Below are 191580 nucleotides of genomic sequence, written 5' to 3'. Positions count from 1 at the left end.
TTGCTTGTTGAGAATCTTACTTCGTATCCATCAACCTTCTTTGCCTTCTTAATTGTAACCTTTGCTGTCTTCTTAGCAGGTGACTCAGCATTGCGGATCTTAGTTGTCTTGTCTGTAAGAACTTCTGCCTTGATCTGGAACTTAACTACGTTTTCACGGTTGTCGCCTATATAGATGTTGATCTTATAATCACCCTTCTTTACATCCAGTTCCTTTACGTAGGTCTTATCCTTATCAATATTTACTTCTTCAGTTGAAAGAAATTTAATTTCGCCGGATTTATAAATATCAGCAATGGCGCCTTTAATTGTATCTGTAGCTTTAACAGTTACTCTCAGCTTTCCGTCGATATCTGAGTGAATAATGTAAGTCTGTCTCTTGTTATCACCTTCAAGCTTAACCTCAGATGTATAATCAGCATCGTTTACCAGCTTGGTAGGTTCTGCTGTATCGATTTTCTTAATTATCTCTTCATCTGAAGGTCTATCAGCTGCGTAAGCTGTAAGTGCAGGTGCAATTGCAAATGATGAGCAAGCCATAACACCTGCTAATGTGATTGCTAAACGTCTTGAAATCTTCTCAAAAATCCTCATAGAATAACCCTCCTTGACAAGGTTAGAAAACTTTTGGTAATCGCAGTGATTACCTGTGATGATTTTGAGTATAATCATATTCGACTATACTGTCAACATTTTGTAGCTGTTTTATGATTTTATTAGATTTCGACATTTTTATACATTATTTTACTATAAATATTTTGGATTTAATTCATATATGATGATGCGTTCAGTCTATTTGAACAGATCCCCCTATTCCGATTCATCTGTGGAACCATGTTCAAAAATGGAGTTACGTCTATTTATATAAATATGGGCTGGTCGATCCACCTGCGGAAGTATCCTCCATGCAGCCGTTACGTCTATCCGCGAACAATTCAAATAATTGACTGCACAGCACCGATAACCTCCGTATATACTATACACCTATCCGAGTACAATTCTTATTTCCGATTGACCTGTCAATTTAATCGTCTATGTCTGTTCAGTCAACTGGTACAAATTCCCTTCCCCCGGTTCGACTTGAAATTTCCTCCATAACGCAACATACACCATTTAACTTATTTCTTCGCGGATAGACGTAACACCACTTATTCCCCCAAAAGGAAAACCAATAGAAAACCACGAAAAAGAGCCACCCACTGTTGCAGTGGATGGCTCCGTATATGGCATTTCAGGTTATATTATTTAACCTTAGCAATCTTCTTTGACTTTGACCAGTCTGAGTAGTACTTAACGCCATTCTCTTTAACGTATGTTCTTACCTGAACGTAGTACTTCTTGCCGCTCTTAAGGCCGCTCTTCTCGATTGTGCCCTTCTTATCCTTGAACTCAATCTTCTTAGCCTTTACGCTCTTTGTCTTAACGTTCTTGTCGAAGTCTTTGCTTGTTGAGAATCTTACTTCGTATCCATCAACCTTCTTTGCCTTCTTAATTGTAACCTTTGCTGTCTTCTTTGCAGGTGACTCAGCGTTGCGGATCTTTGTTGTCTTGTCTGTAAGAACTGCAGCCTTAATCTGGAATTTAGCTGTAGCTTCGCCACTATTATTGGCGATACAGATTCTGTAATCTCCGGCCTTTACGTTAAGTTCCTTCTCATATGTCTTATCCTTTGCAAGATCCTTTGTGTCTTCATCTGAAAGGAAATTCTTTTCACCCTTCTTCCAGATACCAACCTTGAAATCCTTAATTGTGTCAGTAGCCTTAACTGTTACTCTGAGCTTTCCATCGATATCTGAGTGAAACTCATAATATTTAGTATTCTCACCACCAAATTTAACCTCAGCTTCAGCGGTATAATCAGCATCATTCACAAGCTTGACAGCTGTTGCTTCTTCGTTAATATAAACATCTGCATCAGTTGCATCAGCTGCATAAGCTGTAATTGCAGGTGCTACTGCGAATGATGAGCAAGCCATAACACCTGCTAATGTAATTGCTAAACGTCTTGAAATCTTCTCAAAAATCCTCATAGAATTAACCCTCCTTTATGGGTGACATTTTTCGTAACCTTATGTTACGAGTTTTGTGTTTTGTTAACCTCCGTGACTGATGTTTTGTTTGTTGTCGTCGCGGTGATTACCTTTGATGTTTTTGAGTATAATCATATTTGTCCATTGTGTCAACAAAATTTGAACATTTTATGATTTTTTATTAATTCCCGGTTCTATTTTTCAGTCATCAAACACCCATAAATACTGGCCTTAAGCACATTTCAAAATCCAATCATAAAAGTCGTAAAATGCCCTTGTTTTTATTTTTTGTTTATAATTTACTCCTGTCTTAATGCATCAATCGGATCCATTTTTGCAGCCCTTCTGGCAGGATAAATGCCGAAAAACAGGCCATCTGCGATAGATATAGTCACAACCAGCGCTACGTTTGTGATGCTGATAAACGGAGGAAATGGCATGAAATTCTCAGCTATCTTTGTAAATAAATACCCCATAAGCATACCTATAATACCGCCGATCAGAGTAATAACTGCTGATTCAGTAAGGAACTGCAGCAGAATATAGGAAGTTCTTGCGCCAAGGGATTTCCTTATACCAATCTCTCTGGTTCTCTCAGCCACAGTAACCGTCATGATGTTCATAACACCGATTCCGCCAACAACCAGAGATATCGCCGCAATAAGGGCAACTACCAGAGTGACCACATTTAATATGCTGGTATATGTTCCTGCCATGCTGGCAAAGGACTGAATGCTTACAGCGCCTTCGCCTCTTAGCTCCAGCATATTTTCCGTAATACTCTTTACTTTAAGTGCTGTCTCATCTGCAGTTCCGGGGCTGGCATATGTCTTGAAACTTGTTATCTTATCTCCACTAAGCCCGAATTTACCTGTTAAAAGAGCGTAGGGAACATAGATTCCGCAGTAATAATACGCCTGCTCTTTTCGCCTTATTGCATCCCTGGCAGCAAGCATGTCATTTTCTTCACTCTTAAGTACGCCGATTATAGTGATGTCCGCGCTTTTTGATCCCATATTAAGAGTAAATGTTCTGTCAATGACATCATCCGTTCCAAATAAGAGGAGAGCATCCGCCTGTGTTAACACGCCTACCTGTGTGCCGGCCTCAGCCTCATCATCTCTGAAAAATCTGCCCATGTACATGCCATTTTTTTCATCACGGGATATGTCGGCTGTTCCGCCATATACACCCATGTTTCTGTCCTGCTGGCCATCATTGTAGGTTCCTGCTGAATCAATATACATGGTTATTCCAAGCACTTCCGGAATAGCTTCCTTTATCTTTTGAAGGTCCTCAGGATTTAAATATCTGTCTGTTTTCTTAGGATCAATATTTATTACTACCCCGCTCTGAGAAATCTCATCAAGGCTGCTGTTCACATAGTGTTTCATTCCATCGCCTATGGACAGGATTGTAATAACAGAGGAAATTCCAATTATTATGCCGAGCATTGTAAGCAGAGTTCTGCCTTTATTCTGTTTTATGCTGGAAAATGCGCTTTTTATGTATTCCATATTTTTACTTCCTTACAAGTGCGTCAATAGGCTTGAGTTTGGCCGCTTTTCTTGCCGGATATATTCCAAAGAAAATTCCGATCATCATTGAGAAAAGTGTTGCGCCAATAATAGTGCTGGGATCAAAAACCGGCTTTAAATCAAGCACAATGCAGCCCACGTATGCACCTGCTATTCCTACCAGGATTCCTACAATTCCTCCCATAAGAGAAATGATTGCAGACTCTGCAAGGAACTGAATCATTATCGCTCTGGTTCTAGCTCCGATAGACTTACGTATTCCTATCTCTCTGGTCCTCTCTGTAACCGTAACCAGCATGATATTCATAACACCTATACCGCCAACCAGAAGGGATATAGCTGCGACAAGTGAAATAAATGCGGTGATCGCTCCCATAATGGAATCAACCTCAGATGATACATCAGACATACTCATATAGTAGACAGCGTCTCTGCCTCTGAGATCCAGCTTGTTTTCCGTAAAACGCACAACGCTCTTTATTATGTCCTCGGACTGATCATTCCCCCAGTAGATTTCCATACTGTTTGATTCAGAGATGTCCTTATTAAAAGCCTTGCCATAAGTAGTTATCGGGATCTCTATCATCGCCGTATAACTTTCCATTTCCATCTCCATCATCTTTGTGATCATCTCACTCCAGTTTTCCCTGATTCCAATAACCTCAAGTTCAACTGAAGTACCTCCGATCGTTAACTCGAAGGTTCTACCGATGGCATCCGCTGTTCCAAAAAGATGAACGGCATCATTTTCCATCAATACGCAGACCTTAGCTCCCTGCTCCACCTGATCATCGGTAAAATACTGACCCTTTTCCAGCTTGGTCACAGTGGAATACTGGTAATCAGCACCTGCAGCAGTTAAAAGCACATCGACTGTTTCTCTGCTTCCTGCTGCTATTCCAAAATCCTGCTCATAATATGTAGCTCCTGTCAGGCCCGGAAAATTCTCCTTTATCTCCTTCAGGTCATCATCTGTGATTCCTCTTTCTGCAACTGAGCTGTCCAGATAAATCTCAGCGACATTACCTCCAATGGCGTTAACTTCATCCGACACATAGCTCGCCATTCCATTACCGATTGTAAGCGCAGCTATAACCGAAGCAATGCCTATTATGATTCCCAGCATTGTAAGAGCTGTACGCATCTTATTACTGAGGATATTTTTAATTGCACTCTCTAAGTATTCTAAAATTGTGTCCATAGACTATCACTCCAGACTAACACCGGTTACCTTGGTTCCCTCGATAAGAGTTGTTGGATCTGTTGTGACAATAGTATCGCCTTCACTTAAGCCTTCCTTGATCTCAGCATCAGTGCTTGTTGTAAGTCCGAGAGTTACAGGCTTTCTTGTGAGGATTCCATTTTCAATTACAAATACAAAATCGCCGTCTGCATCAGTTCCGATATACTCATAGGGAAGAACTACCACTCCCTCTGCCTTATCTGTGTGGATCTTGTTACCTGCTTCAACGCCAAGGATTATGCCATCATCAGGGTTCTTGATCTTGATCTTGCCATCTACAACAGGAACGCCACTTGCATTGTTCTTTGCAGTTCCTGCAATCTGAGTAACCTCACCCTCGTACTCTTTTCCGTTTACAGTGACATCTACCTTCTGTCCTACCTTGATCTTACTAAGGTCAGACTTTGAAATCTGAATATCAACTCTCACATCATCAGTGCTCTCGATTGTCATGATCTTGGTTCCGGGTGCAACAGTTGCTCCCTCTGACGCATCGAGCTCTGTGATAACACCTGAAAAATCAGCCTTTACGCCTTCCTCTGCTTCTTCGATATCTGCGATCGTATTATTGCTCTCAAGCTCTGTAAGCTCTCTTGCTGCTGCAAGGGAACTCTTCTCGCCTGCTGTAAGCGCTCCAAGCTCTGCAGATGACTGCTCTGCAAGATCCTGCTTCTCCTCATTAAGAGCGTTTATCTGTCTGTTCCACTCCTGAATCTCAGAATCGTTATTTATAGCATACTGAACATCAGCGATTGCATTCTGAATTTCGAGAGACATCTGTGTCTCACCATCCTCTGTCATTCTCTCATCAGGTGCGCCGTTCTTCTGCTGTGCATCATAGCTGTCTGCATATCCGTTCTGGTCAACATCCTGGCTTGTCTTCTGAAGATCAGTAAGTGTCTGATTCATTCTGTTGTTCTTCTCTGTGATCTTATCGTTAAGGGCATCGATCTCAGCAGTGATCTCATCAAGACGAGTGTTTATGTCGTGAATGCTTCTGCCTTCAAGTACATCCGTTGCCTTGTTGTTTTTCTCAATGCTTCCGTTGTAGTTACCGTTAGCCTGCTGAAGATTGAGCTCAGCCTCTTTCTTTGCTCTTTCAAGGTCAGCCTCATCATAGGTGTAGATCACATCACCCTTATTTACTCTGTCGCCCTCAGCAAGTGCCAGCGCTCCGATAGGTGCTGATACCTTTGCATAGTAGGTCTTTGTCTCATCTGAAGCCACATTACCACTTATTGACACTATAGCCTCGATATCACCCTTCGTAACCTGAGTTGTCGTCACAGGCATAGGTGCATTCTTTGCCTTCACATTATTGAAAACCGTAAAGCCAATAATAAAGACAACAAATCCAAGCACTATAAACTTTACATAGCCCTTTTTCTTCTTACCGGGTGTATAGCTTTCAGTTGTCTCTGTTGCTTCAATATTCTCCGCCTTTTTCTTACCAAATAATTTCATACTTCCTCCTGTTTATCCTCATCCGGTGATTCATGCCACCTTATCACTTAAAAAATTTATAGCTCTTTAAAATCCGGGTTAATCTCATCCTTGGCAATCTTGCCATCACTTATTGTTATGATGCGCTTTGCCTGCTTGGCTATTCCCGGATCATGAGTAATCAGTATTACTGTTCGTCCTTCAGCATAAAGCTTCTTGATCGTTTCAATGATCTCCCTGCTGGATCCGCTATCAAGGTTACCTGTGGGCTCGTCCGCGAGAAGTATCGGCGGTGCCTGAGCTATTGCTCTTGCAATCGCAACTCTCTGCTGCTGACCACCTGATAGCTCCGATGGCTTATGAGTCATTCTTTTCCCCAGCCCTACATGCTGCAGAGCTGCCTTGGACAGTTCTCTTCTTTTTTTCTTGGCAACTCCTCTGTACATGAGCGGTAGCTCAACATTCTCAAGAGCAGTAAGTGACTGTATCAGATTGAAGCCCTGGAAAATGAATCCTATTTCCCTGTTCCTGACATCAGACTGCTGATCATCAGTCATGTGGGACACATCCATTCCATGCAGCATATACTTGCCACTGGTGGGCGTATCAAGACACCCAAGCATATTCATAAGTGTGGATTTTCCTGAACCTGACTGACCGATTATGGCCACGAATTCCCCTTCATCAATTGTAAGGCTCACATGATCAAGAGCCCTGACCTCATTCTCCCCCGGGTTGTATATCTTACAGATGTCTTTAACTTCGACTAGTGCAGACATGATTTCCTCCTCTTTATATGCCAGTTTATATCTGACTAAGTCCGGTCGGATACGGGGTCCGTAACTCGCTGCTTCGCAACTTCGAACGGTCCCCAGCTCCCCTATTTCAATAATTTACGAATTTGCGTACATTTAGTACCATATTATATAACGATTAATAAAACAAGATGTCTTCATTAAATCTTAAGTTTTTTAATTTCCTCATTTGGCAAATTAAATTTATCATTGGCAAAAATAAAAGACCACTTTCACACGGAAAATGGTCTTTTTCACACTGCATTACATTATTTTTCTTATTTCGCAAGAAGCATCATGATGTCGTTGCTTCTCTGAACAAACTTTGTCATGGAAGCTGCATCAAGAGGTGCGTTCTGGATACGCGCAAGATCATAGAGCTGCTCGCAGATTGTGCTCACATTGTCACTGTCCTGATTATCCATAACGTACTTAACAAGAGGATGATTAGCATTGAGGATGAGAGTCTGTCCACCCATTCCAAGGTCGCCCATCATCATTCCGTTAGCAGCATACATCTTCATCATATCCTGCATACGGCGTGTATCCTCAGATACTGTAAGCATTGAAGAAATCTTCTTATCCTTGAGCTTCTCAACCTTAACAACAAGCTGCTCGTTCTTAAGAGCCTTCTTCATCTTCTCACCGATGTTCTTCTCAATCTCCTCGAATTCCTTCTCAGCCTTCTTGGAGGTCTTGCTCTTGAAGGTATCTGTAAGGTCCGCATCAATTCTCTGGAAGCGGATATCCTGATTCTTGGACTCAAGCTGCTGGATGAAGGGTACATCTATGTTGTGGTTCAAAATGAAAGCGTCCATCTTCTGAGCCTTGAACATGTTGATGTACTGGCTCTGCTGCTGCTCATCTGTTACATAGTAGATAGTGCGGGGCTCTTTCTCCTCTTTCTCCTCTTCCTTCTTATCAGCATCAGACTGGCCGTTCTCGTCAACAACCTCTGCCTCAACTGTGTTGCCGTTCTCATCCTTAGCTTCCTCAGCTGCAGCAGCTTCCTCTGCCTCCTTGTTGATCTGGAGTGCCTCGGGAAGTGTGAGGTATTTGCCATCAAGATTCTTAAAGAGGATGTAGTCGTTCATCTTCTCGCAGAACTTGTCGTCCTTGAGGCAACCATACTTGATGAAGGGAGAAATATCCTCCCAGTACTTATCGTAATTTTCCTTATCTGTCTTGCAGAGTCCGGCGAGCTTCTCAGCTACCTTCTTAGAGATGTAGTCTGAAATCTTCTTAACAAATCCGTCGTTCTGAAGAGCACTTCTTGATACGTTAAGAGGAAGATCAGGACAGTCTATAACGCCCTTAAGGAGCATGAGGTATTCAGGAATAACTTCCTTGATGTTGTCAGCGATGAATACCTGGTTGTTATAAAGCTTGATAACGCCCTCTGCTGACTCAAACTCCATGTTGATCTTAGGGAAGTAAAGGATACCCTTTAAGTTGAAGGGATAATCCATGTTAAGGTGAATCCAGAAAAGAGGCTCCTTGTAATCGCGGAATACCTTTCTGTAGAACTCCTTGTACTCATCATCTGTGCAGTCCTTGGGAGTCTTACCCCAGAGAGGATGTGTATCATTGAGAAGCTGAGGTCTTCTCTTGATCTTGAGCTTCTTCTCCTCTTCCTTCTTCTCCTCGGAATTCTCAGCGTTAGCATCGTCCTTCTTCTCAGGCTCGATCACTTCTATAACGATATCATCATCGCGCTTCTCAGATTCCTTTATGGTCTCTGTGCCTTCCTCATTCTCTCTTGAGAGATAGATCTCATAGGGCATGAATGAGCAGTACTTCTCGATTACTTCGCGAGCTTTGTACTCGTTGCAGAACTCAAGGCAGTCATCTGAAAGATGAAGTGTGATAGTTGTTCCAATTTCCTTCTTATCTCCGTCTGACATCTCAAAATCAGAGCCGCCATCACAGGTCCAGTGAACTGAAGCTGCATCGGATTTATATGAAAGTGTATCGATATCTACATAATCGGATACCATAAATGTTGAATAGAAACCAAGTCCGAAGTGTCCAATAATTTGGTCAGCATTTGCCTTATCCTTATACTTGTTAAGGAAGTCTGTAGCACCTGAAAAAGCTACCTGGTTGATGTACTCCTCAACCTCCTCGGCTGTCATACCGATACCGTTATCTATGATCTTGATAGTCTTATCCTTATCGTTGAGAACTACGTCCACACGGGGCTTGAAGCCATCGGGAAGTGTATACTCACCCATCATGTCCATCTTCTTGATCTTTGTGATGGCATCACAGGCATTGGAAATCACCTCACGATAGAATATGTCGTGATCTGAATACAGCCACTTCTTGATAATCGGGAACATATTCTCGCTGTTAATTGAAAGATTACCTTTTTTCTCCATTGTATTGCCTCCATTACTATCGCGGATTTACATAAAAATATCTCAACCGCGTAATTATTTAACCTGGTGGTTCTGTTCTACTAAACATAGAATACCCACAAATATGAGTTTAAAACTGCTGAAGGCAAAAGTCAACAAAAAATTAGCACTCATTATAAATGAGTGCTAACAATGATTATTTTCTTATTTCCATTTATTTCGCTTCATCTTGTACATCTCTTCATCAGCCAATGCAATGATCCTGTCGAGGTTGATGTCATCATCCATGACTGTTGTAGCTATACCCATACTTGCTGAAACCGTGTAGCCAAGCTTTTTCGTAGCCTCTTCCATCTTTCCAATCATAGCTGCCTCCATGGAATCCCAGTCACATTCTCCCAGAATAAGTGCAAGCATCTCATCTCCTCCAACTCTTACACAGAGAGCATCCTCCGGACATTCCTCTTTCAATATTCTTGCGATGGTTGCAATAGCATTGTCACCTGCAAGATGTCCAAAGCTGTCGTTAATCTGCTTAAGGCCATTTAAATCCAGCATAACAAGAGTGACCTTCTTACCGAGATTCTCAGGATTGCTGTGAACCTCCTCGAACTTTTCAAGGAAAGCCAGTCTGTTGTATAGTCCCGTCAGAGCATCATATTGATAGGTTCTCTGAAGCTTATCGCGAAGATACTTCTGGTACTTATTAATAACGTATCCGCCAAAGGCCATTCCCAAATAGTAGGTAAGGCTCGGCATCAGTGAGTAATCAACGAATTCAGCTCTCGGGTACGAATAGCATATAAATCCGGGAGCTTTACCCATATACTCAAGGCAATTGAAAATAAGAGGATAACCCTTATCCAATACATCATTTAAGTGTGGAATAATCTCATCAGTATTAAAATCAGTTACTGTGTCCTCTCCGGAATACCAGTCGTAAATGACTACCTTTTCACCCTTTTCGATATTCTCAAAAATGAAGTTATTTTCAAGGTCAAGACAGGACTTCTCAATCACAATGCACATATATGCAGTCAGAGGATTCCTGATATATTTAATGCTCTCCTCCGAGCTCTTACCTGTAAGTATCTTGGCAGTGATAGCCTGCATAACATGTATGTCATCCTGATGATGATAAAATCTGTTGTTAAGGCCGCTTACAGCCTCCAAAAGATCAAGCTCACTGTGATGGCATCCGCAGGAATCATTTTCTATAAAGCTGGGATCAATCCACTTATCAATGTTTCTCTGTCCCTTGAACACAGATAGAAGCACGTCCATTATGGTCACTGCAAGCTCAATGCTGTCACACTTAGCTGTCGTGATTCCGGGCTTTGACCAGAATGCTTCCTCAACTCCGTCAAAGCCGGTAACGATAACTTCATCCGGAACTCTGATTCCCTTTATCTGTAGAACATCGCAGACATTTATGGCCATAATGTCATTAGCGCATATGATCGCATCAGGAAGAAGCGGTCTTTGCAGAAGCTCAAGGGTTGCTTTTCTTGAGGGTGTTGCCCAGAAATCCCCATAGCTGACCATGCTGTCATCAAAGGTGAAGCCGTTTTCTTCTATGACCTTTTTAAATACCTCGATTCGCTCGTTTGAAAAAGGACTGTTCCTTTTTCCTGCCATAAAATGAGGTCTCTTAACCTTATGGAACTCTATTACATGACGAACCACAGCTTCAAATCCCTTGGCATAATTGAATCTGACAAGGGATGCATTCTCATATTCACCATCAATTACGATAGCCGGAACATCATGTGAAGCCGCCTTATCCAAAATTTTCTGAACAACCTCACGACTCTTGATTTTCTCGTCCATGATCACAACGGCATCAACCTTATCATAAGGAACAAGATCAAAAACTGCAGTCTCGTCGGATTCATCTCCGCTATTACCAATCTCGGAATTAAGGGTGTATATAAAAAGATAACAGTCATTGGCCTGAAGAAGCCTGTTAAGCTCAGTAACAAAGCCAAAAACCTGTGACTCGTAAATTCGGTATGTGCATAAAGCTACCAGTTTTTTGCCATTAATCATGTTTCACTCCAAAATTACGATCAGAATCTGTAATGGTTTTTAATAGTGCATTTCTTTACGTTAGTCTTTTTGTGGTCGTAAAATGTTCCTTTAATCTTAGTATTCTTAATTATAACCTTTTTTCCGGAATAATTACCACAATCCCCTGTAATTTTGCAGTTTGTTATCTTTACATTTTTCGCGGCCACCTTGTTGTTTTTCTGATAGTAGGGATTGAGTATGTTAAGTGCAAAATACTTTCCGTTTTTCTGATGCTTTTTCCTGGATTTAATGGTTGTGTTCTTTATCTGAATAGATGAGCAGACAGCCTTTTTCGGAATATTGCCCTCATCAGTATTAGGCTCGATAAGTATTCCACAGCAGGGTGAAGCACCGCTGGCACCACTTATCTTGCAGTCATCGATTACAACATGGTCAGCATCCACTATCGCAATGTTATTTCTTCTGTTGTTTTTCACATTACAGTTTGTAATGGTGACATGACTGCATCCGGGATTGGAGCCATCATCAGTAGCTGAGCCGAGATATATTCCATCGCCCCAGTTATTCTCAATTGTCATATCATGTATTTCTACATTGCTACAGTCAATGACACCTATTCCGTGCCCGTCTGCATCTGATGATCCCTTATGATCTGATTTGTCACCGACAATTTTGCCGCCGAATATCTTGAAATTATTCCCTTTAACATGAATGGCGCAGAACTCGCCGTGGGATGTCGGAAGGACATTCAAAACAGTCGATCCGGTGAGCTTAAAGGTAACATTTGGCTGATCTACATAAACACCAATACCTGTCCCACCAAAATCGAGAATATCTATATCATACTGACCGGAGCTAAACTCTACGGTTCCGCCACCGGCCTTACCTGCAGCATCAGCAGCGTCCTTGATAGCCTGTCTGTCGTCCTTTCCATCATTAACGACAGCCCCAAAGTCCTCAGGCTTATATACATTCTCAGCCTTAACAGCCATAGGTGCTGTTAAAGTTAAGGAAGGAACTGCTACTGCAGCAGCCATAAACAATGTAAGTGCTTTTCCCAAAATCCTCATAAAAAATCCCTCCATAAGTTACGCGTTTCTACATTGTATTGATTACTTTTCTTTATTTTATTTTTCACCGAAGTGGTTCCTGTAAACATCAAAAAAGTTCACTGATGTTCCATCTACTGTCTCTGAGATGTGGATCTTCTTATATAAATCCTCATTAAGAACCCTTGAAAGCTTTGCAGCGAACTCATCATACTGCTCGCCGAAAACTTCACGCTTTTTCTCTTCAACTATTCTGATCTTATTGGCTTCAGTCTCTTCTCTGTTGAAGGTACTTATACATTTAAGTATAACATAAGTGTCGCCTGTTTCAATTATACTGCTGACTTCACCGTTATCGAGGTTGAAGGCTGCAGTTTCTATCTCAGGTGCTACATCACCCTTACCTACGGAAACAGTTCCCTCTTCAGCTTCATTGTACTGCTCCATCAAAACGCTGAAATCCGTACCTTCATTAAGCTGATTCAGAATCTGCTGTGCCTTACTTCTTACAGCCTCTCTCTGGGCACCCTCAAGTGCAACTCTGTCGCCCTTGGAATCCAGCTCCCATGCGTTAAGAACTATCTGCTCAACGGTTATGGTTCTGGCTTCATCGTCGCTTATCTCAGGATTGATATCTCTAATAATGTAGTCATAGAGCTTATCAGCTGTTGCATACTCAACATACATCTCCTGGAGAGTCTCTTCATTTATGCCCTTCATAGCCTTCTTATCTTCATCCGTAAGTGATGAATAATAATCGGAGGCTGCAGCATGAGCGTTTGAAATCTCAGGCTCCGTAAGTTCTATTCCGGACTCGGCAGCCAGAAGATTCATAGCCTTGACCTGGGCTATCGTGGAGAGGCATTTATCCTTAACATAGCTCTCCATGTTCTCATCGCCGATGTTTACGTTCCAGATTCCGTCTCCAAAGCCTGCCTCATAGGAATTCTGAGTATTCACAAGGTATACCATAAACTCAGACTCAGAGCAGGACTTATCCTCTATTCTGAAAAGCTCGTTCTCAGTAAAGCCTGTAATAAGCACAATCTTGGTATTTTCAAGATTGGCACATCCGGTCAGTGAAAAAGCCATTGAAGCAGAAAGCATAAGTGCAGCTATGGTCTTAGCCATTTTCCGTATTCTTTTTTCAGTAAAAAAAACTGTCACCATTCTATTAGTCCACATTCTTTGTTTTATACACACAAGAAGTCAATCCTATAAGCATACGCCTATAGGATCGACTTTTTTGGGTTTTAATTATTTTATTATAAAGTAGCGAGAATACTTCTTGCAACTTTAAGACCGTTTGCGCTGGCCTGCTGAAGTCCTCTTGTGATACCTGCGCCGTCTCCGATAGCACGAAGATGCTTAACGCTGGTCTCGAAATCCTTATTAACGATTACCTTGTTGGAGTAGAACTTAACCTCAACACCGTAAAGGAGTGTCTCCTCAGAAGCGATACCGGGTGTAACCTTATCAAGAGCCTGTATCATCTCATCGAGATCCACCATTATTCTGTGAGGGAATACAAGGGAAAGATCTCCGGGAACCGCATCCTTAAGTGTAGGGATGAGGTTGTTTCTTGCAAGTCTCTCATCAGTTGTTCTGCGGCCTCTTCTAAAGTCACCGTAGGTCTGAACAAGGATTTTGCCGTCACAGAGCATGTTTGCAAGCTCTGCAATTTTCCTACCATATTCAATAGGTGTCTTGAAGGGCTTTGTAAAGTTCTTGGACACAAGAAGTGCAAAGTTAGTGTTATTGGTCTTGTACTCCTTACTCTTATAAGCGTGACCGTTAACTACTGCAAGTCCGCCCTCGTAATATTCTGTAGCGACCTCTCCTGAAGGATTGGTACAGAAGGTACGAACCTTATCATCGAAGGTAGGTGTATGGAAAATAAGCTTAGCCTCATACAGGTTCTCATTGAGGAACTGCATAACCTCATCTCTTACTTCCACACGAACACCGACGTCAACTGTGCCTGGCTTGGTCTCTATTCCGATCTTGTCACACTGTGAATGGAACCAGTCAGCTCCCTCACGTCCAACAGCAGATACGATCTCCTTCGCTGTTATCACGCTGCCGTCATGGATCTTAACGCCCTTGCAGACGCCATCCTCGACGATGACCTCTTCAACCATTGTATTGAACATAAGCTCAACGCCCTTGGATTCAAGGTGCTCCTGAAGCTTTTTATAAATCTTGTAGCCTTCCTCGGTACCAAGATGTCTGATGGGACACTCAACGAGCTTAAGGTTGGCATTGATAGCCTTCCTTCTGATCTCGCGGATCTCCTCAGCCTTGTCAACACCATATACACTGGTGTCCGCACCGAATTTCAGATATATGTCATCAGACTCCTTGATAAGTGCAGTTGCCTCATCATAGCCCAGGATATCAGGAAGTGTTCCTCCTACATCCGGTGAAAGAGAAAGCTTACCATCTGAAAATGCGCCTGCGCCTGCAAAGCCTGTTGTGATTGAACAGGGCTTGCAGCCCATGCATCTTCCGGTTGTTCTCTTGGGGCACTGTCTCTTTTCAATTGATCTGCCCTTTTCAATAATCATTACCTTCAGGTCAGGTCTCTTCTCTGCGAGTTCATAAGCGCAGAAAATACCACCAGGGCCTGCTCCGATTATCAGTACATCTACTTCTTTGTTTGTTGCCATTTGATTACCTCATTTTAAATTGTATAAATCGAACAGGATATCCTGCCCGGTGCGCTATGCGCATAAATGGCTGCTACAATCAGAAATTGCAGCAGCCATTAGTTCGTTTGATCATCTAGTTTTTTAACCAGCTATTATTTCTTAGAAGCTTTCTTAGCCGGAGCCTTCTTAGCAGCAGTCTTCTTTGCTGCAGGCTTTTTAGCTGCTGTCGCCTTCTTGGCAGGTGCCTTCTTAGCAGGAGCTTCCTTAGCTTCTGTCTTCTTGCCAACTCCCTTTAAGAGCTCGGCTTTTCTGAGGTCACCTTCTGCACTGATCTTGCCAGCGAGGTTAGCATTAACGAAATCGGTCTTGCCATCCAGAATGTCGAAAAGATCAGCTGCTGATGTGTAAACAAGAATGTCGCGGTCGAAGTACTCGTAAGGCTCTACGTTTAATTTGCCGTCTACGATTTCAACATAGAAAGCGCCTTCGCCCTCGCCGGTTATATTGAACTGGTAAGCTGCGTGCTCCTGAACGTTGCTGACGTCAGCATCCTTAAGTGATTCTTTTACCTTTGCTACTACTTCTTCGTAAGTCATTTTTTCCTCCACTTCATAAAAAATATTTAAAACCCAAAAAACCTTACTTATTATAACACTATTTCAAAGCGTTTTAAACACTTTAGCGCAATAAAATCTTTTATCTGCTGTTGCTTCTGTACTGAACAGGAGTCATACCATACTTCTTTTTGAAAAGTCTGTTGAAGTGTTCAACGTTCTGATAGCCCGCAGCTTCAGCAACTCTCTCAACCTTCATGTTACCGTTCTTTAACAGAATGCTTGCCTTTTTAAGGCGGATTTTCTTAACGTTCTCACCGAAGGTCATGCCGGATTTTTCCTTGATGTACTTGGAAAGATACGGCTTGGAAAGATAGAATTCCTTGGAGAGATCATCCAGAGTTACAGACAGGTAGTTCTCCTGAATATAATTGAGGATAGCACTGATTCTCTCGTCCTTGGCATCTGTGCTTGCCTTTACCTCGTCAAGCTGGTTAACTGCGATTGTAAGCGCATTGATTGAGGATCTGATGATATCCTCATCGATACCAACGCCCCAGAACTTCTTACCGCCACAGGTGATTCCTACATAGGTAACAGCCTTTGATGATGATCCGCGGCTAAGAGCGTGCTCCTCGTATACTGAGAGCTCGTAGCTTACGTTGAAGTACTGCTTGAAGGCGTTACTTACAGCATCAAGACGTCCGTTTCCGTTAGCCTCTACAATGTGCTCTTTTCCTGCGTGAGCAATAGTAACCTCTGCGAGGATTCCGTTCACCTGCTTGAAATGGCAATCCATGACTCGGAATACGGAATCGTTGTGTACATATTTATCCTCGAATATCTGGTAGATTCTTCCGGGTGCAAGCTCAGCATGTTCTCTATCTGATACGTCCTTGATAGTGTAGCTGATATCTGTCTGCATCTCTCTCGGAACCATCATGCCATAGTTTGTCTTCAAGATGTAGCTTACGCCACCCTTTCCGGACTGGGAATTGATTCTGATAACGTCGCCGTCGTACTCTCTTCCAAGATCCTTGGGATCAATGGGAAGATAGGGAACGGACCAGATGCCCTGATCTTTTCCTGCATCGTGCCATGAGAAGCCCTTGCTGATAGCATCCTGGTGTGAGCCTGAAAATGCAGTGAACACAAGCTGTCCTGCATAGGGCTGACGCTCGAAAATGCGCATTCTTGTAAGACGCTCGTAGGTCTCTCCGATCTCATTTATATTGGAGAAATCAAGCTCGGGATCAATACCGTGGGAATACATGTTAAGAGCCAGTGTCACGATGTCCACGTTACCTGTTCTCTCACCGTTTCCGAAAAGTGTACCCTCTATTCTGTCTGCACCTGCAAGGCAGCCAAGCTCTGCATCACTTATTCCTGAGCCTCTGTCATTGTGCGGATGAAGTGAAAGTGTAACTGCATCACGGTACTTAAGATTCTTGTGAATATATTCAACCTGAGTTGCAAATACGTGAGGCATTGCAATCTCTACAGTTGTAGGAATGTTGATGATAGCCTTATTTTCCTTCGTGGGCTTCCATACGTCAAGAACTGCATTGCAGACTTCTACAGCATAGTCCACCTCTGTTCCGGGGAAGCTCTCCGGTGAATACTCAAATGAGAAGTTGCCGCTTGTCTCCTTTGCGAGCTTATCAAGAAGCTTAGCGCCATCGATAGCGATCTGCTTAACATCCTCTTTGTTCTTTTTGAAAACCTGCTCACGCTGAGCAACTGATGTGGAATTGTAAAGGTGAATGATTGCTCTGGGCGCACCCTTTACAGCCTCGAAGGTTCTCTTTATGATATGCTCTCTCGCCTGTGTCAGAACCTGAACGGTAACGTCGTCAGGAATCATGTTTTTCTCGATAAGAGCTCTTGCGAATTCAAACTCTGTCTCAGATGCAGCAGGGAAACCAATCTCGATTTCCTTGAATCCCAGCTTTACAAGCATTGTGAAAAACTCGAGCTTTTCATCAAGGCTCATAGGCTCAATAAGCGCCTGGTTTCCGTCTCGAAGATCAACACTGCACCAGATCGGTGGCTTATCAAGGTAATCTTTTTTCACCCAATCGAAGGTTACCTGCGGTGGCATGAAATATTGTCTCTGATATTTCTCGTAGTTCTTCATAATACTCCTCCTAATCATGAATATTCAGTATTTTCAGTCGATTTATTATATTAGCCATATTGATTCGTAGCGGAATTAATCGTATTCCCTATTGATATCGGCATAAAAATAAATTTCATCAACGAATATTGATGATTTTTATATTAGCACTTCCAATATTTTTTTATAGTGACAGATTTAATCAGTTTTATTGATTTATTTTAATGCCGTATTATCTGACAGTCTTCAAAGATACGAAATTACGTGCGAAAATTTAATAAATATCTAATAACTTTTCCATACCGTTTGTGCTAGAATTATATGCAGATGACAATTGCATAAAATAATTGTACAAAACACAACGTGAGCTTATTTACAGGAAGGAGATGGGCATAATGGCAGAAAACAAATGGAGATGCAGAGCTGAAGATTTAAAGGGGACTCAGACCGAGAAGAACCTGCAGGAGGCATTCGCAGGAGAATCAATGGCGAGAAACAAATACACTTTCTTTGCATCCAAGGCTAAAAAGGACGGTTTTGTTCAGATATCCAATATCTTCGCAGAGACCGCTGCAAACGAGAAGGAACACGCCGAGATCTGGTATAAGATTCTCACAGGAATCGGCAGCACAATCGAGAATCTGAAGGAAGCTGCTGAAGGTGAAGAATACGAATGGAAAGAAATGTATCCTTCCTTTGCAAAGACAGCCCGCGAGGAGGGCTTTGATGAAATCGCCGAGCTCTTCGAAGGTGTTGCTGCAATAGAGAAAGAGCATGAGGAGCGCTACAGAAAGCTTCTTAAGAATATCGAGGATAAGATCGTTTTCTCAAGAGATGGCGATGCTATCTGGCAATGCGGAAACTGCGGTCACATCGTTATCGGTCCTTCCGCTCCGGAGGTTTGCCCTGTATGTAACCACCCTCAGGCATACTTCCAGTTAAAGGCTGAGAACTACTAATGTACCATTCCCCCATTTTCAGGGGCGAATATATATTATCAAGGAGGTTTTTTATGAATATTTTCAAGTGTGAAAAATGCGGTAGTATGGTAATAAAGATCAATGATGCAGCCTGCACACCGGTTTGCTGTGGCGATCCCATGACTTCTCTCGCACCCGGAACATCTGACGGCGCTCATGAAAAGCATGTTCCCGTTGTTGAAGTAAGTGGCAACAAGGTAACCGTAAAGGTTGGCGAAGTTGAGCATCCCATGATGGACAACCATTACATTCAGTACATCTGGCTTGTAACAGATAAGGGCTTCATGCAGAAGAACCTCACTCCTTCAGACAAGCCTGTAGCTGAGTTCGTTCTTGCTGATGGCGAGAAGGCTATTGCAGCTTATGAGTTCTGCAACCTTCATGGTCTCTGGAAGGCTGATATTTAAGATGGTTTTATGAGGCTGGGCAGAGCCTTGTAAAAATCTGATTAAAACTTCAACAAAATACGGATGGTACCCTGCTTTTCAGGATTCCATCCGTATTTTTATTAATGTTTTGTCCTGTTTTTCTAATAATAATTCTTAATAACCCTTAGCTGCTCTTACCAGCTTGCTTGCTCTGTTTCTTGAGAAATTAAACTTTCGTATCTCTTTGTACTCCTCGGAATACGGATCCATCTCATAGTGAGGATCATAGCCCATAAGAAGCTCTTCATGTCCCACATAGGCAGGAACTGCGTCCTCAGATATCTCATGTGTAAGATAATTTCTCATTGAGACTGTATATTCGTAGCGGTCTCCGATCTCGGTTTTCTCCATAACTCCTGCATGTGCAATATCATACTTTGCAATATGATAATCCGGATTAGCAAAAGCGAAAATCAGGTACATAACCGTAACTGTTGTCATGCAAAGATTAAATACCGGAGTCTTTTCATAAATAAGGCTCACAAGCAAATATGCCAGCCACAGTGAGATCACAACCAGGAACCAGAGCACGAATACTCTGAGGAATGTCAGGTGGTAAGCTCCGATGTACATGATCATTCTGAAGGCACTGGAGGCGATCATAATATAGGTGCACGCACCTACTACCATAAGCAGAACCTTAAGCACGATATTTTCCTTGAAAAGACGCTGACACAAGGTCACAAGCGCAAGGTTCATGATGCTGACTGCAAGGAGCTGATAGAAGCCCTCGTGAGCATACTCAGCATAGGTATAGTTTTCAGGCAGAGTCATCTTCCCCATGAAAAGTCCAAATATCTGGATCACACTAAAGAACAGATATACAATGCTAAGAAGACTTGTAAAGGTTATCGCGATGATGGGGTTAAGGCCAGCGTTTTTGCCGCTTCCGATTTCCACACCCTTGGTATAAAGGCCCTTAATTACTGTGTAGAAAAGCCATATTGACCAAACTATCATAAATGCGATGCAAATGAGATCCCAGATGTAATCAAATTCATAAATGAAATTGAAGGTATTCTCGATGGTCTTTGAGAAAACCGCATCTGCTGAAGCAAGAAGCACCATAACTACAAACAGCATCGGAAGGGCTATGCAAAGACCTGCGGCTACAGCAAAGAGATTGTTCTTTTTCTCGCTGCTCATATTTTTGCTGCGGCTCTTAAGCCAGCCTGCAAAATCATTAACAGGATCCGGAAGATGAATTATGGGCTTAAGTGCAGTCATCATTATTCCGATAAACCATCCTATTACATCCCACTCTCTTGTATCAACATACATATGCACCAGGAAGCTGATCATCAGAAGGCTTATTGCAAGTCCGTCAAGCCAAAGCAGGCTATCGTTTGCAGTCACGCACTTTGATACTGAAAGAAGCATTAACGAAATAATGTAAAAAATGTTCAAAGCGCTCTTCCCACTTCTGTCCTTTAAAATGGACAGTCCATCTTTTCTTCTTGCCCATGCAATCAGGAGAATCGTTCCGAGCATGTAGAAGGGATATGTTATTCCTGATGAATTCTTATATAGGCAAAATGTATGCCAAACTGCATAGATTACTGTTATAAGTCCGTATTTTCTAAAGGACTTTGCATCCGCTTTGGAAACCTTTTGTGCATCCTTATCCCCGGAAAAATATGTATTAACTCTGGCAGCCATCTCCTCATCTACAGCAAGATTGGAGCCATTGTACTGATTATTATTAAAAGTATTGTTATTGTTGTTTTCAGTTGTGTATTGGTTTTCCATACCATTCCCTCCTGTGTACTGGTTTTCCATACCGTTCCCTCATTAGATTTCTTCATCGGGTACATATTCGAGTATGTCTCCCGGCTGGCAGTCCAGCTCTCTGCATATCGCATCCAGCGTCTGAAGACGGACCGCCTTGGCTTTGTTGTTTTTCAATATAGATAAGTTGGCAAGCGTGATATCAACCTTCCCTGCAAGCTCGGTAAGACCAATCTTCCGCTTCGCCATCATTACATCCAGATTTACAATGATTGCCATCTTTTCCTCCGCTTACATCTTAGATCGTGAGATCGTTTTCTTCTTTATATCTGACTGCCTTGTCAAAAACCTTCGCAAGAACCTTACTCAAAACTCCCGCAAAGAGGAACACTCCCGCTGTGACAAGTGCTGCCGGCGTAAAGTAAACGAAGTTCCTGAGGATTTTCACAAGTGCAATGGCAAATGCATAATTCCCCATCCTGTAAAGACTGGTGACATTCTCCTGGATGAAGCAGTCATCATTGATCACTGTTATCATCATCTTGCGAAGCTCATACAGAATCAGAAGTGCAAATGCTCCTGCCAGCATGATGGACACCACTGCGAAAATGAAGTTCTCATGGATAGCTGCATACTCTGATGTCTCTCCCATAGTTGCTACGGTGATGTCTACTGCCTTCCTAAGTCCTATAGGAACCGTCACTTCCATCAGAATTCCTACTACCAGACTAAAGTCCAGGAATCTCTTAAACCATATGTTCAGCTTGTCGTTCATTGTCTGCTGTGTTCTCCTTTGCTTGGTTTGTGTTGTTTGTGCTTGCATACGTACGAGGTTGCATGCGTTGTTCGTATGTTAATTAGTTTATACCATGGTCATTTTCGTGTGTCAATAAGTTTTTATCGTTTTACGATAAATATTTTTCGTAGGTCGAGAAGGGTGTGGTGGTTTAAGTATACTGGTATGTCTAGGTGGAGGTGGTGGCGGCGGTGGCGGTTGTCCAGGGCGGTTGTTCAGAGGATGCTATCCAGCGCTCCGGTCAACCAGTCCTACTATTATGTGTTGTATAGACGTAACGCTTCACGGATAACAGACTACTTTTTTATCTTGCTTTACGCCGGCATGTTTTCTTTTCAGAAGACTGACTGAACTTTTCATATATGTCCCCTCGTAGGAATCTCTTTTTGCTTTTCTGCCTTCATGATTTTTCAGTCAAAAATCTTGTATAAAGGGTTATTGGTGTACCACAAACGTAATTGCGTCAACTTTTGCATCTCTACGCTACGTCTATTCTCTTAAAATCCACCCTACTGGTTGAATCCATACCTTATCCACAAACATTTTCTGTACACTAAAAAAATCCCATACCGTACTTATCGTCATAGGTATGGGATTTTCGAGCATTCTATTTTCTTACTGAACATGAAGGTGGTCTACGCAGACATGTTCGTTGTGATCTGCTTTGTAGATTTCTTCAGCTCTGTGATATCTATCAAGTGCCTCTTCATATCTGGCACTTGTCATTCTGTGATGATAGAGATGCGCTAAAAAGGTGTAGATTCTACCTGCGGATCTGTTTGGATGATTTTCATCGTATGTATCCTTTATTTCCATCAAAAACTCTTCAGTATTCCTGAACTGCTCATCGGTAAGCTCTTTTTCATAATCAAGCATGTTTTCAATGCGGTGGAGCTTCTGATCTATATTGAAGAAATGAAGCTTCATTTCGTTACTGACATGTATTATTCTAGAATATAGGCAAGCGCCTAGCAATGACGCAGTTTTAGAGAGTTTACAACCTGAGGTTGAGAAGGTTTTAATACATGATAAAAAAGCAACTGCTAAGGATGCTGAAATACTCGCCAATCGAATTATTTGCTTTAGAAAAGGGCTGAGCTAATTTGAAATGCCTACTAAACACTTGAAACTACTAAGGAGATTTTTATTTTGATATATATTGGTTGTCACTTATCAGTCACAAATGGATATGAAGCGATGGGCCGTCAGATGCTCTCCTTTGGAGGCAATACCTTTTCATGGTTTACAAGAAATCCACGAGGCGGTAAATCAAAGGATGTTATTCCGTCTGACGTGAAGGCCCTTGCTGATATTCTTGAAGAAAAGAAATTTGGAAAGCTTGTGGCGCATGCCAGCTACACCATGAATCTTTGCTCGGCGAATCCCGAGACCAGGGCAAATGGTCTTGATATGCTGAAAAAAGATCTTGAGAAAATGGAAGCACTTCCCGGACAGTACTACAATTTTCATCCGGGCTCTCACACAGGTCAGGGTGCTGATGTTGGCGTCGAACAGATTGCAGAAGGCTTAAATAAGGCACTTTTTCCTGAGATGAAGACTATTGTTCTGTTAGAAACTATGGCCGGAAAAGGATCGGAAGTCGGAAGAAGCTTCGAGGAGCTTAGGCAAATCATTGATCTTGTAGAATTAGATGATAAGCTTGGAGTGTGCTTCGACACTTGCCACACCTGGGATGCCGGCTACGATATTGTAAATGATCTTGAGGGTGTTTTGCATCATTTCGATAAAGTTATTGGTCTGGAGCGACTTAAGGCAGTTCATTTTAATGACAGCAAAAATGACTGCGGTTCCCATAAAGACCGCCACGAGAAGCTTGGTCAGGGAATGATAGGCATGGATGCCATGAAGAAAATTGCAACGCATCCTGTTTTCGAAGGTCTGCCATTTATCCTGGAGACGCCTAATGATGACGAGGGGTATATTCAGGAAATTGCCCTGGTGAAGGAATGGACCTAGGGGACGGGGTTAGTGGTCCATTTTGCATATCCTTTTTACCGTAGTTTCAGAAATATCCATTAGTCTCGCCACTTGTTTTACAGTCAAACCTTTCGCTCTTAGTCTACGCACATATTCATTTCTTTTAGTTTTCTCAATACTAATCACTTCTGAGGTGGATGATACCCCCGTTACCAATTTAAAAATTGATAACGCTTTTTCATCTGTATAAAAATGTAAAGCTTCACGATGATCGTCCATAAATAAATCATCCTCAGAAGAATCCTGTTCTCTGGAAAAATATCTGAGCAACGCCTCTTTTGATCCGCTGATGTTGTATGCAAATGAAACATTGACCAAAGGGTCTTTTGCACCATAATAAGCATTAAAACTGCTCCATCTATATTCTGAAGGGTAACGAATAATGTTTGCTTTAACAGGGTTATTATGAATGTAGACTAATACTGATAAGAAAGCGTTGTCATTTTCAATTACAACACTGTAGAAACGATCTTGAAAAAGATGTCCACTGCGGGAATATTTGCTGTTATACCACCTGACAAATCTGGATCCCAGACTCTGAAAAAAGCTTGGCAAATCATCAGACGAGGAATGAATCAAAAGGTGTATGTGGTTATCCATGAGACAATATGCATATATCTGAACATCATATTTCTTAACACAATCTGATAAAACAAAAAGGAATTTTCGATAATCGGAATCTTCTTCAAAGATGATATGCTGATTAACAGAACGAAGTATGATATGATATATGCCAGTCGAACTCACAGTTCTGGGTTTTCTTGGCATAATTACTCCTATAAATGAAATTTAGATTTTAAAATACTTGTTGGATTATATACGTTTTGAAAAGGAAATACAATATGAATTTTAAAAATGGACCACTACCCCCGTCCCCTAGGACCATTTACGGCTTAGATGAATATGAATTAAGCCAGATTCCCGGGCATGAAGGCGGACGTAATCTCATTTACATTTGCACCAAAGACAGTATTCCCAAATGTGTATTAAGACTTTCAATCCTTGGCGATAGAAAAAAGGAAGATTATCTTGCCGAGGCAGAATTCGTGCATTATCTTGCGAAATCCGGCGCTCCTGTGGCGGATGTTATACCCTCTTCTAACGGAAATCTAGTGGAATCTTTTTCTGAGAATGGAAAAGAGTATTTTGCAATACTTTTTTCTTATGCAAAAGGAATGCTGATCTCAGATAATGGCTACAGGTATAGAGAAGGGGCCCCGCTTGATGAATATTTATACAACACCGGTAAGGCGCTTGGTGCAATTCACAAGTTTTCCAAGACTTATAAGCCCGAGCATAAAAGACAAGAATTCTTCGATAAATACACCCCGGACTATCTTGATGAACTAATACCGGATTCCTATGACGAGCTAAAGAAAGCTATAAGAGAACGTCTGGAAAAATTCCGCTCTCTTCCTATGAACGAGAGCGTTTACGGCCTTGTCCATTTTGATTTCAGCGACGGTAATTATCATATTGATATGAAAACCGGCGACATCACGGTATTTGACTTTGATAACTGTATGTACTGCTGGTACATGTTCGACCTGGCCAATCTCTGGATCCACGGAACCGGATGGTTCCAGAATGAGCCTGATCATGAAAAACGCCTGGCGGGAATGAAAGGCTATTTTGATACGGTAGTGTCCGGCTACAGGAGTGAAACCGATGTCTCCGACGAGGAACTCTCTCATCTTCCACTTTTCATTGATATGGTACTGATTGAGAATATCGTTGACGAGTTTGAATGTTGTGCCCGTGAAGGCGAAGATCTGGATCCCGAAAATATTGAAGACGCCGCTGAATGTCTGATAAATCACACACCTTATTGTTAGATTGGAAAAGTATTAAAAATGATTAAATGAATTGAGCGGCTGAATGGACGTGCCGATGTAAGGAACATTGCTTCGAATAAGGTGCTGGAGCGGTGTGGCTTCATAAAAGAAGGGACAATCCGACAAGGCAAAATGGTTTCGGTCTATTGTGACTATAACATTTACGGTATGCTTAGAGAAGATTATGCAAAAGTTGTATCGAATATGCTTTAGGAAAGGTCTTTGAATGAATAAAGATTGGTCAGAAAAAAATAAACGTATGCAGTCGCTCATTGGCAGAGAAACTACCTTTGCCGAGGGGATAGATGTTCTTATTGACTTGAGAAATGAACTGCTCCGAAGCCTTACATATACTGATTTAAAGCGATGTTTTTCTGAAGACGATAAGGAAAGGGTGAAGGATAGTCATTGCGTAAGCACTGATGAAGACGCCATTTGGCTTGTCAATTACTGGTGCGATAAAGATATACGAGGGCTTTTTAAAATGCCTTTTTCAAGGCATTGGATAATGCATATTGAAGCGATGTGCCGGATTAAGGATAAATTGTGTCAGAAAGCCCGAAAAGGAGTCGATCCGATTGCGCGCTGCGGATTGTACTGCAATCACTGCTTTCTAAAGGATTGGTGCGGAGGATGCAGAACAGCCTATAAACTAAATAAAGTGTGTAAGTTAATGTTTTTTAACTTACACACTTTATTTTACATTGCCTTTGGAGAAAAAATGAACCACTAACCCCGTCCCCTACTTTCAATCGTATATTCCTTTACCCATGCAGCATTTCTTGAACTTTTTGCCGCTTCCACAAGGGCAGGGATCGTTGCGTCCAATCTTAGGGTGCTCACGGACTATCGGCTGAGGGATGCTGAAATCTTCATCACCAAAGAAATTGCCACCATCATAATCATCCACATCCGAGAACGGTCCACTCTGCTCAAAAAAGTCAGGTATGTTCCCTTTCTTAATCACATTGAGCATTCTATTCACCACCTTAACACTATCAGGATTAAGGCGTTTTATTCTTCTTAGCAGGAATTCAACCCTATCAACATATCTTATTGCAAGAAATAGATTGGACAAATCTGCCATCAACTCCAGATTGTCAGGGTATTGTTCCAGGAGCTTTTCAGCACGGTTGGCAATCTCTTCCTTATTTTCCAGCATTCTGTCAGCATTTCTTATCTCAAATAGTTCCCAATGAACATCTTCAGGAAAATACATAAGATGAGCTTTAGGTCCTTTGCTCTTTTTTCCTGTAGTTGCACGAGATGTTATAGGTAGTTCCTGAGGGCGCTGACCGGTATGTTCATAATACTCGTATCTGGAGTATCCCATAAGATGCGGGATTCCTGTATCCAGAACGCATTCTATACTAAAATTCCAGAATTCAGAGAGTAAGAACGGATCATTAGTGGGATATATATCACATAGAACATCAAAAAATTCTGCAGCATCACCACCATTAAGAACCAACATAAGCAAACGATCCAAGTGATCAGCCAGCTCATATTCATCAAATTCCATTTCTGCTATAAACAGCTGTGCCAGTTCCGACCAACAATGGTAGATGTCTGTCATGTCATAGTGGGTTATCTGGGCATCATTCTTGGAAAACTTCCTATAGTTAAAATCTGAGGCTAGTTTTCCATGCCTATATTTCATTATATCCTGCGCATCCAGGAAAGGCATTGCTACATAGGATACTCCTGCCAGATAATCTGTTGCTGTCCAAACTTTTGAAGGCATTGTGCAGTGAAGATATGTTTTCCTGATAACATCCTTGGAATTCTCTTCTGTTCCCCATATTGATTTCATAAGCGGAGCAATTTTATCAAGTTCAACAACACCATAAGTTCTTATGAGTCCGCCTAATTTTATATCAAAATCATCAAGCTCTTTATATAGCTTCTTAGCAGACTTCTTGAAAACAGCTCTTATTCCTTCAATTATTGCACCTGCATCCTGGGCAAATCTTATTTCAGCTTTGGAGCCCTTTTCCTTGATTTCTATAAGTCCCATCAAAATACTAATTGTAATAGTCTCAATAAGATCATCAGAAATATATATGTTAATGCCAAGTTCCTTAAGCTTGCCATCATAAAGATCAAAGAGCATCTCTGCTTCATCCTTTGTAAACATATACAAGTAATACTCAGGATGTTTTCCGAGTTCATCTAATAATTTCTTTATTCTGGCAAGCTTAGTTGTGCCGGCCTTGTCAGGAATCTGCAGATACTTAATATAATTCTTGATATCTATGTCTCTTAAATTCAGCATCAAATCCTGCATCTGGTGCTTGGAAATGGTTACGGACACATCTTTCCAGTTGTCATAATCAAAATCCGTTTTGATTTTCTTTTCACCATTGTTGTTCTGATCTATGAACTCGTAATATTCATCTACATTGGTATCACCGTAGGTATTCCTTAAATTCTTATCCGCTGTCCTCTGAAAATCGACAAGTTCCTCTATTCTTGTATTAATCTTCTTTATGGCTTTTGCATATTCTGCGATAGTCTCACGAGTCTTATCATGCTGACGATTCTTTGAAACCTTAACCTGGTTAAGAGTATAATCAGGCTTTGGAGCAAACTGCTTGCCTAATAGTTCTGCTTCTGTGATTGGCTTTATCTTCTTTTTGGTTTTCTTGAACTTAACAAGTTCTCTGTTCACCCACTCCATATCATAGGGTGATATTGTCTGATTCTCAAACCACTCAGCCAACTCTTCCCGCTCAGGATCATCCGGATTGTTTATCCTGTCAAGCAGTTCGTAATAACCCCATATTCCGCCACAATCTTCCGGCGGAGTATCCCCCTTGAACTTTATTACCATAGGATAATCAAATTCGTAATCATCAATTATTTTCTCAATTTGTACTGTATGATACCAGTCATCACCAAAATCATAGTGATAAGAAAATGATTTTGCATCATCAAAAAACTCATCAATCAAATACTCTGAAGAGTCCAGTTCTTCATACTCCCAGTACACTCCATCATATTCATCCGCATTCTCAAGAAGCTTCACCCCATGGTTTCTGAAGGTATATTCGCTTAGGTGTCCTTCCCACCAGCCCATTACCTTGTGCAGCACTACTGTGAGCTGAGAGAAGCTTAGCCCTGCAGGAACTATGCATCTTCTCCAGATCGGTGGTTTTGAATTTTTTATTGTGATTTTTAGCTGATATGCTTTCATGAGTTTTCCCTTGTCTATACTGATATTTGAGTAGCGAGAGCCACTTTTAAATTATAAAAAAGACTCCCTTACTATGCAAGCAATGTCATTAAGTTAATGACATTGCTAACCCCGTCCCCTGGGACCATTCGCATACTATTCGTCTGCCACGGCAATATATGTACCCGCTTCTAAAAGTGGCATAAATAAGCCATTTCCGGGTGGATGGATATCTGATTTTCACCTCGTTTACAACTTTTGATGGTGAACTCCCGACTGTTGTATAAAACGTAACTAAAAATTCAATTATTTTTGGATATATTACGCATTGATTTTATTGTTTATAAAAGGTAGATTTTATTTAAGAAAGCGTACTTTCTTAAGTGAGGCTAACACTATAATCTGAAACACTTGTCGATTGATGATGCAATCGATAGTTGGCAGGCAACACTAAAACCTGTACTTTGCTTTATAGCAGTTGGCAGACAACACTAAAATTAGCCATTAAAGAGAGCGAGTCACACAATGGTGTGACCACTCTCTTTTATAATGTAAAGATTTTTTAGGAGCTTATATGAGCGGATATACCATAGATGAAGCTAGAAAAATTGCAATATTTGAACGTGATTATGGAGATAATAAAGTATATTCCAAAATACGACATGTAGCTAAGGGGCTAAATTTAGGTACAATAAAATTCCCCACGGAAGTTTCTGATAAAATTTCACTAGAGAATTATATGCCAAAAAAGTGCTGAAACATGTGGGGTTATCTGCTATTATAATTATATGAATCGTAGTGGCTATCTTCGGATTACACTTGGAAGAACCTGATGCATCGGGTTCTTTTTTCATTTTGAAAGGAATAATTATGCGTCCGACAGAACATGACCTTAATTCTTTGAGAAATATAATAAGAAATCTTCAGGATGAAAATTCAAATCTCAAAAAGCTATTAGATGAAAATAACATTTCCTACAGTGCAGATAATGTAATCGATACTGTCGACATTTCCGATGAATACGATGATGATCAGGCAGGTAGAATTATTCATACCACACCTGATCTTGATATGGCCAAAGAATTCTATAGCTATTTCTGGGGACGTACGGATGTTTACGCAGTGCGTGGCAAAGTGGGCGGATATTTTCCTCGTTGCAAAGCATGGTGGAATAATCCCTCTTGCCCTAAAAAAGCCGACAAGAAAAAATTCTGTGATGAGGATTGTATATATAAGGAGTGGGATGAACTGGTTCCATGGAAGATTCTTAATCATCTAAAAGGTCAGAGAGATGATTGTACGGATGTTATAGGTGTATATCCTTTATTTCCCAATAACACATGCCGTTTTCTGGTCTTTGACTTCGATAATCATGAAAAGGACGCTTATAAAAACGACGATGCTAATACAGACGATTTATGGAAAAGCGAAGTCGATGCGCTTCGTCATATTTGCAAGCTTGCCAATATTGATGCACTAACTGAAAGATCACGCTCTGGAAAAGGTGCTCATATATGGATATTCTTTAAAACTGCAATTTCAGCAGCTTTAGCGCGTAGCTTTGGATTTGCCCTATTAGATAGAGGTGCTTCTTATATCAATCTCCCCTCTTTTAAGTACTATGACCGTATGTATCCTTCCCAGGATGTTTTGAGTAAACTAGGAAATCTTGTCGCACTACCTCTTCAGGGTCGTGCGTTACTCAGAGGTAATAGCGCATTTATTGATGAATCTTGGAATGCATATCCCGATCAGTGGGAAAAGTTAAGATCCATGAAGAAAATTTCATTAGAAGAAGTCTCTTCTTATTTACAAGAGTGGAACAAGGAGCAGATGTCCCTTATACCTGTAACTAAGTATGCTAAAGATAATGGGCAAATACGACCTTGGAAAAAGGATGAACGTTTCTTTGCCCAAAATGTTATAGGAGGTGAATTACACATAGTATTAGATGATGGTACTTATGTGGATGCACTTAATCTGTTGCCTCCCATCCAAAATCAGATTAAAGGTATGGCAACAATAGATAATCCTGAATTTGCCAAGAATAAGCGTATAGGGCATTCAAATTACTACAATTTAAGTACTATATCCATGTGGAAAGAAACTGAAGGATATATAAAAGTGCCCATTGGATTGTTAGAAAAAATCATATCAAAATGCAATGAAGCAAATATTTCAGTTGACATAAATGATAAGCGTTCCTACGGAAGACCCATCAGAGTAGATTTTAGAGGTGAACTTAGGGAGCAGCAACAGTTAGCATCAATGCAACTTGAGAAGTATGAGAATGGCATTTTGTGTGCTCCGCCAGCTTTTGGCAAAACGGTATTGGCTGCCTATCTCATAGCAAAGCGTAAGGTTAATACTCTCATATTGCTTGAAAACACAGAGCTTCTTCCGCAGTGGATGGATGAATTTAAGAGATTTTTAACTATAGATGAAATGCCTCCTGTATATAAAACTAAAAAGGGACGTGAAAAAATGCGTGACAGTGTGTTTGGAACGCTTATGTCAGGAGTTGATAAAACGACAGGAATAATTGATTTTGCAATGATTGGCTCAGCCTATCACAAAGGGCAATTCTTTGAAAATATAGATAACTATGGAATGGTTCTATGTGATGAATGCCATCATGTAGGTTCAAAACAAGGTCAAGCATTAATGAGCAGAATACGTGCTAAATATGTATATGGCCTTTCAGCTACACCTGAGAGGAGCGACCATCTGGATGATATTGTATATATGCTCTTAGGCCCCATAAGACATAGATATTCTGTAAAAGAACAAGCTGATGCATGGGGACTTGATAGATATGTTTATCCCAGATTTACTCGTGTCGTCAATATTTCCGGTGAAAAATTGGAGATATATAACGCCGATAGTCTTATTGCAGAAAGTAGTGTCAGGAATGAACAAATAATTTCTGATACAGAACAATGCATTCAAAATCAGCGCACACCAGTAATCTTAACCAAACTAAAAAAGCATGCCGAAACACTGTACTCCTTATTACAGGGTAAGGCAGATCATGTTTTCCTGATTTATGGAGGGCAAAGTGCTAAGCAGAATCAGGAAATAAAAGAAAAAATGATTTCCATTCCTAAAGATAAGTCTCTTATTCTTATAGCTACAGGCCAAAAGATAGGTGAAGGATTTAATTTCCCGAGATTGGACACTCTCCTGCTAGCTGCACCTATCAAATTTGAAGGCAGGCTGACACAATATGTCGGCAGACTAAACAGATCCTATGATGGCAAAAAGGATGTTATCGTTTATGACTATGTTGATACACATATAAGCTTTTTTGACAAGCAATACAAAAGCAGACTCAAATCTTATAAAAAGATGGGATATCAGATTATATCCGAGCCAATAGTAACCAAGCAAGTAGCCAATGCTATTTATGATAGCCGTGACTATATGGAAATATTTGAAAAGGATATGATTGAGGCAAATAAAGAAATCATTATTTCAAGTCCTAATATAAGCAGAATGAAAGTTGAAAGAATGATTTCTCTAATAAAACATCGTCAGGAATCAGGTGTTGCAGTTACGGTTATAACAAGTAGCCCTGATATGGTTGGGTATGGTGATGCAATTGACATACATATCCTTATAGATGAGATGAGGCGAAGTGGAATTATTGTCAGAACTACTGACAACGATTGTGAGCATTATGCTGTGATAGATAAAAAGCTTGTATGGCATGGCGGAATGAATTTATTAGGAAAAGCTGATTTTTACGACAATCTTATTCGTGTAGAAAATGAGCAGGCAGCTGCTGAATTGCTAGAAATTACCGAGCAAGTTCTCGATGGTAAAAAATAAGAAACCTCTTGTTATTAGCAATATGCAAATATAAGCAGGACCATCTAACTACTTTTCATCAGACTTTCCTTCAATGATGATATGCTGATTAACAAAACGAAGTATGATATGATATATGCCAGTTGAACTCACATTCCATGGTTTTTTCTGGCATTATTACTTCTATAAATAAAGACTGGATTCACAGAATAATTTTTTTGCATTTTATATTTTGAAAAGGAAATACAATATGAATTTTAAAAATGGACCACTAACCCCGTCCCCTAGGACCATTCGCATACTATTCGTCTGCCACGGCAATATTTGCCGCTCAACAATGGCAGAATTCATAATGAAAGATATCGTTAAAAAGCAGCACTTGGAGGATCAGTTCCACATCGAGTCCTCTGCTACTCACACAGATGAAATTTGGAATGGACAGGGAAGCCCTGTTTATCCCCCGGCGAGGGCGAAGCTTCGCGAGTATGGAATTGGAACACCTGATAATGAGCTTGGTGTTTCTGCAAAAAGAGCAAGACTTACATCCAGGGCTGACTACGACAAATTCGATTTTATTATCGGAATGGACAGTGCCAATATCAGGGATCTGAACAGGCTCTTTAGCGGTGATCCCGAGAATAAGGTATATAAGATGCTGGAATTTGCTGACAGAAGTGGCGACGTGGCTGATCCCTGGTACACCGGGAATTTTGATGATACCTGGAGGGACTGCTCTGACGGATGTCATGGTCTTTTCAGACAGATTCTGATGACGCCCGAATATGCTAAAATACTTAGCGATGGCATTGATGAAAATGCTAACGACTACTATGATGAAGCTGATCGGGATTCCGGTCTGATTCACGATGATTTTCCAAGGGGATGAAAATAAAATGAGCTACTTATACGAGACACATTTACATACGACAGAAGCAAGTGCATGCTCTCCTACTCCTGCCGCAGATTACATTGAATACATGATGGGACTTGGCTACAGCGGCATAATCGTGACTGACCATTTTTTCACAGGTAACAGCTGCGTGCCAAAGAACCTCCCCTGGAAGGACAGAGTTGAGATGTACTGCAGCGGCTACGAACACGCTCTCGATGAAGCCAAGGGCTATGATTTCACAGTCATGTTTGGTATCGAGTACAATTTTCAAGGCGATGAGTACCTGCTCTACGGCGTTGATAAGGACTGGCTTCTTGCCAATGAGGATATAGAGAAAAAATCCAGAAAGGAAGTCTATGACCTGGTGCATGCTGCATCCGGAATCATGGTTCAGGCGCATCCCTACCGTGAGCGTGGCTATTTGTCCGCGATCCATTTGATGCCCTCCGTGTGCGACGGCGCTGAAGTATACAATTCAGGAAATCCCGACTACCAGAACGCTCTCGGATATCAGTTTGCAAAGGAGCACGGATTCCTCATGTCTGCCGGCTCAGATATCCACGCATTTCCCATGCTTACAATGGGCGGCATGAGCTTTCCTTACAAGATAAATAACATTCAGGAATACGTGAAGGCTTTCCTTGCTGGCGACGGAACTCCTATGTTCAGGGTCAATCCCAAGGATGAAAACACCGTTTTCACAGAGGTTGCAAAATCCCCGTCCCTTACAGTGGTTTCACAGGGGCCTACATTACCCGTAATAGTTCACGAGGACTAAAACACCAATTTTTTAAATGAGAAAAATATATGCTTAGAGATATTGATATAAAAGAAATTTCAGACGGAAAACTATACGATATAAACGACATGGCAAAGCTTGGCGTCGATGATTGCAGTGGCTGCCACGCCTGCTGCTGTGGCATGGGTGATACCATCACCCTGGATCCATACGACGTTTACAGGCTCGAGAAGGGCCTTAATAAGAGCTTCGAGGAGTTACTGTCCGGTCACCTGGAACTCAGGGTTGCAGACGGCATTATACTCCCCTGCCTCAGTATGAAAACCGGTGCCGATTCCTGCACCTTCCTTAATGAAAATGGTCGCTGCAGTATTCACGCTTTCAGGCCCGGAATCTGCAGGCTCTTCCCTCTTGGAAGAATCTTTGATAACAATTCTCACAAGTATTTTCTTCAGGTCCACGAGTGCCACAAGGAGCGCCAGACCAAGATAAAATTAAAGAAATGGATTGATACTCCGGAGCTTGGAAAGTATGAGAACTATATTGATAAATGGCATTATTTCCTTAAGGGAGTAACTGACAAAGCTCCGCAGATGCCTGCTGAAGAACTTAAAGCCATAAACATGAAAATCCTGCAGGCGTTTTTCATGAAGGCATATGATACGGGCGAAGATTTTTATGAGCAATTTGAGGAAAGAATAGAGTCTTTGAAATCTTTGTAAATAAGGAAATCCTATAACAAGTTTTATTAAGGGTGTAGTCAGATTGGCTATATCCTTTTTTATATACAGTCTGACAGCATAGAAACCAATATTTTCTTATGTTGTTTTGTGGCTATACTTGGTATATAATTTAGTCACAAGGAGGTGTATGTTATGCAGATAGTTCCAATGAGAGATTTAAAAAACACTGTAGAAATAGAACGTAGATGTGCTGAATCCAATGAACCTGTCTTTGTTACCAAAAACGGTTATGGCAGGCTTGTAGTAATGGATATAGATTACTATGAACGTACCATGAGAAAAATAGATGAGGCCTCTCTTGTCAACAGAGGCATTTCAGACTACGAGAATGGTAGGACTGTCGATGGAAAAAAATCATTAAAAAATCTGAGGAAAAAACATGGTCTTTGAAGGCTACGATTATGACTTTACTGAAATAGCAGAAGCTGATATCGATGAAACTCTTTCATACATCGAAGATGATTTGGCTAATCCCGATGCTGCAGTTACATTTGCAGATGCTCTTGAAAATAAGCTTGAAGAAATATGCAAGAATCCCAAAACCGGACGACCAGTAGAAAATCCCTTCTTGAAGCGTGATGATGTCCGTAGATTCCTTGTTGATAACTACATTGCCTACTATATTATTGACGACAAAAATGCAAAAATTGTCGTACTAAGAGTTGTTTATGGCAAACGCGACCAAGACAAAATTTTGAGAGATTTTTAACCACAGAGTTTCAGAATAAACTGCTATATCGCATATAATTTTGAATTTCATTTAACCCCTATACTTTTTCTTGTTTTATATTTTTTCTGTTGACAGCATTCAAAAATGACTTTAACATAACAAATTTTGATTACCAATCATATTTTCAATAATTCACGGGAGGAGTTTGTATGAAAAAGTTTATAAAGGGAGCAAATCCGTACATGCCGCTTTGGGAGCATGTTCCGGATGGGGAGCCGAGAGTTTTCGAGCATGACAATGAAAAGCGAGTTTACGTATATGGATCTCACGACATTGAGAAAGATAAGTACTGTGGTCGCAACTACGTCGTATGGTCTGCGCCGGTGGATGATCTGACGGATTGGACTTGTCATGGCGTAGCCTATGAAACTCACTACGATTCCGTACTTTATGCGCCGGATGTTGTTAAACGAGGCGATACCTATTACATGTACGCTGCCGAACACTGCGGAAGTCTTGTAGTTGTTGCAAGTTCAAAAACTCCGTGGGGACCTTTCGAGAACCCGGTGGAAACAAAGCTGGGGTTTGATCCGGGAATCCTGGTGGATGATGACAACAGAGTGTACGCATATTGGGGAGGTTGCGCGGCACCCTGCTATATTGCTGAACTCGAGGACGATATGGCTACCATAAAAGAGGGAACACTTGTAGAGAATCCTCTGGGACATTCAACCTGTCCCTGGAATCCTGTTGATGACGGACACATCTCATTGATAGATGGATTCTTCGAAGCCTCCAGTCCACGCAAGGTCATGGGTAAATACGTCTACATATACTCCAAGCGCTACGAGAAGCCCGTTCCGGAGCTTGGTGTTTATACTGAAAATAACGGTTTTCTTTCCTATAGATTCAGCGACAGTCCCTTTGGACCTTTTCATGATGGTGGAGACATAAGCTTCAATGGTGGAGAGATACTTCATGATTCTGAAGGAAAAGGCACCATGACTTACCAGTGGGGAAATAACCACGGCTCTATCATGGAAGTAAATGGAAAATGGTATGTATTTTACCATCGCCAGACCGGCGTAAATGAGTTTTCCAGACAGGCAATGCTTGAGCCAATCGATGTCGCCATAGGCGCAGATGGGAATCTCTATATCGGTGATGTGAAGTTTATAGGCGGTGAGCCCGTATCATCCGGGCCTGTGGAGATGACTTCTCAGGGGCCACATATAAACGGATTGGATGCATATTCCTGGATTTCAGCTGGATATGCCTGCCATATTTTCGGAAGTAAAAAGCATGCCTATGTACGTCCTGACTATGAGCAAAAAGATGAATTGTCTACACCTGTCGTTGGAATTACAGGCGGAACAACAGTGGGCTTTAGATATCTTCAGTTTGGTGCAAATTCTCCTAAAACCGTCACTGCAATTCTTGAAGAAGCAAAGACATTAAAAATAAAGGTTCGTATAGATTCATATCAGGGCCGGGAAATTGCTGAACTTATATTTGATGGCAGCTCCACAGAAGCTACTGCTGAAATCAAAACTGGTGTCATCGGAAAACATGCTGTATATTTTGAATTTATTTCAGATGACGCTGAGGAAACCTTTATTTTTGACAGATTCACTTTTGATAGATAAAAGTGAATCTATTTGGGCACACTGGTCACCCATCCTTCTCCTTTCTGATTTTCTTAATGTGAAGGACAAGAACAAGATAAACAAGAGTTGCGAAAATACCGCCAGCGATAATGTACCCATATTGGTTCTCGAGGACTTTTTCTGCCCCATAGGTATATAGGAAAATCTGCGGAAATCTAGCAATAAAAGTTATGATCATCCAGGTCATAACTTTTTCTTTGGAATAAAAGCCAATCCATGAATAGGTATCTTTCGGGAGTGGTAGGATCATAAACATGGCATGCATAAGTATTGGATTCCTATCGAGGATCAATTCCTCAATCTGCACCAGTCTCTCTTCCGGGATTAGGAAGCAGAGAAAATTTCTTCCAAACTTCCTCCCCAGCAAAAATGCCACAGTATTGCCAAGGGTGGCGAAGGCGTCACAAATAAGAGCAGCCTCAAGGCCACCAAGAACCGCTCCGGAAGCAAGGTAAAAAGGAAGGCCGGGAATGCAACTTGAGAGCGTCTGGAAAAATATAAACATTCCAAAGACAATAATTCCCCGGGTACCCTGCGACTCAATATATGCCTGAAAGCCTTCTCTGTCGCCCACGAACTCAATCATGGGTCTGCCGATAAAGAAGTAGACAGCAAGCAAAAAGATCGTTATAAGTGAAATTGTGATGACTGTTCGAATTACATATTTCTCGTTTTCCAAAATGTATACCTATTCTCTTCTATCTGTATGCAACCATGTATCAAAATAGACTGCCTGATTTTTCTGTTCTTCAAATTGTAGCAGGCATAATGTTCAAAAATCGCATGCCTGAATTACCAGTTCCCCCGATCAAAGCAGGTGCAAGATTTCAGAATCATAGCAGGTGCCAGATTTCAGAAGCACTTGCCGGTCATGTACAGAAAATAGCTCTTACTGTGACAGCGAATAGAGCTTACTTTGCAGCAAATAGCTCCGAAGCGTTACTGCCCCGGAGCTACCCATTTTGTTTTTAAGTTTCAAAGAACTCAATCACCAAGCGAGTGTATGGTCATTATATGTTCTCTGTCGTGTAAGATAATTACTTGTTGATCTTCTGGATTGAATAAATTACTCTGCGTGTAACCTTAGCCTTTGTATCCTTATAAGTAATTCTTACGAATGTAGTTGTCTCAGTATTACCACTTGTCTTAACTTTTATGCCATCCTTATCAAAGCTATTCTTGTCGAAATCGACCTTGCTGAGCTTAATCTTCTTGCCATTCTTAACCTTCTTCCACTTAATCTTATAGGAAGGATCAAGAGATGAATCACGATTAACTCTTTCCTTCTGACCATTTACATCCTTAGTCTCATATACACCATACTCAATCTTCTTAAGCTTGAAGTTCTCGTTCATGGTAACACGGATTGTACCCTTCTTAGCAAGTGTTGTATTTGCTCCAAAGCCCTTCTCCCAAAGTCTATTATTCTTAAGAGCATAAGCCTCTGCGTCTTCATCAATAGCATTTGTCAGTGACTTTCCAGCAAAAGTAATATCCTTAATAGCTTCGCCATTATCCTTAGCTATAACCTTAAGGGAGAGCTTCTCTGTTCCACCATTCTTAAGCTCTGCTTCGAATTTAACCTTATATGTGCCGGGTTTCTTAGCATAAAGTCTTACGCCATAGTATCCACCACCTTTTCCATCAGGCAAATCGTTATAGTTAGCGGTCTCTACTAAATCGTTCTTTACATTTCTGTAATGGTATTTTTTATCTTTTGTCTGATAGTCAAAATCACGCTCTTTTCCCTTTGTTAAATTGTTATCTACCTCAATCTGGTCAATAACCTTTACCTTCATGGCACTCTTCTTACTTGACTTGAAGTTCTTATATTTTGCAACATCAGAAGTAGTTATAAAATAAACAACCTCATTGTAAGAATTGGTAGAGATAGTTACAGACTTAGCTCTGGATTTAATAGCAAATGCAACAGCATCCTTATCTCCATCTTCAACATCTTCCATCTTTACACTCTTATCAGTGTCTTCATTTTTTACGGTATAATTACCATTTGCATCCTTTTCCCAGTAAACCTGAGCGTTTGCACTAATGGGTGCAACCATTGTAATTGAGAGTGCCATTGCGAGCGCAGCAGCACATAACTTAGAGAATTTTCTCATATGAATACCTCCATCATAAGATAATAATCGTTAACGATATTACGTTAGTAATCGTCAACTTTGGTTCGTGACAATTACAATTCTAGCACCACAAAAAACAATGTCAAGCCGCTAAAATTGGCGCTTTCGCGGCATTTAATAAAATTTATAAAATGTTTATAATTACGTTCACGCCACAAACACAGTAAATACACAGTTTTTTCACATTTCAATCATAATCACAATCTGAATGCAAATTACAATATTTTATGATTATAATATTTTTCTGATGGATTTTTTATCCACTTTACACTAAAAAACTCTATTTATGTAACGTTTAAGTCACCATTGAAAACGGGCAGAACTTTTCAGTTCTGCCCGCACATATCATACTCTGATACAACTCACTATATTACTTATTCCAGTGAAGTCCCAACATCGTGATATCGTCAAACTGCGGAGCTTCGCCCACAAATTCATCAATATCGGCCCTGACATTCTTAAGGAATACAGTGGGATCATCACTCTTATCCCTATTTAATGCATGTAGGAGTCTATCATTTCCAAACAGCTCATCGTTAGCGTTTGTAGCCTCTGTAACACCATCAGTGTAAACAAAGAGACTATCACCCTTTTGCAACTGGAATTCGTGCTCTTTAAAACTCATTCCTTCCATGGTCGCAACTGCAGGTGAATGCTTGTAAACAGCAAGCTCCCAATCTCCGTCTGCGTGTCTGACGGCAGGATGCTCGTGACCGGCATTTGCTGCCACACCTTTTCCTGTTGATATCTCGATAATAGCGAACCATACGGTGACGAAGAGCTCTGCTTCATTACCTTCACACAGCTGCTCGTTGGCGTATGAAAGCACCTCTGATGGTGTACCTCCAAGCAATGCCCTGTTCTTGATAAGGGTCTTTGCAATAACCATAAATAGCGCCGCAGGAACTCCCTTACCTGACACATCAGCCATGACAAGGCCAAGATGATCATCATCAACCAGGAAGAAGTCGTAGAAGTCTCCACCCACTTCCTTGGCAGGTGTCATTGTTGCATACAGATCAAATTCCGTCCTGTCAGGGAACGGCGGGAATATACGAGGAAGCATGTCAGCCTGAATATGATTGGCGACACTTAGCTCTGCTCCTATCCTCTCCTTCTCCGTTGTGACACTTCGCAGATTCTCCATATAAGTCTTGACGCCGCTCGTCAGACTCTCTACGCCCTCAGTAAGTACCAGAATCTCATCCTGAACCCTGATCTTGGGCTTATTAAATATAAGCTCCTCGGGCTGGACATTTTCCTTCATCTGCTTTACAAAATCATCTGTACTACGTGCTATTTCATCTACAGGACCTGTGATGTATGAATCTATCCGATTTAAGAATATGCAAACGATTATAACAGTGATAACAATTGCTGTAATTACAACTATCCTCAGGTAAGTCATTATATCTGCTGTTATCTGGTTAGCATCAATATCAGCGGCAATAATTCCTACAGCTTCACCTTTACTATCCCTGATTACCTGATAACAGGTAACAAGTCTTCCATATTGTTTAGTATCACTTTCCTTATACCTGACTTCTTCATCGTTTAGGAGAATAGCTTCCCTGAACAGCATCAGCAGACTATCCTCATACCCCTCCTTTTCACAGGGATCATTCATGTAGCTATATGGAATACCGGCGTTTCGTTCCGCTGTGCTTTTACCATTTATGGCATATCTCAGACTATAAATATCATCGATATCATCAAAAAATACAGCATACAGATATTTGATATCAGAATCATCCTTCAGATCATTTAAGGCCTTTCTGACATCATCATATTTTTCACCCATTTCTCTGCGCACTATCATGTCGCCCATCTGATTATAGGCAAAATTGGTATTAGCACAGTTAACGACCATTTCCGCATACTTTATATAGCTATCAAGAACCTTACTGTCAAACATAAAGTATCCGATAGCACCAATTGTGGCTGTCAGAAGAAACATCGCCGCAGTTGTCATGAGCATTATTTTTGCTTTAATTCCGGTTTTTTTCATCACACGCCCTCATAAAAATAGTTATACAAAATAATTGTAACATGAAAAAAATAAATAATTTCCGAAATATCAATAAAAAAATTTATACTTTCGTAATAGCCCGTGACGTCTGATAAATTAAAAGAGCGCCCCTTTCGGAGCGCCCAAATTTAATTATCATTATTGTTTTCGTCAGCCTTTTTCCTGTTCTTTTCGCTGGTTTCTATCGTAAACTTCTCTTCATCGGCAGACAGAGATAGCTCTCCGCCGTCCTTAAGCTTACCAAACAGTATCTCATCAACGAAAAGAGGCTTAATATCATTTCTGATGACACGATCAACCTCTCTTGCACCGAATTCCTGGCTGATGCCGCGCTTTTTAAGAAGCTTTTTTGCGCTCTCATCTGCAGTGAATTCAATCTTCTTGGCAAGGAGCTGGTCCTTAAGCTCTGTGAGCTTCTTATCTACAACAAGGGTTGCCATCTCGGAATCCATGCTGTTAAATACCACAACCTTGCTAAGTCTGTTCCTAAACTCAGGCTGGAATACTCTCTTCACCTCTTCCATGAGGACGCTGTTGTCATGACCTTCACTTACAAAGCCTATGCCACTTTTTCCAAGCTTGTTGGCTCCTGCGTTGGAGGTCATTATAACAACCACGTTCCTGAAATCAGCTTTTCTTCCCTGGTTATCGGTAAGGGTTGCATAATCCATAACCTGAAGAAGAACGTTGAAGATATCGGGATGGGCTTTTTCTATCTCGTCAAGAAGGAGCACAGATGAAGGATTCTTCCTTATTTCCTCTGTGAGGATACCACCCTCCTCATAGCCAACATATCCCGCAGGTGAGCCGATGAGCTTGGCAACAGCGTGCTTTTCACCGTACTCACTCATATCAAATCGTATGAGCTTCACGCCAAGCTCTGCAGCAAGTCTCTTGGCGATCTCGGTTTTACCAACACCAGTAGGTCCCACAAACAGAAGGCTCGCCAGAGGTTTATTCTCCTCGGAAAGTCCTGCCTTGGAGAACTTAACCGCATTGACAACCTGGCCTATGGCATCGTCCTGTCCGAATATCTTGCCCTTAAGTCTGTCTTCAAGGGTTGCAAGACCTGTCATGTCGTCAGTCTCCACAGTCTCTATCGGCACTCTGCAGATCTTAGTCAAGATTTCATTTATTACATCCTTTCCAACCTTCTGCTTCTTATCCTCCACGGGATGGAGCTTTCTGTAAGAGCCTGCCTCGTCGATTATGTCTATTGCCTTATCCGGCAGGTATCTTTCATTTATGTACTTGGCGCTCATCTTAACAGCGTACTCAAGCACGTCCTTGCCATATTTTACGCCGTGGAATTCCTCGTACTTTTCACGGAGTCCCTCGAGGATTCTGATGCTCTCCTCCTCTGTTGGCTCCTTGACCTCCACATTCTGGAATCTTCTGACAAGGCTCTTATTTTTTTCGAAGTACTTCTTATACTCCTCAAAGGTGGTCGCACCAATGAACCTTATATGTCCGTCAGTAAGATATGGCTTAAGAAGATTCGATGCATCAAAAGAGCCCTCTCCAACAGCTCCAGCTCCTGAGAGATTGTGGATTTCATCTATATAAATAATAGGCTTACTCTCTTTTCCAATCTCCGTAAGAACACGCTTAAAGCGCTTCTCAAAGTCGCCTCGATACTGGGTTCCTGCAAGCATTCCGCCAAGATCAAGGGCGAATATCTTAGCACCCTTAATTGCATCCGGAACATCACCGCTCCTTAATCTCTCCACAAGACCGTAGGTTATCGCGGTCTTACCGACACCGGGCTCACCTATGTGAAGGGGATTGTTCTTATCCTTCCTGCACAGAATCTGAATGGTGCGCTCCAGCTCATTGGTCCTTCCTATAAGCGGATTCACATCCTCCAAGGTGTCATTTAGGCAGGGTGCAAAAATCTTAAGATTACCTGCATCCTCTTTCTTTTCATGACCTACTGCCATTCCACCGGCTGTACCAGTGACCTCAACTTCATCCTCGATAAATGCCATCTCCTGCAGAAGGTCAGGCTCTGCGATGCCGTCCTGTTCCATGTAATAAACTGCATAGCTGTTATCCAGATTCCAGATGGCGTGTATGAAATGCCGTATGTAAATCTGGTCGCATCCGCTTCCAAAGGCACTCTGACCGGCAAAGTTGATCATGTGCTGAGTACCTGTTGAGAGTGTGGGCTCATTGCCGTTAGACTTCTCGACATATTTCTCTATATACTTTTTCAGGCGCTTTTTCAGTGCCTTCTTATCTCCGCCGCAATTTTCATAAGCGGCTACAAACTCCGGAATCTTCAATATCATCAGAAGAATCATCTCCGGTGTTACGTATTCATATCCTTTTTCAGCTGCAAACTCTATCGCCTTCTGCAGAACGAGCATTGCTTCTCCGGACAGATTCATATTATGCCTCCTCTACGCTCATTCTAAAGGGAAATCCCTCATTTCTTGCCCTTGCAAGGGCAGTGTCCACCTTGGTCCTGGCAATATCGTAGGGGTATTTTCCCACCACCGCCTGACCGTTTTTATGGACGTTCATCATTATGGACTGGGCAGTCACTTCGTCCTTATGAAAAATGTCCACAAGAACTTCAACCACAAACTCCATGGTGGTGAAGTCGTCGTTAAACATGAGAACATTAAACTGCCTGGGTTCCTTTATGAGATCCTTTGTTTTTTCCTTGGTTGCTCCCTGAGTTGCCATTCTAGCCTCCTCGTAGCATTTTTATAAAGCCATTTTATGGTTTTGACTTTGGCCTCTATTTAATAATGATAAAACGAGCCATGATGGATAGTCAAACAATACCTATTCTTACGTTTACATAATTTACGGTCTAATATGCACAAAATATGCTTAAATTAGTTCGTGACTTTTGCACTTTTATGCATTAAAATATAAAAGTTGCGCTTAAAAGCGAATCTATTTTTTTAATGAAGTTTTTATTATTAGGAGGTAACTAAGAAATGGATTCAAAACGTATGAAGTGGAGTACACTTGCGTTCATTGCGTTCTCCACAGTTTGGGGATTCGGAAACGTTCTTAACGGTTTCGTTTATTTCAATGGTATTCAGGTTATTTTCAGCTGGATACTCATGTTTGCACTTTATTTTATTCCCTACGCTCTTATGGTAGGTGAGCTCGGTTCTGCATTCAAGACATCAGGCGGCGGTGTAAGCTCATGGATTCTCAGTACTACTGGTCCCAAGCTTGCCTACTATGCAGGTTGGACTTACTGGGCATGCCACATCACTTACATTGCATCTAAGTCTTCAGGCGGTCTTAAGGCACTTAGCTGGGCTGTTTTCAGAAATGGTGAGACTTATGACACATTCCCTACTCTTGCTGTACAGCTTGCAACCTTTGCAATTCTTCTTATATTCTGCTGGGTTGCATCAAGAGGTCTTAACCCTCTTAAGAAGCTCGCTACTATCGCAGGAACAAGTATGTTCGTTATGTCAATCCTTTACATCCTTATGATGTTTGCAGCTCCTGCCATCAATCCCGGTGCAGGTTTTGTATCAATGGATTTCACTACAAAGAGCCTTATTCCTAACTTTGATGTTAAGTATTTCACATCACTTTCAATCCTCGTATTCGCAGTTGGCGGATGTGAGAAGATCTCTCCTTATGTTAATAAGGTAGAGAATCCCAGCAAGGGCTTCCCTAAGTCCATGATCACACTTGCTATCATGGTAGTTGTATGTGCTATCCTCGGAACAATCTCAATGGGTATGATGTTCGATCCCGCTGAGATCAATGCTTCCACAGAGAGCTTCAACGCTTACAACTCAAACGGAAGCTACTGGGCATTTCAGAAGCTCGGTAACTACTATCACGTAGGTGATTCACTTCTTATCATCTATGCTGTATGTAACATGATCGGTCAGCTTTCAACACTTGTACTTAGTATCGATGCTCCTCTTCGTATGCTTCTCGACAACGAGCACGCCAGAGAGTTCATCCCTACAGGTCTTCTTAAGAAAAACGATGCAGGTGCTTATGTAAACGGTATCAAGATGGTTGCAGTTCTTTCAGGTTCAATCATCCTTATCCAATCATTCGTACCCGGCGCTGCAGCAGTACTTAAGCAGCTCACAAAGCTTAACTCAGTATGCATGCCTCTTCGTTACCTCTGGGTATTCTTCGCTTACATGGCTCTTCGTAAGGCCGGCGACAAGTTCCCTGCAGAGTATCGTTTCGTTAAGAATCAGGGCGTTGCACTGTTCTTCGGTGGCTGGTGTTTCCTCGTAACAGCAGGAAGCTGTATCCTCGGTATGTACGATACTGATCCTTTCACCTTTGCACTTAACGTAATCACTCCTCTCGTACTTACAGCACTTGGAGTAATCCTTCCTATCATTGCCAAGAACGAAAAGAGCAAGAGCGTATCCAATAAAAAGGCTGCGTAAACATGACGGCCAGAATATAATAATCATCCATGCGGAAATGTTTGTTTACGGCTCCGCAGTGATTTTATAAAACTCAATAAGCTGCAAATGCCTCATTTCACGTTGTTTAAAACAATCGGCATTTGCAGCTTATTTCATTTTTAAAATCATCTATTTTTATCGGTTCATGGTACCGTCGTAGACAACGGAGTCGATGACTCTTCGGGTGTCGTTGCAATATATGACGATATTTATTCCCTCACCCTGCTTTGCATATTCGACGTCATCTATTTTGATTGAGCAGTCATTTCCGGCGTAATAGCCTTTGGAAGTGATTGAGTAGTCTACGAGGTTGTTTCTGGCACTGCCTACAAAATGAAGAATATCCTGGCCAACATCCTGGTTGATTTCCTCATCATTTTTTACAGCATAATAGCCGTCATATTCCTCTGAATCGAGGTCGAATCCCAGCTTATGGAAAGCTTTCTTGACCTCATCTGTCGCACAGAAGGTCATATCTGTTTTAGCCGCCACAAGTACTGTGTATCTCGGATGGTCTATCTCTTCCACATACTCATTTATATCCTTGATATTACTGATCTTACAGTCGGTGAGAACGTGCTGGTAATAATCCTCCGTACTTGCGTACTGAGCGTCGTAGTGCTCACCCTCCACTGCGTAATCCTCCTGCAAAAGCCCCGCAATATATTTGGATACTCTCTTGGCTCCCCAGATATTGGTGTGCCAGTTGTCGTTCATATCCTTGGCAAAATCGAATTCCGAGCCTTCATAGGCGATGTATTCGTTAAAGTCACAGAAATCAACGTTATGTGTATTGGCATATTCCTGAATGGTATTGTGTCTGTTTTCATCCCAGCTCTCAGAAGGTGTCTTAGTAAGGATAAGGTCTATGTCATTGTCCTCACACAGTATTACTATCTTATCAAGGTACTGCATCATCAGCTCCTCAGGTTCTGCGTAAGCTTCCAAGTTACTGACAAGAATGGGCTCAAACTCTGAATCCGAGGTTCCTCTCTGACTCAGTGCCGAGAATCCCTTCAGTTCGTAGTGGTTCTCATAGCTTATGAATTCAAAATCATTTTCATTAAGATCCATCCATCTGTTGTGGAATCTCACATTCTGGAAAATGAAGCTATTGACGGTCTGTGAGGTATCAAGTCTGCATATATCGTGAATCGCTTCCCACTTGACGCCTGACCACTTCATGGCATCCATGGCCATTCTGGTGAAGGCCTCGGATGTGTTCAAGGGCTCCGAGGGCTCAAAGGTGTAAAGCATATATGTATCAAGTACAACTGCCGTGGGCTTTTGATATCTGAGTGCCTCCTTGAGCCAGTAGTAGGATACCACCAGGTTCTGCTGCTCACTGGCGAGATTGTAGCTTGTGATTCCGTATTTATCATAGATTACCTGAGGATTAAAAGCTGCTGCCGCATGGGAACTTCCAAGGAAAAGGACGTCAATTGAATCCCTGTCCATCTTATAAAAGCCCTTAAATGTGGTGGTTGTGGGCCACAGATCCTCAATATATTTTTTCGGGGTTATAACATAATTAACTAAAGTGATGACCACGCATGATAGCAAAGCAAATATTACGACCCTGATTGCAAATGTGCAGTGCTTTTTCATTAAAATCCTCCGTAAATAAAATCCTGCGCATCAAAGCCAAAGCCATAGGTGCCAAACAGTATAATTCCAACAATGGCAGTAAGATAAACTCCCCATCTGATAAGAAGTGGCTGGTCAAAAATGCGGTCTCCCACTGACCTGCCCTCTTCCTGATATACGCCAACCTTGTGAAGGATGTAGATTCCGATTCCGAGGATCAGCATCTCCTTCCAGGCAAGACCAAGAGTGAAAAGTCTGTTGTTTAGAAGTACCCAGGGATTGAACTCAGTCACCATGTTATAGATGAGCTGTGTGCCCTTCCTCAGGGTACTTGCTCTGAAAATGATCCATGCAAAGTTAACGAGTAGGAAGTTTCCGGTTAGCTTTATCCACTTCTTCTTTTTGGAATCCGGACGAATTCCGCAGATATCATAAAGCTTCTCTCTAAGGTCATAGGTGAGCTCACCGATGATCTGATAAACCGCGTGAATAATTCCCCATACCAGAAACTTGAAGCCTGCTCCATGCCACATTCCACTGATAAAAAAGGTGATAAGAAGATTTATGTACTTCCTTGCTTTTCCCTTCCTGTTTCCTCCAAGGGGAATATAGATGTAGTCTCTAAGCCAGGTACTGAGGGATATGTGCCATCTTCTCCAGAAGTCCTTGATCGACAGTGCATAGTAAGGACGCTCGAAGTTCTGCATAAGCTCAATACCAAACAGCCCGCTTACCCCTCTCGCAAGTGTGGTACACGCAAGGAAGTCCGCGTAGAGCTGAATGCTGTATAAAAATGAAGCAAGCCATATATATGCTCCGGAATATGCGGGATAGTTGTCAAATACTGTATTTACGATTACCGCTGCCTTATCTGCGATAACAAGTTTAAGGAAAAAGCCCCAGACGATGCGCTGAAAGCCCTTTACTATCTTCTCCTCGTCGAATCTGTTCCCATCCACCAGCTGGTGCTGAAGCTGCCCATATCTGGGAATAGGTCCCTGGATCAGTTGTGGGAAGTAGCTTACAAAGAGAATATACTTTGCGATGTTTTTTTCAGGAGATATCCTTTTCATGTAAACATCAGCCATGTAACCGATAATCTGCAAGGTGTAAAAGGAAATTCCGAGGGGCACAATCCACTGGATGGGATCCGTGCCCAAAAGCTCATCTACTATGAAATTGCTGTTTTTCAAAACAAGCCATGGAAGTGTGACGCCAAGAATTCCTGCAATGAATACTGCTTTTCTCATCTTCGTAAAAAGCTTATCCATCAGGAGCGTGACTGCGTAGCTGAAAATTATCGTCCCAAGGAAAATCCACCAGCCTGTCTTGTAAAAGGCGACGTAAAATGCGATGTTCCCTGCAAGAAGAACGAGCCAGCGCTTCTTCACAGGAAAAATATAGTAGAGCAAAAGTGCGACCAGCACCAATGCATAGTATTTTAGCGAAATGTAGATCATAAACATTCCCTCAATGCATTAATTTTTCTTCAAATGCTTTCATTTAATGAAAAAGAAAACCATCTTTACAATAATATCATAAAGATGGTTTCCGTATTGTCTGACTTTAACTTAATTTTTAAGAGATTTTCTCGATGACTTCCTTCTCGTGAATCTCCTGGACCTCAGCGATTGCTGAAAGCATAGGCCTGACATCCTTACCAAGTATCTTCCTGTCTACATAGTTCTTTGTAATTTTCATAACTGTTCCGCTGAGAGCGATGACACCGATAAGGTTAGGTATAGCCATCATTCCGTTGAAGGTATCTGAGAGATCCCATGCAAGTGTAAGATCCATTGTAGCTCCGATGATTACGAAGAATACGAAAACAATCTTGTAGAACTTGCTGTTCTTTCTTCCGAAGAGATACTCAAATCCCTTGCTGCCATACTGGCTCCAGCCAAGTACTGTTGAAAATGCGAAGAACAGAATAGCTACTGCAATAAATGCAGAGCCGAATTTGCCGAATACTGTTGAGAAGGCTTCTGCAACAAGAGCTGTTGAAACCTGCTCGGATAAAACTTTTCCTGTATTAAGATCAACAAGTCCGCTTGATAAAATCGAGAAGGCTGTTATGGTGCAAACTACCATTGTGTCTGCGAAAACCTCGAAGATTCCCCACATACCCTGGATTACAGGCTCTCTAACGTTAGAGCTTGAGTGAACCATAACTGATGAACCAAGACCTGCTTCGTTGGAGAATACTCCTCTTTTCATACCCCACTGAACAGCCATTGCGATTCCGCTACCAACGATACCGCCTCCAACTGCTCTAAATCCGAAAGCACCTTTTATAATTGAAGCAAAAACATTGCCAAACTGTCCGATATTGACGATGCAGACGATAAGCGCACCAATCACGTAGATAACTGCCATGAAGGGAACCAGTCTCTCTGTTACTGCTGCAATTCTCTTAAGTCCGCCGACAATTACAAGTCCTGCGAGAACCATGAGGATAAAGCCGGTTACAAAATGAGGTACACCAAAGGCTGAATTCATGTTAACAGCTATGGAATTGATCTGACCCATGTTACCGATACCAAATGAAGCAAGTACGCAGAAGATACTGAAAAGAACAGCCAGAACGCTGCCAATCTGCTTGCAGCCCTTCTTTGCTCCAAGTCCGTCGCTAAGATAGTACATGGCACCACCGCACCACTCGTTTCTCTCATTTCTTCTTCTATAATAAATACCTAATACATTTTCAGAGAAGTTGGTCATCATTCCAAAGAAAGCAACCACCCACATCCAGAAAATAGCACCGGGGCCACCTGCTGCAATAGCTGCTGCAACACCTGCGATGTTACCTGTTCCGATTGTTGCTGCAAGAGCTGTACAAAGGCTCTGGAACTGAGAAATCTGTGTATCCTCTTTTCCTGTGTGAGCTGTGACATGATCATCCTTGAAAATGCCGCCAACAGTGTTCTTGATCCAATGCTTAAAATGTGACACCTGGAAAAACTTCGTAAGACATGTCATAAGAATTCCGCATCCAACCAACAGAATCAGCATGGGGAGTCCCCATACAAAACCATTTACAGCATTATTTACGTTTTCGACAACTGACAAAAAGTTACCCATATCTCCTCCTGATATATGATGTGTTTTATTTCAAAGGTATTCACCATGAAACAAAAAACGGGCGTTCCATGGAATTTTGTATGGAACACCCTTGTTCTTGTCAGTATAATATCAAACTTTGCACTTTAGCGCAATACATTTGTAAAGTTTTAATGCATTACATCAATCAAATCAGCTCGCAAGATCTCTTCTGTTGTAATTCCAGAAGCCGTAGGATACCCCCAAAACCAGCACCACTACTGCAAGAGCAATAGCTTTTACCGGAGTATCCTCTCCTATGAAAATCTCCGAAGCATTGGCAAAGGAATAGGGTCCTACAAATAAGTAGTCCTTCATGTCGGGAATAACTCTTCCCATCACATCATAGGCATAGAACATCAGCGCCATTCCAAGTCCCAGCCCGATTCTGTTCTTACCCGCAAGGGATGAGAGGCCAAAGCATATGCCCGCGATCTCAGCATTCATAAGAAGCTGCCTCATCATGAAGGTGTAGAACTCTTCAGGAATTGCCTCGTCAAGCATCATAAATCCAATGGCATAAAATGCAGTACATATCACTGTAAACGCCACCAGCATAATAGCGATGCAAAGTGCCTTGGCTGCAAGGATCTCGGTTCTTGATAAGGGAAGCGAAAACAGGAACTCTCCTGAATGTCCTTCCTCTTCCTTGGAAATAATGCTTATGGCCAGAATCGCTGCGAACATACCGCTTCCAAGTCCGTGTACAGCACCTATCTCCGTAGCGAAATAGCCTTTCAGGGTTGCTATGCTAAGGGTGCTCATTCCAAAGGCATCCGAAAATGCTCCCATGTTTGAAAATGCATCCGCCATCTCTTTCATGTCTCCCTCCATGCTCTGATACAGGAGTATGCAGGCAAGTCCCATGGCTCCAACGGATAAACTCCAAATCATAAGATTTTTAAAATTTATAATAAGTTCTCTTTTTAAAACTGATCTCATTTTATGCCTCCTTCAACAAACTATCCGTCGTGGCCTCATCCTCATAAAAGCTAAGGAAGGTCTCATCATCAATGTGAGGTGTATCCAGCATTGTAAGTCTTCCCTCACGCATTATCGCAGCAGTCCTGCAGTACTTATCAACCTCTGATAAAACATGGGTTGAAAGCAGGCAGGTCGCTCCCTCATCCACATATTCGTTTATAAGCTCGAAGAACTTTTTCTGAATAAGGGGATCCAAACCGCTGGTTGGCTCATCAAATATAAAGATCTTTGGCTTATGCTGCATTGCACATACGATGCTGACCTTTTTCCTGTTACCAAGTGAAAGCTGCTTTATTCTTTTGCCGGTATCAAGCTTTAGTCTCTCGCAGATTTTTTCAGCCTCCTTAGAATAATCTCCACCTCTCACATCAGCCGCATATTTTATTACGTCGCCTACCTTCATGGAATCATAGAACCAGGCTTCCGATGGCATGTAGCCAACCTCCTTTAGTATCCTTTCATGGTCTCTTACGCTGTCCATACCAAGGATTTTTATGTCTCCGGAATTTATCTTAAGGAATCCAAGCATGGAACGAATTGTTGTGGATTTACCTGCGCCGTTTGGTCCAAGGAATCCGAAAATATCTCCCGCCTTTACGCTCAGGGATACATCGATGACACCTCTGCTTTTCCCATAGCTCTTTGTAAGATTTCTGATCTCTATTACGTTTTCTTTCATAGTGCCTCCTCTTGTTATGTTATCTGGTCCTCACTTGGAGCAGTTTTTTGTTTTCTTGCTCTCTGTAATTTATTCATAACAAAAATAAAAAACGGGAACAATACATGTTCCCGTAAGATGCACTATTTCCCCTCTATCATTCACTTTTTTTGTGCTCAGTCTGGAAAAGTCTGAGGTCTTCGTTAAGTCTTTTATCATCTATTCTGCGCTTTGATTTATAGATAAAGAACACGCAGATATACACGATCAGAATATATACCGCAAATATCAAAAGCACTAAGAGATTTTTATCAAACCAGCTTCCAAAGTGGGCAACCGCACAGTACAATGCCGTACACAGAAGCATTCCGCAGATCTCTTTTACTCCCATCTGATCTGCCTCATCGAAATTCCATAGCAGGTACACCTGGATGTAGCCGATGAAGTAGCAGGTAAAGATCATCTCCGTCATGTGCAGAATACTAGCATCAAAGATACCGCCTATCATCCTGTATACACAGTAATAAAACAGAATGGAGAAGAAATACAGGCATGCCTTAAACTCAATTCCAATTTCCTTTGTGAGATACAGCTCCCACAGGGTAACCTTTTTGTTGTCCTTCATTTACCTATCCCCCCTTAGCATTCTTCTAAAATCCGAGGCATATCTTCTTGATATGATGATATGCTCTCCACCCTCAATTGTGGCATCAATCCTGTTTGAAGAAAGGCTCTTTAGGGCCTCCACTCTGTTGACATTTATAACCATTGCTTTGCTGCATCTGAAAAAGGTTCCATCATCAAAATCTGTCATGAAAGAATTAAGTGTTCCGTCAATCTTAAGAACCTTGTTCCCTGTATATGCAAAGAGCTTATCATCCACAGATTCGATATAAAGTATCTCTTCCAGTTTGATAAGTTCGCTTCCCGTGTCACTTTTGCCCCAGAGCTTATCGTCAGCTCCCTGAAGTATTCCGATTATTCTGTTAAGATCCCGGGTGAGTTCCTTGTAGCGGATGACTACACTGTCCTCTCCCGAGTCAATTTTCTGAATGTCAATTTTCATGGCAGGTAATATGTTTGATCCCCATCAATTTTCATACTTTATTTTCCATTATTTTTAGATCATGCTTTGTCCTTCAAAGTGGCATTCATACTTCCCATACGATATCCACCTATATCAAGTGTAACATATAGAAAGCCTATTTCCTTAAATTTTTCATAAACTGCTTCGCGCATTCCATTTTCAGCAAGACGAGGGATGTCCTTTGCAGGCACTTCTATTCTTGCAAGGTTCCCGTGCATTCTCACACGTTCTTCATAAAAACCGTTCTCTATAAGGAACTGCTCCGCCTTATCGATCATGTGAAGCTTTTCCTCGGTGATCTCTTCGCCATAGACAAAGCGGCTTGCAAGGCAGGCATAAGCTGGCTTACTCCAGGTCGGAAGGCCCATAGCCTTGGAAATCGTGCGAATATCAGCCTTATATAATCCGGCCTCCCTTAAGGGACTTTGAACCTTAAGCTCAGAAACGGCTTTAAGACCGGGGCGATAATCACCCAGGTCATCCATGTTTGAGCCCTCAGCCACATATTCTATTCCGTTTTCTTTAGCAACCTTTTGGATTTCTGTAAAAAAGCTGCGCTTACAAAAATAGCATCTGTCCGGTGAGTTTTTCCTGTATTCCTCTATTTTCAAAGGGTCAACAACACAGACTACATGCCTTATTCCGCGCTGCTCACAGAACTCCTTCGCTTCCTTAAGCTCACGCCCAGGTAGCGCTGCATCAACTGTAGTGACAGCCAGCGCACGGTCTCCCAGCACCTCATGGGCAACTGTAAGTAGAAAGGTCGAATCAACTCCTGCTGAAAAGCCAACTGCAAGGGAGCCGAGATTTTTAATGTAGTCCTTTAGCTTATCAAGCTTTTGCTGTAAATCTTCTGTCATCAATTCTTGATTCATGTCATTCCCTTCTGTGCTTGTATATCTTTCTATTATTATATGAAAACATGCACCCTGGAAAATTACAAGGAGCCTATAAATTTGAAGACCTTATCAAAGTACTGATCAGGATTAAGAGTGTAGTGCTCCTTATCTACTGCTGTATAGATGTCCATTCCCATCTTTTTTTCGAAGTAGTCCTTAAGATCAAGATTAGTCTGCCACTTATCAGGATCATATGCACCGTAGCGACTTTTCACATCATTCATCCTGTCTATGATGTCCATGATTCCTTCTGCCCCTGCGATCGCATCACAGAGCTGGATCAGCTTATCATAGTCATCCTGAGTGGTTTCCTTTAGCTTTTCGCGGATCATTTCCGTATCTTCTTCCGATGTGTCGAAGTTACCGACATACGCCTCAATCCTGTCCAGATTAAACGAATGTGTAAGGCATATTCTCGCTACATCATCATATCCAAGGGACAGCATATATTTATATCCCTCCGATACATGCTTTAAATGAAACACTCCAAACTTTCTTCCTATATCATGAAGCAGCCCCAGAACATAGGCTTTCTCAGTATCAAGTCCGCTATACTGTGCGATCTTTTCTGCGCAGTGTGCAGTGATTCTGCTGTGATCTACCCACATTCCGGGATTACTCTTTTCCGCATCTATAAGTAATTCTTCTGCCTTTTCTTTTGTCGGATACATTTTATTCCTCCGTTTTTATTTTTAATGTAATGTCTGCCCCAGGGGCATGGTCAAGGCCTTGTCAGAGCCTCTAAAGCCCTTTCTTTGCAATGAACCTTGTAGCAGTTAGCTGAACCTAACGCCAGATTTTTATTGTTAATAAGATGGAGCCCATATTCATCATGGAGAATTGTGCTCATCTTATCTATGTCCCGTACGCTTTTTTCAAGTGACATTTCTCATACTCTCCCATTTTTTCATACCTCTAATTTATATTTCTGATCCACTACTTTCAATATTTCATTATTATACCCATCAACTAAGCGACTTACAATCAAGCATTTCCGCATAATAAAAAGAGACACTCTATAAAGAATGCCTCTTTTAAATCCAGTTCAAACCTTATCCGGATATCGTGGGAACTGTCCCAAAAGCTGAGGGACATATCTTTCAATGACAGCGCATAACAGGAGCGCTCCCGGTTTAGTAGACATGCCAGACAGAAAAAAGAATAGCGGCATGTGAAAGGTATATAGCAAGCGCCTATACATGGGTGTATCCAGGTTACCGGTTGTATGCCCAAGTATCACGAGAATAATCGTTATCGCTTTCGTGATGTCGATCAGTTCGATCCTATACTTCTTTTTCGCTTCGCTCATAGTTGTTCACACCCTATTTGTCAACAGCTAATACTAATCAACAACAGTCTCCTGCGCTGAGCCCCATCATCCCTTCCAGAAGACTCCCATCATTGTAATATCATCAAACTGAGGTGCATCACCAACAAATGTATCTATATCTTCTCTGACATTTTTAAGAAGCTTTTCAGGTGTATCTACCTCTTCTCTATTAAGAGCATTTACAAGTCTTTCCTCACCAAACAACTCATTCTGGCTATTAGTTGCTTCTGTTACACCATCTGTGTAAACAAATAATCTGTCGCCGGGATAGAGTTCAAATTCATGCTCCTTAAACTTCATTCCTTCCATTGTTGCGACTGCAGGAGAATGCTTATATTCCACAAGCTCCCACTGTCCGTCTGCGCGCCTTAATGCAGGATGCTCATGTCCCGCATTGGCAGCAATTCCTTTTCCTGTGGTCAGGTTTATGATAGCAAACCATACGGTAACAAACAACTCAGTCTCATTGCTCTCACACAACTGCTCATTGGTATAAGACAATACCTCCGCAGGGGTCCCACCAAGCTGTGCCTTGTTCTTTATGAGCGTCTTAGCAATCACCATGAAAAGCGCTGCAGGAACACCTTTACCGGAAACATCAGCCATTACCAGACCAAGATGATTATCTCCAATAAGGAAGAAGTCGTAAAAGTCTCCTCCAACCTCCTTTGCAGGTGTCATTGTAGCGAACAGCTCAAACTCGTTTCGCTGAGGGAAGGCCGGAAAAATTCGCGGAAGCATATCCGCCTGAATCTGGGTAGCAACACTTAGTTCTGCTCCTATCCTCTCCTTTTCAGCGGTGATCTTTGTTATATTCTCGATATAGTCAAGAATTTTCACCTGCATGGTCTTGATATCAGTGTATAATTCTTCCAGCTCATCTCCACTCTTTATATCAAGATTGATTACACTTTCTCTTGAATAGCCGGTTTCCTCATGGGTAAATGCTTTCGTTCCACTGGAGAGTGCTTCCACCGGGTATACTGCAACTTTACGTATAGTTATGATACCCAGAATAACAAAGAGTAATGTGATAACAACACCGCAGGTCACCATACGGTACATAAAATGCATTCTGTCTCCAACGACCTTATTCATATCGATATCGACACCCACAGTACTTACAGCCTGGCCATTGGAATCGTATATCGGTTCATAAGCAGAGCATACCCAGTCGTTATCCATGTTTGATACGGCAGGATCGATGTGTACGTTTGTTGTATACATTGAAAATTCTTCCGCATTATCTCCAACAAGTCCAAGTGCTTTAATTCCCTCAGTTGCGGAAATAAGATACACACTTATTGGTCCCTCTATAGAATGAATGTACAGATATTTTACATTCATATCTTTGAGAAAACTCATATACGTGTCTGTAATCAGGTTATATTTTTCTTTTAGACCCTTCTTTTCAAGGTAGTCCTCTACCGGAGTCCAGTCGTCTGTTTCCAGCGCTTTTTCCCGCACTTGCTGAAACTCATCTTCATCAACCAGCGCCCTTAATTCCCTGATAAAGTCACCATCAGTCTGATTTGCCAAAGAAAGAGCCAGTCTGGATGCGTTTTCACCATAATAATCATCTACCTTCTGTCTGTGTACCATGTAACTATATGTACAAAGCACAACAAACAGAACAATCAAAGCAGCAGCAATAAGTGAGCAGATTTTCACTCCGATTCCTATTTTCTTCATATGGCTCTCCTTTTCTTATCAACTGTTTTTCCTATAATGATGAATACAAACGCAAGAATAGTAAGTGTAATCAGAACTATGGTAAGTCCCTTGCTCATTCCGGCAATCAAAACATAACTGAATACGAAAGGTCCTACTGACTGAGCTACATTTATAATCAGATTGTAAATACCAAGGGCCTTATCATATCCGTATTTCTCCACAGCCTCCAGTTCCGTGTAATAACCTGACTGCAGTGGTAATCCAAAGCTGTCTGAAATACCGAGAATTGCAAGAGCCGCAAACAGAGCCGGAATGTTCTCAAAACGAATTACAAGGAAAAACGCAAAGGCATATAATAGCGAAGCCATAAGAAGTCCTTCCTGTTTCTTCTTCACACGTGTAAAGAAAGATGTCAATAGTTCTCCAAAGAACATCACGCAAAGTCCGTTCAGCAGATATGAATAACCAATATATGTATCTGAGAGTCCAAAGCCGGAGCCAATGATAGGATACATATAATTCAGGAAATATGAACTCATAAGGATAGGTGCCACTATCATAAATAGCAGTGTGAACACCTTGGGATTCATAATAAATGACATTATCTTTATAGAGTCCACATTTTCAACAATTTCTTCTTCATCCTTTCTAGACTTTCCGGCATTGAAATATCTCGTACACAGGATCAGCATAGAAATACTAAGCACAGTCGAGACTATAAATACGCCCTGATAATTCATCCAGTTAACAAGAAATCCACCCATTACGACACCGCAGTTGACACCGTTTAGGGAAGCAACATTATATTGTGAAAATCCAATATCTCTCTTTTCCTCCGGTAAATCCGTTATCCTCATAGTGGCTGCGAGAAGTATCACTCCCCAACCCACACCAACAATAGCATTGCCTAGTATAAGCACCCAGATATTAGGAATAATGCGCAGACCAAAACCAGTCATAAATAGTACTGAGCTCAAGAAGATTGTCTGCCTTTCTCCTATCTTTTTAATGATACCTACACCTGCCACGGAAAAGATAGCACCGGTAATAACCTCTGCTGAAAGCGGGATAGCCGCCATAACCTCAGGGGCAATATTAGTCCCTGAAGTTCCAGCCAGGTCCATGGCGTACAGCGGAAGAAATGCTGTACTTAAATTAGTTAAGAAGAATACAAGAAATGAAACCATTCTCATGATTTCGCAAGGCAGTTCATGAACGGCTTTTCCTCCGTTGGCCACAAGAATTTCCTTATACTCATTTCTTCCTTTTACGAAATATATAAGTTCTATAATCAAAAGGATAAGGACTATAGTAACCGCAAAAGTATTGATGAAGGCATCCAGAACCATCTGATTAATCTCATTCCTGAATGTAGCCATGTCCTTACCTATTTCGATGATACCTACAGCATCACCTGCGGCATTTATTAACGGCTTATAGGAAAAGAGATACTCACCTTCACTGGTACTACTCATATATCTCTCACTGCTTTTAGTAGTCAGAACCTTTTCTTCTAGCGAACCCTCCAAATTCCAGTCATAAGGATAAACAGATCCTACACTATCCTTCAGACTGTAGCTCATAGAATACACACCATCTACAACATGATAAAGTACGCAGTACAGATCATTCATGTTGTCAGATTCATTAAAGAATATATTTCTTGCCACATTCCTGACTGCCTGATAATCCTCATTCATGAAATCATCCGCACTGTCAAGACGTACGAATGCATCCTTTGGAACCATGGAAGATGTCATGTCACTGACCAGACTGGCTTTCTCAAAAAATGCTTCCGTTAATTCTTCCTGAAATCTTGGTATAAGGACAGACACCAGAAGACCGGAAAGTATAACCGATCCAACCACTATACCAAGGATTATCTTTGCGTACAAAGATCCTTTCCTTAAAATGTATAGAACTACAGCTGTAACAACGGCAACAATAATCAGTATTAAGCCTGCGGCAGCAATTTTTGAGATAATGCTCTTTATTATGTTTATGTATGACAGTTTACAGAAAACAGAATAATCATATGAATTGTCTCCAAGGTATGTTTTTACCGAATAATCTGTTACACACTTTAATCCATTTCCTGCATTAAGACTGTAAGCTATCTCTCTTTCAAGCAGATTTACATCTTCTTCAATAAAAGATACCTCATCACTTTTAGTATCAAAAACGATTACTGATCTAAGCCCGATATCAGTAGCATACAGTTTCCCATCATGATAACTAAGCTCCGCCGGGATACTTAAATCCTCTGAATCAGCGCAGTCATAGATTACTTTATCACTGACACCATCTACATATTGCTTAATCTTTCCATCAAAAGTGCTGTAATAGATTGTTTCCGTTTCAGCATCATACGCGCTGCTCCTTAAGTACAGTCCGGCACCTTTGAGGGGATATGTTGTTTCACTATATCCGGGCTTTAAGAGACGTATGTTGTCATTTGTTTTATATAAATAGGCAATCTCCCGTTCGCCTACAGGAAAAACACCAACTATATGCTCTTGTAATGTCAGTTCTGAATAGAGAAATTTAGAGACAGTTTCAATTGGTTTGCCTCTTGAATTAAGCTCAATTATACTTTCACCCTTAAGGCGTATTCCTTCACCACTCTCAACATCCTGAAGGAATATGCGATCTCCGGATGGAATAACCCTGTTAATTTTATTGAACAGCCCAGAAGATGCTTCCTTTTTCCATATAAGCTTGTTTTTGGGAGAAACCTTTAAGAGCCTTTGTCCCGCCTTATCTACAACATAGGTATTACCATCTTTATCAAGAGCAGCATAAACTATGCCATCATATGACAGGTCAGAAAAAGGGTTCACTAAAAGATATTCATGACTATAAAATAATATGAGAAGGAGAAGCACCGCCACTATCCCGGCGATAATAACATTCTTTTTATTAATTATTTTTTCATTCATGGCCGTTCTCATTTCTAAAAGTAGTCTTTAGTTTTTAAGATCATATTCAAATCTCGGTATCCATTGATGGACAGCGAGTCTTTGCTTGAAGGTTCTGATTCCTGAAATACCCATATCCTCTCCCAGACTGATCTTATCAACTCCGGAAAGAAAGCGCTTCCTGCATTCTGAATACATAAACACCCCAAGCCCCTTATAGTTTCCGGTTGTTGTCTGGAAATGAATTATTGATTTATTCCCGTGTCTTGAGCCTATGCAAAAGCCTGCCATTTCCCCGTCTATCCTTACAATGATTCCATAGCCATTAAGCTCAGGAAGGAAGGGAACTATCTCTTCAAGGCAGTTTATCGAGCATCCGTAATTACAATAAGCGCAGTCCTTATGCGCGCACCAGTTAACCCTGACAAAGTCAGTGAGCGTGTTAAGATCCGCGGGAGTCACCTCATCCACACTGTAATCGTAATTCTTCAGAAAATATCTAAGATTCTGCCCAGATTTACCACTAAAAGCATCAAAGCTACTGCTATCATAAACATAGTCAAAAAAGGAATCATTTATTTTCTTTTCCCATTCTGTACCCGGAATATGTTCATAATAGGGCTGCATCCACTCGCGCATATCCGTGATATTAAGATTGTAGCCAAGCTTACCATGGTCTTCTCTTACTTCATTAAAGGCCTCTTTTAATGATTCTTCATCATAATGCCCAATAAGCGGTAGCATAGTCATTCTGCCGTCCGATGAATCCCAGCCCATCAGAGAAAGATAATCATCGATCTCTCTGTAATAAAAGGAAAGTACCTTTCCCCAGGCTATGAGTGCCATAAAACTCATAGGTGATGACCAGTCATCATTCATTTTGTCATAATAAGGATTAAGCTTCTGTTTATCATTTACAGTAACCGGTAAATAGCCAAGGGAAAGAAGTCTCTCCTCCTCTGCTTCCGGCAGGTGTTTCAACTTATCCAAATACATAAACCACTTATAACTCCATACCGCAAACTAACTTATTCAAGTTAATTCGTTAAAAATTATTAATCTTCATATTAACTGAAAGCTCCTCTTCTCCCACCATATCAACATATATCTTCCGATATTCACCCAATACATCCTCTGGATTTTTAAAGGTCCCCACAGGGGATCCTATAATGCGATAATCCACACCATACATAAATACAGAAAGACCTGTATCATGCCATCCGTTTGAAATATAAAAATTCATCCGTTTCTCTCTAAATTGCTTCGTCTCAGGGTCATCCGTAGCAAAAGGATCCTCCACCTCGCACATAAGATTAGTCTTGTCGGAAAAATGCGAAGTAATTAAAGAAAGGATTCTTGTTCCATACCCTTTTCCGCGAAGCTCTGGCATAACAGCAAAATAATCAAGGATACAAAGTCCTTTATTCGAAGAATCCGTGGAGAAAAACGCATAACCAACAAAGACTCCTCTGTCATAAACTGCAAGCGTAATATACGCTCCTTTATGCTTAAGCTTAATAATAATGTCGAGCTTTTTTAACTCATCCTCAGGAAAATCTTTTTTCAGCACATTTTCATGGAGATCCTGAACCTCCTCATCAGACAGCTCTCTGAAATGCAGATGGGGATCAAGCCCCTCCTCATCCGGAAGATAATGATAATTACCTTTTTCATCCGGAATCGCTATCATCCGGTATTCCGGAGACCAGTCTTCAATAAGAGTAGGGCAATCATGGCCTATTTTATTGATAAGCAAAAGCTTGCCACGAACAGATTCAAAAATCTCTTCACTTCCAAGCTTCCATACCTCAGGGCATACCGGAGATAGGGCAAACCCCAGACCATGTTCTGTGTTTATAAGGTACATAGGCCAAAGACCACATCGGAAAGGTCTGCTATTCCCCAGAATGCATCCGTTTTCACCCAGGCATGGGCAGGTATAAATACCCTCGCTGTCTTTTTCCATTTGCAGATAATAAAGCCCATCGTCTCTTTGAATAAATGCTGCTTCTGTCTTAACCTTGTTTTCTTTATATTCTTCTTCAGTAAATCCTGGAGCATCCCAGACATCATCGTCGTCATATTTACAGCAAATTCTGCACTTCGCACATGTTCCGCTTTTCAGTATCCTCTTAAGCACTCAAAATCCCTCCACACCATTTTCCTTGTAATACTTCTTTGCTCCTTTATGGAAGGGAATGCTAATTCCCTTAACAGCTTCATTTAATTCAAACGTTGAAAAGTTTCCTTCTCCGGCAGAAATACGTTCCTTTTCCTCAAAAAGAAGTTTTAAAAGTTCGTATACTCTTTCCTTTTCCAGATGGTTTGAAGCCACCAGCACCGCCCTTACAGAAACCGTGTCGGTACTTTCCTCCAGTCCCTGATAAGTTCCAGCCGGAATAACCGAACTGGTATAAAAGCTATAGTTTTCCTGGAGAATACTTACATGTTCAGCATCAATGCCAATCAGACGAATAGTCTTTTTTTCCGATAAATCCGTTACAGCTTTTGTGGGAGTTCCTGCCACGATAAAAGCTGCATCAATTGTTCCATCAACGAGTTTATCAACGCTGTCACCGAATGAAGAATTGACAACATGAATATCGTCAAAACTCATATCATATGCACTAAGGATCTGCCTTGCGTTAAACTCTACTCCGGATCCTGAATCTCCCACGGAAACCTTTTTACCTTTGAGATCCTCCACCGAAGAAATATCATCCTTGCAGGTAACTATCTGGACATTCTCATCATAAATCCCGGCAATAGCTGAAAAGCCGGTATACATCTCCGAATCAGAGTAAAGATCCGTTCCTGTGTAGGCATAATACATTACATCATTCTGAACTATTGCAAGATCAGTGCTTCTATTAGAAAGCATCTTAATATTCTCACCGGAGCCACCTGTTGAGTATATTGCAAGTGTGCTGTTGGAGAGCTTTGTATTCAGAATATTGGCCATGGCATCGCCAAGTGAAAAATAGGTTCCGGAGGTTCCTCCTGTGGTCAATACCATTTCCCTCTTTTTTCCGCTTATAATATTGTCGCATCCGGTCTGTGTGATTATCATTGCAAAAATAATAAACACAGCCGAAAGTCTCTTAATCACTTTATGTATTCTTGAAAAATCGAATAAAGTTATCATGTTCTTTCAAATAGCCTTTCCTGATGACTTTGGGACCTTCTAATAATAGACATAGCTACACATTATTAAGTTATCCCATACTCTATTTTCACATACACAAGTTATAGATTTATAAATTTGGGATTAAAAATAGATAATATTTTTTCCAGAACAGTTCCCCCACAACACCGAAAAAGACAACATAAAAGGACCTGACACTTTATGCTAAGATTTTCGTTAGCTTAAAGCCGGTCCTAATATATACAGTATTTTGGTTTGTTGATTTATATAAAGGGTTTCAAATCTCTGTGTGCTGCTGTTGAATCTGCCATTCTATCCATAATGTCGTTCAGATTATCTGCCTTAGTATTGAACTTCTCGAGGATTTCATCCATGAGAACAGCCGTATTCTCATGCCGGAAGGCTTTTTAATACCATACAAATATCATTTTCAATTGAAGCAAGGTATTTTATCCTGTTTATCGTATTCTCTGTTTCTGCTTCTCCAAGCCTTATCTCTTCAGCATCATTGCTCACTACTCCCAGTGCACGCCTGATATTGTATTCAAGCCACTCTATCCAGGTATATGCTATTCCAAATAATTTATCATACGATCTGAATCCATTGTCATAAGCATTAAGATACCCCTTGAAAAAAGCCTCCAGATTGTCTTTACTGAATTTGCCGTTTACAGTTCCTGCCCACTGGAGCGCAAGATCAAGACATGATGATATAGGATTGCTGTAACCAAGACACTCAAGATCAATCACATAGACATTTCCTTCATGCCACATAATATTCTTGGGATCCATATCATCATTACTTATTGCTCTCATTGCAGGAAGATTTTTCCGAGCTTCATTTAACTTGTTTTGCGCGTTTTCAAGAAGCTGCATATTTGCTTCAAGGAGAGGTGCAATTACGCTATCTTTTTCCTTAGCACTTTCAAGTAATGCTGCAAAATCAACCTCACTTAATGCAGGTTCTTCCTGAGAAATATTCTGCGCATCTATTGAGTGAATCTTTCCAAGTATCTCACCGGCTTTGTAGCTCTGTTCAGTTAAAATCTCATTAAAATCTGTGATTTTCCCTTCCTGCCATGGAAAGATATAATAATACCTTCCATCAACAGAAACCATCTTTTTTCCATCAAAAGATAATGCTGCTACAACAGGAATTCCATTATCCTCCAATATTTTCTCAAGCCTTTCTGCTTCAGCATAATTCTTCATCGCTTCAGGCCTACTCATTATTTCATGATTCAGGCTTTTCACTGCGTATGTTCCGGTTGTTGTCTGAACTTTATACATCTTATGCATAAGTCCTCCGGACACAGTGAGAATCTGTCCTTCAATTGTCCCCAAACCGCATTGTTCTATCAGTGCATTAATATTTTCCATACCCTGATCCTTTTTCATTTTTCTTCAGTATCCTAAAAGAAATTATCACCGTCACAGTTATCATGCATCCTTAAACTTCCATCTCATATAGCGCCATTGAATTCCCATTATCATAGTCGATAATATCAACTATTTTAAATCCTGCCTTCAGATAGATTTTCCGAACCACCTTTTCATTCAGACCTGTATCTAACCTGATATATTTGATACCATAAAATATCACTGATTTCGGCAGGTTCTGCACAGATTACTTCCTCAATCTATTTTCATTATCTTTTGCACAGCGAAGTAGCCCCTCTAGAACATCTGAAAACTCTAATCCGAATTTTTTTGCCTTACTGCAGTCCATCCAAAGATTATGCCTTACAGGTGCATCTTTAAGTCTTATGTTAAGTTTCATAGCGTCTAAAAACTCTCTGGTAATCTCGTACATTGACTTTGTGGTTTCACTTCCAAAATTATAAGCACCGCCGGGAAGTCCGATTACCTTTTCCATATTTTCAGCCACTTCTTTAACATAGGTTATGCCTCTGAACTGCTTTGAGCTAAACGAAACCGCCTCATTGGCCCTAATCAGATTCATGAAATAATTTGGCTTTTCCAGATAATAGTCGTACATCCACTCTGCGCGAAGCATAACTGAATCAGGACATATATCAAGAACTCTCTGCTCCATCTCCAATTTATGACGGGCATAAGTATTAGCGGGTTTTACATTTTCCTCAATATATGGTCCTTCATCCTCAAGTCCGTTATATACCTGATCAGAACTGAAACATATTAGCTTTTTGCCTCCAGATGCTTTAGCCAAATAAATAGGGATTTCTACATTTGCATGATAAGAAGCCTCTGGATCCTTCTCGCATACACCCATATCCGAAATTGCCGCAGTATGTATTATCGCATCAGCACCACTTTCACATACCAAATGCTTAATATCATCTTCGGACATTCCTCGCAGGGACGGTGCCGCAATAACATCGCTACACATTTCCATAATCTTATGGCCCACAAATCCCGATGCACCTGTTACAAGTATCATATTTATACTCCCTAAACAATTGATGTCACAAATAAACTGACAAGATATATATTATTCATCCTAGATTTTGATTAACATGTGATTATAGTATAACTCATACAAATAAAACTATAATCCATCACTAAGAATTATGTTATGTATTTTTTTATTAGCATTTTTATTACCCTATCGTTCAACACCACACCAGAAGTTTCATAAGAAATTATCAATTTATCTCCCGGAAATATACCGTTTGCAATATATGAATTAATCTTCCTGACAGCTTTCTCTGCATATTCCGGATCATCCATTCTTCCATCATGCTCCCAGTATATTTCTTTACAATCTCTTTTTCTAAGGAATGTGAAATCCGGATATACTACTCCAAAGTTCTTTAGTTTCAGAGGGCACTCGTACTTGTATTCAATTCCCATATCAAAGAAGGTATCAGCAAGGATTTTTTCTGATTTAGATCGAACTCTTTCACCTTTCTTTGTATATATTTCAGGAATACCTGGAGCAAATTCTTTTCCTGTATATGGTTTATTCTTCCAATCTGCAAGTTTTTGCTCCCATGGAATTTCTACTGGCTTTATAAGTGTTTTCCTGGCAGGATGAAGGTTGTTGTAAATCTCTTCAATCTCATTATCTTCGTATTCCCTTGAAATTTTCTCGATATGTTTAATGCGCCTGTCTACCAGTTTTTTGATTTTCTGATCATAAGACTTCTGTGCGAGAGCATAGACAAGTGCCATGTCTTCTTTCTTGATATAACTAAGTTTGTATCCAGCTTCATTTATATCTTCTACACACTGTATATATTGAACTTTTTTCTTGGATGATGTCACTCTAAGAGTACCATCCGGAACATCGATAAGCCTGCCATCTACAGTCTCTTTGATTTTCTTTAATCTCTGTTCTTCTAATGTTAGTAATTCTTTTAAACCTTGCATTTCTTTTATTTTCCTTTTTGTATCTCTTTATATTTACTGCTACCTGTTGTATATTTATTTTTCATGATTTCAACAGACTATTTTCCCCGCCTTGACCTGTTGTTATCTATAAATCCTAATATCCAACAGACTATTTTATTACTTTCTACCTGTTGTTATCCGTAACAATACTATTCTCAACAGGTAAATTGGATTATTCTCACCTGTTGGAATTCTCAAGTTCACAATTCCAGCAGGAAAAGACTGCATTTTATCACTGTTGAAATCAAGTATAATAGCAATTCCAACAGGTAACAGCTACGTTTTGTCACTGTTGAAATCCCAAAATCTACAATTCCAACAGGTAATACCAAAGATTTCAGCCTGCTGAAAAGCCTAAAACATCAAATTCCAACAGTCTCTAAACAAAATTTGTCTAAAAATCTTGGAAGTCATCCGATCATAATGGCATATATTGCAATTATGCGGAATATCCGACCACAACAGCCGCCAGCCATTGTGTGGAATAGATACGCGGCTGGATGTACCAGCCGCGATAACTAGAATAATCTCAGAAATGAATTATAATATACTCTCTAAAAAAGTCAACCAATCGTCACGACACTCAGGCTTACTTTTCAGTCGCCTTCGTCAAGAGAGCTACCGTCTCAACATGATTCGTCCAAGGGAACTGATCCACTGCGACAGCTCTCTGTACGTAATATCCGCCCTCGGCGAGAATCTCCAGATCTCTCGCAAGAGAGGTGGGTTTGCAGCTGACGTAGATCATGTGCTTAACACCGTAGTCGATGATTTTCTTAAGTGCCTTGGGGTTGATGCCTTCACGGGGAGGATCGAGGATGATGAGGTTAGGCTTATCCTCGATGTCGTCAAGGACCTTAAGTACGTCGCCGGCGATGAACTCGCAGTCAAGAAGATGATTGCGGGCGGCGTTTTCCTTAGCGGCAGCAACAGCTTCCTCGACGATCTCGACACCGATAACCTTGTTGGCGATGGGTGCGATTATCTGAGCGATGGTTCCTGTTCCGCAGTAGAGATCGTAGATAATCTTATCACCGGGATCCTCTGTGGTGTTGTCATAGAGTCCGTCGATGTACTCTCTTACTGTTCCGTAAAGCACCTCCGCACTAAGGGAGTTAGTCTGGAAGAATGAAAAAGGAGTAATCCTGAATTTCAGTCCCAGAAGCTCTTCGAAGAAATAGTCCTGTCCGTAAAGGATAGTTGTTCCTTCATCAATTACTGCGTCTGCCTTAGCATCATTAATAGTGTGGAGGATACCTACGATATGTCCTGAGAGTTCAAGTGTAAGAAGCATATCCTTGTACTCTGAAAGGTCGTGATCCTCCTGAGTTGTTGTTATCAGATCTATAAGGATATCGCCTGTCTTGACAGCCTTTCTCACGAGAAGGTGTCTAAGATATCCCTCCTGCTTCATTCTGTGATAGAAGCTGATTTTTCCTTCTTTATAAAGCTTTCCAAAATATGACGTTGTAGCACTAAGAATCTGGCTGTAGTCGTCATCAACAATTCTGCAGCCTGTAACGCTAACGATGTCATGCATGCTGTTTCTTTTGTGCATGCCAAGAGTGAGGGGACCACCGATCTCCTCATCTCCGAATGTAAATTCCATTTTATTTCTGTATGCAAACTTAACCGGGCTGGTCTTGATTCCTTCCCAGGTATAGCTCTGTGTCTGCTTTTCCAGAATAGGATTAAGAATTCTTCTTACCTGCTGCTCCTTAAGGCCAAGCTCCTTGACGTAAGGCATTGTAAGATAAGTACAGCCTCCGCATTTACCAAAGTGAATACAGGGGCTTTCTATAGCATCAATAGGCTCTTCGAGAACCTCGAGGAGCCTGCCTTCTGCTCTGCCATTTCTGTTTTTAATAATCACGCATGACACCTTCTGGCCGGGGAGGGTATTCTTGACGATTACCTTTCCCTCAGGTGTCTCCATTATGCCTTTGTTCGGAAATTCAACACGAACAATTCTTCCCGTTACGATATCTTTTTTCTTCATTTCTCCAAATCCAGGTCAACGAAATCGTCGTCATCAAAGTCGTCGAAATCGTCATCATCATAATCAAAATCATCCTCGTACTCGGGCATCATGTAATTGAAAACTAAAAAGGCGATAGTAGCAACCGCTGCGATTGCACCAAATACTGCAAGGCACCATAAGATAATGTTTGCAGGCTTCTTAGCATTAGCTGCTTCCTTTTTCTCCAGAAGTTCATTAATCCTTGTCATTTCAAGAAGATCTTCAATTCTGTTTTTTTCCATTTCATACCCCTTTCCAAGATGTTAATTGTCAAACAACTACTATAATTATATCCAATAAATCATATTCTTTCTATCGATTTAGCAGAGTTTATACTTTTTTAAGCTTCGCAAAAGCAGCGAACATTATCTTCTGTCCATACTCATCAAAGTTGATGGTAACCTTATAATCTCTTGGCTCTTTTACGATATCAAGAACTGTGCCCACACCGAATTTCACATGTGCTACTCTGTCGCCCACACCGTATTCAAGTGTTGCTGAAGCAGGTGCTCCCTTTGATAATCCCGCAAGTCCGGGCTTTCCAAGAGAAGCCTTGCTGTGAGCGCTTGCAGCGCCTGCAATAAAGGGCTTGTCCTTTGGAACCGCTCTTTTCTTAGGAGGTGCTGGCTTTGCAACAGGTCTTCCGTAAGAGGGCTGAACTGCTGCAGTTGTTCCGGCATAGGCACTTCTCTTAAGCGGTGAACTCTGAGAATTCATGCCATAGGCGGGCTTTGAGAAGTCCATCTTCTTTTTGAAAATTCGGCCGGTATCAAGATCGATGTCGTCATCATCATCGATGGATTCTCCTCCATCAAAGAGATATGTACTCTCCGCAAATCCGACCTTTTCAAGAAGGTTATCGGGAATCTCTGATACAAATCTGCTCATGCGATTGTACTCGATCTGACCGCGGTTCATTCTGCACTTTGCACAGGTCAGAGTGAGGTGCTTCTTTGCTCTTGTTATACCAACATAAGCAAGTCTGCGTTCCTCCTCAAGTCCCTCGGGATCGCTGTCCTCGTTCATGAGAGTCATGTAGCTGGGGAATACATTCTCCTCCATACCTGCAAGATATACATGATCAAACTCAAGTCCCTTGGCACTATGGAGTGTCATAAGAAGAACCTTGTCATCATCATCAGATACATTATCGATATCAGCCACGAGAGCAACCTCTTCAAGGAAGCCTGTAAGTGTAGGCTCATCCTCCTTCTCCTCATAGGCTGCCATCTTTGAAATAAGTTCGTCCACGTTCTGCTGACGCTCGTTATCCTCAGTGGTATCGCCCTCATCAAGGGTATAGAGATAATCTATAAATCCTATCTCCCTTATGATGTGCTGCAGGAGCTGATCAAGTCTGGACTCCTTTGAGAAGGCTCTGAAAACTCGTATCATCTCAGCAAAGGCCTTGATCTTAGACTGTGCCGGTTTATTAAGTCCGGGAATCAGATCAGCCTCTGCGCATGCCTTTAAGAAGCTTAAGTTATGGGTATCAGCATATTCCTGAACATGTGAAATGCTGGTAGCTCCGATGCCTCGCTTTGGAACATTTATTATTCGTCTTGCAGCAAGATCATCTGCCCCTGAATCAACTGTCTTAAGGTATGCAAGAAGTTCCTTTATCTCGCGTCTTCCATAGAAGTTAACGCCGCCCACAAGGTCATAGGGAATGCCCTCATAGACGAATCGCTCTTCTATAAGTCGTGACTGGGCATTGGTTCTGTAAAGAACAGCGATGTCCTTATAATCTGCCTTGCCGGTTTTCTTGAGCTTACAGATATCAGATGCGATATATTCAGCTTCCTCCGGTGCCTGGGTAACCTGCTTTAATTTTACAAGCTCGCCCTTGCCCTCATCGGTCCAGAGTGCCTTGTCTTTTCGTCCGTAATTGTTCTTGATTACTGCGTTTGCAGCATCAAGGATGCTCTGAGTTGATCTGTAGTTCTGCTCCAGCTTAATGACTGTAGCATCCGGGTACACCTTTTCAAAATCAAGAATATTTCTGATATTGGCACCTCGGAATCTGTAGATACTCTGGTCATCATCACCGACCACGCAGAGGTTCTTATATCTGTCAGCGAGAAGTCTTATGAATTCAAACTGTACATTGTTGGTATCCTGATACTCATCCACCATGATATAGCGGAATCTCTCCTGATATTGTTTTAATATCTCAGGTTCCTTCTGGAAAAGCTTCACCGTGTTTAAAAGCAGATCATCAAAGTCCATGGCGTTATTTTTCTTCAAAGTATTCTCATACTCGATGTAAGCCTTGGCTATCTTCTGCTTTCTGAAATCAGAGCCTGATGTGAGCGCGTACTCATTGGCATCCACGCAGTTGTCCTTTGCATGGGATATCGCGGTCTGGATTCCACGAAGCTTAAGCTGCATTGTCTCAAGCTGATATCTTTTACAGATGTCCTTTAAAACGGACTTTGAATCATCTGAATCATAGATGGTGAAGTTGTTGTCATATCCGAGCTTGTCCGCATAGCGTCTTAAAATTCTCACACAGGTTGAATGAAAAGTCGCAACCCATATACTCTCTGAGCCAAAGCCCACTATCTTATCGACACGCTCTCTCATCTCGCCTGCTGCCTTGTTAGTGAAGGTGATGGCGAGAATGTTCCAGGGATTAACTCCGCATTCGTCAATTAAATAAGCGATTCTGTGTGTCAGCACTCTGGTCTTTCCCGAACCTGCACCTGCAAGTATCAGCACCGGGCCATCTGTCTGCAGAACCGCTTTCTTCTGTTCACTATTCAGGGTATCGTATATACTCATTAAAAATCTGTTGCCTTTCTAATATTTCCCTCATCCGGCGCTTTGCGCCACCTTCTCCCATAGGGAGAAGGCTTCTATTTTCTCATTTTTTCTTCTTCTTTTTATTTGTATCTCCGCGCTCCTCCTGGATATGGTCTATAATATTTTCAATAAGAAGCATCTTAATGAAAACATCATAAGAAAGCATGGAGATAAAGGTTAACATCTGAAGCTCATCCTTGTCCTCACCCTTCGCTTCGGGGAATGACTCCTGAGCTCTTCCGTATTTTTCCTTAATATCCTCTTTAAGATGAGCTATTATCTCATCCTGTGCATCATAAATTGTAGTGTAGATGTCCTTTAAATTGATCTCAGCATCATCATTGCCAAAGCGCTTGTACAGTGGCTCAAAAAGAGTCTGAATATCGCTGAAGGACAGGATGTTTTTGTAATAATAAATATAAATCAAAAGGATTATGTGATCCTTCGAATACTTCTTCTTTATAGGCGGCGGCAGTAGATCATTCTTGGCATAATTGTTGATCATGGTCTTGGTAAGGATCTTATCAACGCCGGGATGTCTTGCTGACTTGCGAAGGTTCTCCTCCATGAAGGTCAGAAGCTGATCCATGTAAAGATCAATATTGGGTATATCATTGACCTCCACCTGCTTGGTCCTGTCAAGGCTCGCCATTATGCTATTTAAAAGATCATCATAATCCAGTGTCATTATATATCTCCAGTTAAAATCTTCTATACTTTATTTGCTGCGATCAGGCTATGCTCTTTTTAACCTCATCTGCCTGATGCATCATTTCTCTTGCATTCTCCAGCGTAGAATCTGTAATCTGGGCACCACCGAGCATTCTTGCAAGCTCAGATACTCTGTTGTCATCGCTGAGTCTGTGTATCTGAGTCACAGTTCTCTCATGACCGTCCTCGTCCTGAGTTCCCTTTGCGATCTCATAATGATTATCAGCCATAGCTGCAATCTGAGGAAGATGTGTGATACAGATTATCTGGTGTCCTCTTGCAAGGAGTCCTAACTTCTCTGAAACCTTCCATGCGGTCTGTCCGCTGATTCCCGCATCTATCTCATCAAAAATGAGTGTGTCGATGTCATCCTTTTCAGCAACAACTGTCTTGATTGCAAGCATTATTCTGGAAAGCTCACCACCGCTTGCCACCTGGTCGAGAGGTCTTATCTTCTCTCCGGGGTTTGTGGATATCATGAATTCCACATCATCAAAACCGCCTGCTGCCATCTTTTCCTCATCAGGTCTTACTTCTATCTCGAATCTCACATCGATGAAGTTCAGGTCCTCAAGAGCCTTCTTTAAAAGGCCTGATAACACGTCTGCATTCTTTTTTCTTAAATCAGAAATCTTTTTGCAGATTGCGAGAGTCTCCTCATGTAGTCTCTTTTCATCAGCAATGAGCTTTTCTCTATAGGCACCAAGGTCCTCTAACTTTTCAAGCTCTTTCTCCTTCTCGTCTCTGTATTCTAAGACTGCTTCGATGCTTCCGCCGTACTTATCCTTTAAGTGATTGATGACGTTAAGTCTGTCCTCTGTGATCTGATAATCTTCTGGATCAAATTCCAGCTCGTCGATATAGGATGAAATCGCATGTCTAAAATCCGATAATAAATTATCGATATCAGATAGCTGTTCCAACAGCTCCGCAGCCTTATCATCATAGCTGCTTACGGAAGAAAGCTCTCTCACTGCTCTGCCTATGGCATCAGCAGCACTGTCATTTGAATCTCCTGCTCCTGTAACCTCTGCAGCTATACCTGCTGCCTCGGCAATTTTCCGGGAGTTGACCATTCTCTTGTATTTTGTCTCGAGCTCATCATCCTCACCGGGTCTTGGATCCGCTTCGTTTATCTCATTAAATTCAAAGCTTGCAAGATCCTTTTGTCTCTCGCGCTCCCTCTCATCGAGGTTTGTCTCCTCAAGGCTGCCAAGGACTTCCCTCCAGCTCTTATATGAGACTGCGCATTTTTCCTTGAGCTTTGTAAGCTCCTCGCCTGCAAAATCATCAAGGATCTCCAGGTGCTTCTTTTTATGCAAAAGCTCCTGATGGTCGTTCTGACCATGGATGTTTATCAGAATATTGGAAAGATCTCGTAGCTGCCTTGCGCTTACATTTTCTCCATTGGCCTTGCAAACGCTTCTGCCCTCCATGATCTTTCTCTGGAGTATCAGGGTTCCATCCTCATCTACAGGGATGTCCAGTTCCTTTAAGCTCTTAAGCTGAGCTTCATTGGTAATTCCAAAGGTCAGCTCAATAAGCGCATATTCTGCGCCTGTTCGAATCATGGCACTGTTGGCCTTTTCACCCAGCGCCAGATTCACGCTTCCGATTATGACTGATTTACCTGCTCCAGTCTCACCACTCATGATGTTGAGACCATTTCTGAATTCAACCTCCTGCTCATTTATAAGAGCAAGATTCTTCACATGTAGACTATATAACATATTTACCTCTTTCCCTTCGTGCTTCTTCGGGCATACTTAGGGAGTGTAAATTCTTCAAAAGAAGAATGATTACCGATAATTATCCGATGATCTCATTCAGTTCATTCATAACCTTCTGTACATCGGCAGTTGTACGTATTGCTGCCATGATGGTGTCATCACCTGCAATACATCCAACTATACTTTCAAATTCAAGTGCATCCAGGGCTGCAGCTACAGCCATGGCCATTCCCGAAACCGTGCGGATAACAAGAATGTTCTGTGCACTGTCCATACTGATAAAGCCGGCTCTAAGAACATCGGCGTACTTATCATTCATTGAGGCGTTGTCCTGAAGATAGACATATTTATGCCTTCCGTCAGGCGTGGCTCTTTTAGTGAGGCGAAGCTCCCTGATATCTCTTGAAACAGTCGCCTGTGTCACCTTGAACCCTTCAGCATTGAGCATATCCGCTATCTGCTCCTGAGTTTCAATGACATTATTTTGGATAATCTCTATAAGCTTGCTCTGTCGTTTTTTCTTCATACAAGTTTTTTCCTCAAAATATTTAAAAAGCTCTCGCTACTTAGCTTCAGTATCCTGGTTACCTGTTCAGCGCGGGATATATCAATCCTGTCTCCGCTCTGCATAATAAAGCGCTTTCCGCCATCGAAGGAGGCTTCCAACCTCTGAACGCTGTCTGCTCTTCCGACTCCGATCTCGATCGTAACCTTATCATTTTCAGATAATACGATGGTCCTGGAATTAGCGGTGTGTGAACATATAGGTGTCAAAAGTAATATCTGTGCCTTGGGATCCACAATCGGTCCCCCGGCAGACATGTTGTAAGCCGTTGATCCTGTAGGCGAGGAAAGAATTACTCCGTCCGCCTTATAGGAAGTAAGCGGCTGGTCATTTACATATACATTAAAATTGTAGGCTTGCAGTGATGAGCATCTTGCAATAACGATGTCATTAAGTGCGAAGTTCTTCTTACCCTTTTCTTCGCCCTGACAAAGAATCCCCTGAAGCATCATGCGGTCTTCAATCTCATAATCATCGTTAAGGAGCTTGTCCATGGCACTCTCTGCTTCTGACAGCTCAACCTCGGTCATATAGCCCAGGGTTCCGAGGTTAACTCCGATGAGCGGAATATTCTGCTCAAGAACATTTCTCGCTGCCTGAAGCATCGTTCCGTCTCCGCCGAGAACTATGCAACACTCGGAGGAATCAGGTACTTCACATTTGTACTCAGGACCATTCCCGGCACAAACCCTCTCTATCTCTGCCACCTCACAGATGGCCCCGTGTGACTCAAGGTAGTTGCGGATCCTGTCAGTTTCCTTCATATCAGGATCCTTACTCTTATTCGTGATTATGAAAAACCGTTTCATAGTTTTTACAGCTCCCCGTGCGCTCTTTTTACCGTCTCCTCAATTAGCTTCTGCATATCCGGGTCAGAGGATTTTCCATTCCCTGCCTCCTTAACGTCTGCAAGCATGTGAAGACCTGTGCCTTCATTTATCTCACTGACCTCTGCATTCCTGCTCTCATCCTTATGGATATAGAGCAGATATTCAATATTTCCTTCCGGTCCCCTCACCGGTGAAAAATCAAGATTCAAAACATTAAAGCCGATTATGTCAGCAAAATCGATTACCTTGCGGATAACCTCTTCATGAGTTTCGGGCTCTCTTACCACACCCTTCTTTCCAACTTTTTCCCTTCCTGCTTCAAACTGGGGCTTTATGAGACATACCATCTCGCCGCCGTCCTTTAAGAGCTTTCTTGCGGGAATAAGAATTTTAGTGAGTGATATAAAGGACACATCCACAGATGCAAAATCAAGATCATCATCTATGTCGTCCCTTGTCAGATATCTGAAGTTTGTCTTTTCCATGCAGACAACCCTCTCATCTGACCTGAGCTTCCATGCAAGCTGTCCGTGACCTACATCAACGGAGTACACCTTGGAAGCACCGTTCTGGAGCATGCAGTCCGTAAAACCACCGGTGGATGCTCCTATATCCATACACACGAAGCCGTCCAGTGTCAGCTCAAAGCTCTTCATCGCCTTTTCAAGCTTAAGACCTCCTCTGCTGACATAGGGGAGCTGATCTCCCTTGACTTCAAGTGATGTAATTTTTGATTCATCGAAGGATGTTCCGGGCTTGTCCTCTCTCTGTCCGTTTACAAAAACATCGCCTGCCATAATGACAGCCTTTGCCTTTTCACGGGAGGTAGCAAGTCCTCTGGAAACAAGAATAACATCCAGTCTTTCCTTAGCCATTTGTAGTTATTTCCTCGTATTTTCTAATTACCTTTTTAGCAACAGACTCGGCGTCAACACCCAGTTCCTTGTAGAGCTGGTCGCAGGAGCCGTGGGTTACGAATTCATCTGGAAGAGCGATGCAAAGCTGCACGATATCAATCTCCTCATCACATATGAATCTTCTGACCTGATCTCCGAATCCGCCTGAAACCACATTCTCTTCCATGGTTACGATGAGCTTGTGCTTCTTAGCTGCCTCTCTGATGTAGTCACCATCGATAGGCTTAACAAATCTGGCATTTGTGAGTGAGCAGTTATAGCCCTTTTCAATGAGAATATCTCTTACCTTCTCCGCTGTCTTAACCATGCTGCCAACAGCGAAAAGAACGATATCTCTCTCCTTGTAAATAGGCTCTGCCTTGCCCATCTCTATGGGCGCTCTGAACTCCTGAAGTCCATCGTAAGCGTTTCCCCTTGGATAACGGATAGCCGTAGGTCCCTCGAACTGGATTGCAAACTTCATCATATCTGAAAGCTCCCACTTATTCTTGGGTGCCATGATGTGCATATTAGGCATGCTTGAAAGGTATGACAGATCGAATATTCCCTGGTGGGTCTCTCCGTCGCTTCCTACAAGTCCGGCTCTGTCAATTGCAAAGGTAACCGGCAGATTCTGAAGGCAGACATCCTCAAGTACCTGGTCATAGGCTCTCTGTAAAAATGAGCTGTAAACCGCAAATATCGGATGGAAGCCGCCAACAGCAAGTCCTGCCGCAAAGGTAACTGCGTGCTCCTCTGCTATACCTGCATCAAAGAATCTGTCAGGATACATATTCCTGAATCTCTTAAGACCGGTACCATCAGCCATAGCCGCTGTAATAGCAACCGCCTTGGGCTCTCTCTCACCGATCTTACACATAACTGTGCTGAAAATATCCTGATAATTAGCTGTGGTTCTGGGGTTCCTCGGGATTCCGTTTTCAATAAGGAACGGCTCTGTTCCGTGGAATCTGGCAGGGTGCCTCTCAGCAGGCTCAAAGCCCTTACCCTTTTTGGTAACCACATGTATCATAACGGCCTTACGAACCTTCTTGGCTTCGCGGATAGCCGCTCTTAAAGCTGAGATATTATGTCCGTCTATGGGACCAAGATATGTTATTCCAAGATTTTCAAAAACCATTCCGGGCACAAAGAGCTGCTTAAAGCTGTTCTTAGCTCGTCTGATTCCCTTTACCATCTTGGGACTTGAATTCTTAAGTGAATTGTAGATATCATCCCTTAAATTAAGGTATCCCTCATTTGTTCTAACCACGTTGAGGTACTTTGCCATTCCGCCTACGTTCTCAGAAATAGACATCTCATTGTCGTTAAGAACCATGATGAAATTCGTATCAAGCTTAGCCGCGTTATTGAGGGCTTCGTATGCAAGTCCGCCTGTAAGTGAGCCGTCACCGATTACGGATACGATGGTGTACTTTTCATCGGCAAGCTGTCTTGCTCTTACCATTCCAAGTCCTGCAGACAAACTGGTAGAGCTGTGTCCTGTATCAAAACAGTCACATGGAGACTCTGATCTCTTGGGGAATCCGCTCATTCCGCCAAATTTCCTAAGTGTATCAAAACCGGCCTTACGACCTGTAAGCACCTTGTGGGTATAGGACTGATGTCCAACGTCCCATATTATCTTGTCCTTAGGCAAATCAAGCTCAAGATGAAGCGCCATGGTCAGCTCAACTGCACCCAGATTTGATGCAAGATGTCCGCCTGAAACACTTATCTTTTCTATAAGAAAATTTCTTATCTCCTGAGCTAATTCCGGGAGCTTAGCATTCGGTATTTTCTTTATGTCATTTGGTTTATTTATGTTGTCCAGTAACATATTCACCCTCATCCGGCACAATGTGCCGTCTTCTTCAACAAGAAGACTTTATAGTATTTTTTAAGCTATCACTTGTTTCTGGAAATCATCCAGGTAACAAGCGGTACAATGAATTCCCCGCTGCCTTCATATTTTGACAGGATATCTACTGCCTCATTTGAAAGCTTCTCAACCTCTGCCTTCGATTCCTCAAGTCCGTGCAGTGTGACATAGGTCGTCTTCTCATTTTTCTCATCGGATCCGATGGGCTTTCCAAGCTCAGCCTCATCTCCTGTGATATCAAGGACGTCGTCCTGAATCTGGAATGCAACGCCTATCTTCCTCGCTGCCTGCTCTATATCATTAAGAGTCTTATTATCGGCTCCTGCAAGTATTGCGCCTATCATCATGCTGCTCTCAAGCATGGCAGCTGTCTTATTTTCATGGATAAAAATCAGTTCCTCAGAAGTAGCCTCTGCCTTGCCCTCTGCCTCTATGTCCGCGCACTGACCGCCAACCATGCCGTAGATTCCGGCCTTCCTTGTGAGTATCTCAAGGGCCTTGGCTCTTCTGTCGCTGATGTCTCCGTCGAAGGGTGTAAGATCAGCCTTACAGTAAAATACCTTGAGCGCTGTCTCGTATGCGTAATTCAGAAGTCCGTCGCCTGCAAGAGTAGCCATTCCTGCGCCGTAAACAACATGGGTTGTTTTCCTGCCTCTTCTGTACTCGTCATTATCCATGGCAGGCAGATCATCATGAACAAGAGAATAGGTATGTATCATCTCAATAGCTGCCATAAAGGGCTCAACAACCTGTAAATCCTTGCCACCAAGGAGTCTGTACATCTCCATCATAAGCACAGGTCTTATTCTCTTTCCGCCGGCCATAACGCTGTAATTCATGGCCTCGATAACCTTCTTCTGGTATCCTTCCTCAGCAGGAAGATATTTCCTAATGATCTCTTCTGCTTCTCCAGCCTTCTCGTCAAGTAATTTCACAAATTCCGACATCACTCAAAATCCTCCGTCTGTCCGTCAGCCATGACCTTCTGAACCTTTTTCTCTACCTTGTCAATCGAATCATTGCAATGCTTTAAAAGATCCATTCCTTCCTTGAAAAGCTTGAAGGAATCCTCAAGGGAAACATCGCTTTTTTCAAGTTCTTTTATTTTCTCATCAACGGCACTAAACGCCTCTTCTATCGTAAGTTCTTTTTCTTCGCTCTTTTTAGCCATATTGACCCTCATCCGGCACTTCGTGCCACCTTCTCCCAAAGGGAGAAAGCTTATTATTTATAACTTCGCTTTTTCACCTCTACAACTTCAGCACCGATAACACCGTCACTCACATTGATCTCAAGCTTATCGCCTGCGCTCACAGCCTTGATGCTCCTGATATTCTTTCCCTTTTCATCAGATACGTATGAAAATCCCGACTGGAGCTTATCAAGTGGACTTAAGGCTTTAAGTCTCTCAATGTCCACATCCAAAAGATGCCTCTTTTCTCTTATGATATCCGTGATCAGTCTCTCGAGTCTCTCTGCGCTCTGAGCCGCTCTCATTCTCTGATCTCTGATCTTAGCTGCAGGTGACAGGTGCTCTAAAAGTCTCTTATCACTTGCTGCCTTGTCGCGGAGTCTTTCGATTTTCTCATTCATGCGCCTGTAAAGGATATCAGCGTATGCGTCTATATCCTGGAGCAAAAGGCCTATCTCATAAACCGCAAGCTCTGCCGCCGCTGATGGTGTGGGCGCTCTAAGGTCTGCCACAAAATCCGCTATGGTCCAGTCCGTCTCATGACCCACCGCAGATATTATCGGGATGGGACAGTTAAAAATCGCCTCGGCAACCTCCTCTTCATTGAAGGCCCAGAGGTCCTCTATGGAACCACCGCCTCGTCCTACAATGATAACGTCCACATTCATATCCGTCAGAGTGGAAATTCCGCGAACTATGCTGTCCTTCGCCTGATCTCCCTGAACTATTGCAGGGTACAGATATATCTGCACATAGGGATTCCTTCTGGTGGAGATATTGATTATATCCCTTACAGCTGCTCCTGTAGGAGCAGTTACAACTCCCAGTGTCTTTATATGCTTGGGAATCTCCTGCTTGTATTCCTGTGCGAACATTCCACGTTCGGCCAGTTCTTTTTTAAGCTTTTCAAAACGCTCAAATAAAGCACCTGCTCCGTCTAACTCAATTTTTGTAGCATAAAGCTGGTACTTACCATCACGTTCATATATATCAACCGATCCTGTGACCTGAACCTGCTGTCCCTCCTGCATTTTGAACTTAAGTCCTGTTGCAGCGTGACCTCGGAACATCACACAAGAAATCGCTCCGGACGCATCCTTAAGCGTAAAGTAGATGTGACCGGAGGAATGATATTTGCAGTTACTGATTTCTCCCTTCACCGTAAGAGATGAAAGAAGAAAATCCTGCCTGAACATATTTTTTATATAAGAATTAATCTGCTCAACTGTATATACGTTACGCAAACTTAGCCAGCACTCCGTTTACAAAGGAGGATGCTCCGTCCTGACCAAATTTCTTAGACAGTTCAACCGCCTCGTTAATTGCCACTCCGGTAGGAATAGAATCATCAAATTTAATCTCATAGACAGCAAGTCTCAAAATAGCAAGCTCTACCTTGCCGATACGACCTGTATCCCAGCCGGTAGTAACCTCATTTATAAGCTTGTCTATCTCAGGGAGCTTATCTGCTATGCTCTCATAGCGAGTCTTAACGAAGTTAACGTCTGACTCGCTCATCTCTATATCATTTGTCTCTATGAACAGGTCCTCCTGCTCTCTCATCTCTTCCTTGGTATTGAACTCAACACGGAAAAGAAGCTGAAATACCTGTTCTCTTAATTCTGATCGTTTCATAATATCCTCTGTACTTTATTATTCTGGCATTGTGATTCCTGCAATACGAACATTGACATCTGTAACGTCAAGTCCTGTCATGCTCTCGATAGAGCTCTTTACTCTATCCTGTACGAGCTTACTTGTAGCAGGTATATTGTAGCTATAGTTCATAAGTATGGACATATCCACACGAACTCTGCCCTCATTTACGAAAATTCTTGAGCTCTTCTGAATGTTCTTAGGGCTTGCCTTCTCTATATTTTCGCTTGTATAATTACCAGCCATTGCACTTACGCCCTCAACCTCAAGTGCTGCAAGAGCTGCAATCTTGGAAACCACATCATCAGCAATCTTAACTGATGCGATTCCCTTAGACTTAATAAGTGTATTATTCTGTACTTCCTTTTCCATAATAATCACGTTCCTTTCATACTGAAATCCTTATAATTATACAAGAAACCACCACAATGGGCAACTTTTTTGAACCTTATTGACGTGGGGGGCTCCTTGAATCAAGCGTGGATGGGTGTGGCGGAGCAGCTGGGGAGGCGAGGCAAGTGCATCGGCGAGAGTAATAAGAAGGATGAGCAACGTAAGGCTGATTGATGGTCCATGATTAAATGCGCAGTTCTCGGACGAGCAAGATGATTTTTAAATTAAAAAAACCGGAAATGCTGACCGCTTTGAGCAACGTCGAAGGGAAGCATTTCCGGTTTTTGAAATTTTAAAAATCACTGCGCAGACGTAAACGCGCATTTAAGTATGGACTAACAAGAAGCCGTATTATTACTTATTCTTCTTATTCTCGTCGATGTACTTGTCGAGCTTGTCGAGCTGCTTGGAAGCGAATGCTTTACCGCCGATACCGAAGGAGATCGCAAATGCTACAGCAAGACCTGCAATAATGATGATGAATGCAGAATTAACGATTGTTGTAGCGATACCAAGCTGATTAAGAACCATGATGATTCCGATTACGAATACAACTGTCTTAGAAACAAGTGCGTAACCATCCATACCGTTCTTCTTAAGTGCCTTCTCTGCAAGGATTGCAGCAAAGTATGTAAGTGTAAGAACGATAACAGCAGCAAGAACCTTAGGCATGTAGCCGATGATTGCAGCGCCGATGTCTGTAAGAACCTTAAGGTCTACTACAGCGAAGCCCTGTGCAATGAAGATGATGTTGATAACAACCTGTACTACTGTGCCTGTAACCTTTGAAAGAACGAACTTCTCTGTCTTACCCTCTGTAATATCTGTGAGCTTCTTATCAACGCCTGTTGAAGCAAGGAGCTGTGTTACGATCTGACCTGCGAATCTGCCGATAAGGTAACCAACAAATACTACAAGGCAGCCGATAACGATACGAGGAATGTACTCGATAACAACTGAAAGCATGTTTACAGCAGGAGCTGTGATTGCATCAATCTTAAGTACATTAAGTGCAACGATGAATACAGGGATCATGATAAGAACATACACGATGTAAGCAAGTGTGTATGAAAGCTTAGCATTGTCCTTAACTTCCATACCAGCCTTTGCCTGAAGCTCATCAAGTCTGAGTCTTGCAAAGAGAGGTGCAAGAAGTGCACGAACTGTTGTTGCGATGATGTTGCCGACAAAGATAACGATTACTGCGGCAATGATGCTGGGAACATATCCCCAAACTGTGTTTAAGAGTCCCATGATAGGACCAGAGATGCTGTCAATTCCCAGCGCCCCAAAAATAGCCGGGATGAAAAGCATAAATACCAGGAAGTAAACCAGCTTACTGATGTAAGTAATTGTTACTCCGGGTCTCGGACCGTCTGCTCTTGACACGATAAAGCCAAGCTTAGTGTGTGTAAGAAGCTTGATGATAAGTGATTTAGCGATAGAAGCAGCGATGTAAGCTACAAGTAAAATGAGCAGAGCTACTACCACCTTTCCAAATCCCCCCAATAATCCGGTCATGAAGTTTGTAAAATTTAACATACCATTTCCTCCTTGTTTTCACAAAACTAAATACATTCTATCACCGGAAACAGTTATGTTCAATCAATATTGTTAACATTTTGTCACTTTTTAATTCGCTTAATACAGCCAAATAATGAGGGTATATTGTTCATCAAAAGTGGTATAGGAAACTGTGTTATTCGAGCCTTCCATGTAACCAAAAACATTCTGCTCTGTTATGAGATTTTTAATAAATTCGTCGTAAACTGCGCGGGTACTGCACTTAATTGTTACATTATTGCTACCATCTGAGTATCTTCTCTTAAAAAGTTCTCCAAGGGCACCAAAATCGTTCTCCGTGAAGTACTCTCCCTCCCTCACATAGTAGTTATTCCTCATTGATGTACAGTCCGGAACAGGAAGTGTCTCGGAGATGGTGTGGGTCTTATTTATATCCTGAGTTGTACAGCAAAGATATGTATAGTTAATAAGCGGCAGCTTTTGTGAGCTGTCCCCACCTGCCTCGAAGCGCTGATAGGATGAGTCTCCCCAGGTGGTATCAACGTAGGTATACTCTCCGTCCACAAGAACAAGATTCCATGCGTGTCCCACTCCTGCCACCTTACCGGTCACGAGGGTCGTAGGAATTCCAAGCTTATTAAGAAGATACTGCGTAGCCTTGGCATAGCCCTGACATACTGATCTTCCATATAAAAATACCGAGCAGATATTCTGGTTATCCGGAGCATCTGCGTCATATTCAGTGTTGGTTATGAGATAGTCATAGATGTACTTGACCTTGGTGTAGCCATCGACATTTGAGGGTACGCCGGCGAGACAGGTCTGCACATACTCATCTATCTTCTCCTGTCTTGCAGCGATCTGCTCAGCACTATAGATATAATTTCCGGTAAAGGAGATTTTCTTCAAAACTCCTGCCACAGTGTATCTGGTGTAGGTATAGCCATCCATGTAAAAAAACTCGGGATGATCGGCTAAGACAAACTGGCACACCACATCAAGAGTTTCCTCATCAAGAGTGGAAACCACTATATCCTCAGCCCTGTTCTGAATGATCTTATAGAGCTCTACATAGAGAGTCTTACCGTCATTTGTAAGGTGCTCATAGGCATAGTTGCCCTCCTGTGACTTCTTTATCTCGTCTATATCCACAGGAGAAAGGCCTATTTCTGCGCGCTGGTTTTGCTGGTAGGAATCACTGAAATAGGTGGTTGAATCCTTGCCCTTTTCCTCCTCAGTCTCCTCAACCTCCTTGCGTCTTCCGGTGCGTCCGGTCTCAATCTCTATCTGAGTAATAAGGTCATCGATTGCCTTGTTGACCTTATCTGCATCAAAAGCTGAGTCATCTGTGTTTTCACTTTCAGCAGCAGCCTCAGAAGTATCAGCTTCTGCGCTGCTATCTGCAGTAGCTGCTGCATCCGAAGGAGTGCTTTCCGATACATCTCCTGCAGCAGAGCTATCGCTATTATCAGTACTTATTGCATCAGCACTGTCTGTATCATCAGTCTTAGCTTCGCCTGACTCCTCTGTAGATGCAGCCTCACCAGCTCCCGATTTATCCTTTTTTCCAAAGCCAATCTTATCCCCATCATTAAGGAGATTATTGTCCTGGAAAAAATCAGACACGGAATCGTTCACACCACTGCAGGCTGTGAGCATCGTGCACATGCATAAAAATGCAAAAAAGACAGATGCTTTCCCTATTAAGTTTTTAAAACATCTGTCTTTCTTCATAGTTTAGTTCTTTCTGAATTCGCTAAGTGAGAGTCCCTTGTTTCTGTCAAGAACCATCTGCGGACTCCACTCGTTAATAAAGATAAGAAGCGGTCTTCCGTTCATATCCTTGATCTTCTTCATATCTGAAGTTCCAACAAGTGAATTCATGTCTACATCTTCATTGTCTACCCAACGTATATACTCATATGGTAACATATCCAGAATAATTTCGACATTATATTCATTCTGAAGTCTGAATTTAAGAACGTCAAACTGGAGGACACCGACAACTCCGACGATAATCTCCTCCATACCCATATTAAATTCCTGGAAAATCTGAATGGCACCTTCCTGCGCTATCTGCTCGATACCCTTAACGAACTGCTTACGCTTCATGGTATCAACCTGGCGTACTCTCGCGAAATGCTCGGGAGCGAAGGTCGGAATTCCTTCATATTTAACTGTGTCCTTAGGCATGCAAACCGTATCACCTATTGAAAAGATGCCGGGATCAAACACACCCATTATATCACCTGCATAAGCCTCACTTAAAATCTTACGCTCATCAGCCATAAGCTGCTGAGGCTGTGAAAGTCTGAACACTTTTCCTGACTGAACATGTTTAACTTCCTTATCTGCATCATATCTGCCTGAACAGATTCTCATGAATGCCACACGGTCTCTGTGAGCCTTATTCATGTTAGCCTGAATCTTGAATACGAAGGCTGTAAACTCATGATCCTTAGGATCAATAACTTCACCCTCTGAATCTGCTCTTCCACTGGGCGGTGTAGCCATCTGAAGGAAGTTGTGAAGGAAAAGCTCAACACCGAAGTTCTGGAGAGCTGATCCGAAGAATACAGGTGTAAGCTTACCTGCTCTAACCTCATCGAGGTTGAACTCAGCACCTGCTCCGTCCATAAGCTCGATCTCGCCCTCGAGATTCTCAAGAGCCTCCTCGCCGATAGTGGAAATGAGCTGATCTCTGTCATCCATAGGAATGATAGTCTCAGTTCCTTCCTTTGTTCCCTTCATAGTATCCTGGAAGGTAACGACATGCTTCTCTCTTCTGTCATAGATTCCCTTGAAGTTCTTACCTGAACCGATAGGAAGATTCATGGGACATGTAGCTATTCCAAGGTGGTCCTCGATATCGTCGAGAAGCTCATAGGTATCCATGGCATCTCTGTCGAGCTTGTTTATAAATGTAAAGATCGGAATGTGTCTCATTGTGCAGACCTTGAAAAGCTTCTTAGTCTGAGGCTCAACACCCTTACTTGCATCTATTACCATGACCGCTGAATCCGCAGCCATAAGTGTTCTATATGTATCCTCTGAGAAATCCTGGTGTCCGGGTGTATCAAGAATATTGATACAGCAGTCTTCGAAGTTAAACTGAAGAACTGATGATGTAACTGAAATACCACGCTGTTTCTCAATCTCCATCCAGTCAGATACTGCATGTCTGGCTGTAGCCTTACCCTTAACTGAACCTGCAAGGTTGATGGCTCCACCGTAAAGAAGGAACTTCTCTGTAAGTGTAGTCTTACCTGCATCAGGGTGGGATATAATCGCAAAAGTACGTCTCTTATTTATCTCTTCTGTAATCTGGTTGTTACTCATTTTAGACCTTTCTGAAAAACTCTAATACATAACTCTGCGCAAAGTAATACGCATCTTACCTATTTTAAGGAAAGATGCGTATAAAGTCAAATAAATCTTGCCTTCTCCCCTGGAGAGAAGCAACGGATGAGGACCTGTTACAGCATTGAAGTTCCTTCAAACTCCGGCTTAATTCCAAAGTAATCAAGCACTGTAGCTCCTATATCCGCAAAGGTACTTCTTGTTCCGCGGTTTCCGGTCTTAACATTCTTACCATACATGATGAAAGGAATGTACTCTCTTGTATGGTCCGTGGTCTTCTGATAGCTGGGATCACAGCCGTGGTCAGCTGTCATCATGATGATGTCATCATCCTTAAGCTTGGCAACCATCTCAGGGAGCTTGGTATCGAAGTAGTTAAGAGCCTTAGCATAACCGTCGATGTCTCTTCTGTGTCCATAAAGCATATCGAAGTCAACAAGGTTTACGAAGCAAAGGCCATCGAAATCCCTATCCATGTAAGCCAGAGTCTTATCAATGCCGTCTGCATTTCCTTCTGTAAATACAAACTCTGTAAGTCCTTTTCCTTCAAAGATATCACGAATCTTACCTACACCGAGGACATCCTTGCCTGCTGCCTTAAGCTGATCAAGCATGGTTGTCTTCGGAGGCTCAAGTGAGTAATCATGTCTGTGAGGTGTTCTTGTGTAGTTGCCGTTTGAACCAACAAAAGGTCTTGCAATTACACGGCCAACTCCAAGATCACCCTGAAGCATCTCTCTCGCGATGTGGCAGTACTCGTAAAGAGTCTCAAGCGGAACTACCTCCTCATGCGCTGCAATCTGGAACACACTGTCCGCTGATGTATAAACGATAAGGTCTCCGGTTTTTACATGCTCATCGCCGTAGTCGTTAATAACCTGAGTTCCTGAATAAGGCTTGTTGCAGATAACGCCACGTCCAACTCTCTTAGAAAAAGCATCAAGAAACTCCTGCGGAAATCCGTCAGGGAACTTCGGCATGGGCTTAGGTGAAATCACACCTGCGATCTCCCAGTGTCCGATGGTTGTATCCTTATCCTTACTTGCCTCCTGGCATCTTGCGAATGCTGCTGTAGGAGCATCTACTGCAGGTCTGCAGTCAACACCATCAATATTGAAAAGGCCCATAGCGCCCATGTTGGGCATATCAAAGTACTTGCTTGTAGCACAGGCTCTGATTGTGTTCACGTCAAAATCGCCGTACTCAGCTGCATCGGGCTCTTCGCCAATTCCAAAGCTATCTAAAACTATCAAGAATATTCTTCCCATAAAAGTATCCTCCTCTATAAACGCTAGTTTATGTCTTACTAAATGTTGTTGGATGTCCGTTTTTGTGATGTCGTGCAAAATACGCACGACAACAAAAAAGGCTCCTCTATAAACGCTAGTTTATATCTTACTAAATGTTGTCGGATGTCCGTTTTTGTGATGTCGTGCAAAATACGCACGACAACAAAAAAGGCTCCTAGGAATTAATTTAGAAAAGGGGACGCGAAGTCTCGCATCCCCTTTATTTTACCATATTTCGCCCTCATCCGTCAGCATAGCTGCCACCTGTCTCCGCTCCGCTTCGGTCCGCGCAGAACCGACGTCCACTGGACGTCGTGCGCCCCAGAGGGAGAAGGCGAGCTAAATAATTACTTCTGAGCTACATCCTTCATTGAGAATGAGATACGTCCCATGCGATCCTTGCCAAGACATACAACCTTAACCTCATCGCCAAGAGTAAGAACATCCTCAACGTGGTCGATACGCTCGTTAGCGATCTTGCTGATGTGAACCATTCCCTCTTTACCGGGAGCGAACTCAACGAATGCACCGAACTCCTTGATGCTTACAACTGTACCTGTGAAGATCTGGCCCTTCTCGAAGTCTGTTGTAATGATGTTGATCATGTCGATAGCCTTCTGCATCATATCCTTATCTTCGCCGCAGATGCTTACCTTACCGTCATCTGTGATGTCGATCTTAACGCCTGTGCGGTCGATGATCTCGTTGATAGTCTTACCTCTCTGACCTACAACATCACCAATCTTATCAGGATCGATCTCGATAGAGATGATCTTAGGAGCGTACTGGCTAACTTCCTTACGAGGCTCAGCGATTGCCTTGCTCATGCACTCATCCATGATGAAGAGACGAGCCTGACGGCACTGAGAAATAGCCTGCTCAACGATTGCCTTTGTAAGACCGTGGATCTTGATATCCATCTGGATAGCTGTGATACCTTCCTTAGTACCTGTTACCTTGAAGTCCATGTCTCCGAAGAAGTCCTCAAGACCCTGGATATCTGTAAGTACTACGAAATCGTCATCTGTATCGCCTGTTACAAGACCGCAGCTGATACCTGCAACCATCTTCTTGATCGGAACACCTGCTGCCATAAGTGACATACATGATGCACATGTGGAAGCCATTGATGTTGAACCGTTACTCTCAAATGTCTCTGATACGCAGCGGATAGCGTAAGGGAACTCTTCCTCTGAAGGAAGTACAGGGAGAAGCGCTCTCTCTGCAAGAGCTCCGTGACCGATCTCACGACGTCCGGGGCCTCTTGAAACCTTAGTCTCACCTACTGAGTAAGCAGGGAAATTGTACTGGTGGATATATCTCTTACCTGATACGTAAGGATCAAGTCCTTCAACCTTCTGCATCTCTGAAAGAGGAGCAAGAGTTGTAACGTCGCAGATCTGAGTCTGTCCACGAGTGAACATTGCACTACCGTGAACACGAGGAATAAGATCGATCTCAGCTGAAAGAGGACGGATCTGATCAAGTGCTCTTCCGTCAGGACGCTTGTGATCCTTGAGGATCATCTTACGTACAGTCTTCTTCTCATACTGATAAATAGCTTCGCCAAGGATTGCAAGCCACTCTTCGTTGTCAGCGAACTTCTCTTCAAGACGAGCAGTGATGTCAGCAATGTTAGCCTCTCTCTTCTGCTTCTCATCTGTGAATACCGCGTTCTCCATCTCTTCCTGAGGAACAACTTCCTTGATTGCATCAAAGAGCTCCTGAGGAACTGCACAGCTTGCATACTCGTGCTTCGGCTTACCAACCTCAGCTACGATGCCCTTAATAAACTCAATGAGCTTAAGGTTAACGTCGTGTGCAAGGTAGATAGCTTCCTTCATCTTCTCTTCAGGAATCTCGTTACATCCTGCCTCGATCATGATAACCTTCTGACCTACTGAAGCAACAGTAAGTCTCATATCACCCTTATCCCACTGCTCCTGAGAGGGATTAACAACGAACTCGCCATCGATGATACCGATCTGAGTCATTGCACAAGGGCCGTCAAAAGGAATGTCTGAAATAGAAACTGCAACTGAAGCACCAATCATAGCTACAAGCTCAGGACGGCACTGTGTGTCTACTGACATTACCATTGTCTCGATTGTTACATCATTTCTGTAATCCTTAGGGAAAAGAGGACGCATAGGTCTGTCGATAACACGGCTTGTGAGAATTGCATTCTCAGAAGGCTTACCCTCGCGCTTGTTAAATCCTCCGGGGAATTTTCCTACAGAATAGAACTTCTCACCGTACTCTACACTAAGAGGAAAGAAGTCGATTCCGTCCCTGGGCTTATCGGAAGCTGTTGCTGTACAAAGTACTGTTGTGTCGCCGTACTTCATGAATGCGCATCCGTTAGCCTGCTTACCAACTTTGCCGATCTCAATTGTAAGAGTTCTTCCGGCAAGTTCTGTTGAAAATGTTTTCATATTGTTCTCCTTCTCGCGCCATCCTCGGGCGCATTGTTATGTAAACTTATTAGTTATTACCTTTGTAATTTAAAAAAGTGGCAAATAAAGAAACAAGGCGGAATAAGCCGACTATTTCTAATCGGCATCCCCGCCCTATTATCCCTTAGGAAATTATTTTCTGAGTCCAAGATCAGCAATAAGCTTACGATACTTCTCAAGGTCGTTCTTCTTGAGGTATGAAAGAAGAGCACGTCTTCTACCTACCATCTTAAGAAGACCTCTTCTTGAGTGGTGATCCTTCGGATGTGTATTAAGGTGCTCGTTGAGCTCCTTGATTCTGGTTGTAAGAATAGCAACCTGAACCTCCGGTGAACCTGTGTCGCCAGCTTTTCTAGCGTACTGATTGATAACTTCTGTCTTCTTTTCCTTTGAAATCATGTTTCGTCTCCTTTTTGATTACAATTTGCCGTATACCAGGAAGCGGCTGGAGTACCATCATCCGAGTATCGGTAATAACAACATCGTTCCTCACATGAGAAACCAATTGATTTTAACATAGACAACTATGCTTGTAAAGCCTTGTGAACAGTTTCTTCTATTTACAGTAGATTATTAAATGCAATTTTGCTACAATTAAATAGTACATACGCTTAATTTTTCAGCTATTCACTCTTGTTTCTATATGAGAGGAGTCGGCACTATGTTAAAAAAATCATCCGATAAAAAGGACAACACTCTGATCGACGATTTCGGCATAATTCAGACTGGTAGTAAAAAAAGAACCTTCATCTTTGTCGCGCTATGCCGTATTCTGTCCATTCTACTAATAATCCTGGGCATCGTAACCATTCTCAATCCATAAGAAGGTGAATTCCATGAGCGAAACAAAAAGAAGAATCCACGAAGTTCTTGAAGCTTCACAGACAGGAGATGTCTCCTCCCGCGCATACGATCTGCTTATGACCACTACAGTAATTGTGGGCATGATTCCTCTTGTCATGAAAACCGAGAGCATGTATCAGCGACAGATCGATATCGCTACCTTTGTAATTTTCCTCATTGATTACGTCGCCAGAGTATATACCGCCGATTACAAGATGGGCTATAAAAGCATCAAGGCTTACATAGCCTATGTTTTCACACCGCTTGCCATAATCGACTTCCTTGCAATGCTTCCGATTCTGTATGTTCTTTTCCCTGTAAGCAGCACTCTGCGTCTTTTCAGACTGTTCAGAGCCTTCAGGGTAATCAAGCTCGTTCGCTATTCCAAGACCATGGTAGTAATCGCCAATGTTCTTCGAAAGGTCAGAAAGCAATTGGGCGCGGTTCTCATACTGATCGCCATTTATATTTTCATATCTGCCATGCTGGTGTTCCAGCTTGAGCCTGATCTGTTCGACACCTTCCTTGATGCTCTGTATTGGGCAACAATCTCTATTACAACCATAGGCTACGGAGACATATCTCCCACTACGACGCTGGCCCGCATAATAACCATGTTCTCCGCCCTTGTAGGAATGGCAGTCATCGCTCTTCCCACTGGTATAATCACCGCCGCTTATATGGATGAAATCAGAAGGAAAAAGTCCAAGTACGAGTTATAACATATCAAAGAAGTTTCTTCCTGCCTCAAGGTCAAGCGAAAGCTGACTCTGGAGGGCATCAACTCCGGAGAATTTCTGCTCTTTTCTGTGGAAGGTCAAAAGAGCTATCTCCAGATATTTTCCATATATATCATCATCGAAGTCGTAAATATAGGTTTCAACACTTACCTGTCCGTTATTGGAAACAGTAGGTCTGCAGCCTATATTTGTCATGCCGTGGTGCTTCTCCCCGTCTATTCTTACCTCTGAAAAATAGACTCCGTAGGGCGGAAGGCATTTCTCGTCGGGCGGAAGAAGATTAACTGTAGGAAAACCTATAGTCCTGCCAAGCTTCTTACCATGCTCAACAAAGCCGCCTACATAATAGGTCTCACCGAGGAGCTCTGCTGCTCTCTCCATCTCGGCTGCAACGATTTCTTCCTTAATAAAGCTGGAGCTGATATTTCTTCCAAACATCTGAAGCTTCTTAATGGCGTGTGTTCTATAGCCAAGCTCCGGTGCCAGCTTATTAAGAAGAGCAAAATCTCCTCTTCCCTTATAGCCATAGGAAAGATCGTCTCCTGCTGCGATATATGCAGCATGCATCTGGTCATGCAGAATTTTTCTTACAAAATCCTCCGGCATGGTATGTGCCGTCTCCGCATTCATGGGGAATTCCACCATAATATCGATACCAAGCTTTTCAAACTTTCTGCGCTTCTCATCCCTTGTAAGAAGCTGCGGCTGTTTCTTTTTAGAGAAAAATACAGCCGGCGGTGGATCAAAGGTGAATATGGTCGCCTTCATTCCCTGATCCTTTTTATCAAGTATATGATTAAGGAGCTTCTGATGACCCAGGTGCACGCCGTCAAACTTACCAATGGCGACAGCAGTAGGACCTTCTATATGAAATTGTGCGTCGCCTGAAATTATCTGCATTAGTATTATTTACCCTCTCTTCTCCCTATTAGGGAGAAGGCTTTATTGTTGTGTATAAAAAAACTTCTCAACCCTGAACTGCCCGGTTCTCTCGTCGCATTTGTAGATTCCGAAGAACGTTCCATCCTGCGAATATACTCTTACTCTTGTGCCGTCGGCATAGAGCTCCTGGGGCGCTACGAAGTCCTGCTCATCCTCGGGAGCTTCACTTACAAGATTCTCCACCCTGAAGCTGTTTCCGTTTTCAAGCATTCTTCTGAAATCATCCTTAACTATGCAATAATCAAGGTCCCTGAAAAGGCTCTCTGTTGAAGCAACAATCTCCTCTACTCTGCCCTGATCTCTAAGCTCTTCTATCTGATCAAGAGTGCGGGCTGTTTCAAGGTGGAAGCTTCCCACAGCAGTTCTTGTGAGGTGCTCCATTGCAGCACCACAGCCAAGTGCCTCTCCTATGTCATTACATAAGGTTCTGATGTAGGTACCCTTTGAGCACTTTACTTCCATAGTGAAAATATGCTCATCCTGAAGATGGGATTCGTCCAGAATTGTTATCGCCTCGATATTTATTCTTCGGGGCTTTCTCTCAACCTCTTTACCCTGTCTTGCAAGCTCGTATAATTTCTTGCCGTTTATTTTTATAGCGGAATACATAGGCGGAATCTGATCATATTCGCCCACAAACCTTTTTACAGCCTCGTGAAGCTGCTCGCTTGTGACATTAACCTCTTTTTCAGAAAGAACGCGTCCTGACATATCCTGAGTATCAGTTGTCACACCAAGTCTGCACACCGCAATATATTCTTTATCATGATCGGTCAGCATATCGCAAAGCTTAGTGCCGTTTCCTACACAAATAACAAGGACTCCAACCGCATCCGGGTCCAGAGTCCCTGTGTGTCCGATCTTTTTCATCTTTAAAATGCCACGGAGGCGCGCTACAACATCACTTGATGTATAGCCTGCCTCCTTGTAAACATTAATAAGTCCGTTATACATATAACCTCATTTAGCACTAACGCCCTTTAAATCTCTCTCGATATACTCAGAGAGACTGTTAATTATATCGTGCTGAGTTCCGTTCATTGTACAGCCCGCAGCTCTTGCATGGCCGCCGCCTCCGAACAGCTCTGCTATCTTGGCAACATTTACCTTGCCCTTTGATCTGAGACTCACCTTGTACTCAAGGCTTCCGATCTCATACATGAAAATTGCACACTCAGTTCCCTTTGTCAAAAGAAGCTGGCTCACGATTCCATCAAGATCACTGGATGTAACCTGATAGAAATCCATGGTCTGTCTTGATACAACGCTGACGATGCAGTCACCGTGCATAATGCGCATGCTCTCAAGAAGTGCTCTTCCAAGAATCTGATTCTGCACATAGGTCTTTTCATAAAATACCTGATCAATGAGTTCGCCGAACTCAAAGCCATAACTGATAAGATCAGCTGCAACCTTCATGGTGTTGGGTGAAGTGTTTGAATACTTAAACACTCCGGTATCTGTAATGATACCCATGTAAATTGCCTTGGCAATATCTGCGTCAAGCTTTTCACTGTCCATGCAGTTGTACACAAGCTCTGATGCGGAGCTTGCGGTGGGAACGATATAGTTCTCATCACCTGTTCCCTGATTGCTTATGTGATGATCGATATTAACTGTTTTCTTAGCTGCATCAAAGAGCTTCTCAGCATTTCCAAGTCTCTCTTTTCCGCAATCAAGCGCAAAGAAAACATCATAGCTGTCTACATCTGTCGTATACTCAGTATTAACCTCATCTATAGCAGCTATAACTTTGTAGCTGTCGGGGATATTTTCAAGGAAAACATCCACCTTAAGCTCCGGGTAATTCTTTTTCAAATAGAGATATAATGCCATGTTGGAGCCTATACAGTCTCCATCTGGACGGATATGTCCGCTTATGGCTACAGTTTTTGCTCCTTTTACCAGTTCATCAATTCTCATTATAATTCCTCATCTGAATCGGAAATATCTTCGTCAGTTTCGCCTCTGGCTGCCTTTGCAGCTGCATCCTTGGCTGCGACCTCGTCGATTTTCTTGGACATATTGATCGCATACTCGATGGAATCGTCCATGATAAATCTGAGCTCAGGTGTGTTGCGCATGTTAAGTTCCTTGGCAACTGTGCTTCTGATATAGCCGGCAGCTGATTTTAAGCCCTCCTCCGTGCGGAGTCTGTCTTCATCGTTACCCATAACAGACACCCACACCTTGCAGGTCTTAAGATCCGGAGCAACCTCAACATCCATTACAGATGTCATGGGGCTGATCCTGGGATCCTTGCTGAATCTGATAGCCTCAGATATAACCTTCATAACTTCGCCGTTAATGCGAATATTCTTTATACTGTTTTTTCTCATATTGTGCTCCTTAGTACCGTTGAAAAAGTACCGGCTGCATTCTGTTTATTCTGATTAGTTCTTTTTGTCAAGCTTCTCACGGGGTATCTCAACCATGATATAAGCTTCAACTACGTCGCCTACATTGATTGAATCAAAGCCCTCGAATACAAGACCACACTCATATCCGTCCTTAACTTCCTTAACGTCATCCTTGAAGCGCTTAAGTGAAGCAAGGTCACCCTCGAAGATCTGCTCACCATCTCTGCTGATACGAACCTTACAATCCTTCTGGATCATACCGTCAGTTACGATTGCACCTGCGATGTTACCGAGCTTGGAAGCCTTGAACAGCTGACGAATCTCAGCATGTCCGATAACCTTCTCCTCGTAAACAGGAGCAAGCATACCCTTCATGGCATATTCAACATCCTCGATTGCCTGGTAGATAACCTTGTAAAGCTTGATCTCAACGCCTTCGTGCTCAGCAGTACTCTTAGCTACAGCATCGGGACGAACATCGAAACCGATGATGATAGCATTTGAAGCAGCAGCCAGTGATACGTCAGACTCTGTGATCGCACCAACACCGCCGTGAATAACCTTTACAACAACCTCATCGTTAGAGAGCTTAAGAAGACTTGCCTTAAGTGCTTCTACACTACCCTGAACGTCAGCCTTGATGATAAGGTCAAGCTCCTTGAGCTTACCTTCCTCAATCTTGGAGTAGAGCTCATCAAGAGACATCTTAGCCTTTGTCTCTTCGATAAGATCCTTCTTCTGCTGCTGGAGGTATGTATTAGCATACTGCTTAGCTTCCTTATCGCTCTGGTGTCCAAGGAATACCTCACCTGCTCCGGGTACATCTGAAAGACCAAGAATCTCAACGGGCTGTGAAGGACGAGCCTCTTTAAGTCTCTTACCCTTGTCATCTATCATTGCACGAACCTTACCTGAGCAAGCACCTGCAGAAATGAAATCACCAACATGAAGTGTTCCCTTCTGTACAAGTACGTTAGCAACAGGCCCACGGCCCTTATCAAGCTTAGCCTCGAGGACAAGACCTCTTGCCTCACGGTTCGCATTAGCCTTAAGCTCAAGAATATCTGCTGTAATAAGGATTGTATCAAGAAGTACATCCATGCCTTCGCCAGTCTTAGCTGAAACGGGAACAAACTCTGTTGATCCGCCCCAATCTGTAGCGATAAGGCCGTACTCTGTCATCTCCTGCTTAACTCTGTCAACGTTAGCGCTAGGCTTATCGATCTTGTTTACAGCAACGATAATTTCAACACCTGCAGCCTTAGCGTGGTTGATAGCTTCGATTGTCTGAGGCATTACACCGTCATCAGCTGCAACTACGAGAACTGCGATATCTGTAGAGTTAGCACCACGCATACGCATAGCGGTGAAAGCTTCGTGTCCGGGTGTATCAAGGAAGGTGATCTTTCTATCCTGAACCTTGATCTGGTAAGCACCGATACGCTGTGTAATACCGCCTGCTTCCTTGTCAGTTACGCTTGTGTCACGGATAGCATCAAGAAGTGATGTCTTACCATGGTCAACGTGACCCATTACGCAGACTACCGGAGGTCTGGGAGTAAGAAGGCTCTCATCCTCCTCTTCCTCCTTAAGAAGCTCTTCGATAACGTCTACCTGAACTTCCTTCTCACAGATGATATCGTAATCAATTGCAATGTTCTCAGCATCTTCGTATGAGAGCTCAGAATTAACTGTCACAATCTGTCCAGCCATGAAAAGCTTCTTAATGATAGCTGAAGGCTGAAGCTTCATCTTATCAGCAAGCTCTTTGATAGTAAGCTTCTCGGGGATTGTGATAACCTTGATCTGCTCCTCGGGCTCCTCTACCTTCTTAACCTCAGGCTTAATGAAACGACCAACCCTCTTACTTCTGGGCATCATCTCTTCATTCTCTTCATAGATATGATCCTTCTTGGATCTCTTATCCTTATCCTGAGTAGAGCGTCTCTTACCTTCGCCCTTACCGCCTTCATTTATAGGAGCTGCATCAAAGCCGCCTCTGTCCTTGCTCTTGGAGAAGTCCTTACCTTTTCCGCCCTGAGGACGATCATTGCCGGGTCTTCCCTGAGGTCCCTGTCCGGGTCTTGCTCCGCCAGCACCCTGACGAACGTTACCCTGACCTGCTCTGCCTCTGTCATTCTGAGAGCCTCTCTTGAGCTGTCCGCCCTGCTCTCTGTTATCTCTGTTGTCTCTGTTGTCCCTGTTGTCTCTGTTGTCTCTGTTGTCCCTGTTGTCTCTGTTGTCGTTCCTGCGGTTCTCTGTAGCACGGTTATCTCTCTGCTCTCTCTGAGGTGCAGCTGCAGCCTTAGGTGCTGCAGGTGCCTGAGCAGGAGCTGCAGGCTTCTTAGCGGGCTCAGTCTTGGGAGCTGTCTCTGCAGCCTTAACAGGCTTCTGAGGTGTCTCCTGATACTTCGGGATCTCTGTATTATATGACTCAAGCTGTGAAGGAGCTGTCAAAGGCTTGATAGGATGATACACATTCTGTGAACGGGCAAATGTTCCCTGCTTCTGTCCTCCACGGTTGTCGCGGTTCTGATTATGATTCTGGTTCTTGTTCTGTCCGCCACGATTTGCGTTATTCTGTCCATGGAAATTGCCGCTCTTGGAATTGTTAGGGTTTGTTACAAAGATGATATTCTTCTTCTTTTTAACAGCGCCATCTCCCTCGGGCTTTTTCTTCATGGGCTTCTTATCTCCCTTTTTATCATCGGACTCGGGAGCTGTCTTGGACTTTTCCTCCTTAGCAGGAGCATCTGACTTGCTCTCGGTTTTCGCATCGGCTTTGCCGCTTCCGAAGTGTTTTCTTACCTTCTCCGCATCCTCATCTTCAACGGAACTTGTTGATCTTTTTGCAGCTTCAACACCCTGATCATGCAGGTATGTTATAAGCTCCTTACTTTCAACACCAAGCTCCGAAGCGAGTTCGGATATTTTAATTTTCGACATTCGTATTTCCTCCGTACTATTCATCTACGCGTAAGTTCTTCTGAAAGCTTTTTGCAAATCCGTCGTCCGTGATCGCAATACTCGTTCGAACTTCCTTGCCGATCGCATGTCCCAGTTTTTCCTTATCCCCAAACATGTAAAACGGCACTTCATAATAATCACATTTATCCCGGAATTTTTTGCTTGTATTCTCTGAGGCATCATTACTTACGATAACCAGACAAGCCTTTCCGCCTTTTATGGCATTCTCAACTGAGAACTCACCGCTCACCAGTTTTCCTGCCTTTTGACATAAGCCGAGCAGAGAATAAATTCTATTTTCATCCATTTATCTCAAGCTCCTTCTTCAACTGTTCCAGAGTCTCCTCCGGAATTACAACCTTAAGTGATCTCTCAAGGCCTCTTTTCTTTATTGCCTTTTCCAGGCATTTGCTATCCTTGCATACATAAGCGCCTCTTCCGTTGGCACGTCCCGAAGGATCAAGATGAATCTCTCCCTCAGTATCCCGGATCACGCGGATAAGCATTGCTTTTTCCTTGCTCTCTCCGCAGCCGACGCATTTTCGCATAGGTTTCTTTTTTTCCATAGCCATCCTTTTAACTGACCTTCATTGCAGAATCTGGATTACTCTTCGTCCTCAGCAGCCTCAGCATCTTCCTCAGCCTCGTACTCCTCTTCAGTGTACTCTTCCTCGGAATACTCGCCCTCTTCGAACTCTTCACCCTCTTCGTACTCTTCGCCTTCGTAATCTTCCTCGTCATCCATGTAGTCCTCGATACGGAATCCGGGAGCATCCTTAGCCTGGGTCTCACTCTTAATGTCAATCTTGTAGCCTGTAAGACGAGCTGCAAGTCTTGCGTTCTGTCCTTCCTTACCGATAGCAAGTGAAAGCTGGTAATCAGGAACTACTACCTTTGCGCTCTTTTCATCAGGATCAGCGAAAACTGCAACGATCTTAGCAGGTGAAAGAGCATTCTGAATAAGGTTACCGGGGTTCTCATCCCAGTTAACGATATCAATCTTCTCGCCGTTAAGCTCATCAACGATAAGGTTAACTCTGCTTCCGTTGATACCTACACAAGCACCTACCGCATCAACGTTAGGATTGTTGGAGTAAACAGCAATCTTGGTACGGTTTCCTGCCTCACGGGCAATGCTCTTAATCTCAACTGTACCATCCTGGATCTCAGCAACCTCCTGCTCGAAAAGTCTCTTAACAAGATCAGGGTGTGTACGTGATACAAGGATTCTGGGTCCCTTGTTTCCGTTTCTAACCTCAAGGATATATACCTTAATACGCTCTGTGGGGCGATAGTGCTCAGTCTTAACCTGCTCGTTCTCATTGAGCATTGCATCTGCCTTACCAAGGTTGATGCTGATATTCTTACCAATGAATCTCTGAATCACACCTGTAACGATGTCGTGCTCGTGCTCATAATATTCGCTGTAGATAGCATCCTTCTCCTCCTCGCGGATCTTCTGAAGGATAACGTTCTTGGCATTCTGAGTTGCGATACGGCCGAACTCCTTGGAATTAAGTGAAACAGGCACGATATCACCGATCTGAGCCTTAGGATCGATCTTGTGTGCATCATCAAGACAGATCTCAAGAAGAGGATCCATTACATCGTCCTCAAACTCGACTACCTCTTTATCAGCAAAACATCTGAAATCGCAAGTATCACGATCAACTTCAACGCGGATGTTCTCTGCTCTGCCAAAGTTATTCTTGCAGGCAGTGATAAGGGAATTCTCGATTGCATCGAACAGTGAATCTCTGCTGATGTTCTTCTCCTTTTCAAGTAAATCGAGTGCGTCCATCAATTCTTTACTCATAGTATTTTTTCTCCTTGATCTATGAAAGTTTATCAATTAACCATTTTTATAAAAACATTGGATCCGTATTAGAAATCCAACGTAAGCTTAACGCTTGAAATTTCTTTTCTAATAAAAGTGATGTCGTTGCCGGCATTCTCTATGGTAATGCTGTCGGCATCGAAGCTCTTAAGCTTGCCGGTGAACTCCTTGGTTCCGTCCATAGCCTTGTAAAGCTTCACATCAACGTCCTGTCCAAGGCTGTTCTCAAAATGTCTGTCCTTTTTAAGCTGTCTGCCCAGTCCCGGGCTGCTGACCTCCAGGGTGTATGCTTCCTCGATGAAATCGTGCGCATCAAGTGCATCTGAAAGTGCATGGCTTACGTCGACACATTTGTTGATATCAACACCGCCGTCCCTGTCAATGTATGCCCTTAAATACCACTCGCCCGCTTCCTTGACGAATTCCACATCATAGATGCGAACCTCGTTCTGCTCCGCGATAGGCTTAAGAAGGGCTTCTGTCTTGTTTTCGATCTCTTCTCTTCTTGACATTGCAGTCCTCTCAATATAAAAACAATTACGAAATGTCATAGAAAAAGTGGGCTCTTGCAAGCCCACTTTCAGTCTGTTCTATTTTTAGTTACATCTGTAATATAGCACCACAGGTGCATTTCGTCAACCCCCCAGAGGGTTAAAACAGGCATCTCGCCTTAAACTGCCGGTTATCGGTCGCAAAAAAAGCCTTTATTTACAGTTTTTTTATAAATTCATCATAGGCTTAACGGTTCTCTCAACGGCTCTGAGCATCGCATAGGTAATGAATGTATCGATGGGAAGCATGATCGCGTTCTTTAAGATTCTTCCGGGAAGCATTACCATGATAGCCTGATCGTAAAGGATCTTGAGCCAGAGTGAATTAAGGCCCACATTTACAAAAACGCTTACGATAAGGTGAGCGATAAATACTCTTACCAGTGATATCTTCTTCTTATAAAAAGCGAAGCCGTAGATTATTCCGCCAAGGGCTGCACTTATTGTAAAGCCAGGGAAGAAATCTCCTGTAGGCTTGATGAACCACTTAATGATATCAAGTGCCGCACCGAAAATAGCTCCAACCGCAGGTCCAAAGAGACAATCCACTACCTGATTGGGAAGGCCTGAAAAGCCGATGCGGATGTACTGTCCGATATTGATGGTTGCCACATAGCCGAGAACTACTGCTATCGCTGCCATCATTCCACAGAACACCACGTTCCTGAGCTTCTTGAACTCAGCAAGAGAGCCCATCCATCTGTTTACATTGATACTGCCGTTTACTTCTGCTGTTACATTTTTCTGCATAAAAAACACCTCCTATGCATTCCACGGTATGCACAAGGAGGTGTATGAATTCATAACACGTTCAATATGCTACAGTGGGAACCGAATCCGACATCGCGGTTGCCCTTCGTCCGTCTGGCAGTCCCTGTCCAGATGGCACTTAAGAAATTGCAACGAATACTTCTGCAATTCCTAACGCATCGAATTCTACTCTGCTTTTTGTTAGTTACGAATTTTATTATAACGATACTTTTCTTATCGTCAATAACATTTTATAAAATTAAATTATTTTATCAAAAGTTTCAGCAAGTGCAGGATAGATTGTCTTGAACTGCTGATATCTTGCTTCATACTTAGCAACGAGCTCAGGATCGGGCTTCTCTGTCTTATCAACCTTAACGATTGCTGCAGCTGCTTCCTCTACACTCTTGTATGCGCCACATGCTACCATTGCGAGCATAGCGCCGCCCATTCCTGGGCCTTCCTCACATGCGGGAACATCTACTTCTATATTAAGAATGTTCGCGATCATCTTTCTCCAGAGAGGACTCTTGGCACCACCACCGCAGATCATTGTGCGCTCAGGCTTAACACCGATGCTCTTAGCAACTTCATACATATCTCTTGTAGCAAAAGCAACGCCCTCAAGAACTGCCTGGCTCATGTCATCTCTTGTGGTATCCATTGTGATACCTGTGAAGGTTGCGCGGGCATTCGGGTTGTTCCAGGGAGATCTCTCACCCATGAGGTACGGAAGGAAGAACACATGATTCTCACCAAGCTTCTGAATACGGCTCTGCTCTCCTGCGTAATCCTTGGTATTAAGGATGCCATCCATCCACCACTTGTTGCAGCTTGCAGCGCTGAGCATGCATCCCATAAGATGGAAGCTTCCATCTGCATGGTCAAATGAGTGAAGTGCATTATTACTGTCTACTGCGAAATTCTTGGAAGACATGAAAATAGTTCCGCTTGTTCCAAGTGAGATATTACATCTGTTGTCGCCTACAGTTCCTGTTCCAACTGCAGCTGCTGCGTTATCGCCAGCGCCTGCTGCTATAACTACACCGCTGTTAAGTCCAAGCTCTGCTGTAAGCTCAGGATTAAGCTCACCAACCTTCTCATAGCTCTCATAGAGCTTAGGAAGCATATCTGTTGTGATGTCGCAAAGCTTGCACATTTCCTCAGACCACTTGTGGTTCTTAACGTCAAGAAGGAGCATTCCTGATGCATCAGAATAGTCTGTGCAGAAGGTTCCTGAAAACTTATATGCAAGATAATCCTTGGGAAGCATTATCTTCTTGATCTTCTTGAAGTTCTCAGGCTCATTTTCCTTAACCCAAAGGATCTTGGGTGCTGTAAAGCCTGCGAATGCTATATTAGCAGTGTACTCAGAGAGCTTATCCTTACCGATCTCGTTATTGAGATAATCAACCTGCTTCTGAGTTCTTCCGTCGTTCCAAAGAATTGCAGGACGGATAACATTATCATTCTCATCGAGAATTACAAGTCCGTGCATCTGACCGCCAAAGCTGATACCTGCTACCTGAGACTTATCTACGTCCTTAAGAACTTCCTTAAGTCCCTCTACTGCCTGAGCATACCAGTCCTCGGGCTTCTGCTCTGACCAGCCGGGATGAGGGAAATATAAAGGATATTCCTTTGTAGCTGTGCCATGAATTTTGCCTGTCTCATCCATGAGAACAAGCTTTACTGATGATGTTCCTAAATCCACACCTATATAAAGCATATACAACCTCCCATTTACATTATTTGTTTTTGCTTTTTATTTTCTTTTATAGACCATAAAGTCACAATGATAATTATAAATGTTTTTTATAAGAGGTGCATCATACTTTTTGCTCTTTAATCACTAATTATTGCAGATTGGTTGGGCTTCTGTTAGGTTCTTTCAACAAATCAGCCTTATGCTACGTGTATACTAATTGTTTATATCTTTTTACGCGAAGGTTTATGCCATCGCGCGAGCACGGCTACGCGCATTACTTTGGATTTGTGTAGTTTAACGCGTAGCATTCCCCCTTGGATAGGGTCTAGGCTACGTGTATTACTTTGGTTTTAGGTAGCTAAACGCGTAGTGTTTCCCCTTAGATAGAATCCAATCTACGCGTATTGCTTGGATTTTGCGTAGTTTAACGCGTAGAACTTCCGCTTTTGAATGGATCAGGCTACGCGCATTACTCCGATTTTTGTGCTCTTTTCGCGTAATGACACCATATATGGTGCCCGTATGTTGGCATATATTCCCCTATATTATGGCATTTAACCTGGCATTTATTTAAGAAGTTAAATTTTTTTCAAAAAAGGCTTGCAATTATTCCGGAAATATAATAGTATAAACAAGCTGTCGCAAGACAAGCAGATAAATATGGCTCGTTGGTCAAGCGGCTAAGACGCTGCCCTCTCACGGCAGAATCAGCGGTTCGATTCCGCTACGAGCTACTGACTGTGTAAACAGCCCAACCCTATATCCCAAGTCACAATTGTGATTTGGGTTTTTTATTATAAAAAATCATTTAAAAAGAGAAGTCACGACTTCTCTTTTCAGACTGTAGACAAAGTCCACGGCACTTGCCGTGGATTTTTCTTTATAAAAGTGCCGTAACGCTAGTATTTATCTGGGTTTAAGGCACTTTTTCTGATATAATAGAAGTATCAAAGTTGGGGATGGGGATTACCTTTATGATGACTTCTAATACCGAAAGAAAACGTGAACAGATGCAGTTTGTAAGCATGGATGACTTGGTACCACAGGATCACATGCTCAGACTTATTGATAAAGCTATAGACTGGTCATTCATATATGATCTTGTTGAAGATAAGTATTCTCCTGATATGGGCAGACCAAGTATGGATCCTGTCACTCTCATAAAAATCCCACTCATTCAGTATCTGTACGGAATCAAAAGTATGCGACAGACAATTAAGGAAATCGAAGTAAATGTTGCATACAGATGGTTTCTTGGATTGGAACTTAACGAACCGGTTCCCCACTTCTCAACATTCGGAAAGAACTATACAAGACGTTTTAAAGGCACAGGACTTTTTGATCAGATATTTGAGCATATCCTTGAGGATTGTTACCGTTTTAAACTTGTTGATCCTACTGCTGTATTTGTAGATGCTACTCATGTTAAGGCACGAGCCAATAACAGAAAGATGTACCACAAGCTTGCCAAACAAGAAGCTCTGTTCTATGAAGAAATGCTTATGAAAGAGATAAATGAAGACAGAGCTGAGCACGGGAAAAAGCCTCTTAAAGATAAAGATGATGACAACGATAAAGGAGCTGGTGGGCACGATGATTTCAGAGATTTCACTGATGATGTTCCAAAAGACACAAAGAAAGTAAGGTGCAGCACTACCGATCCTGAGAGTGGATGGTTCCGCAAAGGTGAACATAAAAATGTCTTTGCATACGGAATAGAAACTGCATGCGATAAAAATGGATGGATCCTTGATTACACAGTTAATCCAGGCAACGAACACGACAGTCGCACATTCAAAGGACTCTACGATAAGATTAAGGATATAGGTATTGAGACCATCGTTGCAGATGCTGGATATAAAACGCCGGCCATAGCAAAGCTACTTATAGATGATGGAATCAAGCCGCTTCTTCCCTATAAAAGGCCAATGACAAAGAAGGGGTTTTTTAAGAAATCCGAGTTTGCATACGATGAGTACAATGATTGCTATATTTGCCCTAACGATCAAGTTCTTGAGTACTCAACAACAAACCGTGATGGATACAGGGAATACAAGAGCTGCGGAAAGGTTTGTGAAGGCTGTCCATACCTTGAGCAATGTACACTTAGCAAGAACCATGTAAAGATTGTTACCCGTCATATCTGGGAAGACTACATGGAAGAATGTGAGGATATCAGGTACACCGAAGGAATGAAGGATCTCTATTCTCACAGAAAAGAAACAATAGAGAGAATCTTTGGAACAGCCAAAGAAAACCATGGATTCAGATATACACAAATGTATGGCAAGGCGCGGATGGAAATGAAGGTCGCGCTTACCTTTGCGTGTATGAATCTGAAAAAACTTGCAAGAATCAAACATGAATGGCGGATAGAAATGGCTTAATAGAGGCCATTTCTATCCCAATTTTCAGGATAATCCACATAAAAGAAAAGTGGTTTTGAGAGTACAGCTCTCAAAACCACTTTGTCTACAGTCTGAAAAGAGAAGTCACGACTTCTCTTTTTATGTTGAAGAGGTTATCCCCCATCTTTTCGTTATTCAATGGAAAATTCAAATTCTACATCCTTTGCTTTACTTGAAGAAATATAGAATTCTATGTACAAAACATTTCTTTTATGACAGGAAACAACTACATTTCATTTCTTATGAGCCAGCCCACTGTTCCTTGTGCCGAACATATTGCTGTTTGCTACTCGCTCTGAATACAAATGGCCATCAAGTTCCTGTCGTTTTTGCAAAACATTGAAGTATCCATTTGCATGGATTTTCTTTTTGCTTTTCTGATTTTTCTTTATTTCATACTAGGAGAGCTTAAGAGAAAAAACTATTAACTTTATATAAAAAATCATGGAAAAAATATAAGAAATAAAGATATATAATTTTTTAAAAATAAAGATAATCCCAAACCACAATTGTGATTTGGGATTCAGTAGCTCGTAGCGGAATCGAACCGCTGATTCTGCCGTGAGAGGGCAGCGTCTTAGCCGCTTGACCAACGAGCCATATAGTGTTTTGTTTCGCCTTTCGTTTGGCGACTTGATTATATTATTACAAGTCGAGAATAAATGCAAGTACTTTTTGAAAAAAATTTATGATATAATATCTATGCAGCTTAAAACCCGTGTTTTTTACGCAGAAATAGCGCTTTTTTAGACATAAGGAGCTTGTAAAAATGCTTAAGAAACGGGAAAAAGTTCTACTCTACTTAATAGCATTTTCATTCGCAGTGTACTTTATCAGTACTCTTCTTAAGAACGCATTTTTAATAGATCTGTTCTCTCCCATTACTGTAGGCTTAGTACTCATATTACTGATATCCGAGTTAAAAAGACTCGGGCAATTCATGTGGTCCTCTGTTGCTATGGCCCTTGGAATATTCCTATGGTTTGTCGGAGATATTCTATTTCTTTTAAATGATTTCGTTTTTCCGGATTCTGAATTACTATCAGCTACCACAGAATTCATCTACATGCTGCCTAACGGATGCCTTGCTGCATGTATTACCATATATATGCTGTATAAGCTCTCTAATTCCAGGATAGAGATGGCATTTCTTCTTGCTAACTCCCTCTGCTTTGCTATTTCTTTTTTTGTTCTCATTTTAAGGCTCCACCTCTATGCTTCGGATGACACCCATGATCACATTCACTGGACTCAGCTCATTTTCTTTTTCGTGAGCTTTTACGTTATGATGATGTGCTTTGAACTCGCCATCCATATCGGTATAAAAAACATCTTCAAAGGTCCATTCATTACAAATATTGGCGTTTTCTGCTACTCTGCCCTGGATATAAGATATAACTTCCTTCTGGCGCAGGGCATTGATGCAGAAAGTGATTTCACAAATCTTCTCTATATTGTTTTCATAATTTTCATGGGAGTAGGTACTACCTTCCAGATCATCAAGAACTACGATTTTGAATTCAGGAAAAGAGACTTCTCAAAAAAGGCCACAAGGAGCAGGTTTGTATTTATCCTGTGCATGATACTTGTAGATATTATCATGATCTCAACAAGCTTTTTGCCCCAGTCCTTGGGAATGTATATCCTGATCACGCTGCTCTCATATCTCATAACCAATTACGCCCTTCATTCCCAGTACCTGAACGAAGAGCTTATAAACAGCCAAAAGGAGCAGAATGCCAAGCTTGAGGAGCGTATAAAGGAAAAGACTCAGGACCTTAAGTCAGCAAATGATCAGCTTCATGTTCTATCCTCCACAGATGCGCTCACAGGACTTCTAAACAGACGCTCTGCCACTGAATATATAGAAAAAATGATTGGCGAAAATGCTTCTTCCAATGAGAAATTTGCTGTTTTTTGCACGGATCTTAATCACTTTAAGCCTGTTAACGACACCTATGGTCATGAGATGGGTGATGAAGTGTTAAAGGAAATAGGAAAAAGGCTTGGCCGACTTCCTTCTGATTACAGAGCATTCCGAATGGGCGGCGATGAATTCCTGATTATTTTAAATGGAATCAGTGATATTTCAGAAGCAGAGAATGCTGCCGATTCTATAAGAAAACTGTTTAATACACCTATCATTTTTGATAATTATATCTTCAATCTCTCAGCCAGCATTGGTGTTGCCATTTATCCGGACGATGCTACAACCTTAGGACTCCTTCTTAATTACGCCGATAATGCCATGTATATGGTAAAAAAGAGCGGAAATAAAGATGGCTGCAAATTCTTTGATGTAAAAATGAGTGAGCAGATATCCAGAAAGCAGCTCATAAGAAAAACTGTGGAGAATGCAGCTCCCGATAAGGACTATGTGCTTCATTATCAGCCTCAGGTGGACGCAGACTCCGGAGAAATATTAGGAGTTGAGGTTTTCCCGCACCTTAAGGGTGATATGGAAAACGTATCTCCTGCCGACCTCATTCCTGTGGCAGAGGAATGCGGTGTTTTATCAGCCCTTGGAATATGGATTGTACGGGATTCCTTTGAAACCGTATCAAAATGGAATAAAAAATACGGCACCAACATCGCTCTTACAATAAATCTAGCGCCGCAGCAAATGATCGACGCAGAATTTATTGAGGCCTTAGAGCGCCTTAGTGCCGAATTCGAACTTAATGTAAAAAAGATTATCCTGGATATTTCCACGGATATCATGATGGAATCCTCCAGCTCTTCAAGAGATACGCTCGAAGCCTTCCATCACTATGGATTTAAACTGAGCCTCAACGATTTTGGAGGCAGCAGTATCAATCTGGCCTATGTCATGACCTGTGGTGTCAACTACATAAAGCTGTCCAGAAATCTCATATCCTCCGCCGAAACGGATGAGACCATGAGAATCCTTATAGAGTCCATAACAGGTCTCGCATCTGCCATGGGCATAACCATCGCCGCAGTAGGTGTAGAGAACGAGGCCCAGTACCAGCTGCTTAGGCAGATGGGAATAAAGAAGATGCAGGGATATCTCTTCAGCAGACCAGTGCGTGCAGAAGAGCTTGATCCCATTCTTCAAAAGGGCATAATCCAATTTATCCCTTCATAAAATCAAATATACTGATCTGGTTGGATTCCGGAATATCTCCAAGAAGTCCCATATCAGCCATTTTATCAACAACAGCCTGAGGGCATTTTGTCCTCTGTTTAAAGTCGTCCTTTGAAATAAAGGCGCCATCCTTACATGCTTCAACTATCTGGTCGGCAGCTTTTTCACCAAGGCCATCTATGCTAAGAAGGCTGGGCATTATCTTATCTCCAAATACCTGGAAGGATCTGGATGCAGCCTTGAAGATATCAATAGGCATAACATCTATGCCACGCTCATACATCTCCTCAGCAAGTCTCATTGCGGCAAGCTCGTTTTGCTCCGCGTTGGTCATCTCATCTCCCTTGGCGCGGTATGTGTTCATCCACATCTTAAGGGTGCCCTCTCCCTGGAACATGTGCTCATAGTTAAGAGCCTTAGCTCTAATTGAGAACCATGCAGCGTAAAACGCCTGAGGCACATAAACCTTGAAATATGCTATACGCCACGCCATCATAACATAAGCGGCAGCATGGGCCTTAGGGAACATGTACTTGATCTTCTTGCAGGACCAGATGTACCAGTCGGGAACTCCAACCTCTATCATGGCTGATTCCATCTCGGGCTTTAAGCCCTTACCCTTACGAACTGACTCCATGGTCTTGAAGGAAAGTGATTTATCCATTCCCTTCTGAATAAGATATATCATGATGTCATCTCGACAACAGATACAGGTATCGATCGTAGCCTTGCCCTCCTGGATGAGCGTCTGGGCATTACCCAGCCACACGTCGGTTCCGTGGGACAGACCTGAAATTCTGATAAGATGCGACAGCGATGTGGGCTGCGCATCGATAACCATCTGCATAGCGAAATCAGTACCAAACTCAGGAAGTCCAAGACAGCCAAGCTTCGTACCACCAATCTGGTCAGGACTGATATTAAGAGACTTGGTACTCATGAAAAGCTCCATAACATTATGGTCATCAAGAGGCACCGTCTTGGGATCAAGTCCGGTACAATCCTGAAGGAATCTGATCATGGTAGGATCATCATGTCCCAGAATATCAAGCTTTAGCAGGTTATGATCGATTGAGTGATAATCGTAGTGTGTTGTTATGGTTGCGGTAGTCATATCGTTTGCAGGATGCTGAACCGGAGTAAAGGAGTTAATATCCTCACCCATAGGAAGAACTATGATACCACCGGGGTGCTGACCTGTACCTCTTCTGATACCGATGCAGCCCTGCGTAATTCTATCGATCTCGCATCTTCTTTTTCCAACGCCGAGACCGTCATAGTATTTCTTAACAAAGCCGTAGGCAGTCTTATCCGCAAGACCCGCTATGGTTCCCGCACGGAAGGTCTGACCGTAACCGAAAATAACCTCCGTATACTTATGAGCCTTTGACTGGTACTCACCGGAGAAGTTAAGGTCGATATCAGGCTCCTTATCACCCTTAAATCCAAGGAAGGTCTCGAAAGGAATGTCGAAGCCATCCTTATTCATCATATGTCCGCATTTGGGGCATCTCTTATCAGGCATGTCGCAGCCTGAATTACCGCCATATGCCAGAACCTCCTCGGAATCAAAATCGCTGTATTTACACTTCGGGCATACATAGTGAGGTGAAAGTGAATTAACCTCGGTAATACCTGAAGCGAAGGCAACGAAGGAAGATCCTACGGAACCACGGGATCCAACCAGGTACCCGTCCTCCACGGACTTCCAAACCAGCTTCTGGGCAATGATATACATAACGGCGAAACCATTTTTAATAATTGAGTTAAGCTCTCTCTCAAGTCTCTCCTCAACTATCGCAGGAAGGTTCTCACCGTAGATTTCATGAGCCTTGTCGTAACAGATTCTTGTGAGAATTCCGTCACTGTCCTCGATGACAGGAGGACATTTATCAGGGCGCACAGGAGAAATACTGTCGCACCTTCTGAGGATATCTCTGGTGTTCTCTATTACAACCTCGTTGGCCTTGGCAGCGCCAAGGTAATCAAACTCAGCAAGCATTTCCGCAGTAGTACGCACAAAAAGCGGCGCTGGCTCTTCCTCGTTCATACCCTTACCTGCCATGATAACGGTTCTGTATATCTCATCATCAGGATTTAAGAAGTGAGCGTCGCAGGTAGCAACAACAGGCTTGCCATACTGCTCTCCCAGCTTGACGATCCTCTTATTGATCTCCCTGATATCATCATCGGAATTGATATCCTCATAGCGCTCTGAGTCCACCATGAAGTGATTGTTTGCAACAGGCTGAATCTCAAGATAGTCGTAGAAATCAACAATTTTTGCTATCTCGTCTTCTGCTCTTCCCTCAACCACAGCGCCGTATAGCTCACCTGCACAGCAAGCAGAGCCTATGATAAGGCCCTCTCTGTATTTTATAAGCTCACTCTTAGGTATTCTCGGGAATCTGCTGAAGTAATCCACATGGGATTTACTTACAAGAGTGTACAGATTCACTCGGCCAACGGTATTCTTCGCAAGAAGAATGATATGGTGAGTCCTTAAGTGCTTAACAATCTCAGGATTGGAGGCACCAAGAGCATTCACCTTGTTGAGGTCATCTGCGCCTTCCTCCTCCAGCATAGGCATGAATTTCTGGAAAATCTTGGCAGTACACTCAGCATCATCAACCGCACGGTGATGGTGCTCATTTACGACGCCCAGAGTCTTACACAGTGCATCCAGATTGTGCTTAGCCTGTCTCGGGAAAAATGCACGGGAAAGTCCCATGGTATCGACCGTAGTGTAGTCCACGTCTATACCGAGCTGCTTACAGTTTTCATTTATAAAGCTGATATCGAAGCCTACGTTATGACCTACTAAAATAGCATTGCCGCAGAACTCTACGAACCTCGGGATTATCTCATCCCTTGTGGGACATCCCATTACCATGTCATCAGTGATGCTTGTAAGTCTTGTGATTCTGAAGGGAATAGGCTCCTTGGGATCGATGAACTCTGAAAAACGGTCAGTGATAACACCGTCCGTCATCTTAACGGCACCGATCTCTATGATCTTATTATTAACTGGAGAAAAGCCAGTGGTCTCTATATCGAATACTACAAAGGTAGAGCCTGCGACCTTCTGCCCCTTGTTATTTATTACTATCTCCTTAAGGTCATCGACAAGATAACCCTCGACGCCCTGAATAACCTTGAAAAAGTCCTGCCTGTCAGGATTCTTATCACCGGCCTCCTTGCGTCTTGATTTTTCCTCCTTCCAGAGATCCTCCCAGGCGTGGTTGGCATCAGTAAGGGCCTGAACTACGCCGTGGTCTGTAATGGCAACACCGGGCATTCCCCATTTGTATGCCTGCTTAACAATGTCCTTAACCTCAGATACACCGTCCATATCGGACATCTTGGTGTGGCAGTGGAGCTCGACTCTCTTGAACTCTGCCTCGTCCACACGCTTGGTGGTAAAGTCAGGTATCTTGCGGATTCCCGCAACACTCTGGATTGTGACCTCATGGTCAAACTTATCGACCATGGCAATTCCGCGCACCTTAAGAAATGCCCCCTTCTTGATGTCCTGTTCAAGCTCGGGAACATTTTCCTGCTTGGCAAATACCTTACAGGTTATGGTATCGGTAAAGTCAGTCATTGAGAAGATAAGGATTGCCTTCTCATTTCTGATGTCTCGTCGTTCGTAGCTTATTACCTGACCTCTGACAGTAACTTCACCCATCTCACCAATAATTTCTTCGATGTTGATGGTATCATCCTCGAAATCTCTTCCGTAGATGATATTGGGATCGTCTGAGCGCTTAAAGCTGCTTGCGGAGCCCTTCTTAAAGAATTTGCTTCCGCCACCGGCACCGGCTTTACCTCTGTTTCCAAACTTACTCTCTGAGCCTGCGGGCTTTGCAGCAGCCTTCTCTGCGGGCTTACTCTCTGTCTTGGCTGCACCTGCTTCAGCTGCCTTGGCAGCATCCTTCTCTCTGTGCTTCTGCTCTGACTGTTCCTCCGCAGCTTCGAGCTTTCTTGCAAGCTTGGTTGTTTCCTTGGAATAGTCAACTTCCTTCTTCTTTGTCATTGCCTTTTTATAGGAGACATCCATTTTTACAGCAAAACCGCAGCGGTCATTTAGAATCTTCTCTAAAATGCGCTGGATGTCGCTGCTTTTTTTCTCAGCAATAACAGACTCCTCAAGAACCAGTTCAACTCTGTCTGATTCCGGAAATGAGAAGTCTGCGGATTTTAAAATCGTATATTCTATTGGATCGTAGTTTTTGAATTCAAGAAGAATACTGTCCTTGTACATATCCAACAGGTTCTGTGGAGTGTACTGGGCAGAAAGGTAAAATCGCTCGTAAATCTTAACCGTAAGGTTGGTCTCCTTAAAGAGCTGGTTTTTGATTTCCTTCTCTGCCTTTACAACATCTGCCTTATCGATAAGGCGGTTACTGGATAGATATATGCGTACGAGATCCTTTTTCTCCGTTGTGGATATCTTCTCGACCTGCACATCTGACAGTTCTTCTTTTGTGTGTGGGTCCAGTTTTAATGTCTGAAACACCTCAAGAAATGGTTTTCTCATACCGTTTTAACCCTCATCCGTCGGCTACGCCGACACCTGTCTCCGCTCCGCTTCGGTCCGCGCAGAACCGATGTCCCCCGGACATCGTGCGCCCCAGAGGGAGGAGGCTATTTTACTTCCAATTTACTAATTCTTCCCTGAGGGCATTGATAAGCTCTGCCTCGGGAACCTTTTTTATAACTTCGCCGTGCTTAATAAGGAGTCCTTCTCCGATTCCGCCTGCGACGCCTATATCTGCTTCTCTTGCTTCACCGGGTCCGTTTACAGCGCAGCCCATAACTGCAACCTTGATATCAAGCGGGAATTCCTGAACCATCTTCTCAACATCATTGGCAAGGCCGATGAGATTGATCTTGGTTCTTCCGCAGGTAGGACAGGAAACAACTTCGATTCCGCCCTTTCTAAGACCAAGGGTCTTAAGTATCATCTTGGCTGTTCTGATCTCCTCTGTAGGATCGCCTGACAGAGATACACGAATGGTATCACCTATACCTTCATTTAAGATAATTCCAAGTCCGATTGAGGATTTGATATTACCACCATAAAGAGTTCCTGCCTCTGTAATACCTACATGAAGCGGATAGTTGGTCTTCTCTGCAAGCTTTTTATGTGCATCAACGCACAGCATAACGTTGGAGGATTTGATACTGATAACAAGATTGTCATAGCCAAAATCCTCGATGATATGCACCTTATCAAGAGCGCTCTCAACAAGACCCTCGGCTGTAACTCCGCCGTACTTTTCAAGAAGGTCCTTCTCAAGAGATCCGCTGTTAACGCCTACTCTGATAGGAATATTTCTCTCCTTGGCAGTCTTAACAACTGCCTCGATTCTATCCTTTGATCCGATATTGCCGGGATTGATTCTGATCTTGTCAGCACCGTTCTCCATTGCAGCAATAGCCATCTTGTAGTCAAAATGAATGTCCGCAACAAGCGGAATATGGATTCTGCTCTTTATACTCTTGATAGCATCAGCAGCTTCCTGGTTAGGAACAGTGCATCTGACGATGTCACAGCCTGCTGCCTCAAGTGCAAGAATCTGGGATACGGTTTTCTCCACATCCTCAGTAGGTGTGTTAGTCATTGACTGAATCATGATAGGATTGCCGCCACCGATGACCTTATCCCCAATATGAACAACCTTAGTATTATCCCTATATGCCATAATACGCTCCTTAATTCATAAACTTAGAAATATCACTTATAACAACTACAAGCATAAATGCCATTAGTACTACCATTCCAACAAGGTGAACCATTCCTTCCTTTTCTCTGGGAACCGGTTTACCTCTTACTACCTCAATAAACTGGAATACCAGTCTTCCGCCGTCAAGTGCCGGGAAGGGAAGAAGGTTCATAACTCCCAGGTTCACAGACAGAAGGATCATAAGCTCCAGCATGGTGAGAACCACTGATGAGATACCATAAGGACTGACTGCCTCGTAGGTATCATCAACTATTTTCACCATTCCAACAGGGCCTGAAACATCTCTCATTGAGAGTCTTCCCTGAATAAGAAGTGCAAGGCTTCTGTAGGTGCTCTTAAAGTAGAAAAGTACGTCATGGAAAGCATAAGGAATTATCTTAAGTCCTGTAATTCTCTCGTATTTTCCTATGTACACTCCCATGAAATAGCGGCCCTGCTCCTCATCATAATGAGGTGTAAGCTCTGTGTGCATAAGCTCGCCATCACGCTCAAAGTCGATCTTCATGACTCCGCCCTGGCTGAACTGTGATATCACAGAAACCTCGGAAGCAAGATAAATCTTCTCGCCATCCACAGAGACGATGAGGTCTCCCTCCTGAAGTCCTGCCTCAGCTGCAGCGGAATTCTCTTCAGTAAGTCCAGAAACCACCGGGAAATCCCAGGGTGCATTGGCAACTACGATTATCGCAAGAATCATCGCAGTAATGAAATTAAAGAAGGGGCCTCCGAAAAGGACTGCTATTCTGGCCCAGACATTGGCATTGGGGAAGGATCTCTCGTCATAGCCGTGATCCTCTCCGTCGATATCATCCTCGCCTTCAAATCTGCAGGCTCCGCCGATGGGCAGGAGTCTTATGCTGTAAAGAGTTTCCCCCTTTTGCTTTTTAAAAAGTATGGGTCCCATTCCTATAAAGAACTCAAGGACTCTTATGCCGTTTGCCTTGGCTATAAGGAAGTGTCCCAGCTCATGGGTCGTAACAAGTACCCCGAAAATTATAAAAAACAAAATAACGCTTACTAACATTTACGTTCCTCACATTTGTGATTTATCATTTATTTCCGAGATACTCATAGGTCTCAGCTTCTGCTCTGAGTATCTCTTCAAGATTAGGATTATCAATCCTTGTGTGATGAGCCATAGCTCCAGAGATCATATCGTATATCTCAAGGAACTTGATCTCTCTGTTGATGAATTTCTTAACTGCCATCTCATTAGCCGCATTGAAAACTGTAGGCATACTTCCTCCTGCTCTTGCAGCGTCATAAGCAAGCTTAAGTCCCATAAATGTATCTGTGTCGGGCTTTTCAAAGGTGATCTGTGAAAGCTCAAAGAAATCAAGTCTCTCCTCGCTCATAGGCATTCTGTCAGGATAGAAAAGCGCATACTGAATAGGCAGCTTCATATCCGGCACGCCAAGCTGAGCCATCACAGCGCCGTCCACAAACTGAACCATTGAATGGATTATACTCTGGGGCTGTATTACAACCTGGATCTGATCAAGTGAAACGTCAAAGAGCCATCTTGCCTCCATGACCTCAAGTCCCTTATTTACTAAAGATGCGGAATCTATTGTCACCTTAGGTCCCATATCCCAGTTGGGGTGCTTAAGTGCATCATCAACTGTCATATTAGCGAGCTCATCGCGTTTTTTACCTCTGAAAGGGCCACCTGATGCTGTAAGAAGGATCTTCTCAAGCTTGTTCCTGGGCTCACCGTTAAGTGACTGGAAAATAGCACTGTGCTCACTGTCTACAGGAAGAATGCTTACGTTCATCTTAGCAGCAAGGGGCATGATGATATGACCTGCAGTAACAAGGGTCTCCTTGTTTGCAAGCGCAATGTCCTTACCGCTCTCAATTGCAGCCATGGTAGGTCTGATACCGATCATACCTACAACTGCTGTAAGAACTGTATCTGCATCGGGAACCTGTGTAATCTCTACAAGTCCCTCCATTCCTGAAAAGATCTTAACCGGAAGGTCTGCAAGCTTTACCTTAAGCTCCTTTGCTGCCTCCTCGTCGTACATGGCAACATATTTGGGCTTGAATTCCCTTACCTGCTGCTCCACCTTATCGACGCTCTTATTGGCAGCGATACCAACAATCTTAAGATCGTCAGGGTTAGCCCTTGCAACGTCAAGGGTCTGAGTACCTATTGAACCGGTTGATCCAAGAAGAATTATTTTTCTTTTCATAAATAAAACCTCACATATTTACTGTAAGAACAGTAGTGATAAAAAATATATAGCCGGTGTAATGAAGATTACACTGTCAAATCTATCCATTATTCCGCCGTGTCCGGGGATAAGATTACCATAATCCTTAATGCCATGTTCTCTCTTGATACCGGAAGCGATAAGATCTCCAATCTGGGATATAATGCCAGCCACAAGAGTTATAACCGCAAAGCTGATAATAGCCTTCTTAACATCCATTCCCGGATCAGCATAGGTTGCATATACATATCCGAAAAGAACACCTGCAAGAACGCTTCCTACAACTCCTCCGACTGCTCCCTCAATGGTCTTCTTGGGAGAAAGTATAGGGCAAAGCTTGTGCTTTCCGAATGCAACGCCTGTGAAGTATGCAAATGTGTCACAAATCCATGCTATGAACGGAAGCCATGCAAGATACTTTCCTGTCGGGAACATCCTAAGAAGATAGATAAAGGAAAGCATCATGGGTGCATAAATAAATGAAAATACAGAGCCTATCAGCTGATGGGATTTGTATTCAGGATACTTAAAAACAAAGGCTGCCGCCTCAGCTACAAATAATCCCATTATCACAGCTACAAAAAAGGTCATGTTAGAGCCGATGGTCATCATTACAAGATAATGAGCACAGACTGCCACGAGCCCCAGCAGCTCAGGAAGATTTGTCTTTTTATCCTCGCCGCAGACCCCCAGGGCAAATGAGAGCTCTCTATATCCTATAATCGATACTAAAAAGAGTACTCCTCCCGTTATCAGACCGCCGGTTACAAGTGTCAATACAAGCAAAACTACAAGGACGGCACCACTCATTACTCTAGTCTTCATATTTTATCCTCTCATATAAGGAATTAGTTTTTATTCAGCGTCATTAAGACCGCCATATTTACGGTTACGATTGCCATAAGCATCAACCGCCATCTGAAGCTGCGCCTCATCAAAATCAGGCCATGCAACATCTGTATAGTAAAACTCAGTATAAGCACACTGCCACAGAAGGAAATTACTGAGGCGCTGCTCACCACAGGTGCGAATAAGAAGATCAGGATCAGGAAGATTAGCTGTATCAAGATTCTGATTGATCAGATCCTCAGTTATCTCTTCAGCGCTTATCTCGCCTGCTTTACATTTATCTGCAACCTTTCTTACGGCGCGAACTATCTCATCACGGCTTCCGTAATTGATCGCAATTGTAAAGGTAAGTCCTGTATTACCTGCTGTAGCTGTCTCAAGCTCATCAATTGCCGCATTGATATCATCGGAAAGTCTGCTTCTCTCTCCGATAACCTGGCAGCGCACATTGTTCTTCATGGACTTCTTGATACTGCTCTTAAGATATGTTCGAAGGATCATCATAAGAGCTGAAACTTCAGTCTCGGGTCTGTTCCAGTTCTCTGTGGAGAACGCGTAAACAGTAAGGTACTTTATTCCCATGTCTCTTGCTACTACAAGGATGTCCTCTACAGCCTTAGCGCCCTGCTTGTGGCCGTAGTTTCTGGGAAGTCCCTTGGCTTTTGCCCATCTTCCGTTACCGTCAAGAATAATAGCTACATGCTGTGGTATTTTTTTATTCTCTTCCAAATTGCACCTCCTAAGTGCTTTTCTCTAATGCATACTTGTTAATAATTTCAGGTGTCAATACACCCGACTAGCGAACGAAATTCCAGTACACTATTGGGAATAATTCAGTAAATCAATTTCGTTCGGTAGTATAATTAGAGCCTGTGCTATGACCCACAGGCTCTTAATTTTTGACATTTTCACAAGGTAGTTCTGCTCTCGGGCTATGCCCTCGCCAGGTGATTACTTTATACAGTCATGATCTCTTTGCTCTTTTCTTCTACTGCTTCGTCAATCTTCTTAACGAACTTATCTGTCATCTTCTGAAGATCTTCCTCAAGCTCAGCAATCTCATCCTCTGACACGTCAGTTCCCTTAAGCTTCTTAAAGGAATCATTACCGTCTCTGCGGATATTTCTTACAGCAACCTTAGCGTCCTCGCCCTTTTTCTTGATATCCTTAGCGAGCTGCTTTCTGCGCTCCTCAGTAAGCTCAGGGAAAATAAGTCTGATAACACTACCGTCGTTGCTGGGTGTGATACCGATGTCTGAAGCAAGGATAGCTTTCTCGATGTCCTTTATAAGGCTCTTATCCCAAGGTGCTATCTGGATCATACGAGCTTCAGGTATTGAAACATTACCAACCTGCTGAAGAGGTGTGGGTGTTCCGTAATAATCAACCTTGAGCTTATCAAGAACATGCGGATTAGCACGTCCTGCACGTATTGATGCAAGCTCGCTGGCAAGAAAGTCAAAAGCTTTGGTCATTTTTTCTTCATAAGGCTTTACTTTTTCATTCATACACTCATCCTCCGGATTATAGTTTAAGCTGTAACAGTGGTTCCGTTGAAGTCACCACTCGCTGCCTTTATTATACTATTTTCTTCCTGAAGTGCGAATACCCTCATCGGAATATGGTTCTCTTTTACCATTATTGAAGCTGTCATGTCGACAACCTGAAGGTTCTGAGCTACAACCTCATCAATGCTGATGGTGTCATATCTCTTTGCATTAGGATTGGTAGCAGGATCGCTGTCGTATACTCCGTCTACTGCCTTAGCAAGAAGGATTGTATCTGCCTCGATCTCAATAGCACGAAGTGTAGCACCTGTATCTGTTGAGAAATAAGGATGTCCTGTACCACCTGCAAAGAACACTACCATGCCCTTTTCAAAATACTTGTTGGCTCTGTCCTTGGAAAACAGCTTGGTGAAAGAGCCACACTCAAAGGGTGTAAGTATGTTGGTCATCATTCCTACGCTTCTGAAAATCTCTGAAACGTAGATGCAGTTCATAATAGTTGCAAGCATACCGATCTGGTCTGCCTTAACTCTGTCGATATTCTCGCTTGTACGTCCTCTCCAGAAGTTACCGCCACCAATAACGATACCCACCTGTGTTCCGTCGTCAACAAGCTTCTTTACCTGCAAAGCCACGCCTCGAACTGTATCCTCGTGAAAACCGGTTTTGTTCGGGCCTGCAAGTGCTTCGCCACTTAATTTTAAAAGTATTCTCATTATCTCTGTCCTTTAAGTCCGTCAAAGAATGCAGAAGGATTAACCTCAGCGTAAGACTGTGAGCAATTACCTTCGATAACGGCACCATTGTTAATCTGTACTGACTGTGATTTGATGTTACCCATAACGATAGCAGTTGTATCAAGAACTACAGGGCCGGGAACATCGATGTCACCCTTTACAGCGCCTGCGATAACAGCGCTTGTAGCAAAGATGTTACCGATAACTACTGTACTCTGACCAATCTTAACACTTCCGTTACTTCTGACTTCACCTGTGATTCTTGCTGCCTCAGCGTAAATCTCTGCTGCCTTTGAATCACCCTCGATCTCGCCTGTTACATTGAGCTTACCGAGGCATGTAACGTTACCTGTAATCTTACCAATAAGATCAAGTGATCCTGTTGTCTCAAGATTACCAACAATCCTCATACCCTCTGTTATGCTGGCTGTCTCATCTGTAGGTGTCTGCTGCTGAATATCCATTGTATCAAATCCCCCATTGTTATTATAATTTGTAGTATGTCTTTCTTCATACACAGGAGCCTCCTCAGCCTTTACCTTAGCGATTGACTCAATTGCGCTAAGAGAAGCTGCAAGGTCAGCTACTGTATCCTCTGTATCTTCCTCCTCGAAGCTGGCTTCCTCTTCCACATCCTCTTCAGGTTCAGGAATTACTACAGGAGCCTCCTCCTTAACTACGGGAGTCTCAGGAATTACAGGCTTAGCAGGCTGTTCAACTGCCACTTCCTCAACCTTCTCTTCCTTAACTTCCTCTTCAACTACTTCCGGCTCCTTAGCCGCTTCTTCTGCCCCACCTTCGTCGAGCTTGATTTCATCAAGGTGATCAAGCATCTCATTAAGGTCCTTCTTTACCTCAGCCTCTGTCTTCGGCTTAACAACTGCTTCTTTTACGGCAGCTTCCCCAAGGATCTTAGCATCATCACCTTCCTCAGGCAAAATTGTCTTTGCAGCCTGAGAGAGATCACTTTTCAGCTCTGAAAAAAATCCCATTTTCTCTTCCTCCCGTTTATATATTTACTGAGAATTGCTGATATGTTGAACCGGTAACGTATCCTCCGTTATCGGAACTATCACTGTGTTATCCATCGCCTGTATCTGTTCGATAATCTCAGGCAAGGCTTCTACCGTGGCCTGTTTATCCTGCGCATCATGCAGAAGTATTATCGCCTCATGGAACTTGGGCACTCCCGTCATGACATTGGCCACTATTATGTCCTTATTGATTCCGGCTCTGTCATCACTGCTGGCTACATTCCAGTCAAAGTACGAAATATTCTCAAGCTCCAGATATTTTATCAGCTCATCCATCGGAACATTGCTGACTGTGTTGGAGCTTCCGCCCGGAAATCTGTAATACTTCGACCAGACTCCTGTCGTCTCATACAAAAATGTCTGTAATTTATGAAGATCAGCAGAAAAACTTTCCAGCGATTCATAAAGCTCGCTGTACTTGTGACTGTAGGAGTGCATTCCTATCGTATGTCCGCTGTTGGCAATACGCTTGTACACCTCAGCGTATTCGCTGCCTTCCTTACCTGTCACAAAGAATGTTGCCTTCACACCGTACTGGTCGAGTATATCTAGTATTGTATTTGTTGATGTGCTGGGCCCGTCATCAAAGGTTATGTATACTCTTCTTGTTCCGTCCCATTCATCCGGTCCTTCTGCGATGGCTGTATCTCCGGCCGTAACCTGCCCCGCGCCACCTGTGACCTCTGCTTCTGCCATTGGCTCTCCGTCTTCTGTATCCGGAGCCTCCACCTGGTCATTTCCTTTTGTAGCTTCAGAGCCGTTCTCTTTGGGCTTTATCGGATCATCGATCTCACCGCCTGCTAAAAGCTCCTCCCCATAATGATCTTCGTACCAGGACAACTCCTCCTTTGCTTTATTAAGCATTCTACTGGTATGTCCGTTTCGAATGACAAGGAAAATACAGATGCACGTAGGAATAAGGCACGAAACTGCAATAGATACGAGGATCAACCTCCTCAAAAAGCGGATTCGCCTGGAACGATCCACGCCTGATCCCTGACCCTCCGTGTTCGTTGCCATATAAATTACCACATTTCCAACTTGCTGTTATGTCTAAAAAGACACCTGGCTATCCACATAGCCAAACTAGATTATAGCATATATTAAGAACTACAAAAAGCAAAAAAATAGTTTCGTACTGTCAATACTTAAAATGTACCAAAATATTCCAAAAAATTTTGGAGGCCAAAAACCCTCCAGTATATAGATTTTTTAGATTTGCTTTACGATATATTTATTGTCGTCTGATATTCTAAATACACCAAAGCAACAGGAGGTGTCCGGTATGAGGAGAATCTACAGTCTAATCATTGCAATCGCTGTTATTATCAGCATGTTCACAAGTTCAGCAATAATTTCATACGCCGCAAATCAAACTGCAGATGGTATTAAGATCGAGGGTGAATACCTCATTTCCGATATCGACGGGATTCATACCAGATATGTAGTTGTAGCTAAGAACGTTTCAGGCAAGGATCTGTCTGTAATTGCGAAGTTTTACGCCCTTAAGGCAAACGGTAATCCCGTAAAATCCGTAACTGACGGTGCTTCTGCCGTTAAAAAGGGTCAGTCCTTCATGCTTTACGGCCAGTTTAAAAACAGTGATATCGAAGAAGCAACAAAATTCTCCTACGAGATAACCGTGGAAGAAACAGATAACTGCAGATATGATGCAGTAGGCTTTGATGTTGAAGCAGGCATAGACAGCGCCCTCGCAGTAACAGGAACGAACTATTCCTCTGAGGATGTTGGCTGCATCAACGTAAGAAGCATCTTCTTTAAGAACGGCGAAGCAGTTGCTTTTGATACAGTAAATATCGGAGATTATGGCTACTCCTTAAGAAGCGGCAGCTCAAACACTCAGGAAATCGGTATGCTCCTTCCTGAATATGATGACTACCTCGTTACTTACTCAGTAGCAGATGATTTATAATAACCGACATAGAAAAACAGAGCAGCGACGAGCTGCTCTGTTCAGACTGTATTTTAGTAATCAACCTTCATGAGACAAAGGCCTTGCGGCGGTGCCGTGGGGCCTGCTTTTTGTCTGTCACAGGCTTCTATTATGGTTCCGATCTCCTCCGGTTTTATGTTGCCATAGCCAACCTCAAGAAGAGTTCCGGTCATTATCCTTACCATGTTCTGCAAAAAGCCGTTTCCGTGGAAATACAGCCTAATCTGGGGGCCGCTCTCCTCTATTTTGATGTTGTCCACACAGCGAACGGTGGACTTTTTCATCCTGGTATTTCCGCAAAAGCTCTTAAAATCGTGGGTTCCGATTATATACTCGGCACCCTTTCTCATAAGCTCCGCATCAGGCTTCTGATCCAGAACCGTAACATATTTCCTGTCGAAAACAGGCTTTGTATTGCCATAATAGCAGGTATATCTGTAGGTCTTGCCAAGGGCGTTGTATCTGCTGTGGAATCTGTCTGAGCAGGCTCTCACATCATTTATACTTATGTCCTCGGGAAGATAGGTGTTCATGTAGGTCTGAATCTCCTCCTCAGTCATGTCTGTATTCAGCATGGCGTTGGCAGTCATTGCTCTTGCATGAACTCCGGCATCAGTTCTGCCGGCACCTATGACCTGTACGGATTCGCCCTCAGGGAGTCCCACCATTCTTGTGAGAACCGACTCCAGCTTACCCTGAATGGTCATATCCTTATTTGGCTGTCTCTCCCATCCATAGAATCTGGTTCCGTCATAACTGAGAGTAAATTTGTAATTCCGTTTCATCAATAATCTCCTGAAAGATTTTTATTACTTTTTAAGCTGCTCCTTAATAGCACCAAGAAGCTCATCATAGCTCTCAAATGCAGGGAACTGAGGATAATCCTTCTTTATCTGATCAGTTGTTCTGAACAGGAAGCCTGCCTTACTTGCCTCGATCATACCAAGGTCGTTAAAGCTGTCGCCGCTGGCGATGGTATCAAAGCCAATGCTCTGAAGAGCCTTTACTGTTGTGAGCTTACCCTTGTCACAGCGCATCTTAAAGCCTGTGATCTCGCCATTATCTGCAACCTCAAGGCTGTTACAGAAAATTGTAGGCCAGCCAAGCTTCTTCATAAGAGGTGTAGCAAACTGGGTAAATGTATCACTCAGAATGAGAACCTGTGTGATAGAACGAAGCTCATCAAGGAACTCCTTAGCGCCCGGCAGGGGATCGATAGTAGCAATAGTGTCCTGAATCTCCTTAAGACCAAGGCCGTGCTCCTTAAGGATATCAATTCTGAACCTCATGAGCTTGTCATAATCAGGCTCATCTCTTGTTGTTCTCTTAAGCTCCGGGATTCCTGTTGCCTCAGCAAAAGCGATCCAGATCTCGGGAACAAGCACACCTTCCAGGTCCAAACATGTAACGTACATTTTTTCATCCTCCTCTTACAGCAATATTCCGTTTAACACAATTGTTAGTAGTTTACCATATTTTGAATAAAAATAAAGTAATTATTCAGGCTGATATTTTTCCCAGGTCATTCCGCTAAAGGACGTAAACTTTCGGCTCTCCTCCATGGGCTGCGGTTTTCCGAAGTGATATCCCTGTGCCTTATCACAGCCGATGGTCTTTAAAAATTCGAAGTGCTCCTCGGTCTCAACGCCCTCTGTCAGCGTCACATGGCCCATAGTATGGGCAGCCTGAACGATAAATCCAAGCACAGCTCCTGATCTGGGATTCTTGTCGTACTGACGAAGGAAGGCCAGATCGATCTTTAATGTATCGAATTTATAATTAAGTATATTTGTAAGAGAAGAATATCCTGTTCCGAAATCATCGATCCATACCTGATAGCCAAGCTCTCTGAACTGATCTATCTCCCTTTTTATAAGGGCATCATCATCTGTCAGCGCACTCTCTGTAATCTCGATGTCTATCATGTTTACAGGCATGTCGACGGCTTTCCTGCATTTTTCAACCTCATCAATTACATTGCACAGGTTAAAATCAAGTCTGGAAAGGTTGATTGAAACGGGAACCAGCATCTCTCCCCTGTCACGGAGCATTGCATAGTCCTCGCACACCTTCTTCAGCACAAAAAGATCAAGCTTGTGAATCTGTCTGTGCTCCTCCAGGATATCAATAAAGCTTGCAGGAGAAATAAGCCCCTTTTCAGGGTCCTTCCATCTTGCAAGGGCCTCATAGCCGCATATTTCACCGGTTCTTGTGCGAACTACCGGCTGGTAGAAAACCTTGATATTTTCATGCTCGACCGCGTCATCTATATTATCAAGAACGAACTGCTGCATCTGGAGCTTTGAATGAATGGCCTCATTATAGAAAATGTAAGGCGTATCATATCTGGTCTTAATGCTCTTGCAGGCAAGTCTTGCGTGGTCGCAGGCAAGCCCTATATCGTTGCAGTCCTCTTCCACTCTGTAGATTCCGGCCTTTATCTCAAGCTTTGCACCGGGTACAAGCTTTGCGATGTCCTCGTGGATCTTAAGGACTATCGGCTCCACATCCCTAGTGAGAGTGCATACTACAAAATGATCCTCTGAAAATCTTGCAACCATGCGCTCTAAGAAGGAATGCCAGAGCCTCCTTGCAATTTCATACAAAAGCTCGTCACCCTTCTGGAAACCATATTTTTCATTAAAAAGCTTGAAATGATTAAGATCAAAATAAATGACAGTTATTCCCTGGGCTCTTATGTCAGGATCCGCCATTTTTTCCTGAACAACCCTGTAAAAATGCGCCTGATTCCACATCCCCGTAAGAGTATCGGTCTCCTGGTTCATCTCAAGGATCTGAGACTCGGCATAGCTGTTCTTATTCTGATTGTAGAATTCATTCTGATCTATATCCACTATATAGACATAGTAATAGCTGACCCCGTTCTCACCGTGAACAAGGTGTCCGAAGTCCTCCACATATCTGATATTATCCTTCTTTGTTTTTATACGATAGCGCACATAATCGTGGCGCATGGCACCAAATACTGTCTGTTTGCTGATCTCGCCATCTATTGCACTGTAGTCCTCAGGATAGACCATTCCCTTAAAGGAATTGCCTGTAAACTTTCTGAAGTCCTCAAAGGAGTCACATTCGTACAATTTAACAATGTTTTCATCAGCAAAAACTATCTCACCATCGCCGTCTGCACAATATATAAAAAATCCACCGGGAATACCCTTTGGAATACTTCCAATTTCATACTTTGCTTTTTTGGGGCCAGTTTTCTTCACTTGGTTTGGCATAGGTTCCCCTCGCGCATTCTCTGAATTTTTGCATAAAAATAAGGCATAGTATACTTTTCCACTATGCCTTAATTCTATCCCATGTCGTTATATAAAAATATTAACTTGTAATAAAAAATCAATAATCATTTTCTGTAGAGAAATTTTCTGGCAAATGCAATAATTATCTTAAATGGAAGAGGTCGCAGTTCCCTGTCAGCCTTTTTCAGCTCCTCTATGATATGAATGTGCTGAGGGCAATGGCTCTCGCATTTTCCGCAGGCTACGCACTGGGATGGAAGTCCTGTGTCCTTCCTCAGGCCAACAACTCTAAGGTACTCTTCTCTACCTGATTTCTTATCATCCATGTACATTGCATTGTAGCACCTGAAGATACTTGGAATATCAACACCTCTCGGGCAGGGCATGCAGTATCCACAGCCGGTGCAGCCCACCTTCAAATACTCATTTATGCTGTTTTTTATGCCTTCTATAAGCTGAAAGTCCTTTTCTGTGAACTCTCCTACCTCTGCCTCTGATGCAACTCGGCAGTTTTCCTCCACCATCTCTACTGAATTCATTCCGGAAAGGACGCAGGTTACCTGGGGCTGATCCCACAGCCACCTGAAAGCAAGTTCAGGAGCTGTTCTTTTCTTTTCATCCTCTGCGATAAGCTTCTTTGCTTTTTCAGGGAGCTGATCCACCAGCTTTCCACCTCTAAGAGGCTCCATGATGATTACGGGAATACCCTTTTCTCCTGCTGCCTCAAGGCCTTTCCTTCCAGCCTGTGACACCTCGTCGAGATAGTTGTACTGTATCTGACAGAAATCCCAGTCGTAGGCATTTAGTATCTCAATGAAAATCTCGGTATTTCCATGAAAAGAGAAACCGATATGCTTTATCTCACCGGATGCCTTCTTTTCCTTTATCCATTCCTCGATTCCCAGCTTCTTAAGCTTGTTCCAGGCCTCTATATCTGTAAGCATGTGCATCAGATAATAGTCGATATAATTGGTGCGGAGCCTTGATAGCTGCTCAGCAAAATATTTATCTATGGCAGCTCTGCTTGCAATGAGATATTGGGGAAGCTTTGTGGCAATCTGGATTTTGTCACGGATATTATTTTTCTCAAGGATTTCTCCGACTGCTGCTTCACTTCCGGGATAGATGTAGGCCGTATCGTAGTAATTTACTCCCAGCTCATAAGCCTTCATCATTTCCTTCTCGGCTTTGGCAATATCTACTGCGCCGGTAGCTGTCTTTGTAAAGCGCATACATCCGTAGCCCAGAATTGATATGTCACCGCCCTGCCTGTTTTTCCTGTACTTCATAAGATATCTCCCTAAAACTTTTCATCTTCCATAAACCACTAAAGAGAAACAGCGGCATAATGCTACTGTTTCTCTAAAAAGAGGGAATATGAAACTAAAAAATTTACATAAGCTTTTCAACACACGCAGCAACATTCTCCATCTTCTCGGTGGGCTCGAATCTTGCTACTACTTCACCGTTTCTGTCTACGACAAACTTGGTGAAATTCCACTTGATATCAGGATTGTTCTTGTAATCCTTGTCAATTTTCTTAAGCATAACTCCCATTGCAAGGGCTGAAGGTCCTTTACCAAAGCCCTCGAAGCCTTTCTGCTCCTTTAAATATTTAAAGAGCGGAAGCTGATCTTCGCCGTTGACATCAGACTTCTTCATCTGGGGAAACTTTGTATTGTAATGAAGCTGGCAAAACTCGTGGATCTCATCGTCAGTTCCGGGTGTCTGGCCTGCGAACTGGTTGCAAGGAATATCAAGAACCTCAAAGCCCTGATCGTGGAACTTCTCATACATAGCCTCGATATCCTTGTAGTGAGGTGTAAAACCGCAGCCTGTTGCTGTGTTGACCACGAGTACAACCTTGCCCTTGTAATTCTCCATTGAGAACTCTTCGCCATTGGCAGTAGTTACAGAATAATCATAAAATCCCATTGTAGACCTCCAAATATATTTTATAAAAATGATTTTGTTTACGTGTCATAGGCAATTGATTTATCTTGATTATATTGCGTACAATGCAATATGTCAAGATATTATTTTAAAAATATATCTGAAACTGCTTTTTACCTGATTTTAAGGCTTCTAAGATAGTCCTTCTGCTCCGGAGTAATCCTGTAGCTTTCAACAGATTTCTGGATCGCCTTATTGTGAGTCCAGGTATCAAGCTTCTTTCCCTCAATAAACGGAAGTATGGTCTCGTACTGCTTAGCAAGAGCCGTCGCAAAATACCATGCGATCATCATGTTCACATAGTATTCCTCGCTCCTTACACTAGCTACCATCTCGGGATAGGCTACGTCAAAGTCCTCATCCATAAAATGCTGCATGAGCATTCCGATTGAGAACCTTATTGTATAGGTCTTATCCGACTTTATCCATTCCGTTATTGCTTCAAGTAATTCTGTTTTATGTTTTTTGAAAATTTTGGGCGACATCTGATCGCAGGTTGCCCAGTTATCTACGTAAGGAAGGAACTTCTCTGTTTCCTCCATGCATTTTCCGTAGTCCTTCATTTCAGAAATTATGAAGGCATGAAGCTGATCCTCATCAAAATATTTATGAGGAAGGTTATTTAAAAAATCTTCAATTTTGTCGTTCTTTCCAAGAGTCTTTGCGTATTTTCTTAAATCCGGAGTCCGGACACCGATCATTGTATCGGTGTCCTTCCCGGGAATCAGCTTTACCTGAAAATCGCGATATTTTTCATCCTGAAGCTTAAAAAGCTCCTCCCTTATCTCTTCTACGATATCAGCCATAATCCTAATCCTCCCCCGTGGATCAAAGCTTTATAAGCTCATACTCCCTTGTTCCAAGTCCGATCTTCTCGCCATGCTCAAGAGTTTCCTTCCACTTGATGTTGGGGTTGGAATCAAGGAAATGATCGTGGTGATGATGCCAGCCCTCCTTAGCAAGGTTATCTCCCAGCTGGCTATTACGAATAGGCTCAGCCTTCTGGCAAAGATCAGCGCATGCCTGGTCGAGAGCAACCGGATCGAAGGAAGCGAGCATTCCTATATTAGGAAGAATAGGTGCATCATTCTCTCCGTGGCAGTCACAGTTAGGTGACACATCCATGATAAGTGTTATATGGAAGCAGGGCTTTCCATTGCAGATAGCTGCTGTGTATTCAGCCATCTTGCAGCAAAGTGACTCAAGAGCAGTTCCGCTCTGATTGCTGATAGCATCAAAAGCGCAGGCGCCGATACAACGGCCACAGCCCTTACAAAGATCCTGATTTATCACTGCCTTACCTGTCTCGTAAGAAATGGCATCAGAGCCGCATTCTCTTGCGCACAGCTTACAGCTTCTGCAAAGGTCGGGATTAACTATAGGCTTGCCATCATTGTGCTGGATCATTTTTCCTGCACGGCTTCCGCCGCCCATTCCGATGTTCTTGATAGCACCGCCAAAGCCTGTCATCTCATGTCCCTTAAAGTGCGAAAGGGAAATGATTACATCAGCATCATACAGAGCTCTTCCGATGTAAGCCTCCTTGCAGTACTCGCCGTTTGGTACCTCTACCGTTGCTTCATCCGTGCCCTTAAGTCCGTCTGCTATGATTACGTAGCAGCCTGTTGTCACACTGTTAAAGCCATTTACCTCTGCGTTGTAGAGGTGATCAACAGCGTTCTTGCGGCTTCCGGGATATAAGGTGTTGCAGTCTGTAAGGAACGGTTTGCCGCCCAGCTCCTTAATAAGGTCTGCCACTGCCTTTACATAGTTTGGTCTTATGTATGAAAAGTTTCCAAGCTCACCAAAGTGCATCTTGATGGCTACAAACTTTCCTTCAAAATCAATATCTCCTATTCCAGCTTTTCTGCATAACTTCTGCAGCTTGACTCCCTGACTCTGCTCCAGAACCGTTCTGAAATCAGTAAAATAAACCTTAGAATTCTCCATTTGTAACCTCCTACCTTAGTTAAAATATCATGTTTATGCTTTCTCCCATTTGTCTACAATTTATGTGCAAACAGCAGTGCTCGTTCTTCTCTAAACTCGAAATTTCCTACCGGTCGTTCTCGTTAAAAGAACGACTGTTTCACATGACCTTGTAAAAGGAAACATATCAACAGGAATAATTCTGTCTGCCTTATATCCGTTCTTTGTTAAGTACTCGAGATCTCTTGCAAGCGAGTCGGGACTGCAGGAAATATATACCACGCGGTCAGGATTCAGCTTGAACATTGAGTCCATGAAAATCTCAGTAGAGCCTGCACGAGGCGGGTCCATGAAGACAACATCGGCGTGGTCTCCGGCTTCTGCCATCTGGACCATAAAGCGGCTGGCGTCATTTTCATAGATGGTTATATTCTTAATTTCGTTCATTTTTGCATTGATTCTCGCATCACGAACGGCATCCTTATTAAGCTCAACTCCGATAACTTCGCCTGCGTGAGGACTTGCGATGATACCGATTGTTCCAACACCACAGTAGCAGTCGAGGACTGTCTCTTTTCCTGTAAGTCCTGCCAGCTCAACAGCCTTGGAATAAAGCTTCTCGGTCTGAACAGGGTTTACCTGATAGAAGGACTTGGGAGATATCTTAAACTTCATTCCGCAGACAGTATCATATATAAATCCGGGACCGTAGATAGCCTTCTCCTTGTCGCCAAGGATCATACTGGTGCGCTTATCATTGACGTTTATAACGATTGTTGTTATCTCAGGGTGCTCCCCTAGAAGCGCCTTAACAAAGTTATTCTTGGAAGGAAGAATCGGTGAAGTAAGGACAAGCACAACCATGATCTCACCTGTGTTGTGTCCAACTCTTATGAGGACATGACGGAAAAGACCATAGCCATTGTCCTCATCAAAGGTCTTTATCTTAAAGGACTTAAGCATTCCACGGATAGTTGCGATGATCGCATCTGCCTTTTCATTCTCAAGATAACATTCATTAACCGGAACAACGTCATGGGTTCCTTCTTTATATATGCCTGATATGGGGTTGCCCTTTCTGTCATGGGTAAACACCGCATGCACCTTGCATCTGTAGTGCTCAGGCTTATCCATCTCAATGAAGGGCTCGACCTTGCCAAATTTGCCCACAAGCTCCTCCACTCTCTTGTGCTTGCGCTTTATCTGCTCCTTGTAGGGAACGTCGATCATCTGGCAGCCGCCGCACTTCTTGGATACAGGACAGATTCCGGCCTTCTTATCATCAGCCTTCTTCACATTTTTTCTGGCTCCGACACCTCTGGCATTAGGTACCTTTTTAGCATCAGCAGTTTTCTTAGCTCCTGCTTTTCCTGTCATTCCAGACTTCTTAGCTCCTGTAGCTCTGGGTGCTCTTGTTGTTTCTTTCTTTGGTGATGAACCTTCTTTTCTCATATATCACATTTCCTTTAGTCTCAAAAACCTCCGGTCAAAGCCGGAGGTCATTATTATTTCTTGGGTTTATTCTTGCCGTTCTTACTGTTCTTACTGTTTTTGCTGCTTTTAGCCTTCCCGCTAAAATCTCTTATTTTCACATCCTCAAGACCCTGAACAAGATCTCTCGCACGATCAACATCAGCTCTGTTTATGCGGACAGTACATAAGATTTTATCCTTGTCGCCGCCGAAAATACGCTGAAAAAAGCTCTTATCATGCCAGTCAATATAATAAGAGATACGATTCGCCAGGAAACGCTCTTCTAATATTTTCTTACTTTCCTTGCTATAAACCTTGCAAAAGGAAACTTCGTTATTAAAAACCTGATCACTTTGAATTATTGATGACATAAAACCTTCATAGCCTCTTTCTATATTAGATATTCACTTCATTTTACACTAGCAAGATGATATTTGTAAACTGTTTATATAGACTACGAAAGTCGCAAAAGCGCACATTTTTACACATTCTTAATACTGTTAATGGTCTTTTCATTTGAACATTTGCACTTTTAGAGGTAATAATTAATTAGAGATATTATACATACAGCACGGATGCTGTTTTCCAGGGAATACATTCCCGAAGATCAAAGGAGTGATTTGTATGGGAATAAATGTAAATATGGACTATTCCAGCTTGTTCAGCAGTCTGCCGGGAGCAAGCTCTTCAAACAACATCATGTCAGGCTTATCCAGTATGCTATCCGATTATTCTTCCATTAGAAACGGAAGCTATGGCAAGCTTGTATCAGCATATTATAAAAAAATAGGAAATGAAAACTCTGATTCCTCCGAAAAGACGGATAAGAGTTCAAGAACAAATACAGAGACCACAACAGAGAAGTCAAAAGCAGCTGAGAAAAAGCAGTACTCCGCTATTTCTTCAGGTGCCAAGACAGTTACCTCTGACATAGACAAGCTGACCAAGACCGGTGATGATTCCGTTTATTCCAAATCCTGGCAGACAGTTAAGGACGAGGGCGGAAATGAATCAAAGGTTTACGATTACAATACTTCCAAGATTGCCAGTGCTGTTTCCAGTTTTATAAAGGACTACAACAGTCTTCTGGATTCATCCTCAGGTGTATCGGATGTGACTACCAGTACAAGAGCCGACTATCTTGGCAAGGTAACAAGCTCCTATAAGAGCGAGCTTTCATCCATTGGAATTACTGTAAAGGACAACGGCAAGCTTTCCCTTGATAAGGACAAGCTCCAGGCAGCAGGTGCGGAAGCAATACAGAATGTATTTACTCAGAAAGCAGGCTTTGGCTACAAGGTATCTCAGGCAGCAACCAGCCTTGAAACCTCTGCTTCAAGAGCAGCTTCCTCCTCATCCACCTACTCTAAGACAGGATTTACAAACACAGACTTTTCATCAATAATGGATTCCTTTATTTGATGAAGAGTGAACGTCCGCCGAAAGGCGTACTTAAGAATAGCCGCCGCAATCAGTACTTTACTGATGCGGCGGCACTTTTATGTATAGGAAGGAGCTTTCCTATATTTATTCATTTGTTATCTCATCAACTCTTCCGGCATATTTTACTCTATAAATACGCTTTAAAGATTCGTTAATTCTGTCCTCTGAAATGGTTCCGTTCTGTACTGCTGCAAGAACACCCTGATAGCTCTCTACGAAGTCGGAAGGAATGAAGATCATGTCTGCACCTGCCTGGATTGCTGCTACTGCTGCGTCAGCGGATGAATATCTGTCAGCCAGATCTGAAAGAGAATCGGTGATAATGATTCCGTCGTATCCGAGCTGTCCACGAAGTACATCCTGAATAACTGTAGGACTGAGGCATGAAGGTGTATCATCTCCTGTAAGTCCCATAGAAGGTGCTGTACATACCATTATCATGCTTGCTCCTGCATCGATACCTGCCTTAAAGGGTGCAAGTACATCAGCAAGGCCTTCTGCATCATTACCACTGTTAATGGTCTCCGGGAAATACTGAAGGCAAGCGGAAACTCCGAATGTCTGTAAGCCCTCAACGGTCTTGGCAACCATTGATGAAACCACCTGAGAATCTGTTCCGAAGGAGTTGCCCCCATCTGCAAGATTCGCATTAACACCGAGGTTCATATTGAAGCCGTAGCCCTCAAGATAATCAGCCACCTTAGAAGCTGTATTGTATGCTTCATCGGGATTACCTGATGCGCCAAGCTCTGAAGGTGATGCTACTGCACCAAGTGAAAGAGCATTAGCTACGATACTCTTCTCTCCTCCAACCTCTACTGTTGAAATAAATAACGGATACTTACTCATAGATGCTGTAGAACTGAGCATATCCTTGATCTGAGCTTCATCCTTGATGTTCTTGGATACATAGAACAGACCGCCTACAGCGTATGTGGAAAGTGCGTCCTGAGTAGTATTACCCGCCTTAATAACAGCATCAGAGCCGGTAAGCTGTTCCGGAGTGATCATGAAAAGTCCGGCAACCTTATCCTCCAAAGGCATCTCTGATATGCAGGTATCAACGATGTGATCCAGCATGCTGTCATTACTCATAACCTCAGAATCAGTTATATTCTCATCAGGAGAAGCCACTGCTGCGGGCTCGACATCCACCTCTCTGGCTTCAGCCACTGTCTCCTCTACCTGCGCATTATATGCTTTTACGGCATGAACGATCTTAGAAACCGTAAAAAATGCGCCGGATACAACTGATATTCCTAAAACACCTGTTATGGCATAAGCGGTAATCTGTGCCTTAATCCTGCGCTGTCTTCTAAGTTCTCTGCGAGTATTTCTCTCAGAGCCAACACTATTATTCATTTTATCTTCCATACATCCTCCCCATGGAAAATCCCCTTAAAACTTGTATTTATTATAACATACAAATCACACAAGTTCTACCAAAAAGAGAGAATGAAACCACAATATTTTGTGTTTTTCAAGAAGTGCGTCATAGAGCCAAAAAACAATATTTTGATTATAAAATTCCAGATATTAAGCCTCTTTTGACATACAAATTAATGAATAACCGCAATATGTCTACACAAAGTATAAGGGCGAATGCATCTCATCTATACATTCGCCCTTACACATGTTCAAATTGTGATTCGTTGTCCAATGGACTTACCTCCAATTTCTCAACTCTGCCCTTTCCATTAACCTTTGCACTCGTATGCTGTGACGGCTAGTTCGACGGCTAGTTCTTCGCCACTATGTCATGTACTTAAGCTCGTTGTGTTGGAAATTCACTATTGTTTGTGGTGTTAACTAAATAGTTCGGCGGACTATACCTTCCTTTCCGAAAAATTTTGTAAAACTAAGATTTAGAGTAAAAACTTAAGTTCCCTTTGGACCATACCTCCATTTCTTTCAGCCTCGATGCTGAAGTCTTTGAAAGAAGTTCTCTCTTTCTCTTATCTTTAATCGCATTATACACATGTATTTTTTAATTGTCAATACATTTTTTAAATTTTATTTTTGTAATTAGATTATTCCGAAGATTAATTTCGGTTTTCTGATAAATTGTTTGCAAAAGTCATAATATTCACACAATTCAAAATACCGTTTTTTCTTCTCGAAATAAAGTATAAAAAGTATAAAAAGTATAAAAAAAGCTGGCCTAAATTATAAACAATTTAAGGCCAGCTCTTCCATTTTATAAATTTTTTAAATTAAAGGATATTTTGCAGTTAATTCCTTGATTATTGCTCTTGCCTCATCGTTCTTTTCACCCTTACCCTTGATAACAATGGAAATTGCCTCTGCAATTTTATCCATATCATCTTCGTTCATTCCGCGGGTTGTAACAGCAGGTGTACCAAGTCTGATTCCGCTTGTAACGAAGGGTGACTGCTTCTCGTTAGGAATTGTGTTCTTGTTAGCTGTGATGTGTGCATCATCAAGCCATGCCTCAACATCCTTTCCAGTGAGATCGAAGTTAGTCAGGTCGATGAGCATAAGGTGATTATCTGTTCCGCCTGAAACGATCTGAACTCCTCTCTTCATAAGGCCTTCGCTGAGTGCCTTTGCGTTCTTGACAATCTGCTTCTGATATTCAACGAATGAAGGATCAAGTGCTTCCTTGAAGCATACAGCCTTAGCTGCAACCACGTGCTCAAGAGGACCGCCCTGGATTCCGGGGAATACAGCCTTGTTGAACTTGTACTTATCCTGTGCAGCCTGGTTCCAGAGAATAAGTCCTCCTCTGGGTCCTCTGAGAGTCTTGTGAGTTGTTGTTGTAACAACATCTGCATAAGGGAACGGGCTGGGATGAACACCTGCAGCAACAAGTCCTGCAATGTGAGCGATATCAGCCATAAGTACAGCGCCACAGGCATCTGCTGCCTCTCTGAACTTGGCAAAATCAATTGTTCTGCAGTAAGCTGAAGCACCTGCAATGATAAGCTTGGGCTGGTGCTCCTTAGCAAGTCTGATAACCTCGTCGTAGTCGATGAAACCATTTTCATCAACACCATATGCTACTACATTATAATAAGTACCGGAAATATTAGCCGGGCTTCCGTGTGAAAGGTGTCCGCCCTGACTGAGGTTCATGCCGAGAATAGTGTCGCCGGGCTTAAGGAGTGCGAACTGAACCGCAAGGTTAGCCTGCGCACCTGAATGAGGCTGAACATTTGCATAATCACAATGGAAAAGCTCCTTAGCTCTGTCTCTAGCAATGTTCTCAACCTTATCAACTACCTGACATCCACCATAATAACGCTTTCCGGGAAGTCCCTCTGCGTACTTGTTTGTAAGGGGGCTACCCATAGCTGCCATAACAGCCTTACTAACCCAGTTCTCTGATGCGATCAGCTCAATATGATCGTTCTGACGCTGCATCTCTTCTACTATAAGGTCAGCGATATCAGGATCAACATTTTTTACTTCATCTAATGAATACATACCGGCATTTTCCTCCACTTCGATAATTTGACGTTTTAATGTGCTAAAGCAATTGTGATGTATCATAGCATATAATAATATAGGTGTCAAAGCTTATGCTATAATATAAAAAAAGTTTTTTTTGGGAGTCTGAAATCCATGTTTTATTGCATAGTAAATCCCTCTGCAAGATCAGGTCACGGGAAGAATATTTACAATATGTTTGAGGAAAAATGCCGCCTTTCTGGTATTCCCTATAAGGTAGTTTTCACCAAGGGACCGGGCCATGCCATGAGCGTTGTAAAGCGCCTCACCCAAAAGTCTGCCTCCGAAGGGGATAAACCTTCAGAGCCTGTAAGCCTTGTTGTTATGGGCGGCGATGGAACCTTAAATGAGGTAGTATCGGGAATCCAGGATTTTGACAATGTCCGCCTGGGTGTTGTTCCCCTTGGTTCCGGCAATGATTTCGTAAGGGATCTGGGATTCCCCAGGAAAACCGAGGAGCTTATCGATCAGATTCTAAAGGGTGAGATTGTAAGAAAGCTGGACATAGGTAATGTTCACTACGACCATATGACCAAAACTTTGTCGAGACTCCACGATGAGCGTATAGAATCAGACAGACGCTTTGACGTAAGTGCAGGTATCGGCTTCGATGCTGCCGTGTGTGAGGAGGCCCTGTCCTCAAAGACAAAAAACACTCTTAATAAAATAGGTCTTGGGAAAGCAACCTACGGCATTGTCGCAGTAAGACAGATACTTCACGCTGATCAGCCCGCATGTGACATTGAGACAGATGACGGCCAGAAGCATCACTTTGATCACCTGATATTTGCAGCAGCCATGATCCATCACTACGAGGGTGGCGGATTTAACTTTGCTCCCGATGCGGATCTTCAGGATGGGTATTTCGACCTTATAGCAGGTGGTGATATGTCTACAGGACAAATCTTCAAAGCTCTTCCCATGGCTTATTTTGGTAAGCACTACGGACAGCCCGGCATATATCACATAAGGGCTAAAGAGATAAAGATAACCACTTCTCTTCCGCTCTGGGTACACACCGATGGAGAAGTGCTTCTTAAGTCCGACTCCATTACCCTTAGCTGTTATAAACAAAAACTAAACCTCTTATCGTGAAAAACGCACAGAAATTTATACTTTTTTTATGATTTTTGTACAGTTTTTAATTTGAAAAATGTCACTCCTTGCGATATATTAGAAGTCGATAGTACAAACACTGCTTAGCGTAATAAGGTGAAAAGTTATATGAAAAAAAGAACATCAAAATGGTTTGACAAGCCTTGGACCAAAGAACGACTTGAAGATACCATCAGATGCCTTATCCCGGTAATCATTTATGGTTTTGTTTATCTAACATGGTTTTTCCACTTGGAAGGTACTAAGGAGTTGCATTACACAGTTATTCATTCCACCTTGGATGATAAGATTCCCTTCCTTGAGATATTTATCATTCCTTATTTAGGGTGGTTTGCATATTGTGCATTCTTCTTTTTCCTGTTCCTTCTCATGTACGACATGGAGGACTTCTTTAAGAATGCAGCATTCTTCTTTACGGGAATGACACTGTTTTTGATAATATCGTCCATTTGGCCTAACATACAGTACTTAAGGCCCACGGTTATGCCCAGAGACAATATCTTTACTCATCTGGTTGCTAACCTGTATAAGACCGATACACCCACTAATCTATGGCCCAGTATCCACGTGTATAACGCGATCGGAACACACCTGGCAGTTGCCAATTCCAAGCGTTTTAGCAAGTGGCTCAAGGGCGGATCACTTATCTTCTGCATATCGGTCATCCTTTCAACTATGTTTTTGAAGCAGCACTCAGTAATCGATGTGCTGGGCGGAATTATCTTTGCAGTAGCAACTAACCTTGTGGTTTACAAGAGTGAGCTTGTTGTAAATGCTTATCACCGTCATAATGAAAGAATTAAAACCGGAAAGGTATTACTATAAAAAAGTGCTTTTTAGCACTTTTTTTATTTTTATTTTTTTATTAAAAAAGGCTAAACTCCGCCATTCCACCTTTCATATACACTATAATCATTGTATGTAGGCATTAACGAAATAACGAAAGGTGGTAATCAATGAAATTCAAACGCGTTATAAGTTGTATCTTATCTATTGCTATGATATCATCTGCCATTGCCTGCAGCAGTCCAGCTGCAAACAGTGAGTCCACTACTTATTCCGGTGCTGACACCAAGTCTGTTTCTGCTTCAGCAGAATCCTCCTCAGAGGAAACTGTTGCCGAAGAGCCCTCCACTAAAAAGGATGCTCCGGAAGAGACCAATTCTGAGGCCGATACAAAGGAAGAAGCAAAGGAAGAAACAGCCAAATCCGAAGCAGCTCCTGAAGAAAAAGGAGGTACAGAGGAAGATGTGCCCTCCGGAGATATTTCTCTGCTTTGGGAAGACAGCAGAGTTTACACAGGCACCAGTCTTGGTCAGTATTACATAATGCCGACCTATTCTGTCAAAGGCTTTGAGGATGTGCCCTTTGTTAAAGCATCCGATTATGTAAATATCGCATTCGAAAAAAAGGCTTATTTATCTTTTGAAGACGGAGTTCTTTATATTACACGTAATGACACAAAGGCTTCCATAGATCCTACTTCAGATACTGTTTATATTGAAAACCCTTCCAGATTCCGATCTGACAGTCTGGTTGATGGTGCTATCTTAGAGGTTGAAGAGATGAATGTGGTTACCACATCTCTTAAAAACAAATCTACACAAACAGCCCCTGAGCCAATCACCATTTCACTGGATGATTATAATATGCCCGTAATACCATTTGAGGATGACGTTCTTATGCCGTTTTTGGCACTTCAGAATACCTTAGGAGCCATCTGCTGGAGCAATGTTCTTGTTTACAATGGTAAGGACTATTACAACGTCTCTGCCATTTCCTCATATACTATGACACATGAGAATGTGGATCTGGAAACCCTGCCCTACGCAAACGCACTATATACCGGACCTTTTAGCGAAAAAGGTACTCCTACGCAGGATTATGCAAACTATAACTATTATTCCATCTGTCTTTTACTGGATTTATATTTTGGTCACAAGGAAGAGAGAAACATCACCACTTTTGATGAGTACTTTACCAGAATCAATGCGAAAGAATCCCTATGCTCTACAGATTTTTCCTCAGTAGCAGTAGCTGAAACTCTTGTATTCTTCTACCTTTTCGATTCAGGTCATGATGCATTTTTAGGAATCAAAAACGTTTTTGGCGATGTAGCAGAAGCAGACAGTTCACAGGCTGAAGAAATAATAAACAATGTGAAGGATTCAGAAGAAGGAAATAAGTTATTCGATGATGACGAGGATAGTGGGAACGAAGAACCGGATGCTCTTGGCAATGCTCTCATGGGAGCTCTTATCGAAAAAGGCTTCAAAATCCCGGAAATCGCTCCTACAATGGCATGGTCAACGTATTTCAGTAAGACGCTTCCTGAAAATTATGGTCATGAACGACTGGATTATGTTGATGATACTGCAGTTATCTACTTTGACGTCTTCAAAGATAATCCTAAAAGAGATCCATCCTTCTATCTTGATCCCATGACAGAGGATGATATAGCCGAAAACAATTTTGTATTTTTCTATAACTGCTTTGAGGATATCAAAACTCATAAGGACGTTAAAAATGTAGTCATCAATCTATCAAACAATGGCGGCGGAGCAGCCTCTGCACTGATTACTATCCTTGGCTTCCTCTCTAAGGATGGCGAGGTAAAGATCACTAACCTTGATCTTGTATCAAAATCCTACCGTGAGGAATGTTACCACGTTGATACCAATCTTGATGGTATCGCAGATGATAATGATGGATATGGCGGTCAATATGACTTCTTTATTATGACAAGTCCTTCCTCCTATTCCTGCGGAAATGCCCTTCCATATTTTGCACAGCAATACGATCTTGCAAAAATTATCGGAACAAGACCCGGCGGAGGCGACTGTGTTGTAGGTAACTACGTCGATGCCTATGGATATAATGGCTCATTTTCAGGAATGCTCAAGCTCGGTAAAATGGAGAATGGTCAGTTCATCTCCAATGAAACAGCAACAGTACCTGATCTTAATATGATGACGTCACTTCTGGATTTTAACAGCGTTCCCTGGTTTGATCCCGAAGGTATTACTGATGCTGTTCACCAGTACAAGGATGGCAAAACAGAAATTGATTATGAGGACAATAAGTTAGATTCATTGGCGAATGCACTTATATCCATTTTGACTTCTGATGAGGAAGAGGAGTAACCTGTTGCAGACTCGGAATCAAAGATTCCTCGTTTTGGGGCTACCGCCCCATAAGAAAGAATTTCGCTTGCGAAATTCTCGCGCCGAGCGCGGTTGCAGAATGCAACATATTCCATTCGCGCGAGTGCGCATCCACGCGGAGCGTTTTAATATCATAGGAAAGCAATTTCCTATGATATTAAAAAAAACCTCATGGCTTTGTGCAAGCACAGCCATGAGGTTTTTTGATGTTTTTGCCCTGCAATAGGTTAATTAAAGTTGTAAAGCTTCTGTGCAATCTTATATCCGGTAAGTGTGATCTTTCTTCCGCCCTTTCCGGGAAGGTATACGAATACCCCCTCGATTCTGTAGCGAAGCTTAGCGTACAACAAAAAGCTTCTGTTCTTAATATATTTCATAAGTTCCTTACGCTTCTCAAGATTTTCCTTGGTTCCTGATGCGAGCATAAGGATTGTTGAAATCGCTGTAATGATTTCCAGGTAATTGAACATGTAGCGGTAACGCTTTTTATTGGATCTGATCATTCCGATGTTCTCAACGTAATAATCAACCATAAGCTTATTCACACGTACCTGCTGATCAAGTCTTGAGATCATGATCTCCTGGTTTACAGACTGATCTGCTCTTCCGATGTAGTAGTAATAGAAGTTTACATCCAGGTAGTACATGGTCTTAACGAAGGGCAGCGGATTAAATACGTAAATATTGTCCACATAGAAGGTGTGCTCCGGAAGCTTAAGACCGCAGTCACGAAGGAGCTTGGTTCTGAAAATTACTGAGTGCATAAGAAGATAATGACCAATGGTGATCTTCTTTACATCATTCCAGGTGAAGAGCTCCTCGATGGGGAACATTCTGTTGTAGCGCATTACCTTATGACGCTGCTCACCTTCCTTGTTATATACAAAGTTGCTGATAAGAAGGTCAAGTCTCTCACTTCCTGCAACAAAGTCCTCAAGAGTTGTAAGTATTTTTCTGTAAGCGATCTCCTTTACCCAGTCGTCACTGTCGACAACCTTGAAGTACAGACCTGTAGCGTTCTCAAGACCTGTATTAACCGCTGAACCGTGTCCACCGTTCTTTTTATGAATAGCTTTGCAGATGGTGGGATATTTCTCGGCATACTCATCAGCGATTGCTGCTGTGTTGTCCTTTGAACCATCATCAACTATAAGGATCTCAACGTCCTCTCCACCAACAAGAAGTGAATCTATACATTTTCTCATATAATCCTGCGAATTATAACAGGGTACTGTTATGCTAAGTAACTTCATCTTTTTCCATTTCTCCTTAAAAATTCATATTACAGTCCACGAAGTCTGGTAACTTCAAACTTCTGCTTTGTCAGCAGGAATTCCTTTAATTCACTGCATCTTAAATCCGGGTCATCTCCGGGAATCTCTGTATCCATGGCCATTGCCATAATGTCGATCATGTCATTTGTAACAACAGGTCTGATCTGACTGAGGACTTCAATTCTCTCTCCTGAATTGCTGGCGTCAAGGAACTTTACAACAAGAGGATTCATGCCAAAGCTCTCTGCCTCTTCCTCAATGGTACGATTCATGTAATTCTCGTTAATCTCAGCCTTTTCCTCATCCTCAGAGGTCTCAGGCTTTTTATCTGTCTCCGGTGTAACCTTCTTTTCTGTTTCGAACAGTGGAGACTTCTTGAAGGTCTCAGAAAGAGAAGACTTTCTCTCTGTCTCGGAAGGTGCCGGCTTTTTCTCTGCATCTGTAAATGCAGGCTTTTTATCAGCCTCGGAGTGTACCTTGGCTTCCCCTGCTGCCTCAGTCTCATCGGGAGTAAACAGCTCAAATCTCATTCTCTGATCAGGGCCCGGATATCTCTCCCTGTCAACCTCAGATGTGAATTCCTTAAGAGATCTGCAATATATAGTATAGTCGCCGTAAAGAGCCTGATATACCACCTGCTCTTCACCTGTATCAGCATCCCTTGCGATAGTGATGATCTGATACTTTCCGCCTTTAAAATGTCTGTATAATTCCTGCGGTTTTGGTCTGTTCAAAACAAAATCCTCCTAAATACAAGATAGAATGTCGCTTCTCGATTATACCATAAAAAGCCCTGCTTGGCGCATGGTATTACTATCTTGACGAGGCTTTTACTATAATCATCTCGACACTTATGATCCTGTCGAGGCGTCCTGTCTTAACCGCCTCATCACTTTCAAGACACATGTTAAGCGAGTCCTTTAAATCCTTCATGGAATAGCTCCTGGTCCATCCCATAATCTTATCCGCAACAAAAGGCGGAACACCGAGCTTCGATGCTGCTACACCTTTACCAACGCCAAGATCAGTCATCTCCTTGGCTGACAAAAGCTGATTAAACTGTCTCATGATAAGAGCGAGAATCTGCTCAGGCGCAGTCTTTAAAGCAAGAAGCTCATAATATATATTCATGGCCTTTGCCTGATTTTTCATTACGATGGCATCCGTCATCTCGAAGATCCTGCTGGTAAGCCAGTTAGCGCAGACAGCATCCACGTCCTTCTCAGTGATCTCTGTCCTTCCAAGACAGTAGCTCACGAGCTTCTCCATCTCATGGACCATGTTGGACATGTCGGTTCCGACACGGCTTATGAAGTAGGAAATTGTTCTTGCGGATATTGCAAAGCCTTCGCTTTTCATTTTCATGGCAACCCACTTGTAGAGCTGCTGCTCATCAGGGGTCTCGCAGTTTATATCAAGTCCTGTCTTCGTAACAGCCTTGTACATATCCTTGCGCTTATCAACAGCGGATTCCACAAACAGGAAAACCGTGGTCTCTGACTGATGCTTAAGATAGTCAGCAAGTTCAGGGCATCCGTTTTTAAAAAAGCCGCTGTCCTCAATAACTATCACTCGGCGCTCGGCAAAGAACGGCAAGGTCTCTGCCATATCGATAACCTCTAATGGATTGATGCCCGCACCTTCATAATGCTGCATATTCATGGCATCTCCGCTTCCAAGAAGGGCGACCTTAAGCTTATCCCTGTTCTGTTTTCTCAGATACGCCTCGTCCCCATATACAAGATATGCCGGTCTAAAGGTCCCTGTCTGGATATCCTGTTTTATCTTTTCAGCCTTTACTTTGTAGTCTGATGTTTTACTAGCTGCCATATTCTTCCCTTGCCCCGTTATTACAATATGTTGTATATTATAACATGATATAGACGTTAAAAGTCATAAATGTGTGCATGCTCGCATGCTAATCGTTTTATACAAAGTTTTGTGGGAGGATAAATTATGTTAAAACAGGTTTCTATCTACGCTGAAAACAAAAAAGGATGTTTTCAGAATATCACCGGCATTCTTAGAAAAAATGATATCAACATTCTCGGATCAGTAACTAATGATTCTGCAGAATACGGAATAATCAGAATGGTTGTTTCAGATCCTGAAAAATGTATAGCTGTACTTGGTGCAGAGGGTTATATCTGCAAGACCACTCATGTTCTTGGTATTGAGTGTCCCGATGCAGTTGGTGCTCTTGATAATATCCTTAAGTCATTATATGAGAGCAACATAAACGTCAATTATATTTATCTGTCCTTCAACCGTGAATCCGGACTTCCCATTATGGTAATGCACACTGACGATATTTACGCAGTTGAGAACATTCTTGTTAACAAAGGTTATAAATCAATAGAGATCATATAAAAAGCAAAGACGCGGACTCCCCTGTCCGCGTCTTTTAATATATATAGATTTTCATACCTAGCTCATTTAACTTCAGCCCCATGACTAGCAGCTATAAGGCCTACTAAAAATGTTAGTGAGATAGCTATCTCTATACCGATGATGAATCGATCAGTCTGGTCTCTCTTCGCTCCGAGAACCTCAGCATCCTCTTCAACCTCTGTCTCATTTTCAGTTGTCGTTTCCGATTCCCCTGCCAACTCATAAGAAGCTGATTGATTTTCAGCCGTTGAAGCATATACCGTTTCGGTAGAACAAAATGCTTCTAGCAGAATCACGAATACAAGAATCGCGCCTGCAAAAATTTTTTTCATCCCTCACCTCTGTCTTTCCATCACATGTCTCATTATATAGTACGTCTGAAACCCTGTGTTTACGGGATATGCACGGTTCTGTTCAAAACTCGTACTTGACAAAGCCTCATTTCCTCAAACACTCCCCAAACCATTATGCATATCTCACTAATCTAGGCATGTTTTTACTTTTACTTTTTCCTGTTCAAAAAATGACATAATAGCGCCTTTTTCAGCGGTTACATATACCAAAGAGCCAGTATTTTCAAGCCTTTCCAGCAATTCCTTGTGTGGATGATTGTATTTATTATTGATTCCACAGCTTATTATCGAAATCCTTGGATTTATGATATTTAAAAATTCTTCGTCGGTTGTGTACCTGCTCCCATGGTGGGCAACCTTCAAAAGCGTTATGTCCTTGAATTCTTCTCTGTTTTCCTTCACATAGTCTCTTAGAAGCTCCTGTCCTTTACCATCCACATCCCCGGTAAAAAGCCCCTTAAAGCTGCCCTTTTTTATATAAAGTACTGTGGAATAGGCATTGGGTTCATCGGTGTACATATTCTTAACAGGCCCAATGCATGTGATATCTATGGCATCATTCCTAATCCTGTCTCCCCTGCTTATGTGCGAAACCGGTATTCCCTGCTCAGCGGCTTTTCTTTCCAGAATTCTGTAATTGTCCCCTTTGGAATCTGCGCTTACCGCAGGAAGAATCAGATTCCTTATCCTTATACTGCCTGCACTTTCCATCTCATCCATAAGCTCTATTATTCCGCTTATATGGTCCTCATCCTCGTGAGTTACAATCACCGCATCCAGTTTTCCTATACCTCTGTAGGATAAAAATGGTATGAGCTGATATTTGGCGATGTTCTTTTTAGAGGTGCTTCCGCCATCTATAAGGTAGTTAGCGGATCTGGTCTCAATGACTATTCCATCCCCCTGCCCTACATCAAGGGCGGTTATCCTAAGCTCCGGTCTTATTCTTATGCAGAGTACGATAAGCCCAGTCAAAAGCAGAAAGTATCTGATATAATCAAGAACTCTTTTCCTGTGCTCTTTATCCTTCCCTGTGCAAAGCCTGATTCTTACTGTTCTTCCTCCGAGAAATACAAAAAGGCCAAGAAGCATCAGGTATATAACAACCTGCCATACGTCAGCATGGCCTGCATACCAGGTATTTGACGGAAGCGCTTTTCCCACATTACAGCAGATAAGAAACCACCTGATAATAAAATGGCATCCCAGGCCTGTAACTGCGCCCGCAGATAAAAACAGCGATCCCAGCGCTATGCTCATAATTCCAAGGAGCATAAGCACGGACATCAGCGGCAAAATAAAGATATTAAGCACTATGGAATATACAGGATATGTGTAGTAAAAGCTCATGCTCACAGGTAATGTAACAAGCATTATGGACAGGCTTACCGAGATAAGCTTAAGCCTTCCTTCTCTTACTACCACAGGCATAACAGGGAGAACGTAGCCAATTGCAAGGACTGCCCCAAAGGACATCAGAAAACCGCTATGTTTAATATAAAGCGGCTCAGAAACAAGGATCAGCACTCCCGATAATGAAAGTGCAGATAGCATATCATAGCTCCGGCCAATAATATCTGCGCCGAGGTTTACAGCAAACATGACAATTGCTCTAAATGCCGATGTGCTCATCCCGCACATCACACCATAGGAATACATGATAGCAGTTGAAACAGCAGCTGCTACTATGATTCGCGTGCCAAGCTTCCTCATGAGCTTATACAAGGTCATTCCGATGATCGAAATGTGCAGGCCGGAAACAGCCATTATATGTATAATCCCATTCCTCTTGAAATCTTCCTTTATATCATCTGAAAGTCCCGACTTATCACCAAGGAGGATAGCCTTCATAACTCCTGCATCCTCATCTGACAGTATCCCGTCAAGGACATGCTCAAAATATATCTTTGCCTGATACAGGCCTTCGGAAAAATAATCCTCACGGCCTCCGATTCCCAGTATTTCCACATCTGTAAGACTATATTCAGTTTTCAAAATTCGGTAGTAATTCCGGCTGTCAAACTCGCCGGGATTGCGGCTCTCCGGGAAATTCCGTACCTTTCCCCTGACCTTAAGGTAACAGCCCATAGGCAGCCTGTACCGCATGTCATCCAGGTATAAAAGGATTTTCCTGTCATTTGCCGTTTTGAGATAAAGAATAAGCTGCTTATCTCCCGATAGAGGGCTTATCCTCTCCTCTTTACCACTAATAATTCCATTTACTGTAATGCTTTCCCGATCCGTGGGAGTAGAAAACTCTTCTGCTGGTAGAAATTGCAGAAGAAAGAAGACAGCTGCTGCGAAAAGTCCAGAAGCTACACATAACGGTCTTTTCATTATTATTTCCCAGTCGTTATAACTGTGAAAATACTTACTGTCTAACTACATCAAGGTTCCTCTCAAAAACTGTACTGAGAGCTATTTTCTCCATAAAATATCCCTCTGAAGAACCGTTGACTGATATTTGTACCTTGTTAACATCAGCAGTTTCACAGATAGTGTTAACAAGAGAATACAGCGCTATTTTAGGATCTATGTCACCCATTCTGGTAAGAATCCCACCATCAAAATCGACGTAGCAAACACCGTCTCTTACTGATACGGAATTGATCTTAGCCTGAGGGTTCAATGATGCACATGCAAGATCTGTGTTAGGACCTGCAAGAAGCTGCTCAACTACCAGTCTCTGCATGAGAATATTACTGTTGTAGACAACGCTTCTGTACACAGGAATGAGCTCCTGGCCGTCCTCTGAAGCAAAATAGAGGATAAGCTCTGCCTTTTCATAAGCATTGATCTCGTTACCTGCGTTATATACAAAATCATCGGCCGACATATTACCGATAATATTCCCATCATCATCAAGAAGTGGCGCTTTATCCACTGTAAAGGTCACGTACTCGACCTCAGGTATCTGGGTAAGTGTTCTTACCATAGCAGCTCTGTCGAGAATCTCCGTGGTCTTCTCTGTACCAAGATAAGTGCTGGCAAAATCAAGGGTGAGCACACCACCATTAAGTGAATAAGAAAGAAGATTAACCGGTCCGTAAATAGGAGCTTCATACTCAAGCTTGGGCGGCTGTGTCTTCATCTGTTCAAGAAGCTCGGATATAACCGAATCTGTCTCGCTCATATCTGCCTTGATCTCATAATCCTGGAAGATCAGGCCTGTCTCTGCGGAGTTCAGATAATAAACCTTAACAAGCTTCTCGTTGTCGGCACTTTTATCACCTGAGCAGCCCACCATACAGCAGGGAATAAGCATCAGACACAATATTAAGTTGATCAGTTTTTTCAAAGTATTGTTCATATCCTGTGTTATTCCTGAAACTGTTAATAAGTTATTCCAGAGACTGCATGTAAATAAGAGGTATGCGAACCGTAAAGGTGGTTCCAACATTCTCTTCACTCTTAACTTCTATAGTTCCTCTGTGCATAAGTATTGCATTGTGTGTTATCGCAAGTCCAAGGCCTGTTCCGCCAATCTCTCTGGACCTGGATTTATCAACTCTATAGAACCTCTCATAGATTCTGTCTATGCTCTCTTCAGGAATACCGATTCCTGAGTCACTTACTTCACAGGTGAAATACTGATGATCCGCATCAAGCTTAACCTTTACGAATCCATCGTCCTTATTGTATTTCACAGCGTTTTCAACAAGATTCATAAGTGCAAGTGAAAGCTTGACTTCATCTATCTCAGCTGTAATTTCTCTTGTGGTTTCCAGTGTCAGTTCTATGTTACGCTTGTCCGCGATGGGTTTCATTCTCTTCATGATGACTTCCATCATCTGAACCACATCAACAGAAGTGATATTTAAAGGTGTTGCCTTTTTATCCATTCTGACGAGCTCTAAGAGGTCATTGATTATCTTGTTCTCTCTGTCAACCTCAGCAGCGATATCCTCCATAAAGTCTCTGTACACCTCATTGGGAACATCCTCCTGCATGATAAGTGAATCAGCAAGAACCTTCATGGATGTAATAGGTGTCTTAAGCTCATGGGACACGTTGGATACGAATTCCTGTCTTGAGGCATCAAGTGCATTCATTCGGCCAAGAAGCTGGTTAAATGCATTGATGATATGCTCTGTCTCGTAATAATCAGATCCTGCGATTGGCTCGTTTGTAAAGCCCAGCTTAACATCATTGATGGCTGTTGTAATCCTGTCGAAGGGCTTAAGGAGTCTTCCTGACATAAAGACAGCAAGAACAAGAATAAGAATTACAGCGATAACCTCAATGGTAACAGCTCTTCTTGTGAGGATGTCCATGGTCGTAGTTATATAATCCGTGGAAACACTGATAAGAAGAACTCCGGTAACAACATCCTCCTGCTTGGTCTCAGCTGCCACGTCGCCGCTCTCATAGGTCTTTGTCTCTATGATGGGCGCTGTCATCTCGATATATCTGTTGTTCCTGTCATATACAGCTGTAGAACCGGTGGCACCATTTTTAAGACAGCCCACAACTTCCTCTGAAATAATGGTCTTGCCCTCACTAATGCCATAGGTATCCTTACGAATAGTCAGGTTATCATCGATAACCATAACTCGTCCGTCGTAAAGATTGGCCAAAAGATCCAGCTCGGCGTTAATAACCTCCGAGGTGGTATCTGAAAAATAGCTGTAATTTATCAGGTGATTTGCGAGAATCTTCAGCTGTGTCGAGACCTCGGACTCTCTCACGTTGACAGCACGGTCTTCGTAGCTTTCAAGAATCGCAGAATGAATCACGAGGCATGAAATAAGCCCCGTGAAAAATACGATTGAAAATATTCTGAATCTAAGACTTTTAAATGGGTTGTAAATCATCTCAGCTCCGTTTAATTATGCCTGGAAGTAATAACCTGAACCCCACTTTGTTCTAACATACCTAGGCTCGCTAGGGTTAACCTCGAGCTTCTCTCTGAGTCTCCTCACATGAACATCAACTGTTCTCTCATCTCCCGGGAAGTCCTCTCCCCAAATAGCATGAAGAAGCTCACTTCTGCTGTAAATCTTACCGGGTGCAGCCACAAGGAACTCAAGAACGTCGAATTCCCTGCTGGTGATGTTGATCTCTTTGTCACCAACATACACTCTTCTGTACTCCTCATTAACTGTAAGATCTCCGAAGGTAAGAACTCTTGCAGGCTCCTCAGGCTTGCTGGTTCTTCTGATGATGGCCTTGATTCTGGCCTTAACCTCAAGAATATTAAACGGCTTTGTAATATAATCGTCAGCACCGTACTCAAGTCCAAGAATCTTGTCCATGTCATCGCCCTTAGCTGTAAGCATTACAACGGGGACATTTGAGAACTCTCTGATCTGCTGACAAACCTCAAATCCATCCATCTTAGGAAGCATAACATCGAGTAGTATGATGTCATAATTATAGGTACGAGCCATCTCAAGTGCCTGCTCACCGTCGTATGCGGTATCAACATGCATTCCATCCTGTTCGAGGCTGTAACGAATACCTTTTACAATTGTCTTTTCATCATCAACGACTAATACCTTTTTTGCCATCTTTCCTACTCCATTAAAAATTTAAACTTTTATATGATCCTTTATTTTTGAAAAGAACTTATCCTTGATACCAGTTACCTTCATGATATCTTCGATAGTTCCGAATTTCCCATTCTCTTCTCTGTAAGCAATAATGTTCTTTGCTCTGCTGGGTCCAATCCCGGGTATATCGCAAAGCTCTGACTCCGAAGCAGTATTGATATTGACCTTACCGCTCTCTGAAGAACTCTCTGCCTCTGCTGTAACAGCTCCGGTAATACCTGCATCATCACTTCCTGCTGAAGCTGTGTCATCTGCGCCATCTCCTGCTGCCATACTCTCCTCTACAGTCGGAATCTTGATCTTAACTCCATCCTCAAGGATAGTCGCCTGGTTCACAAAGTCGCTGTCGGCATCCTGTAAAAATCCGCCTGCTGCCTTGATGGCATCCACAACTCTGCTGCCTGTGGGAAGCTCATACACTCCCTCACAGAGCACTGCTCCGCAAACATGAACCATAATGGTCTCGGGAGCCTTGGAAGCTTCTTCTGACTTGTTATCAGATTTTTCATCTGATTTATCCGCTTCCAGAGAACCTGTATCTGAGCTGTTCTTCATCTCCTCGGTATTATCCTCAAGAGCCGGAGCACCTGAATCTGCAACCGCCGTTTCAGGCTCAGTCAGCACAATATCGGCGTCCTTCCTGTCACATCCAGTCAGTAATACGCCTACAAGTAATAACGTTATAAAATTTTTCGTAATATGTTTATGCATGTATCCTCCAAAAAAATCAGGAGGCCCCACCACGCATCGACTTAAGATAGTCCAACAATCATAATATCGGAAATATAATACAAACACAAGATGCCTGTAACATTTTCGTAACAATTACAAAAAAATGGCGCTTTAGGACTATTCTTTTGTATATTTTTTATTCTTCCTGTCCTTCGGTAATAACAACCGTTGCATCGGGAAGTCGCTCTTCCTCTACTGCTGTGCCGTTTATCTGCAGCTTTACATTTTCAGACAGAGTCTTTAACGTATCATTAACATCTGCCCCATCCCAGATATCAGCGAAAGCAATCTCAAGCTGAACCCAGAAATTGCTTGTAGCCATGAGCTTCGGCATAGGAACAGAGTTGCCGTAAACACTTACAAATGACACAAGAGATGCGTTGCTGTAAGGAATTCCCTCATGGGCGATAAGCTTACCGCTCATTGTATAGCAGGCATCAGTATTCTCACTGCACAAAAACTCTGCGAATTCATTAGCCATGTCCTGATGCTCGGAATATCCGTTGATCGCAAGACAATTTGTTACAGACATTGTTCTTGTCTTGTAATTCTCGTTAAGGGCAGGCATTGTAGCAACGCCGTATTCAAAGCTGCAGTTACCCTCAGCCTTTGCTGCCTCTATCTTAGCCACAGCATCAGATGTAGCCACTGTGAAAACAGTTTTTCCATCTATGAAATCCTGAAGCACCTTGTCATAATTAACAGCGCTCTCATCAATAGCGAAGAACTGGTTCAGCTGCTGATAAAAGCTCATGCAGTTGATGGTGTCTTCGTTATAAACATTTATTGCACTTATATCATCTCCTGACTCACCGCCAAGATTCATATAATTACCAACAAAGAAATAATTGTAAAAAATATCCGTAACATCCCACTGGAATACAGATTCTACCGACTCCGGAGCGTTATAGTTATCAGCAAAAAGAAGGATATCCTCGATAGTTGAAGGAAGCATCTCCTGCACTCCCTGCTGAACCTCCTCAGGACTGACAGTAACCTCTTCCACTGCTTCACCCTCAACATCTCCCTCTGCGGGAACCTGCTCAGTGCCATCGCTCTGGGTAATATCCTCACCCTCGATCTCGCCTGCATCCGCAGCCGCCTGGGCAGCCTCGCCCTCAGCGGCATCAATCTCAGCCTGCTTGCGGGCTCTCACCTCATCCTCAAGATATGTTCTGTTATATAAAAGTGAGCTTGTCTCGAAATAGTAGGGATATGCAATTATCTTGCCGTTATAGGTTACAGCATTTTTTGCAGAGTCACTAAATCCAAGAGCTTCATCGTCAAGAAACTCCGGATTCTTAATTTCCCTTGCAAGCCCTGCAAGATAAGCCTTTTCAAGTCCGTCATGAGTCATTATGAAAACATCGGGATAGTTGTCTCCGGCAACGGAAGCCTTGCTGATCTCCTCAAGATATTCAAGACCTGACACGCACTCTATCTCCACTCTGGCCTTCTTACTCTTTTTGTTGTACTCAACAACCTTGGCAGTAAGATAATCCGTCAGAGCATCATCCGTGTACCATAATCTGATAGTGGTCTTGTCATTAGATCCGAAAATCGTGCGCTCCTCGTGAAGCCCCATACCTGATTTTGAATAATAGAAAGCTGCTGAAAGCAGCGCTATAATAAGAACTGCTCCCAGCAGCCTGAATCTTATCTTCATAATAACCTCGCTAATAATTAGTTCGGAAGATGAGGCTCCAAAATGCTGATCATGTCATCAACATCCTTCCTGGTGATGACAAGCGGAGGTATAAAACGAATTACATTTGCTCCTGCATTTATCAGGATAAGTCCGTTTTCAAGAGCTTTATTTATAATATCACCGACAGGGCGGTCAAACTCCAGTCCCTGAAGCAGTCCACTACCTCTGCGGTCTACAATGCAGTCATAACGGGATTTCAATCCTTCGAGCTTCTCCTCCAGATAAGCCGAAACCTCTCTCACGTTATCTATTATATGTTGAGTCTCGAATAAATCAAGGACTTTGTTAATGGCTGCGCCTGCAAGAGGGTTGCCTCCGTAGGTTGTTCCGTGGTCACCTGCAACGAGTGAATTCTGGCCTACTTTTTCAGTCATAAGGAATGCTCCAACCGGCACTCCGCAGCCAAGAGCCTTGGCCGTTGTCATGATGTCAGGCTTAACACTGTATTTCTGCCATGCATACATGTAGCCGGTTCTTCCCATGCCACACTGAATTTCATCAAGAATAAGAAGGATGTCCTTTTCATCGCAAAGTGCTCTCACACTCTTAAGGAATTCCTCAGAAGCAGGGTAAATTCCGCCCTCTCCCTGAACTGTCTCCATGATGATCGCAACAGTCTTGTCAGTAACCTGCTTCTTAACACTTTCAAAATCATTAAAGGTTGCAAAGCGGATATTACCGATCATAGGCTGGAAAGCGTCTCTGTAGTGGGCATTGCCGGTAACAGAAAGGGCTCCGAAGGTTCTTCCGTGGAAGGAGTGATTCATGGCGATAATCTCATGATCTGTTCTTCCATCCTTCAAAAATCCATATTTTCTTGCAGCCTTAAGGGCTCCCTCAACAGCCTCAGCTCCGCTGTTTGTGAAAAATACCCTGTCCATTCCGGATACTTCCTTGAGCTTACGGGCTGCTTCGATAGCCGGTACATTGTAGTAATAATTGGAGGTATGGATTACCTTATCGATCTGATTTTTCAGAGCATCGTTGTACTCCTTATTGCCGTAGCCAAGCGCAAACACGCCTATTCCGGAGACAAAATCGAGATAGCTTTTGCCGTCCAAATCATAGAGGTGCACACCCTCGCCCTTATCGAGAACTACCTGATATCTGTTATAGGTATGTAAAAGGTCGCGCTCCGCCTCATCTATATATTCTTTCATTGTGCTCATGGTTTTACCCTCCCGAGTATGCATAGTCTTTAAGTCTTTTTATGAAAAATCACTCCTGATTCTCGTCAGCGTCCGGAGTAAACATGGTTCCGACACCCTTGTTGGTGAAGAACTCAAGCAGCAGGCAGTGAGGAATTCTTCCGTCAAGGATATGGACTCTCTTAACACCCTCTTTTACTGCGCTTGTGCAGTTTTCAAGCTTGGGAAGCATTCCGCCTCCGATGTTACCGCTAGCGATGAGCTCGTCTGCCTGAGATACTGTAAGTCTTGAGATAAAGGTGGAAGGATCGTTGATATCCTTATAAACACCTTCGATATCTGTAAGGAAAGCGAGTTTTTCAGCGCCAACCGCCTTTGCAATTGCGCATGCAGCATCATCAGCATTTATATTGAAGGTTTCGAAATTCTCATTCATTCCGACAGGTGCAACGATAGGCAGGTAGTCGTTATCCATAAGGTCATAGAGGATCTTGGGATCAACCACATCAACGTCGCCAACATAGCCGATATCCTGGCCGCCGGAGAGCTTCTTCTTTGCTCTTAAAAGACCTGAATCCTTGCCGCTGATACCGATTGCCTTAACGCCCAGCTCCTGAACCATTCTTACAAGACACTTATTCACCTTGTTTAGAACCATCTCAGCGATCTCCATGGTCTCAGCATCAGTAACACGAAGACCGTTTACAAATTCGGCTTCTTTTCCGACCTTGCCGACCCATTTGCTGATAGCCTTTCCGCCGCCATGAACTATGATAGGCTTAAAGCCGACAAGCTTAAGAAGTGTAACGTCCTTGATGACGTTTTTCTGGAACTCTTCACTTTCCATAGCACTTCCGCCGTACTTAACAACGATGATCTTGCGATTGTATTTCTGAATGTAAGGAAGTGCCTCGATGAGCACTTCAGCCTTCTTTAAAACTTCCTGCATATCCTTGTCCATTTTTCCTCTCCTTCCAAATTCACAATGAAGTTCTGCTCTCGCCTACGCTCGTCAGAACACGTTCGGACCAGGTTCGCCAAAACCTCGCCAAGTCCTCTCAGCTTAGCTACGATAGTCTGCATTAATCTTAACGTAATCATAGGTGAGGTCACATCCCCACGCAGTAGCCTCTTCAGTTCCGATGTGCATATCTATAACAGCGATGACCTCCTCAGCAGAGAGAACCTTGGTTGCGTATTCTTCATCAAAGCTCTGAGGCTCACCCTCTTTAAACATGAGAACACTTCCTGCTTCACTTTCTATTGAAAGTGTCACCTTTTCAGGATCAAAGAGAACTCCCGAATATCCAAGTGCACAGAGCACACGGCCAAAGTTGGCATCATGACCGTAGATCATTGCCTTTGTAAGTGATGAGCAGATTACTGATTTTGCAAGAGTCCTTGCATTCTCCTTGGTGTCTGCATTTATTACGTGTGCTGTGAAAAGTGCGGTTGCACCCTCGCCGTCACCGGCCAGCATCCTTGCCATCTCTTTACATATAGAATTCAGGGCCTCAACGAAGGTGTTGTAGTCCTCGCCCTCCTCTGTGATCTCCTTGTTTCCGGCTTCGCCGTTTGCAAGAACCATAAGAGAGTCGTTGGTGGACATGTCTCCGTCTACAGAGATCATGTTAAAGGTGTCCACAACAACGGTCTTAAGCGCCTTCTGGAGAAGGTCGTGAGATATTGAAACGTCTGTTGTAACAAAGGAAAGCATTGTGCACATGTTGGGGTGGATCATTCCTGAGCCCTTGGCAAGTGCTCCCATCTTACAGGTGGTTCCGCTGATCTCGAACTCCATAGCCATCTGCTTGGAATGTGTATCAGTTGTCATGATGGCTTCAGCTGCGCCTGTAGCGGCCTCCTCAGAATCTGAAAGCTCAGGTACCATCTGGGCTATTCCCCTTTTTACAGCCTCCATGTTCATTTGCATTCCGATAACACCGGTGGAAGCTACGAGAACTGAGTTCTTGGGAAGTGAAAGAAGTGATTCAACCTCGCCGGCAGTCTCTGCACAAAGTCGCTTTCCTTCCTCGCCTGTGCATGCATTTGCGATTCCGGAATTAGCAACGATCGCGTGAACCGGATGAATGCTGCTGCATATCTCCTTGTCCCACATAACAGGTGCTGCCTTTACCACATTGCTTGTGAAAACACCTGCTGCCGTACATGCTGATTCACTGTAGATAAGCATCATGTCCTTGCGGTTTTTATATTTTATATTTGCTTCTGTACTTGCAGCCTTAAAGCCCTTAGCTGCTGTAACGCCACCTGATATTTTTTTCATAGTCTTTCTCCTTTTAAGATAGATAAAAATTCCAAGTCTTAATCGAACTTTACAAACTCTGTCAGATTGTTTTCATTTAATGTGTAATCGTAATAATTCATATCCGAACGAAGTGTCCAGTTCATTCTCTGCCAGAATGCGTTTCCGATTTTATTAGTAACAAATGCGTTAAGCGAAACCTTGTTTATCTTCTCTTCCTTAAGACGCTCTAAGCAAAACTCAACCATCTTTTTTCCTATTCCATGTCGTCTGTAGTTCTTGTTAACACAAACATGGTAAAGGCATCCGCGTCTTCCGTCGTGTCCACAAAGAATAGCTCCAACTATTTTTCCATCCTCCACATCCACTGCGCTGGTAGTGGGATTACGTTTTAAAAACATCTCGATCCCTTCAAAGGAATCATCCATTGTTCTTATGCCAAAGCCCTCGATTGAGTTCCAAAGTGCATAAACCTCTTCATAATCGTCAATAGTCATCGCACGTACCATGACTCATTCCTCCTCGTATCACGACATCACGGGAATGCAGGAACAAAATCAAGTCCCATATCCTCATCAAGTCCAAATAAAATATTCATATTCTGTACAGCCTGCCCTGCTGCGCCTTTCACAAGATTATCGATGGCGCCCATCATGATTATGCGGCCTGTTCTCTCGTCAATCTTAAATCCGATATCCACATAATTGCTGGTCTCAACCCATCTCGTCTCGGGATAAGCTCCGTCAGGAAGAAGTCTTATGAACTTCTCATCCTTATAATATTTCTCGTAGGCTGCTCTAATGTCTGCCGCTGTAGGAAGCGTTCCGTCTGCTTTTTTCACAAGAGATGCATACTCTGTAGCAAGAATGCCTCTGTTCATCGGAATGAGGTGAGGTGTGAAGTTGATGGTGATATCCTCACCGGCTGCGTATCCAAGCTGCTCCTCGATCTCCGGTGTGTGTCTGTGATTTGTAACGCCGTAGGGCTTAACACTCTCATTAACCTCGCAGAAAAGATTGGCTGTTTTAGCACCTCTTCCTGCACCTGATGTTCCGCTAAGAGCATCTACAATAAGTGTGTTTGGATCTATCAGCTTATCCTTAACAAGAGGATATGCTGTAAGGATCGAGCAGGTTGTATAGCATCCGGGATTGGCAATAATTCTCGCACCCTTTATCTTATCCCTGTTGATCTCGCAAAGTCCGTACACCGCTTCATCAATGTACTGGGGAGCTTTATGCTCAATGCCGTACCATTTCTCGTAAATTCCAACATCCTTTAATCTGAAATCTGCGGAAAGATCAATTATCTTTACCTTATTAAGAACTTCATCATTAACAAGTCCTGCACAAAGGCCCTGAGGTGTAGCAGTAAAAATAACGTCAACCTCCTTAGCCAGCTCATCCATGTTATCGTCCATGCATTTCGCATCTACTATATTAAAGAAGTTTCCATACACAGAACTAAATCTCTCATCTATATAACTTCTGGAGCCATACCACACAATCTCCGCCTGGGGATGACTATATATCAATCTCGCAATCTCTGCTCCCGCATAACCAGTAGCACCAATAATTCCTACCTTAACCATATCCACGCCTTTCTATTAAATACGGGTCAAAAATCCCGCTCCGGGTTATCAAGACAATATACACAATATTTGCTCCTGTTGAACCAAACGCTCCGCTGAGCCCAGAGCAAAGGTTACTGCGTGCAATGGCACTTGTAACCTTTTGGTCTCATCTCCGCGGTTCAAATCTCGCAAAGTATTGTGTATATCACCTTATCAACCTCGGATCAGGACCTTTGACCCTTTATTCACATAATTCGAATAGTTTCTGCATATTATTATGAATAGAACGAATACATTCGAGGTACCTTGTAACCGTTTCCCCATGCAACATCTATTATATGCTTTGCAATTGAGTATAATCAATATCAGTAATTTATGCAAGCATTATTTATATTTATGCACTAAAACGATATTTTTATAAATTTTTATGCATAAAGTACTTGCATTTTATTCAACATGGTTGTATATTCACCTTGTAAATGATTCAGCTTTGTTTTTTCACAAATGAATTATTTAGAAAGAGAAAAAAGTTAGCAAGGTCAAAGGGTCTTCTTCGAGGGCTGTAAGGTGCATGGTTCGATACTTTGCGAGATTTGAACCACGGAGATAAGACCAATCCATATCGAGTGCCCTTGCACGATGATATGGATGCTTTGGGCTTATCGCAGTTCTTGGTTCAACACGAGCAAATATTGAACCATGTACCGGGAGCCTGATGAAGAAGATTCTTTGACCATCACGTTATTTTAAGGAGGAAAACATGGCTAAGGATAAGGTTATACTTGCGTACTCGGGTGGTTTGGATACAACGGCGATCATTCCGTGGTTGAAGGAGAATTTTGATTATGAAGTAGTTTGTGTATGCATAGACTGCGGACAGGAAGAAGAACTTGATGGACTTGAAGAGAGAGCTACAAGCTGCGGTGCATCCAAGCTTTACATATTAGATGTAATTGACGAGTTCTGTGATGAATATGTAGTTCCCTGCGTACAGGCACACGCTGTATATGAGAACAAGTATCTCCTTGGAACTTCCATGGCTCGTCCTCTTATTGCTAAGAAGCTCGTTGAGATCGCTAGAAAAGAAGGTGCTGTTGCTATCTGCCACGGCGCTACAGGAAAGGGTAACGACCAGATCCGTTTCGAGCTCGGAATCAAGGCACTTGCTCCCGACATCAAGATCATAGCTGCATGGAGAAATGACAAGTGGACAATGGATTCCCGTGAGTCTGAGATTGAGTACTGCAAGCAGCACGGAATCAACCTTCCCTTCTCTGCTGACAGCAGCTACAGCCGTGATCGTAACCTCTGGCATATCTCCCACGAGGGACTTGAGCTCGAGGATCCCGGACAGGCTCCCAATTACAAGCATCTCCTTGTTCTTGGCTGCACTCCTGAGGATGCTCCCGACAAGCCGACCACAGTTACAATGACCTTTGAGGGCGGCGTACCTAAGTCAGTTAACGGAAAAGAGATGAAGGTTTCAGACATCATCCGCACACTTAACAAGCTCGGCGGTGAGAACGGAATCGGTATCGTTGATATCGTAGAGAACCGTGTTGTAGGCATGAAGTCCCGTGGCGTTTATGAGACCCCCGGCGGAACAATCCTTTACGAAGCACACCAGCAGCTCGAGGAACTCATCCTTGACCGCGACACCTACACAATGAAGAAGGATATGGGCAACAAGTTTGCTGATCTTGTATATGAAGGAAAATGGTTCACACCTCTTCGTGAAGCTGAGCAGGCATTCATCGAGTCAACTCAGAAGTATGTAACAGGTGAAGTTACATTCCAGCTTTACAAGGGTAACATCATCAAGGCAGGCACAACATCACCCTACTCTCTCTACAACGAGTCAATCGCTTCCTTCAAGACAGGTGATCTTTACGACCACCACGACGCAGAGGGCTTCATTAACCTCTTCGGTCTTGCTTCAAAGGTACGCGCTATGAAGATGCAGGAAGTTGAAAAGAACAACAAGTAAAAACATAGAAAATCCCCAGTGTTCAATCGAACACCGGGGATATATTTTTGTGTAGAGACTAGGTCAACCACACTTTTTATCCTACGAAAAACATGTCATCAAACACTTCCAATACACTCACATTTTCGCCATTTACTTTTGTACATTTGCCTAGATCATCATCCATGTAAACACGTATTCTAACAAGCTTATTATCCTTGGTGAGGCAGTCCACATAATTATCTACATCAGTAAACATCAGCTTTAAGGTGTCACCGGCCTTAAGACTCACGGTCTCCTTTGTCACTTCTCCCGTTGCAGCATTCACAACTTCAATATCATCCAAAGGCATCTTCAGTGATATCTCATACCTGGAGCCCTCCATGATTTCACTCCGCCCCGACAGACACTCGAATTTTCCATCCTCTGTAATCCTATATTCAGTAACTACATCAGTAGTGGACAACAACCATGATGTAATCGCAATATGGAAATATGCAGGATCAGTCATAATATGTGTAACATACGAGTAGTTATCAAAGTCAGTAAAGCTTTCGTCAGGATTTCCGCAAACCCAGCCACACAAAAGATCTGTCTCTTTGACACCCGAATCATCAATTGTATATAACTGCTGAATATCAGCTTCGTATTCCTTGTACTGCGAAAGAAGTACGCTTTTCCCCTTCTGGTGTACTAACGAAAATTCAAAGTCATAATCATCGTCCTCACTAGGAAATTCGTAATCTGTTTCGTTATAGTTCACAAGCATTCCTGTCGTTATTTCATAGTTAGACTCGGGTACATATTCCTTCGTTTCCATCGCGTAAATGGTATCCGGTTTTCCATCATCATCGGCGTCTATAAGTTCATTAGAACTAGGATGAAGCTGAGTCACCCATGTGTCAGGAATATTATCTCTGACATCACTTGTGAAAATACTGCCCTTCTCGTCCTCGCAAAACAAGAGCTTCGAATTCATGCTAAGCGGGGACAGGTTCATTGAGTTTAGCCAAAACGAAACACCCTGCGGTTCCAGTGTCCATACCAGTTGCTCATCATGAGCACTCTGCTGCAGTTTTTCTTTCATCTCTGCTTCGCTCATCTCGGATGAACCTACAGAAAGCGCTTCGTAGTCTTTCTTCATCTCTTCAAGGAATTTCCGGGCGAGCTTTTCATACAAAGCATCCTCATCCTCGATGATATCTGAAAGCTTAAGCACCTCTCCTGTGTCCGGTTTGATATTGTAAGCCATGTATCTCACATGATTGTAGTCTTCATAGGATGCCGTCGTTATCTCGACCAGGACACTTAGCACATCACTGTCAGCCCTGCGTACAAAGATATTCCAGTCCCTGTCTTCAACCGGATAGTCATCGTTATTATTTTCTCCGTTCTTCATCACCTGTCTGTACGCTGCGTAATAACTGTTTGCTTCATCCGTAGCTATGAGGTCGTTTACCATCAGGATGGCTTTTTCAAGCTCGGGGTATGCTTTTTTCGTATCATCTGAAAGAGCAAGGTGCTCATAGTTATGGCCGATGAAAAGCCTCGAATAGTTTTCACCATAGTAGTTGTTGTCTTTGTGAAAGATTCGAAGACCTGAGATAAGGCTGCTATGATTTTTGCTTGATGCATTCTCTGAGGATAGTTCCAGACTTTCAGTTTCATCAGTAACTGCTTCATCCTGGTTTTCTTCTTCAGGTGCTTCTACTTCATTATCAGCGGTAGCTTCTTCAGAACTTTCCTCGGTTGAAGAATCATCATTTTCCGATGTAGTCTCTGCCTTTGTAGACTCATCATTTTCACCAGTTTTATCCGTAGTAACAGAGTGGGCAGCATTACTTTCTACAGCCTGCTCACTGGCTTTCTGGCATCCCGCAAGAAGTGCGCTACACATAAGACCAACTAACATAAAAACCCGAATTCTTTTCATGGCTTTCCCCCTCTTTTTTAGTTATCAATCTACTTGTGGAACTGCAAATCTAAAGCAATTTTCCTTATCATACATAATTCTTCTGACATAGCGTTCATTCGAGTACTCATCGGGATCCGTAACAAAGAAGCCATCCTCGGTGATGCGGGAAACAGACGGATAAAACGTCAAGTAAACATATATGTCACCATCCTGCACTGTCATGATTCCGCCGTATTCACTCTGGTTTCTCTGAACGCTATCGTCATCCGGATCGATATAAAAAATACACTCATAGATACCGTCATCATTAAGATCTGCGTAGCTAAAGTCGTGTACTTTTAACGGAGCTTTTGCATACTCATATATGACTTTATCCTTTAAAAGATCGCTAAATGGCGCTTCCCCGGGACTTTTCATAAACTTATCAAGAGCAAATGCATTGACAACGGTATCGCTGTCCGCTATCTTCGTATAATATTCAGGATCATCCTCCGGGAATTTATATTCTCCGGCAGAAGAGCCTTCCTTGTATGAAAACTCCAAGGTCTTCTCGTATTCCTCGATCGGATACAGATTGTTATAATCGTAAGAATCCAGGAGGTAAGCACCCGGCACTATCTCATCAGCAGCCTTGTACCATACATCCTCTCCGTTGTCCAGTTTCTCGTTTATATCTTCTGCATACAGGGTTTCGCCGCTGAGCTCACCGTTATTTAACGTGACCTTCATGCACTCGCCATATCCCATGTGTCCCCAATAGCTTAAGATTCCATTCTCATTAGGAACTCCATAGTATGCAGAATGTCCCATGTTAAGGCCATCTAAGCTTTTAATTTCGCCGTCAACGCATGTAAACACCATCCCATGAAAAGAGGCTTCATCGTGGCCGTATTTAATAAATAGCTCAGGAGTTCCGTCCTTATCGATGTCGTACAGCCAGTAAGAGTCTATGGTCTCCTCATAGTTCTCATTATCAAAATCACCTTCAAGTTCAGCGGCAATTTTTTGCTCCTCTTTGATTTTGGCAATGTATGCTTCTTTGTAGGTGCCTGCAGAAGATGCTTCCGTACCGCTCTCGGGCATGTCCAAAGAGTCTGCAATATCCGAAGAAGATGCATTATCAGAACTATCATCCGGAATATCTTCAGAAGTAGTATTAGTCACTTCTTCGCTGCCTGCGGCAGACGCGTCTGCTTCTTCCTTAGACTCTGAAGAATTATCCTTACCTGTATCAGAAATGAGTTCTGCAAAGTCAGCCTTTCCATTCTCATTGGAATTGGTTTCTGTATTCTTTTTTTCCGCACATCCGCATAAAGCTATTGCTATGGCAAATGTGATGAATAATGCTTTTCTTTTCATAAATGTATCCTATGTTAGTTTTTCGTTGTCACTAACTACAATAGCATTTGTGGGTATTGCAGACAATAATCTCCATATAAAAAAACTCTATTGCATACTTACCGGCACAAATATAGAATATATGCTTAGCTATAAAAACTAAATTGTGACAAATTGGTAGGGATAAAAATTTGAAGACTAATAACATGACATCAGGAAACAGCATGAAGCAGATAGTGTTGTTTTTCCTGCCACTACTTTTCGGTAATCTTTTTCAGCAGGTATACAGCCTTGTTGACAGCATAATCGTAGGAAAAGGAATCGGTGATAAGGCACTGGCAGCCGTCGGCGCTTCTGGGACACTTAATTTTCTCATATTGGGATTCGTAGTAGGACTCACAAGAGGATTCGGAATAAGCTTTTCCCAGTCCTTTGGAAAGGGTGACTCAAAGCTTCTTCGCGGATATGTCCTGGCAGCACAGTATATAAGCACGGCTATGAGTATTCTGTTCACTGTCCTTTGTCTTCTGTCATTAAAGGGTATGCTGACATTTCTTGAAACACCGTCAGATATTTTCAAGGATGCCTATGACTATTTTGCAATAATACTCGCCGGAATAATCATTACTGTACTCAACAACCTTGCGATCACCATACTTCAGTCTCTTGGCGACAGCAAGACACCACTGACTGCGATGATAATCTCATCAATAACGAATATCATTCTGGATGTTTTACTTGTAATGGGGATGCATTTCGGAGTCAGAGGAGCAGCCATTGCCACAGTCATAGCACAGGCTGTTTCCTACATCTACTGCCGCATGGGACTTCGTAAGATTCCGATCCTATGTGATGAAACTGATGAAAACAGAAGGCTCTTAGTAATGCCTCAGCCTTCATTATGCCTTGACCTTCTTAAGATCGGTCTTCCTGTTGCTTTTATGAATTCAGTCACCGCTACCGGTGGAATGATATTGCAGTATTTTGTAAACCTTATGGGAAGCGCTTACGTTGCAGCCTATTCTGTCTGCATGAAATTCGCAGGACTTTTCGAACAGTTCGGAATCTCTGTGGGCCTCGCTATCCTCACCTTTGTTGGGCAGAATAAGGGTGCAGGAAATTACAACAGAATCCGCAAAGGCGTAAGACAGGGACTTGCTCTGTCTGTCCTTGTAAATATTCCTTTGGTACTAATACAGGTTGTCATTCCGGGAACAATTTCAAGACTGATGCTAAGCGATCCTGTCACCATAGGGTATTGTGCAGAATTTATGCCCATCCTTGGAATAAGTCTTTTCGCACTTGGATGGCTATTTGTATTCCGTTATTCAGTTCAGGGTCTTGGAAACACCATGATTCCCATGTTTTCAGGATTTCTGGAGGTTGCTATGAGACTGGGATTTGGATTTACAATTGGAAGAATGTCCTTTAGAGGAATCGCCATCTCCGAGGTCTCTGCCTGGATTGGCGCATTTATAATGCTGGCCATGACCTATTTTATCTTAATAGGTAAAGAGTCATGACCATTCTGACTACGCCCTTGATCAGGCGATCTTTTTCTTCATAAAAACTCTGAAGGATGTCGCAAGGTGCTGATGATGTACACTTGTGGCATTAAATCTCACGGTGGCGAATGCAAGCTGCATAATAGGGCCTGTTGCAAATGCACAGATGAGCGTTCCGATACCGACAGGGCCGCCCAGAAGCCATCCTATAAAGGTGGCAAGACTAAGAAGCGTAATACTTACAATTCCGATAGGAATCTTTTTCGCACGCTTTGCAAGCGCAACAAGCAGAGTATCTCTGGGTCCGCAGCCAAGTGAAGCACTCATATATGTATACTGAGTGTATGCCATTATCACCAGACCAAGGAACATCACAGGAATTCCCGTCTTTAATGAATCACATTTGTGAACTACATCAAGCTTGTTAAAAAGGTCAACCGCTTTTCCTACAACAAAAGCGTCGATAAACATGGCAATTCCAATAGGTTCCTTAAATGCGATATCTATACCCAAAATCGCATAAGAAATCGCAACTGATGCGGTGCCGTACAGTATTCCGAAAGTATGTGATACTCCAAGATTCAGGACATCCCACGGACCGGCGCCAATATTGGCCTGGATGGTGAGGTACACACCAAAACCGTTTGCAAATAAACTAATCGCTGCAAGAAGCATGTTTACAAGGATTGCTCCTGCTGTTCTATTTTCTTTTAAAGCATATTTCTTAATCATTTATCACCAAAAACCTTCTGATAATTGTATTTGCATCCATTTTTCCGGTTTCTCCTATGATGGATTATCCCATCTTTCATGATTCTCATTATTATGAACAATCCAGAATATACTCTATATTATCGAAGTTCAGAGCCTGGAGGTCCTCTCGTTTGATGTAGAAATGAATTGTTCCATCCACAGCTACACCATCATTATTTTCCTTAATATCCAGCTCAATCTGATTTCTGATATTGTCCTGAATAATTTTACGTACTTCTTCTTTTTCCATACTCTTTCCCTCTCGTATACGTATATAACGTGGCGCTACAATCATTCGCGCTTCTTTATCCCCCAAATGATTCATTTAGTATCGGTGTCTATTATAAGCTTCTTGTAGCTTTTGCAAAAGTAGAAATGCATAAAAATTGACAATCATTGTACTTTCGGTGTATTATGATGGTATCAATTGATACCTTTTAGGAGTAACTTATGTCATTAGATTCAGTCTCATATATAGAAAGCGAACTCGAAGTAACCTCTTATATTCAAAACCTTAAGTACGCATTAGACAATGGGGCAAAAATAGAGTTTCAGATACAACGCCGGGTTGATGATATGCGCGACGAAAAATACACAAACAAGTATACCGTCAGCACCCTTTTTCCCGATGAAAATCCTTCTGAAGCATTAAAAAGAGAACTGCTTACTCTTACCACAGAAGATTATATCCAAACAGTGAAAGATATACGATATCCCAAGCGTAGTGATATGCGAGAGTTTGGAAAAGCTTATAATGATGAAGATGTCTATATAAAAATACGTGTAGAAATCCTTGGCATCTATGGTCATCCGACTACATTTGTAATGTCATTCCATTTCGCCGAAAAGGCTTTTAGTCCAGAAATGTTTCCCTATAGGAAAGAGAGGCACAATCATGAAAATAAAAACTCTAAAAACTGAGCACCGTCTATGTACCTGTTGCATGGAAGAACACATAGTCAAATATGTTTTAATCGATGAAACGCAGACTTTCAAAGGTCAAAAGGTTAATTATCAAGCCCAGTACACTTATTGCGACAAAGCTGATGAATTCTATGCAGATGAAACACAGATGCAGGATAATGATATATCCCTTAAAGACGCCTATAGAAAAGCTTTAGGTTTATTGACTTCCAAAGAGATTATTGCTATCCGCACAAAATATGCAATTTCTCAAAGTGATCTATGCATGCTTCTTGGCTGGGGTGGAAAAACCATTACGAGATACGAGACTCATCAAGTGCAGGACAGAGCTCATGACACCATACTAAGAAAAATCGACTCTGATCCTGAGTGGTTCATATCATTACTGACAGATTCAAAAAGTAGCTTTTCAGAAGCAGCTTATAAAAAATATCTCAGTACAGCCATCGAACTATATGAAACAGAGCGAGATATTTATTTAAGACGTGCGATCAAAGCGGATTATGCAAGATTCGAAGAAAATAAGATCGCCCAGGGTAATGCATCTCTATCCCTGGATAAAGTTGTTGATGTTATCCGATATTTCGCAGCTTCGCAAAAAGTTACGGACTTATATAAAGTCAAGCTCATGAAGCTGATGTGGTATGCCGATGCCCTATCCTATAAAGAAAGAGGATATGCAATAACCGGTTTGGCTTATCAATCTCTACCAATGGGTGCCGTACCAATCGGTCATAATTCCATTATAGATTTAAAAGGAATCCCCTGCGAAGAAATTGATATGGGCGAAACCACAGCATATCATTTTTCACTAAATGGCAAAAATACATTTCCTTCTCTTTCTTATGATGAAAAGAAAATTCTCGATATAGTCATCAAAAAGTTAGGGAAACTCACTAAGAACGATATTATTGAATTCATGCATTCCGAAGCTGCTTATAAGAATACAGCTTCAAAAGAAATAATATCATTTGAATATGCTAACCAACTGCAAATATAGCACAAAAAGGCTGTGAAATATGACAAACATCACTCGTGTTTCTCTCATATCCACAGCCTTTATATTTATTTCCGTTCCTCTGCCTTTGCCTTCGCAGCCAGGCGTCTTCTGATTTCCTTGATATTACCTCTGTATGCAAAGGCAACCTTGACCTTCCTGTCATTGTCCATAAGAACCCAGCCGAAGCCCTCGTCCTTGATGTGATGAACGTTTATCAAAGCGTTCTGGGAAATGGGGCATATTGAATCGAATATCTCGCACTGCTCGTACAAATTATAGATATCGGTGATTACGTCGAGCTGTCTGCCCTCCGTGAAGTAAACAGTGAGCTGGTGCTCTCCTATCATCTCAGCACAGACGATGTCATCCTGAGTAGCGTAGAAGGTTTCCTTTTCACCACGAAGCTCAAGAGTTGGTACAGGATCTCCTAAGCGGGTCTCGCACTCTGTCAGCATAGCCTCAAGGTCCTTCACCTTAATCGCTTTTTCCAAAAACAGCAACTTATCGTAGAGCCCCTCTTCCTTAGCAAGCACCTTGTAATCATGCTTACCCGAACACATAACCACATTCTTGATGCCGCCTGCTTCGAATAGGATTCTGGCAACATCGATTCCGTTCCTGTAGCGGCTGTCCTCCGACTCAGGCTCAGCCATATCAATAAAAATAATGTCATAAAGCTGAGGGAAGCGCATCAGAGCCTGAATATTTCCATAAAGATCAATATAAAAATGCTCCTTACCTTCCTTCTGATATCTGTCGGACTGGCGTCTTAACAGGCGCTCCATCTGCTTTCTGTCTGCTATATTGTCATCAAAAACTGCTATATGCATCTTCTTTTACAACCCCAATTTTTATACTTCAAAAGCACCCTCATAAGCTGATGGCACTCCATTTTTCACACAAAGACGCCCTTATCTAAAGAGCACCTCCACCGGTGACATCTTGATAGCCACCACGATTCCTATCTGAATCAGGAGTATAAGCGGCATTCCAACCACGAAATACCAGTGCTTGGTCTTATGCCTGAAAATATACATCCCAAGAATACTTCCGATACTTCCACCCATTAACGCAAAAATAAAAAGGATAGATTCCGGTGTTCTGAAAGCATTCCTTTTGGCCTTTCTCTTGTCACTTCCCATGGCAAGAAAGCTTATGACATTTATAATTCCCAGATAACATAAAATAAATTCTAATGAGTTCATGCAAAATATTCTAACTTATAAAAACCTGCTGCGCAACAAAGCATAGCAGGTTTTTAATAATATGTATGACTTTTCACGCAAAATGAGCCAGCACATCACTTGTAGCTTATCTTAAGGTCGTTACCCTTTGCAGTAACTTTAGCCTCTGCGCCCATCACAACAGGAATCATAGGATCGATATGTCCGATGTCCGCGTCCATTATGATAGGAAGTCCGAGCTCTTCCACCACCGCTGTCACGGCGTTGTAGTGGTCTGCACCCATCATCTCTTTTCCAAAGGCAGTGTAAGGTCTGCCAATGACGAAGCCCTTCGCACTGTCGAACCATCCAGTCTCTCTTAAATTCCACAGAGCTCTTCTGTAGCTCATGGGTGTGAGGTCGCAGGCTTCAAGAACCCAGATAACATCCTTATGGTTTTTGTTAAATTCCTTCATATTGTCAAAGCGAGTTCCAACAAGATTGGCAAGTACGTCAACGCAGCCTCCAAGAAGGATTCCCTCCATGGAAATCTCTTTGCCGGGATCTGCCTTTACAGCTTTTCCGCCCTCGCATACATAGCTTGTGAGCACCTTATCAGAATTATATTCATAGGGAATATCGAAGTTAAAAGTGGTGTAATCTACAGGCTCCTCTGATTTTTCAGCCTCCGGTTTTTCCAGGAAGGGATTGACATACTTCTCATAACCGGAAAACTCTGTCTTTGTTCCCTCTAAAAGTGCCACCGCATCAAACTCAGGTTCCTCCCACTTCTTCGAAAAGCCTGAAATGCACGGACCGTATATTCCCTGTACTCCGGCTATTGTCACCAGCGGAAAAATGAAATTAGTATTGTCGGAATATCCAATATACCACTTTGGTTTTACGTCCTTTAAACTCTCAAAATCAACATGTGTTATAGTCTCATTCATGAGCTCCCCGCCACCTGCAGAGATAATTGCATCAATATCGCTTCTCTTGTAAAACTCTACAAGCTCAGCTGCTGCCACCTTGGGATCGGTGTTGATACCGACGCCATCTGTTTTAAAAAGTGTATCCCCTTCAACAATCTTATACCCTCTGTTCTCAAGGTTCTTCTTTGCAAAGAAATACATGGAACGATAGGGCTCTGTTGACGGGCCAAAGGAAGGTGCTGTAATTCCAATGCTGCATCCGGGCTTAATGTATTCAGGTCTTTTTATCATACTTTCCTCCTTTTTCTTTACATCTATCAGTTGGCAATCAGGATTATGTTCTTAGGTTCCTGATTGTAATTTACTCACAGTTCCTCATACTCCAAATTTGCGCTGTCTAAAAAACGCTTCATATACTCATCCCAGATCTTCTCGTAGGATTTATCAAGGACAAATCCGGCCAGCGCAGCTCCGGTTGTTATAGTAATGTGCCCCTCTGCAAATTTTATTATGAAAACAAGGGACGACACCACGGCTGACAGCGATGCTTCCAGAAGCTCTTCCTTTTTATCAGGAGTAAGACAAAGAATAAATTTGAAGGACACAGGCGTGTGCTTACCCTTTATGAGCTCGTAGCACACAGGTCTCATGCTTTTCCAGGAAGAAAGGTCATATTCCGGCTTATCGTCCTCGCCGAAGAAATCCTTGTTTACATGTCCATCTATGGTGTAGGTATTGGCAGTTTTAAGCTCAGCACTATCAAGCAAAAATCCGTCAAAAGCCTCCGACGCCAGCAGCGTCGACATGAACTGCTTTGTGTTTTTTATCTGTAAAGCTATCATTCTTTTTTCCTTAACTAATTCGTATTCATAAAACAAACTAAATTATAGCATGTTTTACACATATTATTATAAAAGATACTTTTCAATCATCATCTTTATTGTTCCGGAACCTAATGGATTCTGAGAGGTTTCAAATGTCGTTATCATGTTTTCTCCCGGAAAGTACCCGCTCTGCTCATAAGAATTGAGCTTAGGAATATTCCTGTTTACATATCCCATATCATCCATCATTCCAAAATGTTCCCAGATGAACTCTTTTCTTGTTCTACAATTAAGACATGTAAAGTCCGGCCTCACGTTTCCTATTCCTTTTATCTTAATCGGATACTCATATCTATAGGGTATTCCTCTTTTCTCTAAGGCATTCGCTATCAGCAATTCAGATTTCGACCTTACCTTCACCCCTTTCTCCGTATAGAATATTGATGCTTCATCCCTAAATTCCATTGGTTCATATTCCACTTCCTTCCAATGCTGAATAAACAGCTCGTCAGGCTCAATTATCGGAACAATAAGCTTCTTTCTGGCTTCCGACATATTTTCAAAAGCTCTTTCTATCTCAAAAATATCATACTGTTCTATAAAGTCAGCAAGCTTTTTCTTGATTCGCTTCAGCTTTCTATTTACTTTTACTTCATAGTCTCTCTGAGCAATTTTTCTTAGCATAGGAATTTCACTTGTCTTTGCGTACTTGCGCTTTTTAGAATTTCTATCAATCCAAAAGTACTGATCACATCCATTGCTCTTACTTGTCCCTATCCTTTTATCAGGTAGATTCTTCAGCTTTTCCAAATGCTTTTCGGTTTTTGCAATCAACAAGTCTATTTCCTTTAATTGTGCTTCAAGACTTTCTTTGTAATTCTCCATTTATAATTCTTCCTTTCTATATTAAACGCTTTTTACTTGACCTTTTTTCCCACTCTTATGCATATCGCGTAGACAAAATTGGCCTTCATCGCTATCCTACTTGACCTTTTCTTTGCTCAGCGCTTGTTCACGTAGTTTTCGTTCTTAATAATCCCCTTCCTACTAGACATTGTTCCGTTTCCACAAATTCTCAAGTACGATGTTCAAAATAATCCCAGAATCCTACGTGACTTTTCCATTTTCAGCAGTAACACACTTAAGCCTGCAATTTTCAAATCACCTTCCTACGGGACTATCGCTCTAAAACATAAAAGTCGCGTAAAAACAGAATATAGCGCCATAGTCAGGGCTCTTAATACCACTACACAACTGCTACGCCACAAAAAGGGTGTGCACCTGCGGTGAAAACTAATTCAGACTATGCAATAAACATTGGAAAATCGCGACGAAATCACAATTATTAAGTCGCATGGATTAAATAAGATTGCCATTCAAGGCTTAACCATAATATTATCAAATAATATATTTGTCAACATATAACATTATTTGCCAATAATATTATTGGCTTATAGCCAAACAAAAATAATTCCGAAAATATCCTCAAAAAGAATTCCAAAAAGAATTCCGAAAGAATCCCCAAAAATATTCCCCAATAATAATTTCTCCCCCTCACTTTATTTACCCACATTGCTTTTCATGCTAGAATATGTCGTATAAAAAACTACATGTTTCCGCGGCTTTCTATACACAAAGCAAATGCGGTCAAACAGGAGGAACATTTTAAATATGAGTTATAAAATAGTTGTTGACAGTTGTACTGATTTGCCGGCTGAGTACCACACCGACAAACGTTTTGAGATCATCCCGCTTATTCTTTCAGTTGGGGATTATACAGTTCTTGATGATGAAAGTTTTGATCAGCTCGACTATATAAAGAGAGTTGCTGAATGCGAGACCTGTGCTAAATCCGCGTGCCCCTCTCCCGACAGATACAAGAAGGCTTACGAATGTGACGCTGATGATATTTATGTTGTAACACTTTCATCAAAGCTTAGCGGAAGCTACAACAGTGCTATCCTCGCCAGAGATATCTATCACGAGGACATTGGAGAAAAGAACATCCACGTATTTGATTCATTATCCGCTTGCTGCGGTCAGACAAATGTAGCATTTAAGATCATGGAATATGCAGAAGCAGGCCTTCCCTTCGAGGAGGTTGTGCAGAAGGTTGAGGAATACCGCGATGGTATGGATACCTACTTCGTTCTTGATTCACTTGATACACTTAGGAAAAACGGCAGACTTACAGGTATGAAGGCTATCGTTGCTACTACCCTTAACATCAAGCCCGTGTGCTACGCTATCGAAGGCGAGATCGCACAGTGGGGACAGGGTGTAGGCATGAGAAAAGCCCTGATCAAGATGACTGAGCTTGTTGCAAAGCGCACCAAGAATTCAGAAGAAAAGACTCTTATGATCACACATATTAACTGCTACGAGAGAGCTGAGGTTGTTAAGAACCTCATCCTTTCAAAGCTTACCTTCAAGAATGTTTTGATCGTTGATGGAGCAGGTGTTGCAACCACCTACGCCGGCGATGGCGGAATCGTGGTAACCTGCTAACGTCCCCTTCACTTGGCGAATATTGGTGAGTTGCTCTGACGAGCAAAGCAAGCGCAGAGCTTTCTTTTTGCAATACACTAATGACTATTGCAAAACCCGGCACACTGTGCCGGGCTTTTTCTGTTATACTTTGTATTTTTTCAAAATTTCAATGAGGTCATCGTAGGATTTCCTGATCCTCTGATACCTCTCCTCTGCCCCTTCCAGAGATCCCTTCCTCAGAATCTCCGTCAGTTCCAGAACATCCTCCTTCATGGCATCAAGTGCAAGATTACCGGTGACTCCCTTTAAGGAGTGGCATCCCGCGAAGGCTTCCTTCGCATCCTTCTTCTCCATACCATAAGTCAGATCTGAAAAGCTCTTGTCCTTCAGAAATTTGATCATAAACCGCTCGACAAGATCCTCATTTCCCATGAACCTGTCCTTGACATCGTCCCAGTTAACTCCCCAGGCTATCAGTTCCTTCTTCATATCTTCATTCATGGCGGCCTCCTGCCCTATGGGCAATCCGTTTCCATAGCTACAATCATTGTAGCAACAACGCCACCACTATAAAATAATAATTTAATTAAAATATTCTAAAATCACTGAATAATTAATTCACGAAAAAACCTCCGGCACCCGTACTAAAAGTACACGCACCGAAGGCTTTATTAGTCATTATTATTCGCTCATTCCGGCAAGCTTCTCAGCCTGACTTGCGGTTGTAAGAGCATCGATCAGCTCCTCAAGATCGCCATCCATAATGGAATCAATCTTGTAAAGAGTGAGGTTGATGCGGTGATCTGTCACTCTTCCCTGATGGAAATTGTAGGTTCTGATCTTCTCGGATCTGTCACCAGTTCCTACCTGACTCTTTCTAAGAGCTGCTTCGGAATCATGAGCCTTCTGCATCTCAAGATCAAACAGCTTTGCACGAAGTACCTTGAGAGCCTTAGCCTTGTTCTTAATCTGGCTCTTTTCATCCTGACAGGAGATTACGATTCCTGTGGGAATATGTGTCAGTCTTACAGCAGAGTCGGTGGTATTTACGCACTGTCCACCGTTACCGGAAGCTCTGAAAACATCGAATTTACAGTCGTTCATATCGATATTAACTTCAACATCCTCTACTTCGGGCATGATAGCCACTGTGATGGTTGAGGTATGAATTCTTCCTCCGGACTCAGTCACCGGAATTCTCTGAACGCGGTGAACGCCACTCTCGAACTTAAGTCTTGAATAAGCCCCGGTTCCTGAAAGCATAAAGCTAACGGACTTCATTCCGCCAATTCCTGTATCCTCCACAGACATAGTCTCTATCTTCCAGCCGTGTCTGTCAGCATATCTGGTGTAGACACGGTACATATCTGATGCAAAAAGTGCAGCCTCGTCTCCGCCTGCACCTGCGCGGATCTCCACGATAACATTCTTATCATCGTTAGGGTCCTTGGGAATCATGAGAACCTTAAGGCGCTGCTCAATCTCAGGAAGCTCATTCTTTGCTTCTGAGAGCTCCTCGCGAAGCATCTCCTTCATATCCTCATCAGATTCTGCTGACAAAAGCTCCTCGCTGTCAGCAATTGTTTCCTTACACTTTTTATATTTATTGTATTCCTCAAGTATGGGCAGAAGGTCGCTCTGCTCCTTCATGAGAGCTCTGAAACGATTCTGGTCGGAAGCCACACCGGGCTCGCCGAGTTCCATGGTTATATCCTCATACCTGCGAACTATATCTTCTAACTTATTGAACATATTTTATTCTCCTTAGCTTGCTAGTATTCCCCTCATCCGGCGCTTCGCGCCACCTTCTCCCAGGGAGAAGGCTTTAATAGGTGTGTTCTTCTCATCCCCGTCCTAAAGGACGAAAACACTAATACTTGCGCAGCTAATAGAAGCATCCGCTGACCACGCGGTCGTTTCCGCCAAGATCCTTGATAACCTGAACATCCTTATATCCGTTCTGTTCCATAAGCTCCTTAACGGAAGGTCCCTGATCGTAGCCTATCTCCAGAAGAAGATAGCCACTCTTGTATAAAAAGTCCTTAGCCCCGGGAACGATCCTTCTGTAAAAAACAAGGCCATCCTCGCTTCCATCAAGGGCCATATAGGGCTCGTAGGTCTTAACCTCGGGCTCCAAGGTCTCGATAACCTTAGTCGGTATATAGGGAGGGTTTGAAACTATAAGATCAAACTTCTCCTCTGTCTCCGGGAAAAGATCGGTATTAACAGTCTTAAATCTGTCGGTCATACCGAGCTTCTCTGCATTTTTCTCAGCTATTGAAAGCGCTGCCTCTGAAAGGTCAGTTCCAACAGCCTTGGTATCATTGGTGTATTTAAGAATGCTAAGAGCAATGCAACCGGAGCCTGTGCAAAGGTCCATCACGCTCATGCCGTCATGAATATAACGAAGCGCCTCCTCAGCAAGAGTCTCTGTATCCTGATTGGGAATAAGGACATCGCCTGTAACATCAAACCCAATGCCCATGAATTCGCAGCTGCCTGTGATATAGGCCACCGGAACTCTCTCCATCCTCTTAGCTATCATCTCTCTGTACGCAAAAACCTTCTCATCCTCAACCACCATATCTCCATGGGATAAAAGTGTGTTGTGGCTTGTTCCGCACACATGCTCAAGAAGAAGCCTCGCATCCAGGGAAGCTTCTGAAATGCCGACACTATTAAGTTTTTCCTCTCCCTCTTTAAAAAGTGATGCGTACTCCATCCTGAATAAATCCTCTACAAAATTTCAAAAATTATCTCTTCACTGAGCAATATCTTCCTCATCCTCAAACTTATATCCAAAGGAATCGGATAAAAACTCTTTCCAGTCAAAAACAGCCTCAACTGACTTCATTCCGACCTCGATCATATCATCATCAGGCTCTCTTGTAGTCAGCATCTGCAGAAGCATACCGGGCGCTGAAATAATTCTCATGATAATATTATTGCTTCTTCCGGCAAGTCTTATGATCTCATAGGAAATACCTGCAATAACAGGAATAAGCGCTATTCTTACAAGTATTCTGAGCGGAATAGACTCAACTCTTATAAAGAAGAACAAAATGATGCTCACAAGCATTACGAACAAAAGGAAGCTGCTTCCGCATCGCTTATGAAGTCTGGTACTTGCCTTAACATTTTCAAGTGTAAGAGGCTTACCTCTCTCAAGGCAGTTGATGCACTTATGCTCTGCGCCGTGATATCTGAAAAGTCTCCTGATATCCTTCATGCATGAGATAAGAAGCACATAAATCACAAAGATCAGAATTCTCAAAAGTCCCTCAAGAAGCACCATAAGTGAGTTGTTTCTGATGTGACTTGAAAACAGAGAACTCAGATAATAAGGAAGCACCATGAAAATTCCGATTGCCATTACGAAGGCTATTACAGATGTAATGCTCATGGCGAGCTTCTCTTTACTCTCAGCAGCTATGGGATCCTTAGATGAAGCGATCTCTTCCTCTCCGAAAAGTGAAGCTGAGTAGTTAAGAGACTTCATACCAAGAACAAGTGAATCCCAGAAAACAAATACTCCTCTTATAAAGGGAATATGTGATACTCCAAGACTCTCAGCCTTACCGAGGTAGTGATCAACCTCCACTGCGATATCGCCGTCTTCCTTCCTTACAGCAACAGCGTACATATCCTTATTGCGCATCATTACGCCCTCAAGAACAGCCTGTCCGCCAATTCCGGAGTAATGATTTATCTTTTTCTTTGCCATAGTAGCCTCCCATAAAAGAGTTTAATTTTTCTTCGTAAGAAGAAAAAAAAGAGGCCGAGGCGTCTGCCTCAACCTCTTTGCATTTCCAGTAATTAGTTGTTAGAAGTCATGCCATACTTACGGTTGAACTTATCAATACGTCCGCGAGCAGCAGTAGCCTTCTGTGTTCCTGTATAGAAAGGATGACACTTAGCACAGATTTCTACGTGGATCTCCTTCTTTGTTGAACCTACTGTAAATGTGTTACCGCAGTTGCAGGTAACTGTTGCCTGATAGTACTCGGGCTGAATATCCTGTCTCATCTTCTCACCTCTTTTATATCAATGATTCTTAATATTTTTCAATATTATACTTTAGTTACTTTTACTGTTTTATCACAACAGCTTGTTTATTGTAGCATAATGTGATTATAATCGCAAGAACATTTTTCAATTTTCATCCCCCAAAGCGTTCAAAATGCCTTCACTGCTCTTTTGTGCTCTGGTTCAGATATTTGCGAATTTTGTTCTTTAATCTCTGCAGTGCATTGTCCGTGGACTTCTCATCACGGCCGAGGACCTTGGCTATTTCAACATAGCTCATTCCTGTCATGTGGAGCTCCAAAACGGATTTTTCAAAATCACTAAGACCGTTCTCTATGAACTCCTCGATATCCCTGGTGTTCTCCTTATCGATCATCATGGCCTCAGGGTTTCTGTCATTCATGTCCTCGAGAACCTGATCCAGGGAAAAATCCTTATCCTCATCATGGCCGTCCATTTTGGCATAGAGAGAAATATAACTATTTAAGGGCGCATGCTTTTTCCTGTTGGATGCCTGAATTGCAGTATAAATCTGCCTCGACACACACAGGTCAGCGAAGGTCTTAAAGCTGGCATCTCTTCCGGGATCATAGTCCCTTATTGCCTTGAAAAGCCCTATCATGCCCTCCTGAATAAGGTCATCCTTGTCCGCTCCCAGAATATACATGGACGCAGCCTTGTTTTTAACCATATCCTTATATTTATTCATTATATAATCGGTTACGTCGGACTCACCCTCGCGAAGCCTTGTTATAAGCTCCTCATCGGATTCATCCATGGATATTTTTGCCATAGGTATATCCTTTATTATTTGCTAAAGCCACGCTGTCTTACAATTTCAAAACCGAGAACGCCTGCTGCCACTGAAGCATTAAGAGAATTGATCTCACCCTTCATGGGAATAGCAGCAATCATGTCACACTTTTCACGGACGAGCTTGCTGACACCTGAGCCCTCGTTTCCTATTACAAGGCCGATTGAGCCCTTGAGATCAAGGTCATACATTGTTGTGCCGTCCATATCGGCGCATACAAACCACATGCCGCGGTTCTTGAGCTCCTCGATGGTTCTGGCCATGTTTGTTACCTTTACAACAGGTGTGTAGTTAAGCGCACCTGCACTGGTCTTGGCAACTGTCGCAGTAAGACCAACCGCGCGGTTCTTGGGAATGATCACGCCATGAGCACCGGCGATATTGGCGGTTCTTATGATCGCACCTAAATTGTGAGGATCCTCGATATTATCAAGCAGGAAAACAAAGGGCGCTTCACCCTTTTCCTCAGCAAGATTAAAGATGTCATCCATTTCAGAGTAATCGTAAGCCGCAGCATAAGCGATAACACCCTGGTGCGCACCGGTCTCGGATATCTGGTCAAGTCTGTCTCTGCTGACAAACTTCATCATGATTCCGGCCTTCTTGGCCTCTTTTCTGATAGTAGCGATAGGGCCGTCCTGACAACCATCAAGTATGAAAATCTTATCGATTGTCCTTCCGCTTCTAAGAGCCTCGATTACCGCATTTCTACCCTCAATTGTAAGTGAGGAGCTTTCATTAAAATTATCTCTCATTCTATTACACTCACACCGTCCTTCAAAAGCTCAAGGAGCCTCGCCATATCTCCCTTAAGATAGAGATAACCGCAGAGGGCCTCAAGTCCGGTGGCCTTTCTATAATCAGTGACGCTCTGGTTCTTGGCGCTGGTATATGACTTCGCATTTCTTCCGCGCTTGTACACTTCGCTCTCTTCTTCCGTGAGCCTGGGCTCGAGATACTCTATTATCTTAGCCTGTGCAGCAGCGTTTACATATTTGATCTTCATCTTGTTAAGCTGTCCCGCAGGTCTGTTGGCCTCCTGAACAACCATGCTTCTGATGACGATTTCATACACACTGTCACCCATAAACGCCAGCGCAAGCGGGCTGTATCTGTTCATGGGTTCGCCCGGAACTCCGAAATTATCTCTGATAATCGCTGCCAGGTCAAGCCGTGTATCGCCACTCCCCGCTAAAGCGCTGTTATCGCTCTGTAATGCAGCTTCGCCCTGCTCCGGAATATTCATTTCATTTTCTTCCATATCTTATCTCCGATGGACTTTATTCGTCGCGCTTAAGCTTAGAGCATCCGGGACATTCCTCACAGCTACCCTGCGGTGCCTCGCCTGTCTGATAGGTCACATTTTTTGTGTAATAGGCGATGGGGCTCTCAATAAGGCAGACTGCCTGAGCTGCGATACCCTCGCCGGCGCCTGTGAAGCCAAGGCCTTCCTCGGTTGTAGCCTTAACGCTCACCTGCTCCACATTTATGCCAAGTGCATCCGCGATGTTCTGGCGCATGGTATCTATGTGAGGTCTGAGCTTGGGCGCCTGACACAAAATAGTTGAATCAATGTTTTCTATTAAATATCTGTTCTCCTCAAGAAGCTTTCCAACCTCTGAAAGAAGCTTCAAGGAATCAGCTCCCTTGTACTTGGGATCTGAATCCGGGAAGTGCTTACCGATATCACCAAGAGCTGCTGCCCCAAGGAGCGCATCGCTTATGGCATGAAGAAGCACGTCCGCATCAGAGTGACCAAGAAGGCCCTTTTCATATGGGATTTCCACCCCTCCGAGAATGAGCTTTCTGCCCTCTACTAATCTGTGAACGTCATAACCTGTTCCAATATGCATATTTACCTCCAAATCAGGGAATCAAGAAAAGTTCTGCAACAAATACTACCGCACAGGCGCAGACAGCAACCGTGAGGAGGCTCTTTTTTCTAAAAGAAAGAATAAGAGCCACCGCAAAGCCCGCAATTGACGCTCTCATGTCATCCGATGCGTGGAGTATTGCAGGAAAAGTCATAGCTGCCAGTGTTGCGTAGGGCACGTAGTACAAGAAGGACTTCACGAAGCGTGAGTTTATGTCCTTCCTAATCAGTGTGAGCGGAAGCATCCTTATAAGATAGGTCACAACCGCCATTACAAGTATATATCCGTAAACGTTATGCATCTGCTGTCTCCTCCTCTTCCTTAGGGGCAAGAGCAGCGGCTGCACCTGCGATCACGACTGTTACTATAATTATTCTAAAGCCTGATGATATATTTTTCAAAACAGGAGCATAAGTAAATACAGTGCTCATAGCCATGGCTCCTGCAACCACCAGAAATACTGACATTTTTTCTCTTGCCTCTGGAATTATGATGGCAAGGAACATTCCGTATATGGCAAGTCCCAGGGCGCTTATAAGTCTCTGGGGCATTATCTGTCCGGCGAAGGCGCCAAGGAAGGTTCCCATAACCCAGCCAAAAACAGAAACCACAATAAGTCCGTAGGAATATGCGGGATTAAGTCTTCCCTTTCTCACTACGCTAAGGGCGAATATCTCATCTGTAACACCGTAGGCGACCATGCACCTCTTAAGGGTGTCCACCTTGGATGAGAGCTTCTGTGAAAGCGCTGTACTCATGAGCATATATCTAAGGTTAACAACCAGCTGCAACAGCGCCATCTCAGCGAAGGCAGCATTTGAGCGAATAAGATCAAGTGATGAAAACTGGCCCGCGCTGGTTACATTAGTAAGTGACATTAGCGATGCCTGAAAAACGGACAGTCCCGCTTCCGAAGCCTGAATTCCGAAAGCAAAGGACACCGCCAGGTATCCAAGACAGATTGGGATTCCGTCTATAAGTCCCAACCCGAACTCCCCTTTATTTTTCATAATTACTCCTCAAAACACAGGGCTGATCAGCCCCTATAAAAACCACATCAGGATAAGCTGTCAAAAACGGCCCTTATATCCTTTTCACCTGCTCCTTCAATACTTCCCTGCACCATTACAGGCTTTCCGCCGCCGCGAACCTCATGGTTCTTACGAAGCTCAGCAAGCACGTCGTTACTGTTTAAGCCTTCTCCGCAGCCGATGATAAATCTGTAGCCCTCATCATCACTCCCAAAGAATATGCCGCAGTAGCCGCCCTTATCAGCAACAAGGGTATTAACGACTCTTCTTATTACATTGGCATCTGTTCCGCCATCTGTAAACAGGCAGGCGTTCTTAGCATCCGCAGGAAGTGCGTCCGCTTCCTTAAGTAAAAGCTTCTCGCAGGCTTCGGAGAGCTTCCTCTTAAGTTCACCCATCTCCTCCTGCTGCTTCTTAAACTGGGCAGGGACATTCTCTATTCCCGTGGACATCTCGCCGGCAAGCTTCTGTATCATAGAGTGCTCATTATAAAAATACTCAAGGGCTCTGAAGCCGCACAGAATGCTGACTCTTGTTCCGCCCTTATAATTTTGTGATGTTATAAGCTTCAGGATTCCGATTTCGCCTGTTCTTTTCACATGGGGTGCGCAGCAGGCACAGATGTCGTAGCCGTCAACCTCAACTATTCTGACAGCTCCTGTAAGCTCCTTCTTACTGCGGTAATTGATGTCAGAGAGCTCATCGGAGCTGGGATACCAGGTCCTTATCTCGCGGTTTTCATAGATTGCGCGGTTTACGCTCTTCTCAATATCCTTAAGCTCCTCCTCCGAGAGCTGTCCGCTGTAGTCCATGGTCACGATGGAATCACTGAGATGGAATCCCACGTTGTCATATCCGAATCTTGAATTAACTATTCCGGAGAAAATGTGCTCTGCGGAGTGCTGCTGCATATTGGAGAAGCGGTGCTCCCAGTCGATTTTCCCGTAAATTGAAGTTCCTTCAGGAATCTCCTTATCAAGATAATGATAGATAACCTCGTCCTTAATCTGAACGTCCAGAACCCTGATCACCCTGTCGTCCTTAAGGAAGGAGTCGTCTTCCGCCTTCAGCTTTTGCAGATCCTCATCCGTTAGCGCAAAAATCACACCCTTATCCGGTGTCTGTCCGCCCTCCTCAGGGAAAAACAACGTCTTGTCAAGTACGACAGTAAAGGTGTTTTCTCGTTTTTCATCAGGTGCACAGCTGCAAACCTTCGCAGTAAAGGCTGTGCTGTATGCATTTTCATCATAAAGTTTTATTGTCTTTGAATTCATAATGCCAATTGTATCACAAATCCTTTTAAGCAGATACATTATCTCTATTTATTAAAGAAATATATATTTATTAAAAATTGATAACTTTTGCTCGTATTACAAACAAATATAATCGGCTGGGTGTAAAATAAAATAGCAAATATATAACTTTGTTTTCAAAAATGGAGGCATATATGGAGGCGAAGGTAAGGAAGGGTAAGCTTATACAAAATCTCATTCTTGTGGCAATAGGTGCAATAATTGGAATTTCCGCACTTCTCACAATTATCAGCTCTATTGAGATCACCAACACCTACAACGATATGATCGAAGAGGAATTGAAGATCGGTGCTGAGCATCTCCAGAGCGAGATGAATTCTGTATGGGATGGTGACTGGTCCTATGTAAATGGTGATGTTTACAAGGGCGAAGAAAACATCATGGGGGAATATCAGGATCTTATGGATGAGCTCCATGAAAAAACAGGAATCGAGTATTCCCTTTTCTATGGGGATACCCAGGTCCTTACAACCGTTACCAATAACGGAACAAGACTGACCGGTTATAAGTGCTCTACTGATATAGCTGACCATGTACTCAAAACAAAATCTGAATATTATGCTATAAAGTCCCAGATTCAGGGCACTGACGAAAGATATTACATCTACTATGCTCCCATGCTCCAATCCGACGGATCCATAGCAGGAATGGTATTTGCAGGCCGCGCCGTTCATGACGTGGAAGCAAGAATAACCAAGATCATTCTCACAATGGTCATTATCGCTGCTGCCCTTGTAATTATCCTTTCCATTATCGGTTATATTATCGCCAGCAAAATCTCCGTTAAAATGCGCGCCATTGCTGATGAGCTTGGTAGTCTCTCACAGGGTAATCTCAAGCTCAACATAGATGAAACCTCCGTTGCACGAAATGATGAAATCGGTCTTTTGGCAGATGGTGCCAAGACCCTTAGTGATAAGCTTGGTACCGTAATAAGAACCACCATGGACATGTCAAACGAGCTGAAAAAATCAGGCTCAGACCTGTCCGATTCAGCCAGCCAGGCATCCCAGGCTTCAGGTCAGGTAAGTGAAGCAATCGACGAGATTTCAAAGGGCGCCGTTTCCCAGGCTGAGAGCGTAGAAAACGCAGCAGGCAACACCCAGGAAATGGGCAACAATATCGATGTTGTAACTGACAATGTAAATCAGCTTCAGGATTATGCAAAGCAGATGAAGGAATCCTGCATAGCAGCTATGGACGCCCTGAACAGACTTATTGCACAGAGTAATGAAGTTCAGGCATCAGTTCGTGAGATCGGCCAGACCATTGATTCCACCAATGAATCAGCAAGAGAGATCTCCAAGTTCTCAGAGGCCATCACAAGCATCGCATCACAGACTAATCTCCTGTCCCTCAACGCCTCCATCGAGGCTGCAAGAGCAGGTGATGCGGGAAAGGGCTTCGCTGTTGTAGCTACAGAGATTGGCCAGCTGGCTGTTCAGAGTAGTGACAGCGCAGATGAAATCAAGAAGATCGTCGACAAGCTTGTAGCGGATTCAGAAGCATCCGTAGAGGTTATGCATAAGCTGAACTCCAACTTCGAGGTTCAGGAAACACAGCTTGATGACACAAAGACCAACATGCAGAGCATGGCGGATAACGTAGATAACGTGGCAGAGAGTACAGAGAATATCTCATCCCGAATCGAGGAGCTGAATGCAGCCAAGGATCAGCTTGTTAATATCATCTCCGATCTGTCCGCAGTATCACAGGAAAATGCAGCTTCCGCCGAGGAAACCAACGCCTCCATGCAGGAGCTCAACGCTACCTTCACGATCATCACAGAAGCAGCAAGTAACCTTCAGGATCTGGCATCCAACATGACAGAGGCTATAAGCTACTTCAAACCGTAAACCTCACAAGGAACTCTCCTGTGAGATTGTAATAAGCGAGGAATAACTATTATGATGATGAAAATCCCCGAAGGAACCGTCATTATCCGGGAAGGCGAAGTGTCCATGGATATGTATAAAATAATCAGCGGACATGTAGAGCTTTACACCGGCTACCGCACCAAAAAGGAAACGATTCTTGGCATACAGTCAAAGGACTCCTTTATTGGTGAGGTAGGATTACTCGCGCAAAAGCCTGCGATCTATACTGCCGTTGCATATTCTGATGTCGTGGTTTTGCGAATCACCATGACAGAAATAGATCTTTATATGGAGGAGAATCACCGCGATGCCATGGCCATAATGACAAAAATGGCACAGGCCATGTATAGCTTAAAATACAGCATGGACAGCTTTGTGGATGATCTTATGAAAGGAAACGCTGCTCCTTCATCCTACAAAGGATTCTTTTCAAAATCGTTTTCAAAATATAATGTTGATGGAGAAGCATCCACCAAATATAAAACCCTGCACTGATTCATTCACAGTGCAGGGCTTTTTTCTTAGCGAATGAAGCTTTTTACCCAGTTGACTAAAGATTCGTGATGTCTGTTGTTATAAACATCATTTCTCATCTGATCTGTTACGTATCCATTTTTCTCCATGATAGCGATGATTGCTTCCTGTAAGCCATCGATAACGCCATCCTCATAAGAGCCTTTGGCTTTCTCCTCCTGTACCGGCTGCACAGGTGCGATGCTCTCCGCGGGCTTCTCCTCCTTCTTTTTATCCTTTGAAGGCTCAGCCTTTTCTTTCGTTGTTTCCTTTATTTTCTCCGGTTTAGGCTCTGATATCTTACCGGAAACCTTTCCAGCTTCCTTAACCACCTCAGGTTTTCCGGCAGCAGATTTCTTATCACCCTTGCAGACAGGAACCCATATCTCTCCTGAATTAGCCTTAATATTTACCTGTATGCATCCGTTGTTAACAGGCACCTTTTCTCCCGACAGAGCGCCCATATACTCAGGTGCATCGCCGACAGGAACAGTCATACCAAAGTCATTGTCATCATTATTTACCGTAACAACAACCGTTTTTCCATTATAGCTTCTTGAGAATGCAAACTGTCTGTTATTAAGTAAAAGCTCCCTGTAATCGCCATAGGATAGCTCCGGATTTTCCTTTCTTACCTTTCCAAGGGCTGCTATAAGCTTTGTTGCAGGATTATCCTTTACCGCATCCTTATAGTCCCTGATATTTAACGCAGGCCTTAAGGAAGCGTCAGAGCCCTGCTCCTTCCTACCCTCAATTGCGAATTCCGAACCATAATAAACAGAAGGAATTCCCGGAAGTGTATAGAGAAGAATGTGAACAGGCGTAAAGTGCGCCTTGTTATTTAGCTTCGTATAAATCCTCTCAACGTCGTGGTTATCCACAAAGTTATAGAGCTTAAAGCCGCTTCCGCCACTGGCATGCATACCCTCAAGATTCCTCTGGGTGTGGGCTATCTCAAAATAGTTATGGTCATTATGGCCTGAATACAGCGCCTTATGCATAACATAGTTAGTTACTGAGTGGAGGGTTCCGTCATTAACCCATCTGGAATAATCGCCGTGAATAACCTCTCCCATAAGCCAGAAATCAGGCTTAACCTCATTTGCCACTTCTCTGAGTGCCTTCATGAAATCAAAATCCAGCACGTCCGCAGCATCAAGCCTTATTCCGTCTATATCGAATTCATCAACCCAGAAGCGGATCGTGTGACAGATGTAGTCCTTCACCTCGGGGTTTCTCTGATTAAGCTTTACAAGAAGGTTGTAGCCTCCCCAGTTATCATAGGAGAAACCATCATTATATTCGTTATTTCCACCAAAATTGACATTGCAGTACCAGTCTCTATAGCGGGAGCCTTCCCTGTTTTCCTTAATGTCCTTAAACGCAAAGAAATCTCTTCCCGTGTGATTAAACACGCCATCCAGAATAACTCTTATTCCGCTGTCATGACACTTCTTCACAAATATCTTAAGATCATTATTATCACCGAGACGGGAATCAAGCTTCCTGTAATCAGTAGTCTCATAGCCATGACCCACCGACTCGAAAAGTGGTCCTATGTAAAGGGCATTACAGCCTATCTCCTTGATGTGATCTATCCACGGATTAAGTTCCTTTAGTCTGTGGGTTACCGAGTCGTAGGAATTTTCCCTGGGCGCGCCAAGAAGTCCAAGCGGATAGATGTGGTAAAATATTGCCTCGTCATACCAAGCCATATAGCAGTTCCTCCTCATAAAGAACATAAATCGCTAACGTAATATCGATAATAATATTGTATCAAAAAAATAAAACAGCCCGCAATAAAATGTGCGGACTGCTTACTTAACATCAAATTTTATCTGAGATTAATATTTATTGAAACTTGTAGGTAGCATTATTGTTTGGCAAATACAAACACATTCCATGGATGAACTGGATACTATCGAGTATTATCAGCAGCCTGGAAAGGCACATCATCTATCTGAGATAACAGCAAAGCAGTGTGAACTCTATGAGTTCATGGGTGTAAATGTCCCGACATGATCAAACCTTGGTATAAAATGACGAGACTTTAGGTTTAAAATGTCATACAACTTTTCCATTGTACCACAAAACATCTGATATATGGTAATAATTTATCCTAAAATTCGTTATCCAATTTTATATATAATTGTGATTGGATGAGATTGTTGCATAAAAAATCCGGAAACCTACGAGATTTCCGGATTTTGATAGTTTATTTCATTTACTTTATTTTTGCACTCTTTGCCTTTGACCAATCTGAATAGAATCTGGCATTGTTATTTTCAACATAAGTTCTTACTCTGAAGTAATACTTCTTATGTCTCTTAAGCTTGCTTATTGTAACCTTCCTTTTGCTATTTCCTGCACTTTCAGTCTTTTCAGCCTTGAATGTTTTTGTTTTAACTTTCTTGTTAAATTTTTTGTCTGTTGAGTACTGGATCTGATAGCCGCTAACACCTGTAGTTCCCTTAAAGGTAACATCTGCCTTTTTCTTCTTTGAAGATTTCACTTTGGTTACTTTACTCGCTTCGATAGTAGATCCCTTTACAGAAAAAGAGTATTTTGTGTCTTTAGCATTTATTTTTATATAATACACACCAGGCACAAGGTATAATTCTCCTGTTCGATTAACACCTGACTCATCGTGATTTCCACCTTTTAGTGATAACTTTTCTTCAGTAAGATCGGAATTATAGATTTTTGCTTCAAATTGAGATGTCTCATAGGTTCCATAAATTGTAATATTAAATGTGTATTTCCCTTCCTTATCAATACTAAATCTATACCAATCTACCTGATCTGTACTTGTACCGGAATCTGTAACTACTGAGTTAATAACATATTTCTTCGGATTATCATAACTATCTTCATTTGTTTCAGATACTCCAAAACCATTAAAGCCTATTTGTATCTTATAATTCTGGTAACCATTGCCCTTATCTTTATTTCTGACACCCTTTCCAGTAACTTCAATGTAGTAAGTTCCCGCTGATAAAACACGTTTATCGGATTCTGTCACAGGAGCATCTTCTTCTGTCCCGAAAATAGTTTGTACATGACACAAGATATCCGTGTTCTTCTCTTTACGAAGAAATGCGCTCACTCCATAACAATTCTTAAATGCAGCACTTAATGTAAACTCCCCATCTTCGGTCAAAACCACTTTGTAGAAGTGTGTTCCTTCATCAACAAGTGGTGTCCATGCTGTCCATTCCGAATTAGGCGTTAGTATAGTTGCAGTATCCTGTGTTTCACCTGCTGCCTTAGCCGTAAGTTTTGTCTCAGGAGCAAATGTGCTAAAAGATGCAACTGTCATAGACATTGCCAGAAGCAATGCTCCCGCTTTTTTTAGTAAACCACTTTTCTTCATCTTCATTTCCCTCTTTTCTTTTTAATTCCAGGCATCCGCAAAAAGCGAATTTCTTGAACATTTTTCTTATGTTCTGTCCTCATACAACCTGTTAATTATATCACAACATAGTTTTATAGGTATCTAGCAACCTTGCTTTTCACTTCAAATTTATCGTAAGTTTTTCGCTGCCTCGACATCTGCACCTTCTACAATCTTAAGTTCTTTTTGGAAAAGCTGAACATACTCCTCTGCATAATCCGCAGCATCTTTAACATCATATAGCGTGTTTATTGATACTCTTCCACCAATTGCATGAACATAATATGTATCCGTTTCATCTCCGGGAAGTATTATGTAAAATTTTAATGTCTTTGATACACCATACTTTTCATCAACAACAGCATCTTCACGTTGAAATACATAAATAAATCCGTCCTTTCGTATGACGGTTGATTTTGCCCTGTCTACATGATCAGTTTCCGAAAAAATCCCAAACACATCATCATCGGCAAAATCCTTAACTGCTCTTCCACTCTCATTATGATGATCAAAATAACCATCATGCTCAGATTTTACGTTGATAGAGTGTACCCCATTTGAATTTATATTAGCTCCATCCAGGTTTGCAAAGCTCTTATATCCCGGAAGGACATCCTCACTATATATTTCACGACCAACACCTTTTAGAAGATTTTCTCTGTATTCAATGAGTTTCCTAGGTACCGGTGCCACAACTCCGTACCCAATTCCATTTTCTTCAATTGTTCCAATATGGACTTCAGTCGTATCGACAAGCCACTCTGGGTGAGGATCCTGTTTCTGCGCTTCAACCTCTGCTTCCTCTTCCGCTCTCTTCTTCATGTCTGCCTCATACTCAGACTGTATGGCATTTTGCATTTCATAAATTTCCTCTTCCCTGCCATCAGCCTTTGCCTCACTGATTATTGCATTGTACCCTTCTGCAAGACTCAGCGGACTCTCATCATACTTCTTTCCGCAGCCAGTGATGCAAATTGCAAGTAATGTGATTGTAAAAATAATTGTTTTCTTCATGCTTTTCTCCCTCCGTATTGTATTATGTTGTTCTATCTATAAGTACCGGCGAGTTTTGATTCGGTTTTATATTTTTGAAAAATCTTTCAAAAAATTTTTGCACAAAAAAGAATCCGGAAATCTTTAAGAATATCTTAAGATTCCCGGATTGTGAAAGTTTATTTCAGTTTCATCCAAACTGGTACTTTTCCATCCTTTATTTTCTGTGTTAAACCTATTGCACTACTTTCTTCTTCGGACATTCCCGTTACATTATCCGTTTCTTCATTCGTTTCAGGATTTATTTCTACATCGTTAATGTATGTGTCATAATAATTTCCTTCTTTGTTAAGAAAACCGTTCTCCTTACCGTTGCTATATGCTCCGCCACTACCAGAAGATGAAATATAGCCGTACTCGTTCATTTCTATAGTGTATCTGCTCCATGCAATATTTGAATAAATAGTCTCCAGCCTTCCATCTATGTTTTTAATTACTATATATTCATTCCAGGGTTCAATATCCGGTACTGGACTAATTATATGAAGTGCCAATTCCGGGATTCCATCATCTCCACAATCTATATATGCATAATCGACTTCTTCCAGAATAACAAATTCTTCACCCCAGTCCTTTCGAAGATATCCAACTACTGCATCAATAAGCTCATCAAGATATAAATCCTGCTCATAATAGCTTGATAAATCAAGATAACTGACATCTCCCTTATTATTTCTCGAAGAAAAATGAACCGGAACCGAGTTTGCCAGGAATTTTTCATACAGTTCTTTATCATCTGTCTTCGCAGAATCTTCATTTTTGTTTGGATCATCCTCTGCTTCTTTGAACTCAGTAATAATAAGTCCGTCAAATATCTCAGGATTCCCACCACTTACAGCCTTTGCGGTAAACGAAATAATATCATTACTATCGCTTGTTTCAAAATATGGTGATTCCCAACTATATTGACCATTTAAAATATAAGTCCCATCACCATTGTTCGTTATATCAAGATTTTTGAAAACAATATAATCTTCAGGAAAATCCACTTGTCCAAATACATTATCAGAATCTGGCGTAACACCATCATCATCGTAATCATAATCATCTGGTATTGTAATACCCAAAGAATTATAAAAATCTTTTATAAACTGAGCATCTAATTTGTCTGATTCTTTCCATGGAAAACCTGCTTTTCCTGCCGGATTTATATATAACGTTTCCACTGCATAATATCTTGCCCCCGTAACATAATCAGATTCAGGTAATCCGAATTGCAAAAAATACCCAACAGCATCAACAATCTGTATTTTTGCACTCTCAGACAGAACAATATCCTCTGCCTCTTGATTTTTTACTTCTTCATCATCTAGTGCTTCTTTCAGAGCTTTTTCACTAGCTGAATCATCTTCCATGTCATTAGTTTGAGACTCCGCCACTTTCTCTGTGTCATTATTCGGGTTTTCATCAGCATCTTGATTCGTTATCTCTTCTGAATCAACATCCCCTTCATCTTCAATAATCTCAGCTTCCTGCGAATTCTGTTTAACAGCATAATATGTCGCACCAGCCCCGGCGCCTGCTCCAACCAGAATTGCCCCCGCTATGATCAATGTCTTAACACTTAGGGATAATCCTGCACCTGTAGCAGCTGCTGTTCCTGCCGCACCTGCAATACCAGAGCCTGCCTCTGCCACCTTTACAGCTCCCGACACAGCCATTTTTGCTGACATACCTGCTCCTGCACTACCGAGCGCAATAGCTCCGGGTGTAAGACCGACCTTTGCACAGCTTCCTACGTAGATGCCCTCTGCAGCTTTAGCTGAAAGCTTTGTATTCTCGGACATAAGCTTGATTGCATAGTACAATGTAGGAAGTGCAACAACATGAAGTCTGATACCGTCGCGTTTTTCCGTTCCTTCAACCTTATCCTTAAGGAATTTTCGGGCATAGTTCAGGCGGCTCTTAACCGTTCCTTCTGAACAGTCCTGCATCTGTGCAATTTCTCCGACTGAAAAACCGTCAAAATAATATGCGATGACAGCAGCCTTCTGAACCTCCGGAAGTTCACCTATAAATTCCTGAATAATCCTGCTTGTTTCCTTCTGGTCTGTCGATAATTCAGGCAGCGATGTAATTTCATTACTCTCAAGTGTCTCAAAGATATCCTTTCCTTCCTCATCAACATTTGGAAGCACATCCTTTTTCTTACGAAAAATTTTCATTCCCTGATTATGGCAGATTCCGTCCAACCATCCGAAAAGAGACTCTGCATTCTGCAGGCTCTTTATGTTCTTGTAGGCCTCAATATATACAATCTGTGTAAGGTCCTGCGCATCAGCTTCATCCTTCATGTATGCCTTTGCACGAAAATAAACATGATTGTATGTAGCAGAATATACCGCATTAAAGCCCTCTTCTTTTCCCTCAGCCATCTCCTCGATGGCTCTTTTCAACTTTTCATCCATTCTCCATATCTCCATTCAATATTTTTACTATAGTTGTCGAAACCGCTCTCCTCCTTTCCCTGGTTCTACTAATAAGTACCGGGAAAAAGATCTTCGGTTTTATAATCTTGAATTATTTTTTTATTTAATAACGATTTATTTTACCATATTATCTTTCTATGTTTTTTCAGAAAACACACCTGGATATTTGCTCCTGAGCGTCGACAGATGAACATGAAAGTTTGTCCGTCTGCTCATTCATTCGCAAAAATAAACAAATGCAAAAAAAGTGTATGCAATTCTCAATCGATTGTGCGCTTACGCAATGAGATTGAAATTACATACACTTATTTACATTTCATACGGACTTAATACCCTGGAATGGCGTCCGAATTTATCAGTTAAATTTTTATAGCACTTCAGATGGTGTCTTATATCAAAAAGCAGATGGATGAAAATGGCTTGTTTAACAAGTTCACAATCCAGTCATTACTTGATGAACTGGATACTATCGAGTATTATCAGCAGCCTGGAAAGGCACATCATCTATCTGAGATAACAGCAAAGCAGTGTGAACTCTATGAGTTCATGGGTGTAAATGTCCCGACATGATCAAACCTTGGTATAAAATGACGGGACTTTAGGCTATAGGTTCCATAAACGCTGAGAATAACCTCTCAGAGATAGGACCTACCTCATATAAAGGATGAACCGTGATCTTTGCATTTTGAGCCATACCCTTCTCCTCTTTTCCCAAATAATGTGTATATAAAAAGAAATGCCTTATATGCTATATAAATCTAGCACATAAGACACTTGAAGCTCTAAAAGAATATTGTTCTGATTATATCAATTATTGCTGCTCTAGGCGGGACCGATGGGGAGTCCGAGCATCAGCCATCCTATAAGGAATAAAATCCATACGACAAGCAGAATCATTCCTATAAGGAAAAGATTAGAAACAAAAGTTCCTACCTTAACGTTAGGATCATACTTATCCTGTGCGTCTTTTAATGATATCCACAAGTAAGGCATTACAGGCGTAAAGCAGTTGGTAGCGGAATCTCCAATCCTGTAAAACAGCTGAGTCATAGCAGGGCCGAAGCCTCCGGCCATATACATCATCGGAACAAAAATGGGAGCAAAAATGGACCATTTTGCCGAGATAGTGTAAAGTCTGCTATGGAAAAATGAGCCAAAGAAAAAAGGCTCAAAAGAACCTTGAAAATGTAGATATTGATACCGACAAGCTCTCCGAGGGCTTAGGGCTCCGCCCTAAGAACCTGCAAGGGACCAGTCCCTTGACCCGTTAAGCGGGCTCTGCCCGCACCCGTCCTCGCCGGAAGCAGGCCAGCAAGCACACTTGCTGACCAATGTATCAGGATTATCCGTGAACCTTATGTCAAGGAACTTTCGCGGCATATCCTCGCGGCGCTGCCGCTTCGGTATTCCACGTTTTCCTTGACAACGGTTCCGCTCCGTTTTATGCGG

General features: G+C 42.5%; 169 protein-coding genes, 2 tRNA genes, 1 pseudogene and 1 riboswitch. Of the genes and pseudogenes, 33 read left to right on the top strand and 139 right to left on the bottom strand.

What is annotated here, in order from left to right:
• From G587_RS25960 to G587_RS0118425, 13 genes are all read right to left on the bottom strand, one after another.
• A partial coding sequence (locus tag G587_RS25960) for a hypothetical protein (RefSeq protein WP_035787275.1) occupies positions 1 to 593 on the bottom strand: 593 nt, incomplete at its 3' end.
• Between the two features lie 647 nt (positions 594 to 1240).
• The gene (locus G587_RS0118480) at positions 1241 to 2029 is read right to left on the bottom strand and encodes a hypothetical protein (protein WP_026493455.1); all 789 of its coding nucleotides are present in this window, start codon (positions 2027 to 2029) and stop codon (positions 1241 to 1243) included.
• Positions 2030 to 2328: 299 nt separating this feature from the next.
• Positions 2329 to 3546, bottom strand: coding sequence for an ABC transporter permease (locus tag G587_RS0118475; protein WP_026493454.1), 1218 nt, complete (start codon positions 3544 to 3546; stop codon positions 2329 to 2331).
• Positions 3547 to 3550: 4 nt separating this feature from the next.
• Positions 3551 to 4768, bottom strand: coding sequence for an ABC transporter permease (locus G587_RS0118470; RefSeq protein WP_026493453.1), 1218 nt, complete (start codon positions 4766 to 4768; stop codon positions 3551 to 3553).
• 6 nt (positions 4769 to 4774) lie between these two features.
• A complete protein-coding gene (locus tag G587_RS0118465; protein ID WP_026493452.1) occupies positions 4775 to 6274 on the bottom strand; it encodes an efflux RND transporter periplasmic adaptor subunit in 1500 nt (499 codons plus the stop codon).
• A 56-nt stretch (positions 6275 to 6330) separates the two neighbouring features.
• Positions 6331 to 7032 carry an ABC transporter ATP-binding protein gene (locus G587_RS0118460; RefSeq protein WP_026493451.1) on the bottom strand — a complete coding sequence of 234 codons (702 nt, stop codon included), beginning with the start codon at positions 7030 to 7032 and terminating at the stop codon, positions 6331 to 6333.
• Positions 7033 to 7325: 293 nt separating this feature from the next.
• On the bottom strand, positions 7326 to 9428 hold the full coding sequence (gene htpG / locus G587_RS0118455) for a molecular chaperone HtpG (protein ID WP_026493450.1): 2103 nt from the start codon (positions 9426 to 9428) through the stop codon (positions 7326 to 7328).
• A gap of 183 nt (positions 9429 to 9611) precedes the next feature.
• Positions 9612 to 11456: a diguanylate cyclase domain-containing protein gene (locus G587_RS0118450; RefSeq protein ID WP_026493449.1), complete on the bottom strand. Its 1845-nt coding sequence runs from the start codon at positions 11454 to 11456 to the stop codon at positions 9612 to 9614.
• 20 nt (positions 11457 to 11476) lie between these two features.
• Positions 11477 to 12508: a right-handed parallel beta-helix repeat-containing protein gene (locus G587_RS0118445; RefSeq protein WP_026493448.1), complete on the bottom strand. Its 1032-nt coding sequence runs from the start codon at positions 12506 to 12508 to the stop codon at positions 11477 to 11479.
• A 57-nt stretch (positions 12509 to 12565) separates the two neighbouring features.
• Positions 12566 to 13618, bottom strand: a complete 1053-nt coding sequence (locus G587_RS0118440; RefSeq protein ID WP_026493447.1) for a peptidylprolyl isomerase — start codon at positions 13616 to 13618, stop codon at positions 12566 to 12568.
• Positions 13619 to 13752: 134 nt separating this feature from the next.
• Positions 13753 to 15156 carry an NAD(P)/FAD-dependent oxidoreductase gene (locus G587_RS0118435; protein WP_026493446.1) on the bottom strand — a complete coding sequence of 468 codons (1404 nt, stop codon included), beginning with the start codon at positions 15154 to 15156 and terminating at the stop codon, positions 13753 to 13755.
• Positions 15157 to 15290: 134 nt separating this feature from the next.
• Entirely contained in the window at positions 15291 to 15734 is a 444-nt protein-coding gene (locus tag G587_RS0118430; protein ID WP_026493445.1) for an SCP2 sterol-binding domain-containing protein, read from the bottom strand.
• Positions 15735 to 15834: 100 nt separating this feature from the next.
• The gene (locus tag G587_RS0118425) at positions 15835 to 17829 is read right to left on the bottom strand and encodes a 2-isopropylmalate synthase (protein ID WP_026493444.1); all 1995 of its coding nucleotides are present in this window, start codon (positions 17827 to 17829) and stop codon (positions 15835 to 15837) included.
• A 374-nt stretch (positions 17830 to 18203) separates the two neighbouring features.
• Between G587_RS0118425 and rbr the strand changes: the two genes are divergently transcribed.
• On the top strand, positions 18204 to 18767 hold the full coding sequence (rbr, locus tag G587_RS0118420; protein WP_026493443.1) for a rubrerythrin: 564 nt from the start codon (positions 18204 to 18206) through the stop codon (positions 18765 to 18767).
• A gap of 53 nt (positions 18768 to 18820) precedes the next feature.
• Positions 18821 to 19195 carry a desulfoferrodoxin family protein gene (locus G587_RS0118415; RefSeq protein WP_026493442.1) on the top strand — a complete coding sequence of 125 codons (375 nt, stop codon included), beginning with the start codon at positions 18821 to 18823 and terminating at the stop codon, positions 19193 to 19195.
• 135 nt (positions 19196 to 19330) lie between these two features.
• On the opposite strand, the gene G587_RS0118410 is transcribed toward G587_RS0118415, so the two are convergent.
• The 4 genes from G587_RS0118410 to G587_RS0118395 all read right to left on the bottom strand — a co-directional run bounded on the left by G587_RS0118410 (position 19331) and on the right by G587_RS0118395 (position 22667).
• Positions 19331 to 20965, bottom strand: a complete 1635-nt coding sequence (locus G587_RS0118410; RefSeq protein ID WP_196812619.1) for a DUF4153 domain-containing protein — start codon at positions 20963 to 20965, stop codon at positions 19331 to 19333.
• 42 nt (positions 20966 to 21007) lie between these two features.
• Complete coding sequence (locus tag G587_RS0118405; RefSeq protein ID WP_026493440.1) at positions 21008 to 21223, bottom strand: helix-turn-helix domain-containing protein; 216 nt, start codon at positions 21221 to 21223, stop codon at positions 21008 to 21010.
• 19 nt (positions 21224 to 21242) lie between these two features.
• Entirely contained in the window at positions 21243 to 21719 is a 477-nt protein-coding gene (locus G587_RS0118400) for a DUF2975 domain-containing protein (RefSeq protein ID WP_026493439.1), read from the bottom strand.
• Positions 21720 to 22355: 636 nt separating this feature from the next.
• The gene (locus G587_RS0118395; protein ID WP_026493438.1) at positions 22356 to 22667 is read right to left on the bottom strand and encodes a hypothetical protein; all 312 of its coding nucleotides are present in this window, start codon (positions 22665 to 22667) and stop codon (positions 22356 to 22358) included.
• Positions 22668 to 22889: 222 nt separating this feature from the next.
• Between G587_RS0118395 and G587_RS0118390 the strand changes: the two genes are divergently transcribed.
• Complete coding sequence (locus G587_RS0118390; protein WP_026493437.1) at positions 22890 to 23717, top strand: deoxyribonuclease IV; 828 nt, start codon at positions 22890 to 22892, stop codon at positions 23715 to 23717.
• Between the two features lie 9 nt (positions 23718 to 23726).
• On the opposite strand, the gene G587_RS0118385 is transcribed toward G587_RS0118390, so the two are convergent.
• On the bottom strand, positions 23727 to 24506 hold the full coding sequence (locus tag G587_RS0118385) for a transposase (RefSeq protein WP_035787270.1): 780 nt from the start codon (positions 24504 to 24506) through the stop codon (positions 23727 to 23729).
• Between the two features lie 74 nt (positions 24507 to 24580).
• Here G587_RS0118385 and G587_RS23535 point away from each other — a divergent pair, with 74 nt between their 5' ends.
• Positions 24581 to 25573: a phosphotransferase enzyme family protein gene (locus G587_RS23535; protein WP_051201151.1), complete on the top strand. Its 993-nt coding sequence runs from the start codon at positions 24581 to 24583 to the stop codon at positions 25571 to 25573.
• 226 nt (positions 25574 to 25799) lie between these two features.
• A complete protein-coding gene (locus G587_RS26390) occupies positions 25800 to 26306 on the top strand; it encodes a hypothetical protein (RefSeq protein WP_026493435.1) in 507 nt (168 codons plus the stop codon).
• 15 nt (positions 26307 to 26321) lie between these two features.
• Here G587_RS26390 and G587_RS26550 read toward each other — a convergent pair whose 3' ends face one another.
• Positions 26322 to 28769 carry an IS1096 element passenger TnpR family protein gene (locus tag G587_RS26550; protein ID WP_026493434.1) on the bottom strand — a complete coding sequence of 816 codons (2448 nt, stop codon included), beginning with the start codon at positions 28767 to 28769 and terminating at the stop codon, positions 26322 to 26324.
• Between the two features lie 553 nt (positions 28770 to 29322).
• Between G587_RS26550 and G587_RS0118365 the strand changes: the two genes are divergently transcribed.
• From G587_RS0118365 to G587_RS23515, 8 genes are all read left to right on the top strand, one after another.
• Positions 29323 to 29505, top strand: coding sequence for a hypothetical protein (locus tag G587_RS0118365; protein WP_026493433.1), 183 nt, complete (start codon positions 29323 to 29325; stop codon positions 29503 to 29505).
• Positions 29506 to 29618: 113 nt separating this feature from the next.
• Positions 29619 to 32579 carry a TOTE conflict system archaeo-eukaryotic primase domain-containing protein gene (locus G587_RS0118360; protein ID WP_026493432.1) on the top strand — a complete coding sequence of 987 codons (2961 nt, stop codon included), beginning with the start codon at positions 29619 to 29621 and terminating at the stop codon, positions 32577 to 32579.
• Positions 32580 to 32808: 229 nt separating this feature from the next.
• Entirely contained in the window at positions 32809 to 33444 is a 636-nt protein-coding gene (locus G587_RS0118355; RefSeq protein ID WP_081679519.1) for a low molecular weight protein-tyrosine-phosphatase, read from the top strand.
• A 7-nt stretch (positions 33445 to 33451) separates the two neighbouring features.
• Positions 33452 to 34228: a PHP domain-containing protein gene (locus tag G587_RS23520; RefSeq protein WP_051201149.1), complete on the top strand. Its 777-nt coding sequence runs from the start codon at positions 33452 to 33454 to the stop codon at positions 34226 to 34228.
• A gap of 29 nt (positions 34229 to 34257) precedes the next feature.
• On the top strand, positions 34258 to 34911 hold the full coding sequence (locus G587_RS0118345; RefSeq protein WP_026493430.1) for a YkgJ family cysteine cluster protein: 654 nt from the start codon (positions 34258 to 34260) through the stop codon (positions 34909 to 34911).
• Positions 34912 to 35064: 153 nt separating this feature from the next.
• A complete protein-coding gene (locus tag G587_RS0118340; protein WP_026493429.1) occupies positions 35065 to 35322 on the top strand; it encodes a type II toxin-antitoxin system Phd/YefM family antitoxin in 258 nt (85 codons plus the stop codon).
• Positions 35312 to 35641 (top strand): type II toxin-antitoxin system RelE/ParE family toxin, encoded by a 330-nt coding sequence (locus G587_RS0118335; protein ID WP_026493428.1) that lies wholly within the window; start codon positions 35312 to 35314, stop codon positions 35639 to 35641. The genes G587_RS0118340 and G587_RS0118335 overlap by 11 nt, the downstream gene beginning before the upstream one ends.
• Before the next feature lie 170 nt (positions 35642 to 35811).
• Positions 35812 to 37248, top strand: coding sequence for a family 43 glycosylhydrolase (locus G587_RS23515; protein ID WP_051201148.1), 1437 nt, complete (start codon positions 35812 to 35814; stop codon positions 37246 to 37248).
• A gap of 25 nt (positions 37249 to 37273) precedes the next feature.
• Here the strand turns inward: G587_RS23515 and G587_RS0118325 are convergent, their stop codons facing one another.
• The 5 genes from G587_RS0118325 to G587_RS0118300 form a co-directional block, all read right to left on the bottom strand.
• Positions 37274 to 37948, bottom strand: coding sequence for a TVP38/TMEM64 family protein (locus G587_RS0118325; protein ID WP_026493427.1), 675 nt, complete (start codon positions 37946 to 37948; stop codon positions 37274 to 37276).
• A 358-nt stretch (positions 37949 to 38306) separates the two neighbouring features.
• Entirely contained in the window at positions 38307 to 39389 is a 1083-nt protein-coding gene (locus G587_RS0118315; RefSeq protein ID WP_026493425.1) for a hypothetical protein, read from the bottom strand.
• Positions 39390 to 39780: 391 nt separating this feature from the next.
• Entirely contained in the window at positions 39781 to 41418 is a 1638-nt protein-coding gene (locus tag G587_RS23510; RefSeq protein ID WP_051201147.1) for a PP2C family protein-serine/threonine phosphatase, read from the bottom strand.
• 149 nt (positions 41419 to 41567) lie between these two features.
• On the bottom strand, positions 41568 to 43829 hold the full coding sequence (locus G587_RS0118305) for an AAA family ATPase (protein ID WP_026493424.1): 2262 nt from the start codon (positions 43827 to 43829) through the stop codon (positions 41568 to 41570).
• 1 nt (position 43830) lies between these two features.
• Positions 43831 to 44130 (bottom strand): ATP-dependent Clp protease adaptor ClpS, encoded by a 300-nt coding sequence (locus G587_RS0118300; RefSeq protein WP_026493423.1) that lies wholly within the window; start codon positions 44128 to 44130, stop codon positions 43831 to 43833.
• 260 nt (positions 44131 to 44390) lie between these two features.
• Between G587_RS0118300 and G587_RS0118295 the strand changes: the two genes are divergently transcribed.
• Complete coding sequence (locus G587_RS0118295) at positions 44391 to 45836, top strand: APC family permease (RefSeq protein ID WP_026493422.1); 1446 nt, start codon at positions 44391 to 44393, stop codon at positions 45834 to 45836.
• A 156-nt stretch (positions 45837 to 45992) separates the two neighbouring features.
• Here G587_RS0118295 and G587_RS0118290 read toward each other — a convergent pair whose 3' ends face one another.
• The 40 genes from G587_RS0118290 to rpsO all read right to left on the bottom strand — a co-directional run bounded on the left by G587_RS0118290 (position 45993) and on the right by rpsO (position 90321).
• Positions 45993 to 47465 (bottom strand): hypothetical protein, encoded by a 1473-nt coding sequence (locus G587_RS0118290; RefSeq protein WP_026493421.1) that lies wholly within the window; start codon positions 47463 to 47465, stop codon positions 45993 to 45995.
• Positions 47465 to 48904, bottom strand: coding sequence for an MBOAT family O-acyltransferase (locus tag G587_RS0118285; protein ID WP_026493420.1), 1440 nt, complete (start codon positions 48902 to 48904; stop codon positions 47465 to 47467). Before G587_RS0118285 ends, G587_RS0118290 begins: the two co-directional genes overlap by 1 nt.
• Before the next feature lie 118 nt (positions 48905 to 49022).
• The gene (locus G587_RS0118280; RefSeq protein ID WP_026493419.1) at positions 49023 to 50525 is read right to left on the bottom strand and encodes an alanine/glycine:cation symporter family protein; all 1503 of its coding nucleotides are present in this window, start codon (positions 50523 to 50525) and stop codon (positions 49023 to 49025) included.
• 171 nt (positions 50526 to 50696) lie between these two features.
• Positions 50697 to 51485, bottom strand: a complete 789-nt coding sequence (locus G587_RS0118275) for an ABC transporter permease subunit (protein ID WP_026493418.1) — start codon at positions 51483 to 51485, stop codon at positions 50697 to 50699.
• Position 51486: 1 nt separating this feature from the next.
• Entirely contained in the window at positions 51487 to 52206 is a 720-nt protein-coding gene (locus G587_RS0118270) for an ABC transporter ATP-binding protein (protein WP_026493417.1), read from the bottom strand.
• Between the two features lie 136 nt (positions 52207 to 52342).
• Positions 52343 to 52810: a DUF3021 family protein gene (locus tag G587_RS0118265; RefSeq protein ID WP_026493416.1), complete on the bottom strand. Its 468-nt coding sequence runs from the start codon at positions 52808 to 52810 to the stop codon at positions 52343 to 52345.
• Positions 52811 to 53251, bottom strand: a complete 441-nt coding sequence (locus G587_RS0118260; protein ID WP_026493415.1) for a LytTR family DNA-binding domain-containing protein — start codon at positions 53249 to 53251, stop codon at positions 52811 to 52813. It abuts the gene before it with no gap.
• Between the two features lie 59 nt (positions 53252 to 53310).
• Positions 53311 to 54147 carry an ATP-dependent sacrificial sulfur transferase LarE gene (larE, locus tag G587_RS0118255; protein WP_242830111.1) on the bottom strand — a complete coding sequence of 279 codons (837 nt, stop codon included), beginning with the start codon at positions 54145 to 54147 and terminating at the stop codon, positions 53311 to 53313.
• A 62-nt stretch (positions 54148 to 54209) separates the two neighbouring features.
• Complete coding sequence (locus G587_RS23505; RefSeq protein ID WP_051201146.1) at positions 54210 to 54842, bottom strand: HD domain-containing protein; 633 nt, start codon at positions 54840 to 54842, stop codon at positions 54210 to 54212.
• Positions 54843 to 54892: 50 nt separating this feature from the next.
• A complete protein-coding gene (locus G587_RS25670) occupies positions 54893 to 55057 on the bottom strand; it encodes a hypothetical protein (RefSeq protein WP_155829616.1) in 165 nt (54 codons plus the stop codon).
• Positions 55058 to 55216: 159 nt separating this feature from the next.
• The gene (locus tag G587_RS26910; RefSeq protein WP_026493413.1) at positions 55217 to 55480 is read right to left on the bottom strand and encodes an acyltransferase family protein; all 264 of its coding nucleotides are present in this window, start codon (positions 55478 to 55480) and stop codon (positions 55217 to 55219) included.
• 66 nt (positions 55481 to 55546) lie between these two features.
• Positions 55547 to 57193, bottom strand: coding sequence for a PP2C family protein-serine/threonine phosphatase (locus G587_RS0118235; protein WP_026493412.1), 1647 nt, complete (start codon positions 57191 to 57193; stop codon positions 55547 to 55549).
• Positions 57190 to 60114 carry an MFS transporter gene (locus G587_RS0118230; protein WP_026493411.1) on the bottom strand — a complete coding sequence of 975 codons (2925 nt, stop codon included), beginning with the start codon at positions 60112 to 60114 and terminating at the stop codon, positions 57190 to 57192. Before G587_RS0118230 ends, G587_RS0118235 begins: the two co-directional genes overlap by 4 nt.
• A 27-nt stretch (positions 60115 to 60141) precedes the next feature.
• Positions 60142 to 61083 carry a phosphatidylglycerol lysyltransferase domain-containing protein gene (locus G587_RS0118225; RefSeq protein ID WP_196812618.1) on the bottom strand — a complete coding sequence of 314 codons (942 nt, stop codon included), beginning with the start codon at positions 61081 to 61083 and terminating at the stop codon, positions 60142 to 60144.
• Positions 61084 to 61138: 55 nt separating this feature from the next.
• The gene (locus tag G587_RS0118220) at positions 61139 to 62233 is read right to left on the bottom strand and encodes a GNAT family N-acetyltransferase (RefSeq protein WP_026493409.1); all 1095 of its coding nucleotides are present in this window, start codon (positions 62231 to 62233) and stop codon (positions 61139 to 61141) included.
• Positions 62234 to 63181: a TAXI family TRAP transporter solute-binding subunit gene (locus tag G587_RS0118215; RefSeq protein WP_207637484.1), complete on the bottom strand. Its 948-nt coding sequence runs from the start codon at positions 63179 to 63181 to the stop codon at positions 62234 to 62236.
• Positions 63182 to 63628: 447 nt separating this feature from the next.
• The gene (locus G587_RS0118205; RefSeq protein ID WP_026493407.1) at positions 63629 to 64636 is read right to left on the bottom strand and encodes an aminoglycoside phosphotransferase family protein; all 1008 of its coding nucleotides are present in this window, start codon (positions 64634 to 64636) and stop codon (positions 63629 to 63631) included.
• A 52-nt stretch (positions 64637 to 64688) separates the two neighbouring features.
• On the bottom strand, positions 64689 to 64862 hold the full coding sequence (locus tag G587_RS25665) for a hypothetical protein (protein ID WP_155829615.1): 174 nt from the start codon (positions 64860 to 64862) through the stop codon (positions 64689 to 64691).
• A 3-nt stretch (positions 64863 to 64865) separates the two neighbouring features.
• Positions 64866 to 65660, bottom strand: a complete 795-nt coding sequence (locus G587_RS0118195) for an SDR family oxidoreductase (RefSeq protein WP_035787267.1) — start codon at positions 65658 to 65660, stop codon at positions 64866 to 64868.
• A 128-nt stretch (positions 65661 to 65788) separates the two neighbouring features.
• On the bottom strand, positions 65789 to 66592 hold the full coding sequence (locus G587_RS0118190) for a hypothetical protein (protein WP_026493405.1): 804 nt from the start codon (positions 66590 to 66592) through the stop codon (positions 65789 to 65791).
• 610 nt (positions 66593 to 67202) lie between these two features.
• Entirely contained in the window at positions 67203 to 68612 is a 1410-nt protein-coding gene (gene rlmD / locus G587_RS0118185; protein WP_026493404.1) for a 23S rRNA (uracil(1939)-C(5))-methyltransferase RlmD, read from the bottom strand.
• Positions 68609 to 68875: a hypothetical protein gene (locus G587_RS0118180; protein ID WP_026493403.1), complete on the bottom strand. Its 267-nt coding sequence runs from the start codon at positions 68873 to 68875 to the stop codon at positions 68609 to 68611. The genes rlmD (G587_RS0118185) and G587_RS0118180 overlap by 4 nt, the downstream gene beginning before the upstream one ends.
• A gap of 88 nt (positions 68876 to 68963) precedes the next feature.
• Positions 68964 to 71417 carry an ATP-dependent helicase gene (locus G587_RS0118175; protein ID WP_026493402.1) on the bottom strand — a complete coding sequence of 818 codons (2454 nt, stop codon included), beginning with the start codon at positions 71415 to 71417 and terminating at the stop codon, positions 68964 to 68966.
• 82 nt (positions 71418 to 71499) lie between these two features.
• Entirely contained in the window at positions 71500 to 72126 is a 627-nt protein-coding gene (locus tag G587_RS0118170; RefSeq protein WP_026493401.1) for a DUF1836 domain-containing protein, read from the bottom strand.
• A 43-nt stretch (positions 72127 to 72169) separates the two neighbouring features.
• A complete protein-coding gene (gene recN / locus G587_RS0118165; protein ID WP_026493400.1) occupies positions 72170 to 73879 on the bottom strand; it encodes a DNA repair protein RecN in 1710 nt (569 codons plus the stop codon).
• Positions 73880 to 73958: 79 nt separating this feature from the next.
• A complete protein-coding gene (gene argR, locus G587_RS0118160) occupies positions 73959 to 74405 on the bottom strand; it encodes an arginine repressor (RefSeq protein ID WP_026493399.1) in 447 nt (148 codons plus the stop codon).
• Positions 74402 to 75253, bottom strand: coding sequence for an NAD(+)/NADH kinase (locus tag G587_RS0118155; RefSeq protein WP_026493398.1), 852 nt, complete (start codon positions 75251 to 75253; stop codon positions 74402 to 74404). Before G587_RS0118155 ends, argR begins: the two co-directional genes overlap by 4 nt.
• Before the next feature lie 5 nt (positions 75254 to 75258).
• On the bottom strand, positions 75259 to 76149 hold the full coding sequence (locus G587_RS23500) for a TlyA family RNA methyltransferase (RefSeq protein WP_035787265.1): 891 nt from the start codon (positions 76147 to 76149) through the stop codon (positions 75259 to 75261).
• The gene (gene dxs, locus G587_RS0118145) at positions 76142 to 78010 is read right to left on the bottom strand and encodes a 1-deoxy-D-xylulose-5-phosphate synthase (protein WP_026493397.1); all 1869 of its coding nucleotides are present in this window, start codon (positions 78008 to 78010) and stop codon (positions 76142 to 76144) included. Before dxs ends, G587_RS23500 begins: the two co-directional genes overlap by 8 nt.
• A 68-nt stretch (positions 78011 to 78078) precedes the next feature.
• The gene (locus G587_RS0118140; RefSeq protein ID WP_026493396.1) at positions 78079 to 78999 is read right to left on the bottom strand and encodes a polyprenyl synthetase family protein; all 921 of its coding nucleotides are present in this window, start codon (positions 78997 to 78999) and stop codon (positions 78079 to 78081) included.
• A complete protein-coding gene (gene xseB, locus G587_RS0118135) occupies positions 78999 to 79223 on the bottom strand; it encodes an exodeoxyribonuclease VII small subunit (protein WP_026493395.1) in 225 nt (74 codons plus the stop codon). The genes G587_RS0118140 and xseB overlap by 1 nt, the downstream gene beginning before the upstream one ends.
• A gap of 53 nt (positions 79224 to 79276) precedes the next feature.
• Positions 79277 to 80488 (bottom strand): exodeoxyribonuclease VII large subunit, encoded by a 1212-nt coding sequence (xseA, locus tag G587_RS0118130; protein ID WP_026493394.1) that lies wholly within the window; start codon positions 80486 to 80488, stop codon positions 79277 to 79279.
• The gene (gene nusB / locus G587_RS0118125; protein WP_026493393.1) at positions 80481 to 80879 is read right to left on the bottom strand and encodes a transcription antitermination factor NusB; all 399 of its coding nucleotides are present in this window, start codon (positions 80877 to 80879) and stop codon (positions 80481 to 80483) included. Before nusB ends, xseA begins: the two co-directional genes overlap by 8 nt.
• An 18-nt stretch (positions 80880 to 80897) precedes the next feature.
• Positions 80898 to 81272 carry an Asp23/Gls24 family envelope stress response protein gene (locus tag G587_RS0118120; protein WP_026493392.1) on the bottom strand — a complete coding sequence of 125 codons (375 nt, stop codon included), beginning with the start codon at positions 81270 to 81272 and terminating at the stop codon, positions 80898 to 80900.
• A 375-nt stretch (positions 81273 to 81647) separates the two neighbouring features.
• Positions 81648 to 82835 (bottom strand): mechanosensitive ion channel, encoded by a 1188-nt coding sequence (locus G587_RS0118110; protein WP_026493391.1) that lies wholly within the window; start codon positions 82833 to 82835, stop codon positions 81648 to 81650.
• 99 nt (positions 82836 to 82934) lie between these two features.
• On the bottom strand, positions 82935 to 84551 hold the full coding sequence (locus G587_RS24740) for a transglutaminase domain-containing protein (RefSeq protein ID WP_051201144.1): 1617 nt from the start codon (positions 84549 to 84551) through the stop codon (positions 82935 to 82937).
• A 3-nt stretch (positions 84552 to 84554) separates the two neighbouring features.
• The gene (locus tag G587_RS0118100; RefSeq protein WP_026493390.1) at positions 84555 to 86156 is read right to left on the bottom strand and encodes a peptide chain release factor 3; all 1602 of its coding nucleotides are present in this window, start codon (positions 86154 to 86156) and stop codon (positions 84555 to 84557) included.
• 137 nt (positions 86157 to 86293) lie between these two features.
• The gene (locus tag G587_RS0118095; protein WP_026493389.1) at positions 86294 to 87445 is read right to left on the bottom strand and encodes a phosphopentomutase; all 1152 of its coding nucleotides are present in this window, start codon (positions 87443 to 87445) and stop codon (positions 86294 to 86296) included.
• Between the two features lie 368 nt (positions 87446 to 87813).
• Positions 87814 to 89901, bottom strand: coding sequence for a polyribonucleotide nucleotidyltransferase (locus G587_RS0118090; RefSeq protein WP_026493388.1), 2088 nt, complete (start codon positions 89899 to 89901; stop codon positions 87814 to 87816).
• 153 nt (positions 89902 to 90054) lie between these two features.
• Positions 90055 to 90321: a 30S ribosomal protein S15 gene (gene rpsO, locus G587_RS0118085; RefSeq protein WP_026493387.1), complete on the bottom strand. Its 267-nt coding sequence runs from the start codon at positions 90319 to 90321 to the stop codon at positions 90055 to 90057.
• 262 nt (positions 90322 to 90583) lie between these two features.
• Here rpsO and G587_RS25660 point away from each other — a divergent pair, with 262 nt between their 5' ends.
• Positions 90584 to 90745, top strand: coding sequence for a hypothetical protein (locus G587_RS25660; RefSeq protein ID WP_155829614.1), 162 nt, complete (start codon positions 90584 to 90586; stop codon positions 90743 to 90745).
• Positions 90746 to 90758: 13 nt separating this feature from the next.
• Positions 90759 to 91487 (top strand): ion transporter, encoded by a 729-nt coding sequence (locus tag G587_RS0118075; RefSeq protein WP_035787261.1) that lies wholly within the window; start codon positions 90759 to 90761, stop codon positions 91485 to 91487.
• On the opposite strand, the gene ribF is transcribed toward G587_RS0118075, so the two are convergent.
• From ribF to xylB, 11 genes are all read right to left on the bottom strand, one after another.
• On the bottom strand, positions 91482 to 92405 hold the full coding sequence (gene ribF / locus G587_RS0118070) for a riboflavin biosynthesis protein RibF (RefSeq protein ID WP_026493385.1): 924 nt from the start codon (positions 92403 to 92405) through the stop codon (positions 91482 to 91484). The two genes, G587_RS0118075 and ribF, sit on opposite strands and share 6 nt — an antisense overlap.
• A 42-nt stretch (positions 92406 to 92447) precedes the next feature.
• A complete protein-coding gene (gene truB, locus G587_RS0118065; RefSeq protein ID WP_026493384.1) occupies positions 92448 to 93401 on the bottom strand; it encodes a tRNA pseudouridine(55) synthase TruB in 954 nt (317 codons plus the stop codon).
• 6 nt (positions 93402 to 93407) lie between these two features.
• Positions 93408 to 94370 (bottom strand): DHH family phosphoesterase, encoded by a 963-nt coding sequence (locus G587_RS0118060; RefSeq protein ID WP_026493383.1) that lies wholly within the window; start codon positions 94368 to 94370, stop codon positions 93408 to 93410.
• Positions 94370 to 94786, bottom strand: coding sequence for a 30S ribosome-binding factor RbfA (gene rbfA / locus G587_RS0118055; RefSeq protein WP_026493382.1), 417 nt, complete (start codon positions 94784 to 94786; stop codon positions 94370 to 94372). The genes G587_RS0118060 and rbfA overlap by 1 nt, the downstream gene beginning before the upstream one ends.
• Positions 94787 to 94840: 54 nt before the next feature.
• A complete protein-coding gene (gene infB, locus G587_RS0118050) occupies positions 94841 to 97753 on the bottom strand; it encodes a translation initiation factor IF-2 (protein ID WP_081679516.1) in 2913 nt (970 codons plus the stop codon).
• 16 nt (positions 97754 to 97769) lie between these two features.
• Positions 97770 to 98081, bottom strand: a complete 312-nt coding sequence (locus G587_RS0118045; protein ID WP_026493380.1) for a L7Ae/L30e/S12e/Gadd45 family ribosomal protein — start codon at positions 98079 to 98081, stop codon at positions 97770 to 97772.
• Positions 98074 to 98340 carry an RNase P modulator RnpM gene (gene rnpM / locus G587_RS0118040; RefSeq protein ID WP_330364525.1) on the bottom strand — a complete coding sequence of 89 codons (267 nt, stop codon included), beginning with the start codon at positions 98338 to 98340 and terminating at the stop codon, positions 98074 to 98076. The genes G587_RS0118045 and rnpM overlap by 8 nt, the downstream gene beginning before the upstream one ends.
• Before the next feature lie 38 nt (positions 98341 to 98378).
• Positions 98379 to 99590 (bottom strand): transcription termination factor NusA, encoded by a 1212-nt coding sequence (gene nusA / locus G587_RS0118035; protein ID WP_026493378.1) that lies wholly within the window; start codon positions 99588 to 99590, stop codon positions 98379 to 98381.
• Positions 99591 to 99658: 68 nt separating this feature from the next.
• Positions 99659 to 100123, bottom strand: coding sequence for a ribosome maturation factor RimP (gene rimP / locus G587_RS0118030; protein WP_026493377.1), 465 nt, complete (start codon positions 100121 to 100123; stop codon positions 99659 to 99661).
• Positions 100124 to 100330: 207 nt separating this feature from the next.
• Positions 100331 to 100912 carry a folate family ECF transporter S component gene (locus G587_RS0118025; protein WP_026493376.1) on the bottom strand — a complete coding sequence of 194 codons (582 nt, stop codon included), beginning with the start codon at positions 100910 to 100912 and terminating at the stop codon, positions 100331 to 100333.
• 70 nt (positions 100913 to 100982) lie between these two features.
• A riboswitch (THF riboswitch) is annotated at positions 100983 to 101108 on the bottom strand.
• A gap of 63 nt (positions 101109 to 101171) precedes the next feature.
• Entirely contained in the window at positions 101172 to 102641 is a 1470-nt protein-coding gene (xylB, locus tag G587_RS0118020) for a xylulokinase (RefSeq protein ID WP_026493375.1), read from the bottom strand.
• A 641-nt stretch (positions 102642 to 103282) separates the two neighbouring features.
• On the opposite strand from xylB, the gene G587_RS0118015 reads away from it, so the two are divergent.
• Positions 103283 to 103354: transfer RNA gene (locus G587_RS0118015), tRNA-Glu, on the top strand.
• A 240-nt stretch (positions 103355 to 103594) separates the two neighbouring features.
• Positions 103595 to 104989: pseudogene (locus tag G587_RS23490) on the top strand (IS1182 family transposase); the annotation flags it as partial.
• A gap of 566 nt (positions 104990 to 105555) precedes the next feature.
• Here the strand turns inward: G587_RS23490 and G587_RS0118005 are convergent.
• Positions 105556 to 105627: transfer RNA gene (locus G587_RS0118005), tRNA-Glu, on the bottom strand.
• 170 nt (positions 105628 to 105797) lie between these two features.
• On the opposite strand from G587_RS0118005, the gene G587_RS0117995 reads away from it, so the two are divergent.
• Positions 105798 to 108137 (top strand): putative bifunctional diguanylate cyclase/phosphodiesterase, encoded by a 2340-nt coding sequence (locus tag G587_RS0117995; protein ID WP_081679515.1) that lies wholly within the window; start codon positions 105798 to 105800, stop codon positions 108135 to 108137.
• On the opposite strand, the gene G587_RS0117990 is transcribed toward G587_RS0117995, so the two are convergent.
• The 10 genes from G587_RS0117990 to G587_RS24735 all read right to left on the bottom strand — a co-directional run bounded on the left by G587_RS0117990 (position 108124) and on the right by G587_RS24735 (position 121251).
• Positions 108124 to 112677, bottom strand: a complete 4554-nt coding sequence (locus G587_RS0117990; protein ID WP_026493373.1) for a PolC-type DNA polymerase III — start codon at positions 112675 to 112677, stop codon at positions 108124 to 108126. The two genes, G587_RS0117995 and G587_RS0117990, sit on opposite strands and share 14 nt — an antisense overlap.
• 112 nt (positions 112678 to 112789) lie before the next feature.
• A complete protein-coding gene (gene ispG, locus G587_RS0117985; protein ID WP_026493372.1) occupies positions 112790 to 113845 on the bottom strand; it encodes a flavodoxin-dependent (E)-4-hydroxy-3-methylbut-2-enyl-diphosphate synthase in 1056 nt (351 codons plus the stop codon).
• Positions 113846 to 113855: 10 nt separating this feature from the next.
• Positions 113856 to 114911 carry an RIP metalloprotease RseP gene (gene rseP / locus G587_RS0117980; protein ID WP_026493371.1) on the bottom strand — a complete coding sequence of 352 codons (1056 nt, stop codon included), beginning with the start codon at positions 114909 to 114911 and terminating at the stop codon, positions 113856 to 113858.
• Positions 114912 to 114936: 25 nt separating this feature from the next.
• Positions 114937 to 116082 carry a 1-deoxy-D-xylulose-5-phosphate reductoisomerase gene (gene dxr / locus G587_RS0117975; RefSeq protein ID WP_026493370.1) on the bottom strand — a complete coding sequence of 382 codons (1146 nt, stop codon included), beginning with the start codon at positions 116080 to 116082 and terminating at the stop codon, positions 114937 to 114939.
• An 18-nt stretch (positions 116083 to 116100) separates the two neighbouring features.
• A complete protein-coding gene (locus tag G587_RS0117970; RefSeq protein WP_026493369.1) occupies positions 116101 to 116928 on the bottom strand; it encodes a phosphatidate cytidylyltransferase in 828 nt (275 codons plus the stop codon).
• A gap of 30 nt (positions 116929 to 116958) precedes the next feature.
• On the bottom strand, positions 116959 to 117681 hold the full coding sequence (locus G587_RS0117965; protein ID WP_026493368.1) for an isoprenyl transferase: 723 nt from the start codon (positions 117679 to 117681) through the stop codon (positions 116959 to 116961).
• Between the two features lie 227 nt (positions 117682 to 117908).
• Positions 117909 to 118460 carry a ribosome recycling factor gene (gene frr / locus G587_RS0117960; RefSeq protein ID WP_026493367.1) on the bottom strand — a complete coding sequence of 184 codons (552 nt, stop codon included), beginning with the start codon at positions 118458 to 118460 and terminating at the stop codon, positions 117909 to 117911.
• A gap of 23 nt (positions 118461 to 118483) precedes the next feature.
• A complete protein-coding gene (gene pyrH / locus G587_RS0117955) occupies positions 118484 to 119176 on the bottom strand; it encodes a UMP kinase (RefSeq protein WP_035787258.1) in 693 nt (230 codons plus the stop codon).
• Positions 119176 to 120189, bottom strand: a complete 1014-nt coding sequence (locus G587_RS26375; RefSeq protein ID WP_026493365.1) for a polymer-forming cytoskeletal protein — start codon at positions 120187 to 120189, stop codon at positions 119176 to 119178. The genes pyrH and G587_RS26375 overlap by 1 nt, the downstream gene beginning before the upstream one ends.
• A 24-nt stretch (positions 120190 to 120213) precedes the next feature.
• Positions 120214 to 121251 carry a polysaccharide deacetylase family protein gene (locus G587_RS24735; RefSeq protein ID WP_081679514.1) on the bottom strand — a complete coding sequence of 346 codons (1038 nt, stop codon included), beginning with the start codon at positions 121249 to 121251 and terminating at the stop codon, positions 120214 to 120216.
• Positions 121252 to 121516: 265 nt separating this feature from the next.
• Here G587_RS24735 and G587_RS0117940 point away from each other — a divergent pair, with 265 nt between their 5' ends.
• Positions 121517 to 122164: a hypothetical protein gene (locus G587_RS0117940; RefSeq protein WP_026493364.1), complete on the top strand. Its 648-nt coding sequence runs from the start codon at positions 121517 to 121519 to the stop codon at positions 122162 to 122164.
• Between the two features lie 53 nt (positions 122165 to 122217).
• On the opposite strand, the gene truA is transcribed toward G587_RS0117940, so the two are convergent.
• From truA to G587_RS0117895, 9 genes are all read right to left on the bottom strand, one after another.
• Complete coding sequence (gene truA / locus G587_RS0117935) at positions 122218 to 122970, bottom strand: tRNA pseudouridine(38-40) synthase TruA (RefSeq protein ID WP_026493363.1); 753 nt, start codon at positions 122968 to 122970, stop codon at positions 122218 to 122220.
• Between the two features lie 24 nt (positions 122971 to 122994).
• Positions 122995 to 123600, bottom strand: coding sequence for a bifunctional phosphoserine phosphatase/homoserine phosphotransferase ThrH (gene thrH / locus G587_RS0117930; protein WP_026493362.1), 606 nt, complete (start codon positions 123598 to 123600; stop codon positions 122995 to 122997).
• Between the two features lie 81 nt (positions 123601 to 123681).
• Entirely contained in the window at positions 123682 to 125430 is a 1749-nt protein-coding gene (locus tag G587_RS23480) for a bifunctional diguanylate cyclase/phosphodiesterase (RefSeq protein WP_051201142.1), read from the bottom strand.
• A gap of 125 nt (positions 125431 to 125555) precedes the next feature.
• Positions 125556 to 126740 (bottom strand): aldo/keto reductase, encoded by a 1185-nt coding sequence (locus tag G587_RS23475; protein ID WP_035787256.1) that lies wholly within the window; start codon positions 126738 to 126740, stop codon positions 125556 to 125558.
• A gap of 103 nt (positions 126741 to 126843) precedes the next feature.
• Positions 126844 to 127386: a glutathione peroxidase gene (locus G587_RS0117915; protein ID WP_026493361.1), complete on the bottom strand. Its 543-nt coding sequence runs from the start codon at positions 127384 to 127386 to the stop codon at positions 126844 to 126846.
• A gap of 131 nt (positions 127387 to 127517) precedes the next feature.
• Positions 127518 to 128210: a DNA alkylation repair protein gene (locus G587_RS0117910; RefSeq protein WP_035787254.1), complete on the bottom strand. Its 693-nt coding sequence runs from the start codon at positions 128208 to 128210 to the stop codon at positions 127518 to 127520.
• A gap of 22 nt (positions 128211 to 128232) precedes the next feature.
• A complete protein-coding gene (locus G587_RS0117905) occupies positions 128233 to 129354 on the bottom strand; it encodes a DUF362 domain-containing protein (RefSeq protein WP_026493359.1) in 1122 nt (373 codons plus the stop codon).
• A gap of 90 nt (positions 129355 to 129444) precedes the next feature.
• A complete protein-coding gene (rlmD, locus tag G587_RS23470) occupies positions 129445 to 130785 on the bottom strand; it encodes a 23S rRNA (uracil(1939)-C(5))-methyltransferase RlmD (protein WP_081679513.1) in 1341 nt (446 codons plus the stop codon).
• 53 nt (positions 130786 to 130838) lie between these two features.
• Entirely contained in the window at positions 130839 to 131177 is a 339-nt protein-coding gene (locus G587_RS0117895; RefSeq protein ID WP_026493358.1) for a hypothetical protein, read from the bottom strand.
• Positions 131178 to 131430: 253 nt separating this feature from the next.
• Between G587_RS0117895 and fliD the strand changes: the two genes are divergently transcribed.
• Positions 131431 to 132228 (top strand): flagellar filament capping protein FliD, encoded by a 798-nt coding sequence (fliD, locus tag G587_RS0117890; RefSeq protein WP_026493357.1) that lies wholly within the window; start codon positions 131431 to 131433, stop codon positions 132226 to 132228.
• A gap of 105 nt (positions 132229 to 132333) precedes the next feature.
• On the opposite strand, the gene G587_RS23465 is transcribed toward fliD, so the two are convergent.
• Positions 132334 to 133623: a glycoside hydrolase family 3 N-terminal domain-containing protein gene (locus G587_RS23465; protein WP_051201141.1), complete on the bottom strand. Its 1290-nt coding sequence runs from the start codon at positions 133621 to 133623 to the stop codon at positions 132334 to 132336.
• A gap of 834 nt (positions 133624 to 134457) precedes the next feature.
• Complete coding sequence (gene glyA / locus G587_RS0117880; protein ID WP_026493356.1) at positions 134458 to 135696, bottom strand: serine hydroxymethyltransferase; 1239 nt, start codon at positions 135694 to 135696, stop codon at positions 134458 to 134460.
• Between the two features lie 138 nt (positions 135697 to 135834).
• Between glyA and G587_RS0117875 the strand changes: the two genes are divergently transcribed.
• From G587_RS0117875 to G587_RS0117865, 3 genes are all read left to right on the top strand, one after another.
• Positions 135835 to 136815 (top strand): diacylglycerol/lipid kinase family protein, encoded by a 981-nt coding sequence (locus tag G587_RS0117875; RefSeq protein ID WP_026493355.1) that lies wholly within the window; start codon positions 135835 to 135837, stop codon positions 136813 to 136815.
• Positions 136816 to 136944: 129 nt separating this feature from the next.
• A complete protein-coding gene (locus G587_RS23460; protein WP_242830110.1) occupies positions 136945 to 137661 on the top strand; it encodes a phosphatase PAP2 family protein in 717 nt (238 codons plus the stop codon).
• A gap of 131 nt (positions 137662 to 137792) precedes the next feature.
• Positions 137793 to 139979: a S41 family peptidase gene (locus G587_RS0117865; protein ID WP_026493354.1), complete on the top strand. Its 2187-nt coding sequence runs from the start codon at positions 137793 to 137795 to the stop codon at positions 139977 to 139979.
• 248 nt (positions 139980 to 140227) lie between these two features.
• Here G587_RS0117865 and G587_RS0117855 read toward each other — a convergent pair whose 3' ends face one another.
• The 3 genes from G587_RS0117855 to holA all read right to left on the bottom strand — a co-directional run bounded on the left by G587_RS0117855 (position 140228) and on the right by holA (position 143104).
• Positions 140228 to 141253, bottom strand: a complete 1026-nt coding sequence (locus G587_RS0117855; protein WP_026493352.1) for a glycosyltransferase family 2 protein — start codon at positions 141251 to 141253, stop codon at positions 140228 to 140230.
• A gap of 29 nt (positions 141254 to 141282) precedes the next feature.
• Positions 141283 to 142008: a DUF1653 domain-containing protein gene (locus G587_RS0117850; RefSeq protein ID WP_026493351.1), complete on the bottom strand. Its 726-nt coding sequence runs from the start codon at positions 142006 to 142008 to the stop codon at positions 141283 to 141285.
• A gap of 79 nt (positions 142009 to 142087) precedes the next feature.
• A complete protein-coding gene (holA, locus tag G587_RS0117845) occupies positions 142088 to 143104 on the bottom strand; it encodes a DNA polymerase III subunit delta (protein WP_051201140.1) in 1017 nt (338 codons plus the stop codon).
• Positions 143105 to 143230: 126 nt separating this feature from the next.
• Between holA and G587_RS0117840 the strand changes: the two genes are divergently transcribed.
• The gene (locus G587_RS0117840; protein ID WP_026493349.1) at positions 143231 to 143644 is read left to right on the top strand and encodes an amino acid-binding protein; all 414 of its coding nucleotides are present in this window, start codon (positions 143231 to 143233) and stop codon (positions 143642 to 143644) included.
• Between the two features lie 62 nt (positions 143645 to 143706).
• Here G587_RS0117840 and G587_RS0117835 read toward each other — a convergent pair whose 3' ends face one another.
• The 12 genes from G587_RS0117835 to argC all read right to left on the bottom strand — a co-directional run bounded on the left by G587_RS0117835 (position 143707) and on the right by argC (position 157015).
• Entirely contained in the window at positions 143707 to 143997 is a 291-nt protein-coding gene (locus G587_RS0117835; RefSeq protein WP_026493348.1) for a hypothetical protein, read from the bottom strand.
• A gap of 147 nt (positions 143998 to 144144) precedes the next feature.
• A complete protein-coding gene (locus G587_RS0117830) occupies positions 144145 to 146355 on the bottom strand; it encodes a DNA internalization-related competence protein ComEC/Rec2 (protein ID WP_026493347.1) in 2211 nt (736 codons plus the stop codon).
• Between the two features lie 34 nt (positions 146356 to 146389).
• Positions 146390 to 147328: a GerMN domain-containing protein gene (locus G587_RS0117825; protein ID WP_051201139.1), complete on the bottom strand. Its 939-nt coding sequence runs from the start codon at positions 147326 to 147328 to the stop codon at positions 146390 to 146392.
• A gap of 31 nt (positions 147329 to 147359) precedes the next feature.
• Positions 147360 to 148832, bottom strand: a complete 1473-nt coding sequence (locus tag G587_RS0117820) for a sensor histidine kinase (protein ID WP_026493345.1) — start codon at positions 148830 to 148832, stop codon at positions 147360 to 147362.
• 15 nt (positions 148833 to 148847) lie between these two features.
• Positions 148848 to 149528: a response regulator transcription factor gene (locus G587_RS0117815; protein ID WP_026493344.1), complete on the bottom strand. Its 681-nt coding sequence runs from the start codon at positions 149526 to 149528 to the stop codon at positions 148848 to 148850.
• A gap of 21 nt (positions 149529 to 149549) precedes the next feature.
• Positions 149550 to 150281 (bottom strand): helix-hairpin-helix domain-containing protein, encoded by a 732-nt coding sequence (locus G587_RS23455; protein WP_051201138.1) that lies wholly within the window; start codon positions 150279 to 150281, stop codon positions 149550 to 149552.
• Positions 150282 to 150438: 157 nt separating this feature from the next.
• Positions 150439 to 151968 (bottom strand): sugar ABC transporter substrate-binding protein, encoded by a 1530-nt coding sequence (locus G587_RS23450; protein ID WP_051201137.1) that lies wholly within the window; start codon positions 151966 to 151968, stop codon positions 150439 to 150441.
• 17 nt (positions 151969 to 151985) lie between these two features.
• A complete protein-coding gene (locus tag G587_RS0117800; RefSeq protein WP_081679523.1) occupies positions 151986 to 153170 on the bottom strand; it encodes an aspartate aminotransferase family protein in 1185 nt (394 codons plus the stop codon).
• A 58-nt stretch (positions 153171 to 153228) separates the two neighbouring features.
• Positions 153229 to 154119, bottom strand: a complete 891-nt coding sequence (gene argB / locus G587_RS0117795; RefSeq protein ID WP_026493342.1) for an acetylglutamate kinase — start codon at positions 154117 to 154119, stop codon at positions 153229 to 153231.
• A gap of 102 nt (positions 154120 to 154221) precedes the next feature.
• Positions 154222 to 155445 carry a bifunctional ornithine acetyltransferase/N-acetylglutamate synthase gene (gene argJ / locus G587_RS0117790; protein WP_026493341.1) on the bottom strand — a complete coding sequence of 408 codons (1224 nt, stop codon included), beginning with the start codon at positions 155443 to 155445 and terminating at the stop codon, positions 154222 to 154224.
• Positions 155446 to 155483: 38 nt separating this feature from the next.
• Positions 155484 to 155933 (bottom strand): GNAT family N-acetyltransferase, encoded by a 450-nt coding sequence (locus tag G587_RS0117785; RefSeq protein WP_026493340.1) that lies wholly within the window; start codon positions 155931 to 155933, stop codon positions 155484 to 155486.
• A gap of 26 nt (positions 155934 to 155959) precedes the next feature.
• The gene (argC, locus tag G587_RS0117780; protein ID WP_026493339.1) at positions 155960 to 157015 is read right to left on the bottom strand and encodes an N-acetyl-gamma-glutamyl-phosphate reductase; all 1056 of its coding nucleotides are present in this window, start codon (positions 157013 to 157015) and stop codon (positions 155960 to 155962) included.
• A 742-nt stretch (positions 157016 to 157757) separates the two neighbouring features.
• Between argC and G587_RS0117775 the strand changes: the two genes are divergently transcribed.
• On the top strand, positions 157758 to 158984 hold the full coding sequence (locus G587_RS0117775; protein ID WP_026493338.1) for an argininosuccinate synthase: 1227 nt from the start codon (positions 157758 to 157760) through the stop codon (positions 158982 to 158984).
• A gap of 76 nt (positions 158985 to 159060) precedes the next feature.
• Here the strand turns inward: G587_RS0117775 and G587_RS23445 are convergent, their stop codons facing one another.
• A complete protein-coding gene (locus G587_RS23445; protein WP_035787251.1) occupies positions 159061 to 160896 on the bottom strand; it encodes a hypothetical protein in 1836 nt (611 codons plus the stop codon).
• A gap of 24 nt (positions 160897 to 160920) precedes the next feature.
• Positions 160921 to 162237 (bottom strand): hypothetical protein, encoded by a 1317-nt coding sequence (locus G587_RS0117765; protein WP_026493337.1) that lies wholly within the window; start codon positions 162235 to 162237, stop codon positions 160921 to 160923.
• Positions 162238 to 162407: 170 nt separating this feature from the next.
• On the opposite strand from G587_RS0117765, the gene G587_RS23440 reads away from it, so the two are divergent.
• On the top strand, positions 162408 to 163739 hold the full coding sequence (locus G587_RS23440; RefSeq protein WP_155829612.1) for an MATE family efflux transporter: 1332 nt from the start codon (positions 162408 to 162410) through the stop codon (positions 163737 to 163739).
• 21 nt (positions 163740 to 163760) lie between these two features.
• On the opposite strand, the gene G587_RS0117755 is transcribed toward G587_RS23440, so the two are convergent.
• Together G587_RS0117755 and G587_RS0117750 are read right to left on the bottom strand one after the other, a co-directional pair.
• Entirely contained in the window at positions 163761 to 164453 is a 693-nt protein-coding gene (locus G587_RS0117755; RefSeq protein WP_026493336.1) for a YczE/YyaS/YitT family protein, read from the bottom strand.
• 91 nt (positions 164454 to 164544) lie between these two features.
• Positions 164545 to 164724, bottom strand: a complete 180-nt coding sequence (locus G587_RS0117750) for a DUF1963 domain-containing protein (protein WP_026493335.1) — start codon at positions 164722 to 164724, stop codon at positions 164545 to 164547.
• Positions 164725 to 164924: 200 nt separating this feature from the next.
• Here G587_RS0117750 and G587_RS0117745 point away from each other — a divergent pair, with 200 nt between their 5' ends.
• Positions 164925 to 165395 carry a hypothetical protein gene (locus tag G587_RS0117745; RefSeq protein ID WP_026493334.1) on the top strand — a complete coding sequence of 157 codons (471 nt, stop codon included), beginning with the start codon at positions 164925 to 164927 and terminating at the stop codon, positions 165393 to 165395.
• Positions 165370 to 166398: a type II TA system antitoxin MqsA family protein gene (locus tag G587_RS0117740; protein WP_035787249.1), complete on the top strand. Its 1029-nt coding sequence runs from the start codon at positions 165370 to 165372 to the stop codon at positions 166396 to 166398. The genes G587_RS0117745 and G587_RS0117740 overlap by 26 nt, the downstream gene beginning before the upstream one ends.
• Before the next feature lie 65 nt (positions 166399 to 166463).
• Here the strand turns inward: G587_RS0117740 and G587_RS0117735 are convergent, their stop codons facing one another.
• The 5 genes from G587_RS0117735 to G587_RS24730 form a co-directional block, all read right to left on the bottom strand.
• Complete coding sequence (locus G587_RS0117735; RefSeq protein ID WP_026493332.1) at positions 166464 to 167228, bottom strand: hypothetical protein; 765 nt, start codon at positions 167226 to 167228, stop codon at positions 166464 to 166466.
• Positions 167229 to 167309: 81 nt separating this feature from the next.
• On the bottom strand, positions 167310 to 167603 hold the full coding sequence (locus G587_RS0117730; RefSeq protein ID WP_026493331.1) for a DUF1294 domain-containing protein: 294 nt from the start codon (positions 167601 to 167603) through the stop codon (positions 167310 to 167312).
• Positions 167604 to 167698: 95 nt separating this feature from the next.
• Entirely contained in the window at positions 167699 to 168784 is a 1086-nt protein-coding gene (locus G587_RS0117725; protein ID WP_081679511.1) for a S66 family peptidase, read from the bottom strand.
• A 74-nt stretch (positions 168785 to 168858) separates the two neighbouring features.
• Complete coding sequence (locus tag G587_RS0117720) at positions 168859 to 169335, bottom strand: DUF5721 family protein (protein ID WP_026493329.1); 477 nt, start codon at positions 169333 to 169335, stop codon at positions 168859 to 168861.
• A 66-nt stretch (positions 169336 to 169401) separates the two neighbouring features.
• Positions 169402 to 170202, bottom strand: a complete 801-nt coding sequence (locus G587_RS24730; protein WP_051201135.1) for a hypothetical protein — start codon at positions 170200 to 170202, stop codon at positions 169402 to 169404.
• Positions 170203 to 170988: 786 nt separating this feature from the next.
• Between G587_RS24730 and G587_RS0117710 the strand changes: the two genes are divergently transcribed.
• On the top strand, positions 170989 to 171825 hold the full coding sequence (locus G587_RS0117710; RefSeq protein ID WP_026493328.1) for a DegV family protein: 837 nt from the start codon (positions 170989 to 170991) through the stop codon (positions 171823 to 171825).
• 123 nt (positions 171826 to 171948) lie between these two features.
• Here G587_RS0117710 and G587_RS23430 read toward each other — a convergent pair whose 3' ends face one another.
• From G587_RS23430 to G587_RS0117650, 12 genes are all read right to left on the bottom strand, one after another.
• Complete coding sequence (locus G587_RS23430) at positions 171949 to 172308, bottom strand: Hpt domain-containing protein (protein WP_051201134.1); 360 nt, start codon at positions 172306 to 172308, stop codon at positions 171949 to 171951.
• A gap of 180 nt (positions 172309 to 172488) precedes the next feature.
• Positions 172489 to 173559, bottom strand: coding sequence for a peptide chain release factor 1 (prfA, locus tag G587_RS0117700; protein WP_026493327.1), 1071 nt, complete (start codon positions 173557 to 173559; stop codon positions 172489 to 172491).
• 133 nt (positions 173560 to 173692) lie between these two features.
• Complete coding sequence (gene prmC / locus G587_RS0117695; RefSeq protein WP_026493326.1) at positions 173693 to 174529, bottom strand: peptide chain release factor N(5)-glutamine methyltransferase; 837 nt, start codon at positions 174527 to 174529, stop codon at positions 173693 to 173695.
• Positions 174530 to 174568: 39 nt separating this feature from the next.
• Positions 174569 to 175531 (bottom strand): DUF1385 domain-containing protein, encoded by a 963-nt coding sequence (locus G587_RS0117690; RefSeq protein ID WP_026493325.1) that lies wholly within the window; start codon positions 175529 to 175531, stop codon positions 174569 to 174571.
• Positions 175532 to 175623: 92 nt separating this feature from the next.
• Positions 175624 to 175833: a 50S ribosomal protein L31 gene (gene rpmE, locus G587_RS0117685; RefSeq protein ID WP_026493324.1), complete on the bottom strand. Its 210-nt coding sequence runs from the start codon at positions 175831 to 175833 to the stop codon at positions 175624 to 175626.
• Between the two features lie 160 nt (positions 175834 to 175993).
• Complete coding sequence (gene sigH, locus G587_RS0117680; protein WP_026493323.1) at positions 175994 to 176626, bottom strand: RNA polymerase sporulation sigma factor SigH; 633 nt, start codon at positions 176624 to 176626, stop codon at positions 175994 to 175996.
• 14 nt (positions 176627 to 176640) lie between these two features.
• The gene (gene rlmB, locus G587_RS0117675; protein ID WP_026493322.1) at positions 176641 to 177402 is read right to left on the bottom strand and encodes a 23S rRNA (guanosine(2251)-2'-O)-methyltransferase RlmB; all 762 of its coding nucleotides are present in this window, start codon (positions 177400 to 177402) and stop codon (positions 176641 to 176643) included.
• On the bottom strand, positions 177399 to 177908 hold the full coding sequence (locus G587_RS0117670; RefSeq protein WP_242830109.1) for a Mini-ribonuclease 3: 510 nt from the start codon (positions 177906 to 177908) through the stop codon (positions 177399 to 177401). The genes rlmB and G587_RS0117670 overlap by 4 nt, the downstream gene beginning before the upstream one ends.
• 19 nt (positions 177909 to 177927) lie before the next feature.
• Positions 177928 to 178500 (bottom strand): 2-C-methyl-D-erythritol 2,4-cyclodiphosphate synthase, encoded by a 573-nt coding sequence (ispF, locus tag G587_RS0117665; RefSeq protein WP_026493320.1) that lies wholly within the window; start codon positions 178498 to 178500, stop codon positions 177928 to 177930.
• Between the two features lie 13 nt (positions 178501 to 178513).
• On the bottom strand, positions 178514 to 178822 hold the full coding sequence (locus G587_RS0117660) for an AzlD domain-containing protein (RefSeq protein WP_026493319.1): 309 nt from the start codon (positions 178820 to 178822) through the stop codon (positions 178514 to 178516).
• Positions 178815 to 179534, bottom strand: a complete 720-nt coding sequence (locus G587_RS0117655) for an AzlC family ABC transporter permease (RefSeq protein ID WP_442852392.1) — start codon at positions 179532 to 179534, stop codon at positions 178815 to 178817. Before G587_RS0117655 ends, G587_RS0117660 begins: the two co-directional genes overlap by 8 nt.
• Positions 179535 to 179578: 44 nt before the next feature.
• On the bottom strand, positions 179579 to 180826 hold the full coding sequence (locus G587_RS0117650; protein WP_035787278.1) for an alanyl-tRNA editing protein: 1248 nt from the start codon (positions 180824 to 180826) through the stop codon (positions 179579 to 179581).
• A 173-nt stretch (positions 180827 to 180999) separates the two neighbouring features.
• On the opposite strand from G587_RS0117650, the gene G587_RS0117645 reads away from it, so the two are divergent.
• Positions 181000 to 182721 (top strand): methyl-accepting chemotaxis protein, encoded by a 1722-nt coding sequence (locus G587_RS0117645; RefSeq protein WP_026493316.1) that lies wholly within the window; start codon positions 181000 to 181002, stop codon positions 182719 to 182721.
• 51 nt (positions 182722 to 182772) lie between these two features.
• Positions 182773 to 183237: a Crp/Fnr family transcriptional regulator gene (locus tag G587_RS0117640; protein ID WP_026493315.1), complete on the top strand. Its 465-nt coding sequence runs from the start codon at positions 182773 to 182775 to the stop codon at positions 183235 to 183237.
• Positions 183238 to 183263: 26 nt separating this feature from the next.
• On the opposite strand, the gene G587_RS0117635 is transcribed toward G587_RS0117640, so the two are convergent.
• From G587_RS0117635 to G587_RS0117615, 4 genes are all read right to left on the bottom strand, one after another.
• Positions 183264 to 184970 carry an alpha-amylase family glycosyl hydrolase gene (locus G587_RS0117635; protein WP_026493314.1) on the bottom strand — a complete coding sequence of 569 codons (1707 nt, stop codon included), beginning with the start codon at positions 184968 to 184970 and terminating at the stop codon, positions 183264 to 183266.
• Positions 184971 to 185479: 509 nt separating this feature from the next.
• A complete protein-coding gene (locus tag G587_RS0117625) occupies positions 185480 to 186628 on the bottom strand; it encodes a hypothetical protein (protein WP_026493313.1) in 1149 nt (382 codons plus the stop codon).
• Positions 186629 to 186778: 150 nt separating this feature from the next.
• Positions 186779 to 187663, bottom strand: a complete 885-nt coding sequence (locus tag G587_RS0117620) for a hypothetical protein (RefSeq protein WP_026493312.1) — start codon at positions 187661 to 187663, stop codon at positions 186779 to 186781.
• Positions 187664 to 187821: 158 nt separating this feature from the next.
• Complete coding sequence (locus G587_RS0117615) at positions 187822 to 190110, bottom strand: RNA polymerase sigma factor (protein WP_196812615.1); 2289 nt, start codon at positions 190108 to 190110, stop codon at positions 187822 to 187824.
• Positions 190111 to 190512: 402 nt separating this feature from the next.
• Here G587_RS0117615 and G587_RS0117610 point away from each other — a divergent pair, with 402 nt between their 5' ends.
• On the top strand, positions 190513 to 190701 hold the full coding sequence (locus tag G587_RS0117610; protein ID WP_026493310.1) for a hypothetical protein: 189 nt from the start codon (positions 190513 to 190515) through the stop codon (positions 190699 to 190701).
• A gap of 252 nt (positions 190702 to 190953) precedes the next feature.
• Here G587_RS0117610 and G587_RS0117600 read toward each other — a convergent pair whose 3' ends face one another.
• A complete protein-coding gene (locus G587_RS0117600) occupies positions 190954 to 191256 on the bottom strand; it encodes an AbgT family transporter (RefSeq protein WP_256379329.1) in 303 nt (100 codons plus the stop codon).
• Positions 191257 to 191364: 108 nt separating this feature from the next.
• Entirely contained in the window at positions 191365 to 191511 is a 147-nt protein-coding gene (locus G587_RS26370; RefSeq protein WP_196812581.1) for a hypothetical protein, read from the bottom strand.
• Positions 191512 to 191580 lie beyond the last annotated feature (69 nt).

The organism is Butyrivibrio sp. XPD2002, from assembly GCF_000423945.1.
GTDB lineage: Bacteria > Bacillota > Clostridia > Lachnospirales > Lachnospiraceae > Butyrivibrio.
This window is presented reverse-complemented; position numbering and strand designations above follow the sequence as displayed.

Coding starts and splice junctions, on each gene's coding strand:
- nusA (WP_026493378.1), bottom strand. CDS start 99,590: ATGAGTAAAGAATTGATGGACGCACTCGATTTACTTGAAAAGGAGAAG.
- G587_RS0118275 (WP_026493418.1), bottom strand. CDS start 51,485: ATGAGATCAGTTTTAAAAAGAGAACTTATTATAAATTTTAAAAATCTT.
- G587_RS0117840 (WP_026493349.1), top strand. CDS start 143,231: ATGTTAAAACAGGTTTCTATCTACGCTGAAAACAAAAAAGGATGTTTT.
- G587_RS0118360 (WP_026493432.1), top strand. CDS start 29,619: ATGCGTCCGACAGAACATGACCTTAATTCTTTGAGAAATATAATAAGA.
- G587_RS0118415 (WP_026493442.1), top strand. CDS start 18,821: ATGAATATTTTCAAGTGTGAAAAATGCGGTAGTATGGTAATAAAGATC.
- G587_RS0117835 (WP_026493348.1), bottom strand. CDS start 143,997: ATGAAAAAAATTTTTGCAGGCGCGATTCTTGTATTCGTGATTCTGCTA.
- dxr (WP_026493370.1), bottom strand. CDS start 116,082: ATGAAAAGAAAAATAATTCTTCTTGGATCAACCGGTTCAATAGGTACT.
- G587_RS0118385 (WP_035787270.1), bottom strand. CDS start 24,506: ATGCCAAGAAAACCCAGAACTGTGAGTTCGACTGGCATATATCATATC.
- G587_RS0117650 (WP_035787278.1), bottom strand. CDS start 180,826: ATGAATTCAAAGACAATAAAACTTTATGATGAAAATGCATACAGCACA.
- G587_RS26370 (WP_196812581.1), bottom strand. CDS start 191,511: ATGCCGCGAAAGTTCCTTGACATAAGGTTCACGGATAATCCTGATACA.
- larE (WP_242830111.1), bottom strand. CDS start 54,147: ATGAATCAAGAATTGATGACAGAAGATTTACAGCAAAAGCTTGATAAG.
- dxs (WP_026493397.1), bottom strand. CDS start 78,010: ATGTTACTGGACAACATAAATAAACCAAATGACATAAAGAAAATACCG.
- G587_RS23480 (WP_051201142.1), bottom strand. CDS start 125,430: ATGCCAAACCAAGTGAAGAAAACTGGCCCCAAAAAAGCAAAGTATGAA.
- G587_RS0118340 (WP_026493429.1), top strand. CDS start 35,065: ATGCAGATAGTTCCAATGAGAGATTTAAAAAACACTGTAGAAATAGAA.
- G587_RS23520 (WP_051201149.1), top strand. CDS start 33,452: ATGAGCTACTTATACGAGACACATTTACATACGACAGAAGCAAGTGCA.
- G587_RS0117825 (WP_051201139.1), bottom strand. CDS start 147,328: ATGAACAATACTTTGAAAAAACTGATCAACTTAATATTGTGTCTGATG.
- G587_RS0117710 (WP_026493328.1), top strand. CDS start 170,989: ATGAGTTATAAAATAGTTGTTGACAGTTGTACTGATTTGCCGGCTGAG.
- rlmD (WP_081679513.1), bottom strand. CDS start 130,785: ATGAGAAAAGAAGGTTCATCACCAAAGAAAGAAACAACAAGAGCACCC.
- G587_RS0118230 (WP_026493411.1), bottom strand. CDS start 60,114: ATGAATGAAAAAATAATTAATAAAAAGAATGTTATTATCGCCGGGATA.
- prmC (WP_026493326.1), bottom strand. CDS start 174,529: ATGGAGTACGCATCACTTTTTAAAGAGGGAGAGGAAAAACTTAATAGT.
- glyA (WP_026493356.1), bottom strand. CDS start 135,696: ATGTATTCATTAGATGAAGTAAAAAATGTTGATCCTGATATCGCTGAC.
- G587_RS0118345 (WP_026493430.1), top strand. CDS start 34,258: ATGCTTAGAGATATTGATATAAAAGAAATTTCAGACGGAAAACTATAC.
- G587_RS0118100 (WP_026493390.1), bottom strand. CDS start 86,156: ATGAGTAACAACCAGATTACAGAAGAGATAAATAAGAGACGTACTTTT.
- G587_RS0117725 (WP_081679511.1), bottom strand. CDS start 168,784: ATGATAAAAAGACCTGAATACATTAAGCCCGGATGCAGCATTGGAATT.
- sigH (WP_026493323.1), bottom strand. CDS start 176,626: ATGGCAAAAATATCCATGGATGAATCCGATGAGGAGCTTATAACAAGG.
- ribF (WP_026493385.1), bottom strand. CDS start 92,405: ATGCAGATAATTTCAGGCGACGCACAATTTCATATAGAAGGTCCTACT.
- argR (WP_026493399.1), bottom strand. CDS start 74,405: ATGAAGAAAAAACGACAGAGCAAGCTTATAGAGATTATCCAAAATAAT.
- G587_RS0117830 (WP_026493347.1), bottom strand. CDS start 146,355: ATGAAAAGACCGTTATGTGTAGCTTCTGGACTTTTCGCAGCAGCTGTC.
- ispG (WP_026493372.1), bottom strand. CDS start 113,845: ATGGCATATAGGGATAATACTAAGGTTGTTCATATTGGGGATAAGGTC.
- G587_RS0118170 (WP_026493401.1), bottom strand. CDS start 72,126: ATGACACTGGATTATGATGATCTTTTAAATAGCATAATGGCGAGCCTT.
- G587_RS0117895 (WP_026493358.1), bottom strand. CDS start 131,177: ATGTCATCAATAATTCAAAGTGATCAGGTTTTTAATAACGAAGTTTCC.
- ispF (WP_026493320.1), bottom strand. CDS start 178,500: ATGCATATTGGAACAGGTTATGACGTTCACAGATTAGTAGAGGGCAGA.
- G587_RS0118475 (WP_026493454.1), bottom strand. CDS start 3,546: ATGGAATACATAAAAAGCGCATTTTCCAGCATAAAACAGAATAAAGGC.
- xseB (WP_026493395.1), bottom strand. CDS start 79,223: ATGGCTAAAAAGAGCGAAGAAAAAGAACTTACGATAGAAGAGGCGTTT.
- G587_RS0117910 (WP_035787254.1), bottom strand. CDS start 128,210: ATGGCTGATATCGTAGAAGAGATAAGGGAGGAGCTTTTTAAGCTTCAG.
- prfA (WP_026493327.1), bottom strand. CDS start 173,559: ATGTTCAATAAGTTAGAAGATATAGTTCGCAGGTATGAGGATATAACC.
- G587_RS0118290 (WP_026493421.1), bottom strand. CDS start 47,465: ATGAAAAAGCACTGCACATTTGCAATCAGGGTCGTAATATTTGCTTTG.
- G587_RS0118315 (WP_026493425.1), bottom strand. CDS start 39,389: ATGAGAAAATTCTCTAAGTTATGTGCTGCTGCGCTCGCAATGGCACTC.
- rlmD (WP_026493404.1), bottom strand. CDS start 68,612: ATGAAGAAAAAAGATATCGTAACGGGAAGAATTGTTCGTGTTGAATTT.
- G587_RS25670 (WP_155829616.1), bottom strand. CDS start 55,057: ATGTCACTTGAAAAAAGCGTACGGGACATAGATAAGATGAGCACAATT.
- G587_RS0117735 (WP_026493332.1), bottom strand. CDS start 167,228: ATGCATATAGCAGTTTTTGATGACAATATAGCAGACAGAAAGCAGATG.
- htpG (WP_026493450.1), bottom strand. CDS start 9,428: ATGGAGAAAAAAGGTAATCTTTCAATTAACAGCGAGAATATGTTCCCG.
- G587_RS0117800 (WP_081679523.1), bottom strand. CDS start 153,170: ATGAAAGAATATATAGATGAGGCGGAGCGCGACCTTTTACATACCTAT.
- G587_RS24740 (WP_051201144.1), bottom strand. CDS start 84,551: ATGAAGAAAGACAGATGTTTTAAAAACTTAATAGGGAAAGCATCTGTC.
- rpsO (WP_026493387.1), bottom strand. CDS start 90,321: ATGATTTCAAAGGAAAAGAAGACAGAAGTTATCAATCAGTACGCTAGA.
- G587_RS0117865 (WP_026493354.1), top strand. CDS start 137,793: ATGAAATTCAAACGCGTTATAAGTTGTATCTTATCTATTGCTATGATA.
- G587_RS0117875 (WP_026493355.1), top strand. CDS start 135,835: ATGTTTTATTGCATAGTAAATCCCTCTGCAAGATCAGGTCACGGGAAG.
- argC (WP_026493339.1), bottom strand. CDS start 157,015: ATGGTTAAGGTAGGAATTATTGGTGCTACTGGTTATGCGGGAGCAGAG.
- G587_RS0118155 (WP_026493398.1), bottom strand. CDS start 75,253: ATGAAACGGTTTTTCATAATCACGAATAAGAGTAAGGATCCTGATATG.
- G587_RS0118405 (WP_026493440.1), bottom strand. CDS start 21,223: ATGGCAATCATTGTAAATCTGGATGTAATGATGGCGAAGCGGAAGATT.
- G587_RS0118470 (WP_026493453.1), bottom strand. CDS start 4,768: ATGGACACAATTTTAGAATACTTAGAGAGTGCAATTAAAAATATCCTC.
- G587_RS0117615 (WP_196812615.1), bottom strand. CDS start 190,110: ATGGATGAAAAGTTGAAAAGAGCCATCGAGGAGATGGCTGAGGGAAAA.
- recN (WP_026493400.1), bottom strand. CDS start 73,879: ATGTTATATAGTCTACATGTGAAGAATCTTGCTCTTATAAATGAGCAG.
- G587_RS0118480 (WP_026493455.1), bottom strand. CDS start 2,029: ATGAGGATTTTTGAGAAGATTTCAAGACGTTTAGCAATTACATTAGCA.
- G587_RS26910 (WP_026493413.1), bottom strand. CDS start 55,480: ATGAGCGAAGCGAAAAAGAAGTATAGGATCGAACTGATCGACATCACG.
- G587_RS0117610 (WP_026493310.1), top strand. CDS start 190,513: ATGGTGTCTTATATCAAAAAGCAGATGGATGAAAATGGCTTGTTTAAC.
- infB (WP_081679516.1), bottom strand. CDS start 97,753: ATGTCGAAAATTAAAATATCCGAACTCGCTTCGGAGCTTGGTGTTGAA.
- G587_RS0118365 (WP_026493433.1), top strand. CDS start 29,323: ATGAGCGGATATACCATAGATGAAGCTAGAAAAATTGCAATATTTGAA.
- G587_RS23500 (WP_035787265.1), bottom strand. CDS start 76,149: ATGGCTAAGGAAAGACTGGATGTTATTCTTGTTTCCAGAGGACTTGCT.
- rpmE (WP_026493324.1), bottom strand. CDS start 175,833: ATGAGACAGGATATTCAGCCCGAGTACTATCAGGCAACAGTTACCTGC.
- G587_RS23450 (WP_051201137.1), bottom strand. CDS start 151,968: ATGAAGATAAGATTCAGGCTGCTGGGAGCAGTTCTTATTATAGCGCTG.
- holA (WP_051201140.1), bottom strand. CDS start 143,104: ATGGCAGCTAGTAAAACATCAGACTACAAAGTAAAGGCTGAAAAGATA.
- G587_RS0118465 (WP_026493452.1), bottom strand. CDS start 6,274: ATGAAATTATTTGGTAAGAAAAAGGCGGAGAATATTGAAGCAACAGAG.
- G587_RS0117755 (WP_026493336.1), bottom strand. CDS start 164,453: ATGATTAAGAAATATGCTTTAAAAGAAAATAGAACAGCAGGAGCAATC.
- xylB (WP_026493375.1), bottom strand. CDS start 102,641: ATGCTTTATATAGGTGTGGATTTAGGAACATCATCAGTAAAGCTTGTT.
- G587_RS0118285 (WP_026493420.1), bottom strand. CDS start 48,904: ATGATCTACATTTCGCTAAAATACTATGCATTGGTGCTGGTCGCACTT.
- pyrH (WP_035787258.1), bottom strand. CDS start 119,176: ATGAGAATACTTTTAAAATTAAGTGGCGAAGCACTTGCAGGCCCGAAC.
- G587_RS0118430 (WP_026493445.1), bottom strand. CDS start 15,734: ATGACTTACGAAGAAGTAGTAGCAAAGGTAAAAGAATCACTTAAGGAT.
- G587_RS26550 (WP_026493434.1), bottom strand. CDS start 28,769: ATGAAAGCATATCAGCTAAAAATCACAATAAAAAATTCAAAACCACCG.
- G587_RS0118280 (WP_026493419.1), bottom strand. CDS start 50,525: ATGGGTAACTTTTTGTCAGTTGTCGAAAACGTAAATAATGCTGTAAAT.
- G587_RS0118400 (WP_026493439.1), bottom strand. CDS start 21,719: ATGAACGACAAGCTGAACATATGGTTTAAGAGATTCCTGGACTTTAGT.
- G587_RS0118435 (WP_026493446.1), bottom strand. CDS start 15,156: ATGGCAACAAACAAAGAAGTAGATGTACTGATAATCGGAGCAGGCCCT.
- G587_RS0118445 (WP_026493448.1), bottom strand. CDS start 12,508: ATGAGGATTTTGGGAAAAGCACTTACATTGTTTATGGCTGCTGCAGTA.
- G587_RS0118180 (WP_026493403.1), bottom strand. CDS start 68,875: ATGGAAAAAAACAGAATTGAAGATCTTCTTGAAATGACAAGGATTAAT.
- G587_RS0118075 (WP_035787261.1), top strand. CDS start 90,759: ATGAGCGAAACAAAAAGAAGAATCCACGAAGTTCTTGAAGCTTCACAG.
- G587_RS0117905 (WP_026493359.1), bottom strand. CDS start 129,354: ATGGAGAATTCTAAGGTTTATTTTACTGATTTCAGAACGGTTCTGGAG.
- G587_RS0117690 (WP_026493325.1), bottom strand. CDS start 175,531: ATGGCAAAGAAAAAGATAAATCATTACTCCGGAATTGGCGGACAGGCT.
- G587_RS0117645 (WP_026493316.1), top strand. CDS start 181,000: ATGGAGGCGAAGGTAAGGAAGGGTAAGCTTATACAAAATCTCATTCTT.
- G587_RS0118395 (WP_026493438.1), bottom strand. CDS start 22,667: ATGAAGCTTCATTTCTTCAATATAGATCAGAAGCTCCACCGCATTGAA.
- G587_RS0117765 (WP_026493337.1), bottom strand. CDS start 162,237: ATGAAAAGAAAAGCATTATTCATCACATTTGCCATAGCAATAGCTTTA.
- G587_RS0118260 (WP_026493415.1), bottom strand. CDS start 53,251: ATGAAAATTGACATTCAGAAAATTGACTCGGGAGAGGACAGTGTAGTC.
- G587_RS0118425 (WP_026493444.1), bottom strand. CDS start 17,829: ATGAAGAACTACGAGAAATATCAGAGACAATATTTCATGCCACCGCAG.
- G587_RS0118300 (WP_026493423.1), bottom strand. CDS start 44,130: ATGGCAACTCAGGGAGCAACCAAGGAAAAAACAAAGGATCTCATAAAG.
- G587_RS0117785 (WP_026493340.1), bottom strand. CDS start 155,933: ATGGTACGTGCGATGACTATTGACGATTATGAAGAGGTTTATGCACTT.
- G587_RS0118295 (WP_026493422.1), top strand. CDS start 44,391: ATGGATTCAAAACGTATGAAGTGGAGTACACTTGCGTTCATTGCGTTC.
- G587_RS23515 (WP_051201148.1), top strand. CDS start 35,812: ATGAAAAAGTTTATAAAGGGAGCAAATCCGTACATGCCGCTTTGGGAG.
- G587_RS0118195 (WP_035787267.1), bottom strand. CDS start 65,660: ATGATACTTGTAACAGGTGCATCGGGATTTGTGGGCCATAAGATTATG.
- G587_RS0118045 (WP_026493380.1), bottom strand. CDS start 98,081: ATGGATGAAAATAGAATTTATTCTCTGCTCGGCTTATGTCAAAAGGCA.
- G587_RS0117995 (WP_081679515.1), top strand. CDS start 105,798: ATGCTTAAGAAACGGGAAAAAGTTCTACTCTACTTAATAGCATTTTCA.
- G587_RS0118060 (WP_026493383.1), bottom strand. CDS start 94,370: ATGAGAATTGATGAACTGGTAAAAGGAGCAAAAACTGTAGCCATAAGC.
- rseP (WP_026493371.1), bottom strand. CDS start 114,911: ATGTTAGTAAGCGTTATTTTGTTTTTTATAATTTTCGGGGTACTTGTT.
- G587_RS0118460 (WP_026493451.1), bottom strand. CDS start 7,032: ATGTCTGCACTAGTCGAAGTTAAAGACATCTGTAAGATATACAACCCG.
- G587_RS0118355 (WP_081679519.1), top strand. CDS start 32,809: ATGAATTTTAAAAATGGACCACTAACCCCGTCCCCTAGGACCATTCGC.
- rimP (WP_026493377.1), bottom strand. CDS start 100,123: ATGTCAAGAAGAGAAGAGATCGAAAACAAGACAGAAGCCCTTCTTAAG.
- G587_RS26390 (WP_026493435.1), top strand. CDS start 25,800: ATGAATAAAGATTGGTCAGAAAAAAATAAACGTATGCAGTCGCTCATT.
- G587_RS0118450 (WP_026493449.1), bottom strand. CDS start 11,456: ATGATTAATGGCAAAAAACTGGTAGCTTTATGCACATACCGAATTTAC.
- G587_RS0117640 (WP_026493315.1), top strand. CDS start 182,773: ATGATGATGAAAATCCCCGAAGGAACCGTCATTATCCGGGAAGGCGAA.
- G587_RS0117940 (WP_026493364.1), top strand. CDS start 121,517: ATGAGGAGAATCTACAGTCTAATCATTGCAATCGCTGTTATTATCAGC.
- G587_RS0117740 (WP_035787249.1), top strand. CDS start 165,370: ATGAAAATAAAAACTCTAAAAACTGAGCACCGTCTATGTACCTGTTGC.
- G587_RS0118140 (WP_026493396.1), bottom strand. CDS start 78,999: ATGTCGGAATTTGTGAAATTACTTGACGAGAAGGCTGGAGAAGCAGAA.
- G587_RS0117915 (WP_026493361.1), bottom strand. CDS start 127,386: ATGGGATTTTATGATTATTCTGTAACTACTGCCAATGGCGAAGAGTTC.
- nusB (WP_026493393.1), bottom strand. CDS start 80,879: ATGAAACGATCAGAATTAAGAGAACAGGTATTTCAGCTTCTTTTCCGT.
- G587_RS0117745 (WP_026493334.1), top strand. CDS start 164,925: ATGTCATTAGATTCAGTCTCATATATAGAAAGCGAACTCGAAGTAACC.
- G587_RS0118410 (WP_196812619.1), bottom strand. CDS start 20,965: ATGGAAAACCAATACACAACTGAAAACAACAATAACAATACTTTTAAT.
- G587_RS23505 (WP_051201146.1), bottom strand. CDS start 54,842: ATGTATCCGACAAAAGAAAAGGCAGAAGAATTACTTATAGATGCGGAA.
- G587_RS0117855 (WP_026493352.1), bottom strand. CDS start 141,253: ATGAAGTTACTTAGCATAACAGTACCCTGTTATAATTCGCAGGATTAT.
- G587_RS0118440 (WP_026493447.1), bottom strand. CDS start 13,618: ATGGCTAAGACCATAGCTGCACTTATGCTTTCTGCTTCAATGGCTTTT.
- G587_RS0118095 (WP_026493389.1), bottom strand. CDS start 87,445: ATGGGAAGAATATTCTTGATAGTTTTAGATAGCTTTGGAATTGGCGAA.
- G587_RS0118305 (WP_026493424.1), bottom strand. CDS start 43,829: ATGAATCTGTCCGGAGAAGCAATGCTCGTTCTGCAGAAGGCGATAGAG.
- G587_RS0117720 (WP_026493329.1), bottom strand. CDS start 169,335: ATGATAGCTTTACAGATAAAAAACACAAAGCAGTTCATGTCGACGCTG.
- truA (WP_026493363.1), bottom strand. CDS start 122,970: ATGAAACGGAATTACAAATTTACTCTCAGTTATGACGGAACCAGATTC.
- G587_RS0118205 (WP_026493407.1), bottom strand. CDS start 64,636: ATGAAAAAGGATCAGGGTATGGAAAATATTAATGCACTGATAGAACAA.
- G587_RS0117820 (WP_026493345.1), bottom strand. CDS start 148,832: ATGATTTACAACCCATTTAAAAGTCTTAGATTCAGAATATTTTCAATC.
- G587_RS0118270 (WP_026493417.1), bottom strand. CDS start 52,206: ATGAAAGAAAACGTAATAGAGATCAGAAATCTTACAAAGAGCTATGGG.
- G587_RS0117990 (WP_026493373.1), bottom strand. CDS start 112,677: ATGAGAAAACCATTTCTTGAGGTGTTTCAGACATTAAAACTGGACCCA.
- G587_RS23460 (WP_242830110.1), top strand. CDS start 136,945: ATGAAAAAAAGAACATCAAAATGGTTTGACAAGCCTTGGACCAAAGAA.
- thrH (WP_026493362.1), bottom strand. CDS start 123,600: ATGTACGTTACATGTTTGGACCTGGAAGGTGTGCTTGTTCCCGAGATC.
- G587_RS24735 (WP_081679514.1), bottom strand. CDS start 121,251: ATGGCAACGAACACGGAGGGTCAGGGATCAGGCGTGGATCGTTCCAGG.
- G587_RS24730 (WP_051201135.1), bottom strand. CDS start 170,202: ATGGAGAATTACAAAGAAAGTCTTGAAGCACAATTAAAGGAAATAGAC.
- G587_RS0118265 (WP_026493416.1), bottom strand. CDS start 52,810: ATGAAGGACAACAAAAAGGTTACCCTGTGGGAGCTGTATCTCACAAAG.
- G587_RS23455 (WP_051201138.1), bottom strand. CDS start 150,281: ATGCATAAACATATTACGAAAAATTTTATAACGTTATTACTTGTAGGC.
- argB (WP_026493342.1), bottom strand. CDS start 154,119: ATGGACAAGGATATGCAGGAAGTTTTAAAGAAGGCTGAAGTGCTCATC.
- G587_RS0118110 (WP_026493391.1), bottom strand. CDS start 82,835: ATGTTAAATTTTACAAACTTCATGACCGGATTATTGGGGGGATTTGGA.
- G587_RS0117670 (WP_242830109.1), bottom strand. CDS start 177,908: ATGGAAGAAAATGAAATGAATATTCCGGAGCAGGGCGAAGCTGCATTA.
- G587_RS23465 (WP_051201141.1), bottom strand. CDS start 133,623: ATGGAAGATAAAATGAATAATAGTGTTGGCTCTGAGAGAAATACTCGC.
- G587_RS0118025 (WP_026493376.1), bottom strand. CDS start 100,912: ATGCAGAAAAATGTAACAGCAGAAGTAAACGGCAGTATCAATGTAAAC.
- G587_RS0117815 (WP_026493344.1), bottom strand. CDS start 149,528: ATGGCAAAAAAGGTATTAGTCGTTGATGATGAAAAGACAATTGTAAAA.
- G587_RS0118235 (WP_026493412.1), bottom strand. CDS start 57,193: ATGAAGAAAATAGGAATCGGAGTGAAAATCTGCTCACTTATTGCTGCT.
- G587_RS0117620 (WP_026493312.1), bottom strand. CDS start 187,663: ATGAAGAAAACAATTATTTTTACAATCACATTACTTGCAATTTGCATC.
- fliD (WP_026493357.1), top strand. CDS start 131,431: ATGGGAATAAATGTAAATATGGACTATTCCAGCTTGTTCAGCAGTCTG.
- frr (WP_026493367.1), bottom strand. CDS start 118,460: ATGAATGAAAAAGTAAAGCCTTATGAAGAAAAAATGACCAAAGCTTTT.
- G587_RS25660 (WP_155829614.1), top strand. CDS start 90,584: ATGTTAAAAAAATCATCCGATAAAAAGGACAACACTCTGATCGACGAT.
- G587_RS0117625 (WP_026493313.1), bottom strand. CDS start 186,628: ATGAAGAAAAGTGGTTTACTAAAAAAAGCGGGAGCATTGCTTCTGGCA.
- G587_RS0117970 (WP_026493369.1), bottom strand. CDS start 116,928: ATGAAGACTAGAGTAATGAGTGGTGCCGTCCTTGTAGTTTTGCTTGTA.
- G587_RS0117775 (WP_026493338.1), top strand. CDS start 157,758: ATGGCTAAGGATAAGGTTATACTTGCGTACTCGGGTGGTTTGGATACA.
- truB (WP_026493384.1), bottom strand. CDS start 93,401: ATGTATAACGGACTTATTAATGTTTACAAGGAGGCAGGCTATACATCA.
- G587_RS0117730 (WP_026493331.1), bottom strand. CDS start 167,603: ATGAACTCATTAGAATTTATTTTATGTTATCTGGGAATTATAAATGTC.
- G587_RS0118175 (WP_026493402.1), bottom strand. CDS start 71,417: ATGAGTATATACGATACCCTGAATAGTGAACAGAAGAAAGCGGTTCTG.
- G587_RS0118190 (WP_026493405.1), bottom strand. CDS start 66,592: ATGCAAGGTTTAAAAGAATTACTAACATTAGAAGAACAGAGATTAAAG.
- rnpM (WP_330364525.1), bottom strand. CDS start 98,340: ATGGAAAAAAAGAAACCTATGCGAAAATGCGTCGGCTGCGGAGAGAGC.
- G587_RS23510 (WP_051201147.1), bottom strand. CDS start 41,418: ATGAAAAAAACCGGAATTAAAGCAAAAATAATGCTCATGACAACTGCG.
- G587_RS26375 (WP_026493365.1), bottom strand. CDS start 120,189: ATGGGATTTTTTTCAGAGCTGAAAAGTGATCTCTCTCAGGCTGCAAAG.
- G587_RS23445 (WP_035787251.1), bottom strand. CDS start 160,896: ATGAAAAGAATTCGGGTTTTTATGTTAGTTGGTCTTATGTGTAGCGCA.
- G587_RS23475 (WP_035787256.1), bottom strand. CDS start 126,740: ATGAAGTACAGGAAAAACAGGCAGGGCGGTGACATATCAATTCTGGGC.
- rlmB (WP_026493322.1), bottom strand. CDS start 177,402: ATGAGAGATAATTTTAATGAAAGCTCCTCACTTACAATTGAGGGTAGA.
- G587_RS0118335 (WP_026493428.1), top strand. CDS start 35,312: ATGGTCTTTGAAGGCTACGATTATGACTTTACTGAAATAGCAGAAGCT.
- G587_RS0117750 (WP_026493335.1), bottom strand. CDS start 164,724: ATGGAAAAAGAAGAAGTACGTAAAATTATTCAGGACAATATCAGAAAT.
- G587_RS0118090 (WP_026493388.1), bottom strand. CDS start 89,901: ATGAAAACATTTTCAACAGAACTTGCCGGAAGAACTCTTACAATTGAG.
- argJ (WP_026493341.1), bottom strand. CDS start 155,445: ATGAAAAAAATATCAGGTGGCGTTACAGCAGCTAAGGGCTTTAAGGCT.
- G587_RS0117635 (WP_026493314.1), bottom strand. CDS start 184,970: ATGGCTTGGTATGACGAGGCAATATTTTACCACATCTATCCGCTTGGA.
- G587_RS0118120 (WP_026493392.1), bottom strand. CDS start 81,272: ATGGAAAAGGAAGTACAGAATAATACACTTATTAAGTCTAAGGGAATC.
- G587_RS0117660 (WP_026493319.1), bottom strand. CDS start 178,822: ATGCATAACGTTTACGGATATATACTTGTAATGGCGGTTGTGACCTAT.
- G587_RS23535 (WP_051201151.1), top strand. CDS start 24,581: ATGAATTTTAAAAATGGACCACTACCCCCGTCCCCTAGGACCATTTAC.
- G587_RS23430 (WP_051201134.1), bottom strand. CDS start 172,308: ATGAATGAAGATATGAAGAAGGAACTGATAGCCTGGGGAGTTAACTGG.
- rbfA (WP_026493382.1), bottom strand. CDS start 94,786: ATGAGAAAAAACAGTATAAAGAATATTCGCATTAACGGCGAAGTTATG.
- rbr (WP_026493443.1), top strand. CDS start 18,204: ATGGCAGAAAACAAATGGAGATGCAGAGCTGAAGATTTAAAGGGGACT.